This is a genomic window from Enterobacter sp. MGH 24, assembly GCF_000493015.1.
GTDB lineage: Bacteria > Pseudomonadota > Gammaproteobacteria > Enterobacterales > Enterobacteriaceae > Enterobacter.
This window is the reverse complement of record NZ_KI535657.1, coordinates 2,585,705-2,800,768: the sequence shown is the minus strand read 5'-3', so window position 1 is coordinate 2,800,768 and position 215,064 is coordinate 2,585,705. Positions and strand designations below refer to the sequence as shown.

Below are 215,064 nucleotides of genomic sequence, written 5' to 3'. Positions count from 1 at the left end.
TGGTGGGTCGTGCAGGATTCGAACCTGCGACCAATTGATTAAAAGTCAACTGCTCTACCAACTGAGCTAACGACCCGAGTGGTGGGTGATGACGGGCTCGAACCGCCGACCCCCTCCGTGTAAAGGAGATGCTCTACCAACTGAGCTAATCACCCACTCTGTACTGCCGGTATGCGTTAAGTGGTGGGTCGTGCAGGATGACTCGGCTTCGCCTCGCCCTACGGGCCGTTGCTAACGCAACGTTATCCTTCACGTTTTACTACTACTTCCACCTGACTTAGTGGTGGGTCGTGCAGGATTCGAACCTGCGACCAATTGATTAAAAGTCAACTGCTCTACCAACTGAGCTAACGACCCACTTTTACGCTGTTTTCACGTTGTTTGATATCCCGTGGCAACGGCGGCATATATTACTGATTTAAGAATTCAGCGCAACAAAAATTTCGATGAAGATCACTTAACTGCTTAGTAATCATGCTGCACGACCAGAAATAACGCGATTTCTGGTCATGCGATAATCATCCCATCGAATTCAGACGTTTTTGCGCCTGCTTGGCACCTTCGGTACCCGGGAATTTAGAGACCACCTGCTGATAAACCGCTTTGGCTTTCGCAGTGTCGCCTTTGTCCTGCATGATGACGCCCACTTTGTACATCGCATCAGGCGCTTTTGGCGATTTCGGGTAATTTTTTACCACGGAGGCAAAATAAAACGCCGCATCGTCCTTTTTACCCTTGTTGTAATTCAGCTGACCGAGCCAGTAATTCGCATTTGGCTGATAAGTTGAATCAGGGTATTTCTTAACAAAGCTCTGAAACGCAGCAAGCGCCTCATCCTGACGAGATTGATCCTGCACCAGCGCAATGGCAGCGTTGTAGTCCGTATTCGCGTCACCGCTCTGTACAGGCGCGCCTGTTGAAGCAGACGCATCCGCTGCTGGTGCAGATGTCGCCGCACCGCTCTGATCGCCTGCTGCTGGCTGTGCTTGTGCACCACCACCGCTGCTGAGGCTATCTATCTGCAGCAAGATTTGCTTCTGACGTTCCACAACCTGGTTAAGCTGATACTGGCTTTCCTGAATCTGACCGCGGAGAGAGTCAATATCATTCTGGTTGTCGGAAAGTTGTTGCTGGAGTTGGGTTAAAAGCTGGCTGTGAGCGTTAGAAATACGCTCGAGTTGAGTGACCCGGTCTTCTACCGAGCCTGAGCCGACACTACTGATTGGTGCCTGAGCAAAAGCGGCCCAGGGGGCCGCTATTCCAACCAGTAACGACAGACTCAACAGATGATGTCTGAAGTTACTGCTCATGCAATTCTCTTAGTAAACCAGTACGGCACGACGGTTTTTGGAGTAAGCCGCTTCGTCGTGACCCAGTACTGCAGGTTTTTCTTTACCGTAAGAAACGATGGAGATCTGGTCAGCAGAAACGCCTTTACCCTGCAGGTACATTTTAACAGCGTTAGCACGACGTTCACCCAGGGAGATGTTGTACTCTGGAGTACCACGTTCGTCCGCGTGACCTTCTACGGTGACTTTGTAAGATGGGTTGCTACGCAGGAAGTTAGCGTGAGCATCCAGCATCGCAGCGAAGTCAGAACGGATGTCGTATTTATCCAGATCGAAGTAAACGATGTTGTTCTGCTGCAGCTGCTGCATCTGAAGACGCGCTTGCTCTTCAGAAGACATGTTGCCATTGCCGTTCGCGTCCATACCGGTGCCGGCACCCATCATGCCTTCGCCGCTCTGGTCATTGCTTGCGTTCTTGTTAGAAGAACACGCTGCGATTGCCATTACAGGCAGAGCGATCATCAGCCCCTTCAGCACTTTGTTCAGTTGCATTTCTATGATTCCTTTAGTAATCAATTAATTATTATTTACAGATACGGCGACCAGGCAGGTGATTTTACCTGTCCATCAGTTGCCGGAATACGCGCTTTGAAACGCCCATCTGTAGAAACCAGATTCAGCACAGATCCCATCCCCTGAGAAGAGCTGTAGATTACCATCGTGCCGTTAGGTGCCAGACTTGGCGTTTCATCCAGGAACGTTGACGACAGAACTTGAACGCCACCCGCTACCAGATCTTGTTTGGCAATGTGCTGCTGCCCACCGTTGGAGCTCACCATTACCATAAATTTACCGTCACTGCTCACGTCTGCGTTCTGGTTCTGCGAACCTTCCCAGGTAATACGCTGCGGAGCACCGCCGTTGATGTTGACTTTGTAGATTTGTGGACGGCCAGCCTGGTCAGAGGTAAACGCCAGGTTTTGACTGTCCGGGAACCATGAAGGTTCAGTGTTGTTGCTGCGACCGTCGGTCACCTGACGGATCTGACCAGAGCCAATGTCCATCACGTACAGATTCAGGCTACCGGTTTTTGACAGCGCAAATGCCAGTTTAGACCCGTCCGGAGAGAACGAAGGCGCACCGTTGTGACGTGGGAAAGACGCCACCTGACGAACGGCACCGTTTGCCAGCGTCTGGATAACCAGTGCTGAACGACCGCTTTCGAAGGTGACATAGGCCAGTTTAGAACCGTCCGGAGACCAGGCTGGAGACATCAGCGGCTGTGAAGAACGTTTCACCAGGAACTGGTTATAGCCATCGTAGTCAGATACGCGCAGCTCATACGGGAACTGACCACCGTTGGTCTGCACCACGTACGCGATACGGGTACGGAACGCACCTTTAATGCCGGTCAGTTTTTCAAATACTGCATCGCTGGCCGCGTGTGCCGCGTAGCGCAGGTACTGCTTAGTGACCTTGTAAGAGTTCTGAGCCAGAACGGTACCTGGTGCACCGCCGGTATCCACCAGCTGCCAGGCCACGTTGTAAGAGCCGTCCGGGTTAGGCGTAACCTGACCCACAACCACGGCATCAATACCCAGTGCAGACCATGCTGCAGGCTGTACTTCCTGCGCGCTACCCGGCTGCTGAGGCAGACGAGAACGATCTAACGGGTTGAATTTACCGCTGTTACGCAGGTCAGCCGCCACGATGCCACCGGCATCTTCAGGTGCAGCGCCAGGACCGGCCCACTGGAACGGAACAACCCCGATTGGGCGTGCCGAGTCCACCCCCTGGGTGATCTCGATACGTACTTCTGCGTGCAGTACTGCTGCCCACAGCATTAAAAAACTAAATGCTACACGTAATGCCTGCTTCATCATATCTCCCTTATCCGGGTAACCTTACCCACGATAATTTAGCAGAATGTTAACAAACTCAAATAGACAAAACTACCAGAACCCTGTGACTAAACCTGGTCTATTTTTCCCCGTTTGCACGGGGAAAATGTAACTTAAGGTTTGAAGTCCAGCGGCGCATTTTTGAAGACTTCGTAAACTGCCTGAGACGGCGGTTTAGGCATCTTCGCCTGACGCGCTGCAGCCAGGGCCGCAGTACATAAAGCCGGGTCGCCACCTTCAGACTTAATATCGAGCAGCATGCCGTCCGGAGCCAGTTTTATACGCAACGTACACGTTTTACCGGTATAGGAAGACGCATCATAGAATCGGCTTTCAATAGCGGATTTAATCTGCGCGGCATAACCGTTGATTTCAGCCCCTGTCGCACCGTTACTCTTAGTGTTACCACTTCCCGTCGGCGCTGCGTTGTTTCCTTTCGCCCCACCGCCCGTTTTCGGTGCATTCTTACCGGAGCTCAAATCGCCCAGCAGATCGTCAACCCCTGCGGCGGCAGCGGCTTTTTCAGCGGCTGCGGCCTTTTTGGCAGCCGCTTTATCAGCAGCAGCTTTCTTATCGGCAGCGGCCTTCTCAGCTGCAGCTTTTTTATCGGCAGCGGCTTTTTCAGCGGCGGCAGCTTTTTCTGCAGCAGCTTTCTCAGCAGCAGCCGCTTTCTTCGCGGCCTCGGCAGCAGCTTTCTTCTCTGCTTCCTGAGCGGCTTTTTTCGCGGCTTCCGCTTCGGCTTTCTTCTGAGCATCAGCGGCGGCTTTCTTCGCGGCTTCCGCTTCAGCTTTCTTCTGGGCATCAGCAGCGGCTTTCTTCGCGGCTTCCGCTTCAGCTTTCTTCTGAGCATCAGCAGCGGCTTTCTTCGCCGCTTCTGCCGCTAATTTTGCCTGGGCATCAGCCTGTGCTTTCGCGTCCGCTGCGGCTTTTGCTGCCGCCTCTTCCGCCTGCTTTTGCTGTTCCTGTGCTTTTTTCGCGGCCTCTTCGGCTTGCTTCTGCTGTTCCGCCTGCTCTTTCGCAGCTTCCTGCGCCTGCAAACGTTCTTTCTCAAGCTGCTTCAGACGCTCCTGCTCTGCGGCCTGCTTTTCACGCAGTTCTTCCGCCTGCTGTTGCGACTGTTTTTCACGCTGCTCTTCAGCCCGTTTGGCACTCGCCTTCTGCTGTTGCTCGCGATTATAGTTCTGTACTACCGCACCGGGATCCACCATCACGGCGTCAATGGAAGACCCTCCACCGCCGCCGGCTGATGCATCAATATGCTCGTCGAACGAACTCCAGATCAGCGCTGCAAAGAGAATCACGTGCAGCACTGCGGAGACGATTATCGCTCGCTTAAGCTTGTCGTTCTGTTCGGTTGCCTTTGACACTATCGGTTCCCAAAAACTACGCGGATGATCAAATAGGTTGGGTCATTAAGCCAACTGACTTAACACCCGCACTATGTAGCAAGTTCAGCGCTTTAATAATTTCATCGTAGGGTACGTCTTTCGCGCCACCGATTAAGAAGACCGTTTTCGGATTTGACTCCAGACGACGCTGCGCTTCAGCAATCACCTGCTCAGGCGGCAGCTGATCCATACGATCTTTCTCAACCACGACGCTGTATTGCCCTACGCCGGAAACCTCAATGATAACCGGAGGATCGTCATTGGTGCTCACCGCCTGTGATTCTGTCGCATCCGGCAGATCCACTTCCACGCTCTGGGTAATGATTGGCGCTGTCGCCATGAAGATCAGCAGCAGTACCAGCAGGACGTCCAGCAGTGGAACGATATTGATTTCGGACTTGAGCTCGCGACGACCTCGTCCACGCGATCTGGCCATGGTTTACCCCTTGTTGCTCTCGGTGCTGGTAAACGCCTGACGGTGCAGAATCGCAGTGAACTCTTCCATAAAGTTGTCGTAGTTCAGTTCCAGTTTGTTCACGCGCTGGTTCAGACGGTTGTAAGCCATAACCGCCGGAATTGCCGCAAACAGACCGATAGCGGTCGCAATCAGTGCTTCAGCGATACCCGGTGCAACCATCTGCAACGTCGCCTGCTTCACCGCGCCCAGCGCGATAAAGGCGTGCATGATCCCCCACACGGTACCAAACAGACCGATATACGGACTGATAGAACCGACAGTGCCGAGGAATGGAATATGCGTTTCGAGATTTTCCAGCTCGCGGTTCATAGAGATGCGCATCGCACGTGAGGCACCTTCCACCACCGCTTCCGGCGCATGATTGTTTGCACGATGCAGACGGGCAAACTCTTTGAAACCGCTATAAAAAATTTGCTCGGAGCCTGTAAGGTTTTCACGGCGTCCCTGGCTTTCCTGATACAGACGAGAAAGCTCAATACCCGACCAGAACTTATCTTCAAACGCTTCAGCTTCACGGCCAGCGGCATTGAGGATACGCGTTCTCTGGATGATGATGGCCCAGGATGCGATTGAAAAACCAATCAAAATCAACATGATAAGTTTAACCAGAAGGCTTGCCTTCAGGAACAAATCAAGGATATTCATGTCAGTCACTGCTTAAACTCCGCGACAATAGACTTAGGAAGCGCACGAGGCTTCATTATGGTTGGATCAACACAAACAATCAGCACTTCAGCTGAGTTCAGTACGGTATTCTCTGCGTTGACTATCCGCTGCGTGAACACCAGTGAGGTCCCGCGCATTGATGTAATTTCAGTTTGGACTTCGAGCATATCGTCGAGTCTGGCAGGCGCAAAATACTCAAGCGTCATCTTGCGAACCACGAAGGCAACTCGCTCAGCCAACAGCACCTGTTGACTAAAGTGATGATGGCGCAGCATCTCTGTGCGTGCCCGTTCATAAAAAGCAACGTAGCTGGCGTGGTAAACCACACCACCGGCATCGGTATCTTCGTAATAGACACGAACCGGCCATCGAAACAGCGTTGTATTCACTTTACATCCCGGTAATGCAACAAAAGTTAATGCTTTTAAACTTCGCTACTATACGCGCGGGAATGATGGTTTGGAATGGGAGAAAGTAAACGGAGAGTAAATTTTTATGGGCTCGGGTAAGCCCATAACGTTAACGGACATTTCTTATTCAGAAGAAGAAGAAAATCAAACCGGCGAGAAGCACCAGATCGGCGATCAGCGGGCAAAAAATTCCCTGCCAGTGAACGGCTTTCGGACGAAAGCCCACGCCGTGGATCACACCTGCGCACACCGCCCACATAATGAGGAAGCCGTGCCAGATTTCAAGCTCGCTGGTTTTCGCTGCAAAGCGCGAAGGGTCCCAGAAGATACAACCTGCCAGCAGTAATGCCATCACTAAAGAAAGCGCCCGTAACGGGCGCTTATCCATTACCGCGTAAAGTTTCGCGATAATATTCATCAGTGTTTTTCTTCACCCGCTTTGGTCGCTTCGACGTGCTCAAGCGCCAGGGCAGTGATGACACCAAATGCACAGGCAAGAAGCGTCCCTAAAATCCATGCGAAATACCACATATTCAGCTCCTTACTTAGTACATAGAGTGGGTGTTGCTTTCAATATGTTCTTTCGTGATGCGACCGAACATTTTCCAGTAACACCAGATGGTGTAGGCCAGAACAATCGGAACGAACACGCAAGCAACATACGTCATCAGGTTCAGCGTCATATGGCTGGAGGTTGCATCCCACATGGTCAGGCTAGCATTCAGCATGGTGCTGGATGGCATGACGAATGGGAACATCGCAATACCCGATGTCAGGATGATGCACGCCAGGGTCAGTGATGAGAACACGAACGCCAGAGCGCCTTTCTCCAGACGAGACGTCAACACGGTCAACAGCGGCAACAGTACGCCCAGAGCCGGGATAGCCCACAGCGCAGGGGTATTGTTGAAGTTCACCAGCCATGCACCTGCCTGACGCGCCACTTCTTTGGTCAGCGGATTAGACGGCGCAGTATGGTTGATTGCAGACGTCACCACGTAGCCATCAATGCCGTACACCACCCACACACCGGCCAGTGCGAAGCAGACCAGCGTGACCAGTGCCGCAACCTGAGCAGTAGCACGGGAACGCAGGTGCAGTTCACCAACCGTACGCATCTGCAGATAGGTTGCGCCCTGAGTGATGATCATCGCCACGCTCACCACGCCTGCCAGCAGACCAAACGGATTCAGCAGCTGGAAGAAGTTACCGGTGTAGTAAAGACGCATATATTCGTCCAGGTGGAACGGTACGCCCTGCAGCAGGTTACCGAACGCCACGCCGATCACCAGCGGTGGAACGAAGCTACCGATGAAGATGCCCCAGTCCCACATGTTGCGCCAGCGGGTGTCTTCAATCTTGGAACGGTAGTCGAAGCCTACCGGACGGAAGAATAAAGAGGCCAGCACCAGAATCATCGCCACGTAGAAGCCGGAGAACGCAGCCGCGTAGACCATCGGCCAGGCAGCGAACAGCGCGCCGCCTGCGGTGATCAGCCACACCTGGTTACCGTCCCAGTGAGGGGCGATGGAGTTGATCATGATTCGACGCTCGGTGTCATTACGACCGAGGAAACGGGTGAGCATCCCCACCCCCATGTCGAAACCATCCGTGACGGCGAAACCGATCAGCAGAACGCCGATCAACAGCCACCAGATAAAACGCAATACTTCATAATCGATCATTTGATGACTCCTGTCTTAGCGTGCCGGCTGAGTAGTCGCGGTGGACTGCTCGTAGTGATAGCGACCGGTTTTCAGGCTGCTTGGGCCAAGGCGCGCGAACTTGAACATCAGGAACAGTTCAGCCACCAGGAACAGGGTGTACAGACCACAAATCAGCAGCATGGAGAAGATCAGATCGCCCGCTGTCAGGGAAGAGTTCGCTACCGCCGTTGGCAGTACCTCACCAATCGCCCATGGCTGACGGCCATACTCTGCAACAAACCAGCCGGATTCGATAGCGATCCACGGCAGTGGAATACCGTACAGCGCGGTGCGCAGCAGCCATTTTTTCTCGCCGATGCGGTTGCGAATCACGGACCAGAAGGACGCCGCAATGATCAGCAGCATGATGATGCCGCAGCCCACCATGATACGGAATGCGAAGTACAGTGGCGCAACGCGTGGAATCGAGTCTTTGGTGGCCATCTGGATCTGCGCTTCTGTCGCATCAGAAACGTTCGGGGTATAGCGTTTCAGGAGCAGACCGTAACCCAGATCTTTCTTCACGTTGTTGAACTGGTCGCGAACGGCCTGATCGGTAGAACCGGCACGCAGCTGTTCCAGCAGCGAGTAAGCTTTCATACCGTTACGGATACGCTCTTCGTGCTGAACCATCAGCTCTTTCAGACCGGTCACCTGCTTATCAACAGAACGGGTGGCGATGATACCCAGTGCGTAAGGGATCTGAATAGCGAAGCGGTTTTCCTGCGCGTCCTGATCCGGAATACCGAACAGCGTAAACGCAGCAGGCGCCGGTTGGGTTTCCCATTCGGCTTCGATGGCGGCCAGTTTGGTTTTCTGCACGTCACCCATTTCGTAACCGGATTCATCACCCAGAACGATAACAGAGAGGATTGCAGCCATACCAAAGCTTGCAGCGATAGCAAAGGAGCGCTTAGCAAACGCGAAGTCACGACCGCGCAGCATGTAGTAAGAACTGATACCCAGGACAAACATCGCGCCGCACACATAGCCAGAAGCAACGGTGTGAACGAATTTAACCTGCGCAACCGGGTTCAGGACCAGCTCGGCAAAGCTGACCATCTCCATACGCATGGTTTCGAAGTTGAAATCAGACGCGATAGGGTTCTGCATCCAGCCGTTCGCCACCAGGATCCACAGCGCGGACAGGTTCGAACCTAATGCCACCAGCCAGGTCACCGCCATATGCTGGACTTTACCCAGACGGTCCCAACCGAAGAAGAACAGACCTACAAAGGTGGATTCGAGGAAGAATGCCATCAGACCTTCAATGGCCAGCGGCGCACCGAAGATATCCCCTACATAGTGGGAATAGTAAGACCAGTTAGTCCCGAACTGGAACTCCATGGTCAAACCGGTTGCCACGCCCAGTGCGAAGTTGATACCAAACAACTTGCCCCAGAACTTGGTCATATCTTTATAAATCTGTTTGCCGGAGAGAACGTATACCGTTTCCATAATGGCCAGCAGGAACGCCATACCGAGCGTCAGTGGCACAAACAGGAAGTGGTACATCGCGGTCAAGGCAAACTGTAAGCGCGACAGTTCGACTATATCTAACATCATGACTCCTTGCTCATCGCATGAAGACTCCGAGAGTGAACCCCGTCAAAGAGAGATCCACACGCATGCCCCAATACAAATTATTCGCATCCTTGTCGTCGTTATTACCCTGAAGGAGGATAAAAACGGTGACGTGAGGTTACAAATACGTTAATAAAAAACTCAAATTGATCCCGCAAATATAATACGCTGCAAAACCCTTACAATAAACAGGTTTTTATTGAATCACATTTACGTTTTTCGACGGTGATCAATTTATAGCAAAATTACCACTTTTCGGCCATTTTGATCGGGGACAATTTAGCGCCTTTTGACGGGTTTTTCCAAGGATTAAACATTGACTTAAATCAAAAACAATCATTGATGTTAACTATGTTTAATCATGGTGAGAGTGGTAAAAACCATGTTAATGATATGTGCATAAAAAGATGAGATTGGTTATCGAAGACAGGGAAGAATATAAACAGAAGTGATTTTAATTAACGCTAAAGAGAGCAACATTTTCAGTGAGGGACAAACAATAAGCGTAGTCGGGCCAGGTTATTTTTCCATTGCATTTATGCAACCCTTCGAAATTACATTTAATTTACTTTTGATACCCCATAAGTTAACACCGCTGTGTGACTATTTAATGAAAAAAGGCCGCCCTCTCTGCAGCCTTTTCCGTATCACGGGCTCAGGCGATAAGAATGCTAAAGGTTCGCGACTGCCCCGGCCTGAATGCCCCGACAATGCCCTCTCCTTCACACCGATCCATTATCCGTTCGTTCATGTCCGTTTCGCGCCACCGTTTCACCGTCGGATTCATGGATAACGTCGTGTCAAATGCGCTGGACGCCGAAGGATTGAACAGGCGGAGAATGAGCTCATCACGATCTTCAGCCTTTTTGAGCGTACTGAGCACGCATCCCGTTGGCGAAAGCGCTAACAGACTGTAACTTTCCGGCGTGATAAACGACGCCTGATTCAGTTTCATCGCATCCCAGGGAATTTTGTTATAGCACTGCACCGGCGTTAACCACGATTTAGCCTGCTGCGCGACGCCCGCGTTTTCCGGCGTACCGCTGAAGCTGAAAAGGCTAAAGCGACAGGTTAACGGCCCGCGCATCTGAGAGTCAGGAACAGGCATTTTGATCCCAGAAGGTCTGCCAGGACGCAACAGCAAATCTTCTTTCCCGAGCAGCCCCACGCCGCGCAGCAAGGTTAAGGCGAATGCTTTTTTGTCATCGCCCACCACTTCAAACTCGCGCAGCCCCTCGGTGAAGAGCGCCAGCCCGTTGCGCTTTTCCTGCAGGACAGCATAGTTGAGTAAATTCCAGACGGGAACCGGCGCTTCTTTCCAGCCCTCCTCATGCCAGGTCGCCATCGCTGCGTCCTGCACCGAGCGAGTAAGCGAGCCAAACTGCGTATCCGCTAACACTTCCTCTGTCATAAACGGCGTAGGGATCAGCACGCGAACGCGGTGGTCGTCAGCCTGGTTATCCAGCCGCACGGATACATCAATGCGCCTGCTGTTATGGCTAAGCGTGACGTCAAACTCCACGTTGAGTGAGCCGTTTCGCTGGCGCGCCGCGCGTTCGGCCAGATTTGCCGGAACGGCGATTCGATGGCGGATCGCCGCCCTGCTCTGCCAGCCTTCGTGCGTGACCTCAACCTCATGTTCACCCTGCGCTGAAGTGAGCCTCCACTCTTCCCGGGAAGGTGAATAGTCGTACTCATCGCCATCGTCCGAACTCTCTTCGATTTCCAGTACGCGGTCATAAATAAGCCCGGTTTCTTTGTCGCGCAGGCGCAGCGTGCCGTCATCGTTTAAATCAATCTGCCAGAAGGCATTTTCAAGTAAGGATTCGGTGTTTTTCACCGCCGGGAGCATCTTCCCGGCCACGTTCGGTTCGATATACAACGTACGGTAGCCCATCGACGGCAGTATCTGGCTGAGCTGAATATCAAACTCCATAAAGGGCTCGTAATTGCCGTAATGGACAATCTGCCGGTCAATAAGGCCGGGGTCGAGTTCGCGCGCGCTGCGAATGAAATAGGGGATATCGTTGCCTTTTTCATCCCGCAGTCTGAACTGGCTGGCCCGCAGCCGAATCGTGGTGTTTATCACCTCTTCACGCGGCCAAGGCATCAGGTTGAACATCACCAGCTTATCAGCGTCGCTTTGCGGCATGTTGTCGACAATCTTGCGCATATAGAAACGCACCAGGTTGTCAGCCATGTCCTCTGCCAGTTCAAAGCGGGAGACAATCTCGCGGTGCACCTTATCGCTGCAGCAGCAGCCGATGCTGTCGTGAGCGTGGTTTTTGAGGATCTCTTTCCACATTTTTTCCAGCAAACCGTGGTGATATTCAAAACCCAGCGTCCAGGCAAGCGCCGCCAGCGGCTCGAGGATATTGACAATTTTGTTCTCGATACGCGCATGGGCGATTTTGATGTCCATGCGCGTGGAGCCGATGGTCCGGTGAACGCGCATGTATTTCCCGTCGATAAACTCCCCTTTCAGCGTCGCCAGTTCATCGCGGTGCGCGTCGATGTGCTCAAACACCTCTTCGAACCGACTCATCACAAATTGACGCTGAGGATAGATTTCACGAAGCTTATCCATTACCGCGAAAATGTTCTGCTGCAGCGGCATCTGGTCATGACCGTTGGGCAGTAAAATTTCTTTGGTCACCGAGGCTTTTTCCAGGACCTCGAAATAGCTGTCGAGCCGTTTTCGCAGCCCTGCTTCGTCCTCCGGTAAGTACTTACCAATCGCGTAGCCCAGCGGCAGCACCTGCGTCGTCACTTCACTACCGTCCTGACTCTGCCAGAGAAACTCGGTTTTGTCGGTCCCGTGTCGCTCAGAACAGCCGCGCCAGAACATCGTGCGGGTAATGCCAAACCCGTTATAGATATGTGGAAGCTGGCCGGACATACCAAACGAATCCGGCAGATAGCCGATCTTCATCGGCTCGCCGAACGCCATACAGTCGCGCATGCCGTACATCAGGTTGCGAACAATCGACTCGCCGCTGACGATCGTGGTATCGGTTTGGGTATACCAGGGGCCGATTATCAGCTTTCCGCGCTCTACAAGCGCTTTCACCCGCGAGCGGTTTTCAGGCACGACGGCAAAATAATCCTCCAGCACCGCCGTCTGTCCATCGAGGACATAATATTTATACTCGTCATCCTGCTCCAGACGGGTCAGGATCTCTTCCATATTATTGACCAGAAGAATACGCGACTCTTCGGTGGTGAAATACCACTCACGGTCCCAGTGCATATGCGGCGTGATATGAACGCGAGATACAGCTTTCATCTTCGTTTCCTGTTTGTGCGTTGTTACGGTATGGCGTCTTCAGTGACGTAGTTGCCCTTTTTCACTGCCTGGCGACGCCAGAGCAGCAGAATAAAGGTTGAGATAGCGGTACCCACCAGCGCCGCGCCAAACCAGCCCGCCGCCGCAACCACACCGCTCAACCCGGCATCGTGAAGTAAAAAGAGAGAGAAAATACCGGCCCCCGGCGTGGACAACCCGATCTCCATCGCGCCGACAATCGCGCCTGTTACCATGGAGCCGAGCACAAATGAACCAATGACGCGAAGCGGATCTTCAATCGCCATCGGAATCGCCCCTTCGGTGATGCCCGCAAGGCCGAGCAGCCACGTGGATTTACCGGTTTCAATTTCAAACGGTTTAAACAGTTTCGGTGCCAGCAACGTTGACGCCGTGACGGTGAAGGCCGACACCATTTTGACGGACGCAAAGATGGCATAGGGACCGTATACCCCATTAGCCATCGCTCCCAGACAGAACGCGTAAGAGGCTTTGTTGACCGGACCACCCAAATCGAATGAGCACATAAACCCGAGGATCGCCCCCAGAAGCAGCGCATTCGCGCCGGACAGCCCATTAAGCCAGGCGGTGAGCGTAGTATTAAGCCAGGCCACCGGCTCACCAATCACAAACAGCATCAGGCTGCCCGCACCCAGTACGCCAATAACCGGATAGAGATAAAAGGTTAAAAAGCCGTTGAAGCGGCTACTCAGGCGAATGTGATTTTTCACCCAGCGCATCAGGTAACCCGCGATCAGCCCGCCGATGATAGCACCCAGAAAACCTGAGCCGATCATATTGGCCGCAAGACCGGCCGCAAAGCCCGGCGTCAACGCGGGTTTATCCGCCAGCGAGTAAGCGGTATAGGCCGCCAGAACGGGGACCATTAAAATGCCGAGCATGCCGCCGCCAAGCTTGCGGTACATCCACAGCCATGAGTTTTCCTGGTCGAACAGGTGCTGCAGGCCCAGGATTTGCGCCAGAAGTACCGACACAGCAAGCACCGTCCCGCCGGCGACGATCAGCGGCACCGCAAAGGAGATACCGCTAAGGAGCGCCTGCTTGAGCTCGGTTTTAACGCTCTTTTTCATTCCCGCATCGCCATGCGCATGACGCGCATCGATAGAAGGCTGTAGCGCCAGCGCGCGCTCAATGAGCGCTTCAGCATGGCGCAGAGGTTCCGCGACAGGCACGGAAATGGCGGGGATTCCCTGAAAACGCTCGTTCTCTTTGATCGCCACTTCTGCGGCAAAGATGCACGCTTTGGCCTCCTGCAACTGCTGCGCGGTGATGCGTCCCTCAATACCGTTCGCCCCCTGCTTTTCGACCACCACGTTAACGCCCAGCTTACGTCCCGCTTTTTCCAGGTACTCAGCTGCCATATAGGTATGGGCAATCCCGGCCGGACAGGCGGTGACGCAGATGACGGTTGGTGCATTCACCAATGTGGCAACCTCGTCTTCCTGCGAAACACCGTTCAGCGCATCAAGCAGATCCTCCGCCGTCGCTGCAGCCATAACGCGCTCCCGGAGTGCATCATCTGCCAGGCGAGACGTCAGCGCCGTCAGCACCTGGATATGCGTGGACCCCGCTTCAGCAGGCGGTATAGCAAGCAGGACGATGAGCTCAACGTTTTCAGGGCCGTCCACCCCCTCCCACTCCAGCGGTTCGCACAGCGTAGCAATCGCAAAAGCCGCTTCGTTCACCGCGCTCGATTTACCGTGCGGGACAGCCAGCCCTTCACCCAGTGCGGTTGGCCCCTGCGATTCGCGACGGTAGACCTCCGCCAGAAACGCATCGCCATCGGTAATTTTGCCCAGCGCCACCAGCCGCATCGTAAGCTGGCGAATTGCCTCATCACGGCTGGAATAGTGAGCCTGCACACAGACAGCGCTGGGATGGGTCAGAGTCGTCAGGTTCATAAGATCCTCACACGTAAGTTGTTATTGTCTGGCGGCAATTGTGGCAGGAAATACAATACATTTATGTGATCACTTTCACTAACAATGCAAATTTGTATTCAAATTGTATTATTTACAAATTTTACGCTGAAGGCATAATTCCGTGAAAAGGTATTAGAAAGGCAGATTCTATGGGTAACAAACCGATGTACCGGCAGATAGCCGATGCGCTTCGCGAGAAAATCAATACGGGTGAGTTAAAACCCGGCGATGCGCTACCGACGGAATCCAGCCTTCAGGAGGCGTTCAACGTTAGCCGTGTAACGGTGAGACAGGCGCTGAAGCTGCTTACGGAAGAGCAGATCGTCGAGAGCATTCAGGGCAGCGGCACTTACGTAAAAGAAGAGCGCGTTAACTACGACATTTACCAGCTCACCGGCTTTTACGAAAAGCTGGCGGACCGAAACGTCGATACGCACAGCGACGTCAGCGTCTTCGAAGTGGTGAAAGCCGATGAGCGGCTCGCAGCAAGGCTGGCGATCAACCCGGACGATAAAGTCTGGCACGTCAAACGCGTCCGCTTTATCAAACAAAAACCGGTGAATCTGGAAGAAACGTGGATGCCGCTGGCGATGTTCCCCGACCTCACCTGGGAAGTAATGGAGAATTCGAAATACCACTACGTTGAGCAGATCAAAAAGCTGGTTATCGATCGCAGCGAGCAGGAGGTCATCCCCGTGATGCCCTCTGACGAGGTCGTGAATGCTCTGGGCATCGATGCAGCAAAACCTGTCCTGGAAAAAATCTCCCGCGGCTTCCTCAGTGATGGACGCGTATTTGAATTCAGCTGCAATATCTTCAAAAGCGATGACTACAAATTTACACTCGTGGCGAAACGCAGGCACTAAACGTTCATGAATGACAAGAACCCGGTGCAAAACCGGGCTCTCATGTTATTACGTTAGTTCAATGATTAAAGTGTAAACGTCATACCGATGCGATAGCGCGACTCAGAGACATTATCCTCACCGTCATAGTAACCCTGCTGATCTAAATAGTCGTATTCAACATAGGGACTAAACCATTCGTTCCACTTATACCGCAGTGTAAATGCATTCTCCGTTGCCCAGGTTTTATTATTTTTATAGGTGTAATCCTCATTAGCATGCTTATATGCTGTGCCCTGATATAAGAAACTCCATTCGCGATTAAATTTATAACCCACAAAGATGTCGAGACGATTAACACTGTCGCGATGTGACTCTCCCTCATCATTAACAGTCTCATAAGTATTATAATCGTATCGGTAACGCAAGCCGAGACTCCAGTCAGCACCGGGCAGATAGTTGACTCTCATATAGGGACGAAGCTGGGTGCCTTTACTACTCCAGTGGTAAATCCCCCCGGGTTGTAGATTCCACTTATCGGCAAACCGCCATGTATAATTTGTCTCTATCTCATTGTAGTCAGTTGTGCTGTCACCAAAAGAGTGAGCACTGTCGGACTTATCGGAACCGTTTGTACCCTTCCCGTTATTTTTATTGTTTTTATTATCCATCTCCGCGCTTGCCCACCAACCGTTAGCCCAGCTCTCACTGATCTTATACCGCGACTCATAGGAGTGGCTCCCGGTTTTATAGCCGCCCCGGACATCAAACGTTAGCGCATGGCTCACCAGCGGTGAGCCAGCAGCGATCAGAAGAAAAAAACGTAATAGATTCTTTTGCATAACAGACCTTCATCCTTTAAATAAGATCACTTGCCATAGAATAAAAAACACCCATCAAAAAAAATCCCGTGGAATCATATTCGTTTAAAAACAAATATCACGAACAAATATTCTCAAATAAGATCGCTGTCATAAATTTTTTCAAAACACCGTTTCTATAAAATAAAAACATAAACAAAATTTACTTAATCAAAGCATTTATAAGCTTGGTGAATTTATTTTTTGGATTTTTCAAAAAACAATAAACGATAACAAAACACAAACAAATTGTTCTTCCACAGATTCGAACACAAACCAACAAAGAAAAATGAAACATTGCTTTAAAAAACGAGATCGAGATCTCTAAAGCTATAGAGGCAAAGCCATACAATAAAATGAACCCATGTTTTATATCCAAAAAATAAATCATCAACGTACAGGATGGATGTCGTGAAGATCAAAAAACTACGCTGGTACATTATCTCACTCGTCATGCTAGGGACGATAATTAACTACTTAGCCAGAAGCACGCTCGGCGTCGCAGCACCGGAAATGATGAAAACGCTGAATCTCTCCAGCGAGCAATACTCATGGATTGTGTCGGTCTTTCCATTCACCTATGCCATCGGAGGGATCGCCTGCGGTTTTGTGATCGATAAATTCGGCTTGCGAGTCAGTTTTGCTGTACTGGCTGCATTGTGGTCTGTATGCAACATGCTGACGGCATTATTTAACACCTGGTTCCCTATCGCCGCATTGCGCGGCGGCCTGGGCCTGACCGAAGCCGCCTTCAACCCTGCGGGTATGAAAGTCACCGCCGAGTGGTTTCCGGCAAAAGAGCGCGGCCTAGCCTGCGGCGTTTACAGCCTCGGTACCTCCGTCGGTGCCATGCTGGCCCCGCCGCTGGTCGTCTGGGCGATTATTAACTACAACTGGGAAATGTCTTTTGTTGTCACCGGCGCCATCGGCGTTGTTTGGGCCATTCTGTGGGCGGTACTTTATCGCTCCCCTGAGTCGCACCCTGCGCTGCTGAAGGAAGAGCACGAAGAGGTCAAGGCCGATCAAATAGAAGTGGTTAAAGAGAAAGCCTCGCTAATGTCCATGATCAAGGATAAAAGCTTGTGGGCCATCTCCTTACCGCGTTTTATGGCCGATCCGGCATGGGGGACGCTGCACTACTGGATGCCGCTCTACCTGGTGACGGTGCGCCACATGAACATGAAAGAAATCGCCATGTTTGCCTGGCTCCCCTTCCTGACAGCTGACCTGGGTTGTCTGGCTGCGGGTTACATTTCGAAGTTTCTGAACAACCGCGGTGTGCATATTGTTAACGCCAAACGCATCACTTTTACGTTTGCCGCCCTGCTGATGCTGTCGATGGCTGGCGTTGGTTTCGTCAGTAATGTCTATGTGGCCATTGCGCTGTTTTGTATTGCCGGGTTCGCCCATCAGTGCCTGTCTGTTACGGTGATCAGCATGTCATCCGACCTGTTCCCAAGACAAAAAGTCGCCACCGCGACCGGGTTCGCCGCCTTCACCGGCAGCATGGGGAACTTCCTGTTCAGTATTTTCCTTGGCGCGATGGTCGCTATTGTGGGTTACGACATCTTCTTTATCGGTCTGGGCGTTTTCGATTTGATTGGCGCCCTGTTCCTGTGGATGCTGATCAAGCTCCCTTCTGCAAAAGCCACACCGGTAATCGCCTGAATGAAGGGTATAAATGTAAGGAATATACCGATGAATTATCGCAACATTGCGTTTATCAGCGCGCTGATCTCAACCTCCACGTTAGCGACAAGTGGGAGTACTCAGCCTCAGGACCCGAATGACGACTGCCTGACGTACGATTGCAGGCAGATGCTTGAGATAAAAGAAAGTATTCAGCGTGGAGATCAAACCTACGCACCCGCCTGGAAAAATCTGCTACAGAAAGCAGAGCAGGCGCTGGAACATAAACCCTGGAGTGTGACCGATAAAAAATTGTTACCGGCATCAGGGAATAAGCATGACTATTACAGCTTTGGCCCCTACTGGTGGCCAAACCCGGATACCAAAGACCATCTTCCCTGGATTCGTAAAGACGGTCAGATAAACCCGTCATCCAAGACAGACGATACGGACAGCAAACGCCTGGTGCAGTTCTCTGACGACGTCCGAGCGCTCTCGCTGGCCGCATTTTATAGCGCAGACGCCCGCTATGCGCAAAAAGCAGAAATCATGCTGGACACCTGGTTTCTGAACAAGCAAACCAGAATGAATCCTGACCTCAGTTACGCCCAGGCGATTCCGGGCATAGTGAATGGCCGGGGGATTGGCATTATTGATACGCGGGTATTGATAGATGTCGCTGACAGTATCGTCCTGTTGCACCATGCGGGATTCCTGTCTGATAAAGAGCTCCAGGGTTACAAAAGCTGGTATTCAGCCTATACCACATGGCTGTTAACCAGCGCTAACGGCCAGGAAGAGGGAAACTGGTATAACAATCACGGCGCCTGGTATGACACGCAGGTTACCGCCTTTTCGTTGTTCTCCGGCGACGTCAAACAGGCTCGTCGGCAAATCGATATTTTCAAAAATCGCCACCTTGTTGCTCAGGTGAACGTCAAAGGTGAACTACCGGCCGAGCTTGAACGAACTCGCTCCTTCCATTACACCAATTTTGCTCTGGCAGCCTACGCCAGAATGGGTCGCTACGGTGAAATAACCGGTGATGATGTCTGGAATTACGCACTGGATGGGCGAACTATGAAAAAAGCCTTTTCCTTCGTCAGCCAGCAAACCGGCAAACACGTCAGCGACTGGCCGTATCAGGAAATAAAATACAACCCTGAAGAGGCTACTGGTCCGTTACTCGCCGCAGCGAGAGTCTGGAAAGACAATGATTTCAGCAAAAATGCCGCGCTATTGACGCAGGCAAATGACACCGATATCAACATCCTGACCCCGGGCTCTGTATTGGTGAAGTAAACGCCACGACAACGCATACAGGTAGATAATGAAACAATTTACACAAGCCCAGATTGCCGCTGCAAAAGCTCGGGTAACGCCGGAAATACTTCGCCGCCTGGAGGAAAACAACCGTGACGTGCTCATTCACGACACGCTGGTTCCGCAAACGGGTTGCGCCACCTGGAACCACTACTTTTACTGCCCGGAACACAGCGTGCGGCTGCACTGGGACCGAAAATCGCCCAATAAGCACCGTTGCCCCGTTGATGGAGCCGTCTTTACCGGCGAACCCTACTACGGGGCCTGGTGGCGCTGGCTCAATGGGCTCAATGCCAAAGCGTGCTATGAGCTTGGCATCCTCTGGCTGCTAACGGATGATAAGAGATACCTCGATAAAATTATCGATATCCTGATGCAGTATGCAAAATACTACCCTGACTACGAAGAGCACGGTGGTATTCCTTATAATGGTCCCGGCAAAGCCAACGCGCAGACGCTTTGTGAAGCCAACTGTCATGCCGATTTTGCCCGTGGGTTCGATATCGTCAGCGCCGCGCTGACGGCAGAACAGTATGATTATATTTCCCGACGTCTGCTGCGCAGCGGGGCCGAGTTTCTAATGCAGCACCGTAGCAATCAAATCCACAACCACGAGGTGAAGATCAGTGCGACCATCGGCATTATCGGCGCTATTCTCGACGACGATCACTATCTGACGTTTGCCGTTAATAGCCCTTACGGCCTGCGTTATCAGTTGGAACATGCCCTGCTGCCCGGCGGCTTATGGTTCGAAGGTTCGCTGCATTACCACTATTACGCGCTTGAGGCGTTCATGGGCTTTGAGAAATTCGCCCAACATGGGCCGTTCAGCCTGCTGGATCAGCCCTGGTATACGAACATGCTGTCGCTGCCAGTAACGCTGCTGATGCCGAATATGACGCTGCCGAAGGTGAACGACTGCGTGAATGGCCAGGAAAAACTCGGCCACGCCGATATCTATGAATTTGCATTCAACTATTATGGCAATCCGCAATATGGCGAGCTGTTAGCCTGGTTATACACCGCTGGACCGCGCGACAACATTGACGCCCTTTTCTATGGGCAACCGCTGCCGACGCAGGCGTTAAGCGCCCCGGAGGGTAATGAGCATAATCCTGACGCCGGATTTACGATAATCCGCAATGCGCCAGGCCGCGCCGTATGTATAAAACATGGCCCTTATGGCGGCGAGCACGATCACTACGACCGACTCAACCTTATCGTCTTCAATAACTACAGTGCGCTGTTCCCCGATCTGGGCACGACCGGCTATGGCGCACCGCTGCACTATGGCTACTACAAAAATACGTTTTCGCACAACACGCTGTGCGTCAACGGGCTCAACCAGCCCCCTGCTCTACCCAGAGTTCTTGATTACCAGCAGCAGGAGGGAGAATCGCGGCTGATCGCTGAAGTGGACTGGTGCAGCGCCGCTGTGTTACCCGACAGCAAAACTCGCGTGGAGTGGGATGATGAGTCCTACCGGGATATCGTTTTTCGCCGTAGCATCGTCGTGACGGAAAACCTGCTGATTGATAAATGGGACGTCGATAATCCTCACTACCAGTGTGTTGATGCGGTTTACCACATCAACGCCGCAGCAACACCGACGGTGCAACAGAATGGCGTGCGGATCTGCTACCCCTACGTTAAGCAGGCAACCGAACAGCCGCTAAAGGGTAAAACGGAGGTTCACTACCAGGCCGACGCGCCGGTTTCTGTCACCTGCTTTTCGACCAACAATACGGCGTTAATCAAAGCTCAGGGACCGAATAACCCTTCGACATCGATGATCGACTACCTGCTATTACGCAGCCGAGATAAGCGTATTTCCTTCGTGTTTGTCACGGATTTCACGGGCACCGGGAAAGTCGATATCGTGAAGAGCGACGACACGATAACGGTCGTTGACACGACGTTAAACCACGAATACCACCTCTGACAACGCAGTCAGAAGTCACGGATTCAATATACAACTAAGGTGATACGATGTTTGTTTTTCACGATCTGACGCAGTTGGAAGAGGCAGGTAATGGCGTAACGCGCCGGATCCTCGCCCATGCCGGCAATATGATGGCGGTTGAAGTGCATTTTGCCCAGGGCGCTATCGGCCCTATGCACAGCCATCCTCACGAGCAGTTGACGTATGTACTCTCCGGTGAGTTTGAATTCACCATTGCCGACGAAACGCACATCGTCAGAGCGGGTGATACGCTGTACAAACAGCCCAATGTTATGCACGGCTGCGTGTGTCGCAAGGCGGGAACTCTGCTGGATACCTTCACCCCAGTACGTGAGGATTTCCTGCAATAAGCAATAAAAAAGGCCGCTTTACAGCGGCCAACCATGTCGAAACGGACATTTTTATACTTCAACGCCCCCCTTTCGGGGAGCAGAGAGGACTTACTTAATGATGGATTTCAGTGCTTCGCCGATATCCGCCAGGCTGCGAACGGTCTTCACGCCTGCGGCTTCCAGCGCTGCGAATTTCTCATCAGCCGTACCTTTACCACCGGCAATGATCGCGCCTGCGTGACCCATACGCTTACCTTTCGGCGCAGTCACACCCGCGATGTAACCGACAACTGGCTTGGTGACGTGTTCTTTGATGTAAGCAGCGGCTTCTTCTTCCGCGCTACCACCGATCTCACCGATCATCACGATCGCTTCGGTCTGTGGATCTTCCTGGAACAGCTTCAGGATGTCGATGAAGTTAGAACCCGGAATTGGGTCACCGCCGATGCCCACACAGGTGGACTGGCCGAAGCCGTAATCGGTAGTCTGCTTAACCGCTTCATAGGTCAGGGTACCGGAACGGGACACGATGCCCACTTTGCCCGGCTTATGAATGTGGCCCGGCATGATGCCGATTTTGCATTCGCCCGGGGTGATAACGCCTGGGCAGTTCGGGCCGATCATGCGCACGCCCGCTTCATCCAGCTTCACCTTCACGGTCAGCATATCCAGCGTCGGGATGCCTTCAGTAATCGTGATGATCAGTTTGATGCCTGCGTCGATCGCTTCCAGAATGGAGTCTTTGCAGAACGGTGCCGGAACGTAGATCACGGTCGCGGTTGCGCCCGTCGCTTCTACGGCTTCACGCACGGTGTTGAATACCGGCAGGCCCAGGTGCGTGGTGCCGCCTTTACCTGGCGTTACGCCGCCAACCATCTGCGTGCCGTAGGCAATCGCCTGTTCGGAGTGGAAAGTCCCCTGGCTACCGGTGAAGCCCTGGCAGATAACCTTGGTATCTTTATTAATTAAAACTGACATTATTTCCCCTCCACTGCGGCAACAACCTGCTGAGCTGCATCCGTCAGACTTTTCGCTGCAATAATATTCAGGCCGCTGTCAGCCAGTTTTTTCGCGCCGAGTTCAGCGTTGTTACCTTCCAGACGCACAACCACCGGAACGTTTACACCCACTTCTTCTACCGCACCAATGATACCGTCTGCGATCAGGTCGCAACGCACGATGCCGCCGAAGATGTTAACCAGAACGGCCTTCACGTTGTCGTCAGAGAGGATGATTTTGAACGCTTCGGTTACGCGCTCTTTGGTTGCGCCACCGCCTACGTCGAGGAAGTTCGCTGGCTCACCGCCGTGCAGCTTAACGATGTCCATGGTGCCCATTGCCAGGCCTGCACCGTTAACCATACAGCCGATGTTACCGTCCAGCGCCACGTAGTTCAGCTCCCACTGTGCAGCCTGCGCTTCACGCGGGTCTTCCTGAGACTGGTCGCGCATTTCGCGCAGATCCGGCTGGCGGAACAGCGCGTTACCGTCAGCGCCCAGCTTGCCGTCGAGGCAGATCAGGTCGCCCTGAGTGGTGATCACCAGCGGGTTGATCTCGATCAGCGCCAGGTCGCGCTCCAGGAAGATAGTTGCCAGACCCATGAAGATCTTGGTGAACTGCTGAACCAGCTTGCCTTCCAGACCCAGTTTGAACGCCAGCTCGCGACCCTGGTAAGGCATTGGGCCCGCCAGCGGATCGATAGCCACTTTGTGGATCAGGTGCGGGGTCTCTTCCGCCACTTTTTCGATTTCCACGCCGCCTTCGGTAGACGCCATGAACACCACGCGACGGGAGCTACGGTCAACAACCGCGCCCAGGTACAGTTCTTTCGCGATGTCGGTCGCCGCTTCCACCAGGATCTGGTTAACCGGCTGGCCGTTCGCATCAGTCTGGTAGGTCACCAGACGCTTGCCGAGCCAATGTTCAGCAAACGCACGAATCTCTTCTTTGCTCTTAACAACCTTCACACCGCCCGCTTTACCACGGCCACCAGCGTGAACCTGACACTTAACTACCCACGGGCCGGAACCGATTTTAGATGCGGCTTCTTCTGCTTCACGCGGGGTAGTACAGGCATAACCCACCGGAGCCGGTAAGCCATACCGGGCAAACAGCTGTTTGGCCTGATATTCATGTAAGTTCATGTGTTCTATCCATCCTTCAGGGTAATCGTTATCTTCAAACCTGTAGACCGGCGCAGCGTGTGCCGGCCTACGGGGCAGGTGATGCTAAAAGTGACTAGACGTCCAGCAGCAGACGCGTTGGATCTTCCAGCAGCTCTTTAATCGCTACCAGGAAGCCCACGGACTCGCGGCCGTCGATCAGGCGGTGGTCGTAAGAGAGCGCCAGGTACATCATTGGCAGGATCTCAACTTTACCGTCTACCGCCATCGGGCGATCTTTAATGGCATGCATACCCAGGATCGCGCTCTGCGGCGGGTTAATGATCGGGGTAGACATCAGCGAGCCGAATACGCCGCCGTTGGTAATGGTGAAGTTACCGCCGGTCAGGTCGTCTACGGTCAGCTTGCCGTCGCGGCCTTTAACAGCCAGCTCTTTGATGTTTTTCTCGATGTCAGCCATACCCAGGGTATCCACATCACGCAGAACCGGCGTTACCAGGCCGCGTGGAGTAGAAACCGCCATGCTGACGTCGAAATAGTTGTGGTAAACCACGTCATCGCCATCAATAGACGCGTTCACTTCCGGGTAGCGTTTCAGCGCTTCAACCACCGCCTTCACGTAGAAGGACATAAAGCCCAGACGGATACCGTGACGTTTTTCAAACGCGTCACCGTACTGCTTGCGCAGGTCCATGATTGGCTTCATGTTCACTTCGTTGAAGGTGGTCAGCATCGCGGTGGAGTTTTTCGCTTCCAGCAGACGCTCGGCCACGCGTTTGCGCAGGCGAGTCATTGGCACGCGTTTTTCGCTGCGGGCGCCCAGAGCAGGCTGCGCTGCGGGTGCTGCCGCAGGGGCTTTCGCTTCTGCCTGAGCAGGCGCTTTCGCCAGGTGCTTGTCGATGTCTTCGCGGGTCAGACGACCGCCCACACCGGTGCCCTTAATGGCTGCCGGGTCAAGGCTGTGCTCAGCCAGCAGGCGACGGATCGCCGGGCTGAGGGCGTCGTTAGACTGTTCTTCCAGAGAAGCCTGCTGGCGCTGAGCCGGCGTAGAGGCTTTCTCTTCAGATTTCGCGCTGGACTCTTTGCCCGCGCTGTTGCCTTCACGCAGGCGACCCAGGATCTGACGAGAGGTTACGGTAGTACCTTCATCTTCCAGCACCGCGTCCAGAACGCCATCCGCCGAAGCCGGTACTTCCAGTACCACTTTGTCAGTTTCGATTTCTACCAGCACTTCATCGCGCTTAACGGCATCGCCTGGTTTTTTGTGCCAGGTAGCGACGGTCGCATCTGCTACGGATTCAGGCAGGTCGGGAACAAGAATATCTACGCTACTCATTTTGTATCCTTTAATTAATCGACGTTCAGCGCGTCATTGACCAGATCTTGTTGCTGCTTCTGGTGAACGGACATATACCCTACCGCCGGAGAGGCGGAGGCCGGGCGACCTGCATAGCGCAGGGCTGACCCAAATGGAATCACTTCACGGAAATGATGCTGGCTGCAGTACCATGCGCCCTGGTTAAGCGGCTCTTCCTGGCACCAGACAAAATCATGTACGTGAGCATATTGTTTCAGCACTTCCTGCATCGCCTGATGCGGGAACGGATAAAGCTGTTCGATACGCACGATGGCGACATCTTTCTGATCGTTCTTGCGGCGCTGTTCCAGCAGGTCGTAATAAACCTTACCAGAACACATTACGACACGCTTCACGCCCTGCGGATCCAGCTCGTCAATTTCACCGATGGCCGGCAGGAAGGTTCCGTTCGCCAGTTCTTCCAGGCTCGACACCGCCAGCGGGTGACGCAGCAGGGATTTCGGCGACATCACCACCAGCGGACGGCGCATACCGCGCAGCGCCTGACGACGCAGCATGTGGTAGACCTGAGCCGGGGTGGACGGTACGCAGACCTGCATGTTCTGCTCGGCGCAGAGCTGCAGATAACGTTCCAGACGTGCGGAGGAGTGCTCCGGACCCTGCCCTTCATAACCGTGCGGCAGCAGCATCACCAGGCCACACATGCGGCCCCACTTCTGCTCGCCGGAGGAGATGAACTGGTCGATAACCACCTGCGCACCGTTGGCGAAGTCACCGAACTGCGCTTCCCAGATGGTCAGGGTGCGGGGTTCTGCGGTAGCGTAACCGTATTCGAAGGCCAGAACCGCTTCTTCAGACAGCACGGAGTCCCAGACCTTGAACTGGCCCTGCCCGTTGTGCACGTGCTGCAGCGGGGTGTAGGTTGAACCGTTGGACTGGTTGTGAACAACCGCGTGACGGTGGAAGAAAGTCCCACGGCCCGCATCTTCACCGGACAGACGAACAGGAATGCCTTCGTCAACCAGCGTTGCGTAAGCCAGCGTTTCCGCGCCGCCCCAGTCGAACAGCTTCTCGCCTGCCGCCATGGACTGACGGTCAGCGTAAATTTTCGCTACGCGAGACTGCATCTCGATAGCGTCCGGTACGGTGCTGATGCGTTTAGCCAGCTCCTGCAGGCGCTTCATCTCAACCTTGTTCGGGTAGCTCTCATCCCACTCGTGGTTGAGGTACGGCGACCAGGTAAAGGAGTGCATGTTCATCGGACGCAGTTCTTTCACCACGCATTCACCCGCATCCAGCGCGTCGCGGTAGAGGTTGACCATTTCGGTCGCATCTTCCAGCGTCGTCACTTTGTCGCTCTCCAGCTTATCAGCATAGATTTTGCGAGGGGTCGGGTGTTTTTTGATTTTCTGGTACATCAACGGCTGGGTTGCACTTGGCTCGTCCGCTTCGTTGTGGCCGTGACGGCGGTAGCAGAAGAGGTCAATGAACACATCGCGTTTGAAGGTATTACGGAAGTCCAGCGCCAGACGGGTAACGAAAGCAACGGCTTCCGGATCGTCCGCGTTAACGTGGAAGATCGGCGCCTGCACCATCTTACCGATATCGGTGCAGTACGGGGTCGAACGCGCGTCCAGCGGGTTAGAGGTGGTAAAGCCCACCTGGTTGTTGATCACGATGCGAACGGTACCGCCCACTTCGTAACCACGCGCTTTCGACATGTTCAGGGTTTCCTGAACCACGCCCTGCCCTGTTACCGCCGCATCACCGTGGATGGTGATAGGCAGCACTTTATTGCTGCTCGGCTCGTCCAGACGATCCAGACGTGCGCGCACGGAACCGATAACCACCGGGCTAACGATTTCCAGGTGTGACGGGTTAAACGCCAGCGCAAGGTGAACCAGACCGCCTTCAGTTTCGATATCCGACGAGAAGCCCATGTGGTACTTCACGTCGCCGGTGCCGAGGTGTTCTTTATGTTTGCCCGCGAACTCGTCGAACAGATCCTGCGGTTTTTTACCCAGCACGTTGACCAGCACGTTCAGACGACCACGGTGCGCCATGCCCAGTACCACTTCACGGGTGCCGCTCTTGCCTGCGTGACGAATCAGCTCTTTCAGCATCGGCACCAGCGCGTCGCCGCCTTCCAGCGAGAAGCGTTTTGCGCCCGGGAATTTCGCGCCCAGATAGCGCTCGAGCCCTTCCGCTGCGGTCAGTTCATTCAGGAAGCGTTTTTTCTCGTCAGCCGAGAAGGTCGCGTGGCCCGCTACGGATTCGATGCGCTGCTGGATCCAGCGTTTCTCTTCGGTAGAGGTAATGTGCATGTATTCCGCGCCGATGGAGCCGCAGTAGGTTTGCTTGAGCGCGTCAATCAAATCGCCCAGCTTCATCGTGTCTTTGCCGATGGCAAAGGAACCTACGTTAAAGCTTTCCTGGAAATCGGCCTCGGTCAGATCGTGATACGCCGGATCGAGATCGGCCACACGGTCTTGTTTCCACAGTCCCAGCGGATCGAGATTCGCATGCTGGTGACCGCGGAAGCGATAAGCGTTGATAAGCTGCAGGACTTTAACCTGCTTCGCATTGGTGTCAGGGTCGGAAATCGCAGAAGAGTAACGTGAGGCATCCTTCGCCAGACGACGGAAATAATCACGTGTTTTGGAATGGAATTGATCCGGTTTGACCCCTGTGCCAGGCAACTGCTGGAACATGGAACGCCAGTTTGCGTCCACTGAGTCAGGATCGGTTAAGAAGTCTTCATAGAGCTGTTCAATCCAGCTCTGGTTCGCACCAGAAAGGAAAGAAGAGTCCAGCCAGGCTTTCATTGCGCCGTTCTGCATCGTGATCCCTTAAGCATTTTTATGCTTACTTTCGCCGTAGAAACTACCACGCACACCACGTGTACGTGCCGGGGTTCACCTGCGAGCTCTTTTCATTTGGCCCGCGAAGGAACCTTTAGAAACTGTCTAGACTTCAGGGCAGTTTTTAAAGGTTTCTGCAATTTGCCCGGTGGCGCTACGCTTACCGGGCCTACTGTTACGTAGGCCGGATAAGCGCAGCGCCATCCGGCGTTTTTTACTTACGCACTGCGCTGCAGCAGCATCGACTTAATATGGCCGATGGCGCGCGTCGGGTTCAGCCCCTTCGGACACACACTGACGCAGTTCATGATGCTATGGCAGCGGAATACGCTGAAAGCGTCACTCAGTCCTTCCAGACGGCTGTCGGTTTCGGTGTCGCGGCTATCGATCAGGAAGCGATAGGCAGCCAGCAGACCGGCCGGGCCGATAAACTTGTCCGGGTTCCACCAGAACGACGGGCAGGACGTTGAACAGCATGCGCAGAGAATACACTCGTACAACCCATCGAGTTTTTCACGCTGCTCAGGAGACTGTAAGTGCTCGCGAGCGGGTGGATTTTGCCCATTATTCAATAAGTAAGGCTTAATCTTCTCATATTGTGCATAGAATTGCCCCATGTCTACCACCAAATCACGCACGACCGGCAGGCCTGGCAGAGGACGGATAACAATTTTCTGACCGGGACGCTGCAACGCTGAAATTGGCGTGATGCAGGCCAGGCCATTTTTGCCGTTCATGTTTACACCGTCAGAGCCACACACCCCTTCACGGCAGGAGCGGCGGAACGACAGCGTAGGATCTTTCTCTTTCAGCTGGATTAAGGCATCCAGCAGCATCATGTCACGACCTTCTTCCGCTTCGAGGGTGTAATCCTGCATACGCGGAGCGTCGTCTACATCCGGGTTATAACGATAAACTGAGAATTCGAGTTTCATTATCCTGTCTCCGCATTAGTAAGTACGAATCTTCGGCGGGAACGCCGGACGCAGTTTCGGTTCCATGTTAACGCTACGACGCGTCATGGTTTCCGACTCTGGCAGATACAGGGAATGGCACAGCCAGTTTTCGTCATCACGATCCGGGAAGTCGAAGCGGCTATGCGCGCCACGGCTTTCGGTACGGAAGTTTGCCGACATCGCCGTCGCGAACGCGGTTTCCATCAGGTTATCCAGCTCCAGACACTCAACGCGCTGGGTGTTGAACTCGCTGGAGGTGTCGTCCAGACGGGCATTTTTCAGACGCTCGCGGATCGCTTTCAGCTGCTCAAGACCTTTGGCCATCGCGTCGCCTTCGCGGAATACCGAGAAGTTGTGCTGCATGCATTCCTGCAGCGCTTTACGGATTTCCACCGGATCTTCGCCGTTACGGTTACCGTTCCAGCGGTTGAGGCGCTCAAGAGAGGCATCAATTTCGTCGTCGGTCGCGTCACGCAGCGCGCCCTGCTCGGCAATGGATTCCTGCAGGTGCAGACCCACCGCACGACCAAACACCACCAGGTCCAGCAGGGAGTTGCCGCCCAGACGGTTTGCACCGTGTACGGATACGCAGGCAATTTCGCCTACCGCGAACAGGCCCGGGATGACCACGTCTTCGCCCTGCTCGTTCACGGTCAGCGCCTGACCGGTCACTTTGGTCGGAATACCGCCCATCATGTAGTGGCAGGTTGGGATAACCGGAATTGGCTCTTTCACCGGGTCGACGTGCGCGAAGGTGCGGGACAGCTCCAGAATGCCCGGCAGACGAGATTCCAGAACCTCTTTCCCCAGATGGTCGAGCTTCAGCTTCGCGTGTGGACCCCATGGGCCGTCACAGCCGCGGCCTTCACGGATCTCGATCATGATGGAACGCGCCACCACGTCACGACCCGCCAGGTCTTTCGCATTCGGGGCATAACGCTCCATGAAACGCTCGCCGTGTTTGTTCAGCAGGTAACCACCTTCACCGCGGCAGCCTTCCGTTACCAGAACGCCTGCACCAGCGATACCGGTTGGGTGGAACTGCCACATTTCCATATCCTGCACCGGCACGCCCGCGCGGATAGCCATACCGACACCATCACCGGTGTTGATGTGGGCGTTGGTGGTGGACTGATAGATACGGCCTGCGCCGCCGGTCGCCAGCACGGTAGCGCGGGCTTTGAAGTAAACCACTTCACCGGTTTCGATGCACAGCGCGGTACAGCCGACAACTGCGCCATCGGCGTTTTTCACCAGATCCAGCGCGTACCACTCGGAGAAGATGGTGGTATGGTTTTTGAGGTTTTGCTGATACAGGGTGTGCAGCAGTGCGTGACCGGTACGGTCAGCCGCCGCCGCGGTACGCGCCGCCTGCTCGCCGCCGAAGTTTTTCGACTGGCCGCCAAACGGACGCTGATAGATAGTGCCATTTTCCAGACGGGAGAACGGCAGACCCATATGGTCCAGCTCCAGAATCGCTTCCGGGCCGGTTTTACACATATATTCGATGGCATCCTGGTCGCCGATGTAGTCGGAACCTTTTACCGTGTCGTACATGTGCCATTCCCAGTTGTCTTCATGGGAGTTACCCAGCGCAACGGTGATACCGCCCTGCGCAGACACGGTGTGGGAACGGGTCGGGAAAACTTTAGAGAGCAGCGCACAGGTCTGGCCGCTCTGGGAAATTTGCAGTGCGGCACGCATACCTGCGCCACCGGCACCAATTACAACAGCATCAAATTCTCTGACTGGCAGTTTCATTACACACCCCACACCACAACGAATCCATAAATAACGTAAACCACCAGTGCAACAACAATGGCCAGCTGCAGTGGGAGGCGAATCGCCAGCGGTTTAACGTAATCGGTCAACACCTGCCACATGCCAATCCACGCATGAATAAGGATGGAGAACAGAGCCAGCAGGGTGAACACTTTGGTGAAGGCGGATCCGAAGAACCCACTCCAGATTTCCCACGTCAGCGTGCCGCTGGTCGCGAAGAAACCGATCATATAGATGATGTAAAGGGTGAGAACGATAGCGGTAGCACGGACCAGGATGAAGTCATGTACGCCGTTGCGTCCTAATGCGGAGGCGTTGCTTACCATACGAGAACTCCTGCGAGAAGTGAAAGCACGACTGTAATCACAAATGAAATGTTAGCGGAGCGTTTCCCGGCTTCGAAAGTCTCTTCCAGGTAGCCAAAGTCCATCAGCATATGGCGAACACCCACGACGACGTGGTACGCCAGCGCGGTCAGAATGCCCCACATGATGAATTTCACGAAGAAGCTGTTCATGATGGCAGAGGCCTGGAGGAATCCTTCAGGGGAAGAGAGGCTGGTGCCCAGTAACCACAGCAAAATACCGACCGCCACAAACGTAATCACACCAGAAACACGGTGCAGAATGGACGCTATTGCTGTTACAGGGAACCGGATCGTTTTGAGATCCAGATTGACAGGTCTTTGTTTTTTCACATTTCTTATCATGAATAACGCCCACATGCTGTTCTTATTGTTTCCTTCCTCCGGACTGCGATGCGGGTCAAGCAGCGTTCCTTTTCTATAACTGCGCGTCATGCAAAACATTGCTTCCAGATGCTAAAACGACACGTTACAACGCTGGGTGGCTCGGGATTGCAGGGTGTTCCGGAGACCTGGCGGCAGTATAGGCCGTTCACAAAATCATTACAATTAACCTACATACAGTTTGTCGGGTTTTCTCTGGAACAGTGATCAGGGTCACGATAACAACATCTTTTTAATTTTTAATCATCTGATTTGACAAATGTTAAACAATATTGTTACAAACGTCATCAGAAAAGGCATATAATGCGCAAAAGTTATGAGGTCTCTCTTTCACCTGACAAATAGTTATGTAACAGTGTGATGGTATTGACCGAAGTTATCAGGACAGTTATTAGTGATATACAGGTTTGAATAATTCGGACTGCAAAAACGCTGATTTGCTGTTGTTTCACTGATATTTCATTCGTTTACCTGCAAGGCGCCATAGCTCTGTACCCTGGTTTGTCCTCGTGAGCTGAGCGGTAAGCCAAATAACAATCTGGTAACGGTGATTAACAGCTGAAAGCAAATCCGGTAAAGCGCAGTCTTAAGCATAAGGCGCTAAGGAGACCGTAAATGGCTGATACAAAGGCAACGCTCACCCTAAATGGTGACACTGCTATTGAACTGGATGTGCTAAAAGGCACGCTCGGTCAGGATGTTATTGATATCCGTACGCTGGGTTCTAAAGGTGTATTCACCTTTGACCCTGGATTTACCTCTACCGCATCTTGCGAATCCAAAATCACCTACATTGACGGTGACGAAGGTATCCTGCTCCATCGCGGCTTCCCCATCGATCAGTTAGCCACCGAATCCAACTATCTGGAAGTGTGCTACATCCTGCTGAACGGCGAAAAACCGACGCAGGCCCAGTACGATGAATTTAAAACCACCGTGACCCGTCACACCATGATCCATGAGCAGATTACCCGTCTGTTCCATGCGTTCCGTCGTGACTCTCATCCGATGGCGGTCATGTGCGGTATTACCGGTGCGCTGGCGGCGTTCTACCACGATTCTCTGGACGTGAATAACCCACGTCACCGTGATATCGCGGCGTTCCGCCTGCTGTCCAAAATGCCTACCATGGCGGCGATGTGCTACAAGTATTCCATCGGCCAGCCGTTTGTGTATCCGCGCAACGACCTCTCCTACGCGGGTAACTTCCTGCGCATGATGTTCTCCACGCCATGCGAAGAGTACGAAGTGAACCCGGTGCTGGAACGTGCAATGGACCGTATTCTGATCCTGCACGCTGACCACGAACAGAACGCTTCTACCTCTACCGTCCGTACCGCGGGCTCTTCAGGCGCGAACCCGTTCGCCTGTATCGCTGCGGGCATCGCCTCCCTGTGGGGGCCGGCGCACGGCGGCGCGAACGAAGCGGCACTGAAGATGCTGGAAGAGATCAGCACCGTTGAGCATATTCCTGAGTTCGTGCGTCGCGCGAAAGACAAGAATGACTCCTTCCGCCTGATGGGCTTCGGTCACCGTGTTTACAAAAACTACGACCCGCGCGCTACCGTCATGCGTGAGACCTGCCACGAAGTGCTGAAAGAGCTGGGTACCAAAGATGACCTGCTGGAAGTGGCGATGGAGCTTGAGCACATCGCGCTGAACGACCCGTACTTCATCGAGAAGAAACTCTACCCGAACGTCGATTTCTACTCTGGCATTATTCTGAAAGCGATGGGCATTCCGTCTTCCATGTTCACCGTCATCTTCGCCATGGCCCGTACCGTTGGCTGGATTGCGCACTGGAACGAAATGCACAGCGAAGGCATGAAAATCGCCCGTCCTCGTCAGCTGTATACCGGCTACGAGCAGCGTGATTTTAAGTCTGATATTAAGCGCTAATAAACACGCCCGGCGGCGCTTCGCTTGCCGGGCCTACAAGTGCGAAATGTAGGCTGGGTAAGGCATAGCCGCCACCCGGCTTTTTTTTACGTCTGGCACCGAGGACACCAGTAAAACGGTCGTGAAGAGAGCGTGGTTCTCTCAATAATCCCGCCACACCTTTCGCACTTCTTCCCCGCCCGATGAAACACCTTGAATCGGAACAGCGCCCCGTGATGCATGTTCTCATCCACCACGCCCCGCGTGTTGTACGACAGCCGCGGAATATCCAGCAGCGCGTGGGATAGCGCCTCCAGCTGTTCATCATTAAGCTGAGACGCTTTATGCTGCGGCGCCAGCCCGACTTCCCAGAGGATCTCTACCCGCAGGTAGTTACCCAGCCCGGCCAGAAAAGCCTGGTCGAGGAACAGGCCGGAAAACTGCCGGTTGCGGAATTTTGGTGATAACAGCCGGGCTTTTACGTCGCTCGCCGTCAGGCGCATGTCCAGCACGTCCGGCCCAACCCGCTGCAGAAACGGGTGCGTCAGCAGCTGCTCCGGCGTTAACATTTCGATATCCGACGCGCTGTAAAGCAGGATTGCCTTATCCGCCGTTTGCAGCCTGACGCGCAGCACGCGAGTGGTCTGCGGCTGCTCGTCCGCCTCCACCACGCGCCAGACGCCGTAAAGCTGGTTATGGCTATATAACGTCAGGTTATGGGAAAAGTGCGTGAGCAAGGCTTTGCCGCGCGTTTCAATATGGGTCACCGTCTGCCCCACCAGCTGTGATTCAAACGGTTTTAGATGAGGAAAAGCAAACCAGACATCCGTCAACGGTTTGCCCTTTATCGCCGCCTCCAGGCTATCCGCCGCGCGGCGGATCTCCGGACCTTCTGGCATTTTTGTGTCCTTATCGTCATTATTCTGCGCTGACCAGAATACCCTCTTCAGCGAACGCCGCCCGCAAGCGGCGCGCGAACTGGAGCGCATGCTCGCCGTCACCGTGTAAACACACCGTATCGGCCTGCACGTTCGCCAATGTTCCGTCCACGGCGGTCACCCGCCCGGCACGCACCATCTCCAGCGTCTGCGCCAGCGCTTCAGCGTCGTCGGTAATCAGCGCACCGGCCTGCGTCCGCGGCACCAGGCTGCCGTCCGGCAGGTATCCCCGATCGGCAAACACTTCGTGACGGGTGGTCAGGCCCATCCGTTCTCCGGCGCGAATCAGCTCGCTGCCCGCCAGACCCACAAGGATCAGCTGCGGATTACAGTCCCGCACCGCACGGGCAATCGCCTCCGCCAGCGCCGGATCTTTCGCCGCCTGATTGTAGAGCATGCCGTGCGGCTTCACGTGGCGCATCACGCCGTTCTGGGCGCGCACCATCGCCTCCAGCGCGCCGATCTGGTAGAGCACCTGAGCGTAGACCGTCTCAGGGGGCAGATCCATCGCCGTACGGCCAAAGTTTTCCCGATCGGGGAAGCTGGGATGTGCGCCAATCGCCACGCCGTTTTTGATGGCATTACGCACGCTCTCCAGCATGGTTTGCGCATCGCCCGCGTGAAAGCCACAGGCGATGTTGGCCGAGGTGACCAGCGTCATCAGCGCCGCATCAGCGCTGCTGCCCTCCCCCAGATCGGCATTCAAATCAATCTTTACCATCAAGCCTCCACGCCAGCTTCTCCAGATAACGCTGCTGATCCTGCCGGGCTTTCAGCGCCTCCTCCAGCGAACACTGCACAAAGTGAATCGGCTGCCCAAGCGGAATTTGCGCCAGATGGTAGCGATCGGCTTCAATAATGCAGGCAATACGCGGATAACCACCGGTAGTTTGCGCGTCGTTCATTAACACGATAGGTTGCCCGTTCCCCGGCACCTGAATGACCCCCGGCAATAAACCGTGGGAGAGCAGTTCCCGGTCCGTCGTGCGGATCAGCGGCTGCCCCTGCAGGCGGTAACCCATACGGTTACTCTGCGGGCTGAGCTTCCAGGGCGAGCGCCAGAAGGACTCTTTAGACGCCTCGTCAAACTCATGATATTCCGGCCCCGGTAAGGCGCGGATCTGGTTTCCCCACAGCAGCTGTTTTACGCCCTGCGTGGACGAGAAATGGCGCGCGGAGGGCTTGATTGCCAGCCGATCGCCGTCGCGCAACAAACGTCCTTCGTGACCGCCAACCCCGGCTTTCTGATCGGTACTGGATGAGCCCAGCACCTCCGGCACGTCGATACCGCCAGCCACCGCGAGATAGCTACGCACGCCGTGCAGCGGACGTTTGAGCGTCAGGCGCTGTCCGGCTTTCGCCCGCAGCCGCCAGCCGGTCCACACCGCTTTGCCATCCAGCGTGGCGTCACACCCTGCGCCGGTTAAGGCAAACCAGGTCTCCTGACCAAACTCAATCACACACTGACCCAGCGTAATTTCGAGCGCGGCCGTATTGCCGGGGTTGCCCACCAGCACGTTAGCAATCTCCAGCGCAGGCCTGTCCAGCGCGCCACAATAGCTCACGCCAGACTGGCGCATGCCAAAGCGGCCCGCATCCTGAACGGAGGTATAAAGCCCGGCGCGAATTAGCGTTAACATACCCCCTCCTTCTGTGGGATAAAGCGAAGGGTATCGCCGGGACGCAGGAGTATTGGCGTCTCCAGCCCGGGATCAAATAACGGTGTCGCGGTATGCCCAATAAGCTGCCAGCCGCCAGGCGATGTCAGTGGATAAACGCCGGTCTGCTCGCCGCCGATAGCCACCGTCCCCGCCGGTACGCTCAGGCGCGGTTCGGCACGGCGTGGCGTATGCAGCTGAGGGGATAATCCCCCCAGATACGGAAATCCGGGCTGAAACCCCAGGAACCAGACCACGTAGTCAACCGAGCTGTGCAGCTCAACAACCTGCTTTTCAGTTAATCCGCAGTGGTCTGCCACCACGCCGAGATCCGGCCCCCCCGTACCGCCATAAACGACCGGGATCTCAATGGCACGCGATTCTGGCTCCAGCGCCTCACTCTCTTCCCACCAGCGCTGCAAACGTTCGATAGCATCCAGCGCCAGCGTATGCGGGCTACGCAGCACCACGGTGATGTTATTCATCCCCGGAATGGCTTCAACCACTTCCGGTAGTTCGACCAGACGCTGTGTTAGCCGCCAGATTCGCTTTTGCGTGGCAAGGGTCACCGGCGGCTCGAGTTCCAGAACCACTGCCGTTTCTCCCAGAAGATAACAACGCGCTCGCTGCACTCAGGCACCTCTCATCAGGCCGGGTTAGGGATATCAATAAAGGTCACATCCAGATCGGTATTTTCCGTCAGCCACTCGCTAAGGGCGCGAATGCCGCCGCGCTCGGTGGCATGATGGCCTGCCGCGTAGAAATGCAGTCCCTGTTCACGCGCCGAGTGAATGGTCTGCTCGGAAACCTCGCCGGTGATAAACGCATCGACGCCGAAACGCGCGGCGCTGTCGATAAAGCCCTGACCGCCCCCGGTACACCAGGCAACACGCTTCACCGTATCCGGACCGGTATCACCGCTCCACAGCGGGCGACGCCCCAGGCGCGCTTCAATCCAGGATGCCAGCTCCAGCCCCGGAACAGGCATCGCCAGTTCGCCCCACGGCACCAGCGGCTCAACTTCGCCCATCACGGTAATGCCCAGTAGCTGCGCCAGCTGGACGTTGTTGCCGAGCTCAGGGTGCGCATCCAGCGGCAAATGGTAACCGTACAGGTTGATATCATTTGCCAGCAGCGTTTTCAGGCGGTTACGCTTCATCCCGCGAATAATCGGCGATTCGTTTTTCCAGAAGTAACCGTGATGGACAATCACCGCGTCGGCGTCCTGACGAACGGCCTCGTCCAGCAGCGCCTGGCTTGCCGTGACGCCGGTGATAATTTTTTGCACCGTCTCGCGTCCCTCGACCTGAAGCCCATTCGGGCCGTAATCGCTGAAGGAGGCGCTGTTCAATTTTTCGTTAATCAGGCTTTCCAGTTCGCTGTTTTTCATCATCACTCTCTTATGCTTTGCGGGCCGCTTCGTACGCTGCCAGCGTGGCGACACGCGCCTGTTTATGGTCGACAATCGGGCGAGGGTAATCCAGCTTTACACGCTGTTTATCCGCCCATGCCCACGGTTCGTGGATCGCTTTAGCAGGTATACCGTTAAGCTCAGGCACCCAGCGGCGGATAAACTCGCCGTCCGCATCAAATTTTTGTCCCTGAGTGGTCGGATTAAATATCCGGAAATAGGGCGCGGCATCGGTGCCGGTAGAGGCTGCCCACTGCCAGCCGCCGTTATTCGCCGCGAGATCGCCATCGATCAGTTGAGAGATAAAATAGCGCTCTCCGATACGCCAGTCGATAAGCAGATCCTTCACCAGAAAGCTGGCGGTAATCATCCGCAGGCGGTTGTGCATCCACCCGGTTTCATTCAGCTGGCGCATGGCGGCATCGACTATCGGGTAACCCGTCTGCCCTGTTTGCCAGGCTTTCAGCAGCCGATCGTTCGATTGCCACTTTACATTATCGGTCCAGCCAATGAAGGGACGATGCTTACATAAATCAGGGTGATACGTCATCAGATGGCGATAGAACTCGCGCCAGATCAGTTCATTCAGCCAGACGGACCCTGCGCCCCCCTCCAGCGCCTGCGGCTGCTCCGCCAGCAGGCGATGTAAACACTGGCGAGGAGAGATCGCGCCCAGCGCCAGACAGGCCGACAGGCGGCTGGTGCCCTCGATGGCGGGAAAATCACGACGCGCGTCGTAATTGCCTGCGTTCTGTTTGCAGAACTGGCGCAGTTGGGCGATAGCCGCTTTTTCATCGGCGGGGAACAGCGTTTCATCAAACGGCTGCTGAGGGTAATCAAACGTCAGTTCAGGCAGATCCTTTATGGCTTCGCCTCTCACGGCAGGCGCGGCAACGCACTCCGGCAGCGCCTCTTTCAGACGTTTGATAAAGGCATTTTTGAACGGCGTAAAAACTTTATACATCTCGTGGCTGCCGGTCATCACGCTGCCCGGTGCCAGCATTACGCTGTCATCAAACCCTTCGCAGACCACCCCTTCCAGCATCTTCTCCAGCTGACGGTCGCGCTGCTGCTCGTTGAATTCGTACTGATAGTTGTAAAAAAGATGCGTAACGTTGTGCTGCTTACAGATCGCCTGCACCGTCTGAAGCTGTGCGGCAAAATCACTCACCTCTTTATAGATAAGCGGTATACCTTTTCCGGCCAGCGAGTGCTGCAGATCGGTCAGATACGCACGGAGCAAGGCCGCCTGGCGGGGAGCCATATCGTGCTGCCGCCACTGATCGGGCGTGGCCATAAACAGAGCCAGTACGTTAGCGTCTTTGTCGCGACAGGCCGCCGCCAGTGCGATGTTGTCATGTACGCGCAGGTCCGCGCGAAACCAAACCAGATGGGTGGGCATAAAACTCCAGGCTATTGTCCATTATGTCCATAAGGGCATGCCGTAAAAGGAAAAAGCATGCATTGAACTACTTTGCCATGAAGTGTAGACGGGATGAAATAAAAAAGGCCGCCCGAGGCGGCCTTAACGCTACTTGTCCTGCGCTATCGTGGTTAAAGCGACAAACACATTCGGTTCATCGCTCTTTACAACGAGTACGCTGGCGACAATGAACGCGATGCAAAAATAGCGTTTCATTATGCGGTCCCTGCAGCTAACCGCTCCACCGTTCACCACCGGTGATAAGTCGGTGGACACAAGCCCTGACGAGAGCCTGACTTACGGTTGTGGTGACGCCTTTCCCGGGACCGGTGCCCATGTGCGAGATGGCGGAAAGGGACGCTGCATAGTAGTTGGCCCTCGCGTAAAAGGTAATCCACTGAAATGATTTTTAAGAATCTATTTAGGGATTTGCCGTTTGATTACTTAAGGACCCGAGATATTCTTGTAAGCCTCTGACGAGGGCCTGAAGACCACCCAACGGACCGCGAATCCCGAGGGACAAAAAAACCGCCACATTGCTGTTGGCGGTTTTTTTATTGCTATGTGTAGTCTTCGTATCAATAGAAATCGCAGGTCGCTTTCTCGGCCTGATCCATCCATACCGGCTTCTCGCTGGTTTTCGCCCAGACGCGGTGCAGATAGCTGTAAAAACGTGCACGATCTTTCCAGAACAGCATCACCGGCAGCGCCAGCACACCAGCCACTACGGCGAAAGCGCGGCGCAAGAACACGATATGAGCCGGATACTCTTTATAAAGATCCATATTTTTCTCCCCTATAGTTGGCCGGAAACGTCATCCGGAAAATTCAAAATCTGTGACCTGGCTAAAATAATATCGCTTTGTTTGTAATTTTACTACTCATCCGACCACTTATTTTTGCCCATTTAGTGAATATTTACATTCCCTCCGTAATTAAGTTACAAAAAAGTTAACAATTTACTTATCAATAGTTAAATTGTAGGCTTTGCCATTTTTATACTTTTTTTACACCCGCCCTCCCCATTTTTGCGAAATCTTTGCGCCAGAAATCCTACCGTTAGAACAACAACGAAAGTCACCCGGAGGTGGATTGTGAGTGCAGGTCTTATTGCCGGCATCGTGCTGGTGTTCCTGTTATTGGGTTATCTGGTCTATGCCCTGATTAATGCGGAGGCCTTCTGATGGCTGCTCAGGCGTTTCTGCTTATTGCCAGCTTCTTAGTGGTACTGTTCGTTCTGGCAAGACCACTGGGAACGGGACTAGCACGATTGATCAACAACGTCCCCCTGCCCGGCACGGGAAGCGTTGAGAAAGGGATCTGGCGCGTACTGGGAATAGACGATCGGGAGATGAACTGGCGTGACTATCTGATCGCCATTCTGCTGCTGAATATCGTTGGGCTCGTTGCGCTTTTTGCCATGCTGATGCTGCAGGGCATCCTGCCGCTGAATCCGCAACAGTTACCGGGTCTCTCCTGGCATCTTGCGCTGAACACGGCGGTCAGTTTTGTCACCAACACCAACTGGCAGTCCTATTCCGGTGAAACCACGCTCAGCTACTTCAGCCAGATGGTCGGATTAACCGTGCAGAACTTCCTCTCTGCCGCGAGCGGTATTGCGGTGATCTTCGCGCTGACGCGTGCGTTTGCGCGCCAGAAAGTGAGCACGCTGGGTAACGCGTGGGTGGATCTGACGCGCATTACGCTGTGGATCCTGCTGCCGATTGCGCTGCTGATCGCGCTGTTCTTTATTCAGCAGGGCACCCTGCAAAACCTGCTGCCTTACGCGCCTTATACCTCGCTGGAAGGGGTAAAACAGCTCCTGCCGATGGGGCCAGTCGCGTCGCAGGAAGCCATCAAAATGCTCGGAACGAACGGGGGTGGCTTCTTCAACGCCAACTCGTCGCATCCGTTTGAAAACCCTACCGCGTTGACCAATTTTGTGCAGATGCTGGCGATTTTCCTGATCCCCGCCGCGCTCTGCTTTGCCTTTGGTGACGTGGTCAACGATCGCCGTCAGGGCCGCACCCTGCTCTGGACGATGTCGCTTATCTTTGTGGTCTGTGTCGCACTGGTGATGTGGGCTGAATGGAACGGCAACAGCCATTTCATGCAGCTGGGGGCTGACAGCACAATCAACATGGAAGGTAAAGAGAGCCGCTTTGGCATTCTCGCCAGCAGCCTGTATGCGGTGGTCACCACGGCGGCCTCGTGCGGGGCGGTCAACGCCATGCACGATTCCTTTACGGCGCTGGGCGGCATGATCCCGATGTGGCTGATGCAGATTGGCGAAGTGGTGTTTGGCGGCGTGGGCTCGGGTCTTTACGGCATGCTGCTGTTCGTGCTGCTGGCGGTGTTTATTGCCGGTTTGATGATTGGTCGCACCCCGGAATACCTGGGTAAAAAAATCGATGTTCGCGAGATGAAGTTAACCGCGCTGGCGATTCTGGTCACCCCGGCGCTTGTGCTGCTCGGCACCGCGCTGGCGCTGATGACCGAGGCCGGACGCAGCGGCATCTTTAACCCCGGCATCCACGGCTTTAGTGAAGTGCTGTATGCCGTCTCCTCTGCCGCCAACAACAACGGCAGCGCCTTTGCAGGCTTAAGCGCCAACTCTCCTTTCTGGAACTGTCTGCTGGCGTTCTGCATGTTCGTGGGTCGCTTCGGGATCATTGTGCCGGTTATGGCGATTGCCGGATCGCTGGTGAATAAAAAAATTCAACCGACCACCACCGGGACATTACCGACCCACGGCGCGCTGTTTATCGGCCTGCTGACGGGCACCGTGTTACTGGTCGGCGCCCTGACCTTTATCCCCGCCCTCGCGTTAGGCCCGGTCGCGGAATACCTCTCTTTACGCTGATTTTGCGGAGAAATTGTCATGAGTCGTAAACAACTGGCCCTGTTCGAACCGTCATTAGTTCGCCAGGCGCTCATGGATGCGGTGAAAAAGCTGAGCCCGCGCGTGCAGTGGCACAACCCGGTGATGTTTATTGTCTGGGCGGGAAGCGTGCTGACCACCGCCCTGGCGATTGCCATGGGTACGGGCCACATGCCGGGGAATGCGATGTTTACCGGCGCCATCAGCCTGTGGCTGTGGTTTACCGTGCTGTTCGCCAACTTTGCGGAAGCGCTGGCGGAAGGCCGGAGTAAAGCCCAGGCCAACAGCCTGAAAGGGGTAAAAAAAACCGCCTTCGCGCGCAAGCTACGTGAGCCGAAATACGGCGCGCAGATGGACCACGTTCCGGCGGATGAACTGCGTAAAGGCGATGTGGTGCTGGTAGAGGCCGGTGACATTATCCCTTGCGACGGAGAAGTTATCGAAGGGGGCGCCTCGGTGGATGAAAGCGCCATTACCGGGGAGTCCGCGCCGGTGATCCGTGAGTCCGGCGGCGATTTCGCCTCCGTTACGGGCGGGACGCGCATTCTCTCCGACTGGCTGGTGATCCAGTGTAGCGTTAACCCGGGGGAAACCTTCCTCGATCGGATGATCGCCATGGTGGAAGGCGCGCAGCGTCGTAAAACGCCGAACGAGATTGCCCTGACCATCCTGCTGGTGGCCCTGACCATCGTCTTCCTGCTGGCAACCGCGACGCTGTGGCCGTTCTCCGCCTACGGCGGCACCGCGGTCACCATCACGGTGCTGGTGGCGCTGCTGGTCTGCCTGATCCCCACCACCATTGGTGGCCTGCTGTCAGCCATCGGCGTAGCCGGCATGAGCCGTATGCTCGGTGCCAACGTCATCGCCACCAGCGGACGCGCCGTAGAAGCCGCCGGTGACGTGGATGTCTTACTGCTGGATAAAACCGGGACTATTACCCTCGGTAACCGCCAGGCGTCAGATTTCTTACCCGCCCCGGGCGTGGATGAAAAAACGCTGGCAGATGCCGCGCAGCTCTCATCCCTTGCCGATGAAACCCCGGAAGGCCGCAGTATCGTGATCCTCGCCAAGCAGCGCTTTAACCTGCGCCAGCGCGACGTTCAGAGCCTGCACGCCACCTTCGTGCCCTTCACGGCGCAAACCCGCATGAGCGGCATTAACATTCAGGATCGCATGATCCGTAAAGGCTCTGTTGACGCCATCCGTCGCCACATTGAGGCCAATAACGGCCACTTCCCACCGGAAGTGGACAGCCTGGTCGAAAGCGTGGCCCGTCAGGGGGCGACGCCGCTGGTCGTGGCCGAGGGCGCGCGCGTGCTCGGGGTGATTGCCCTGAAGGATATCGTCAAAGGCGGTATCAAGGAGCGCTTTGCCCAGTTGCGGAAAATGGGGATCAAAACGGTGATGATCACCGGGGATAACCGTCTTACCGCCGCGGCGATTGCCGCCGAAGCGGGCGTGGATGATTTTCTTTCTGAAGCCACACCGGAAGCCAAGCTGGCGTTGATTCGTCAGTATCAGGCGGAAGGCCGTCTGGTGGCGATGACGGGTGACGGTACCAACGATGCCCCTGCCCTGGCGCAGGCCGACGTGGCGGTGGCGATGAACTCCGGCACGCAGGCGGCAAAAGAGGCGGGCAACATGGTTGACCTCGACTCTAACCCGACCAAGCTGATTGAGGTAGTGCATATCGGGAAACAGATGCTGATGACGCGTGGTTCACTGACCACGTTCAGCATCGCCAACGACGTGGCGAAGTATTTCGCCATCATTCCGGCCGCGTTTGCGGCAACCTATCCGCAATTAAACGCCCTGAACGTGATGCACCTGCACTCCCCGTCCTCGGCCATTCTGAGCGCGGTGATATTTAACGCCCTGATTATTGTCTTCCTGATCCCGCTGGCGCTGAAAGGCGTGAGCTACAAGCCGCTCACCGCCGCCGCCATGCTGCGCCGTAACCTGTGGATTTACGGCCTGGGCGGGCTGGTGGTGCCTTTCATCGGTATCAAGGTTATCGACCTGCTGTTGACGCTGTTCGGCCTGGTTTAAAAGGTGAATCAAATGACCATGTTACGTCCCGCTATACTTCTGTTTATTCTGCTGTCTCTCATTACCGGCGGGCTGTACCCGCTGGTGACCACCGCGCTGGGCCAGTGGTGGTTTAAGGATCGGGCTAACGGCTCGCTGATACTGCAAAACGGTGAAAACCGCGGTTCTCGCCTGATTGGTCAGAACTTTACGGATGCCCGTTACTTCCAGGGACGCCCTTCCGCCACTGCCGAAAGCCCGTATAATCCGATGGCATCCGGCGGCAGTAACCTGGCGGGCAGCAACCCGGAGCTGGACAAAGCCGTCGCTGAGCGCGTGGCAGCCCTGCGCGCCGCGAATCCGCAGGCCAGCCGTGAGGTGCCCGTAGAGCTGGTGACCACCTCGGCCAGCGGACTGGACTACAGCCTGACGCCGGCAGCAGCGGCATGGCAAATCCCCCGCGTCGCCGCGGCCCGTCAGCTGACCGTCGAACAGGTTAGCCAGCTGGTTGCAGAGCACACGCAAAAGCCGCTGGTCAGCTTCATCGGCATGCCCGTGGTGAATATTGTTGAGCTGAATCTGGCGCTGGACGCGCTAAGGAAAAACTAAATGACCGACGAGCCCATGCGCCCGGATCCGGACAGGCTGCTCGAACAAACGGCCGAAGCCCATCGCGGCAAACTGAAAATTTTCTTTGGCGCCTGCGCAGGCGTCGGGAAAACCTTCGCCATGCTGACGGAAGCCCAGCGGCTTCGGGCGCAGGGGCTCGATATATTGATAGGCGTGGTAGAAACCCACGGACGCAAAGAGACCGCATCGCTGCTGAAGGGGCTGGCTACCCAGCCGCCCCGCCGCATCAGCCATCGCGGTCGGTTAGTCACCGAATTCGATCTTGATGCCGCCCTCGCCCGCCGTCCCGCCCTTATCCTGATGGACGAACTGGCGCACAGCAATGCGCCAGGCTCACGCCACCCGAAGCGCTGGCAGGATGTTGAAGAGCTGCTCGAAGCCGGCATTGATGTTTTCACGACGGTGAACGTTCAGCATCTTGAAAGCCTGAACGACGTGGTCAGCGGCGTGACCGGCATTCAGGTGCGCGAGACGGTGCCCGACCCCTTCTTTGATTCTGCCGATGAAGTGGTATTGGTCGACCTGCCCCCCGATGATTTGCGCCAGCGCCTGCACGAAGGCAAAGTTTATATCGCCGGCCAGGCCGAGCGCGCCATCGAACATTTCTTCCGCAAAGGTAACCTGATTGCGCTGCGCGAGCTGGCCCTGCGCCGAACCGCCGATCGCGTCGACGATCAGATGCGCGCCTGGCGCGACCTGCAGGGTCAGGAACGCGTCTGGCATACGCGGGATGCCATCCTGCTGTGCGTCGGCCACGGCAGCGGCAATGAAAAGCTCGTCCGCACCGCCGCGCGCCTGGCGGCCAAGTTTGGCAGCGTCTGGCATGCGGTGTATGTCGAAACGCCGCAGCTGCACGCGCTGCCTGAAAACCAGCGTCGCGCTATTCTGAGTTCGCTGCGTCTGGCGCAGGAGCTGGGTGCCGAAACCGCGACGCTTTCCGATCCGCAGGAAGATAAAGCCATTCTGCGCTACGCGCGCGAGCACAACCTGGGGAAAATCGTCATTGGCCGTCGCCAGCATCGCCGCTGGTTTAGCCGCGAATCCTTTGCCGACAAGCTGGCTCGTCGTGCGCCGGATCTGGATCTGGTGATCGTGGCGCTGGATGACAAACCTACCCCCTTACCCAATCGCGCACCGGACAGCCGCACCTTCAGCGATAAATGGCGCATTCAGCTCCGCGGCTGCCTTGTCGCCGTCGTGCTCTGCGCTCTGATTACCGTCATTGCCAGCCAGTGGCTGATTGCGTTTGATGCCGCCAACCTGGTGATGATTTACCTGCTTGGCGTGGTGGTGGTGGCGCTCTTTTACGGGCGCTGGCCGTCGGTACTGGCGACGGTGGTCAACGTCATCAGCTTCGATCTGTTCTTTATTGCCCCCCGCGGGACGCTCGCGGTGTCGGACGTACAGTACATCCTTACCTTCGCCGTGATGCTCACCGTCGGGCTGGTGATCGGGAATCTGACGGCGGGCGTGCGCTATCAGGCGCGCATCGCCCGCTATCGCGAGCAGCGCACGCGCCATCTCTATGAGATGTCGAAATCGCTGGCGGTGGGCCGCACGCCGCTGGATATTGTGCAGACCAGCGAGCAGTTTATTCGCTCGACGTTTCATGCCAGCAACCTGATTTTGCTCCCGGACGAGCACGGTAAGCTGCGCCCGCTGACGTCGGCCTCAGGCATGACGCCCTGGGACGAAGCCATCGCGCGCTGGAGCTTTGATAAAGGGCTACCGGCGGGCGCAGGGACCGACACCCTGCCCGGCGTGCCCTATCAAATTCTGCCGCTGCGCAGCGCCGATAAAAATCAGGGGCTGGTGATTGTTGAGCCCTCCAACCTGCGCCAGCTGATGATCCCCGAACAGCAGCGGCTGCTGGAGACCTTTACGCTGCTGGTTGCCAGCGCGCTGGAGCGGCTGGCCCTCACCGCCAGCGAAGAACAGGCCCGGCTGGCGAGCGAGCGTGAAAGTATTCGTAACTCGCTGCTGGCGGCACTCTCTCACGATCTGCGAACCCCGCTCACCGTCCTGTTTGGTCAGTCAGAAATCCTGACGCTGGACCTGGCGGCGGAAGGCTCTAAACACGCCCTTCAGGCCAGCGAGATTCGCCAGCATGTGCTGAATACCACGCGTCTGGTGAATAACCTGCTCGATATGGCGCGTATCCAGTCAGGCGGTTTTAACCTCAAAAAAGAGTGGCTCACGCTTGAAGAAGTGGTGGGCAGCGCCCTGAAAATGCTCGAACCCGGCCTGGGCGGGCGGCATATTGCGCTGAACATGCCCGAGCCCCTGACCTTAATTCACGTTGATGGTCCGCTGTTTGAACGGGTGCTGATCAACCTGCTGGAAAATGCCGGCAAGTATGCGGGCGCCAGCGCGCAAATTGGCGTGGATGCGACGGTGGACGAGGGCACGCTTCGCCTTGACGTCTGGGATACCGGGCCGGGCATTCCTGCCGGGCAGGAGTTGGCTATTTTTGAAAAGTTCGCACGCGGCAATAAGGAGTCAGCCATTCCGGGCGTGGGGCTGGGGCTGGCGATTTGCCAGGCGATCGTTGACGTCCATGGCGGGACCATTTCCGCAGAGAATCGTCCGGAAGGCGGCGCGCGGTTTTGTGTTACACTTCCTCTGGAAACCCCGCCAGAACTTAATGAATTACCAGAGGATTTGTGATCAACGTTCTGATTGTTGAAGATGAGATCGCCATTAGCCGTTTTCTGCGCGCTGCGCTGGAAGGAGACGGTCTGCGCGTTCATGATGCGGGTACGCTTCAGCGGGGTTTAATTGAAGCCGCCACCCGCAAGCCGGACCTGGTGATCCTCGATCTTGGTCTGCCGGACGGCGACGGCATCGATTTTATCCGGGAAGTGCGTCAGTGGAGCCAGATGCCGATCCTCGTGCTCTCCGCGCGTACGGAAGAGACGGATAAAATCGCGGCGCTGGATGCCGGGGCGGATGACTATCTGATTAAACCTTTTGGTATCGGCGAGCTACAGGCTCGCCTTCGCGTAGCGCTGCGTCGCCACAGCGCCACCACGCCCGTCGACCCAACCTACACGTTTGGGGATATCCGGGTCGACCTGGCCGCGCGGCGCATTGTGCGCGGTGAAGAAGAAATTCACCTCACGCCAATAGAATTTCGCCTGCTCGCCGTGCTGCTCAACAACCACGGTAAGGTACTCACCCAACGCCAGCTGTTAAGTCAGGTGTGGGGACCCAACGCGGTGGAACATAGTCATTATTTACGCATATATATGGGACATCTTCGTCAGAAACTCGAAGTTGACCCCGCTCGCCCCCGCCATTTATTAACTGAAACCGGTATCGGTTATCGGTTTATGCTTTGAATAACTATTCATTTTATTTTAAATATAAACGAAGCCCCTCATAAAATATTTCACAAATAACCCATAAATTATTTTTACGGGCTATTTTTGCTAATTTAAAACATTGTTAACACAACCTGTTAACGCAACACCAACAAATCAGAATTTTGATCTGCGATATTCATCTAAAACGAATATTTATTTCTGATTTGATCGGTTAACGGTGATCTACCTCACGGTTAATCGCCTTTCTCTGGATAAAATGACCATGCTTTCAATTACTGAAAGGAAAATGAAACATGGAAAACAACAATCGCTTAATGCCCCATATAAGGCGGACAACACATATCATGATGTTTGCCCACCGAAACTGCTTTGACTTTCATCTCTTTAATGCCCGTTAGTCCTTCGACTTCTGGCGCACTCGCTTACAGGTTATCCTGAAACACCTTATCTTACAGGCTATTGCCTGTGATCTCGTGCGCTCATTCATTTTAATTCAGACTCATCCGCACCGGGCGGACTGAATTTCAATCATCAAAAAAGCAATTCACTGATTTTAATCAGCGGCCACCCTTTGCTTTTTTTCCGGAAAATTATCGATTTCTTTCTTGCAAGAAATCGAGGGACGCTTATTACCTAAAATAAAGAGAGAAAGATGAAAAGTTTAAAAATCGCAGCCAGCCGTGCATGTCCGGATTGCTTTACTACCCAGCGTGAACTGGTAGATGTCCGCGCCTCTGATTATATTGATGTTGCCGCCGTTGTTCTGGCGGTCACGGATATTGCCAGCGGTATCCTGGACGAAATAGAAGCCACCGGTTTTGGCATTCCTGTATTTGTCGCGACGCACAAAGAAGAGTTCATCCCGGCAGACTATTTATCGCGCATACATGGCGTATTTGAGTATTCAGACACCAGCAACGACTTTTATGGACGCCAGCTGGAAGCGGCTGCACTGAAGTACGAAACCCAGCTGCGCCCGCCGTTCTTCCGCGCACTTGTCGACTACGTGAAGCAGGGCAACAGCGCGTTTGACTGCCCGGGGCATCAGGGAGGACAGTTCTTCCGCCGCCATCCTGCCGGTAATCAGTTTGTCGATTTCTTTGGCGAGACGCTTTTTCGCTCCGACCTGTGTAACGCCGACGTGGCGATGGGGGATCTGCTGATCCACGAAGGCGCGCCGTGCATCGCCCAGCAGCATGCGGCAAAAGTCTTTAATGCCGACAAGACCTACTTCGTGCTGAATGGCACCTCGTCATCCAACAAAGTGGTGCTTAATGCCCTGCTCACCCCGGGCGACCTGGTGCTGTTCGACCGTAACAACCACAAATCCAACCATCACGGTGCCCTCCTCCAGGCGGGCGCAACGCCGGTCTATCTCGAAACCGCGCGCAACCCGTACGGCTTTATTGGCGGCATTGACGCCCACTGCTTTGAAGAAAATTATCTACGCGAGCTGGTGGCAGAGGTGGCGCCGGGCCGTGCGCGCGATGCGCGTCCGTTCCGTCTGGCGGTGATCCAGCTGGGTACCTACGATGGCACCATCTATAACGCCCGTCAGGTGGTGGATAAGATTGGGCACCTGTGTGATTACATCCTGTTTGACTCGGCCTGGGTGGGCTACGAGCAGTTTATTCCGATGATGGCCGACTGCTCTCCGCTGCTGCTGGAGCTGAACGAAAACGATCCGGGGATCCTGGTCACCCAGTCCGTACATAAGCAGCAGGCCGGCTTCTCGCAGACCTCGCAAATCCATAAGAAAGACAGCCACATCAAAGGGCAACAACGCTATGTCCCGCACAAGCGGCTGAATAATGCCTTCATGATGCACGCCTCCACCAGCCCGTTCTATCCGCTGTTCGCTGCGCTGGACATTAACGCCCGTATGCATGAGGGCCAGAGCGGCCGCAACATGTGGATGGACTGCGTGGTGAACGGTATCGAAGCGCGCAAGCTGATCCTGGAGAACTGCCGGTATCTGCGTCCCTTCGTGCCGGAGACGGTGGATGGCCGCCCGTGGGAAAGCTGGGACACGGCGGAAATTGCGACCGACCTGCGCTTCTTCCACTTCGTGCCGGGTGAAAACTGGCACGCTTTTGAAGGCTACGCTGAGCATCAGTATTTTATCGACCCCTGCAAGCTCCTGCTGACCACGCCGGGCATTAACGCCCGCACCGGGGAGTATGAGGACTTCGGCGTGCCCGCCACTATCCTTGCCAACTTCCTGCGTGAAAACGGCATCGTGCCGGAAAAATGCGATCTCAACTCGATCCTGTTCCTGCTCACGCCTGCGGAAGATATGGGCAAACTGCAGCAGCTGGTGGCGCAGCTGGTGCGCTTCGAAAAACTGCTCGAGAGCGATGTTCCGCTGAAAGAGGTCCTGCCTTCTCTCTACAAACAACATCCGGAACGTTACGCGGATTACACCCTGCGCCAGATCTGCCAGGAAATGCATGACCTGTACGCCCGCCACAACGTGAAACAGCTGCAGAAAGAGATGTTCCGCAAGTCCCACTTCCCGCGCGTGATGATGAACCCGCAGGACGCGAACTACGCCTATCTGCGCGGTGAAGTTGAGCTGGTCTCCCTGCGCGACGCGGAAGGCCGCATCGCCGCCGAAGGCGCGTTGCCTTACCCACCGGGGGTGCTGTGTGTTGTCCCTGGGGAAGTCTGGGGCGGTTCCGTGCTGCGCTACTTTGCCGCCCTGGAAGAAGGCATCAACCTTCTGCCGGGCTTCGCGCCAGAGCTGCAGGGTGTGTACGTCGAGGAGTGTGAGGGTCGCAAACAGGTTCGCTGCAATGTCATCAAACAACCCGCCGCTCAGCCCGCGCTGCTGAAAGGAGAGAAATTATGAGTAAGTCCAATAAGATGGGCGTGGTGCAGCTGACTATCCTCACCATGGTAAACATGATGGGCTCCGGGATCATCATGCTGCCCACCAAGCTGGCAGAGGTGGGTACCATCTCTATTATCTCCTGGCTGGTGACGGCAGTCGGCTCGATGGCGCTGGCGTGGGCGTTCGCCAAGTGCGGGATGTTCAGCCGTAAGTCAGGCGGCATGGGCGGCTATGCCGAATACGCTTTTGGCAAGTCGGGCAACTTTATGGCCAACTATACCTACGGGGTGTCGCTGCTGATCGCCAACGTGGCGATTGCCATCTCCGCGGTGGGCTACGGTACGGAGCTGTTTGGCGCGACGCTCAGCCCGGTACAGATTGGGCTGGCGACCATCGGCGTGCTGTGGATCTGCACCGTGGCTAACTTTGGCGGCGCGCGTATCACCGGACAGCTCTCCAGCATCACCGTCTGGGGCGTGATTATCCCGGTTGTCGGCCTGTGCATCATCGGCTGGTTCTGGTTCAGCCCGACACTCTACGCCAACTCCTGGAACCCGCACCATGTGCCGTTCTTTACCGCCGTCGGCTCTTCTATCGCCATGACGCTCTGGGCCTTCCTGGGTCTGGAATCCGCCTGCGCAAACGCGGAAGTGGTAGAGAATCCGGAAAAGAACGTTCCGATTGCCGTTCTGGGCGGAACGCTGGGCGCGGCGGTGATCTATATCGTCTCGACTAACGTGATTGCGGGTATCGTACCGAATATGGATCTGGCTAACTCCACGGCGCCGTTCGGGCTGGCCTTCGCGCAGATGTTCACCCCGGAAGTCGGGAAAGCGATCATGGGTCTGATGGTGATGTCCTGCTGCGGTTCGCTTCTCGGCTGGCAGTTCACCATCGCGCAGGTGTTTAAATCTTCGGCTGATGAAGGTTACTTCCCGAAAATCTTCTCCCGCGTAACTAAAGCGGATGCACCGGTGCAGGGCATGCTGGCGATTGTCATCTTCCAGAGCGGATTGTCGCTGATGACCATTAGCCCGTCGCTTAACAGCCAGTTCAACGTGCTGGTCAACCTGGCGGTAGTGACGAATATCATTCCGTATATTCTGTCGATGGCAGCGCTGGTGATTATTCAGAAGGTGGCGAAGGTGGATCCACGCAAAGCGCGTGCGGCCAATATTGTGGCGGTGATTGGGGCAATCTACAGCTTCTATGCGCTCTACTCATCCGGCCAGGAAGCGATGCTCTACGGGGCAATGGTGACCTTTATGGGCTGGACGCTGTACGGTCTGGTGTCACCACGGTTTGAATTGAAGAACAAGCATAGTTAAAAAAAAGCCCGGTGGCGCTAGCGCTTACCGGGCCTACGAGGTCAATGCAAAACGGCAACCCAAGGGTTGCCGTTTTTAATGTTTTCTCCCTCTCCCGGTGGGAGAGGGCCGGGGTGAGGGCATCAGCCCGCACCAGAACACGACTTATGCGTTTTTCAGCACTTCGCTAACAATCTCTACCGCTTCTTTCTCAATCTGCTGACGGTGCTCAGCGCCGAGGAAGCTTTCGCAATAGATTTTGTACGCATCTTCCGTGCCGGACGGACGCGCGGCGAACCAGCCGTTCTCGGTCATCACTTTCAGACCACCAATGGATGCACCATTGCCCGGTGCTGCCGTCAGACGCGCGGTGATCGGATCGCCCGCCAGGGTGCTTGCGCTGACCATCTCCGGAGAAAGTTTGGACAGGGCCGCTTTCTGGGCTGACGTCGCGCTCGCCTGAATACGGTTATAGCTTGGTGCACCAAAGCGTGCCGCCAGGTCATTGTAATGTTCCTGAGGGTTCTTACCGGTGACCGCGGTGATTTCCGCCGCCAGCAGGCACATGATGATGCCGTCTTTATCGGTTGACCATGGCGTGCCGTCGAAACGCAGGAAAGATGCCCCCGCGCTCTCTTCACCACCAAAACCGAAGCTGCCGTCGTGCAGACCGTCAACGAACCATTTGAAGCCCACCGGCACTTCCACCAGCTTGCGACCCAGCGCCTCGACCACGCGGTCAATCATCGCGGAGGACACCAGCGTTTTACCGACAGCCACCTCTTTGCCCCACTGCGGACGGTGCTGGAACAGGTAGTTAATCGCGACGGCCAGATAGTGGTTCGGGTTCATCAGCCCGGCAGGGGTGACGATACCGTGGCGGTCATAATCCGGGTCGTTAGCAAACGCCAGATCGAATTTATCACGCAGCGCCAGCAGGCCCGCCATCGCGCACTCGGAGGAGCAGTCCATACGGATCGCGCCGTCTTTGTCCAGGTGCATAAAGCGGAAGGTCTGATCGACGTGATCGTTCACGATGGTCAGATCCAGCTTGTAATGCTCGGCGATACGTTTCCAGTATTCGATACCGGAGCCGCCCAGCGGATCCACGCCCAGCTTCAGGCCGGCTTTCTGGATAGCCGCCATATCAACGATATCCGCCAGCCCTTCCACGAACGGCTGAACCAGATCCTGCTCTTTCACGTGACCGGACGCCATGGCAGCATCCAGAGAGATGCGCTTCACGCCTTTCAGACCGTCAGCCAGCAAGGCGTTCGCACGATCTTCCACCACTTTTGTGACGTTAGTGTCGGCCGGGCCACCATTAGGCGGGTTGTATTTGATACCACCGTCTTCCGGCGGGTTGTGGGATGGCGTGATAACGATACCGTCAGCCAGCGCGCCACCTTTTTTGTTGTGCACCAGGATGGCGTTAGAGACCGCAGGCGTTGGGGTGAAGCCGTTATTCTCCTGAACAATCACATCAACGCCGTTTGCCGCCAGCACTTTCACCACAGAGATGAACGCCGGTTCAGACAGGGCATGGGTATCTTTCCCCACGTAGCACGGACCGGTAACGCCGTTTTTAGCGCGCTCTTCCGCGATGGCCTGAGCAATAGCCAGAATGTGCGGTTCGTTAAAGCTGTGGCGCGCCGCGCTGCCGCGGTGACCGGATGTACCAAACTTCACTGCGTGTTCTGCGTTGCCCACGACCGGTTTCAGCACGTAATACTGCGCGGTCAGCTGAGCGACGTTAATCAAATCGCTTTGTTGTGCAGGTTGGCCTGCACGGCTGTGATTTGCCATTACCGGGTCCTTCTGATGCAAGGGTTAAATTGTACCGCAAACCTTTTCAATCAATTCCGCCGGGAACTGCATGGACTGCATGATGTGTTCAATCATGCTGCACTTGCGGCCCGTATTGGTATTGGTGATCACCCAGTATGGGGTGCCAGGAACATGTTTAGGTTTGGTTTGATTGCCATTTTGCAGCAGCGTCTGCTCGTCGCCCGCGAAATAGACGCGAGTACGGCCGTGAAGCGACTCGGTCGCTTCAGCAAACGCTTTGTTATCCAGTGAATAAAGTGTAGACAGCACCAGCATAAAGCGGTTAACCGCCTTTTTCTGCTCCGCGTATTCATCGGAGAGCAGCAGCTCGCGCATCGCGCGCACTTTATCTTTTGCCGGCGTCACGGCAGGTTTTGCTTGCGCAACAACGCTCGGCTGAGACACGACATCTTTGGTGACTGGGGTAGCAGGCTGTGCAGCGGCGGAAATTTTAAGCATGCGCCGTAAAATGTCGGACGCGCTCTCCCCGATATGCCGCGTCTGGCTGGCAATATACTGATAGAGTTCGTCATCAACTTCGATTGTTTTCATCTTAATCCAGTGCGATTTCTTATCTGAATACAAGTCATTGGGATTATAAGGTCAAATCCCAACAGCGGATAGCGTCAAACCTGGTTGGCAGCAAAAGTCAGATTAAACTGGAACCTTGCAGCCGGGCGGCAGAATGGTCAACATGATACCCTAACCTGACATACGTAAAAAAAGAACTTTGCCATGAAATTGAATACCCGAGCGCAAACTGCACAATCGCCGAACAATAATTCTCCCATCGTACTCGTTCACGGGCTTTTTGGCAGTCTGGATAACCTGGGCGTGCTGGCGCGCGATCTGGTTACCGACCACGATATTTTACAGGTCGATATGCGCAATCACGGTCTTTCCGGGCGTTCCGACGAGATGACCTACGCGGCGATGGCGCAGGATCTGCTGGATACGCTGGATGCACATAGCCTGCAGAAGGTAACGCTGATCGGACATTCCATGGGTGGCAAAGCGGTGATGGCCCTGACGGCACTGGCCCCGGACCGTATTAGCGGCCTGGTGGTGATTGACGTCGCGCCCGTGGATTATGACGTCCGTCGTCATGACGAGATTTTTGCCGCCATTAATGCGGTCACAGAAGCGGGTGTCGCGACACGTCAACAGGCGGCTGCCGTCATGCGTGAGCATCTTGATGAAGAAGGCGTCGTGCAGTTCCTGCTGAAGTCGTTTGTTGACGGGCAATGGCGTTTTAACGTGCCGGTGCTCTGGGACCAGTACAACAATATCGTGGGCTGGGAAACGGTACCTGCCTGGCCACACCCTACCCTCTTCATTCGTGGCGGTAACTCTCCTTACGTAACCGACGCGTACCGCGACACGCTGCTGGCCCAATTCCCGCAGGCTCGCGCCCACGTGATTGCCGGCGCCGGGCACTGGGTGCATGCGGAAAAACCGGATGCCGTACTGCGCGCCATTCGCCGCTATCTCGCTGATACTGCAAATTGATTAAAAAGAAAGCGACTGGAAGGCTGCGGGCTTCCAGTCGTTGGCGTGCCGTTTTTGGTGATGTATGATGGCGCGCTTATCGCCCGGGCATTAGCAGGGCGGCGTGTTTCCCCCGAAGTCTCAGAATCATGGCCAAAGAACAAACGGACCGTACGACACTAGATCTGTTCGCGAATGAGCGTCGCCCGGGACGACCCAAGACGAATCCGCTTTCGCGCGATGAACAGCTGCGTATCAATAAACGCAACCAGCTTAAACGCGATAAAAATCGTGGGCTTAAGCGTGTCGAACTGAAGCTTAACGCCGACGCCGTCGATGCACTGAACGAGCTGGCTGACGCGCGAAATATCAGCCGCAGCGAACTCATTGAAGAGATGTTGATCGCCCAGCTTGAGACGTTACGCAGCCAGGCATAAGTCTGAAAATTCCCTTTATCGCCCTTTTCATGTAGCACAGAGTGCAGTCCTGCGCGATAGCTGTTTCCGCAGGGTTGCCAGTTCTGCTATTATTGCCCTTATCCGTGGCCGAATTGCGCCACCATACTATTAAGTTTCAAGAGGTTATTTTACTCATGGCAATCATCGGCATTTTCTTTGGCAGTGATACCGGCAATACCGAAAATATCGCAAAAAACATTCAAAAACAGCTCGGTAAAGACGTTGCTGATGTGCATGACATCGCCAAGAGCAGCAAAGAAGATCTGGAAGGCTATGACATTCTGCTGCTGGGTATTCCTACCTGGTACTACGGTGAAGCCCAGTGCGACTGGGATGATTTCTTCCCGACCCTGGAAGAAGTGGACTTCAACGGTAAGCTGGTGGCCCTGTTTGGCTGCGGCGATCAGGAAGACTACGCTGAGTACTTCTGTGACGCGCTGGGTACTATCCGCGACATCATTGAGCCGAATGGCGCAGTGATCGTCGGCCACTGGCCAACTGCCGGTTACCACTTCGAAGCGTCTAAAGGCCTGGCCGATGACGATCACTTCGTGGGTCTGGCCATCGACGAAGACCGTCAGCCAGAACTGACTGTCGAGCGCGTTGAGAAGTGGGTTAAGCAGATCCGTGAGGAACTGCACCTGGACGATATTCTGAACGCCTGATTTTTATCGCGGCGCAGCGGCGGCTGCGCCCGTGCTCCAGGTCAAACCGATTAAATTAATCGCTACAATCTTTTAACTTTTTCGCCCAGACCTGTACAATGTCTCCCTGATAAAATGTGGTTTTCCATTGAGCAAGTTTGTTGGTGATACCCCATTTTTATAAGCATATTTTGCCTGAGACTTGCAGTTTTCATTTAGCCATGGCAGTTCTATAATGAGACACATTATCCCAGGTGCATTTTCTGTCACTTCCTACAGAAGTGAATCGTTTAGCAACAGGACAGATTCCGCATGACTGACAACAATACCGCATTAAAGAAGGCTGGCCTGAAAGTTACGCTTCCTCGGTTAAAAATCCTTGAAGTGCTTCAGGGTCCAGACAATCACCATGTCAGTGCGGAAGACCTTTATAAACGTCTTATCGACATGGGTGAAGAGATTGGGCTGGCTACCGTCTATCGCGTGCTGAACCAGTTTGATGACGCGGGCATTGTTACCCGTCATAATTTCGAAGGCGGTAAATCTGTTTTCGAACTGACCCAGCAGCAGCACCACGATCACCTGATCTGCCTCGATTGCGGCAAGGTCATTGAATTTAGCGATGATTCCATTGAATCACGCCAGCGTGAAATCGCGGCGCGTCATGGCATCCGCCTGACCAACCACAGCCTGTACCTTTATGGTCACTGCGCTGAAGGCGATTGCCGCGAAGACGATCACGCGCACGACGCGAAATAATCAGTATTCATACTCTGAGCCAGCCGCAAGGTTGGCTTTTTTTTTGCCAAAAAAATGCCCGGTGGCGCTGCGCTTACCGGGCCTACGGGCTATGACACCTTTGTAGGCCCGGTAAGCGCAGCGCCACCGGGCGTAAAGCAACTTATTTATTGTTGTTGCGTATCTCGTTCCAGATCTTATCGCAACGCTTCGCCACTTCCTGATCGTTACCGGTTTTACGCGCCTGAATACAGGCCTGGTAATCCATCACGCGGACATTTTCCTGCGTCGCAAACTGCTCATGCGCTTTCTCTTTCTTCAGCACATTCAATACGCTCTGACAGGCTTCAATCTTCTCTGGCGATCCTTCAGCGGTATTGATGCACGCGCTATACGCCTCCTTCAGGCGGGAATCTTCTTTGGGTGCCTGAGTCTGAGCACATGCCACCAGACCTGACGCCAGCAGCGCGATAGTTACGATTTTTTTCATCATGTACAGTCTCCGGTCCGGCGGGCGCTAACCCGCCGGACAATTCATCAGAAGATGGTGAACGGTGCGATAACCATGAATTTCACGTCACGTTCATCCTGGAAGATGTTTCCGTAACCGCCCGCGTAGCTCGGGATATCGGAGTGGTTGTCATACTGAGTGAAGTGCAGTTTGAACATTGTGCCTTTCGCACGGCCATCCTGCAGGGTATAGATAGCATCGAGGCTGTAGGAAGACTCTTTCAGGCGATAGTTTGGATCGTAGTAGGCGTCCGGTGTTGCCATATCGGCAGGTTTTGCATCCCAGGCGTAAGCGTAAGATGCGCCCACCGCCCAGCCAGGCAGGTTCCAGTTTTTCAGGTCATACATTGCGCCGAAGAAGACCGCTTTCTCGCCGTCGGCGTTGAAGTCGGAACGGTTATCCCACCAGATATCAAGACGACCGTTGGAGGAGGCATAGGTCGGGGTCATACGCTGCAGGAAGTAGCCCTGCTGCCCTTCCGCCTTCACCCATGTGCCCTCCAGACGTAAATCAACCTGACCGACCTTGTAGCCGAAAGTTAACGCCTGCAGCCACGCGGTGCCGTCATAAATGTCATTGACGCCGCCGTTACTGACTTTATCGCGCGTACCGTAGAACTGGTAGCTGGTGCTCAGCGGGCTACCCGCGACATCGAATTTATAGCTGGCCTTGGCAAAGTACTGATCGATATAGCCTTGTGCCTGACCGAATGCCGCTTCAAGCACCAGATCGTTTTTGAAGTCGTACTTCGCGCCCAGCGAGTGCAGATAATCGACTTTGGTTTTTTTATCATTCTGGTAGAACTTGTCCATCTCGATGTGCCACGGCGCTTTGTACTCGTTGGTCCACATATAGGAGAAGCTCAACGCACCCGCATCACCGTAGTCAAAGTTAGCCCCGGCTTCCGCACCCTGATAGGTACCCGGCATAAAGCTCCAGTGCGGCGCTAACAGGGTCTGGCCAGTTGGCTGAATATAACCACCGCGCGCCCATACCGGACCGTATTTAAATTTCGCGGCGGCTTTGTAAAGGCTGATACCGCTCTTATCCCCGGACCAGTCTTCTTTATACGCTTTGTTGCTGGAGGAGAAGGCAATTTCGTTCGGATGGCCGCTGTCGCCGTTTTCCGCCATTTCAATCGCGGTGAACGCAGCAATATCCAAACCGAACATATCTGCGGCATAGCCTGACTGGAAGTCCAGGTTGGCGTTCCAGGTGGAATGAGAAAGGTTGGTTTTATATTTGTCTTCAGTGACGTCTTTACGGTCACGTTCACGCTGCCAGTAATAGATACCGCCCGTGAGGGTAGAATCGTCGATGAAGCCCGCGGCTTTCGCCTCTGGTGTCACCACCAGGCCCGACATTGCTGTCACACCGGCAATAGCCAGCGCCAGCGCACTACGTTTGCCACTGAACGTACGCATAGATTATTCCTCTTTGACGAATTAAAACGCCTGAAACGGCGTAAATAAAAAAGACCAAATGGTCAGGGGTAGTTTTAAATACCCTCGAATTAACTACCGTCTTTAGGTTATTTTTCGCGACGCGAATTATCAATGCTTTTTAGCGGACAAAAGTCAGGATTATGACGAAGTGCACATAATTGGTAGTGATTTGTAACATTTACAGGAAGGCGAGGAATGACGGGGAATTATCAGGTATTTCAGTGGATAGACGTGAGTTCTCTTTCCTTTTTTATCACCTTTTTGATTTTCGTAATGACACAAACTTTTTTTTAAAAAATAAGTAGCACCTCATTGACCTGATATTTTCATGATGTCGCTTTAGGCCCTTGCTTAATACCCTGATCGTTAAATAAAAAAACGCCGCATAATGCGGCGTTTGTCTCTCATTGACCAGAGCAGCAATATTATTCGCCGATCTTTGTCCAGGTATCACGCAGACCTACGGTACGGTTAAATACCGGTTTTTCCGCCGTGCTGTAACGGCTGTCCAGGCAGAAGTAACCTTCACGTTCGAACTGGAACGCTTTGCCCGCTTCAGCGGCTTTCAGAGAAGGCTCCGCATAACCCTGCTTGATCACCAGAGATTCCGGGTTGATGGTCGCCAGGAAGTCTTCCGCAGCTCCTGGGTTAGGCACGCTGAACAGACGATCGTACAGACGAATTTCTACCGGCAGCGCGTGGGATGCGCTCACCCAGTGAATAACGCCTTTCACCTTGCGGCCGTCTGCCGGATCTTTGCTCAGGGTCTCGGCGTCGTAAGAACAGAAGATGGTAGTGATATTCCCTTCTGCATCTTTCTCTACGCGCTCGGCTTTGATGACGTAGGCATTACGCAGACGCACTTCTTTACCCAGCACCAGACGCTTGTACTGCTTGTTGGCTTCTTCGCGGAAGTCAGCGCGGTCAATCCAGATATCACCGCTGAACGGCACGTCACGGCTTCCCATTTCCGGTTTGTTCGGATGGTTAGGCATGGCAACCAGCTCGCTTTCACCCTGCGGATAGTTTTCGATAACCAGTTTCACCGGGTCGATCACCGCCATCGCGCGTGGGGCGTTTTCGTTGAGATCTTCGCGAATGCAGGACTCCAGGGAAGCCATCTCAATGGTGTTGTCCTGCTTGGTCACGCCGATGCGCTTGCAGAACTCACGAATAGAGGCGGCAGTGTAACCACGACGGCGCAAACCAGAAATGGTAGGCATACGCGGGTCATCCCAGCCTTCAACGTGCTTGTCGGTCACCAGCAGGTTCAGCTTACGCTTGGACATCACGGTGTATTCCAGATTCAGACGAGAGAACTCGTACTGGCGCGGATGCACAGGAATGGTGATGTTATCCAGTACCCAGTCGTACAGACGACGGTTGTCCTGGAATTCCAGCGTACACAGGGAGTGAGTAATACCTTCCAGCGCATCGCTGATGCAGTGGGTGAAGTCGTACATCGGGTAGATGCACCACTTGTTGCCGGTCTGGTGGTGTTCTGCGAACTTGATGCGGTACAGCACCGGATCGCGCATCACGATGAACGGAGACGCCATGTCGATTTTGGCACGCAGGCACGCTTTGCCTTCTTCGAAGCCGCCGGCACGCATTTTTTCAAACAGCGCCAGGTTCTCTTCCACGCTGCGATCGCGGAACGGGCTGTTTTTTCCCGGCGCGGTCAGCGTACCGCGATATTCACGGATTTCATCTGCAGACAGTTCATCAACATACGCCAGACCTTTATTGATCAGTTCAACCGCGTAGGCGTACAGCTGATCGAAATAGTCAGAGGAGTAGCAGATATCGCCAGACCAGTTGAAGCCCAGCCATTGCACATCATTCTTGATGGACTCAACGTATTCGATGTCTTCTTTTACTGGGTTGGTATCATCGAAACGCAGGTTGCACTGTCCCTGGTAGTCTTGCGCAATGCCAAAGTTCAGGCAAATGGACTTCGCATGCCCGATATGCAGGTAGCCGTTCGGCTCCGGCGGGAAGCGGGTATGAATTGTGGTGTGCTTACCACTGGCCAGATCTTCATCGATGATCTGACGAATAAAGTTACTCGGGCGGGCTTCTGCCTCACTCATCGTGGATTCCTCAAAGCGTAAACAACGTATAACGGCGTATGATCTTATAAGCCGGACGTAGTGACAACCCTTAGTTACGGAAAATACGTCTCTGATGAAAATAATGGGGGCATTTGCTGCAAAAAAAAGCGGCGGAGGATATCCCCCGCCGCTTAAGGCATGACTCTACTCAGGAGCGATTACTTGCCTTTAATCTCGTACAGCGGCGTTTGACCCGCGACAACCTGACCTTTCGCCTGAATGACCAGGCCACTGAAGTCATCAATGTTGCTGCAAACGACCGGACTTATCATGGAGCGCGCGTTGGCGTTCAGGAAGTCCAGATCCATTTCCAGAATCGGCTGCCCGGCCACCACTTCAGCCCCCTCTTCCACCAGGCGAGTAAAGCCCTGGCCGTTCAGCGCAACGGTATCGATACCCATATGGACAACGATCTCCGCACCATTTTCGGTTTCGAGGCAGAACGCGTGGTTGGTATTGAAGATTTTCACGATGGTACCGGCTGCCGGAGACACAACGGTTTTTTCCGTTGGTTTCACCGCCACACCGTCACCGACCGCTTTGCTGGCGAAGGCTTCATCGGGCACCTGCTCAAGGTCAACTACATCACCCGTTACCGGAGAGACCAAAGAGGCTACCGTCACGGCGTTAGGCACGGCCTGCGGCTTTGCTACCGGGGCAACCGTGCTCGCAGGCGCGCTGTCGACTGATGCCGCCGCTACCGGGCCACGCGCAACCACTTTCTTCATTTCGTCACCGATGGATTCCGCTTTGGCACCCACGATAACCTGGATAGTTTGTTTGTTCAGTTTAACGACACCCGATGCGCCAAGGCGTTTACACATCGCGTCGCTTACGCGTGCAGAGTCACCCACCGTCAGACGCAGACGGGTGATACAGGCATCAATGGCTTTCAGGTTGTCAGTCCCTCCGACGGCAGCGATATAGTTTGTCGCCAGCTGGGTCAACCCCTCCTCGGTATTGCTGTTGGCTTCGCTGGTTACTACTTCGTCGTTGGTATCTTCGCGGCCCGGCGTTTTGAGGTTAAACATACGAATAACCGCAGTGAACAGGACGAAGTAGATGACGAAGAAGACCAGACCCATTACCACCAGCATCCAGACGTTCTTGCTTGCCGCCGGCAGGTTGTACATCAGCACGTAGTCGATCGCGCCTGCAGAGAAGGAGAAGCCAGCATGGATACCCAGCAGGGTTGCCACAAACAGGCTGATACCGGTAAGTACCGCATGCATGAGGTACAGTACCGGAGCCAGGAACATGAACAAGAATTCCAGCGGCTCGGTTACACCAGTCAGGAATGCGGTAATCGCAACGGACAGCAGCATGCCGCCAACCATTGGGCGACGCGCTTTTGGCGCAGCCAGGTACATTGCCAGCGCAGCGCCCGGCAGACCAAACATCATGATTGGGAAGAAGCCAGACATGAACATGCCTGCGGTGCCGTCACCCGCGTAGAAGCGGTTAATATCGCCATGGAATACGGTACCCGCAGCATTGGTGAACTCACCAATCTGGAACCATGCGATAGTGTTCAGCACCTGATGCAGACCGGTTGGGATCAGCAGACGGTTGATAAAACCAAAGATACCCGAGCCAACTGCACCCGCAGAAACGATCCACTCGCCGCCCGCATGGATCGCATGCTGCACCGGTGGCCAGACGTAGCCAAAGATAGCGGCCAGAACCAGACAGAAGAAGCCCGTCGCGATCGGCACGAAACGTTTGCCGCCAAAGAAACTCAGGAAGTCTGGCAGCTTAATGTTTGCCCAGCGGTTGTACACAGCACCACCGACCAGACCGGTAATGATACCTGCCAGCACGCCCATGTTGATTTCGGGGTTAATCGTTACCATCGCTTTCGTCAGGATGAAATAACCGACTGCCCCTGCCAGCGCGGCAGCACCCGCGCTGTCTTTTGACCAGCTTGAAGCAACACCGATGGCGAAGATCAGCGCCAGGTTGTCAAAAATGGCACCGCCAGCCTGGGCAATAAACGGTACGTTAAGAAGATCGGGTTGCCCGAATCGCAGCAGCAGCGCTGCAACCGGTAGCACGGCGATAGGGAGCTGCAAAGCCCTACCGAGGCGCTGGAAAAAACCTAAAATATTCATCCTATTCCCCCTACGAGACCCTTTTTTCAGGCTCGCGCATAAATTATGTTTTTATTGTGTCACGAACGATAGATACCGTTGATAATTCACTGGCAGTCTGAGTGTGTGAAAAATTAATTCGTATCGCAAATTAAACACCTATTTTTTGTGATTTTTGTCACCAAATATCGTATTCAGCCCTCCCTTACACTGGCTAACAGCGAAAACTTATTTTATCATTCAAAAAATCAAGACGGATTGATCCGGCCTGAAAGTTTCCAGGTTACGCTTTAGTATCAGGTTCCGAAGCCATCCGCCCACTCTTCTACTTAAACTTTGAGGTGAACAATGAGACTGATTCCCCTGGCAACTGCTGAACAAGTCGGTAAATGGGCCGCTCGCCATATCGTAAACCGCATTAACGCGTTCAAGCCGACCGCCGATCGTCCTTTCGTTCTTGGCCTTCCGACCGGCGGCACGCCGCTGACCGCCTACAAGGCGCTGGTTGAGATGCATAAAGCAGGCCAGGTTAGCTTCAAACATGTTGTGACCTTCAATATGGATGAATACGTTGGCTTACCGAAAGACCACCCGGAGAGCTACCATAGCTTTATGCACCGCAATTTCTTTGATCACGTTGATATCCCCGCAGAAAATATTAACCTGCTGAATGGAAACGCGCCGGATATTGACGCAGAATGCCGTCAGTATGAAGAAAAAATCCGTTCCTACGGTAAAATCCACCTGTTCATGGGGGGTGTAGGGAATGATGGTCATATCGCGTTTAACGAACCGGCGTCATCTCTGGCTTCCCGTACCCGTATTAAAACGCTGACCCATGACACGCGCGTGGCAAACTCCCGTTTCTTTGACGGTGACGTTAACCAGGTTCCAAAATACGCCCTGACCGTAGGCGTAGGCACCCTGCTGGATGCCGAAGAAGTGATGATTCTGGTGCTGGGCGGCGTGAAAGCGCAGGCGCTCCAGGCTGCCGTTGAAGGCAACGTTAACCATATGTGGACCATCAGCTGCCTGCAGCTGCATCCTAAATCCGTCATCGTCTGCGACGAGCCGTCCACGATGGAGCTGAAGGTCAAAACGCTGAAATACTTCAACGAGTTAGAAGCTGAGAACATCAAAGGTCTGTAATTGAATAACCGCCTCTTTATCAAGAGGCGGCCGCTTTTTTTAACCGGGGGTCGTTATGTACGCTTTAACCCACGGTCGGATTTTTACCGGCCATGAAATTCTGGATGACCATGCGATTGTTATCGCTAATGGCCTGATTGAACGTGTTTGCCCGCTGGCAGAGCTGCCGCCGGAGATTGAACAGCGCTCACTCAATGGAGCAGTAATCTCCCCCGGTTTCATCGACGTACAGCTCAACGGCTGCGGCGGTGTGCAATTCAATGATACCGCCGATGCGGTGACGGTCGAAACGCTGGAGATCATGCAGAAAGCCAACGAGAAATCGGGCTGCACCAGCTATCTGCCAACGCTCATCACCAGCAGTGATGACCTCATGAAACAGGGTATCCGCGTGATGCGCGAATACCTGGCCAAACACCCTAATCAGGCGCTGGGTCTGCACCTTGAAGGACCATGGCTGAATATGGTCAAGAAAGGCACGCATAACCCGAATTATGTGCGTAAGCCTGATGCGGAGCTGGTTGATTACATGTGCGCGAACGCCGATGTGATCACCAAAGTGACGCTGGCGCCTGAAATAGCGGGAACGGATGTCATCAGCAAACTGGCTGGCGCCGGGATTATCGTTTCAGCAGGCCACTCAAACGCCACGCTTAAAGAAGCGAAAGCCGGTTTCCGCGCGGGCATTACCTTCGCAACGCACCTTTACAACGCCATGCCGTATATCACGGGGCGTGAGCCGGGCCTGGTCGGGGCGATTCTGGATGAGCCAGACGTTTACTGCGGCATTATTGCTGACGGCTTACACGTCGATTACACCAATATTCGCAACGCTAAGCGGCTGAAAGGTGACAAGCTTTGTCTGGTGACGGATGCCACCGCACCGGCAGGTGCAAATATTGAGCAGTTCATTTTTGCCGGTAAAACAATATACTACCGCAATGGACTGTGTGTGGATGAAAACGGTACGCTGAGCGGTTCCTCTTTGACCATGATTGAAGGGGTGCGTAACCTGGTTGAACATTGCGGGATTGCGCTTGATGAAGTCCTGCGTATGGCCACCCTTTATCCGGCTCGCGCAATGGGCGTGGATAAACAGCTCGGCGGAATTGCACCAGGTATGGTTGCAAACCTGACGGCATTCACACACGATTATAAAATTATTAAGACCATCGTTAATGGTAACGAGGTCGTCACTGAGTAAGTAAAAGTATGACACCTGGCGGACAAGCTCAAATCGGTAATGTCGATCTCGTTAAACAACTTAACAGTGCGGCGGTGTACCGCCTGATTGACCAGCACGGACCCATCTCGCGAATTCAGATAGCCGAACAAAGCCAGCTTGCTCCCGCCAGCGTGACAAAAATTACCCGCCAGCTCATTGAGCGCGGTCTGATCAAAGAAGTCGATCAGCAGGCCTCCACCGGGGGCCGCCGCGCGATCTCCATTATTACCGAAACCCGCAATTTTCAGGCAATTGGCGTCCGTCTGGGCCGCCATGACACCACGCTCACGCTGTACGATCTGAGCAGTAAAGCCATTGCGGAAGAACACTACCCTCTTCCGGAGCGCACCCAGGAGACGCTGGAGCATGCGCTGCTCAATACCATCGCGCAGTTTATTGAAAGCTGTCAGCGCAAGATCCGCGAACTCATTGCCATCTCCGTCATTCTGCCCGGTCTGGTCGACCCGGAAAGCGGCGTGATCCGCTATATGCCGCACATTCAGGTTGAAAACTGGGGGCTGGTCGACGCGCTGGAAAAGCGTTTTAAAGTGACCTGCTTTGTGGGCCACGACATTCGCTCGCTGGCGCTGGCAGAGCACTACTTTGGTGCGAGCCAGGACTGTGAAGACTCTATTCTGGTGCGCGTTCACCGCGGAACGGGCGCAGGAATTATCTCTAACGGCCGTATTTTTATTGGTCGCAACGGTAACGTCGGCGAGATTGGCCACATTCAGGTTGAGCCCCTCGGGGAGCGCTGCCACTGCGGCAACTTCGGTTGTCTTGAAACCATTGCCGCCAACACGGCCATCGAGCAGCGCGTTCGCCATCTCCTTGAACAGGGTTACCAAAGCCGCGTCACGCTTGACGATTGCAAGATAGGCACCATCTGCAAAGCCGCCAATAAGGGCGACGCGCTGGCCTGCGAAGTGATCGAGCAGGTAGGACGCCACCTGGGGAAAACCATTGCCATCGCCATTAACCTGTTTAACCCACAAAAAGTGGTGATTGCCGGTGAAATTGTGGAAGCGGAAAAGGTGCTGCTCCCCGCCATTGAGGGCTGTATTAATACCCAGGCGCTGAAAGCATTCCGCCAGAATCTCCCGGTGGTTCGTTCAAAGCTTGACCATCGCTCGGCGATTGGCGCGTTTGCGCTGGTCAAACGCGCCATGCTCAACGGAATTCTGCTGCAGCATTTGCTGGAAAGTTGATCGGACCTTATAGTAACGCCTTCTTTTTTTGATGTCGGAATGTCCATGACCATTAAGAATGTAATTTGTGATATCGACGGCGTGCTGATGCACGACAACGTTGCCGTGCCGGGTGCTGCGGAGTTTCTGCACCGCATCATCGACAAAGGAATGCCTCTGGTTCTGCTCACGAACTACCCTTCCCAAACCGGTCAGGATCTGGCTAACCGCTTTGCCACGGCGGGCGTCGACGTTCCGGACAGCGTGTTTTATACCTCGGCAATGGCCACGGCGGATTTTCTGAAGCGTCAGGAAGGGAAAAAAGCCTACGTGGTGGGTGAAGGTGCGCTGATACACGAGCTGTACAAAGCTGGCTTTACCATCACCGATGTGAACCCTGACTTTGTTATTGTTGGCGAAACGCGCTCCTTTAACTGGGAGATGATGCATAAAGCGGCATACTTTGTCGCCAGCGGCGCGCGCTTTATCGCCACCAACCCGGATACGCACGGCCGTGGTTTTTATCCTGCCTGCGGTGCACTCTGCGCCGGTATCGAGAAAATCTCAGGTCGTCAGCCGTTTGTGGTCGGGAAACCGAGCCCGTGGATCATTCGTGCCGCGCTCAACAAGATGCAGGCCCACTCTGAAGAAACCGTTATTGTTGGCGACAACCTGCGCACCGATATTCTGGCCGGATTCCAGGCGGGTCTGGAGACGATTCTGGTCCTCTCAGGCGTCTCTCAACTTGATGACATTGATTCGATGCCGTTCCGGCCAAGCTGGATTTACCCCTCCGTCGATGAAATCGACATCATCTGATACCGAACCACGCCACAGAGCGTGGTTTTTCATTTATGGCGTACACAAATAAAAGCCCATCTAACAAAAAGCACGTTTTATTGCATAATCATCAATAAAAGAATTCATGACGTACTCTTTTTTCACTATTCCGCAATCACCATTGCACTATTTCCGTTTTCACCCGTAAAACGCTTGCGCGCCCTGCCCCTTTGCGGCATTTTCATAAGCAAGCAACATTACAACGCAACAGGGTTAACGGAGAAGGTTATGTGTTCAATTTTTGGCGTACTGGATATTAAAACTGACGCAGGCGAACTGCGTAAAAAGGCACTCGAACTGTCCCGCCTGATGCGCCATCGCGGCCCGGACTGGTCAGGCGTTTACGCCAGTGACAAAGCGATTCTGGCTCACGAACGTCTGTCTATTGTTGACGTCAACGCCGGTGCACAGCCGCTGTATAACGAGAAAAAAACGCACGCGCTGGCTGTCAACGGTGAAATCTACAACCACCAGGCGCTGCGCGCCGAATATGGCGACCGCTACGCGTTCCAGACCGGTTCTGACTGTGAAGTGATCCTGGCGCTGTATCAGGAGAAAGGGCCTGAGTTCCTGGACGACCTCCAGGGCATGTTCGCCTTCGCCCTGTACGACAGCGAAAAAGATGCTTACCTGATTGGCCGTGACCATATCGGCATTATCCCGCTGTACATGGGCCACGATGAGCACGGCAACTTCTATGTTGCCTCTGAAATGAAAGCCCTGGTACCGGTCTGCCGCACCATCAAAGAATTCCCGGCGGGCAGCTATCTGTGGAGCAAAGACGGTGAGATCCGTCAGTATTATCAGCGTGACTGGTTCGATTTCGACGCGGTAAAAGACAACGTCACGGACAAAGCCGAGCTGCGTCAGGCCCTGGAAGATTCCGTGAAAAGCCACCTGATGTCCGACGTGCCTTACGGCGTGCTGCTCTCCGGCGGTCTGGACTCCTCCGTGATCTCCGCAATCACCAAGAAATTCGCGGCCCGTCGCGTGGAAGATCAGGAGCGCTCAGAAGCCTGGTGGCCACAGCTGCACTCTTTTGCCGTTGGCCTGGAAGGCGCTCCTGACCTGAAAGCCGCGCAGGAAGTGGCGAACCACCTCGGCACCGTGCACCATGAAATTCATTTCACCGTGCAGGAAGGTCTGGATGCGATCCGCGATGTGATCTATCACATTGAAACCTATGACGTGACCACCATCCGCGCCTCGACCCCGATGTACCTGATGTCGCGTAAGATCAAAGCGATGGGCATCAAGATGGTGCTCTCCGGTGAAGGTTCTGACGAAGTGTTTGGCGGTTACCTGTACTTCCACAAAGCGCCGAACGCCAAAGAGCTGCACGAAGAGACCGTACGCAAGCTGCAGGCGCTGCATATGTTTGACTGTGCGCGCGCCAACAAAGCGATGTCCGCCTGGGGTGTGGAAGCGCGCGTGCCGTTCCTGGATAAGAAATTCCTCGACGTGGCGATGCGCATCAACCCGCAGGACAAGATGTGCGGCAACGGCAAAATGGAAAAACATATCCTGCGCGAATGTTTTGAATCCTACCTGCCGGCGAGCGTGGCATGGCGTCAGAAAGAGCAGTTCTCTGATGGCGTAGGATATAGCTGGATTGACACCCTGAAAGAAGTGGCGGCGAAACAGGTTTCTGACCAACAGCTGGAAACCGCAAGCTTCCGCTTCCCTTACAACACGCCGGGCTCGAAAGAGGCGTATCTGTACCGTGAAATTTTTGAAGAGCTGTTCCCGGTGCCGAGCGCTGCGGAGTGTGTACCGGGTGGCCCGTCCGTCGCCTGCTCTTCAGCCAAAGCGATTGAATGGGATGAATCGTTCAAATCCATGAACGATCCATCAGGACGCGCGGTAGGCGTTCACCAGTCAGCCTACAAATAATCACTCAGCTCGCAATCAGGCCCCTCAGGGGCCTGATTTTTTTGCCTCACATTTCACCGCCTAAATCTGATTAATAACCAATAATTGCCGAATATTCGGCCACGCTGTTCGCAACCTAACCAAACAGTCACATTCCGGCTATTTTCGTTGAAAAAGGTGTTGACGCTGCAAGGGTCTATACGCATAATGCGCCCCGCAACGCCGATAAGGTAACGCGAAAAAAGATGGCTACGTAGCTCAGTTGGTTAGAGCACATCACTCATAATGATGGGGTCACAGGTTCGAATCCCGTCGTAGCCACCATCTTTTTTGCGGGAGTGGCGAAATTGGTAGACGCACCAGATTTAGGTTCTGGCGCCGCAAGGTGTGCGAGTTCAAGTCTCGCCTCCCGCACCATTCCCAGGTAAGCGTTGCACGGATGGGGTATCGCCAAGCGGTAAGGCACCGGTTTTTGATACCGGCATTCCCTGGTTCGAATCCAGGTACCCCAGCCATATTTCTTCGATTTTGCGGTTCTCCGCGGTATTGGGGTATCGCCAAGCGGTAAGGCACCGGTTTTTGATACCGGCATTCCCTGGTTCGAATCCAGGTACCCCAGCCATATTTCTTCGATTTTGCGGTTCTCCGCGGTATTGGGGTATCGCCAAGCGGTAAGGCACCGGTTTTTGATACCGGCATTCCCTGGTTCGAATCCAGGTACCCCAGCCATCGAAGATTGCAGTACTGGCTACGTAGCTCAGTTGGTTAGAGCACATCACTCATAATGATGGGGTCACAGGTTCGAATCCCGTCGTAGCCACCAAATTAAGATTGTCGATTATTCGGTAATCAACACAAATTGTTGGGGTATCGCCAAGCGGTAAGGCACCGGATTCTGATTCCGGCATTCCGAGGTTCGAATCCTCGTACCCCAGCCAATTTAAAAAAGTCGTTAAGCAGTTTGTTTAACGCAATTGGGGTGTCGCCAAGCGGTAAGGCTCTGGTTTCTGATACCAGCATTCCGGGGTTCGAATCCCTGCACCCCAGCCACTTAAGTAACAAAAAAGCCCGCTCTGCGGGCTTTTTTGTTTTTGTTGTTCAGAATTGTGCTGCCTGATTCCCCCTCCCCCTAACCCTCTCCCCAAAGGGGCGAGGGAATAGTCGGAGCAAAGATTAAAGTCCTAAGGCGTATTTCAGCGCCTGACGTTTCAGACCGCCGGCACGCTCCGCTGCCATCAATCCAATATTACGCAGAATGCGCACCGGGGCTAAGTCATTGCTAAACCCGGCGTAGAAAAGATCCATCCCCGACTGCATGATAAAATTGTCCGCCATGCGTCGCGTCTGGTAACGCTTGAGAATCTGATGGCTGGCCCAGTTTTCCGCGTGCCCGCGGGCGCTGCCCAGCACATCCAGTAACGCATCGACATCACGGTACCCCAGATTCACGCCTTGCCCGGCCAGCGGATGAATGGTGTGCGCTGCATCGCCCACCAGCGCCAGCCCTTCACGGACATACTGCAAAGCATGGCGCCGCGTGAGGGGAAACGCCCCGGCAGCCACCGGCGTAACGTTGCCCAGACGGCTCGGAAAATGCAGGCGAATTTCCCGCTGCAATTGTTCCATGTTCATCCCCTGCAGCTGGCGAATGCGTGCCGGTTTGTCGTACCACACCAGCGACGCCCAGTTATCAAACAGCGGTAAAAAGGCGTGCGGACCGTTCGGCGTAAAGTGCTGCCACGTGCTTTCTCCCGGCGCATTCTCGCACTCGACGGTAATCAGCATGCAGGATTGCTCATACTGCCAGGCATGAACGCCGATACCCGCCATCTGTCTGACCTGCGAGTTAGCGCCGTCCGCCCCAACGACCAGCTTCACGGCCAGTGCATCGCCGCTGTCGAGCGTCAGTAAATAGCCGCTCTCATGAGGATGCAGTGCCTTAAGCGACGCCGGAACACGCAGCGTCACCTTTGGGTGCGTCTCCAGCGCCTGCCAGAGCGCCAGCTGGAGCACGTTGTTTTCCACCATATAACCCAGGCGCGGCAGCTTCAGCTCAGCGGCATCAAACGCGACGTGGGCATTTTCCCACTCCCAGGTTTCAAGACGGCTGTAAGGATGGGCGCGCATCGCCAGCACCGCCTCCCAGACGCCCAGCCCGCGCAGCAGATCGACGGACGCCGCGCTGATCGCGGAAATGCGCACATCCGGTTTGCTGGTGGGATCGAAGGCCGGCGGAGCAGCCTGTTCAATTACCGTTACCTCAAATCCCTGCTGCGCCAGCCCCAGCGCCAGCGCGCCGCCGACCATACCGCCGCCGACAACGGCAACTTCGGTGTGTAGGAGTGTCATGGTCAATTTTCCTTATTGGAGAATCCCTTAAGTTTACCGGATTTTTGCTGTCCTGAGGCACATAACCTTCATACTGGTCACAACCCCACCAAAGCATTACAATACGCGGCTTGCAATCCTGAGCTGAGCAAGTCGATGACTAAAAAACTCCATATAAAAACCTGGGGCTGTCAGATGAACGAATACGATTCATCCAAGATGGCCGATCTGCTGGATTCAACCCACGGATACCAGCTGACAGAAAATGTGAAAGAAGCGGACGTGCTGCTGCTGAACACCTGTTCGATTCGTGAAAAAGCGCAGGAAAAAGTGTTTCACGTGTTAGGCCGCTGGAAGCTTCTCAAGCGAAAAAATCCGGACCTGATCATCGGCGTGGGTGGCTGCGTCGCGTCGCAGGAAGGCAAGCTGATCCGCCAGAGAGCCCCGTATGTGGATATTGTCTTTGGCCCTCAGACCCTGCATCGCCTGCCGGAGATGATCAATCAGGTTCGCGGCAACCGTAGCCCGGTTGTTGACGTCAGCTTCCCGGAGATCGAAAAGTTTGACCGTCTGCCGGAGCCGCGCGCCGATGGCCCAACCGCCTTCGTCTCCATCATGGAAGGCTGCAACAAATACTGCACTTACTGCGTGGTGCCCTACACCCGCGGTGAAGAAGTCAGCCGTCCGGCAGACGATATTCTGTTTGAAATCGCCCAGCTTGCCGCACAGGGCGTTCGTGAAGTGAACCTGCTGGGCCAGAACGTTAATGCCTGGCGCGGGGAAAACTACGACGGCACCACCGGCAGCTTTTCTGAACTGTTGCGTCTGGTGGCGGCGATTGACGGCATCGACCGCATTCGCTTTACCACCAGCCATCCGATGGAGTTTACCGACGACATCATTGACGTGTATCGCGATACGCCAGAGCTGGTGAGCTTCCTGCACCTGCCGATTCAGTGTGGCTCTGACCGCGTGCTAAACCTGATGGGCCGCCCGCATACGGTGCTGGAGTACAAATCCACCATTCGTAAGCTGCGTGAAGCGCGTCCGGATATCCAGATCAGCTCCGATTTTATCGTCGGCTTCCCTGGCGAAACTGCTGATGACTTCGAGCGCACCATGAAGCTCATCGGCGAAGTGAATTTTGACGTCAGCTACAGCTTCATCTTCTCTGCGCGCCCTGGAACACCAGCCGCAGACATGGTTGACGATGTGCCGGAAGAAGAGAAAAAGCAGCGTCTGTATATTCTGCAGGAGCGTATTAACCAGCAGGCTAACGCGTGGAGCCGCCGTATGCTCGGCACCGTTCAGCGCATTCTGGTGGAAGGCACCTCCCGCAAGAGCATTATGGAACTCTCCGGTCGTACCGAAAACAACCGCGTGGTGAACTTTGAAGGCACCCCGGATATGATCGGTAAATTCGTGGACGTCGAAATTGTCGAAGTGCTGACCAACTCGCTGCGCGCGAAGCTGGTACGCACCGAGGATGAAATGGGCCTGCGTATTGCCGAGTCACCGGAATCCGTAATCTCTCGTACCCGTAAAGAAAACGATTCTGGCGTGGGGATTTACCAGCCTTAATCCTCCTGGCCTGCCTTTCCGGCAGGCCTTGTATTTCCTCTCATCGTCCCCAATATCTTCCGCAACGCTTGCGCCTTTATTCTGTGGCGTGAATAATTTCGGTAATGACCGTTTTATTACGCCCTATCGCAATGGGTCAGTTAACCAATTAAAGAGGAACAGTTTGAATATAGATACGCGTGAAATTAGCCTTGAGCCAGCAGACAACGCTCGCCTGCTGAGCCTGTGCGGGCCGTTTGATGACAACATCAAACAACTGGAGCGACGTCTGGGTATCGAAATCAATCGTCGCGATAATCATTTCAAACTTACCGGACGCCCTATCTGCGTCAACGCCGCTGCGGATATTCTGCGTAGCCTGTATGTGGATACATCTCCCATGCGCGGCGAAATTCAGGATATCGAACCGGAACAAATTCACCTCGCCATTAAAGAGGCGCGCGTGCTTGAGCAGAGCGCGGAAAGCGTGCCGGACTACGGTAAGGCAATCAATATCAAGACCAAACGTGGCGTCATTAAGCCGCGTACGCCAAATCAGGCGCAGTACATCGCCAATATTCTCGACCACGACATCACCTTCGGGGTGGGGCCTGCAGGGACGGGTAAAACCTATCTCGCCGTTGCCGCTGCGGTAGATGCGCTGGAACGCCAGGAGATCCGTCGCATCCTGCTGACCCGTCCGGCCGTTGAAGCGGGCGAAAAGCTGGGCTTCCTGCCAGGCGATCTGAGCCAGAAAGTCGACCCGTATCTGCGCCCTTTATACGATGCGCTGTTCGAGATGCTCGGCTTTGAGAAGGTTGAGAAGCTCATTGAGCGTAACGTTATCGAAGTTGCCCCGCTCGCCTACATGCGCGGCCGTACGCTGAACGATGCGTTCATCATTCTTGATGAAAGCCAGAACACCACCATCGAACAGATGAAGATGTTCCTGACGCGTATCGGTTTTAACTCGAAAGCGGTCATCACCGGTGACGTCACCCAAATCGACCTGCCGCGCAGCACCAAATCCGGCCTGCGCCATGCCATTGAGGTGCTGGCCGAGGTCGACGAAATCAGCTTTAACTTCTTCCACAGTGAAGACGTGGTACGCCACCCGGTGGTCGCGCGTATCGTTAACGCCTATGAAGCCTGGGAAGAGGCGGATCAGAAGCGTAAGGCCGAACTGGCCGCAGAACGTAAGCGCGAAGCGCAGGAGCAAGAACAGAAATGAGTCAGGTGATCCTCGATTTACAGCTGGCCTGTGAAGACAATTCCGGCATGCCAGATGAGGCACAGTTTCAGAAATGGCTGGATGCCGTTATTCCGCAGTTTCAGGAAGAATCAGAAGTCACGATTCGCCTGGTGGATGAAGCAGAAAGCCATGAGCTTAACCTGACCTATCGTGGGAAAGATAAGCCGACAAACGTGCTCTCTTTCCCATTTGAAGCACCGCCGGGCATTGAGATGCCGCTGCTGGGCGATCTGATCATCTGCCGTCAGGTGGTTGAGCAGGAGGCCAAAGAGCAGCAAAAGCCGCTTGAGGCCCACTGGGCGCATATGGTGGTACACGGCAGTCTGCACCTGCTGGGCTACGATCACATTGAAGATGACGAAGCGGAAGAGATGGAGTCCCTCGAGACAGAGATAATGCTTGCTCTGGGCTATGAGGATCCGTACATTGCCGAGAAAGAATAGTCCGTCATCTGACGGACTCACATGCCGCCACGAAAGGACATCACGTGGCGGTAAACGTTGAACTAACAAGAGAACCCTTAACAAACGCCATGAGCGACGACAATTCACACAGTAGCGACACGACAACCAGTAAAAAGGGATTTTTCTCCCTCATTCTGAACCAGCTTTTCCACGGCGAACCCAAAAACCGTGATGAACTGCTGGAGCTGATTCGTGATTCCGGGCAGAACGACCTTATCGACGAAGATACGCGCGAAATGCTCGAAGGGGTTATGGACATCGCCGACCAGCGCGTTCGCGATATCATGATCCCCCGCTCGCAGATGATCACCCTGAAACGTAACCAGACGCTGGACGAGTGCCTCGATGTGATCATCGAATCCGCCCACTCGCGTTTCCCGGTCATCAGCGAAGATAAAGATCACATCGAAGGGATTTTGATGGCGAAAGATCTGCTGCCGTTTATGCGCAGCGATGCCGAAGCCTTCAGCATGGAAAAAGTGTTACGCCAGGCCGTGGTTGTGCCGGAAAGTAAACGTGTGGATCGGATGCTGAAAGAGTTCCGCTCTCAGCGTTACCACATGGCGATTGTTATTGATGAATTTGGTGGCGTTTCCGGACTGGTCACGATCGAGGATATTCTTGAGCTGATCGTGGGCGAAATCGAAGACGAGTACGACGAAGAAGAAGATATCGACTTCCGTCAGCTTAGCCGCCACACCTGGACCGTGCGCGCGCTGGCCTCCATTGAGGACTTCAACGACGCCTTCGGTACCCACTTCAGCGATGAAGAGGTCGATACCATTGGCGGGCTGGTAATGCAGGCCTTTGGCCACCTCCCGGCGCGCGGTGAGACCGTTGACATTGACGGTTACCAGTTCAAAGTGGCAATGGCCGACAGCCGACGTATTATACAGGTTCACGTCAGAACGCCGGACGACTCACCGGTGCCAAAACTGGAAGATTAATGTAAATGGCATTTGCCCCACTGCTTGAACGCCAGCGCGTCCGTTTGCTGCTGGCGCTGTTACTTGGAGCCAGCGGTACGCTGGCTTTCTCTCCTTACGATATCTGGCCCGCGGCCATTCTCTCCCTGATGGGGCTTCAGGGTCTGACCCTGAATCGTCGTCCGGTACAGGCTGCCGCTATCGGCTACTTCTGGGGGCTGGGGCTGTTTGGTTCCGGCATCAACTGGGTTTATGTCAGCATCGCCCAGTTTGGCGGTATGCCGGGCCCGGTTAACGTCTTCCTTGTAGTATTGCTCGCCGCGTATCTCTCGCTCTATACCGGCCTGTTTGCCGGTATTCTCTCTCGCCTGTGGCCAAAAACCACCTGGCTGCGCGTCGCTATTGCCGCGCCAGTGGTCTGGCAGATTACCGAATTCCTGCGCGGCTGGGTGCTGACGGGCTTCCCGTGGCTGCAGTTCGGCTACAGCCAGATTGACGGCCCGCTAAAGGGCCTGGCTCCGGTAATGGGTGTTGAAGCCATCAACTTCCTGTTGATGGTGGTGAGCGGCCTGCTGGTCCTGGCGCTGGTCCAGCGATGCTGGAAACCGCTGGCCGTGGCGCTGGTGCTGTTCGCCCTGCCCTTCCCGCTGCGTTATATCCAGTGGTTCACGCCCGAGCCCGAGCGCGCCATGCAGGTTTCCATGGTGCAGGGGAATATCCCGCAGTCCATGAAGTGGGATGAGAAAGAGCTGCTGAATACGCTGAAGATCTACGCCAACGCCACCGAAGAGGTGATGGGTAAATCCCAGCTGATTATCTGGCCGGAGTCTGCAATTCCCGATCTGGAAATTAACCAGCAGCCGTTCCTCAACATGATGAACGACCTGCTGCTGGCGCGCGGCAGCACGCTGATCACCGGGATTGTTGATGCGCGTCTGAATCAGCAGAACCGCTACGACACCTACAACACCATCATTACGCTCGGCAAAGACAGCGAGTACAGCTACCACTCCACTGACCGGTACAACAAGAACCACCTGGTACCGTTTGGTGAGTTTGTCCCGCTGGAGTCGATTCTGCGCCCGCTGGCCCCGTTCTTTGACCTGCCAATGTCCTCCTTCAGCCGCGGCCCGTACGTACAGCCTCAGCTGCACGCGCACGGCGTAGCCCTGACGGCGGCCATCTGCTACGAAATCATTCTCGGCGAGCAGGTGCGTGATAACTTCCGCCCGGATACTGACTATCTGCTGACCATCTCCAACGACGCCTGGTTTGGTAAGTCAATCGGCCCGTGGCAGCACTTCCAGATGGCACGCATGCGCTCTCTGGAGCTGGCGCGTCCGCTGCTGCGCAGCACCAACAACGGCATCACCGCCGTGATTGGCCCGCAGGGAGAAATCCAGGCGATGATCCCGCAGTTTACCCGTGAGGTGCTGACCACTAACGTCACGCCAACCACGGGGCTGACGCCATACGCGCGCACCGGCAACTGGCCGCTGTGGATTTTGACCGTGCTGTTCGGCTTTGGCGCAGTGCTGATGAGCCTGCGTCAGCGTCGTAAATAACCTTACCTTCTGTTGCCGGGTGGCGCTGACGCTTACCCGGCCTACTTTCCCATGCTGTAGGTCGGGTAAGGCGTAGCCGCCACCCGACAATTCCCTCCAGACACCCATATTGGCACGCCTATTGCTTTGTTTATTCAGGTAAACGCAGTTTGGCTTAACGTGCAACTTTGTCGCACCAGCGTAGATCATCGGCAGCACCGAAACGGTGCAACGGGAGATATTTGCCTCTGAATGGTGCGGCGCGCTTCGCAAAAATAAACAATAACGCAGCAAAATCTTTACATTAAGCCAGACTAAATGTTAACAAGCTTGCATAACACTGCACTCGCATTGCGCGAGATATAACAACATCACAATGGGTATCAAAGCGTCACTGGCGCTGATAAAAAAGGAGTTGGGTATGCAATTACGTAAACTGGCCACAGCAATGCTGGTGATGGGAATGTCTGCTGGCGTGGTTCACGCTGAAGATGCGCCGGCAGCAGGCAGCACTCTCGACAAGATTGCCAAAAACGGCGTCATCGTGGTCGGCCACCGTGAATCATCTGTCCCGTTCTCTTACTACGACAACACGCAAAAAGTCGTGGGCTATTCACAGGATTACTCCAACGCCATCGTTGAAGCTGTGAAGAAAAAGCTGAACAAACCTGACCTGCAGGTGAAGCTGATCCCAATCACTTCACAGAACCGTATTCCACTGCTGCAAAACGGCACCTTTGACTTCGAGTGTGGCTCCACCACCAACAACCTCGAGCGTCAGAAACAGGCTGCCTTCTCTGACACCATCTTTGTCGTGGGCACCCGTCTGCTGACGAAGAAAGGCGGTGAGATCAAAGACTTCGCTGACCTGAAAGGCAAAGCGGTTGTTGTCACCTCCGGTACCACGTCAGAAGTGCTGCTGCACAAGCTGAACGACGAGAAGAAAATGGATATGCGCATCATCAGCGCGAAAGACCATGGCGACTCCTTCCGTACCCTGGAAAGCGGTCGTGCCGTCGCGTTTATGATGGATGACGCCCTGCTGGCGGGCGAACGTGCAAAAGCGAAAAAACCAGACAACTGGGATATCGTCGGTACCGCGCAGTCGAAAGAAGCCTACGGCTGTATGCTGCGTAAAGACGATCCGCAGTTCAAAAAGCTGATCGATGACACCATCGCTCAGGTGCAGACCTCCGGCGAAGCCGAAAAATGGTTCGATAAGTGGTTCAAGAATCCGATTCCACCAAAAAACCTGAACATGAATTTTGAACTGTCTGAAGACATGAAAGCGCTGTTCAAATCTCCAAATGACAAGGCTCTTAACTAATTAGAACAACAGGGGCGGGATCTCCTGCCCTCTCGATTGTCGGGAAGCATGGACAGACTATACGTTGAGTGGTCGTTCCCCACTCTGCGCGAAAAATGAGCTTCTCACCAATCTTCGAGGGTAGCGCTGCTACCCTTTTTTTTCTGGAGTTTATTATGTCAATAGACTGGAACTGGGGCATATTCCTGCAACAAGCCCCGTTCGGCAACACCACCTATCTTGGCTGGCTGTGGAGCGGCTTTCAGGTCACCGTGGCATTATCGATAACGGCGTGGATCATCGCGTTTCTTGTCGGTTCTTTGTTCGGTATTCTGCGCACCGTCCCAAACCGTTTTCTTTCAACACTTGGCACCCTGTATGTGGAACTGTTCCGTAACGTTCCGCTGATCGTGCAATTCTTTACCTGGTATCTGGTCATCCCGGAACTGTTGCCGGAAAATATTGGCATGTGGTTCAAGTCGGAACTGGATCCAAACGTGCAGTTCTTTGTCTCCTCCATGATGTGTCTGGGGCTGTTTACCGCTGCGCGCGTTTGCGAGCAGGTGCGTGCCGCCATTCAGTCATTGCCGCGCGGACAAAAAAATGCGGGCCTGGCAATGGGCCTGACGCTGCCGCAAACCTACCGCTATGTGCTGCTGCCTAACGCCTACCGGGTTATCGTTCCACCGATGACCTCCGAGATGATGAACCTGGTGAAAAACTCGGCCATCGCCTCGACTATCGGCCTGGTCGACATGGCTGCACAGGCGGGCAAGCTGCTGGATTACTCCGCTCACGCATGGGAATCCTTCACCGCGATCACGCTCGCTTACGTTCTGATTAACGCTTTCATCATGCTGGTGATGAACCTGGTTGAACGCAAAATCCGCCTGCCGGGTAATCTGGGGGCAAATAATGTACGAATTTGACTGGAGTTCTATCGTTCCATCCATGCCTTACCTGCTTGATGGCCTGGTGATTACCTTAAAAATCACCGTTATCGCCATCATCATTGGTATCGTCTGGGGTACCCTGCTGGCCGTCATGCGCCTGTCGAGCTTTAAGCCGTTCGCCTGGTTTGCGACTGCCTACGTTAACGTGTTCCGCTCCATCCCGCTGGTGATGGTACTGCTGTGGTTTTACCTGATTGTGCCCGGCTTCCTGCAGAACGTGCTGGGGCTGTCGCCGAAAACCGATATCCGTCTGATTTCCGCCATGGTGGCGTTCTCAATGTTTGAGGCCGCTTACTACTCGGAGATTATCCGCGCGGGCATTCAGAGTATCTCCCGCGGGCAATCCAGCGCCGCGCTGGCGCTGGGGATGACCCACTGGCAGTCCATGCAGCTGATTATTCTGCCGCAGGCGTTTCGCGCCATGGTTCCGCTCCTGCTGACCCAGGGTATCGTGCTATTCCAGGATACCTCGCTGGTCTACGTTCTGAGCCTGGCAGACTTCTTCCGTACCGCGTCAACCATCGGTGAGCGTGATGGTACGCAGGTCGAGATGGTGCTCTTTGCGGGTGCGGTCTATTTTGTGATTAGTTTAAGCGCGTCGCTGTTGGTCAGCTGGCTGAAGAAAAGGACGGTATAATGATTTCCCTGAAAAATGTTTCGAAATGGTATGGGCACTTTCAGGTGCTGACCGACTGCTCCACTGAGGTTAAAAAAGGCGACGTGGTGGTGGTGTGCGGGCCGTCCGGCTCCGGTAAATCAACGCTGATCAAAACCGTTAACGGCCTGGAGCCGGTGCAGCAGGGTGAGATCGTCGTCAACGGTACCAAAGTGAACGACAAGAAAACCAACCTCGCCCAGCTTCGCTCTCACGTTGGCATGGTGTTCCAGCATTTTGAGCTGTTCCCTCACCTCTCCATTATTGAGAACCTGACGCTGGCGCAGGTGAAAGTGCTTAAGCGTGATAAAAAGGCGTCGCGCGAGAAAGGGCTGAAGCTCCTGGAACGCGTGGGTCTCTCGGCGCATGCCGATAAGTTCCCGGCTCAGCTTTCTGGCGGCCAGCAGCAGCGCGTGGCGATCGCCCGTGCGCTGTGCATGGATCCCGTTGCAATGCTGTTTGATGAGCCAACGTCGGCGCTCGATCCAGAGATGATCAACGAAGTACTGGACGTGATGGTCGAGCTGGCGCACGAAGGGATGACCATGATGGTGGTGACCCACGAAATGGGCTTCGCCCGTAAAGTGGCCAACCGCGTGATCTTTATGGACGAAGGGAAAATTGTGGAAGACTCTCCGAAAGAAGAGTTCTTCGCCAACCCGAAATCCGAGCGCGCTAAAGACTTCCTCGCCAAAATCCTGCATTAATCTCCACGGTGCGCAATCTGCGGATTGCGCACTGCTTCACGCTTTGCACCTCTTCTTCTCGTCGACTTCACTTCGCGGCGTTAACCTTGTCACAAAATAACGCTACGTATGGAGAACGCTATGGCACAACCGATCATTCTCGATTGCGATCCGGGTCATGATGACGCGATCGCGCTCGTCCTTGCACTTGCCTCCCCTGAACTCGACGTAAAAGCCGTCACCTCGTCCGCCGGAAACCAGACGCCTGAAAAAACCCTGCGCAACGTGCTGCGCATGCTCACGCTGCTCAAACGCACCGATGTTCCTGTCGCCGGTGGGGCCGTGAAGCCGCTGATGCGCGAACTGATTATTGCCGACAACGTGCATGGCGAAAGCGGGCTGGACGGTCCGGCACTGCCGGAGCCGGGTTTCACGCCGCAAAACTGTACCGCCGTGGAGCTGATGGCAAAAGTGCTGCGTGAAAGTGCAGAACCGGTAACGCTGGTGGCTACCGGACCACAAACTAACGTTGCGCTGCTGCTGAACAGCCATCCTGAGCTGCATAATAAAATTGCGCGTATTGTGATTATGGGCGGGGCCATGGGGCTGGGGAACTGGACGCCTGCGGCGGAGTTCAACATCTTCGTCGACCCGGAAGCCGCTGAGATTGTCTTCCAGTCCGGCTTACCGATTGTGATGGCGGGGCTGGACGTTACCCACCGCGCGCAGATTATGGTGGACGATATTGAGCGTTTCCGCTCGGTGGGCAACCCTGTTGCGACAACCGTGGCCGAGCTGCTCGACTTCTTTATGGAGTATCACAAAGCCGAGAAGTGGGGCTTCCACGGCGCCCCCCTGCACGACCCGTGCACCATTGCCTGGCTGCTGAAGCCGGAGATGTTCACCACGGTGGACAGATGGGTTGGCGTGGAGACGCAGGGGAAATACACCCAGGGAATGACGGTGGTGGATTATTACTCGCTGACGGGGAATGCGCCGAATACCACGGTGATGGTGGACATCGACCGGGAGGCGTTTGTGGATTTACTGGCGGAGAGACTGGCTTACTATAGTGCGGCCTGATGCCCTCACCCCAACCCTCTCCCACGGGGAGAGGGTGCGAACAGTTTTGCTTTTCTAGGGCTCAAACGGCCGACGCTGGAACTGATCGTGGCCGCATTTCGGGCACATCGGCAGGACATCCGGCGTATACACCGCAATATGGTGGTGGCAATTCTCGCACACCAGATTTCCCAGCCCGACAACCTCACCACTGTGATACACACCGTGATGGTTCAAATCCTGAAAGACCTCGCGCCACTCCAGCTGCGTTTTATCCGTGATATCGGCCAGCTCTTGCCACAGGCTCTCTTTAATCACCCGCATAAAAACGCTGTCCGTGACCTCCTCCTGACTTTCCTGGTAGCTGCGCGCGAACTCTTCCAGATCGCGACGCACGGCGCGCGTCACCTCTTCCACTTCGGTTCGCGTTAACTCACCCGTTTGCGTCACGCGGGCACGCGCTTGCTCCACCAGCGCGTCGATATCGCGCTCGCCGTTACGCAGCCGTTCCGTCAGTGTCGCCACCAGTTCGCGGTAAAATTGAGCAACCTTGTTCATCATTTTGCCTCCCGGGTAAGTAACTATTTCTAATAATAGACCTTATTTCATCGCCGCTTTGTCAGGTGAAGCACAGACCCGGTAAATTCCTGCAAAGCGCATTTGTGCGAAAGGCTGTTTTGACGCGGGCGTTTGGGCTATGCTATGCGGATCTGAATTACCACATCCATTGGCTACATTTGTAGCTGTATTGAAAACAGGACCACTGGCTGCCATGCAAGAGCAATACCGCCCGGAAGAGATAGAATCAAAAGTCCAGCAACACTGGGACGAGAAGCGCACCTTTGAAGTAACCGAAGACGAGAGCAAAGAGAAGTATTACTGCCTGTCGATGCTTCCCTATCCTTCTGGTCGACTACACATGGGCCACGTGCGTAACTACACCATCGGCGATGTGATTGCACGTTACCAGCGCATGCTGGGCAAAAACGTTCTGCAGCCAATCGGCTGGGATGCGTTCGGCTTGCCTGCAGAAGGCGCGGCGGTGAAAAACAATACGGCACCGGCGCCGTGGACGTACGACAACATCGCGTACATGAAAAACCAGCTCAAAATGCTGGGCTTCGGCTATGACTGGAGCCGCGAGCTGGCGACCTGTACCCCGGAATACTATCGCTGGGAGCAGAAGTTCTTCACCGAGCTGTACAAAAAAGGCCTGGTCTATAAGAAGACCTCTGCCGTTAACTGGTGTCCGAATGACCAGACCGTTCTCGCGAACGAGCAGGTTATTGATGGCTGCTGCTGGCGCTGCGACACGAAAGTTGAGCGTAAAGAGATCCCACAGTGGTTTATTAAAATCACCGCTTACGCTGATGAGTTGCTGAACGATCTGGATAACCTGGACCACTGGCCGGATACCGTTAAGACCATGCAGCGTAACTGGATCGGCCGTTCTGAAGGCGTAGAAATTACCTTCAACGTTGAGAACTACGACCAGACCCTGACTGTCTACACCACCCGTCCGGACACCTTCATGGGCGCGACCTACCTGGCCGTGGCCGCAGGTCACCCGCTGGCGCAGAAAGCGGCGGAAAATAATCCGGAGCTGGCCACCTTCATCGACGAGTGCCGCAACACCAAAGTGGCCGAAGCCGATATGGCAACGATGGAGAAAAAAGGGGTTGATACCGGCTTTAAAGCCATTCACCCACTGACTGGCGAAGCGATCCCGGTCTGGGCAGCGAACTTCGTTCTGATGGAGTACGGTACAGGCGCAGTCATGGCCGTTCCGGGTCACGACCAGCGCGACTACGAATTTGCCACCAAATATGGCCTGACCATCAAGCCGGTTATCCTGGCGGCTGACGGTTCAGAACCAGACCTGTCTGAACACGCGCTGACTGAAAAAGGTACCCTGTTCAACTCCGGCGAGTTCAGCGGTCTGAGCTTCGAAGAGGGCTTCAACGCCATCGCCGATAAGCTGGCCTCTCTGGGCGTGGGTGAGCGTAAAGTTAACTTCCGTCTGCGCGACTGGGGCGTGTCACGTCAGCGTTACTGGGGGGCACCGATCCCAATGGTGACGCTGGAAGATGGCACCGTGATGCCGACACCAGAAGATCAGCTCCCGGTGATCCTGCCGGAAGACGTGGTCATGGACGGTATCACCAGCCCGATCAAAGCCGATCCTGAGTGGGCAAAAACAACTGTAAACGGTCAGCCTGCACTGCGTGAAACAGACACCTTTGACACCTTTATGGAGTCATCCTGGTACTATGCGCGCTACACCTGCCCGCAGTATCAGGACGGTATGCTCGATTCCGATGCGGCAAACTACTGGCTGCCGGTAGATATCTACATTGGCGGTATCGAACACGCCATCATGCACCTGCTCTACTTCCGCTTCTTCCACAAACTGATGCGCGATGCGGGCATGGTGAACTCTGACGAACCAGCAAAACAGCTGCTGTGTCAGGGCATGGTACTGGCAGATGCGTTCTATTACGTCGGTGCCAACGGCGAGCGTAACTGGGTTTCTCCGGTTGACGCGATCGTTGAGCGCGATGAGAAGGGCCGTATCGTTAAGGCGAAAGATGCCGAAGGTCATGAACTGGTCTACACCGGCATGAGCAAGATGTCCAAGTCGAAAAACAACGGTATCGATCCGCAGGTGATGGTTGAGCGTTACGGTGCAGATACCGTGCGTCTGTTCATGATGTTTGCCTCTCCGGCGGACATGACCCTGGAATGGCAGGAGTCTGGCGTGGAAGGCGCGAACCGCTTCCTGAAACGCGTCTGGAAACTGGTTTACGAGCACACCGCACTGGGCGATGCTCCGGCACTGAACGCCGCCGCACTGACTGAAGATCAGCAGGCGCTGCGTCGTGATGTTCATAAAACGATTGCGAAAGTGACCGATGATATTGGTCGTCGTCAGACCTTCAATACCGCAATTGCGGCTATTATGGAACTGATGAACAAGCTGGCGAAGGCCCCGCAGGACGGCGAGCAGGATCGTGCCTTAATGCGTGAAGCGCTGCTGGCCGTTGTTCGCATGCTGAACCCGTTCACTCCGCACGTTAGCTTTACCCTGTGGCAGGAGCTGAAAGGCGAAGGCGATATCGACAACGCGCCGTGGCCGCAGGCTGACGAAGCCGCGATGGTGGAAAACACGACGCTGGTTGTGGTCCAGGTAAACGGCAAAGTCCGCGGTAAAATTACCGTGGCGGTCGATGCAACCGAAGAACAGGTTCGCGAACGTGCAGGCCAGGAACCTCTGGTCGCAAAATATCTTGAGGGCGTTACCGTACGTAAAGTGATCTACGTACCGGGTAAATTGCTCAATCTGGTCGTTGGCTAAGCGCGGGAGGAAACGTGCGACAACTGGCAACAATAGTCTTATCTCTGGCGGTGCTTGTCACCGCTGGCTGTGGCTGGCACCTGCGCAATACTACGGCGGTGCCTGCTGAGATGAAAACGATGATTTTCGACTCATCAGATCCGAATGGTCCACTCAGCCGGGCAATTCGTAATCAGCTGCGTCTGAACGGCGTTGAGTTGATTGAGAAAGATACGCTGCGCCAGGATGTACCGTCTCTGCGTCTTCTGGGGATGTCTCTCGGCAAAGATACAGCATCTATCTTCCAGGACGGTCGTACCGCAGAATATCAGATGGTTATGACGGTCAACGCAGCCGTTCTGATCCCGGGTAAAGACATCTATCCGATCAGCACGAAAGTGTACCGTTCGTTCTTTGATAACCCGCAGACGGCGCTGGCAAAAGATGCCGAGCAGCAGATTATCATCAACGAAATGTACGACAAGGCGGCGGAACAGCTGATCCGTAAACTGCCAGGTATTGCAGCGTCAACCAAACAAGGATCTGACATTGTTGAAAAACCGGATGCCGGCACGCTTCCTGCTGCCACCTCTCTGGGTAAATGATGATCAGGCTGTATCCTGAACAACTCCGCGCGCAGCTCAATGAAGGGCTGCGCGCGGCGTATCTGCTTCTTGGAAACGATCCGTTATTACTTCAGGAAAGCCTGGATGCCGTGAGACAGGCGGCAGCCGCTCAGGGCTTTGATGAACACCACACCGTCCAGTTGGATAACAACACCGACTGGAACGCCCTCTTCTCGCTTTGTCAGGCGATGAGCCTTTTTGCATCGCGCCAGACCATTCAGCTCCTGCTCCCGGATAATGGTCCTAACGCGGCCATGAATGAGCAACTCGCCACGCTGGTCAGCCTGTTACATAGCGATCTGCTCTTTATTGTGCGTGGCAACAAGCTTACCAAAGCCCAGGAAAACGCGGCGTGGTTTACCCAGCTCGCAACCCACGCGGTGCAGGTTACCTGTCAGACGCCTGAACAAGCGCATCTGCCTAAATGGGTGGCAGCGAGAGCGAAGCAGAACAACCTTCAGCTGGATGATGCGGCGAATCAGCTGCTCTGCTACTGCTATGAAGGTAACCTGCTGGCCCTGGCGCAGGCGCTCGACAGACTCTCCCTGCTCTGGCCGGACGGCAAACTCACCTTGCCGCGCGTCGAGCAGGCTGTTAACGACGCGGCGCACTTCACGCCGTTCCACTGGGTGGATGCACTGCTGTCGGCGAAGAGCAAACGCGCCCTGCATATTCTGCAACAGCTGCGTCTTGAAGGGAGCGAACCCGTCATTCTGCTGCGTACGCTGCAGCGCGAATTACTGCTGCTGATTACGCTCAAGCGTCAGTCTGCCCATACGCCGCTGCGTTCGCTGTTTGATAAACACCGCGTGTGGCAAAATCGCAGGGCTTTGACCACCGAGGCCGTCAACCGCCTGAGTCATGAGCAGCTCCGTCAGGCTGTGCAGCTTCTGATGCGCGCTGAGCTCACGTTAAAACAAGACTATGGCCAGTCGGTCTGGGCGGAGCTGGAAAGCCTTTCTCTGCTGCTCTGCCACAAGGCGCTGGCAGACGTTTTTATTGATGGATAGTATGCATTCTTTACAGGCCTTGTATGGCGGCACCTTCGACCCGGTACATTACGGGCATCTGAAGCCGGTTGAAATTCTGGCGAATCTGATCGGCCTTCAGCGCGTCACCATCATGCCCAATAATGTCCCGCCCCATCGTCCACAGCCCGAGGCGACCAGCGAGCAGCGGAAAGAGATGCTTGCCCTTGCTATCGCAGATAAACCGCTTTTCCGACTTGACGAGCGTGAGCTGCGTCGCGACACCCCCTCCTGGACATCTCAGACGCTTCAGGAGTGGCGCGCCGAACAAGGGCCAGACCAGCCGCTGGCCTTTATCATCGGCCAGGATTCCCTGCTCAACTTCCCCACGTGGCATCAGTATGAAACCATTCTTCAGAACAGCCATCTTCTTGTCTGCCGCCGTCCTGGCTATCCGCTGACCATGCGCGAAGAGCAGTACCAGCAGTGGCTGGAAGACCATCTCACCGATAACGTTGAAGATCTTCACAATCAGCCTGCCGGGAAGATCTATCTGGCGGAAACGCCGTGGTTCGATATCTCTGCGACCCTCATTCGTGAGCGTTTACAGCAGGGTTTAGCATGTGACGATCTGCTGCCGACCCCCGTGCTGGCCTATATCCATACGCACGGTTTGTATCAGAAAAGCGCAGATGAATAGCCGGAGGGTATAAAAAGCGGCTTATTGTTTATCCTGCCTTGACAGGTTAAGCCATACTGTTATTCTCCGCTGCCAGACTTTCCCGCCGATCGTTGCTTTACAGAAATTGTTTTACAAAAATGGCGATGCAATCTCAGGCGGAGGGTGGGATGATACCCGCCTTCAAAAGCCGGCCGGAGACATTTGTCCCGATACAGGCGTGAGTTCAGGTATACTGTCTGGCTTCGAATTCAAAGTTTTACAATCTCATTCACCCCAGGGGGAAAACTTGCAGGGTAAAGCACTCCAGGATTTTGTTATTGACAAAATTGATGACCTGAAAGGTCAGGACATCATCGCTATCGACGTTAAGGGTAAATCCAGTATTACCGACTGCATGATCATCTGCACCGGTACATCTACGCGTCATGTTGTTTCGATTGCCGATCACGTGGTTCAGGAATCGCGTGCCGCAGGGCTGTTGCCGCTAGGTGTTGAAGGTGAAGCGACGGCTGACTGGGTGGTTGTCGACCTCGGCGATGTGATTGTCCACGTCATGCAGGACGAGAGCCGTCGCCTGTATGAGCTGGAAAAACTCTGGGGTTAATGCGTGAAGTTGCAGCTGGTCGCCGTCGGCACCAAAATGCCGGACTGGGTACAAACCGGTTTTACTGAATATCTGCGTCGTTTTCCAAAAGACATGCCGTTCGAGCTGGTGGAAATTCCTGCCGGTAAGCGCGGCAAGAACGCTGATATCAAACGTATTCTCGATAAAGAGGGCGAACTGATGCTGGCTGCCGCAGGCAAAAACCGCATTGTCACCCTCGATATCCCAGGAAAACCCTGGGATACGCCGCAGCTGGCGCACGAACTGGAGCGCTGGAAGCAGGATGGCCGTGACGTCAGTCTGTTGATTGGCGGACCAGAAGGGTTATCCCCCGCCTGCAAAGCCGCGGCTGAACAAAGTTGGTCCCTCTCCGCGCTGACGCTTCCCCACCCGCTCGTTCGGGTACTGGTGGCAGAAAGCCTGTATCGCGCGTGGAGCATTACTACCAACCACCCCTATCACCGCGAGTAATGACTGACCAGGGTAGATTAAGCAGCGGATGAAACTACAGAATTCTTTTCGCGACTATACGGCTGAGTCCGCGCTGTTTGTGCGCCGGGCGCTGGTCGCCTTTACCGGGATTTTGCTGCTTACCGGCGTGCTGATCGCCAACCTTTATAATCTGCAAATTGTCCGCTTTACCGACTACCAGACGCGTTCAAACGAAAACCGTATTAAGCTGGTGCCTATCGCCCCCAGCCGCGGCATTATTTACGATCGTAACGGCACCCCGCTGGCGTTAAACCGCACCATCTATCAAATCGAGATGATGCCGGAAAAAGTCGATAATGTTCAGGATACGCTGGAAGCACTGAGAAGCGTTGTTGACCTTAACGACGACGATATTGCGGCCTTCAAAAAAGAGCGCGCCCGTTCTCATCGTTTCACCTCGATTCCGGTTAAAACCAATCTGACGGAAGTACAGGTAGCTCGCTTTGCGGTGAATCAGTACCGTTTCCCCGGCGTGGAAGTGAAGGGATATAAGCGTCGATACTATCCCTATGGCTCCGCGCTGACGCATGTGATTGGCTACGTCTCCAAGATTAACGACAAAGACGTCGACCGCCTTGATAAAGACGGCAAGCTGGCCAACTACGCGGCAACGCACGATATCGGTAAGCTGGGGATCGAACGTTACTACGAAGACGTTCTGCACGGGCAAACCGGCTACGAAGAGGTTGAGGTTAACAACCGCGGCCGCGTGATTCGCCAGCTGAAAGAAGTGCCGCCTCAGGCGGGGCATGACGTCTACCTGACGCTCGATCTAAAACTTCAGCAGTATATTGAAACCCTGCTGGCGGGCAGCCGTGCAGCCGTCGTGGTCACCGATCCTCGTACCGGTGGCATCCTGGCGATGGTGTCTATGCCAAGCTATGATCCGAATCTCTTTGTTGACGGCATTTCCAGTAAAGACTATTCCGGTCTGCTGAATGACCCGAACACGCCGCTGGTAAACCGTGCGACGCAAGGGGTTTACCCGCCGGCATCAACGGTTAAACCGTACGTGGCGGTCTCTGCGCTGAGTGCCGGCGTCATCAACCGTAATACCAGCCTGTTCGACCCGGGCTGGTGGCAGCTGCCGGGTTCAGATAAGCGCTATCGTGACTGGAAAAAATGGGGCCACGGTCATCTGAACGTCACCAAATCGCTGGAAGAATCTGCGGATACCTTCTTCTATCAGGTGGCGTATGACATGGGTATCGACCGCCTGTCGGAGTGGATGAGCAAATTCGGCTATGGGCATTACACCGGCGTTGACCTTTCAGAAGAACGTTCTGGCAACATGCCAACACGTGAATGGAAGCTGAAGCGCTTTAAAAAACCGTGGTATCAGGGTGACACCATTCCGGTGGGTATCGGCCAGGGTTACTGGACGGCGACGCCGATTCAGATGAACAAAGCCATGATGATCCTCATCAATGACGGCGTGGTAAAAGTGCCTCATCTGCTGCAGAGCACGGTTGAAGACGGCAAAAAAGTGCCGTGGAACCAGCCGCACGAGGCTCCGGTGGGTGACATTCACTCCGGCTTCTGGGAAATTGCGAAAGACGGTATGTACGGCGTAGCAAACCGTCCTAACGGGACCGCGCATAAATACTTCGCCGGTACGCCGTACAAAGTGGCCGCAAAGTCCGGTACTGCACAGGTGTTTGGTCTGAAAGCCAACGAAACCTATAACGCGCACCGCATTGCTGAACGTCTGCGTGACCATAAGCTGATGACGGCGTTTGCCCCTTATGATAACCCGCAGGTCGCGGTGGCGATGATTCTGGAGAACGGCGGTGCCGGACCAGCAGTAGGGACCATCATGCGCCAGATCCTTGACCACATTATGCTGGGTGATAACAACACCGAACTGCCGGCTGAAAACCCGGCCGCCGCTGCGGCGGAGGACCAATAATCATGACGGATAATCCGAATAAAAAATCGCTGTGGGACAAAATCCACATCGACCCAGCCATGCTGCTGATCCTGCTGGCTCTGCTGGTTTACAGCGCCCTGGTTATCTGGAGCGCCAGCGGCCAGGACATCGGCATGATGGAGCGCAAAATCGGCCAGATCGCCATGGGTCTGATCATCATGGTGGTGATGGCGCAAATTCCGCCGCGCGTCTACGAAGGCTGGGCGCCCTACCTCTACATCTTCTGTATTATTTTGCTGGTTGCGGTAGATGCGTTTGGCGCCATTTCAAAAGGGGCGCAGCGCTGGCTGGATCTGGGCGTTGTTCGCTTCCAGCCTTCGGAAATCGCCAAAATCGCCGTTCCATTGATGGTGGCTCGCTTTATCAACCGCGACGTCTGTCCGCCGTCTCTGAAAAACACCGCCATCGCGCTGGTGCTAATTTTCCTGCCGACGCTGCTGGTTGCGGCACAGCCTGACCTTGGCACCTCAATTCTTATTGCCCTCTCCGGCCTGTTTGTCCTTTTCCTGTCGGGACTGAGCTGGCGCCTGATTGGTATCGCGGTGGTGCTGATTGCGGCGTTCATTCCTATCCTCTGGTTCTTCCTGATGCATGATTACCAGCGCCAGCGCGTCATGATGCTGCTCGATCCGGAAACCGATCCGCTGGGCGCGGGGTATCATATTATTCAGTCCAAGATTGCGATTGGCTCCGGCGGCCTGCGCGGTAAAGGCTGGCTGCACGGCACGCAGTCGCAGCTGGAATTTTTACCGGAACGCCACACCGACTTTATCTTCGCCGTATTGGCGGAAGAGCTGGGGCTGGTTGGCATCTTAATATTGCTGGCGCTATATGTACTGCTGATCATGCGAGGATTGTGGATTGCAGCGCGTGCACAAACCACCTTTGGTCGCGTCATGGCTGGCGGGTTGATGCTGATTTTATTCGTTTATGTCTTCGTAAATATTGGTATGGTGAGTGGTATTCTACCGGTGGTAGGTGTACCGCTGCCGCTGGTGAGTTACGGAGGCTCGGCACTGATCGTGTTGATGGCCGGGTTTGGTATCGTGATGTCGATCCATACCCACAGAAAAATGTTGTCAAAAAGCGTATAAAAATAAGGGGATCGGAATGCGTAAGCAGTGGCTGGGGATCTGCATCGCGGCAAGTTTACTTGCGGCCTGCACAAGTGATGATGGTCAGCAACAGGCAACCGTCGCGCCGCCGCAGCCTGCGGTGTGTAATGGCCCGATCGTTGAAATCAGCGGTGCCGATCCCGTTTATGAACCGCTGAATGCCAGTGCCAATCAGGATTACGAGCGCGACGGCAAAAGCTATAAAATTGTTCAGGATCCTTCCCGTTTCAGTCAGGCGGGCTTTGCCGCCATTTATGATGCCGAGCCGGGCAGTAACCTGACAGCTTCCGGGGAAGCATTCGACCCCATGCAGCTGACCGCAGCACACCCAACGCTGCCGATCCCGAGCTACGCCCGTATCACCAACCTGGCGAATGGCCGCATGATCGTCGTGCGTATCAATGACCGCGGCCCCTACGGGAATGACCGGGTGATTTCCCTGTCGCGCGCGTCTGCCGATCGCCTGAACACCTCGAACAACACCAAAGTCCGTATTGACCCGATTATCGTCGCGCAGGATGGTTCGCTCTCCGGGCCGGGTACCGCGTGTACGACGGTGGCAAAACAGACCTATGCCCTTCCTGACCGCCCAAATCTTGACGGCGGAATGGGAAGCGTCTCGTCCCCGGCAGAGCCTGCCCAGCCGGGGGGAGAAATACGCCCAATCAGCAATGACACGCTTCAAAGCGATGATTCAACGGGCGCACCGGTAAAGAGTAGCGGCTTTCTTGGCGCACCGACGACCTTAGCCTCGGGCGTGCTGGAAGGCAGTGAGCCGACTCCGGCCCCTGCACCCGTAGCTGCGCCAGCAACCCAGCCGGCTCCCGTAACGGCGCCAGCGGCCACGCAAAGTGCGGCGGTGGCGGCTCCAGCAGCGGCCAGCGGCAGCTATCTGGTTCAGGTAGGCGCTGTGAGCGATCAGACCCGAGCCAAACAGTATCAACAGCGTCTGAGCCAGCAGTTTGGCGTACCAGGACGCGTTGAGCAGAACGGCGCGGTCTGGCGAATTCAGATGGGCCCGTTTGCCAGCAAATCGCAGGCAGCCTCCCTGCAGCAGCGTCTGCAGAATGAAGCTCAGCTTCAGTCATTTATCGCTGTTGCGAAATAATTAACCGGCGGTATCCGAATTGTCAGTTTGTGTAAAATACATTCACAAACTCATGCTTAAAGTCGGATGCCTGCCTGAATAGCATTTGCTATAGTAAGGCACTTTTTTTAATTCCATCACGGATGTCGTAGTTCTGACCATGAAGACCACTTTTTCTGCTCGTTTTGTGCAGCGCATGGCGCTGACCGCGGCCCTTTGCGCTGCTGCGCTCTCTGCAGCTCACGCCGATGACCTGAATATCAAGACCATGATCCCTGGCGTTCCGCAAATCGACGCGGAATCCTATATCCTGATCGATTACAACTCTGGCAAAGTGCTGGCAGAACAGAATGCCGATGCTCGACGTGACCCGGCCAGCCTGACTAAAATGATGACCAGCTACGTTATCGGCCAGGCGATGAAGGCAGGTAAATTCAAAGAATCGGATCTGGTCACCATCGGTAACGATGCGTGGGCAACCGGGAACCCTGTCTTCAAAGGTTCCTCTCTGATGTTCCTGAAGCCGGGTATGCAGGTTCCTGTTTCCCAGTTGATTCGGGGTATCAACCTGCAGTCGGGTAACGATGCCTGCGTGGCGATGGCCGATTTCGCCGCCGGTAGCCAGGATGCCTTCGTGGGTCTGATGAACAGCTACGTTACCGCGCTGGGTCTGAAAAACAGCCATTTCCAGACCGTACACGGCCTGGACGCAGACGGTCAGTACAGCTCCGCACGTGATATGGCCCTGATTGGTCAGGCGCTCATCCGCGATGTACCTAATGAATACTCAATCTATAAAGAGAAAGAGTTCACCTTTAACGGTATTCGTCAGACCAACCGTAACGGCCTGCTGTGGGATAACAGCCTGAACGTTGACGGCATTAAAACTGGCCACACCGACAAAGCGGGCTACAACCTGGTGGCTTCTGCTACTGAAGGTCAGATGCGTCTGATCTCTGCCGTGATGGGCGGCCGCACCTTTAAAGGTCGTGAAACAGAAAGCAAGAAACTGCTGACCTGGGGCTTCCGTTTCTTCGAAACCGTGAATCCACTGAAAGCAGGCAAAGAGTTTGCGTCTGAACCCGTCTGGTTCGGCGACAACGACCGTGCATCTCTCGGCGTTGATAAAGACCTGTACCTGACCATTCCGCGCGGTCGCATGAAAGATTTGAAAGCCAGCTACGTGCTGAACAGCACCGAGCTGCATGCCCCACTGCAGAAAAACCAGGTTGTGGGCACCATCAACTTCCAGCTGGATGGAAAAACGATCGATCAGCGTCCGCTGGTTGTCCTGCAAGAAATTCCTGAAGGCAATTTCTTCGGCAAAATCATTGATTACATTAAATTGATGTTCCACCACTGGTTTGGTTAAAAATTGAACACTTGAAAGTGTGATTTTGATCCCCATATACTAAGTATCCTGATAACTCCCACCTGACGTGGGAGTTATTATTTTTTGACGTTACGCCGGAGCTGACATGAAAACCAAACTTAACGAACTGCTTGAATTCCCTACCTCATTTACCTACAAAGTAATGGGTCTGGCGAAACCTGAGCTGGTTGATCAGGTGGTTGAAGTGGTACAGCGCCATGCGCCGGGTGACTACTCTCCGTCAGTAAAACCAAGCAGCAAGGGCAACTACCACTCGGTTTCTATTACCATTACTGCGACACACATTGAGCAGGTGGAAACGCTGTACGAAGAGCTCGGCAATATCGAAATTGTTCGTATGGTGCTGTAGTCCCTTTGCGGTTACCCGGTTTGCCGGGTAACCCCTCTCCCCCGCTGTGATATACTCCCCCACACCTTTTGTCCCTCGTCTTCGGAGACGCAGTTTTGTATCAGGATAAAATTCTGGTCCGTCACCTCGGGCTGCAACCTTATGAGCCTGTCTCCCAGGCCATGCATGACTTCACCGATTCACGCGATGACAGTACCCCAGATGAAATCTGGCTGGTCGAACACCTGCCGGTATTTACGCAGGGTCAGGCAGGTAAAGCAGAACACCTATTAATGACGGGAGATATCCCGGTTATCCAGAGCGATCGCGGCGGTCAGGTCACTTACCACGGGCCCGGGCAGCAGGTGATGTACGTCCTGCTAAATCTGAAACGCCGAAAGCTGGGCGTGCGTGAACTGGTGACCTTGCTGGAACAAACCGTCGTCAACACGCTTGCGGAATATGGTATTGACGCACATCCGCGCGCCGATGCGCCGGGCGTCTACGTTGGGGAAATGAAGATCTGCTCTCTGGGGCTGCGTATTCGTAAAGGCTGCTCATTCCATGGTCTGGCCTTGAATATTAATATGGACCTCGCACCTTTCCAGCGCATAAACCCCTGCGGTTACGCCGGCATGGAAATGACGCAAATGCGCCAGTGGGTAGAAACCGCTACGCCTGAAAATATTCGTCCCGTGCTTTTGAAGAATGTGTTAGCACTACTTAACAATCCCCCGCACGAATATATCCCTGCTTAATATATCGTACAACAGGGCTCGGTAATTTGACGGGCCGCTGTTTATTTACCGTTTTTGCACTTTACAATAATCCACAGATTCTATATTTTCGAAGCGCCCGAATATTACCGCTACATATTATTTAGCCTCCAGCAAGCACGGCAAACACGGCATAAGTAACGTGAGCAATTATCACACAACTGTTTGCTTTTGATAAACAAGTGAAACAAAACCAACACTTTACGAATCTCTACAAGCATAATAAATAAATTCAACTATCATTCATATTGTGAATGAATACGGAGTGAAAGCGTGGAGTATAATAATTTACCAGCCAAACGACTGAATGAACCTGGTGGCGAAGACAAGCCGCAAATTTTTCGGACTTTACGTAATATCGACCTCAATTTACTGACTATTTTTGAGGCAGTATATGTCCACAAGGGTATCGTTAACGCTGCGAAAATTCTTAATCTCACGCCATCAGCAATAAGCCAGTCGATCCAAAAGCTACGCGCTATATTTCCTGACCCGCTATTTATCCGTAAGGGCCAGGGGGTAACGCCTACGGCTTACGCCACGCATCTCCACGAGTACATCAGCCAGGGGCTGGAGTCGATTCTGGGCGCACTGGACTTAACCGGGAGCTATGATAAGCAGAGAACCATCACCATCGGCTGCTCCCCTTCTGTGGGTGTGCTGGTGATGCCGGCGATCTTCCAGGCCGTGAAAGAGCATGCTCCGCAGCTCCTGCTTCGCAATGTGCCGCTCAATGAACCTGACATTCAGCTTGCCCAGTTCCAGACGGACCTGATTATTGAAAGCGGCAGCTTCAGTGCCAGAGCGCTGGGGCAAAATGTGCTCTATGCGGATAACCTGGTGCTGGTTTGCCGACAGCAGCATCCGGTTCTCAGCGAACCGCTGACCATAGAAAATCTGCGCAACTACGACCACTCGTCTTTCATGACCGAAGGGCTATCTAACCATGCGCTTCGTCAGCGTATTGATGAAATTTTCCCGGAACGTCAGATCAGCTTCAGCAGTTACAATATGTTCACCACTGCATCCCTGATCGGCAGCAGCGACATGCTGTGCGTTATGCCATCACGCCTGTTCAGCCTGCTACGAAAATGCTGGCCGCTGGAGAGCATTCCGTTCAGTCAGCTTAATGCAGAATCCATCGAGATTTCACTGCATTACAACAAGCTGAGTTTACGCGATCCGGTCCTGGAAAACGTCATCCGCATCATCCGTCAGGCCTTCTGACAGGTTTAGCCAGCACAAGCCCCTGCACCAGGCAGGGCAAAAGGCACAAAACAACAACTATTTTACAAATTGGCGATCTGGCAGGCTGCTTTAACGACCGTTTCAATGATATACTGCCTGTCGTTCGTTCAAAAATAGTTGATAAATACAACATTCCCTTGAATTGAAACGCTTTCCTTCGATATTCGCAACTGGAACACGCACGCTATGAGTAAACCCATTGTGATGGAACGCGGTGTTAAATACCGCGATGCCGATAAAATGGCCCTTATCCCGGTTAAAAACGTGGCTACAGAGCGCGAGGCGCTGTTAAGAAAACCGGAATGGATGAAAATCAAACTTCCGGCAGACTCTTCGCGTATCCAGGGGATCAAAGCGGCGATGCGCAAGAATGGCCTTCACTCTGTGTGTGAAGAAGCCTCTTGTCCGAACCTTGCTGAATGTTTCAATCACGGTACCGCGACGTTTATGATTCTGGGTGCTATCTGCACCCGCCGCTGCCCGTTCTGCGATGTTGCTCATGGCCGTCCAGTCGCGCCTGATGCTAACGAACCCCAGAAACTGGCGCAGACCATCGCCGACATGGCGCTGCGTTATGTTGTGATTACCTCCGTTGACCGTGACGATCTGCGTGACGGTGGTGCTCAGCACTTCGCTGACTGCATTACGGCCATTCGCGAGAAAAGCCCTAATATTAAAATCGAGACGCTGGTGCCTGACTTCCGTGGCCGTATGGACCGCGCGCTGGATATCCTGACCGCAACGCCGCCAGATGTGTTTAACCACAACCTGGAGAACGTGCCGCGTATCTACCGTCAGGTGCGTCCAGGCGCAGATTACAACTGGTCTCTAAAACTGCTGGAGCGTTTCAAAGAAGCGCATCCGCATATTCCGACCAAGTCTGGTCTGATGGTGGGTCTGGGTGAAACCAATGAGGAAATCATTGAGGTGATGCGCGATCTTCGCCGCCACGGTGTGACCATGTTGACCCTGGGACAGTATCTGCAGCCAAGCCGTCACCACCTGCCGGTACAGCGCTACGTGAGCCCGGATGAGTTCGATGAAATGAAAGCCGAAGCAATGGCGATGGGCTTCACCCACGCTGCCTGCGGCCCATTCGTTCGCTCCTCATACCATGCCGATATGCAGGCAAAAGGCGAAGAAGTTAAATAATGCTGTAATATTCTTTTACAGTAATACAAAAAAACCGGCCTCATGAGCCGGTTTTTTTTCGCAAGCCCTCAGGCGTTGCTGTCACTCTTTGTGAGAAAGCTTGTCAGCCGGGACGTCATCCTCGGCGCTTTTCTTCGCCGCTGCATCATCGTCGTTCATCGCTTTCTTAAAGCCTTTGATGGCAGCCCCCAGGTCACCACCCAGCGTGCGTAACTTCTTGGTACCAAACAGCAGGACGACCAGTGCGGCAACCACCAGCAGTTTGGTAATACTAATCTCACCCATAGATACCTTCTTTACTTAAAACAGGCTGCATTCAGCGCCAAAACCTGACTGTATTAACGGTCATTTAGCGCGTGCACACAATAGCAATCTGTAACAAGGTGAATCAAGCATTGTTGAAAAAAACATCACAATAATTGCGGTGGCGCAAACCGACGATTGCGAAGAACAGGTAATTGCTGACGTGCAAGCGCAATTCTGTCTATGTTTATCTCCACCACCAGCAAATCCGGGGCTTCCGCAGCGGCGGCGATCGTTACCCCCAGCGGATCGACCACCCTGCTTTGCCCGATGTTTTTCGTGCCACATTCCCCAGCGGCAACGACATAACAGGTGGTATCCAGCGCGCGCGCCGCAAGCAGCGTTGCCCAATGGTGCTCTTTTAACGGCCCTCTGACCCACGCGGCAGGCAGTACCAGTACGTCCGCCCCCTGCAGCGCCAGAGAGAGCGCCAGCTCGGGAAAACGCAGGTCATAGCACGTCATCAACCCGATCCTGAATCCGTCAATCTCCAGCAGCGGGGGGATATTGTCTCCGGGGTCAACGCGTCGCGACTCCTGGATGCTGAACGCGTCATAGAGGTGAAGCTTGGCGTAACGTGCGACAATGGCCCCGCCACGAATCGCCACGAGCGTATTCACTGCGCGACCCGGCGTTGAGGGAACATGGATCGTTAAGATCGTCGTCATCGTATTGCCCGCGCTCTGGGCGAGCAGCTGCTGTAAAAATTCGCCGTCCAGCGGCTGCGCGGACTTCACGGATAAATCCGGGTCATTATCATCCCTGGCCAGCAGCGCCTCGGGGAGAACCAACAGCGACGCGCCTTTCTGCCGGGCCTGCTTCATCAGGCTGACGCATGTTCTCACATTCTCATGCCAGTCAGGCGTGACGGCAAACTGCCCTACCGCAACATACATATTTGTCCCCTCATCATAAACGGCGTTAAACTCGCTTCTCTTACACATCAAATAGCAGGTATTTAGCGTGTTACAACTACTTTTAGCCGTTTTTATTGGTGGGGGAACGGGTAGCGTTGCGCGATGGTTTCTCAGTATGCGGTTTAACCCCCTGCATCAGGCGATTCCCATGGGGACGCTTGCTGCTAACCTGATTGGTGCCTTTATCATCGGCATGGGGCTGGCCTGGTTTAACCGAATGACGCACATCGACCCAATGTGGAAAGTGCTGATTACCACCGGATTCTGCGGCGGGTTAACCACCTTCTCAACCTTTTCTGCGGAAACCGTTTTTCTCTTTCAGGAAGGCCGTATCGGCTGGGCGCTGATGAATATGGCGATCAATATGCTCGGCTCCTTTGCGATGACGGGGATCGCATTTTGGCTGTTTTCTTCCGCAAGCGCGCATTAACAGCCGAACCGTTAATGTTGGCTTAATTTTTCTCTGTCACTCTGAGTGCAGTACTGAACGAGGGTGACAGAATGAAACAGAGTCTGATGAGTGCAGGCATGGTGTTGTTGAGCGTGCTGATCGTTGCCAGCTTCCTGAAAATATATCTGCTTGGCTGATGCAAAACGAAAAAAACCCGCTCAGTGAGCGGGTTTTGAAATTCTTGCTGACGCGTCTGAATTACAGAGCGATTACGTTAGCAGCAGAAGGGCCTTTGGCACCGTTAGTGATTTCGAACTCTACACGCTGACCTTCAGCCAGAGTTTTGAAACCATTAGACTGGATTGCAGAGAAGTGTACGAACACGTCTTTGCTGCCATCTTCAGGAGTAATGAAACCGAATCCTTTGGACTCATTAAACCACTTAACGTTACCTTTAATCTTAGACATCAAAATTACCTTTACATTAAAAAACGACACAAATGCTGTGTCGGTTACCAGTACATCAATTGTGGGACCTTTTGTCCAGCGGATCTTTGATAAAAAGTGACTAAAGTCGCGTTAATTTTCGCTGGCAGATTTTTATCGTTTATGAATCAACGCCTGCGCGTTTTTTCACCACCCTGTAACGTTTTGTCAGTTAAAACTGAAAACGCATCCAGGCGAAGTAAACGTTTCCGTTGTTATAAGTCCCCGGGATGTAGGTCATCTGGAACGTTGCGGGGCCATAGCCAATAGAGGCCAGCGGCAGCAGCACCGGGATCGGGATGTACTTCCAGTTGTCACGCGCGGTAACACCAGCGGTATAGCCCAATCCAACGTGGAAGTTGTCGTCCGCTAGCGGACGCCAGGTTTTTTCCCAACCATAACCCCCAATCGGCTCCCATTTGTTAAACGAGTCTTTGAAGGCCATCAGATAGATGCCATGCCAGTTTCCCTTTTCATCCCAGCGCGACTGACCAAAGCCCGCGCCCCACGGACGCTCGTTGTATTTATCGGTTTTCTCTTTGTCATAAGCAAAACGCGCATGCCACGTTATTGCCGGAACATAGAGATCATAATGTTCAGGTGCCGTCCATGTCTGGGAAACATTATCCGTAAAGGTTGAGAACCAGCCTTTATCCGCCGCGTTCCCTTCTGCCTGTGCAACAGAAGAAAACGTTAACTGCCCAAAAATAAACAACAAAATAGAGAAAAATGTATTACGTACGATCACAATGCAATTACCATTCTTAGTATTCGAGGCAAAGTTTATCATAAAATAGTTGAATCAAGGCTTAACGGCATCGGCGTTATTCCTAATTATTCGGCCTTTTTCCGGGAATATTCTTAAAGAAAGCGAGAGAAACGCGCAAATAAGCCTACCTGGCGTGTGGCTTTTCCCATTAAGCCTTGTTAATCAGTGACATGCAAAACCATACAAAACATTAACAATTTGTTATCATTATTGGGACATGTTGCACTATTTCTGACGGTCAAGGGCCTCATGACATAAATGTATGGGCCATGGCAAAAACACGGTTGTTCTGTTCTCTAGTCATCTGTTTATTGATTTTAATCAGCAAGAACAGGCCAATTATTCGGCACATTTTCATCCTTATTTTTTTTATTGATTTTTTGTGCTCCATTGCAGCAGAGATACAGGGGAAATCATGCTTACGTTATTCGAGCTCCTTATTGGCGTCGTCGTCATTGTCGGCGTAGCGCGCTACATCATTAAAGGCTACTCGGCCACGGGCGTATTATTTGTTGGCGGTTTAACGCTGCTGATTATCAGCGCAATAATGGGGCACCAGGTGCTACCCGCCAGCGCGGCCAGCACCGGTTACACCGCTACAGATATCGTTGAATACATTAAAATATTGCTCATGAGCCGCGGCGGCGATCTGGGTATGATGATCATGATGCTGTGTGGTTTTGCGGCCTACATGACCCACATCGGCGCCAACGACATGGTCGTTAAGCTTGCCTCCAAACCCCTGCAATATATCAACTCGCCGTATCTGCTGATGGTCGCCGCCTATTTCCTCGCCTGCCTGATGTCGCTGGCCGTTTCGTCGGCTACCGGACTTGGCGTACTGCTCATGGCGACGCTGTTCCCGGTCATGGTGAACGTCGGTATCAGCCGCGGTGCGGCCGCGGCAATTTGCGCGTCTCCGGCAGCCATTATTCTCTCCCCAACCTCCGGCGACGTTGTACTGGCGGCAAAGGCGGCGGAGATGTCACTCATCGACTTCGCCTTTAAAACCACGCTACCGATCTCGATTGTTGCCATCGTGGGCATGGGCATCGCGCATTTCTTCTGGCAGCGCTATCTCGATAAGAAAGAAAACATCAGCCATGAAATGATGGACGTGAGTGAAATCACCACCACCGCTCCCGCGTTCTATGCCATTCTGCCGTTCACCCCGATCATCGGAGTACTGATTTTTGACGGCAAATGGGGTCCACAGCTGCACATCATCACCATTCTGGTCATCTGCATGCTGCTGGCCGCCGTGCTGGAATTTGTACGCGGTTTTAACACGCAAAAAGTCTTCTCGGGTCTGGAAGTGGCGTATCGCGGTATGGCGGATGCCTTCGCGGGCGTGGTGATGCTGCTGGTTGCGGCAGGCGTTTTTGCCCAGGGTCTGAGTACAATCGGCTTTATCCAGAGCCTGATATCTATCGCCACCTCGTTCGGCTCGGCCAGTATTATCCTGATGCTGGTTCTGGTGGTGCTCACCATGCTGGCGGCCATGACCACCGGTTCCGGTAATGCGCCTTTCTACGCTTTCGTTGAGATGATCCCGAAACTGGCCCACTCATCCGGTATTAACCCGGCCTATCTCTCCATTCCCATGCTGCAGGCGTCAAACCTGGGCCGTACCATTTCTCCAGTGTCGGGCGTGGTCGTTGCCGTTGCCGGGATGGCGAAAATCTCGCCATTCGAAGTCGTCAAACGCACCTCAGTGCCCGTTATGGTTGGCCTGATTATCGTGATTATCGCCACGGAAGTGCTGGTACCCGGCGCGGCCTAAGCTAAATTAGGGATATCCAAAAAGCGCCTGCGGGCGCTTTTTGTGCTTTAATAACTTCCAGAAATTAATCGTGCTCATTCGATCAGGAAATCATATGTTCAGGAAGGATATCGTCATCCCGTCTGGCGCAATGGCGCTTGCACTCTGTCTCTTCTCCGCACAGGCGGAACCGCTGAAAGCAACACAGTATGGCGATTTCGATCGCTATGTGCTGGCGCTGTCCTGGCAAACCGGGTTTTGCCAGAGCATGGTCGAGCGCAACCGGAATGAACCTGACGAATGTCGCCTGCAAAAAGAGCGCGAGAATAAAGCCGATTTCCTGACCGTTCACGGGCTATGGCCCGGCCTGCCGAAATCTATTGCCGCACGCGGCGGGGATGAACGTCGATGGATGCGTTTTGGCTGCGCCACGCGCCCCATTCCGAACATGCCGGAAGTGAAGGCCAGCCGTAAATGCAGTGCCGCCGAAACCGGACTGTCGCTTTCCGCTGCCGCAAAGCTCAACGACGTAATGCCGGGCGCAGGTGGGAATTCCTGCCTGGAACGCTACGAATATGCCAAACATGGCGTCTGCTTTGGTTTCGATCCGGATGCCTATTTCGGCACGATGGTGCGGATGAATCAGGAAGTTAAAAGCAGCGCGGTCGGTAAATTCCTCGCCGATAACTATGGGAAATCCGTCAATCGCAGCGACTTTGACAGTGCCGTAGCCAAAAGCTGGGGCAAGGAGAACATCAAAGCGATAAAGCTGACCTGCAACGGCAATCCGGCGTATCTGACCGAGATGCAGATTTCCCTGAAGGCAGACACTATTAACAACCCGCTTTCGGCGGCGTCATTTGCACCGCAGCCACATCCTGGTAACTGCGGAAAACAGTTCGTAATTGATAAAGCTGGTTACTGATCCGCGCCCGGGCGCACCATATCAAACCGGTTATCGTCACTGATGCCGTAGTAAGCCGTCGGCCCACCCGCACGCAGGATGGGCTGCGCTTTTGCCGTCTGGTATATCCCCTCTTCCAGCAGCGTTTCGGCAATATGGATACCGACCACCTCCCCCAGCACCAGCCAGGTATCGACCGGCGTACCGTCGGCACCGGTAAGCTGAATGCACTGCGACAGGCGGCACTCAAAGTTCACCGGGCTTTCTGCGACGCGGGGCGCGTTCACCAGCTGGCTGGCCGCCGGCGTTAGCCCGGCAAAGCTAAATTCATCCCGATCGTGGGGAAGCATCGCTGAGGTTTGGTTCATCGCCTGCGCGAGATCGCGCGTCGCCAGGTTCCAGACAAATTCCTTTGTTTCGGTAATATTACGCACGCTGTCCTTCCAGCCGTTGCTGGAAAAGCCGATGATCGGCGGACGATAGTTAAAGCAGTTAAAGAAGCTATACGGCGCGAGATTCAGCTGACCGGCCTTATCGCATGAGGAGATCCAGCCGATCGGACGTGGACCAATAATGGCGTTCAGCGGATCGTGCGGCAGGCCGTGACCCTGAGACGGTTGGTAGAAGTACATAGTTCTCTCTCGTTGGTGGGCAACGCCCTGATTCAGGATCTCAGCGTAACGTATTCCGCCCGGAATGAAGACTGAATAAATTTCAGCGAAAATTCATATGGACCATGAATGTGACCTTCATCACTTCAAACTTGGGCGCTCAGCCAGTATCATCGGGAGAGTTAAACCCTCGCTGCCAGACGGCGAGGGTTTTCTTTTGGATCGGTTTCTGCGTTACACGCAGCATTAACGACATGGAGTAAAAATGTCCAGACCTACAATTATCATCAATGAGCTCGACGCAGAACGTATCGACCGGCTGCTGGAAAAAGCAGAGTTCGCCTCACTTCCCGTGGCCGACGCCCTGAATGAGGAACTCGACCGTGCGCAGATGTGCACGCCGGAATCGATGCCGCATGACGTGGTGACCATGAACAGCCAGGTAAAATTCCGCAACCTGACCACCGGTGAAGAGCTGACCCGCACGCTGGTTTACCCGGCTCAGATGACCGACAGCAGCGCGCAGCTTTCTGTGCTTGCGCCTGTGGGTGCCGCACTGCTGGGTCTACGCACGGGTGATACCATCCACTGGGAATTACCGGGCGGCGCCTCTGCCCATCTGGAAGTGCTGGCCCTGCTCTACCAGCCAGAAGCCGCGGGCGATTACCTGCGTTAATCTCTTCTGAATAAGCGCCTACCCGCTTTGCACAGAGGATGCAGCGGCATCCTCTTTCCGCAAATTCACCCCAATTTCTTATATCGCGCAAAAAGCCCTTAATCCACGCTTAATCTGTTTTGGTGCCGTGGGGACGGTCATGAGTGAGATACTGGCTATCACACTTATTTTTCTGATTATTGCGGCGATTATCGTCACGGCCGTGCTTTATCTTGAACGCCACTGGTGAGTGCGGAAATTGCGCTCTTTTGAGATTTTCCCTAGCGAGATAAGAAAACTGACGGGGCGCTTACAGAAACCATATCTATTTTATGGTTGAATGAGTTCAGCGTTTATAAACAAGGAGAAACGGGTATGTATCAGAGAATTATTATGCCGGTTGATGTTTTTGAGATGGAGCTGAGCGACAAGGCCGTTCGCCATGCGGAATTCCTGGCGCAGCAGGACGGTGTCATCCATCTGTTGCACGTACTGCCGGGCTCTGCCAGCCTGAGCCTTCACCGCTTTGCCGCCGACGTGCGTCGCTTCGAGGAGCATTTGCAGCATGAAGCGGAAACTCGCCTGCAGACCATGGTCAGCCACTTCAGCATCGACCCTTCACGGATCAAAACGCACGTCAGATTCGGCAGCGTACGCGATGCGGTAAACGAACTGGCGAACGAGCTGAAAGCCGACGTGGTGGTCATCGGTTCGCGCAACCCTTCCATTACCACGCATCTGCTGGGCTCTAACGCCTCCAGCGTGATCCGCCACACTCACATACCGGTTATGGTCGTAAGATAAAAAAAGAGGCCACCTTTCGGTGGCCTCTCGCTATTGCAGGTGTAGCCTTACTTTCTTCTATTATGCGGTTTTGGTGCGAATCAGATAGTCAAACGAACTCAGCGACGCCTTCGCCCCTTCGCCCGTGGCGATGATGATCTGTTTGTACGGCACGGTGGTGCAGTCGCCCGCCGCAAACACGCCCTTCACGCTGGTTTCACATTTCGCATCAATGATGATTTCGCCCATGCGGTTGCGCTCAATTGCGCCTTCCAGCCAGGTGGTGTTTGGCAGCAGGCCAATCTGCACGAAGATCCCCGAAAGCTGAACGCTGTGCACGTCGCCGCTCACGCGGTCGCGGTATTCCAGACCGGTCACTTTGCTGCCGTCGCCCTTCACTTCCGTGGTCTGCGCGTTCAGCACGATATCGACGTTTTTCAGGCTGCGAACTTTATCCTGCAGAACTTGATCCGCCTTCATCTCTGGTGCGAACTCCAGCAGGGTTACGTGTTCAACAATCCCCGCCAGGTCGATTGCCGCTTCCACGCCGGAGTTACCGCCGCCGATCACCGCCACGCGTTTACCTTTAAACAGCGGGCCGTCGCAGTGCGGACAGTAGGTCACGCCTTTGGTACGGTACTGATCTTCGCCAGGGACGTTCATGTTGCGCCATTTCGCGCCGGTGGCAATGATAATGCTGCGCGCTTTCAGCACCGCGCCGGATGCGGTTTCAATCTGGTGTAAACCACCCTCGACCGATGCCGGAACCAGCCTGCTGGCGCTCTGGCTGTCGATCACATCTACGTCGTAGTCGCTGACGTGTGCCTTCAGCGCCCCCGCCAGCTTCTGGCCTTCGGTTTTCGGCACGGAAATGTAGTTTTCGATGTCAACGGTATCCAGCACCTGGCCACCAAAGCGTTCGCCCATCAGGCCGGTACGAATACCTTTACGCGCGGAGTACACCGCTGCCGCCGCACCCGCCGGGCCGGAACCGACGATCAGCACGTCGTAGGCATCGCGTTGGTTCAGCTCTTCCGCCGCACGTTTTTCTGCGCCGGTATCCACTTTGGCAACGATTTCGGTTAGCGTCATGCGGCCCTGGCCGAACTCTTTGCCGTTCATGTAGACCGCCGGAACGCCCATCACGTTGCGATCGGTGATTTCATTCTGGAAGGTACCGCCGTCAATCGCCGTGTGCTTAATGCGCGGGTTCAGGACTGACATCAGGTTCAGCGCCTGTACCACGTCCGGGCAGTTGTGGCAGGAGAGCGAGTAATAGGTTTCAAACTCAAAATCACCGTCGATATCGCGGATCTGCTCCAGCAGCGCCTGCGCTTCTTTTGACGGATGACCACCGGTCCACAGCAGCGCCAGCACCAGTGAGGTAAATTCGTGACCCAGCGGAGAACCGGCAAAGCGCGGTCCCTGGTCGGAGCCTGGGTTGGCGATCAGGAAGGAGGGCTTACGCACTGGCAGCGCGTTATCTTCTTTAAACGTCACTTTTGGCGACAGCTCGGCGATCTCTGCCAGCAGTTCCTTGATCTCTGCCGATTTGGCGCTGTCGTCCAGCGTGGCAATCAGCTCAACGGGTTTGGTCAGTTTCTCAAGGTAGGCCTTGAGCTGGGTTTTCATGTTTGTGTCGAGCATTGTTCTTCCCTCTCTTAAGACGTCATCATGCAAGCTGCCTTATACGGGCGGCCTGAATGCAACTTGCATCATGGTGCTGGATTGAAATGGGCGCGGGGGGCGCCCATTGATTGCCGGGTGGCACTTCGTTTACCCGGCCTACGATACTGTAGGCCTGTGCAAGCGCAGCGCCGCCAGGCTTTACAGACTTAGATCTTGCCGACCAGGTCCAGAGATGGAGCCAGCGTCGCTTCGCCTTCTTTCCATTTCGCCGGGCACACTTCGCCTGGGTGAGAAGCCACGTACTGAGCAGCTTTCACTTTACGCAGCAGGTCAGACGCATCACGGCCGATACCTTCAGCGGTAACTTCGATAGCCTGGATAATGCCCTGCGGGTCAACAACGAAGGTGGCGCGGTCAGCCAGGCCTTCATCTTCACGCATGTTGTCGAAGTTACGGGTCAGGGCGCCAGTCGGGTCACCGATCATCGCGTATTTGATTTTTGCGATGGTTTCAGAGCTGCTGTGCCATGCTTTGTGGGTGAAGTGGGTATCGGTAGACACTGAGTAAACGTCTACGCCCAGCTTCTGCAGTTCGTCGTAATGGTCTGCTACGTCACCCAGTTCAGTCGGGCAAACGAAGGTAAAGTCAGCCGGATAGAAGAAGAAGACGCTCCAGCGGCCTTCGGTATCTTTCTCGGTAACTTCGATGAACTCACCGTTTTTGAACGCCTGGTTTTTGAAAGGTTTAATTTTGGTATTAATCAAAGACATCTGTACTTCCTCCGTGTTTTCGTTGAGATGTAAGGTAACCAACTTTATTCATCGGGGCTAATGCATATGCTTTATCAAATCAATCAGCCAAACCTTACAACCTCGACAAGACAACAAGGTGAACCTTTTACAGGAAAGCCTGAAAGTAAAAAGGCCGCCTCAACGGGCGGCCCTGATACCTGAATTCCCCGCAGGTACATTCAGTGCCAGCCGAAACTGGCGTTGCGTTGCGCTCTACAACCTGGAGTATCAAGGCGGTAACAGCGCTTTGATTACACCATCCGTCCCGGCGTTGAGCAATCCATAAGAGTGGCAATCCTGCCTATGACTGTGATAGGCAAAATCGAAAATGCTTTCAGAAGGTTATAAATTTAATTTTATTATGAATTTCCCTCTATATATAAATGTCGCTTGTCATTCAAATAAGCCAATCACACTTTAAAGATAAAATTATCTTAATCAACCTTGAAGTTCTATTTCATTAATCTGACGCCGTGATATATTCAGATGACTTAAAAATAAAATTAAGTTAGTGAACCACAAAGATTGTAAATGGTTAACTTCAATCTATAGTTATCAGTAATGTGATAACTTCAGCAAACCCGGCATCCGCAGGACTAAAAATGGCAAATCTCTATGAGCTTAAAAAATTCGATCTCAATCTGTTAGTCATTTTCGAATGTATTTACCAGCATCTCAGTATCAGTAAGGCCGCTGAGACGCTTTATATCACGCCTTCTGCCGTGAGCCAGTCGCTGCAGCGCCTGCGCAACCAGCTCAATGACCCCCTCTTTATCCGTTCCGGCAAGGGGATTACACCGACCACGGTAGGCATCAACCTGCACCACCATCTTGAACAGAATCTCAACCAGATTGAGCAAACCATCAACCTGATGCATCACTCTGGGGTCAAGAAAAACTTCGTCATTTACTGCTCTCAAATGGTGTCGCCCGGTTATATGCTCGAACCGATGAAGCTGTTAATGTCTGAGGAAGATTACGAGGTAGAACAACGTGATATGCTTATCTCTCCGGAATCAGCGGAGGATCTGCTTGCATACCGTAAAGCGGACCTGATCTTTACGATGGCTCCGGTAAAAAACCACTCTGTAGTCTGTACCCTCTTTACGACGGTGCCGATAACGATGATCTGCCGGGAAGACCATCCGAGGCTCGGCGAGCAGGCCAGTATCGAGGCGTTATACCGCGAGAAGTACACCTTTTATCGAAGTGCTCACCCGGGCGTTAAAGAGTTTCAGAATCGCGCCAATGAGGTTTTCCCGGAAAGAAACATTGCTTTTCGCACGGACTCCATCAGTTCGCTTATCTCCATGGTTAGCTCATCCGATCTCTTAGGCTTCATTCCCGTATCCATCTATGAAACATATAAAGAGGCGTTGAAACTAAAAAGCGTTGAGACCCCGTTTGCACTGCCCGAAATACATATTTATATGCTCTACAGTCGTTCATCGCTGAACAGCAGCGTTTTTTCAACATTCATTGAAAAAATGCATAAACTCTGTATTGCCACATCCTCTGATTAAGAATCATTTCCCGGATGAAAAATAAAAATCATACATTGAAAAAAATGATTTCGTGAAAGTAAGGAAAATTACTTTCATAATAACCTTGAATTTCATTTAGGCATTTACCACGCAGGATGCGATGAACCATGTCGATCTATAAAATCCCACTACGGGAAAATGTTCTTGAAGCCGCTGTTGAACGCATAGACTGGACGCTTAACAATTTTACAAGAGTGTGCGTCTCCTTTTCTGGCGGAAAAGATTCTACCGTGATGCTACATCTTGTCGCCCGGCAGGCACGGCGGCTAAAACGAAAAATAGATATCTTATTTTTGGACTGGGAAGCGCAGTTCTCATTAACCATTAAGCATATTGAAACAGTGCGAGCCCTTTATCAGGACGTCATTAATCAGTTCTGGTGGGTCGCGCTACCGATAACCACCCAGAACTCCCTGTCTCAGTTTCAACCTGAATGGCAATGCTGGGCGCCCGACACTCACTGGGTGCGTCAACCGCCAGAAGATGCCATTACCGATCCACACTATTTCGATTTTTATCAGCAGGGTATGACGTTCGAAGCCTTTGTCCGCGATTTTGCGGAATGGTACGCGCAAAAACGCCCTGCAGCAGTCATGGTTGGGATCCGCGCCGATGAATCCTATAACCGCTTTCTGGCCATCGCTTCAGCGCGTAAACAGCGGTTTTCTGATGACAAACCCTGGACGACGGTCGCACCGGGCGGGCACGCCTGGTATATCTACCCGCTTTATGACTGGAAAACGGCCGATATCTGGACCTGGTTTGCAAAAACCGGCTGCTGCTACAACCCGCTTTACGACCTGATGTACCAGGCCGGCGTGCCCCCGCGCTACATGCGTATCTGCGAACCTTTTGGTCCCGAGCAGCGTCAGGGACTCTGGCTCTACCATGTGGTCGAACCCGATCGCTGGGCCGCCATGTGCGAACGCGTCAGCGGCGTGCGCAGCGGGGGAATTTACGCCGGGCACGACAACCATTTTTATGGTCATCGCAAAATACTGAAGCCCGATCGCCTTTGCTGGCGGGAATACGCCATGCTGCTGCTCGAGAGCATGCCGCAAAATACGGCAGAGCATTACCGCAATAAAATCGCGGTGTATCTTCACTGGTATCAAAAGCGGGGCATGGACGCTATTCCCGACACCCAGGACGGGGATATCGGGGCCAAAGACATACCCTCATGGCGACGTATTTGTAAGGTTTTACTTAATAACGATTACTGGTGTCGGGCACTTTCCTTCAGCCCAAATAAACCCAAACATTATCAACGCTACAGCGACAGAATGAAGGCGAAACGCAAGGAGTGGGGCATTTTATGCGACAGCGAATAATCAACGAAATAGATATCTACCTGCAGTCACTTCCCGAAGAGGATCGAATAAACGCCATTAACGCCCTGCGAGTCGCGATACACAAAAACAGCCCGTTTAGCGAGCAACCGATAGACTGCGTGCTCTGGGTGAAACAGGACGATATCACCGCCAACGACTACAACCCCAATAACGTTGCGCCACCGGAAAAACGGCTACTAGGTAAATCCCTTGAACTTGATGGATTCACGCAACCTATCGTTGTGACGCAAAATGCATCTCAGCACTACGAAATTGTCGATGGTTTTCATCGCCATGAGATTGGCACCAGCCGGGCGTCGTTAAAGCGCCAGCTCAAAGGATACTTGCCCGTCACCTGCCTGCGCGAAGATCGGCAGGATAAACATAACCGCATGGCGGCGACCATTCGCCATAACCGCGCACGCGGGCGGCACCAGATCAACGCCATGTCAGAGATTGTTCGTGAACTGGTTCAGCTTGGCTGGAACGACGAGAGGATTGGCAAGGAGCTGGGGATGGATAACGACGAAGTGTTGCGCCTCAAGCAAATCAACGGCCTGCTGGAACTCTTCGCAGACCGTCGTTACTCAGAAGCCTGGACGGTGAAATAATCAGAGCCTGTTCAGGCGCTCAGCCGCTGCCAGCAGCGTCGATTCTTGCTTCGCAAAACAAAGACGGATCAGCTTATGCGGGAAGGGATCGGCGCAGAACACCGATAGCGGAATGGCGGCCACGCCCACCTCTTTTGTCAGCCACTGGCAAAAGCTCACGTCGTCGAGATCGGAAATGGCGCTGTAGTCCGCGAGCAGGAAGTAAGTCCCTTCCGAGGGCAAAATTTCCAGACGGCTTTTGCTCAGCGCGTCCACAAACAGATCCCGGCGTTCACGATAGAAGTGCGGCAGCTCGCGGTAGTGCTCCGGCTCGGCGCGCAACATATCCGCCAGCGCAAGCTGAGCCGGTGTGTTAACGGCAAAGGTCAGGTACTGGTGCACCTTGCGCAGCTCAGCGCTGATGGCCGCCGGTGCGACGCAGTAGCCCACTTTCCAGCCGGTCATGTGGTAAGTCTTACCGAATGACGAGACGGCGATAGCGCGCTCGCGAAGCTGCGGATGGGCCAGCACGCTGGCGTGCCCTTCCTCTGCAAAGCAGATGTGCTCGTAGACTTCATCGCTCAGTACGTAAATCTCACGTTCAGCAATGGCCTGCCATAGCGCGGCGAAATCGGCTTTCTGCCACACCGTCGCCGACGGGTTGTGCGGCGTATTGAGGACCACCAGACGGGTTTTGTCGCTCAGCAGCGCGGCAAACGCCTGCCAGTCAGGGCGGAAATGCGGTGGCTGTAACGCCACGCGTTTCACCACGCCGCCGGAGAGTTCAATCGCAGGCGCATAGCTGTCGTAGCTCGGGTCAAAGCAGATGACTTCATCGCCCGCCCGCACCAGCGCGGTGATGGCCGCATACAGGGCTTCGGTCGCCCCTGCCGTCACCGTAATGTCGGTGTTCGCATCGGGCTTATGGCCATACAGCTCAGCCGTTTTATCCGCAATGGCTTCACGCAGCGCCTGCACGCCGGTCATCGGCGCGTACTGGTTCGCCCCCTGCGCCACGTGGTAGGCCAGACGTTCCTGCAGATAGGTCGGGCCGTCGAAATCCGGGAACCCCTGCGAAAGGTTAATGGCGTTGTGCTGCTGGGCCAGGGCGCTCATCTGCGTAAAGATGGTGGTCCCGAGATTGGGAAGTTTACTCTGCGGAATCAATGCGTTATTGCTCATTGTGTCGTGCCTGCTTGTAATACTTATGTTGCTGCCACTATAACACGATGTTAGTCTTTGGCAATCAAGACGCTTAGACGTCTATACCCTAAATAATTCGAGTTGCAGGAAGGCGGCAAGGGAACGAATCCCCGGGAGCGTACATAAGTACGTGACTGGGGTGAGTGAGTGCAGCCAACGCACCTGTAACTTGAAGTATGACGGGTATAAACCATATGAATATTCCTGGCCGCGAGGGTAAAAGGAAATGACAGACAACCTGCAACTCACACATCTGGTCGACGCCTGCCGCTGGATTGGCGCCAAAGGCTGGGCACCCGCCACCGGCGGCAATATGTCGGTGCGTCAGGACGAACGCCTCTGCTGGCTCAGCGAATCCGGCAAAGACAAGGGCTGCCTGACGACGGAGGATTTTCTGCAGGTGGAGATCGCCACCAACCGCGCGCCGTCGGGTCGTAAGCCATCAGCCGAAACGGGGCTACACACCCTTATTTATCGCCTGTTCCCGGAGGCCAACGCCGTCCTGCATGTACATACCGTCAACGCTACGGTGCTGTCGCGTCTGGTGAAAGAAGCCGAGCTCAACATCAGCGGCTTTGAAATGCAAAAATCCCTCACCGGTCAGACCACACATCTGGATACGGTGGCTATTCCGGTCTTTGATAACGACCAGGATATTGACGCCCTCGCCTCCCGAATCGCCCATTACGCACAGGAACGCCCGCTTAATTATGGTTTTCTTCTACGCGGTCATGGCTTAACCTGCTGGGGACGCGATGTGGCCGAGGCCCGCCGTCATCTGGAAGGATTAGAATTCTTATTTGAATGCGAAATGCGTTTACGACAACTGGAGAGAGTATGATTCGCGCGATTGTGACGGATATTGAAGGCACCACCAGCGATATCCGTTTTGTCCATGATGTTTTGTTCCCCTACGCGCGTGAGCGGCTGGCGGCCTTCGTGACCGCGCAGCAGTACGCCGAGCCGGTCAAATCCATTCTGGACAACCTGCGTGATGAAATCGGTCACCCGCACGCCAGCGTCAGCGAGCTTATCGACGCCCTGTTTGCCTTTATGGATGAGGACCGCAAATCCACGGCGCTCAAAGCCCTGCAGGGGATCATCTGGCATGACGGCTACGTGAACGGCGACTTTACCGGCCACCTCTACCCGGACGTCCTGCCTGCGCTGGAAAAGTGGAAAGCGCAAGGGATTGATCTCTATGTTTATTCCTCTGGCTCCGTCGCCGCGCAGAAACTGTTATTTGGCTACAGCGACGAAGGTGATATTACTCATCTGTTCAGCGGCTATTTTGATACCCACATCGGCGCCAAGCGCGAGGTGCAGTCTTATCAGAACATTGCGGCGCAAACGGGCATCGCCCCGTCGCAGATCCTGTTCCTGTCGGATATTCATCAGGAGCTGGACGCGGCTGAACAGGCAGGTTTTCGCACCCTGCAGCTGATTCGCGGCGATGATGACGGCGCAAGCCATCATCATCAGGTCCACCAGTTTGACGAGATTAATCCGGAGCAGATCCCTTCATGAGCGCATTGACCATTTATTCCGATAAAGACGCCAGTCAGCACCAGTGGCACAGCACCGACGCCGCCGAGATCGCCCAGCAGCTCAACGCTAAAGGCGTGCGCTTCGAACGTTGGGCGGCTGACCGCGATTTAGGCCACGATCCCGCGCCCGAAGCCGTGATCGCGGCGTATCAGCATGCGATCGACAAGCTGGTGGCGGAGAAAGGCTATCAGAGCTGGGACGTAATCAGCCTGCGCGCCGATAACCCACAGAAAGAGGCGCTGCGCGCAAAGTTCCTGAACGAACACACCCACGGTGAAGACGAAGTGCGCTTCTTCGTGGAAGGCGCAGGGCTCTTCTGCCTGCACATTGGCGATGAGGTGTATCAGGTGCTGTGCGAGAAAAACGACCTGATTTCCGTACCCGCGGGCACGCCGCACTGGTTCGATATGGGTTCAGAGCCGAACTTTACGGCGATTCGTATCTTCGACAATCCGGAAGGCTGGGTGGCCCAGTTTACGGGTGATGCGATCGCGGATGCGTATCCGCGAATGGCATAATCTTTTCTCACTCTCCCCCTGGGATGAGTGATCCCCACAAATTAATGCGAGCACTGAGCTATCCCCTCGCCCCTCTGGGGAGAGGGTTAGGGTGAGGGGAACATACGGCTGAGGTGGTCATTCCTATTTCAGGCATTAATTAAATACTGGCGATAATCCTCTGTACATCTGCGTCAACCAGCCTCGCCAGATGCACAAACTCCACCACATCTAACCTGCGTTCACCGCTTTCCACTTTAGCGATAAACGACTGCGGTTTACCCAGAGCCTCAGCAAGCTGCGCCTGAGTAATCCCCTTCTCCTTACGAGCTTTCTTCAACGCACTGATAACACGCTGGTATTCGTCCGAGTAAACTGAGGCCATTGTTCCGATTCCATACAAATATCCTGAAATCGAATATCCTCCCATTGTCTTTTTATCCCAAAACAGGATAATTAAGTGTGTAACAAATACATGTAAGGAGGACACAATGCGTCATCAGAACTGGCATCCTGCCGATATCATCGCCGCACTAAAGAAACACGGAACAAGCCTGGCTGCGTTGTCCCGAAAGGCTGGCCTTTCCTCATCCACACTGGCAAACGCGCTTACCCGACCATGGCCCAAAGGCGAATTGCTTATCGCACAGGCGCTAGACATTCCGCCCGATGTGATATGGCCGGAAAGATACTTTGATGAAAAGGGAGAGCCAATATTTCGTCAGATGAGAAATACTAAAAAAGAAATCTATCTTCGACTTGATCAATGAATTCTCCCCCTCACCCCAACCCTCTCCCTCAAGGGAGAGGGGGTCGAAGAGACTTCACGTACCCCACCAGCTGATCCAGCACAATCCCCCACCCTTCGTGGAAGCCCATCTGCTCGTGCTGTTCGCGGATTTCCTTCGTCGGATGACGCGCAATCGCCGTGTAGCGGGTTTTGCCCTCACCTACGTCTTCCAGCAGCAGGATCGCCGTCATAAACGGTTTCTCCGCAGGCTTCCAGTCCTCCCCGTAACCGTCGGTAAAGACCAGCTTTTTACCGGGATCGATTTCAAGAAATACGCCCCGGTTGTCCATCCGCTGCCCGTCCACCTCGAACACGGTGTTGAACCGCCCACCCACGCGCAGGTCGAGGTCGCATTCGGTCACCTTATGGGGAGCAGGAATGAAGAAGTTTTTGATGTGCTCCGGCGTGGTCCAGCAGAGCCACAGCAGGTCGCGCGGTGCGTCCACCACGCGCTCCAGTTTTAAGTCTGTTTCAGGATCGAGCGTCACGATGTTGTCCTCTCAGGGGAACCCCTTAAAGGATAGCCGGACTCAGGCGAATTTCCCGTTTGCTACCGCTTCCGGCGTAACCACGCCCGTGTCCAGCACCCAGCCGCTAATCAGCGAGGCAGGCGTAACGTCAAACGCCGGATTATAGACCTGCGCGTTTTCCGGCGCCCACTGCACCGCGCCAAAGCTTCCGGCGACGCCCGATACCTCGCTGGCGGCGCGCTGTTCAATGGGGATCGCATCCCCGTTCGGGCAGTCCGGATCGAGGGTCGTTTGCGGCGCGGCAACGTAGAACGGAATGCCGTGGAACTTCGCCAGCACCGCCAGGGAATAGGTGCCGATCTTGTTCGCCACATCGCCGTTGGCGGCAATACGGTCTGCGCCCACCCATACGGCGTCCACCTGCCCTTTCGCCATCAGGCTGGCGGCCATGGAGTCGGTAATCAGCCGATACGGCACGCCCAGCTCGCCAAGCTCCCACGCGGTCAATCTGCCGCCCTGCAGCAGCGGACGGGTTTCATCCACCCAGACGTTGCTAACGTTACCGTCCTGATGCGCGCGGGCAATCACGCCCAATGCGGTGCCGACGCCCGCCGTTGCCAGCCCGCCGGTGTTGCAGTGGGTCAGCAGACGGCTGCCGGGCTTCACCAGCGCGCTGCCGGCTTTCGCAATCGCGTCGCAGAGCCGTTTGTCTTCGTCAATCAGCCGCAGCGCTTCAGCCACGAGCGCCGGAACGAAATCTTCCTGCCACAGCGCAATCTTCATGCGGTCGAGATTGTTCATCAGGTTCACCGCCGTCGGGCGGGAGGCGCGCAGGGTTTCCAGCGCCGCCGCCAGCGCGTCGCGGCTTTTGCCGTTTTCCGCCAGCAGCGCCAGCAGCAGGCTTGCAGAGAGACCAATCAGCGGCGCGCCGCGCACCCGCAGGGCATGAATGTGCCCAACCAGCGCCTCTACGGTCGAGGCGTCCAGCCAGCGTTTCTCCTGCGGAAGCGCCTGCTGGTCGAGAATAAAGAGCTGATTATTCGCCACCCGCAGGCTGGTCGTCTGTAATGTCTGCATGTCGTTAATTCCCTGTTGCGTTGATGTAGCACATTGTGTCAGGATGAAATCCAGATGTATAGACGTCTACATGTCTTTATTAGCAAACCCGTGAGGAACAGGCCATGTCGCAATACCGTACCTTTACCGCTCAGGACGCCGTGGAATATGCCAGGCAGTTTGGCGGCCTTGATGACCCATCATCGCTGGTGGAGGCGCAGGAGGTAGGCGACGGCAACCTCAATCTGGTCTTTAAAATTTTCGACAGCGCGGGCGTAAGCCGCATCATCGTCAAGCAGGCGCTGCCCTACGTGCGCTGCGTCGGGGAATCCTGGCCGCTGACGCTGGACCGCGCCCGTCTTGAGGCGCAAACGCTGGTCGAACACTACCAGCACAGCCCGCAGCACACCGTGAAAATCCACCATTTCGACCCGGAGCTGGCGGTAATGGTGATGGAAGATCTCTCCAGCCATCGCATCTGGCGCGGCGAGCTGATCAACAACATTTACTACCCGCAGGCGGCGCAGCAGTTGGGCGAATACCTCGCGCACGCGCTGTTTCACACTAGCGATTTCTACCTGCACCCGCACGCGAAAAAAGCGCAGGTGGCGAAATTCATCAACCCGGAGATGTGCGAGATCACCGAAGATCTGTTCTTCAACGATCCGTACCAGATCCACGAACGCAACAGCTACCCGGCCGAGCTGGAAAACGACGTAGCGGCCCTGCGCGACGACGCCCAGCTGAAGATTGCCGTGGCCTCCCTGAAGCATCGCTTCTTCTCGCACGCCGAAGCGCTCCTGCACGGCGATATTCACAGCGGGTCGATCTTCGTGGCGGACGGCAGCCTGAAGGCCATCGACGCCGAGTTCGGCTATTTCGGGCCGATTGGCTTTGATATCGGCACCGCCATCGGCAACCTGCTGCTCAATTTCTGCGGCCTGCCGGGGCATCTGGGCATTCGCGATGCCGCTGCCGCACGCGAGCAGCGCCTGACCGATATTCAGGAGCTGTGGAACACCTTCGCGGAGCGCTTCCAGGCGCTGGCAAACGAGAAAACGCGCGATACGGCGCTGAGCGCGCCGGGCTACGCCTCCGCGTTTCTGAAAAAGGTCTGGCATGACGCCATCGGCTTCTGCGGCACCGAGCTCATTCGTCGCAGCGTCGGGCTTTCTCACGTGGCGGATATCGACACCATTCAGGACGAGGCGATGCGCCACGAATGCCTGCGCCACGCGATAACGCTCGGCAAGGCGCTGATCGTCATTGCCGAGCGCATCGACAGCGCGGAAGAGCTGGTGGCACGAGTGCGGCAGTACAGCTGAGTGCATTTGGTTTTCTCCCTCTCCCACGGGGAGAGGGCCGAGGGGAGGGCATCAAACCGCACTTACCCCAAATACTCAATCACCGATAACCCGCCGTTATAATCCGTGCTGTAAATAATCCCCTGCGCATCCACAAACACGTCGCACGACTGGATCACCTGCGGGCGATTCGGCCGCGTGTCCATCATCTTCTCCGGCGCGCCGGGCACCAGCGCCCCCGTTTCCACCGGTCGATACGGATTGGAAATATCGTACGCCCGCACGCCCGCGTTCTGGTACGTGGCAAAAATCAGCGTTGAGCTGACGAAGCTTCCCGGCCGGTTCTCATGCAGGTTGTGCGGGCCGAAATGCGCCCCTTTCGCCACGTAGTCGGTTTCACCAGGCTGCGGGAAGGTCGAGATGCTGACCGGGTTCGACGGCTCGCGGATATCAAACAGCCAGATCAGCTTTTCGCCGTCTTCCTGATTGTCCAGCACCGCCTCGTCCAGCACCACCAGCAAATCGCGGTCCGGCAGCGGCAGCGCGGTGTGCGTCCCGCCGCCAAACGGCGGGCTCCAGTTGCGGTGGCTAATGAGCTTCGGCCGGGTGCGGTCTTTCACGTCCAGCAGCGTCAGGCCGCCGTCGCGCCAGCTGCCGTAGGCGGTATCACCCGCGATAATCGCGTGGTGCAGCGCGTAGCGTTTTCCTTCCGGCCAGTTCGGCTTCTCCCCTTCGGCCTGGTTCATCCCCGGCAGCCACCAGCGCCCCGCCACTTCAGGCTTACGCGGGTCCGCCAGATCGATGGTCAGGAAGATGTAGTCGGTAAAGCCGTCGATCAGCGCCGACACATAGGCCCAGCGTCCGCCGACGTACCAGATGCGGTGAATGCCGATGCCGCTCAGCGACAGAAAGCCGATTTCACGCGGCCTGTCCGGCGTGGAGATATCAAACACCCGCAGCCCGGCGCTCCAGCCTTTGTCCTGCACGTCGCTGACGGTCTCCCCCACCTGGCGGGTGTAGTAGACCTTCTCGTCAGCAAAGCGGGCATCGGCAAACAGATCCCGGGCGTTGATCACCAGCAGCAGGTCGTCATGCGCCTGCAGGTGCACGTTCCAGGTGCCGGGCGGCGCGGGCACGTAGCCCGCCGCTTTCGGGTTCTTTGGGTCGCGCACGTCGACAATCGAAAAGCCCTGCGACACCATATGGCCGATATAGGCGAAACCGCGGTGCACCATCAGCTGCACGCCGTCCGGGCGACCGCCCTGGTCGCTATGGCCAATCAGCCGCATATTGCGGCTGTATTCGGGAGGGGGTAATTGAGACACCTTATGCTCCTTACGCCCGGTGGCGCTACGCTTACCGGGCCTACGGGTGCGAAATGTAGGCCGGGTAAGGCGCAGCCGCCACCCGGCTTGGTTTTATTTATTTTTCGCTTCCAGCGTCGCAAACCACGGCGCGATAAAATCTTCCGTCTGGCCCCAGCCCGGAATGATTTTTCCCAGAGACGCCACGTTCACCGCGCCCGGCTGGGCGGTAAGCAGCGCCTGCGGAATGGCCGCCGCTTTGAAATCGTAGGTCGCAGGCGTCGCTTCCCCGGCAATCTTGTTCGCCACCAGACGCACGTTGGTCGCGCCAATCAGCTTCGGATCCACCGCCACGCTCACCTTCCACGGGCTGCCCGGCTCGCGCATCAGCTGCAGATCCTGGTTGGATATGTCGATGCTGTAGAGCTTTATCTCGGTGCGGCCGTTCTCCTTCAGCGCCTTGTACGCGCCCTGGCTGAAGGCGTCCCAGGTGCCCCAGATGGCGTCGATTTTGCCTTTCGGGTATTTCGCCAGGATCGCGCCCACCTTGTTGGCGGTATCACCCTGCACGTCAGACGAGACCGCGCCGATAGACTCCAGCTCTTTGATGTCCGGATACTGCTTTTGCAGCTCTTTATAGGCCGCCTGACGACGCTCCATTGGCGGGAAGCCCGCCACCCACAGCTTGACGATATTGGCCTTGCCGTTGAAATCTTTCGCCAGCTGGCCGAAGGAGAGATTTGTCAGAGAGGCATCGTCCTGCTGGGTGACGGTCACGCCCGGGATCTCGCCGTTAACGGCGGTATCAAAGATGGCGACTTTAATCCCGGCATCCACCGCCTTCTTCACCAGCGCGGTGGAGTACGGATCGCGCCCCTGAGAGAGAATAATCCCGTCATATTTCTGGCTGATCGCCTGGTTAACGAAGTCCTGGAATTTGGCGTCATCCCCGTTGCTTAAAAAGGTGCTGACCTTAAAGCCGAGCTTTTTCCCTTCCTGAATCGCCCCGGCAATAAACTGCGTGGTGTTGTCGTCTGAGCCGAGGTTACGGATCACCGCGATGCGGATCGGCCCGTCATGATTGGCAATGGCGGCCGGAAGCGGCGCGGGCGTAGCCGCGAAGCCTGGCAGAGCCGTGAGCAACCCAAGTGCCACTAAAGAGAGTGCAATCTTTTTCATTTTTTATCCCGTTGTGTTGTCAGCGTTTTTGTATGTAGGTAATCGCCAGCGCCACCGCGAGCACCAGCCCTTTTATAATGTCCATGGCGTAATACGGGACGGAGAGCATCACCAGCCCGTTCGACAGCACGCCAAGAATGACCGCCCCGACCAGCGTACCCAGCGCGTTAGGCTTGCCGGATCCGGCCAGCGAGAAGCCAATCCACGCCGCCGCCACCGCATCCATCAGGTAGCCGCCGCCCGCATTCACCTGCGACGAACCGATGCGCGACGCCAGCAAAATCCCGCCCAGTCCCGCCAGCAAAGAGGCAATCACGTAGGCCGCCACCTTGTAGCGCGTGGTGCGAATGCCGGAGAGACGCGCGGCTTCGGGGTTGCCGCCGATGGCGTACATCCGGCGTCCGTGAGTGGTCAAAGACAACCCCAGCTGCGCCAGCACGGTCACCACCAGCATGACGATCACAATGGTCGGCACCTGCCCCAGCAGGCTGAACGCCGCCGGAATGGTCCCTTCCGCCATGTCGCCGCTCGGCAGCACCATGTTCTCGGTAATCGACCCGCCGTAGCTGTAGGTCATTGCCACGCCCTGGATCACAAACAGGCTGGCAAGCGTCGCGAGCATGTCCGGAATACGCAGGATGACGATCAGAAAAGCGTTAAACAGCCCCACCAGCGTGCAGAGCGCGAGGGTGATCAGAATCGACTCGGTGGTGCCGAATCCGTGCCAGACGAAAAGAGAAATCACCAGCGCGTTCGCCAGCGAGGCGGTGGATCCAACGGAGAGATCGAACCCGCCGATGGTCAATGAAATCGACACGCCAATGGCAATCACCGTCACGATGGCAATCGAGCGCAGAATATTGATGATGTTGTTCGGATCGAGGAAGCTGTCCGACGCCAGGCCAAAGACGGCCACCAGCGCGACGACGGTTAACAGCATGCCCCACCTGTAGAGAAAATCGAAAATCTGCTGACGGCCAGATGCCGCCGCGTTCACTGAAAGGGCCTTGCTCACGACGCCGTTCCTCCGGTTGAATAATAAAGTAGTGTCTCTTCGCGGGCCTCGGCCCCGGCGATTTCCGCCACGATGCGCCCGTCCCACAGCACGCAGATGCGGTCGCATAGCCCGACCAGTTCGGCAAACTCGCCCGAGGCGTAAATCACCCCTTTGCCCTCGCGCGCCAGGCCGTCAATCAGCTGGAACAGGTCGGTTTTGGCCTTCACGTCCACGCCTTTGGTCGGCTCGTCGAATATCAGCACGCTGGCGTCATTGCGCAGCCATTTGCCGATGGCGACCTTCTGCTGGTTGCCGCCGGATAAGCGGCGCAGCACCTGCCCCGGCCCACGCGCACGCACGCCGACGCGGGCAATCACCTCTTCCGCCCAGCGCCACGCCTGACGATGGCCAAACAGGCTCCAGCGCGAGAAGCTGTTATCGGCGCACACGGCAAGGTTCATGCTCACCGGCTCGTCGATAAAAATGCCCTCTTTGCGGCGCTCCTCCGGCACCAGCGCCAGACCGCGCAGCACGGAGTCGGCCGGGTCGCGCGGCTGCCAGGCTTGATGATTCAGCTCACCGCGCGCCACGCGGCTTTTGGTGGCGCCAAACAGCGCCTTGCAGAGTTCGGTTTTCCCCGCCCCCGCCAGCCCCGCAATCCCGAGGATTTCGCCTTTGCGCAGGTGCAGGGAGATATCTTTCAGCAGCGCGTCGTCGTGAAGCCCCTCAACGCGCAGCAGCGTTTCGTCGCCGTGCGGCGGCCGCGCGGGAGGATAGATGTCGCTCAGCACGTGGCCGAGCATCTTCTCGACGATCGCTTCGCCGCTCAGATCGGCCATCGGGCCGGACTCGATCAGCTTGCCGTCGCGCAGCACCGTTAAGGTGTCGCAGATGGCCTTCAGCTCGTGAATGCGGTGGGAGATAAACACCACGCCGATGCCCTGCTGCTTTAAACGTCTCACTACCGCAAACAGGCGCTCGCTCTCATGCGCATCCAGCGGCGCGGTGGGCTCATCAAGAATCAAAAAACGGCAGTGGTGGGACAGCGCCCGCGCCAGCAAAATCTGCTGCTTTTCGGCCAGCGAACAGCCGTCGATGGAGCGGCGAACGTCCAGCGTCACGTCCAGCTGCGCCAGCGCCTGTCTCGCCTGCTGGCGGATCGCGCGCCAGTTGAAGCGATGCCCCGGCTGCGCCAGCTGGTCGAGCATGATGTTTTCGGCAATGCTTAACCCCGGGATCAGCGCCACGTCCACCTCCTGCTGCACGAGGTGGATCCCCAGCCGTTTGGCGTCAAGCGGTTCGCGGATCGTCACCGGCTGGTTGTTAATGCTGATCTCACCCTCATAGTGGTTGTGCGTGCCGCACAGCACCGCCATCAGCGTCGATTTCCCCGCGCCGTTGGCACCGGTCAGCGCGTGTACGGATCCGCCGGTTAAGGTAAAGTCCACGCGCGACAGCGCCTGAAAGCCGGAAAAGGCCAGGCTGATACCGCGCATCTCAAGGCGACTGGAAACCATCCGCGTAAATCCTTCATTACTCTTCTGATTTATCGAATTTTTCACAGCTCCGGTTGACTGACAACGACGGAAAAGGCATAAGATAAAGCGAAATATTATTAGCCATCCGGATGTCCAGACATAACATCGGGTTAGCGCTTGCTAAAAAAGGACAACACCATGAGCAACACCGATATCCGCGTCGTGCCTGGCCCGGCGAACTACTTCTCTCATCCCGGAAGCCTTGCGCAGCTGGATAACTTCTTTACCCCGGAACAGCTTTCCCGCGCGGTGTGGATCTACGGCGAGCGCGCTATCGAAGGCGCGCGCCCTTTCCTGCCGGAGAGCTTTAACGCGCCGGGGGCGAAACGCCTGCTGTTTAAAGGCCACTGCAGCGAGCGCGACGTCAGCCATCTGGTGAATGAATCCGGCGGCGGCGCCAGCGTGGTGATTGGCGTCGGCGGCGGCGCGGTGTTAGATACCGTCAAGGCCGTGGCGCGCCGCTTAGGGGTGCCGTTCGTGGGCATCCCCACTATTGCCGCTACCTGCGCGGCGTGGACCCCGCTCTCCGTCTGGTACAACGATGCCGGTCAGGCGCTGCATTTTGAGATCTTCGACGATGCCAACTTCCTGGTGCTGGTGGAGCCGCAGATCGTCCTTAACGCCCCGGCGGAATATCTGCTGGCGGGCATCGGCGATACGCTGGCGAAGTGGTACGAAGCGGTAGTGCTCGCCCCGCAGCCTGAAAACCTGCCGCTGACCGTGCGGCTGGGCATCAACGGCGCGCTGGCGATCCGCGACGTGCTGCTGGAACACAGTGAGGAAGCGCTTGCCGACCAGCAGCGCGGTGAACAGACGCAGGCGTTCCGGGACGTGGTGGACGCGATTATCGCCGGTGGCGGGATGGTCGGCGGGCTGGGCGAACGCTATACGCGCGTGGCGGCGGCGCATGCGGTGCACAACGGCTTAACCGTGCTGCCGCAGACGGAAAAATACCTGCACGGCACCAAGGTAGCCTACGGGATTCTGGTGCAGAGCGCGCTGCTCGGCCAGGACGACGTGCTGGCGCAGCTGGTGGCGGCGTACCGGCGTTTTAACCTGCCGACCACGCTTCGCGAGCTGGACGTCGACATCAATAACCGCGACGAACTGGATCACGTGATTGCCCACACCCTGCGCCCGGTGGAGTCGATTCACTATCTGTCGGTTGCATTAACGCCTGACGTTCTGCGCGCTGCGTTTGAGAAAGTGGAATCCTTCAGCCGTTAATCTCGCCGACAGGCTATACCTAATGATGATTCTTACCACTCTCGTAACGAGGTCATCATGCAGATCGATTTAACAGGTAAAAAGGCGCTGGTTACCGGTGCCAGCCGCGGGTTGGGTCGGGCAATTGCACTCTCGCTGGCGCGCGCCGGTGCGGATGTGATTATTACGTATGAAAAATCTGCCGATAAAGCCCAGGCGGTCGCCGATGAGATTAAGGCGCTGGGCCGACACAGCGAAGCCGTACAGGCGGACAGCGCCAGCGCGCAGGCGATTCAGGATGCCGTCACCCATGCGGCGCGCTCCCTTGGCGGGCTGGACATTCTGGTCAACAACGCCGGGATCGCGCGCGGCGGCCCGCTGGAGTCCATGACGCTGGCGGACATTGATGCCCTTATCAACGTCAACATCCGCGGCGTGGTGATCGCCATTCAGGAAGCGCTGGTGCACATGTCCGACGGCGGGCGCATTATCAACATCGGCAGCTGTCTGGCAAACCGCGTGGCTCAGCCGGGTATTGCCGTCTACTCGATGACCAAATCTGCTCTTAACTCCCTCACCCGCGGGCTGGCGCGCGATCTGGGGCCGCGCGGTATTACCGTTAACCTGGTCCACCCCGGCCCCACCAACAGCGATATGAACCCGGAAGACGGGGCACAGGCTGACGCTCAGCGTCAGCTTATTGCGTTGGGTCACTACGGCCAGCCGGAAGACGTCGCAGCGGCGGTCACGTTTCTTGCCAGCCCGGCTGCCGGGCAGATCTCCGGTACCGGCCTGGACGTGGACGGAGGTTTGAACGCCTGATCGCATTTTTCCTGCAAGCCTCTGTCGCCCGACAGAGGCCTTCCCGAGCGCTCTCGACGGTTCGCATTTTGCCGCTTTCTCCCGTTTTTTCGCCGCTCTACAGTACCCCCATTAGAAATTCGGAATTTATCTAATAGTCTTATTATTTCCTTATATTTTGTGTGGGCGTACAGTGGAGGTACGGATGAAGATTGTCTGGTCCAATGGTGCAAAGAAGGCGTTTTCAAAGATTCACGAGCGGTATCAGCGTCGCATTGAGGTGAAGCTCTCCGAGCTGGATGACCGCTCGGCTCCCAGGCCCGATATCAAAAAAATATCGGCGACAGAAGATCATTTCCGGCTACGCGTTGGCGATTACCGCATCAATTATACGCTTCGGGACGATCCCGATGACCATTGTTATGTTTTGGCCGTCAAGCGCAGAACTTCAACGACTTACCTGCATGAGGAGAGTGCCAACTATGGCTGTACAGCTAATCAAGGACGATAACGGGAAAACGCAGTACGTCGTTATTCCCTATCACGAATATTTTCGTATGCTCTTACAGATGGCAGAAATTGACGACGAAACCGACGACGATCTGGAGGATATTGAGGTCGAACACGATAGTCTGGATGACGTGGAATTGCCGGGAGAAGTGTGCAGCATCATGACCTGGCAGAACGTCAGCCTGCAGGCCGCGTGGCGCATCCTGCGCGGCATGTCCCAGCAGGAGGTGGCGGAGAAACTCGGCATCAGCCAGTCCGCCGTGTCACAGCTGGAAGCGCTGGACTCTCGCCCACAAAAGCGCACCCGTGAAAAACTGGCAGCCATTTACGGCTGCAAGCAGGAGCAAATCAGCCTCTATTTACCGAAAGAGGGTTAACAGCACTTCGCCCCGCCCTTGCCGCCGTAGCGGGCGTCCTGGCGGTCGCGGAAAAATTCTTCGTAGGTCATGGGCGTCTGGTCCGGATGGTTGACGCGCATATGCTCGACGTAGTTGTCGTAGTCGGGCACGCCAATCATCATTTTGGCGGCCTGGCCCAGGTACTTACCTGCTTTGGAGAGGGTGTCGAACATAATTTTGGTCTCACAGGAAATATAGGCCGGGTAAGCGCTAGCGCCACCCGGCTCACAGGTTAATGTGCCCCTTTGGCCTGGGTGACAATCTCTTCCAGGTTTTCAGGCATCGGCTCGTAAGGCGTCTCTTTTGCCGTTGGCTTGTCGACTTTCAACGCCGCCAGCGCGGTTTTGAGAGAATACAATGCCAGCACCACGACCACCACCATAAAGAAGATAGTCAGCCCGGCGTCCAGACGATTGTTAAACACCAGCTGAGACAGCTGCGACTCGGTGTACTGCGCCGGGATCTTACCGCTGTCGATCATCGCCTGGAACTTGTTGGCAATCGCCAGGAAGCCCACCTTGTTGTCCGGACTGAAGGCTTTCTGCCAGCCCGCCGTCAGGGTACAAATCAGCAGCCATGCGGTAGGCACTAATGCCACCCAGGCGTAACGCTGGCGCTTCATCTTGAACAGCACCACCGCGCAGAGCATCAGCGCCATGCCTGCCAGCATCTGGTTGGCGATACCAAACAGCGGCCACAGGGTGTTAATCCCGCCCAGCGGGTCGACCACGCCCTGGTGCAGGAAGTAGCCCCACGCCAGCACGCACAGCGCCGTCGCCAGCAGGTTAGCCGGGAGCGAATCGGTACGCTTCAGGTTCGGGGAGATCACCCCCAGCAGGTCCTGCAGCATAAAGCGCGCCGCACGGGTTCCCGCATCCACCGCCGTCAGGATAAACAGCGCCTCGAACAGGATGGCGAAGTGATACCAGAACGACACGTCCATCAGCCCGCCCAGCGCGCCGTGAAGAATATACGCCATGCCGACCGCCAGCGTCGGCGCTCCGCCCGCACGGGAGATAATCGACTGCTCGCCCACTTCATTAGCAATGTGCGTTAGCGTTTCAGGGGTAATGGCAAAGCCCCAGCCGCTGACAACCTGCGCGGCAGACGCCACCACGTCGACGGTTCCGGCAGGTGCCAGCACCGCCATCGGGCTGTTCATCGCGAAGTACACGCCCGGGTCGATAATACAGGCCGAGACCAGCGCCATGATGGCGACGAAGGACTCCATCAGCATGCCGCCGTAGCCAATCAGGCAGGCCTGATTTTCATTGGCCAGCATCTTCGGCGTGGTGCCGGAGGCAATCAGCGCGTGGAAGCCGGACACCGCGCCGCAGGCGATGGTGATAAACAGGAACGGGAACAGGTTACCGGTCCAGACCGGGCCGGTGCCGTCAATAAATTTGGTCAGCGCAGGCATGGTCAGGGTCGGACGCATAATCAAAATGCCGATCGCCAGCCCGACGATGGTGCCGATTTTCAGGAAGGTGGAAAGGTAATCACGCGGAGCCAGCAGGAGCCACACCGGCAGCACCGCCGCCACAAAGCCGTAGCCCACCAGCATCCAGGTCAGCTGCACGCCGGTAAAGTCGAAGAACGGTGCCCAGGTTGGGCTTTCCGCCACCCAGCCGCCGGAGATAATGGCGAACACCAGGAACACCAGACCAATCACCGACACTTCACCAATGCGCCCCGGGCGCAGATAGCGAATGTAGATCCCCATAAACAGCGCCAGCGGAATGGTGAAGGCAACGGTATAGGTTCCCCACGGGCTGTGGGTCAGCGCTTTCACCACGATCATCGCCAGCACCGCGAGGATGATCACCATGATCATAAAGGTCGCCACCAGCGCAATCACCCCGGCGGTTGCCCCCATCTCCTCTTTCACCAGCTCGCCCAGCGAACGACCGTCGCGGCGGGTGGAGACGAACAGCACCATAAAGTCCTGCACCGCCCCCGCCAGCACCACGCCCGCGAGGATCCAGATCATCCCCGGCAGGTAGCCCATCTGCGCCGCCAGCACCGGCCCCACCAGCGGGCCCGCGCCGGCAATCGCCGCGAAGTGGTGGCCAAACAGCACCTTTTTGTCGGTCGGCACGTAGTCCAGCCCGTCGTTATGGCGCACGGCAGGCGTCATGCGCGTCGCGTCAACGCCTAAGACGTTCTTCGCGATATAGCGGCCATAAAAACGGTACGCGATCAGATAAATGCAGACGGAGGCGACGACGATCCAGAGCGCATTGATCTGTTCCCCCCGGTTGAGGGCGATATAGCCCAGGGCAAAGGCTCCCACAACGGAGAGCCCTGCCCATGTAAGGTATTTCCCTGAGTTGTTCATAGTGGTTATCCGTTGTTGTGAAACAGTGAGATGTTACATTTTGTTTCTAGAACAACCGGAAAAATTTAACAACTTTGAAACGCAATAATGCGTGGTCAAACCAGACATTTACACCACATTGTTAAGCCGATCACTTTCGCGACGTCCTTGGTCACACTTTTGCCTTTTTCATCCGTGCGCCGCCTTACGGAATGATTTGTATCATTTTTTTTGCTCATAACCTCGACAGAATGATCCTGCGCAATCGCGTACATACAAGGAAAAGGATATGAACAGTTCTGTACCTCAGGATCATAAGGTCGGGCCGGGCGCGTACTTCGCCCTGGCGTTTGCAGCCGTTTTCTTCTCCGGCCTGTTAGGCGGAAAAGAGTGGTACGGCGTCTTTGATTTCACCACCCTCAACGGTGCGTTTGGCAAAGTGGTCAGTAAAGCCAGTCTGGATGACGGTACGTTAACCACAGCCAGCAGCGCCTTTCGCGGCACCGGCGGCAGCGGCGCGATGGACGGGTTTCTCTTCGCGCTCGGTTTAATTCCCGCGGTGATGTTCGCGCTGGGGATGATCAACGTGCTGGAACACTATGGCGCGCTGCGTGCCGCGCGCAAACTCTTAACCCCGCTGCTGCGCCCGCTGCTGGGCATTCCCGGCACCACCGGGCTGGCGCTGATTGGCAGCCTGCAAAGCACCGACGTGGGCGCGTCGCTGACCCGTAATCTGTCAGACGAAGGGCAAATCAGCGAAAAAGAGAAAGACGTTTTCGCCATGTTCCAGTTCTCCGCCGGGGCGATGATCACCAACTTTTTCTCTTCCGGGGCGATCCTCTTCACGCTGGTCGCCGTTGACGGCACGGCGGCGGTTCCCACGTCCATCGGAGCCTGTATCGCCGTCATGTTCATCATGAAAATCGTGGGCGCAAATCTGCTGCGCTTGATCCTGTCCTTCACCCGTAAAGGAGACGCCGCATGAGTGCCCCACAGTCTAACCCCGTGATTACCGATGTCTTCGTCGAAGGCGCGCGCAAAGGCTGGAGCATTGCCACCAGCAGCACCCTGCCCAACGTGGTGATGGCATTTATCATCATCAAAGCGCTGGAAATTACCGGTGCCCTGAAAGGGCTAGGCATGATCTTCGCCCCACTGATGGGCCTGTTCGGCCTGCCGGGTGAGGCTGCCGCCGTGCTGATTGGCGGCTGGATGTCGATGGGCGGCGGGATCGGCGTCGCCATCGGCCTGTTTGATAAAGGCATTATCTCCGGCGAGCACCTGGCGATCCTGGCGCCCGCCATCTACCTGATGGGCTCGCAGGTGCAGTATCTGGGCCGCATTCTGGGCGTGATCGGCACCCGCGCCAAACGTATCCCGCTAATGATCGCCATCTCGGTCGTCAACGCGTTTTTAGCCATGCTGCTGATGCGCATTATTCTCTGAACAGGACGTGAACATGAATCTTGACCACTATATTGAAGAGCTGAAATCCCTGGTGAACGTGGACTGCGGCACCCAGACTATTGCGGGCGTTGCCGCCGTGGCAGGCATCATGCAGCAGCTCTGGCAGCGCGAAGGCTGGCATACCGAGCAGGTTAATCTGGGCGATAAGGTGGGCCCCGGCGTATTCGTCAGCAACAAACCGCAGGCGGAACGCTTTGACGTGCTGCTGGTCGGGCACCTGGATACCGTGTTTGCCCCCGGCACCGTCGCCGAGCGCCCGATGAGCGAGGACGATACTCGCCTGTACGGTCCCGGCGTCTCGGATATGAAGAGCGGACTTCTGAATATTTTGTGGGCGATGCGCGGGCTCGACGCCGCGGACAACGATCGTCTCGCGATTGCCGTGGCGATGAACCCGGACGAAGAGACCGGCTCGGTGCATTCGCACGCATGGATCGGCGAGCTGGCAAAGCGTTCCCGCTGCGTGCTGGTCTGCGAAGCCGCCCGCGCCGACGGCTCGCTGGTGAAAGCGCGTAAAGGCATGGCGGGCTATCACCTCACCTTCAGCGGCGTGGCGGCGCACGCGGGTAACGACCCCGAGAAAGGCCGCTCGGCAATTACCGCCCTGGCGAACAGCATCATCGCGATTAATGCGCTGACCGACTGGGATCGCGGCACCACGCTCAACGTCGGGGTGATTCGCGGCGGCAGCGCGGCGAACGTGGTCGCGGACAGCGCCGTAGCCGAACTCGACGTGCGCTTCTGGGAAAACGACGAGTACGATCGGGTGAATCAGGCGCTGGAGGCGTTATGTGAAAAAGGCTTTTTAGACGGCGTGACCACGACGCTTGCGCGGGTGAATCACAAACCGGCGATGGCAGCAAGCGTTGCGACTCAGACCCTGATGCAGCAGGTTGAAGCGGCAGGAAAAGCAGAGGGTATCGACATCACCTGGCAGGCGGTCGGCGGCGGTAGCGACGCCAACCACACCGCCGCGCTCGGCATCCCGACGCTCGACGGCCTGGGGCCGATTGGCGCCGGGTTCCACAGCCCCGCGGAGTGGCTGGATAAAGCGTCGATTGAACCGAGAATTCGTCTGTTGAAGCGGGTGGTATTGATGCTGTAAACATTGCCCGGTGGCGCTTCGCTTACCGGGCCTACGTGTGAGGTGTAGGCCGGGTAAGGCGAAGCCGCCACCCGGCAATTCTGCATCGTTCAACCCAACACCATCGTACTCAACCGGCAGGTACAGCACCGCCGCCCCTGCTCGTCGAAGACCACAATCTCCCAGCTCTGGCTGGAGCGCCCCAGATGCAGCGGCTGGCACACCCCGCGCACCCTGCCGTGCGACACCGCCCGGTGGTGCGTGGCGTTAAGCTCCGTTCCCACCACGCTCTGCCCGTCGCGGGTCATCAGAAAACCGGCCATTGAGCCGAGCGTTTCCGCCAGCGCCGCGGATGCCCCGCCGTGCAGCAGGCCAAACGGCTGATGGGTGCGCGCATCCACCGGCATCTCCGCTTCCAGCGTGTCGTTGCCGATACGGGTATAGACGATGCCGAGATGCCCCACCATCGTGTTCTGGCTGGTGGCGTTCAGCTCCTCGAGCGGTACATGACGTTTCCAGATCATTTACGCCCCCAGCGTGGAGCCGCCGTCCACCACGATATCCTGCAGGGTGATATGGCTGGCGGCATCGGATGCCAGGAACAGCACCGTGCTGGCAATCTCCTGCGGGCGGGCGATTTTGCCCAGCGGAATGCCGAGCTTAAACTGCTCGCCAAAGCCGCGAATGCGCTGCTGCTCCGCGTCGTCGCTGGTCCACAGGGTGCGCTGCATATCGGTGTCCGTTGAGCCTGGCGACACCAGGTTACAGCGCACGCCGCTGCCCGCCAGCTCCAGCCCGACGGTCAGGGCCAGGCTTTTCAGCGCCGCTTTCGAGGCACCGTAGGCGCTCATGCCGATGCGCGGCGTGTGCGCCGCGTCGGACGCCACGGTGACTATCGCCCCGCCCTGCTGACGGCGAAACTGGCCCATCGTCTGCTGGAACAGGTTGAACGCGCCGCCGACGTTGACCGCGAAGGTCTGCTGCCAGTCCTCCTGCGAGAGCTGGTCCGTCGCCCCCATGCGCAGAATGCCCGCCGCGTTGACCAGCACGTCCAGCCGCTCAAGGGTATTAAGCAAACGGCCACACGCATCGCTGACCTGAGCAAAATCCGCCACGTCGAGGGTTTCGGTGGCGAACGGATAATCACCCAGCGGAAACGCCAGGTCGAACCCGGTCACCTGCGCGCCCGCGTCAACAAACGCCAGCGCCGTCGCGTAGCCAATCCCCTTCCCCGCGCCCGTCACCCAGACGGTTTTGCCGGTGAAATCAAATCCCATCACTTCACCTCGCGGGAGAGCAGCGCCCACCAGGCGTCGATTGTGGGATTTTTGGCCAGCATCACGAAATCAATGTCGCCGTGCACTTTGCGCCAGCGGGCGGCCAGCGCCATCATGCGCACCGAGTCCAGGCCGTAGTCGATCAGGTTTTCGTCATCCATCGGCTCGTCGGACTCGTCCAGCAGCGGCAGGATCAGCTCACGCAGCGCGGCTTTGGTCGCCGGAACGGACGGCAGCAGCTCGTCGGTCATCACCACGCGGCCCGAGCGCCCGGCCACGTAGTTCAGCGACATCAGGTGCTCATCGCGGGTGAAATCCGCCAGCGCGTCGGCGATAAAGAACGGCTTGATGTCGCGCATAAAGGCATCGGTGGCGGTGGTCATGCAGCCGATATGGGCGTAGACGCCGGTAATCAGCAGCTGGTTACGGCCCGTCTCCTTCAGCATCTGCTCCAGCGGCGAGCGGTGGAACGCGCTGTAGCGCCACTTCACCAGCACGGTGTCGGCTTCGTCCGGCGTCAGTTCAAGGACAATGCGCTGCTGCTCCGGCGAGCGGGTCAGGCCCGGCCCCCACATGTCGTTCAGCAGGGCGCGGTCTTCATCGCTCTGCTCTTTCGGCTGCGCGGTGTAGTAGACCGGAATATTGTGCGCTTTGCAGTAAGCGCGCAGTCTGGCGATATTCGCCACCACCTGCTGCATCATCGCGCTGTTTTCGCCCCAGAAGTTCAGGAAATACTCCTGCATATCGTGGATCAACAGCGCGGCACGTTCAGGCTCAAACGCCCAGTTCACTTTATTCGTCGGCAGCTCTGCGGCGGTCGGCAGCGCGTAAGCGGTTAATTTTGGAATGGCCATACTCTGTTCCTCAGCCCCGGGCGCGTTCAGCAAGCCACAGGCGCAACTGTTTCTTATCGACTTTGCCGACGGGCGTCAGCGGGAGCGCATCCACGCTCTCCACGCGGTCCGGCAGCTTGAATTCGGCAACGCCCTGCTCGCGCAGGAAGCGGCGCACCTCGACCGCGCGCAGGGGCTGTTTCACCACCAGGTACGCGCAGCTTTTTTCGCCCAGCAGGCTGTCCTCCATGCTCACCAGCGCGGCGTGGATCACCGCCTCGTGGCGCAGCAGCAGGTTTTCAATCTCTTCGGCGGCGATCTTCTCCCCGCCGCGGTTGATCTGATCCTTCTCGCGCCCCTGCACGGTGATGTAGCCCTGCTCGTCAATGGCAATCAGATCGCCGGAGCAGTAAAAGCCGTCGGCGTCAAAAGCGCTGGCGTTGTGTTCCGGGCTGTTGAAATAGCCGCGGAAGGTATACGGCCCGCGCGTCATCAGACGCCCAACCTCACCGCGCGGCAGCGGGTTGCCGTGCTCGTTCGCCACCCACACCTCGTCGTCCGGGCACATCGGGCGGCCCTGGGTGTTGATGATGCGCTCCGGCGCGTCGTCGAGGGCGGTGTAGTTCACCAGCCCTTCCGCCATGCCGAACACCTGCTGAAGCTGGCAGCCGATTTCCGCCGGAATGCGCGCCGCGAGCGTGGCGGAGAGGCGCGCGCCGCCCACCTGCAGCAGCTTGAGGGATGCGAGCTGCGCGTTCCCCGCGCCGTCGGCAATTGCCTGTAGCCACAGGCTGACCGCCGGAGGGACCAGCGAGGTGACGTTAACCTGATGCCGTTCAATCAGCGGGAAGCAGAGCGTCGCGCTCGGATCGTTCGCCAGCACCACGCAGCCGCCCGCGGTGAAGACGCCTAACGATCCCGGCGAGCTCATGGCGTAGTTATGCGCCGCGGGCAGCGCGTTCAGGTAACGCGTTTCGGCGGTGATGCCGCAGATCTCGTTGCTGCGGCGAATGCTGTAGTCGTAATCGTTATGCGTGCGCGGGATCAGCTTCGGCGTGCCGGTGCTGCCGCCGGAGAGCTGGAAGAAGGCCACTTCGTCGGCGGGCGTCGGGTTCGGAATGAAGTTATCCGCCGGGCGCGCAATCGCCGCTTCCAGCGCATGTTCGCCCTTATCGCCGCGTAGCAGCACGGCGCGCACGGAACGGTGTTCATCCACAAATGCATTGAGGAAGTCATCGCCCGCGAACAGGGCGTGGTCGCGATCGGCAATCAGCACGGCGGGTTTGATCTGCGCGGCGTAGGCGTTCAGCTCGCTGCGCTGATGGCTAAAGAGCGCGTTCACCGGCGCGACGCCGATTTGCAGCAGCGCGAAGAAGGTGATGTAGAACTCGGCCACGTTGCCGAGCTGCACCAGCGCCGTCTCGCCGCGGTGCAGCCCCTGCGCCTGAAGGGCGGACGCCAGGTTGTTCACCGCCTGATTAAACGTGCGGTAGGTAATGCGGCGATCGCCGTCAATTATCGCGACCGCATCGCTGTCCGCGCGATCCGTCAGGATGTGGGTCAACGGCAGATCCTGCCAGTAGCCTTTTTCACGGTAGCGCCGCGCAAATTCCTCAGGCCAGCGGGTAAAGGGAATGGTCATGAGTCTTCCTTAGTGCAAACCAAATACGTTGAGCATGGTGGAGAGCTTCACGCCCGTTTCGCGCCACTCGCCCACCGGCGAGGAGGCAGGCACAATGCCCGCACCGGCAAACAGGCGAACGGTGTTTTTATGCAGACGCGCGCAGCGGATGGTCACCACCCACTCGCCGTTGCCTTCGCTGTCGCACCAGCCGACGATTCCGCCGAACAGCTCGCGGTCGAACGGCTCCAGCTCGGCAATCAGCTCTTTTGCCGCCTCATGCGGGAAGCCGCTCAGCGCCGGGGTCGGGTGCAGCAGGCAGGCCAGCGTCAGGGCGTTTTCATTTTCACGCGCGTCACCTTCAACCGGCGTCGCCAGATGCCACAGCGTCGGCGTGGTAATCAGCTGAGGAGAATCCGGCATGCTCAGACGGTGGCTGCGCGGTGCCAGAATGGCCTTCATCGCCTGGGTCACCAGGTCGTGCTCGTGGCGGTCCTTTTCGGAGGCCAGCAGCTTATTGCCCGCTTCGCGATCCAATACGTCGTCCGGCTGGCGGCGCGCCGAGCCTGCCAGCGGCAGCGAGCTAAAGTGCGCGCCCTCTTTACGCAGCAGCAGTTCCGGACTCGCACCGAGCAGCACGCCGCCGTCTTCCAGCGGCACGTGGAAGTTAAAGCTCGCCGGGTTCTGAGCGATAAGACGCTCCATCAACGCACCGCTATCAATGTGTTTATCGGTCGCAATGTCGATCAGACGCGACAGCACGACCTTGTTCACCTGCGGCGTGGCGGTCAGCGACGCGGCGCGGGCGACCATCTCTTCGAACACGGGCTGCGGCGGGATCTCGGTGCGTTGTTCCACCTTCAGCGCCTGCGAGCCGGAAAAATAGCGTGCGGACTGCTGACGTGCCGGGCGGGAAAAGGTCTGCCAGCGCTGCGGAATAAATAGAGAAGATGGCTTGCGGGTATCGAACGGAATAGCCCCGAGCATCACCGGATGAGCGATGCCGTTGGCTTTCGCATTCCGGAAGGCCTGGGCTAATTTTTGCTGGAAGTGCCCCGCCGGATCGTCGCCGCCAACGGCGGGTTCAGAGAAGCGGGCAAAACAGCCGGACGTGCTAAAGCTGCGGTAGGGCGACATAAAGAAAAAGCTGTCTGATTGCAGCGCGGTCGCGGTGTGCTGAACTTCCTCAGCCAGGGACGTGTCCATATCATCCTCCTCAAAATGATAAAAGAAGCAATAATGATTATCATTTATATTTTCGTCGGCTAACCTAATCCCACATCGCTTCGCTGTCAACCGTCGGGCAAACAACTTGTGCGACAAAAGCTTGCATCCCTTCGCGGTAGCTATGAAAATGAGAAGCATTATCTTCAACAAAAACAGGATGTCGCGCTGTGAAATTCCCTGCCCTATTCCGTAATACCCTGCTTATATCTGGACTTTTTGTTTTAGGACTTGCCTCAGCCGCTGCCGCCGACTGGCCGCGTCAGGTGACCGACAGCCGCGGCGTTCACACGCTTGAGAGCAAACCGACGCGCATTGTCTCCACCAGCTTGACCTTAACCGGCTCCCTGCTGGCGATTGATGCACCGGTCGTTGCCAGCGGCGCCACCACGCCGAACAACCGCGTGGCGGATGGGCAGGGTTTCCTGCGCCAGTGGGGTGATATCGCGAAACAGCGCAAGGTCGCGCGGCTATACATCGGCGAACCGAGCGCCGAAGCGGTTGCCGCCCAGATGCCGGATCTGATTTTGGTAAGCGCTACCGGCGGGGATTCCGCGCTGGCGCTGTACGATCAGCTCTCTGCCATCGCCCCGACGCTTATCATCAACTACGACGACAAGAGCTGGCAGGAACTGCTGACGCAGCTGGGCACCATCACCGGGCAGGAAAAACAGGCCGCCGGGCGCATTGCCGCGTTTGATAAACAGCTCGCGCAGGTAAAAGAGCAGATGAAGCTGCCGCCGCAGCCGGTAAACGCCATCGTCTACACCGCCGCCGCGCACAGCGCCAACCTGTGGACCGCGGAATCGGCGCAGGGCAAGCTGCTGCACCAGCTGGGCTTTACGCTGGCGGAACTGCCCGCCGGACTGCACACCTCAAAAAGCCAGGGCAAACGCCACGACATTATTCAATTAGGTGGTGAAAACCTGGCGACGGGGCTGAACGGCGAAGGGCTGTTTGTGTTTGCCGGCGACCAGAAAGACGTGGATGCGATTTACGCCAACCCGCTGCTGGCGCATCTGCCGTCGGTGAAAAACAAACGGGTCTGGGCATTGGGAACCGAGACGTTCCGCCTGGATTATTACAGCGCGATGTTGGTGTTGCAGCGTTTGAATTCAATTTTTAAATAAGAGGCACGTTTCCCGTAGGCACGGTAAGCGCAGCGCCACCGGGCGTTTAGTCGGGTGGCGGCTACGCCTTACCCGACCTACAGGTTCTGCCTGAACCGACGCAACTCCACCAAAACCGCCAATAAAATCACGCCAACAACGGCTAACACAAACCCGCTGCAGCTCGCCGAAGCCACCGGGGTCATCATCGCCCCCAGCCCGCCGAGGATCGCCGCGCCAATCGCATCGCCCGTCACGTTCTGCGCCGTCCACAGGCCGTTAATGCGCCCGAGCATCCCTTCCGGCGTCTGAGTCTGGATCAGGGTGTACTGTAAAAGAGAGCTGACCGCGCTCAGCCAGCCGAAAATCACCAGACACAGCACGCCCAGCGCCCACACCGGCATCAGACTGAAGAAGCCGATGGCGACAAACGAGGCTAGCGTGGCAAGCAGCATAATCAGCCCCGGACGCGCGCCCTGCGCCAGGTTCCCGCTGGTCAGCGCCCCGCAGGCCGCGCCGAGCGGAATGGCGGCGTAGAGAATGCCAATCTCCGAGGCGCTCATCTGCCACTCTCCCGCCAGCGCCGGGTACAGCACGCGCACCGCGCTCGCCATCGTCAGCAGGCCGCCGAGCAGCGCAATGCCGCCAATCAGCGGGTTGCTGAACAGGAAACGAATAGCGGCCATTAGCGATTTCAGCGGATGCTCGCGCGGCTGCGGCGGAGGCGGCAGCAGCGGCAAGCGCAGCAGCGTCAGCGTAGTGATAAAGGTCCCCGCCGCCGCCAGCCCGTAGTTCCACGCCACGTTGCCGGTCGCCAGCAGCAGGCCGCCCACCATCGGCGAAATCACCGAGCCGAGGCGCACGGTGAGCATGGTGATCGCCCCCGCCTGCATCAGGTTCTCGCGCCCGACCAGCGCGGGCGTGGCCGCCAGCAGCGCCGTCACGCCCAGCGAGGCGAAGAAACCGTCCCACAGCCCCAGCGCGTAAATGGCGATCAGCGACGGTTCCGGCAGCATCGCGTTCAGACACAGCCCGATAAAGCCCACGCCGCAGGTGCCGCGCGCCAGCAGGATCAGCTTTTTACGCTCGTAGCGGTCTGCCAGCACGCCGCCAACCATCAGCCCGATGAACATCGCCCCGCCGGTTAAGGTGACGGATAACCCCACCAGCCAGCTGGAGTGCGTCAGGGTCTGGATCTGTACCGGCACGGCCACGCCGAGCAGCCCGAGGGACAAAATGGAGATAAAGCGAGCGATAAAAACGGCGCGATACGCCGGGTGCGTTTTCAGCAGGCTGAGGTTGAGCAGCCAGGATTTTTGATTCATGACAAAGCCTTGAGTGTAATTCTACCCATTCCATGGGCGCACATGCTAACATAGCCAAATAAGATAGATAACGATAATCACTATCATTATCAAATCATGGATGTTGCTATGTCGTTTTCCTCTTCTGCGGTGCGCGCCGTTGCCGTGCCCGTTTTACTGCTGCTCCTGAGCCTTGCGGTTGCACTCAGCCTGCTGGTCGGCGCAAAGCCGCTGCCCGCGTCCGTTATCGTTGATGCGCTCACCGGCACCTGCCGGAGCGCTGACTGCATCATCGTGCTCGACGCCCGACTGCCCCGCACGCTTGCCGGACTGCTGGCGGGTGGCGCGCTCGGCCTTGCCGGTGCCCTGATGCAAACCCTTACCCGTAACCCGCTGGCGGACCCCGGCATTCTCGGCGTTAACTCCGGCGCCAGCTTTGCCATCGTGCTCGGCGCGGCGCTGTTCGGGTTGACCTCGCCCTCCGAACAGCTGGCGATGGCCTTCTGCGGCGCGCTGGCCGCCTCGCTGGTCGTCGCCTTTACCGGCAGCCAGGGCGGCGGCCAGCTGAGTCCGGTCCGCCTGACGCTTGCGGGCGTGGCGCTCGCGGCGGTGCTGGAAGGCTTATCCAACGGCATCGCCCTGCTCAACCCGGACGTTTACGACCAGCTGCGCTTCTGGCAGGCCGGTTCGCTGGATATCCGCACCCTTGAAACCCTAAAAGTGGTGGCAATCCCGGTCATTATCGCTGCCGCCGTGGCGCTGTTTTTAAGCCGGGCGCTCAACAGCCTGAGCCTCGGCAGCGACACCGCGACCGCCCTCGGCAACCGGGTGGCGCGCACGCAGCTGATTGGTCTGCTCGCCATCACGGTTCTGTGCGGTAGCGCGACCGCGGTGGTCGGCCCGATTGCCTTTATTGGCCTGATGATGCCGCACATGGCGCGCTGGCTGGTGGGGGCGGATCACCGCTGGTCGCTGCCGGTCACGCTGCTGGCCACCCCTGCCCTGCTGCTGTTTGCCGACGTGCTGGGCCGCCTGCTGGTGCCCGGCGAGCTGCGCGTCTCGGTGGTCAGCGCCTTTATCGGCGCGCCGGTGCTGATCTTCCTGGTTCGTCGTAAACGCGGAGGTGGCGCATGATGGCCCCGTCCCGTCGTTTAGTCACCAGCGTCTCCCTGCTGCTTATCGCCATTCTGCTGCTGGCGGTCTGGAGCCTGCGCAGCGGCGCGGTGACGCTCGATTTTTCTCAGGTGCTTAACGCCCTGCTCGGCAGCACGCCGCGCAACGTCACCATGGTGGTGACGGAGTGGCGACTGCCGCGCGTGGCGATGGCAATTCTGGTCGGCGCGGCGCTCGGCGTGAGCGGTGCGATATTTCAGTCGCTGATGCGTAACCCGCTCGGCAGCCCGGACGTGATGGGCCTCAACACCGGAGCCTGGAGCGGCGTGCTGGTGGCGATGGTGCTGTTTGGTCAACACCTGACGGCGATTACCTTTACGGCGATGGCGGGCGGCATTCTGACGTCATTACTGATCTGGGCGCTGGCCTGGCGCAACGGCATCGACACCTTCCGCCTGATCATCATCGGGATCGGCATCCGCGCCATGCTGATGGCGTTTAACACCTGGCTTCTGCTACAGGCTTCGCTGGAAACCGCGCTCTCCGCCGGGCTGTGGTACGCCGGTTCCCTCAACGGCCTGACGTGGGGCAAAACCTGGCCCGCCGCGCCGCTGATTTTGCTGATGTTTATCGGCGCGCTGCTGCTGGTGCGGCGTATGCGCCTGCTGGAGATGGGCGACGACAGCGCCTGCGCGCTGGGCGTGGGCGTTGAGCGCTCGCGCCTGATGCTGATGCTGGTCGCGGTACTGCTGACCGCAGCGTCTACCGCCATCGCCGGGCCGATCTCGTTTATCGCCCTCGTGGCACCGCACATCGCCCGCCGTCTTAGCGGGACGGCGCGCTGGGGCTTAACCCAGGCGGCGCTGTGCGGCGCATTGTTGCTGCTCGCCGCCGATCTCTGCGCCCAGCGGCTGTTTATGCCTTATCAGCTGCCGGTGGGCGTGGTGACCGTCAGCCTCGGCGGGATTTACCTCATCGTCTTGCTCGTTCAGGAGTCACGCAAGAAATGACAGACACAACCACCCGCTTGCGCGGCGAAAACCTCACCCTCGGCTACGGCAAAAAAATCATTGCCCGTGACTTATCCGTCGCCATTCCGGACGGCCATTTTACGGCAATCATCGGGCCGAACGGCTGCGGCAAATCGACCCTGCTGCGCACGCTGAGCCGCCTGATGACGCCGGCTGAAGGCAGCGTGTTCCTCGACGGGGAGCAGATCCAGCGCTTTGCCAGCAAAGAGGTTGCGCGCCGAATTGGGCTGCTGGCGCAGAACGCCACCACGCCGGGAGACATCACGGTACAGGAGCTGGTCTCGCGCGGGCGCTATCCGCACCAGCCGCTGTTCACCCGCTGGCGCAAGGACGACGACGAAGCCGTGAAGCGCGCGATGCGGGCGACGGGGATTACCGATCTGGCCCAGCAGAGCGTGGACACCCTTTCCGGCGGGCAGCGTCAGCGGGCGTGGATCGCGATGGTGCTGGCGCAGGAGACCTCCATCATGCTGCTGGACGAGCCGACGACCTGGCTCGACATCAGCCATCAGATTGACCTGCTGGAGCTGCTGAGCGAGCTGAACCGCACGCAGGGCTATACCCTGGCAGCGGTGCTGCACGATTTGAACCAGGCGTGCCGCTACGCCACGCATCTGATTGCGCTGCGCGACGGCGAGATTGTGGCGCAGGGCGCGCCGAAAGAGATTGTGACGCCGGATCTGATCGAGCGGATCTACGGCATGCGCTGCATGATTATTGACGATCCGGTGGCGGGTACGCCGCTGGTTGTGCCGTTAGGTCGGCGGTAATTGCCGGGTGGCGGCTGCGCCTTACCCGGCCTACACTCGGCTCCCGTAGGCCGGGTAAGGCGCAGCCGCCACCCGGCGCTTTTGACGTTATCCCAATATCTCCCTCAACACCGGCCCTATCTTCTCAAACGCCTGCGGTGAGATGATATCCACGTGGGCGCAGTCCTGACTGTACACCTCCAGTTCCGCCACCCACGGCGCCCAGGCAACCTGCGGATCCATCGTTCGCGTGCGCTCGGCGACGAACAGCGTCGCTTTGCCGTCAAACCGCGCGCTGTGCGCCGTGGTGAGCAGCCGCACCGCGTCGGCGTAGTTGCCCTCGATGGCGTTAAACAGTTCGCTGGAGCCCTGCCCCTGCTGAGCGGCGATAAACGCCTGACGCTCGCGCTCGATCTCCGCCAGCACTTCCGGGTCGAGGCCGTTGGCCTCTTTCTCCACCCAGTTCTGGGTTTCCGGCGGCCAGGTATCCAGCAGGCCGAGGAAGGCCACCTCTTCACCCAGCTCGCGCAGACGGGCAGCAATGCCCTGCGCCAGCGTGCCGCCGAGGGAATAGCCAAACAGGTAATACGGCCCCTGCGGCTGCCGCTGACGCAGCGTATTCAGGTGATGCTCAATCACTCCCTCCAGATCCGCACGCTGCTGCATCGGCCCGTCCGGGCGCGGCGACTGAATGCCGGTAATCGACCAGCGCGGGCTGAGGTAGCGCGCCAGCACGCTAAACTGCCAGGCAAAGCCGGACGCCGGATGGAAGCAGAACAGCGTCGGGCCGTTGCTTTCGCGCAGCGGGAGAACAGTTTCATAGCCCAGACGCTGCGCCTGCTCGTCGCTCATCTGCGAGTCCAGCAGCGCGCTGAGCTTGCTCACCGTGGAGACGACCATAATCTGCCCCGGCGTAACCTTGCGGTCGAACGCGCGGCTAAGCTGTGCCGCCAGGCGCATCGCCAGCAGCGAGTGGCCGCCGAGGGCAAAGAAGTCGGCTTCAATGTCGTTCACCTCGCAGCCCAGCAGCGCGGAAAACGCCTGCGCGACGGCGACTTCGGTTTCCGTCTCCGGCGTACGGCCGGAGGATTTACTCGTCAACTCCGGCAGCGGCAGCGCCTTGCGGTCCAGCTTGCCGCTCGCGCTGAGCGGCAGCGCGCTGATTTGCAGCAGCACCACCGGCACCATATGCGGCGGCAGCTGGGCTTTGAGTGCTTCCAGCAGCGCGTCGCGGTCCAGCGGCAAGCCGGATTCAGAAACCACGTATCCCACCAGCTGGCGGGCATCGCCGCCGGTGGCCGCCGCCTGGTTGAACACGCAGGCGTGGGCCACGGCCTGAGCCACGTCCGGCAGCGACAGCATCGCCCGGTCGATCTCGCCGAGCTCAATGCGCTGGCCGCGAATTTTTAGCTGGTCATCGCTGCGGCCCAGATATTCCACCGCGCCGTTGTCCAGCCAGCGGGCCACGTCGCCGGTGCGGTACATCCGCTCGCCGGGGGCAAACGGGTCGGCAATAAAGCGGCTGGCCGTGAGATCCGGACGTCCCAGATACCCCTGCGCCAGCTGAATGCCGGTGAGGTACAGGTCGCCCGCCACGCCGAACGGCACCGGGCGCATCATCGCGTCAAGGATGCGTAGCCCCGTGTTCCACACCGGGAAGCCAATTGGCACGCTGTTGCCCTCCACCGCCGCCAGCTCGGGGCCAAACGCCGGATACCAGCTCACATCCACCGCCGCTTCCGTTGGACCATAGAGGTTGTGCAGCGGCGCATGGGTGAGCTGTTCCCACTCGCGGCACAGTTCAGTTGGCAGCGCTTCGCCGCTGCAGAACACCTGCTTAAGGGTTTTGCAGCACGCCGCGTTTTCCGGCGTCAGCGAGGCGACAAACGCCGCCAGCATCGACGGCACGAAATGGGTGGTGGTCACGCCGTACTGCGCGAAGAAGATCTGCATCGCCTGCGGATCGCGGTGCGCGTCCGGCTCGGCCATCACCAGCTTCGCCCCGGCGATAAACGGCCACCAGAACTCCCACACCGACACGTCAAAGCTGCACGGCGTTTTCTGCGCCACCACGTCAGCCGCGTCGAGAGGGTAATGATCCTGCATCCACTTCAGTCGGTTAACGATGGCGGTATGGCCGACCATCACCCCTTTTGGACGCCCCGTCGAACCGGAGGTAAAGATGATGTACGCGGTCTGCTCCGGCTTCGCCAGGCGCAGCGGTTCAGCATCGGTGGCCGGTAATAGTGTGTTGTAACTAAACGCGGTAATGGGCAGATCGCTAAAGCGCGGAAGCTGCTCGTCGGTAGTAATGAGCAGGGACGGCTTCGCGTCCTCAAGCATCATCCGCAGGCGGTCGTCCGGGTAGCCGGTGTCGAGCGGCAGCCACGCGGCACCGGCCTCGACGATGCCGTGCAGCGCCAGCGTCAGGAACACCGAGCGCGGGAGTGCCACCGCCACGCTGTCGCCCGGCTTCACGCCGCGCGCACGCAGCAGGTTTGCCAGCGCAACCACCTGCTCGCGCATCTGACGATAGCTGAGTTCACTATGCGCGTCCGCCAGCGCGGGGGCGTCCGGCGTTTTGCTCGCCTGCTCCGCCACCAGATCCGCCAGCGTGGTGGACGGCAGCGCCAGCCCGGTATCGTTGATGCGCGCCAGCTGCTGATATTCCTGCTCTGAAACGGTTTCTACTTCGCCGCAGCGCAGGTTCGGGTTGGCCGCAAACTGCAGCAGCATCGCGTTCAGGCGCGCCACGTGACGAGTAAGCGTCGCCTCATCGTAACGCTGTTTATTGGCAAGGATCTCAATGCTCAGCCCGCCCTGCTCGTCCGGGAACAGCGCCAGCTCGAGATCGTTCACCGGGCCGGTTGCCAGCGTGTGGGTGATGGCCTCCACGCCGTCGATATCCAGCTGATAATCGAAAACCTTCACGTTCAGCACCGGTCCAAACAGCGCTTCGTCGCCCGCGGCACGCCCGCTGTCGCGCACGATCTGCTCGGCGTCGTAGCGCTGATGGCGGCGCATTTTTTTCAGCTGGTTAGCCAGTCGCAGCGCCAGCGCGGGCAGGCTCTCCTGCGCGTCGATATTGACCGCCAGCGGCAGCACGTTCAGCACCGGCCCGGTCGCGGTGAGCGCCGCGGAACCCATGCGGCGCATAAAAATAAACCCGGCGGCGTAGTCGAGCCGCCCCGTCAGGCGGCCCAGCCACAGCGCCACCAGCGCAAGGGCCAGATCGGTACGCTGCGCCTGCCCTGCCGCCTGTGCAAGCTGGCCAAAGGCGCGGACGTCCATTGCAATTTTCAGGCGCAGAATGTCGGTGGTGGCGGCGCGTCCCGGCAGCGGCGCGGAAGAGAGCGAGACCGGAGAAGGAAGCTGCCTGCGCTGCTCTGCCCAGAACGCACCGTCGCGTGCGTACGCCTCGCTCTCGCGATAGCGCTGATACTCCTCCACCACCTCGGCGAACGGGGTGAACGGGGAGGCTGGCGTGGATTCACCTTTCTGCCACGCAGCGTAAATGGCGGCGATCTGACGGGTAATGGCCGGGAAGCTGAAGCCATCCACCACCAGATGATGATATCGCTGATACCAGTAACAGTGGCTTTCTCCCACCTGAATCAGCTGGTGAAACGCCAGCGGCTGACCGCTGTCGACGCGCAGGTTTTGATTGAGATCGGACTCCATCAGCGCCACGGCGGCGTCGTGAGAGTCAACGCGCACGATGGACGGCTCCGGCAGAATGAAGCTCTCATCCACCCACTGCCGCACCTCGCCGTTCTCCTCGATAAAACGCATCCGCAGGGTATCGGCCTGCATCATGCCTTCCGCGATGGCTTTCGCCAGCAATGGCGCGTCGATAGCGCCTTTCAGTTCGGTGTAGTGCGCTACGCTCCAGGCGTTTGGCAGGGAGGAGAGCTGTTCCGCCATCCAGATACCCGGCTGGGCGGCGACGAGCGGAAGACGATTCATGCGTGCTCCCCCGCAAAATGGGACGGTTCAAGCGTGCGCCAGTGCCCGGCCAGCCACTGCTGGCACGCCTCCTGGGACTGCGCCTCGCACACCACGCGCCACCCCGCCGGCAGTTCGCACTGCTGCGGCCACAGGCTGTACTGCCCCTGGTCGTTTTGCAAAATGGCGAACTGTCCCTGCGGATTATCGAAAGGATTGCTGAATTCCATACAGACTCCGTTAGTGAATAAGCGGCTGCCAGAGGGTCATCAGCCCCTGCGTCAGCCCACCGCGCCAGCAAAGCGCATCGTGCCCACCGTCAACCTGACGCCAGATAACCGGCTGCTGCGTGTGTTGTAGTTCGGCGAAAATCGCCTGATTCGCGCGGAAGATAAGCGGCTCGTTGCGCCCGGCCTCAAGGACAATCCGCAGCCCGCGAGCGGTTTTTTCACCCGCTTTAAGTTGTTCTATGAGCAACCCGTCCTGCTGCGCGCCGCGGTGCGGCCACCAGTACGAGCCGGACTGGCTGAGGATGCAGCCAAAACGCTGCGGCCAGTTGAGGCCAGCATAAAGTGAAGAGAGCCCGCCGAAGCTCTGACCCGCTACCACGGTACGGTCGGCGCGGTCGCTAAATGGCGCGAAAGTTTTTACTTGGGGGAGAAGTTCGTCCTGCACCGCCAGCCAGAAATCAGGGTTACAGGGCAATTCCCGGCTGCGATGTTCCGTGTCGATCGCATCAATTAATACGTAGACCGCAGGGGGCAGCTTGCGCCCGGCGGTGAGCGACGCCAGCGCAGGCCAGACCGGCATGCTTTCGGCCCAGAACTGCCCGTCGAGCAGCACCGCCAGCGGGCGCTCGGAGCCGTCATCTCCGGTGGAAAAAATCCACACGCGGCGACGGTTCTTCAGACGCGCGCTGTTCCACTCAATGCAGACCGGCGGCTGATGCGGCGTATCGGGACGATCCCAGCCGGGCTGAACGGGCGCGTCCGGCATCTCCAGCGCCGAGACGGCGTGGCCGCGACCGCCGCGCCAGCTCTGCGGGTTCAGCGGGTCGGAAACCGCGTGCGGCAACAGCTTGCGCCAGCCTTCGCGCAGCGCCATGCGGTCCGGCTGCGCGCCTTCAAACACTGCGCTGGCAAAATCATTTTCGTTATCGGAGGGGATAAAACAGTAGCTCCCGCGCCATTCGGGGCTGAACTCGCCCTGCCACTGCCAGACGTCGGTATCCGGGATGCGCTCAAGAGATTGCGGGCGGGCATTTTGATGATGATCGGTCACGCCGGTGATGTAGAGCCAGACGCGTTTAACCGTTGACGTTTTCTGCGTTCCTGCCGGGTCACGCCACCAGAAGGTGACGCGATAGCTCGCCTTCAGACGTTCCCATTCTGGCCCGTTTTTCGACTGCCACCAGGCTTCACTTCCCGTTGTTAACGCCGTCACCCTTATAACCTCATGTTTAACAGACTTTTTTGTTTCAGGACAAATTTTATTGATAATATTATTGATAACTATTTGTATTTGCAATAGCGTAATGCCCGCGCTGTGGGAAGCGCGCTCATTAAATAACCATAAAAGCGGGACGTACAATGAATAAGAAGATTCACTCTCTGGCCTTGCTGGTCAATTTAGGGATTTATGGTGTCGCGCTGCCCGCCATGGCAGACGACAAGACCGCCTCTGCGCAGCACGAAGATACGATGGTGATCACCGCCGCCGAGCAGAACCTGCAGGCGCCGGGCGTGTCGACCATCACCGCCGATGAAATCCGCAAAAACCCGCCCGCGCGGGACGTGGCGGAAATCATCCGCACCATGCCGGGCGTGAACCTGACCGGCAACTCCACCAGCGGCCAGCGCGGGAACAACCGTCAGATTGATATCCGCGGCATGGGGCCGGAAAACACGCTTATCCTGATCGACGGCAAGCCGGTGACCAGCCGCAACTCCATCCGTCTGGGCTGGCGCGGCGAGCGCGACACCCGCGGCGATACCGGCTGGGTGCCGCCGGAGATGATCGAACGCATCGAAGTGATCCGCGGCCCGGCCGCCGCGCGCTACGGCAACGGTGCGGCAGGCGGCGTGGTGAACATCATCACCAAAAAATTCGACGACCAGTGGCACGGCTCCTGGAACACCTACCTGAACGCGCCAGAACATAAGGACGAAGGTTCCACCAAACGCACCAACTTCAGCCTGAGCGGCCCGCTGGGCGGCGACTTCAGCTTCCGTATGTTCGGCAACCTGGACAAAACCCAGGCCGACGCGTGGGACATTAACCAGGGCCACCAGTCCGATCGTACCGGTGCCTACGCCAACACCCTGCCCGCAGGCCGTGAGGGCGTGGAAAACAAGGACATCAACGGCGTGGTGCGCTGGGACTTCGCACCTATGCAGTCCCTTGAGTTTGAGGCGGGCTACAGTCGCCAGAACAACCTCTACGCGGGCGACACGCAGAACACCAATAACGACAACGCGCTGGTGAAGAAGAACTACGGCAAAGAGACTAACCGTATTTATCGCCAGAACTTCGCGGTCACCTGGAACGGCGGCTGGGACAACGGCATCACCACCAGCAGCTGGGCGCAGTACGAACACACCCGCAACTCCCGCCTGGGAGAAGGGCTGGCGGGCGGGCTGGAAGGATTGTTCAACAGCAATAAATTCACCGACACCGACCTGGCCGACGTGATGCTGCATAGCGAAATCAACCTGCCGATTGATTTCCTCGTCAACCAGAACCTGACCCTGGGAACCGAGTGGAACCAGCAGCGCATGAAGGACTCCACCTCCTTTACGCAAACCCAGCAGGGCGGCACGATCCCGGGCATGAGTAACGATCGAAGCCCGTACACCTCAGCGGAGATCTTCTCCCTGTTCGCTGAAAACAACATGGAGCTGACCGACAGCACGATGCTGACCCCGGCGCTGCGCTTCGACCACCACACCATCGTCGGCAATAACTGGAGCCCGTCCCTGAACCTGTCGCAAGGTCTGGGGGATGACTTCACGCTGAAGATGGGCATCGCGCGCGCCTACAAAGCGCCGAGCCTGTACCAGACCAACCCGAACTACCTGCTGTACAGCAAAGGCCAGGGCTGCTACGCCAGCTCCGACGGCGTGGGCTGCTACATGATGGGCAACGACGACCTGAAAGCGGAAACCAGCATCAACAAAGAGATTGGCCTGGAGTGGAAGCACGACGGCTGGCTGGCGGGCGTGACCTGGTTCCGCAACGACTATCGCAACAAGATTGAAGCGGGCTACGCGCCGATTGGTCACACCTCTTCCGGTAAAGTGCAGACGGATATCTACCAGTGGGAAAACGTGCCGAAAGCGGTCGTCGAAGGGCTGGAAGGCTCTCTGAACGTGCCGGTCAGCGATACGATCAACTGGACCAACAACATCACCTACATGCTGCAGAGCAAGAACAAGGAGACCGGCGACCGTCTGTCGATCATTCCGGAGTACACGCTGAACTCAACCCTGAGCTGGCAGGTGCATCAGGACGTGTCGCTCCAGTCGACCTTTACCTGGTACGGCAAGCAGCAGCCGAAAAAGTACAACTACAAAGGTCAGCCTGTGACCGGGTCTGAGAAAGACGAAGTCAGCCCGTACAGCATCGTTGGCCTGAGCGCGACCTGGGACATGACCAAAAACGTCAGCCTGACCGGCGGCGTGGATAACGTCTTCGACAAACGCCAGTGGCGCGCGGGTAATGCCCAGACCACGGGCAACGCCACCACCGGTGCGTATATGTACGGTGCGGGTGCGTATACGTATAATGAACCGGGTCGCACCTGGTACATGAGCGTGAATACGCGTTTCTAGGTAAAAGCAAAACGGCAACCCCGTTGCCGTTTTTAGTGTTTGCTCCCTCTCCCTGTGGGAGAGGGCCGGGGTGAGGGCATCAGGCTGCACAATTCTGAAGGAAAAACATGCACACCACCCACAGCACGTTCATTCTCGCCGGCCACACCGTCCATCGCGTCACCTTCGATCCCACCACCTTCACCGACGCCGATCTCCTCTGGCTCCCCCACCACGCTGAGCTTTCAAACGCCGGACGCAAACGCAAAGCCGAGCATCTGGCTGGCCGCATCGCCGCCGCGCATGCCTTACCTGACCACACCGTTCCCGGCATCGGCCCCAGCGGCGAACCGCTCTGGCCGGAAGGGGTTTCAGGCAGCATTACCCACAGCGGCGCCCAGGCGATGGCGGTTGTCGTCCGTCATCAAGATGCGCTCGTAGGTATTGATTGCGAAGCCATTCTTCCAGACCGGGAAGCCCGCGACATCCAGGACGGCATCGTTGATGCGCAGGAGGCGATGTGCCTGACGCGATCGGGCTACCCTTTTGCGCTGGCGCTGACGCTGGCTTTTAGCGCCAAGGAGAGTCTGTTTAAGGCGCTCTTTCCGCAGGTGAAGACTTACATGGGTTTTGACTGCGCTCGTATTATGACGCTCGATGAAAGAACACTTACGCTGGCCCTGACCCGCCCACACGCTGAGTTTAAAGAAAATACGCTATTTACAGTTCACTGGTTACCTGATGGTAATCAAGTCATCACTTTGCTGTAACGCGCGTCAGGCATCGAAAATCTTTATTCAGCCACTCTTTCACTTCTTTTATTTCTCGCAATGCAAAAAACACTTTTTAGGAATATATCAATCTTCTTTTCCATTTCTGCAGGAGTAAGATAAAAATCCAATAACCACAATCTTTAAATGGACTTATGATGCCGGTAAATGAACGCATTATTCCCACCTCAGGAACCCCGATTAACCCAGGCGGTATCCGACAACTCACCATCGGTGAGATAGCCCTCGCGAAGACGCTTTATGGTTACAGTATCCATTATCATCTGGTGTGGGTGCACAGGGAAAGTTATCTTCCTTTTAATCTCCAGCCTGTCGATATAGCGATGAGTCCCAATGGTGAAATGTGGTTTAGAGAAGAAACTTATTCACCTGATTTCTCTTTAGAGGACGACTTAGTTAAGAAGCATAGATTTATGCATGAGATGATGCACGTCTGGCAAACACAAAAGGGGATGTTTGTCAGGACCAGAGGATTATTTTCCGGTATTGCTGACTATACTTATAGCTTAGATAAAGTAGATTTATTGCATTATGGGTTAGAGCAGCAAGCATCGATTGTAAGCGATTACTGGTTATTGAAATATTTTGGTCTGGAGAAAAATCAGAGCTTATTACAATACCGGGATCTGCATCTTAAAGAAACGCTCTATTACCTCCTGAATAAATATAAAACAGTTTTAAAAGGATTTCCCGGATGAAAAAACTGCTGGTTATTATTGCTATATGTATTTCAATTACCGGCTGTCCCGGTGGTAAACGAGCCCCCAAAACACGACTAACTTTTATTAACGGCAATCATATTTGTTTCAGCATAAATAAAAATGACATTTTGAAATATTATACAATTTATTCAAGCAAAGCCCATCAGATAAGCATAGTGACGGGATCCGGATACGGTGATTTAAACGCTTCCTATCCTGATACTTGTATGAATATTAAATGGGAGAATGAACATACTTACGTAATTCACTACGGCTTAAATGGCAAAGAATATGTGCATCAGTTCGATATCGATAAAAATGGCAAGCTAATAAATTTAGGAGAACGATAATGTCACTACCCGCTTACCTACTTCTCTACGATGAGCACGGGATGCTCGTACAGGGCGATTGTATGATGCCAGGACGAGAAGGTGCAATTGAGATCATGAACAGCAGCTATAGTGTAAAACAAGCCGTCGACAGCCATACCGGAAATATGACCGGAACAAGACAGCATGGTCCGGTTACACTGCATAAGCAATTAGATAAAGTGAGTCCTTATCTTGCCGTTGTCGCTTGCGAAGGAAGACGCCTGCAAAAAGCGATTATCAAATATTATGAAATTATTGAAGCGGGAGCAGAAAGAGAGATCTACACTATTACGCTTGATAGCGTGGTAATCTCATCTTTAGATTTTACACATGTATACTATCCAGGTAGTTCTGCACCTAACATGCATGAAGTTGTAGGCCTGCGATTCCGTGGTATTCAATGGAACTATGTGAAAGGAAACATCAAATATGACGATGCATGGATGAAACCTGCGAAGAAAGAAAAAACCAGCACATAACTATCCTGATTGATCTAATAAAATATTAATGTATGTGGTTGCTTAAAGCGCGATCCTGGCATTCTCAGGATCGCCTCGTGATGTTTACCGCTCCCCTTTTTCACTTTCGTTCACGGGTAAATCCCCCGTATCAATTAACGCTCCCGGAAACGTCTCCAGCCACTTCATCAGCTTTAGCTTATTTGTATATGTTGCGCTGACACCTTCCAGACAGCCCCACAGCTCACGGGAATTTTGCGGAGTAATCACAATACAATCCGGCATCACGCGGATCTTCACGGCTATTCCTGCTTTAAACCCTGCGCGGGTTAACCACGCGCCGGTTAACGGTAGATAGTTGCGCTCCATTCGGGTATAAAGTTCCACACAGGCGGAACCCGCCTCTCCTCTTTCATGAAGATACGCAGAGTGAACCGGTTCGTCATGCAACGCCCGGATGCGTTTTTTGCGTAGCTTCTCGCGATTTTCCTGCTGAATCTCTAAATCTGCATTTTCTGTTTGGGCAATAGCCCGCTCTGGCATAGAATTCTTCGCAGCCATAATCAACTCCGTATTAGTTGTTTGTGGTTAGCGGTATGGAGGTGGTCGCACACCTTTGTACCGCGCTCCTCTTTGTTGCCTTTTTACATATTTTTCCAGATCTCAGTGCTGGGTTAACTGCGACGATTATACTTCTATGGATAAATACACAGGGAAATAAAATAAGGTAAATTTGATAAATGCGAGGTAGCTCGAGGAATAATAATCGTAAGGTAAAATTCTTTTCAAATATTCTGCAAACAGATTAATCAACACAATATCATTCATGAATGAAATAATTAAATGCATTAAGAGGGCAAAAAATCACCCTCTTACGTTAGGTTAACGATACTTATGAGAGAAATTAGACTTAACAACACTACTGATGTAGCTATTGAGTCCATGACCAGTATGAGCTAATTGCTGCATCTTAGCCACTACAGCAAGCCCGGGCTTGCTGGTATCGTAAACATATTTCCATCCATCTCTGAAGTGAACAGTGATTGAATCGTTAGTTGTTTCATAAAAAACGACTCCAGAATCGCCACCCTTGTTTGCATAAACTGGCAATTTATTATCCTCATTTAATCGCTGTGAAATTTACTGCCAGTCAGTTATATGCCTTATGTTAATGATATTTATTGAAGTTGATCGCACTTTCTGTTTCTTAATGCATTAAAAAAAACGAAAAGTCAATTATAGTGAAACATATTTCCCAATAACAGTTTAAAAGTTCCAGTTAAACGTAAACCTTGCTGGAAAAAACAAATTCAGTCCATAAGAATGAGTTGCACCATCAATATGAATTATTGATATAAAATTCACCCACACAAATTCTTCTCGAATTTTCAAAAGTAATGGGGCCAAAGTTTACTCACTTGGCCCCCACTACCTAACCTTTACGATGCTCAGCTAGACATCAAACATCCGGGAACATCACGCTATTTCCCGGCGCTTCCCTGTGCAGATGGATAAAGTTCAGGTGCCGCTCATACTGGTCCAGAATGTCCGTAATCACCTGCTCCTTGCTGTAATCCATCAAATCATTCCCCTGGCTCCCTTCCAGCAGGAAGGTCTCAAGCCGGTAGTAGGTCGACTTCCCGCTGCGCGCCCGGTAGGTAAACCCGGGTACCGAATACTGCTGCGGCCAGATCTGATAAACAAAGTTCTGCTCGTCGCCCATATGAACCAGCAGGTCCAAGTGCCCCAGGGTCTCGCCCTCCTCCGGCGGCAGGTTTTTCAGCTCCACGTAGGCGCCACGCAGCTTAAGTTCCTGCGCCACCTCTTCCATCGCCGGGAAGCAGACCGTCTCCATCATCTGTTTGGTGTAGCGCGTGCCCGGGTAGTTCATCAGGCGCGACAGGCGTTTCTTCCAGCTCAGCCTGTCCTGCGCCCCCATTGGACGCGGCGCGGTGTCGCGGCTGGCGCTGACGCGGCGGTAGTCTTCCACCTTGAGGGATTTATACAGCCCGGCCATCACGAAGAAGATGACGAAGCTGAACGGCAGACCCATGATCACGGTGGTGTTCTGCAGCGCCGAGATGCCGTTGGTCATCAGCATGCCGAGCGTCAGCAGGCCGATGGCGACGGACCAGAAGATGCGCAGCCAGTTCGGCGCGTCGCTGTTGATGTCCTTCAGCTTCGAGGTGAAGTTGCCCAGCACCAGCGCGCCGGAATCCGCCGAGGTGACGTAAAACAGCAGGCCGGTGATGGTCGCCACGGAGGCGCTAAAGGTAAACGCCGGATACTGCGCCAGCAGGCTATAGAAGCCGCGCTCCGGGTGCGCCATCGCTTCCTGCGCGAAGGTCGCGTTGCCGTGGATGATCTCGTGCAGCGCGCTGTTGCCGAAGATAGACAGCCACAGCAGGGTAAAGGTGAACGGGATGATCAGCGTGCCCATCACAAACTGGCGGATGGTGCGGCCACGTGAAATACGCGCCAGGAACAGGCCAACAAACGGCGACCACGCCACCCACCACGCCCAGAAGAACAGGGTCCAGTTGTTCATCCACTCCACCGGGCGGTCAAAGGCGAAGCTGTTCAGCGTCATGCCCATGAAGCGGTTCACGTAGTCGCCCACGTTCAGTACCAGAGCATTAAGCAGGAACGACGTGTCGCCCATAAACAGCACGAACAGAATCAGGCCCAGCGCCAGCGCCACGTTCAGCTCAGAGAGCACGCGGATGCCCTTATCCACGCCGGAGGTCACCGAAATGGTGGCGATAATCACCGAGAGCGCAATCAACGCCGCTTTCGCCGCCATCGAATCCGGGATATCAAACAGCACGCTCAGCCCATAGTTGAGCTGCACCACGCCAATCCCGAGCGTCGTCGCAATACCGAAGATGGTGCCGATCACCGCCGCGATATCGACGCTGTGGCCAATCGGGCCGTTAATTCTTTTCCCGAAAATCGGGTACAGCGCGGAGCGGATGGTGAGGGGCAAATTATAACGATAGCTAAAGTATCCGAGCGCCATCCCCATCAGGGCATACATCGACCATCCTGTCAGGCCGTAGTGGAACAGCGTCCAGACCATCGCCTGTCGCGCGGCCTCCATCGTCTGCCCTGCCCCTTCCGGCGGCTGCATATACTGCGTGACCGGTTCCGCCACGGAGAAGAACATCAGGTCGATGCCGATGCCCGCGGCAAACAGCATAGCCGCCCAGCTCAGCAGGCTGAACTCGGGCTTGGACTGCTCTGGTCCGAGCTTCACCGAGCCAAAGCGCGAGCAGGCAATGCAGACCACGAAGACGATATAGAGCGTCGCCGCCAGCAGGTAGTACCAGCCGAAGGTCTTCGACACCCAGTTCAGGGTGCGGCCAATCCACTCGGCAGAAAAATCGCTAAAGAAAATGGTCGTCAGGGAAAACAACAAAATCAGCCCGGCGGACGTATAAAAAACGACCGGGTTGATTTTGTCTTTTTCTCTGTCTTGTGAAAGGTCTGTCATCCAGTATCCCCACTGTTTTTGTAACTATTGAAATCCAAAATCGCAACAATTAAGACACATTTTATATTGAACGTCCAATCAAAAACCGCTTTAATAGATTACCAACGCTGATGAATGGAGTGGCAAAAATGCCCAAAGTGGGGATGCAGCCGATCCGGCGCAGGCAACTTATCGACGCCACGCTGGAAGCAATAAATGAAGTGGGAATGCATGATGCAACCATCGCGCAGATCGCCCGTCGGGCGGGCGTGTCCACGGGGATCATCAGCCACTATTTCAAAGATAAAAACGGCCTGCTGGAAGCGACCATGCGCGACATCACCGGCCAGCTGCGCGACGCGGTATTAAGCCGCTTACGCGCCCTGCCGAACGGCAGCGCGGAGCAGCGTTTGCAGGCGATTGTCGGCGGCAATTTTGATGAAACCCAGGTCAGCGGCGCGGCGATGAAGGCCTGGCTGGCCTTCTGGGCGAGCAGCATGCATCAGCCGATGCTCTACCGTTTGCAGCAGGTCAGCAGCCGCCGGTTGCTCTCAAACCTGGTGTACGAGTTCCGCCGCGAGCTGCCGCGTGAACAGGCTGAAGAGGCGGGCTACGGGCTCGCCGCGCTGATTGACGGGCTGTGGCTGCGCGCCGCACTCAGCGGCAAACCGCTGGACAAAACCCTCGCACAATCGCTCACCAGCCACTTTATCAGCCAGCATTTACCGACCGAATAACCGAGGAGGAAGCATGTCCCGAATGGCAGAACAGCAGCTTTATATCAATGGTGGTTATACATCCGCCACCAGCGGTCGCACCTTCGAGACCATCAACCCGGCCAACGGTGAAGTCCTGGCGAGCGTGCAGGCCGCCGGGCGCGAAGACGTGGACCGCGCCGTAGAGAGCGCAAAGCGCGGGCAAAAAATCTGGGCGGCGATGACCGCCATGGAGCGCTCGCGCATCCTGCGTCGCGCCGTCGATATCCTGCGTGAGCGCAACGACGCGCTGGCGAAGCTGGAGACCCTCGACACCGGTAAGGCGTTTTCTGAAACCTCGACCGTCGACATCGTCACCGGCGCGGACGTGCTGGAGTACTACGCGGGGCTGATCCCGGCGCTGGAAGGCAGCCAGATCCCGCTGCGCGACACCTCATTCGTCTACACCCGCCGCGAGCCGCTGGGCGTGGTGGCGGGCATCGGGGCGTGGAACTACCCGATCCAGATCGCCCTGTGGAAATCGGCCCCGGCGCTGGCGGCAGGCAACGCGATGATCTTCAAGCCGAGCGAGGTCACCCCGCTCACCGCGCTCAAGCTCGCCGAGATCTACACCGAAGCGGGCCTGCCGGACGGCGTGTTTAACGTCCTGCCGGGCGTGGGCGCGGAGACCGGCCAGTTCCTGACCGAGCATCCGGGCATCGCCAAAGTCTCCTTTACCGGCGGCGTCGCCAGCGGCAAAAAGGTGATGGCCAACTCCGCGGCCTCGTCCCTGAAAGAGGTGACGATGGAGCTGGGCGGCAAATCCCCGCTGATTATTTTCGACGATGCGGATCTGGATCTCGCAGCGGACATCGCGATGATGGCGAACTTCTTCAGCTCTGGCCAGGTGTGCACCAACGGCACACGCGTGTTCGTGCCTGCGACGTTCAAGGCCGCGTTTGAGCAAAAAATCGTCGAGCGCGTGGGCCGCATCCGCGCGGGCGATCTGTTCGATGAACGCACCAACTTCGGCCCGATGGTCAGCTTCCCGCACCGCGACAGCGTGATGCGCTACATCGCCAAAGGCAAAGAGGAAGGCGCGCGCGTGCTGTGCGGCGGCGACGTGCTGAAGGGCGAAGGCTTTGACAACGGCGCGTGGGTGGCCCCGACCGTGTTCACCGACTGCACCGACGAGATGACCATCGTGCGCGAAGAGATCTTCGGCCCGGTGATGTCCATCCTGACCTATGAGTCCATTGAGGAAGCGATTCGCCGCGCCAACGACACCGACTACGGGCTGGCGGCAGGCATCGTCACGGCCGACCTGAACCGCGCCCACGGCACCATTCATCAGCTCGAAGCGGGCATCTGCTGGATCAACACCTGGGGTGAATCCGCCGCAGAGATGCCGGTCGGCGGCTACAAACACTCCGGCATTGGCCGCGAGAACGGCGTGATGACGCTCCAGAGCTACACCCAGGTGAAGTCCATCCAGGTTGAGATGGGTAAATTCCAGTCCATATTTTAACCGGGAGGTTTATTTGCAATTTGATTACATCATTATCGGGGCCGGCTCTGCCGGTAACGTACTGGCAACGCGACTGACTGAAGATCCGAATACCACCGTCCTGCTGCTTGAGGCGGGCGGGCCGGATTACCGCTTTGACTTCCGCACCCAGATGCCCGCCGCGCTGGCGTTTCCGCTGCAGGGCAAGCGTTACAACTGGGCGTATGAAACCGAGCCAGAGCCGTATATGAACAACCGCCGCATGGAGTGCGGACGCGGCAAAGGGCTGGGCGGCTCGTCGCTGATCAACGGCATGTGCTACATCCGCGGTAACGCGATGGATCTGGACAACTGGGCCAAAGAAACGGGCCTTGAACACTGGAGCTACCTCAACTGCCTGCCCTACTACCGCAAGGCGGAAACGCGCGACGTGGGCCCGAACGACTACCACGGCGGCGACGGCCCGGTGAGCGTCACCACCTCGAAACCGGGCGTGAACCCGCTGTTTGAAGCGATGGTCGAAGCCGGCGTGCAGGCGGGCTATCCGCGCACCGAGGATCTCAACGGCTATCAGCAGGAAGGCTTCGGCCCGATGGACCGCACGGTCACGCCGCAGGGCCGACGCGCCAGCACCGCGCGCGGCTATCTGGACCAGGCCAAAAAGCGACCGAACCTGACCATCCGCACCCACGCCATGACCGATCATATTGTCTTTGACGGCAAACGCGCCGTGGGCGTCGAGTGGCTGGAAGGCGAAAGCACTATCCCATCCAAAGCGACGGCGAACAAAGAGGTGCTGCTGTGCGCAGGCGCGATCGCCTCTCCGCAGATCCTCCAGCGCTCCGGCGTGGGCAGCGCAGAGCTGCTCGCCGAGTTCGATATCCCGCTGGTGCACGACCTGCCCGGCGTGGGCGAAAACCTGCAGGATCACCTGGAGATGTACCTCCAGTACGAATGCAAAGAGCCGGTCTCCCTCTATCCTGCCCTGCAGTGGTGGAACCAGCCGAAGATTGGCGCCGAGTGGCTGTTTGGCGGCACCGGCGTGGGTGCGAGCAACCACTTCGAAGCGGGCGGGTTTATCCGCAGCCGCGAAGAATTCGAGTGGCCGAACATCCAGTACCACTTCCTGCCGGTAGCGATTAACTACAACGGTTCGAACGCGGTAAAAGAGCACGGCTTCCAGTGCCACGTCGGATCAATGCGCTCGCCGAGCCGCGGCCACGTGCGCATTAAGTCGCGCGATCCGCACCAGCATCCGGCGATCCTGTTCAACTATATGTCCCACGAGCAGGACTGGCAGGAGTTCCGCGACGCGATCCGCATCACTCGCGAGATCATGCACCAGCCCGCGCTGGACAAGTATCGCGGTCGTGAAATCAGCCCGGGCGTCGAATGCCAGACCGACGAACAGCTGGACGAGTTCGTGCGCAACCACGCCGAAACCGCCTTCCATCCGTGTGGCACCTGTAAGATGGGCTATGACGAGATGGCGGTGGTCGACGGTGAAGGCCGCGTTCACGGACTGGAAGGCCTGCGCGTGGTGGATGCGTCGATCATGCCGCAGATCATCACCGGCAACCTGAACGCGACCACCATTATGATTGGCGAAAAAATTGCTGACGCCATTCGCGGGCGCGAACCGCTGGCGAAGAGCACGGCGGCGTATTATGTGGCGAACGTGGCGCCGGTTCGACGCTGAGGGTATTTCCCCTTACCCTAACCCTCTCCCCGAAGGGGAGAGGGGATTAACCTCCCCCGCCAAAAATTTATTTTCATTTGCCTGCATCCAGTTTCCCCCCTGCCCTCGTATGTGAGTATGTGAGCAACGCCTTTGCTCCCTAATCCGAGGATAAATGATGAAAAAGCTACTCAGTGTTGCATTCGTATCCAGCGCTTTGCTCTTCTGTGCAGGCGCATCAGCGGCCATGACGTCAGGCTCCGTGATGGTGGGCGGAGCGGAAATGTTCCCGAGCAAAAATATTGTTGAAAACGCCGTGAACTCAAAGGATCACACCACGCTGGTGGCGGCGGTGAAAGCGGCCGGGCTGGTGGATACGCTGCAGAGCAAAGGGCCCTTCACCGTCTTTGCGCCAACCGATGCGGCATTTGCGAAATTGCCTGCGGGTACGGTCGACAATCTGGTGAAGCCGGAAAATAAAGCGCTGCTCACCAGCATCCTGACCTATCACGTGGTGGCGGGTAATTACGATATGAAAGCCCTGGAGCAGAAAATTAAACAGGGCGGCGGCCATGCGGAGCTGAAAACCGTGAACGGTCAACCTCTGTGGATCATGAGCAACGGCCCGCACAATATTCAGCTCAAGGATGGTAAAGGTAACGTGGCGAATATCAGCACCTATGACGTCCATCAGAAAAATGGCGTGATCGATGTCATAGATACCGTCCTGATGCCTAAGTAGTTGTCTATACTTCGGAAGTGTGACGTTGCCTTCCGGGAAAAACATGGATAACGCGCTGGCTGAACAGCAGTTGAAATTAATGCAGGCGGTCGCAAACGGCGATCGCCGCGCATTTGAACAACTTTACCGACTCACATCGCCTCACCTGTTTGCCGTCGCGCTGCGCATGCTGCGCCATCGCGCCTGGGCAGAAGAGATCCTTCACGACTGTTTTGTCACCGTCTGGAGTAAAGCCGAAACCTATGACGCCGCCCTGAGCTCTCCGATGACCTGGCTTACGCATATTGTTCGCAACCGCTGTATTGACTGGCTGCGCAGCGGGCAAACCCGCGCTGCCGCCCGTGAAGAGTCGTATTCGGAAGATATTCTGCTGAGCGAAAACAATGAGCAGAACAACTGGCACGACGACGCGCAGGCAGCACGGCTCAGGCATTGTCTGGAACATCTGAGCCACGAACAGCGTCAGAGCATTACGCTCGCCTACTATCAGGGCATGTCCCACAGCGACATTGCCGACTGGCTCCAGCAGCCCGTGGGCTCGGTGAAAAGCTGGATCCGCCGCGCGATGGATCATCTTCGGGAGTGCGTGGGCCTATGAATGACAGCGAAAAACGCGATGACATGCTGGCTGCAGAATATGCCCTCGGCACCCTGCGCGGCGGGGCGCGGATTCAGTTCCAGAAAAGGCTTGCCGCTGAGCCAGATCTGGCCGCCCGCGTGGCGTACTGGCAGGAAATGTTGAGCACGCTCGATAGCCACCTTGCGCCCGTTCATCCACCCGAGACGGTGTGGAAGAGGATCGCGCTCGATCTGCCGCCGAACAAGCCTTTGCGCCAAAGCCGGCCTTATCTCGGCTGGATGGTCGCGGCCAGCCTCGCCGCCGTTACCGTCGTGACCTGGTATTCCACCCGCACGCCGGAACTCGCACCGCTGATGGTACTCAACGATGCCCAACAGCACGGGCAATGGATCGTCAGTGCGGACAGCAGCCGCCAGTATCTGAGCATTACCCCTCTTAGACCGAACGCTATTGCTGCGCAAAATAGCCTGCAGCTTTGGCTGATCCCTGCCGGGAAGGCCCCGATATCCCTGGGCCTGGTGCATAGCGACGTCCCGACACGTGTTGCCATCAGGAACAACCCCCTTACCCCTGACGCGATGATAGCCATAAGCCTTGAACCCGAGGGGGGATCACCCACAGGCCTCCCCACCGGCCCCGTACTTTACAGTGGAAAAATATAATCCTCGTGCCTTATTCTCAGGGCCGCGGGGGGCAGCCAATTTCATTCTGTTCATATGATTGTTACATATAAGAATTAAATATTAGGCTTGCAATTAATTTAATTATTAAAAAACGTCATTGACATTATCTTCCATACTCCATTAAGTTTTAAGCGAGCATTATTTCATTCCAGATACAGAATATATCAAAAACGAGCGTTTAAGAATTTTTCATTATTCTTAAACCTTGCCCTTCTTTTTATTTATTTTGAATCATACAACAGTGAGATAAGATCATGAATAATAGTGCAAACAAGGTTGTTGTTATCACCGGTGCCAGCAGCGGTATCGGTCAGGCCATTGCCCTTCATTTAGCCAATAAACCGTTTTCGCTGGTCCTGGTGGCGCGCCGCCTGGACAGAATTAACGCCCTGGTGGATCAAATCATTCAGCAGGGCGGGCAGGCGATTGCCGTTAAGGCCGATGTGACCCGTCAGGAAGAGGTACAGAAGGCGATAAACGCCGCCATCGCCGCATACCAGCGCGTCGATGTACTGATCAACAACGCCGGCTATATGGCTATCGCCCCCATCAGCGAGCTGAAAACCGACGAGTGGGATCGGATGATTGATACCAATCTCAAAGGCGTGCTGTACGGTATCGCGGCGGCACTCCCGGTGTTCCAGCGTCAGGGGGGCGGACACTTTATTAACGTTGCCTCCGTGGCGGGTATCAAGGTACTTGCCCCTGGCGGCGTAGTGTACAGCGCCACGAAATTCGCCGTCCGCGCTCTGAGTGAAGGGTTACGCCAGGAAGCGGGGAAAACCATTCGGACTACCCTTATTTCCCCCGGTGCCGTTGAAAGCGAGCTGCAGTTCGGTAGCTCTGATGCCCCGAGCAAACAGTTCCTGCATGAATTTTATAAGCAGGCTATTCCGGCAGAGTCGATTGCCCGTTCCGTTTTATTTGCCATTGAACAGCCAGCTGATGTTGATATTAATGAAATTGTTGTTCGTCCTACGCAGGAAGAATTTTAGCATGCCTTAAATAATACTGAATGAGGTGTCATTATGATTAAATCATTAACGTCCTTATCAGATTTAAATATGCGATCGGGCGCCGACATTCTCCTTGAAGTGCTGGAGAGTGAAGGCGTGGAATATATTTTTGGCAACCCCGGCACCACTGAACTTCCGCTCATTGATGCCCTGCTTCGTCATGAAAATATTCACTATATTCTGGCACTCCAGGAAAGCAGCGTGGTCGCCATTGCCGACGGCTATGCGAAAGCCTCCGGCAAAACGGGTTTTATCAATTTGCATACCGCCAGCGGTCTGGGGCACGGCATGGGGAATCTCATTAATTCGCGGATCATGAAAACCCCGCTGGTGGTCACCGTTGGACAGCAGGACACGCGGCACTACGTCCGCGACCCGCTTTTGTATGATGACATTGTGTCCATTGGTTCCCCGGTCATGAAATGGGCGCAGGAGGTCACCAGCGCCGACCAGCTCCCGGTGCTGGTGCGCCGCGCGTTTCACGCTGCCAGCTATCCTCCGGCCGGCCCGGTTCTGCTCTCTCTCCCGATGAACGTTATGGAAGAACTGAGCGACGCCGGGATACAGACGGCATCCAGAGTGGACTACCACACCGTGGCGGGCTCGCTGGACGAACTGGCGGAAGCGCTCAGCGAGGTGACTCCCGGCAAGGTCATGATTGTGGCGGGCGATGAAGTTCACTCCAGCGGCTCGACGCAGGAGATTGTCCAGCTGGCGGAGGCGCTCAGCGCCCACGTCTACGGCTCCTCATGGCCGCTGAATTTGCCCTTCCCCACGCAGCATGCGCTCTGGCGGGGCAATATGCCCACCACCGCCAGTGAAATCGCCAGCGTCGTTAATGCCTACGATGCGGTGTTTATCATCGGCGGCAGAAGCCTGATCACCATTTTGTATAGCGAGGGCGAGGCCATTCCGGAAACCTGCGCGGTGTATCAGCTCTCGGCGGATATGCACGAACTTGGCCGCACGTATGCCACCCGCCTCTCGGTGATGGGGGATATCAAACTCTCCCTGAAGGATCTGTTACCGAAGCTTGCGCAACGCCGGGTGGCAAGCAAATTGACGCATCAGCGGCTGCTCAAAGCGGCACGCGCTGAACGTGAAAAAGAGTGGCAACGGCAGGAAGAGCGTCTGGCAGCCGAGCGGCTGCGCCCGGCGATTTCGCCGATGGTCGCGGCCTACGAGGTGATAAAGTCCGTTCCGCCCGGCATTACGATTGTCGACGAGGCGATTGCAACGGCCAGACACGTTCGCCGCTTCATCTCTGACCAGCAGCACCCGCGCTACTACTTTATGCGCGGCGGCGGCCTGGGCTGGGGGATGCCGGCCTCAGTAGGGCACTCGCTGGGACGCGGGCGGGAGCCGGTGGTATGCCTGATAGGTGACGGCGCCTCCCTGTACTCGCCGCAGGCGCTCTGGACGGCAGCACACGAAAATCTGCCGGTCACCTTTATCGTGATGAATAACAGGGAGTACAACATCCTGAAAAACTTTATGAAGAGCCAGGCTAACTACAGCTCAACGCAGCTCGGGCGTTTTATCGGGATGGACCTGGTGAACCCGCATATCGATTTTCAGTCGCTGGCCATCGCCATGGGCGTCCACTGCTGCCGGGTGACCGAGGCTGCCGATATCGCCGAAGCGGTAACGCGCGGCCTGCGGTCAGGAAAAACCAACTTGATTGAAATCGCGATTTCCGCGGATTAGCCGCGCGTCGATGCTGTACCCTACATAAAAAACTTATAACCGAAACGCCTCTAACCGCTTAATCTGCCGCCCTTCCCCGTCAAAATTCTCCGTCGCCAGCCAGGCGCGCAGCTCCGCGTCCCTTTGCGGCCATTCGCCGTCAATAATAGAAAGCATATCGCTGTCGCGGTTGCGCCCTTTGCGCACCAGCTTCTGGCGCAGGCGTCCTTCCCAGACAAACCCCAGCCGCTCCGCCGCCCTGCGCGACGCCACGTTCATGGAATCGCACTTCCACTCGACGCGCCGGTAGCCGTGCTCAAACGCATTTTTCAGCAGCAGCCACACCGTTTCGGTGCCGATGCGGGTTCCTTTCATCCTGCGCGACCAGGTGACATGACCGATTTCGACCGACCCCAGCAGCCGCTCGTTAGCCATATAGCTCACCAGCCCCACCGCTTTTTCGGTGCGCAAATCGATCACGGCAAACGGCACCAGCTCATCGTCCAGCACCTTCGCCATGATCCATTGCGCGGTGGCTTCCACGCTCGTCGGCTGCGTGCTGGCAAGCCACGTCCAGTCGCTGTCGTCGCCCAGCGCGTAGGCCTCATAGAGATCGGCCGCGTGGCGATCGGCATCCAGCACCTCCAGACGGCAGAACTGGCCGAACAGCGGCGTGCGGGTTAAAACGCGCGCGCCCGTCCAGCCAGGCACGGTATCGTTAACGGTTTGACCATGTTGATTGATTTCTGGCACGGCGATGACTCCCTGAAAGGTAAGGAGTTTGTTATAGCAGGTTAAAAAGCGGGCGAAAAGCAGCGTATTTTAATAGCCCGAGCGCATGCGATATTCCCGGAAGGCATAAGCAAAGCTGAATTTCGACTTTGCGGAATTTAAGAGTCGCCCTAACGTAGCGGAGCATAAAACAATCACAATATATTCTTCTCAGGGATCGCTATGACGAAAAAACTGTTGCCGTTACTGGTGCTGGCTGCGCTCTCAGTCGCCGCCCACGCCGCTACTCCGCCCAACACGCTGGTTGTTGCCCAGGGGCTTGATGATATCGTAAGCCTCGACCCGGCCGAAGCCAACGAGCTTTCCAGCATCCAGACCGTGCCGAGCCTGTATCAGCGCCTGGTGCAGCCGGACCGCGATAACCCGGAAAAAATCACCCCGATTCTGGCAGAAAGCTGGGACGCCGATGCGGCAGCAAAAACGCTGACGATTAAACTTAAGCCCGATGCCAAATTCGCCTCCGGCAATCCGCTGCGCCCGGAAGACGTGATCTTCTCATACACCCGCGCCGTAACGCTGAACAAATCCCCGGCCTTTATTCTGAACGTGCTGGGCTGGGACGCGAGCAACATCACCAGCCAGCTGAAAAAGGTGGATGACCATACCCTCCAGCTTCACTGGACGGCGGACGTTAGCCCGTCGGTGGCGCTAAATATTCTCTCCACGCCGATTGCCTCCATCGTCGATGAAAAGCAGGTCGCGGCAAACGTGAAGGATAACGACTTCGGCAACGCGTGGCTGAAAATGCACTCGGCGGGCAGCGGCGCGTTCAAAATGCGCGTCTATCAGCCGCATCAGGCCATCGTGCTGGAAGCCAACGACTCCGCCCCCGGCGGCGCGCCGAAGCTTAAAAGCATCATCATTAAAAACGTCCCCGACCCGGCTTCACGCCGCCTGCTGATCCAGCAGGGTGATGCCGACGTGGCGCGCGATCTGGGGGCAGATCAGATAAGCGCCCTGGACGGCAAGCCGGGCGTGAAGGTGCTGAGCATTCCGTCCGCCGAGCAAAATTACCTGGTGTTTAACACCGGCAACAGCGCCAACCCGCTGCTGAACAACCCGTCGTTCTGGGAAGCCTCGCGCTGGCTGGTGGACTATGACGGCATCACCAAAAATCTGCTGAAAGGCCAGTACTTTGTTCACCAGAGCTTCCTGCCGGTCGGGCTGCCGGGCGCGCTGGAGGAAAATCCGTTTACGTTTGACCCGGCAAAAGCGAAAGCCATTCTCGCCAAAGCGGGCATCAAAGACGCGCACTTCACGCTGGACGTGGAGAACAAGCCGCCGTTTATCACCATCGCCCAGTCGATGCAGGCGAGCTTTGCGCAGGGGGGCGTGAAGGTCGATCTGCTGCCTGCCGCCGGGAGCCAGGTTTATGCCCGCGTGCGCGCGAAGCAGCACCAGGCGGCGATTCGTCTGTGGATCCCGGACTACTTCGATGCGCACTCTAACGCCAGCGCCTTTGCGTGGAACGACGGTAAATCCAGCACCGTAGCGGGGCTTAACGGCTGGAAAATCCCGGAGCTGAACAAAGCCACGCTGGCGGCGGTAGCCGAGCCGGATCCGGCCAAGCGTCTGGATCTGTACAAGAAGATGCAGGAGCAGCTGCAGCAGAATTCGCCGTACGTGTTCGTCGATCAGGGCAAAACTCAGATCGTGGTGCGCGATAACGTGAAGGGGTATCAGCAGGGGCTGAACGCGGATATGGTCTGGTACGATCGCGTCACGAAGTAGCCCTTGTTGCCGGGTGGCGCTGCGCTTACCCGGCCTACGTTCTCGGTTTTTGTAGGCCGGGTAAGGCGAAGCCGCCACCCGGCATGAAGAGATTTCCCATGCCACATCTTTCCACCCGCGTGCTCCAGGGGCTGCTGACCCTGCTGCTCACGCTCTTCGGGCTGCTGCTCGTCACGTTTGCGCTCTCGGCGTTTTCACCGGTCGATCGCGTGCTGCAGATCGTGGGCGATCACGCCAGCCAGTCAACCTACGATCAGGTTCGCCACCAGCTTGGGCTGGATCGCCCCCTGCCCGTGCAGTTCTGGCACTACCTGCAAAACCTTGCCCACGGTGATTTAGGCACCGCCAGCGCTACCGGGCAGCCGGTGCTGCAGGATCTGCTGCACGCCTTTCCCGCCACGCTGGAGCTGGCTACGCTGGCGTTAATCATCGGCGCCGTGCTCGGCGTGATTGCCGGGGTGCTGTGCGCCCGCTACGCCGGTTCGCCGCTCGATCTCGCCATCAGAACGCTCACCCTGCTCGGCAACTCGGTGCCGATCTTCTGGCTCGGCCTGCTGATGCTGGCCCTGTTCTACGCGAAGCTGCAGTGGAGCGCAGGCCCCGGCAGGCTGGACGATATCTGGCAGTTCACCGTCGAGCCGCGCACCGGCTTTGCGCTCATAGATACCTGGCTTTCCGGCGATCGCGAGGCGTTCCGCAACGCCCTCAGCCACCTGGTGCTGCCGGTGCTGCTGCTGGCGTACTACTCGCTGGCGAGCATCACCCGCCTGACGCGATCCGCCTGCCTGAGCGAGATGAACAAAGAGTACATCCTGCTCGCCCGCGCCAAGGGCGCCGGGGAGATGACTATCCTGCTGCGCCACGTTCTGCCGAACATTCGTGGAACCCTGCTGACGGTGATCGCGCTGGCCTATACCAGCATGCTGGAAGGCGCGGTGCTGACCGAAACCGTCTTCTCGTGGCCGGGCATCGGGCGCTATCTCACCACCGCCCTGTTCGCCGGAGACACCACCGCCGTCATGGGCGGCACGCTGCTGATTGGTATCTGTTTTGTGCTGATCAATAACCTTACCGACCTGCTCGTGCGGGCGACCGATCCCAGGGTGCGCTGATGCCGTTTTATCTTTTCTTACGCCGCCTGCGCCGTTCCCCCGCCGCATTTTGCGGACTGATAGCCATCGCGCTGCTGGTAATTATTGCCCTGTTCGCGCCGTGGCTCGCGCCGCTTGACCCGAACTGGCAGGACGCCGCCGCGCGCCTGCAGGCACCGAACAGCCAACACTGGCTGGGCACCGACAGCTACGGGCGCGACCTGCTTTCGCGTCTGATTTACGGCACCCGTCCGGCGCTCGGGCTGGTGGCGTTAGTCACCGTTATCACCCTGCCCGCCGGGCTGCTGGTGGGGATTTTGTCGGGCTACTACGGCGGCTGGCTGGAGCGCATCCTGATGCGCTTTACCGACGTGGTGATGTCGATGCCGCGCCTGATCCTTGCCTTCGCGTTTGTGGCGATGCTTGGCCCGGGGCTGGTCAACGGCGCGCTGGCGCTGGCCTTAACTACCTGGCCCGCCTACGCGCGGCAGGCGCGGAGTGAAATTCAGCGTCTGCGCCACAGCGACTACCTCGCCGCCGCCGAGATGATGGGCATTCGCGGCCCGCGCCTGCTGGTCGGCCATATTCTGCCCCTGTGTCTGCCGTCCGCGATTGTGCGGCTGGCGCTGGATCTGGCGGGGATTATTCTGGCGGCTGCCGGTCTCGGCTTTCTCGGTCTTGGCGCACGTCCGCCAATGGCCGAATGGGGCGCGATGATTGCCGACGGCATGCAGGTGATTTTCGACCAGTGGTGGATTGCCGCCATTCCGGGCGGGGCCATTCTGTTTGCCAGCCTGGCCTTTAACCTGCTGGGCGATGGCCTGCGCGACGTACTGGAGCCACAGCATGACTGAACACCGCGTTATCGTCGATGCGCTGAATATCGACTACCCCGCCGCGCGCGTGGTCAACAGCCTGAGCTTCACGCTGGGCGACGAGCGGCTGGCGCTGGTGGGGGAATCCGGCTCGGGCAAGTCGATGTCCGCCCGCGCCCTGATGGGGCTGGTGCGTAGGCCCGGCATCGTGAGCGCCAACCGGCTTACCGTGCTCGGCAACGACCTGCTGACCCTGAGCACCCGCCGCTGGCAGGCGCTGCGCGGTAACGGGATTGCGATGGTCCTGCAGGACCCGCGCTACGCGCTGAATCCGGCGAGAAACGTCGCCGCCCAGCTTGATGAGGCGCTGACCCTGCATCAGCGCCTGCCCCGCGCCGAACGCCTGGCGCGCATTCACGACGTCACCCGCGCCGTCGGGCTCAACGAACATGTCCTCCAGCGCTACCCCGGCGAACTCTCCGGGGGCATGGGCCAGCGGGTGATGATTGCGATGGCGCTGATCAACAACCCGCAGGTGCTGATTGCCGACGAACCCACCTCCGCGCTGGACGCCCGCCTGCGCAACCAGATCCTCGAGCTGCTGGTGCAGCAGTGTGAAGAGCGCCAGATGGCGATGCTGCTCATCAGCCACGATCTGCCGCTGGTGGCGGAACACTGCGACCGCGTGCTGGTGATGTATCAGGGCGAAAAGGTCGATGAGATGGCGGCGAACCGGCTGTCGCAGGCGACGCACCCGTATACGCGCACCCTGTGGACCTGCCGTCCGAACGCCAGCACCTTCGGCCAGATGCTGCCGACGCTGGACCGTTCGCAGCCGCGGAAGGAGACCGATAATGACGCTCGTTGACGTTAAGGATCTCCAGGTGAGCTTCGGGGAGAAAACGGCGGTGTCCGCCGCCAGCTTTGCCATCGAGAAAGGCGAAACCTTCAGCCTGATCGGTGAATCCGGCTGCGGAAAATCGACTATTCTGCGCGTGCTGGCGGGGCTGCAGCGCGAGTGGAACGGCCGCATTTCGATCCTGGGAGACGCGTTACGGCCAGGACGGCGTTTTGACGGCGAGCTTCGCCGCAACGTGCAGATGGTATTTCAGGATCCGTGGGCGTCGCTGCACCCAAACCACACCATTGCGCGCACGCTGTCGGAGCCGTTAAGCATCCACGGCGAGACGCAGATCGCGGAGAAAATGGCGGATGCGCTGCAGCAGGTGGGGCTTTCCGCCGACGCGGGTAAACGTTATCCGCATCAGCTTTCCGGCGGCCAGCGCCAGCGCGTGGCGATTGCCCGGGCGCTGCTGCTGCGCCCGCAGCTACTGCTGCTGGACGAGCCGACTTCGGCACTGGATATGTCGGTGCAGGCGGAAATTCTCAATCTTTTGAACCGCCTGAAGGCCGAGCACGGCATGACCTATCTGCTGGTGAGCCACGATGCGGACGTGATTGCGCATATGTCCGACCGGGCAGCGTTTATGGCGCACGGGGAGATCCAGAAGGTGTTTGACCGCGAGGCAATGTTAAGGGGCGAGCACAGGATGGGGTAAGTGCGCGCGGCGGTGCCCGGTGGCGCTGCGCTTACCGGGCCTACGTTTCGTGCCGCGTTGATGGTTTTTCGTAGGCCGGGTAAGGCGTAGCCGCCACCCGGCAAAACGTTACTTCAGCAGCTTCACCGTGGCATCAATGTCGATTTCATCTTCGGTGAAGATCATCGTCGTATTCTGGAAGGTGGTGATCGCCAGCTTCTTCACCGTGCGCATTTCGCCCGGCTTTTTCTCGGATTTCGGCTTAATGCTGTTCATCAGCAGCCCCACCGACAGCACCGCGTTCTCTTTGTCGATTTTGGTATCAACCGGTTCTTCTTCGTTGAACACCACGAAGGATTTGATGGAGGAGAGCTTCACGCGCTCGCCCGCAATAAAGAGATGTTTGCTTTCCGGGATCACCTTCACCGCATAGGCGGAAAGGCCTTTGTTGTTGGTGGTTGGTTCAAAGGTCACCGCGGCATCTTTCTTAATCAGATCGGGATTCGCGACCTTAATCACATGAAAATAGCGGTTGTCGCCGTTTTCATCTTTGATAAATCCAAAGCCTTTATCTTTAAACCACGTTGTGATTGTGCCGTTCATCGCTGTTACCGCCTGTCAGATCGTAATGACTAAAGTTTTGCAGCGCGCAGTGTAATGCACAATGGCGGAGGAGACAAAAAAAAGCCCCTGCACGGGTGCAGGGGAAAACTCATGTCAGAGCTTATTAGAATTTAATTAAACACCATTCCACCATCAATTAAGAGCGACTGGCCGGTCATATAGTCAGAGTCCGGCCCGGCGAGGTAAGAAACGCAGGCGGCCACGTCTTCCGGCTCGGACAAACGGCCAAGCGTGATGCGTTTGGCAAAGGTTTCGGTCCCGTAGCCGAGCGGTTTACCCGCCGCCTCGGACACCTGACGGTCGATCTCCGCCCACATCGGCGTTTTCACAATGCCCGGGCAGTAGGCGTTAACGGTGATCCCCAGCGGCGCGAGATCCCGCGCGGCGGTCTGGGTTAAGCCGCGCACCGCGAACTTGCTGGAGCTGTATACGGCCAGCTCCGGGTTACCGGTGTGGCCCGCCTGGGAGCAGGCGTTGATGATCTTGCCGCCGTGTCCCTCTTTGCGAAACGCGTCGATCGCGGCCTGAATGCCCCAGATCACCCCTTTCACGTTGATGTTGTAAACCTTGTCGACAATCTCCGGGGTGATGGATTCGATAGGGGTAGACGGCGCAACCCCGGCGTTGTTAACGATCACGTCGAAGCCGCCCAGTGCGGTGCGGGCCTTCTCCACCGCGGCAAATACCTGCTCACGGTCAGAGACATCCACCTTCACGGCGACGGCGTTACCGCCGTTACGGATGATTTCATCGGCGACGGCTCTTGCCGTCTCAACGTTATAGTCGGCGATGGCGACGGCAAAGCCATCTTTCACCAGGCGAAGCGCGATCGCTTTGCCAATCCCCTGGCCGGAGCCGGTTACGAGAGCCACTTTTTGCATTTCTCTGTCCTTATATTGATTCACAAAATCTGGCTGAGATGGAGCTGGCCCATCAGCAGCGGGTTATCGCTGTAGTCGACGGGAATGGCCACCACGGCGGGGCCATCCACATCCATCGCCGCGCGCAGCGTCGGCTCAAGCGCCTCGGCGCTCTCCACGGCAAAGCCTTTCGCGCCGAAGGCGTCGGCATAGGCTTTGAAATCGACCGGGCCGAACTCCACGCCGGAAAGGCGCTGGTATTTTTTCTCTTCCTGAATCGCCACCATGTTGTAGGCGTTATCCACCCAGATGATGTGCAGCACGTTGGCGTTGAGGCGCACCGCGGTTTCCAGCTCCATGCTCGACTGCAGGAAGCCGCCGTCCCCTGAGACCGAGACCACTTTGCGCCCCGGGTTGACCAGCCACGCGCCAATCGCCCACGGCAGCGCCACGCCCATGGTCTGCTGACCGTTGGAGATCATCACCTGACGCGCCCGGAAGCTGTAGAGATAGCGGGCGATCCAGATGTGGAAGCTGCCCATGTCGACGGTGAGCGTCACGTCGTTATTCACAATGTCCTGCATGGCGCGCACGATGCGCAGCGGATGCAGGGCAAACTGGTTGAGCGAGGCACCGCGGCGATCGAGCAGATCCCGCTGATGCTGGCGATCGACCAGAATTTCGGAGGCCCGCTGGCTCAGCTCGAGCTTACGATCGATCCGGTTAGCGAGCAGGTTCAGCGTTTCGGCGATGTCCCCCACCAGCTCCAGATCCGGCACGTAGTTACGCTCTTCATAGGCAGGCAGCACGTCAATGTGCACCAGCGTGGCGTCGCCGCTGTTCCACATGGACGGCTCGTACTCCACCGGGCTGTAGCCGATGCAGATAATCAGGTCCGCCAGATGCAGCAGCCGGTCGCCCGCCTGGTTATTGAACAGGCCAACGCGGCCGGCGAAGCGGGTGAAGTGTTCCTGGTTTACCGCCCCGGCGGCCTGATAGGTGCTGGTCACCGGAATGCGGCTTTTCTCCAGCAGCTTGCGCAGCGCGGCGCTGTTCGCGGGCTGGCTGGCCATCAGGCCGAGCAAGATGACCGGGTTTTTGGCTTTTTCGATAAGCTTCGCCACGTCGTTAATGGCGGATTCAGGTGCCGGGCCCATCAGCGCCGGGCCGCTGGCGGGTAAAATCGCCCCCGTCGCGGGCTGGTCAACAATATCCTGCGGCAGGCTGACGAACGCGCCCCCCGGCCTGCCGTGCTCGGCGGCGCGAAACGCGTTCGATACCACCTCGGCAATCGCGTCCGGCGAACTGACCTCCACGGCGTATTTAGTGACAGGGCTGAACATGGCGACGGTGTCCATACTCTGGTGCACCAGCTTGGCTTTATCCGCCCGCTTCACCGCCCCGCCCAGCGCCACCACCGGATCGCCCTCGCTGTTGGCGGTGGCGATGCCGGTGATCAGGTTGGAACAGCCCGGACCGGAAGTGACCAGCGCCACCCCGGCCTTGCCGGTCAGACGCCCGACCGCCGCCGCCATAAACGCCGCGTTGGCCTCGTGGCGTACCGGAACGATCTCGATGGAGGAGTCCAGCAGGGAGTCAAAGACCTTGTCGATTTTCGCACCCGGGATCCCGAACACCTGCTTCACGCCCTGCGCTTCCAGCTGGCCGACAACCATATCGGCGCCGTGCGCCCACTGACGTGACTGTTTCTCACTGTTCACGGTAGTTCTCCTGTTAGTTTTCGACGGCGCGGATAGCCGCATCAAGATTGCTGGGGTGAAGGTTGGCCTGTAAGAACGCGCTGTCGGCGGGCAGGTCAATCATTAGCTTGTGAATTTCACCGAAGGTGAGCACGCCGCTCTCCAGCTGGTAGTCGAGCAGATGGCCCCCGCCCTGACGGTCGTCGGTGATGAAATGCTCGTGATAGCCCGCCACGTTGATGCCCTGCATGTGCTGCGGCGTGCGGAACCCGACCAGCACCCCTTCGCGCTGGTTAAAGCGGAACACCGGCTGGTCGTCCAGCACGTCGGTCATCGCGCGGTACGGCGGCTTCTGGCGCGGTACCGTGCGGGTGTGGGCGTGACGGAAGTTGCCGTCGATGCGCAGCGCGCAGAACAGGTTGTCGGAGGGGATCTGCTGGTCGATGACGTCGTGGATCTGCTGGCGGCTGACCGGCATATCGAAGGTTTTGCGATACTGCGGCTGGAACCAGGTCATTACCGCGAACGGCGTTTTCTGCTCTGGTTTCGCGGCCCGGGCGCTGCCGTCAGCGCGCAGCTGGTAGACCTGACTGCTGAAGGCAATCATTTCGCCGTCCAGCTCGTTGAAGGTGCCCAAACCAAAATCACCGTGTGCCAGAAGATCGGCGATGGTGGTTTCCCCCTCGTACACGCCGCTCAGCAGGGCGCTCATTAGCGATGTCTGATAGATCACGCCGTCAGGATGCTGGGCGGAGAACCCGCGCAGGGTCTCGCACAGGCTGGCCTCACAGTCGCAGGCAGATGAATGCATCATCGTGCTGGTCCTCTTCAACTTTATTTAGAAAGGTTAAATAAATGTTGACCCGATTCAGCAGAGAGTTCCAATATAGAAACCATGCTGGTTTGAGACGTTTTAGATATGGAACTTCGTTATCTGCGGTATTTTGTCGCGGTTGCACGCGAGCGACACTTCACCCGGGCGGCCGAAGCGCTGGGTATTTCACAGCCTCCTCTGAGTCAGCAGATCAAACGGCTCGAAGAGGAAGTGGGCACGCCGCTGTTCAGGCGCCTGACGCGAGGCGTGGAGCTGACCGAGGCGGGAGAAGCCTTCTATGAGGATGCCTGTAAGATCCTGGCGCTGAGCGACGCCGCGCTGGAAAAGGCCCGCGGCATCGCGCGCGGGCTGAACGGCAATCTGTCGATTGGCATCACCAGCTCCGACGCTTTTCATCCCAAAATTTTCGCGCTGATTCGCCAGTTTCAGGTGCAGAACATGGCGGTGCAGGTTCACCAGGTGGAAGCCAATATGTCCTCGCTGACGGCGATGCTGGCGGAGGGTGAACTGGATATTGCCTTCGTGCGCCTGCCGTGCGAGAGCAGCAAGGCATTCGAGTTAAAAATCCTCGACCGGGAGCCGATGGTGGTGGCGCTGCATCGCGATCATCCGCTGGCGGCGTGCGATTCGCTGGCGTTAGAGCAGCTTCGGGATACGCCGGTGGTGCTGTTCCCGCAGGAGGTCGCGCCGGGGCTGTACGAACGGGTTCACGGCTGCTGCGAGCGGGCGGGGATTGACGTGCAGCACGCGCTGCAGTCGTCGCAGCTTTCGTCGTCCCTGAGCATGGTTTCCGCGGGCGGCGGCTTCGCGCTGGTACCGAAATCGATGGCGGCCATTTCTCCGCCGAATGTGACCTATCATGCGCTGAGCTCACCGGAGCTCTATACCGATATCGCGCTGTGCTGGCGACGCTTTGAACGCTCGCGGACGGTGAAGCGGTTTTTGACGATGATGAGCGAGGGGTCATAGCGGCCTATAGGTTTTCTGTAGGCCGGGTAAGGCGCAGCCGCCACCCGGCGATATAGCCCCCGTCGTCAAATCCAGACGTCGTTCTCTGCGGTGCGCTCCCCGCCTTCGTGTCCGGTATTCAGGACCCCACACGGTTCTATCATCATCATTTTTACCGTCGTTTCAGCAGACGTTTTATGTTCAACGCCTTTTGGCACAACGTACATTTCCCCTGGATTGACGAGCACATGTCCGTCACGAAAATCAATACGTAACACGCCCTCGACCACGATGAATGCCTCATCGGTTTCAGGGTGCGCGTGCCATATAAAATCACCCGATATTTTGACGATTTTAAACTGATAGTCATTCATCTGAGCGATGACTTTCGGCTGCCAGTGCGCGTCGAAGAGAGAAAATTTATTGTCTAAATTAACAGGACTATACATTGCAACACTTCCTATGGTTGAGAAGCGTCCAGGATAGAATAAGGCCGGCGTGCCGGTCTTGAACGATCGTGCAAATCAGGCAGGATGACCTTTAATGAATTTTTGCCAGCGCCCCGGCGACATACCCAACGTTTTGATGAACTGACGAGTCATGTGACTTTGATCTGAAAACCCCGCTGCAGCGGCAGCCTCAGCAAGCGACAGGCCCGCCTGAATCAGACGTCGACAGTATTCAAGTCGACGCATGGTCACATAGCGATAAGGACTCGTTCCATAAAGCGCACGAAAATCCCGGCTCAGGCTCCAGCGATCTCTGCCACTGACGGCGGATAAAGTATCCAGCGTAATATTGTGAATGAATTCAGTGTGTATATATTCGCGCGCGCGTTCTGCGGATTGATAATCCGCCCGATTCCGGCGAAAACGTTGTCCTCCCACGACGGCCAGCGTGCGGGCGAGATCGTAGAGCGCATCGTCTTCTTCCAGCGTATCGAAAGATTCTTCCGGCGCTTTTAACAGCGGTTCGGTCGCTGCAAAAAGCCGGGGATCGGATGAAATTCCGCCGGGAATAAACGGCAAAGGCTTTCCGCCCAGGATTTTTTGAATTAACGCCGGATCGATATACAGCATCCGATACTGGAATCCGTCATTCGTTCCCGCCTCTCCGTCATGTATTTCGTCAGGGTGCAGGACCATTGTCCCGCCCGGCAGGCTATGTTGTTTACTTCCCCGATAGTGAAAACTCTGCACCCCGGATAAGGTCCGGCCTATGGCATAAGTGTCGTGACGATGCGGCTCATAGCCATGCCCGCTGAAATACGCCTCTATGCGCTCTATTTTCCCGGGTTGTTGCGCCAGTCTGACCCAGTCTTTGTTGGCCTTTGCATTCGACATATATGACACCTGATGCCCTGTGAGGGTGAAACAACACCATAAACGCATCGGGTGCAGTTTGGAAAGTTGTTGCAGGCAACGCGGGGTCGGATCCAGGACTTTGCTGTTTTATTGATATACGCTCCGGAACTACGTTTTCCTGGTAATTGTTTGCCGCATGCCATCTGTTACTCTGACAGAGTGCAAAGGATGACAAGGACGTGAAATGCTGAACCCCGGATTCGTTACCCGCAAAGTGCTTGCTCAGTGGCAGGATGTTCCCGCTTTTCTTCCCCAGTTCCAGTTTCATGAAAAACATCGAGCGGTCATTCACACTACCCATCCAGAAAATATTCTGCCGTTGATTGCCAACTTTGACGTCCAGCAAGACCCCGTCATTCGGCGGCTGATGTCTTTGCGGCAATTACCGCAGAAATTTCTGCACAATCAGCAGGCTAACTCGACGGGCAACTTTGGGCTGCACAGTTTTACGCTGTTGCACAGCTCAGCATCCGAGCTCTGCTTTGGCTTAAGAGGGCAATTCTGGCGGACAGATTTCGGTCTGGAAAACGCGCCCGATGCGATTGCTTTTCAGGCACCCGCCGGGCCGGGCAGCGCAAAACTGTTGCTGCGCTACCGGGTAGCGGAACTGGCGCCAGGTCAACATGAACTCTGTACTGAGACCTTCGTCTATTGTCCGGACAAACGTACTCAACTCAAAATGGCGGCCTACTGGCTGGCAATACGGGCTGGGAGCGGCTGGATCCGTAAAAGGACGCTGGAGGCTGTCAGGTCGCATGTTGAAAATCAGAAGTGAGGGATTTCTGTGAAATGCCCTGAGCACTGGAGGTTTTGAGGCTGAATGTGAAGGGAATATGGGCAGGCTGCCATATAAAACTCAGGTGCCATTACCCTTTAAAAATAAAAAACCCGCAAAGGTGCGGGTTTATTTTTTATCAGTACAGCTTAACTGCTCGGACTATTGTCTTCATCGCTATCGTACGCCGCACTGATATTTAGCGCAGGTTACAGTGGAGAAACATTTCCAGCTGCAGGACCTTTTGCGCCATTCTCAATAGTAAAGGAAACTTTCTGACCTTCATCAAGCGTTTTGAAATTGTCGCTCTGAATAGCAGAGAAGTGTACGAATACATCTTTGCTGCCGTCGTCAGGGGTGATAAAGCCAAAACCTTTATCTGCGTTGAACCATTTTACTAAACCAGTCATTTTATTAGACATTGATAAATCCTTAATTTATGAGCCACTTAAGCGCGGCGATGATGGCCTGTATTTCGAGAGTTACTTATTTGGCACTTAGGAGGAGGCTCACGAAGAAGGATTATCTATGGATAACACCTGAACTGAGGACTGCTTTACTAAAACTGCTTTCATAAGGTCTGTATTCCAAACCGATGACGCTATTAAGACACAGCGAAATTTATTGCGCAATGATTATTATTATTTATTTTAACCATTTAAACGCCCGGATGGCTGCTCGCGATGCCAGACATCGGTTCGGCGGGGGGCATCTTCCCTGGCGACGCAGACGTGAGTAGAAGGGTTGCTCAAAATGAAAAGGTCTGCATAAGGAGTAAGCCCGGTGCAAACTGTGCCCGGCGGCGCTGCGCTTGCGCGGGCCTACGGTTCGGTTTTGTAGGCCGGATAAGGCGTAACCGCCACCCGGCAATGCCCTTCTGGAAGCCGCCTCGCAAAGCTGCAAGCAACCTTATGTAATTCAGGGGACTCCCTTTTCTTCCCTTCTTCGCGGTTTTAAAGTGCCTGCGTTGCGGCACATCCGTAACCGGGCATAGGAACCCGTTAGCATTACATTACGTTTTTTGGACAAAGAGGATGCTAAATGGCGACTACTCCTAAATTTTCTTACGTGCTCTCTGAAGAAAGCGCTGTTCATCACCTCATCAACACTTCAATTTCCGATTCTGCGGATCTCTTCGAACTGGCCGATGCCTGCACCGCTTATGTGAGCGTGCTGGTGGAAACTGACGACGCGCTGACGTTTACCACGCTCTGTGAGCGATTGCTGGCTGCGCTGAAGCGGCTGCGTGAGTGCTGCGATGATGATCTTCCGCCGTATCTGGTTGAACAGTTGATTGCAGGGGAAAAGGTTACCTCCTGCGTGCCAGACTGCTGGCAGGAGACGACTTTGCAGGTGGACTATACCGTCGCGTTAACGCTGGCGGTGATGGGCGGGACGTTGCCTGTGAGCGTGGCGAAAGAACTCACTGGGCTGCTGTATGATATGGTTTGGCTACTGGCGGAGTTTGTGAAGGAGCCGTATATAACGGCGCACTGAGGCGGGTGATGGGAGGACGGAATACTGCTGGGTGAGAAGCGGGATTTCGGCCTTATGCAAAGTACAATGCTGTCTGTTGAATGTCGGTTAAGAGCGAGAAGCGGACATAGCTGTCAATGTATTCGCCAGTTACTCCCACGTAAAAGTGTGCTTAAATCAAAAGGATCCATCTAATAAAGCATATTGATGGCATGATTCGTTAGGAGATAAAGTTGATAATTCAAACAAATCGATTGTACCTTCGGCCTGTAATCTCATCAGATGTAAACGATCTATTCAAAATTTACGGTGATCCCGCTACGAACACGTTTAATCCTGCGGGACCATATCCGGACATTGGTCATTCACAAATGGTTATGAATCGCTGGCTCGACCATTGGCAAGCTCATGGGTTTGGAAACTGGGCAATTTCACTTCTTACTAATCCTGATCAAATTATCGGTTTTGGCGGGCTGGGGATTCGTAATTATGACGATATTGTTATCAATAATCTTGGATATCGCTTATCTACAGAGGCTTGGGGTAAAGGCCTGGCCACAGAATTTTCCCTATACGCGATAAAATTTGGATTTGATAGTATTAAATTAACCGAGATTTCAGCTGTTGTTCGAGAGAATCATATGGCGTCACAGAAAGTGCTCCAGAAGTCGGGGTTAAAATATGTCAAAGAGATTCATGATGTTAAAGATGCACCTCCAAGCCTTCTTTATTCGATATCAGTGAATGAGTGGTTAAGACACTCAGAAGTGAACGCATCCGTTTAACATTCACTTTCTGATGCATTAGAGGATTTAACATACAGATATGGACTTGTCCGCTTCTGGCACAAAACAGACATTCATACTCACCTCTATCCCCCCACCGCCACGCTCGCCGACAGCCCCGCGACCAGCTCAACCCCCTCCGGTAACCTGTCGATATGAATGCGCACCGATACGCGCTGCGCCAGCCGGACCCAGCTGAAGGTAGGCTCGACGTCGGGCAGCCCCAGCCCGCCCGTCTCGTCGTTGCTGTCCCCAATCCCATGCCCAATGCTCTCCACGTGACCCGTGATGACAGGCTCATACCCCATCAGCACCACCTGCGCGGCATCCCCGACGCGAATATGGCGCAGCCTGGTCTCCTCAAAGTACCCCACCACCCAGAAGCTGTGGGCATCGACGATGGCAACCTTTGTCTCCCCCGCCGTCGCGTAGTCTCCGGGGCGAAGCCGCAGGTGCGTGACGTACCCCGAAACCGGCGCGCGCACGGTGGCGTGCGCCAGATTCAGCTCTGCCAGATCCAGCGCGGCCAGCGCGCCGTGATAATTGGCCACCGCGACGTTCGCCGCGCTGCCGGTTTGCTGCAAATCCTCGCTCGAGATCGCGTTTTTAATCAGCGTGCGGCGATGGGCCGCATCCTGGCGCATCAGCATCTCATGGCGTTTCGACTCGACGTCCGCCTGCGCGCTGACCACCGCCAGCTTAAGCCAGCGCGGATCGATAGCGTAAAGCACATCGCCCCGGTTCACCCACTGATTGTCCCGCACGGCCACGCTGATGATCGGCCCGGAGACGTCCGGCGCAATCTGCACCACGTCCGCCCGCACGCGGCCGTCGCGGGTCCACGGCGTTTGCGCGTAGCGTTTCCACATCATAAAGGCCAGAAGCGTGGCCGCCGCGACGACGCTCAACGTCAGCGCATAGCGAGCCAGTAAAGAGAGCAGTGATTTCATGACAATAACCCCAACGCGGTCAGACCCTGCATCAGCAGGAAAAAGGTGACAATCCAGGTTGAAACATCCATCAGCGGGCGAAACGGCAAGCGCCGGTAAAGCCTGCTGAGAGAGAAAAGCGCGACGAGGCTTAGCGTGCAGACCAGCGCCGCGAGGGCGACCATCAGCAGCCCCGGAATCAAAACCCCGCCGATATTGAGATCGTTAACCATGGTCTGGCTCCCGTAATGCACAGTGCAGATCCACCAGCCTGAAGACCAACTGGCGCGTATGTTCATCTGCCGCAGGCAGATGGTGCGCGATAAGTGTGGCGATCCGCTCGCGTAAAGCGTGGCGGTCTGCGGCGTTTATCTGATGAAAAAACGCGTCAACCTCCCTGCCGGGCGGTGTGTCACCGCGGCGTAAATGCATGACCGAAAGCCCCAGACGCAGCGCGTGCAGCAGCCGGTCAAGCGCCTGCTCTGGCGCATGTTCACTCCGCTGCAAACGCGGCAGCAGCAGGGCGGTGCGGTCCATCATCAGGTTGATCCAGTGCGTTTCATCAATCCGCAGCGTGCCCTTCACGCTGCGGCGAATGTCGCGCTGGCACAGGTTCAGCAGGCGGGTGATAGCGCCATCCGCCTGCACGGTTTGCAGCAGGCTCATGCTGATGACGGCAAAACCGGTCGCGGCAAAGAGCGCAATGGCAGTGTTAGCCGCAACGGCGAAGTCTCCGCTGTAGTGCGCCCCCAGCTCGCACAGAATGGGCAGCGTCAGGGTGATGCCCATCGCCATAAACGTGGTGGGCGGACGCGCCTGAAGCGACCCGGCCAGCAGATACGCCGGGGCAAGCACCGCCACCAGCACCGGGAAATCGCTTACCTGCGGCAGCAGCGCAAAGCTGTAGAGCAGGCTTATCAGCACGCCCCAGAACGAGCCAACGATGTACTTCACAATGTGCGGCGCCGGGGTGTCGAAGCTGCCAAACAGCGTGCAGCAGACCCCCAGGATAGACACCGCCGTACCGCCATCCGGCCACGCTGAAAAGATCCAGACCAGACAGCCGCTCAGGATGATGGCGAAAGCCCCCAGCGCCGTGCGGGCGGCGGTAAGAGGATCGCGGTGAAAAACGTAGCCTTTTGCCGCGCGGGTTTGCATCTCCCCAAAGACGGGTTTGGCGTGAAGGATAGCCCCGGAAAGACGTTCGCACTGCCGCAGAAGCGCGATAGCCTCCGAGAGGTAGCGGATAAAACTGACCTGCAGCGCGTCGTCAAGCGTCTGCGCCTGCGCGGCATACCGATCGATGAGAAGCGCACAGCGGAGCCGCAGCGCCTCTGCCGTGCTGCTGGCACCCGCGCCTTCAGCGGCCAGCCATGCCTGAACCTCCTCCAGCAATGCCTGCACGTCGGCGGGCAGGGCTCCGATAGCTGGCAGGCGATCGTGCAGTTCACAGTTGACGATAACCAGCCGCGCCAGCCGATCGTGAATCCCTTTTCTGGCCTGCCGCACCGGGGCTGAGAGGGCAAAATCGTACGGAATATGGTGGCTGATGCCCTGCAGGAACTGCAGCGCCAGGGCCATATGCAGAGAGCCGGAAGCCGCATCGGGTTTACCGGCTAAGGTATCCACCACCCGCCCGCGCGCGGCCTGTAGCGTCTGGGATAATTTCGCGTTGAACAGCCCTGATACGCGCGCGGGCAGCACGTAACGGTGAATCAGCGCCGCGCAGAAAATCCCAATCACGATCTCCTGCACGCGGACGATGGCGACGTTAAAGATGCCGCCGGGATCGGACACCGCCGGAAAGCCAATCAGGCTCGCGGTGTAGCCTGCCAGCACGAAGGCATAGGCCCGGGGCGTGCGTTCCAGCAGGGAGAGCCACAGGCAGAACGCGATCCAGCCCGTCAGCACAACGCTGCACAGGATCGGCGTATTCGCGAAGGTGGGGATAATCAGAACGGTCGCGCAGGCCCCGACAACCGTACCGGCCAGCCGGTAGAGGCTTCGGCTCAGCGATGCCCCCACCGACGTCTGCGATACGATATAAACCGTAATAATGGCCCACGAAGGACGCTCGAGGCCGATAGACAGGGCGAGGTAATACGCGAGCATCGCTGCGGCGAAACTCTTCGCGGCGTAGATCAGCGCGCCCGCATCGTTTCGCAGTGCGGGATGAGAGAAAATGTTTTTCATGCCGGGATTATTACCGGCTTACAGACCTGCTTAAATACTCTATTCTGTCAAAAAATACCTAAAAGTTGCCAGAATCGTGAAACCTCAACTCGCTCATACGCTGTATGACCCTGACTCTAGCGCCTCCCCTGCCGTGGCGCGTCATCTGGACTTCGTGGACTACGCCGCGGAAGTGCCGGTACATACCCACCGCAAGGGGCAGCTGATTATTGCCCGATACGGCGCGGTCAGCTGTTACGCGGAGAATGACATCTGGATCGTGCCGCCGGACTGCGCCGTCTGGATCCCCGGCGGGATCCCGCACAGCGCCAAAGCGACCTGGAACGCGCATCTCAACTATCTGTTTATTGAGCCCGGCGCGGCGGCGCTGCCGGAGAAGTGTTGCACGCTGGCGATCTCGCCATTGATTAAGGAGCTGGTCGATCGTCTGACGCACGAAGGAGTGGATTATCCCCCCGACGGCCACGTCGCCAGGCTGACCCGGGTCACGCTGGACGAGCTCGCCAGCATGCCGCAGCAGAAGCTGAGCCTGCCGGTCTCAGCCGACCCGAAAATTCGCGCCATGGCCGACGCGCTGGTCAGCCGCCCGGAGGACAGAAGCACCCTGAAGGCGTGGGCGAAACGGCTCGCCCTCAGCGAGCGCTCGTTTGCCCGCCTGATGCAGCGCGAGACCGGGCTGAGCTTCGGGCGATGGCGCCAGCAGCTGCATTTGATTATTGCCCTGCGGGAGCTGGCAAGCGGCGTGCCCGTCCAGAACGTGGCGACAACGCTCGGGTACGAATCGGTGAATGCGTTTATCACCATGTTCAGAAAAGCGATGGGCAGCACGCCCGCACACTACTTTGCCGAGCGGAAAAACAGCGGCCGTTAGCCCGGCCCCTCGCTCCCCGCCGCCAGCAGCGGCACCACCACGTCGCTGATGGGCACCGCAATACCGTGTTTGCGGCCGTAGCGCTGGATCACGCCGTTGCGGATATCCCACTCCATCGGACGATCGGCCTGACGGTCGGCAAGGATCGAGGTGCCCAGGTCCTCAGGCGCACGCTGGAAGTTTGTCAGGATCTCCTGGGCCACGTCATCGCCCAGCTTAGCCCCTTCGGCGCGGGCGACGGTAAGCCCCTCTCGCAGGTAGGCCAGCGAAAGCTCGCTGATGTCCCCGCGTCTGAACATCCCGGCGCGGCGGTTAGAAAGCACCATCAGCCCGGCGACCGCGTTTTGCAGCAGCTTGCGCCAGGCGACAGTGGCGAAATCTGCCGAGAGCTCAACCGCGCAGCGCGTATCGTGAAGCGCCTCCACCACCCGCTGCGCCTGCGGCACGTCCGGCAGCGTCAGGCGCGGTTTGGCCCGCAGCCACACGGACGCATCCGGCTCGCGCTGCGCCGGGAACCAGACTACTGACGGCAGCACCGCTGCGCCGTTAACCCACGGCTCAAGCTGGGCTTTCTGCTCCACGCCGTTTTGCAGGGCGCAGACCACCGTTTTTTCATCGCACAGGGCGCGCAGCCATCCGGCGCTGTCGGCATTTTGCGTCGTTTTTACCGCCACAAAAACGAGATCGACGGGGCGCGTGATGACGGCCGGATCGGTTAATACCGGACCGGGCACCACGGTTTCACCCTCGTCGTAGCGCAAACGCAGTTCAGGATGCGCGGTGCGTCCGCACAGCAGCGGCGTACGGCCCGCGTCGTGCAGCACTGCGGCAATGGTGGTCCCAATCGCACCGGGACCTATCAGCGCAATCACAGGATGGTCAGACATGGTTAACTCCCCTTTTCGCTAAGCCTGCTAACAGTTATACCACCCTCAAAAGTGAGCGCCACGCCGTTGTCTATACTCAACACACAACAGACAACGGAGTGCGCCATGCCTTTACCCGATTTTAAGTCCTCTGAACCTTTCACCCTCGGCATCGAGCTCGAACTGCAGGTGGTTAACCCGCCGGGGTACGATCTCAGCCAGGACTCCTCCGCGCTCATCGCCGCCGTCAAAGACGACATCAAAGGCGGCGAAGTCAAACACGACATCACCGAAAGCATGCTCGAAATCGCCACCGGCGTGTGCCAGAACATCGACCAGGCGGCCGCGCAGTTCTCGGTGATGCAGCAGAGCATCCTGCGCGCCGCGGCGGAGCAGCATATCCAGATTTGCGGCGGCGGGACGCATCCGTTTCAGAAGTGGCAGCGGCAGGAGGTGTGCGACGACGAGCGCTATAACGTCACGCTGGAGCGCTTTGGCTACCTGATTTTGCAGGCGACGGTATTCGGCCAGCACGTGCACGTCGGCTGTCGGACCGGGGATGACGCCATCTACCTGCTGCACGGCCTGTCGCGCTTTGTCCCGCACTTTATCGCCCTGGCGGCGGCCTCGCCGTACATGCAGGGCACGGACACGAAGTTCTCCTCGTCGCGGCTTAACATTTTTTCCGGGTTCCCGGATAACGGCCAGATGCCGTGGGTCAACAGCTGGCAGGAGTTCGAGGGGCTGTTCCGCCGCCTGAGTTCGACCAGCATGATCGACAGCATTAAAGATCTGCACTGGGACATCCGCCCCAGCCCGCACTTCGGCACCGTCGAGGTGCGGGTGATGGATACGCCGCTGACGCTCGGCCACGCGATTAACATCGCCGGGCTGATTCAGGCGACGTCGCACTGGCTGCTGACCGCCCGGCCCTATAAGCATCAGGAAAAAGATTTTCTGCTGTACCGCTTTAACCGTTTTCAGGCGTGTCGCTACGGGCTGGAGGGGATCCTGACGGACGTGCACACCGGCGAGCACAAAACCGTGGCGGAAGACATTTCGTGGCTGCTGGAGCAGGTTGCGCCGTCGGCTGAGAAGCTCGGCGCGACGAGCGCCATCAATGAAATCGCCCTGCTGTTAAAGCAGGGCAAGAGCGAGGCGCAGCGCATGCGGGAATTTATCGCCGACGGCGGCTCGCTAATCTCTCTGGTTCAGAAACACTGCGAGCTGTGGGCGACGAGTCCGTAAGGCCGTGGCCCCACTCGCGCAGGCGCTGGAACAGCACGAACAGCGCCGGGATAAACAGGATCCCCACCACGGTCGCCACCAGCATACCGCTGAACACCGTGGTGCCGATGATGCGGCGGCTCTGGGCACCCGCCCCGGTCGCCAGCATCATCGGCAATACGCCGATAATGAACGACACGGCGGTCATCATCACCGCGCGGAAGCGGCGCGAGGCCCCTTCCCTTGCGGCATCGACAATCGCCATCCCGTCCATGCGCCGCGCGCGGGCAAACTCCACGATAAGAATTGCGTTCTTGGCGGCGAGGGCTATCAATAGCACCAGACCTATCTGCACGTACACGTCGTTGGCATAGCCCGCCAGCCACAGCCAGACCAGCGCCCCGCCGATGGCGAACAGCACCGAGAGCATCACGCTCGCCGGGAGCGTCCAGCTCTCGTACTGGGCAACGAGGAACAGCCACGCCATCACCACCGCCGCCAGCACGATCCATATCGCCTGATTGCCGGTCTGCTGCTCCTGATACGACATGCCGCTCCAGGCGTAGTCGTACCCGGCAGGCAAATTCTCCGCCAGAAGCTCGCCCATTGCCGCCATCGCCGTGCTGCTGCTCACCCCAGCCGACGCCGAGCCGCTCACCGACACGGACGGGAACTGATTGTACTGCTGCAGGAACGGCGCACCGACGCTCGGCGTAATGGTGACCAGGTTGCTCAGGCGCACCCGCTCGCCGCTGTTGCTGCGCACGAACAGCTCGCTGATTTGCTCGGCGCGCTCGCGCCACTGCATCTCGTTCTGCATGACGACGTGGTAGACGCGGTTGTTGACGCTGAAATCCCCGGCGCGCGTGCCGCCAAAGGCGGTTTGCAGGCTGCTGAAGATGCGCGATACCGGCACGTCAAGGCGCGCGGCGCGCTCGCGGTCAACGGTCAGCGTCAGTTGCGGCACGTTGCTGCTCCAGGTGGTGAACACGCGGCTCAGCTGCGGATGCTGGTTAGCTTTCGCCAGCACCGCGCGCGTCACGCGCTCCAGCTCCGCCGGGCTCTGCCCCGCCTGCGCCTGGATGCGCAGGTCGAAGCCGGAGGCGTTGCCCAGCCCCGGCAGCGTCGGCGGCGCGAAGGTCATGATGGTGGCTTCCGGCAGGGCCAGCAGCTGGCGCTGCAGGGTGCCCATCACCTCATCCAGCGGCGGACGCTCGCTCCAGTCTTTGAGCATGATGGAGATAAACCCGCCGTTGGAGGCGCTGGTGCCGTTGAGGATGTTAAACCCGGAGACCTGAATCACGTCCTCCACCGCCGGGTTTTTGGCGATTAATTCGCGCGCCGTGGTCATCACCGCTTCGGTACGCTCCAGCGAGGCCGCTTCCGGCAGCTGGACGCTGGCGAAGAAGTAGCCCTGATCTTCCTGCGGCAGGAAGCCTTTGGGCATCGACATAAAGCTGAACGCCACCACGGCCGCCGCACCCGCGGTAGCCAGCAGCGCCAGCCACGGGCGCAGGTTTAATACGTTCACGATGCGGGTATAGAAGCCGCGCGTGGCGTCCAGCCCGCGGTTAAAGGCGCGATAGACTGCCGCAGGTTTCTCCGGTCGCGGGCGCAGCAGCAGCGCGCACAGGGCGGGCGTCAGGGTCAGCGCCACGAGGCTTGAGAGCGTGACGGCGGTGGAGAGCGTCACCGCGAACTGGCGGTACAGCTCGCCGACAATCCCCGGCAGGAGCGCCACCGGCACAAACACCGCCAGCAGTACCAGCGTCGTCGCAATGACCGGCCCGGCAATCTGGCGCAGCGCCAGCGCGGTCGCCGCCGTGCGGCTCTGCCCTTCCGCCATCAGCGTTTCGACGCTCTCCACCACCACGATGGCGTCATCCACCACCATGGTCAGCGCCAGAATAATGGCGAACAGGCTCAGCGTATTGGCGGAGTAGCCGAGCGTGTAGAGTACCGCGAAGGTGCCCACCAGCGACACCGGAATGGCGAGCGCGACAATCAGCGTCGCGCGCCAGCTTTGCAGGAACAGGGAAACGACCACCACTACCGCCAGCAGGGTAAGCGCCAGCGAGACGCCGATCTCTTTAATGGTCGCGGCCACAAAGGAGGTGGTGTCGAACTTCACCTCATAGACCAGGTCGTCCGGGAAGCGCGTCGAGAGTCGTTCCAGCTCCGCGCGCACCGCGTCGGCCACGCGCAGGGCGTTGGCGGACGGCGTCGGGTAGATGCCGAGGTAGGCGGAATCATGCCCGTTCAGCTGCGCGCCGGAGCTGTAGCTGCGCGAGCCGAGCTCGATGGTGGCGACGTCCTTCAGGCGCACCAGCTGGCCCATCTCGCCCGCGCGGATAATGATGTCGGCAAAGTCGTCGGCCTGGTTCAGGCGGCCCAGCCCGTTGATGGTCAGCGTCTGCTGCTGGCCGTTAAACACCGGCGGCGTGCCGACCTGGCCTGCCGCCCCCTGCACGTTCTGCTCGCGCAGCGCCTGCGCCACGTCGTCGGTGGTGACGTTCAGGGCGTTCATGCGGTCCGGACGCAGCCAGATGCGCATGCTGTAGTCGCGCGCGCCGAACATCTGCACCTGCCCGACGCCCGGCAGGCGAGACAGCGCCTCGCGCACCTGGGTGCTGGCGTAGTTGCTGACGAACAGCGGCGTGTGGGTGTTGTTCGGTGAGTAAAGACTTACCCCCATCATCAGGTTGGTGGCGCGCTTGCGCACCTGCACGCCGTTTTGCTGCGCCTCGGTCGGGAGCTGCGCTACGGCCTGCGCCACGCGGTTCTGCACGTCGATGGCGGCGAGGTCCGGATCGGTGCCCGCCGCAAAGGTAATGTTCAGGCTATAGGTGCCTTCGTCCGAGCTGGTGGACTCCATATAGAGCATGTGATCCACGCCGTTAAGCTGGGTCTCCAGCGGCGTGGCGATGGCCTCCGCCACGTCAGCCGAGCTGGCGCCCGGCCAGTTGGCAGACACATTCACCACCGGCGGGGTGATCTGCGGGTACTGCTCCACCGGGATAATCCTCAGCGCAATGGCCCCCAGCAGGGCGATGACCAGCGCAATCACCATCGCGAAGCGCGGGCGTTTGATGAAAAACGTCAGCATGATGGCTCCTTAATTCAGTATCTGGACGGCGGCGCCTGGCTGCACGCGCTGTGCGCCGTCAGTAATCGCTCGCTCACCGGGCTTCACGCCGGAGGCAATCTGGAACTGCTGGCCAATCTGCCCGGCAATTTTCAGCGGACGCATTTCGGCTTTGCCGTCGGCGTTAACCACCCACGCAAAGAACCCGTCGCCGTTCTGCTGTACCGCGGCGGCGGGCAGAGTCAGCACCGGCTGCTCGCTTGCCGGACGCAGGTAGACGTTCACGTTGCCGCCGGGCAGGAGCTGATGGCGCGGGTTGGCGAACTCGGCGCGCAGCATCACGCTGGCGGTGCGCGGGTCGATGCGGTTATCCACGGAGGTCAGCTCACCGCTGACGCGCTGGCCGTTGCTGTCAATCAGCACCTGCCAGGCCTGCTTCATGGCGCTGATATCCGCATGCTGTCCGGCTTTGGTGGCAAACTCCCCCTCCTCCAGCGCAAAGGCGATACGGATGGGATCGAGCTGCACCACCTCCACCAGCACGCCGCTGGCAGGGTTGACCAGGCTGCCGACGTGGAACTGGCTGTGCCCCACGCGCCCGTCAATCGGCGAAATAATGCGCGTGTAGTTGAGGGTGACGCTGCGGGTGTCGAGACGGGCTTTGGCCTGCTCCAGCGCGGCGCTGGCGACGTCCCGCTGCATGCGGGCGTTATCCACGTCGTGACGGCTGATGGCGTTGCTGCTGCCCAGGCTTTCAAAGCGGGAAAGCTGCTGCTGCGCCTGACGCAGCGTGGCTTCGGCGCTTCTCACCTCGGCCTGCGCGAGGCGCAGGGCGGCGCGCGGCTCGGCGTCGTCCAGCTCGAACAGCACGTCGCCCTTTTTCACGTACTGCCCGTCGCGGAAGTGGATTCTGGTGATAACGCCTTCCGTGCGGGCGCGCAGCTCAACGGTGTGAATCGCTTCGATACGGCCCGGGATCTGGCGCTCGGCGGCGTGGGCGGTCTGCTCCACGGCGGCGACGCGAACGGGAATGGCGGCGGCGAATACGGGTTGCAGGGTGCAGGCGAGGAGCGCGAACAGGAGTGGGAGTTTCATGGGAGTACCTCAGATGTGTTCCCCTCACCCCGGCCCTCTCCCCAAAGGGGCGAGGGAGAAAACCGAGCCGCCCCTTCACCTCAGAGCAGAGCGAGAAAACCGGGCGGTCCCCTCTCCCCTTAGGGGAGAGGGATAGGGTGAGGGGTAAGGTTTTGGTTATGCAGCCTTGCGGAACCTGCGGGTCAGTCGCTTCTCAATTTCGACGACGAAGAACATCACGCCTGCCACCGCCAGGGTCACGAACCAGTAACGCAGCGGCAGGGCTTCGGTGCCGAACAGCATCTGCATAAACGGCAGGTAGATGATCGCCGCCTGGAGCAGGAACAGCACGCCCGTCACCAGCCAGATACCTTTGTTTGCCAGCAGGCCACGGTTCAGGGAGAACCCTTCGGTGTTGCGGCAGTTAATCATGTACACCCACTGGGCGCAGACCAGCATCTGCAGCAGCACGGTGCGGATGAACTCTGCGCTGTGGCCGCGCGGGGCCAGCCAGGCTTCCAGCGCAAAAGCGGCGATGGCAATCATGGTGCCGACGAAGGCCACGCGCCAGACGGCGTAGGCGTCCATCACGTGCTGCCCGGTCTGACGCGGCGGACGGCGCATGATGTTGCGCTCGGCGGCCTCAAAGGCCAGGCCGAAGGAGAGCGTGGCGGAGGTGGCCATGTTCATCCACAGAATCAGCACCGGCGTCAGCGGAATGATGTTCCCCGCCAGCAGCGCAATCACAATCAGCAGCCCCTGCGCGAGGTTGGTCGGCATGATGAACAGAATCGTCTTCTTCAGGTTGTCGTAAACGCGACGCCCCTCTTTCACCGCGCTGGCGATGGTGGCGAAGTTATCGTCCGTCAGGACCATGTCCGCCGCCTCTTTGGTCACTTCCGTGCCCTTGATGCCCATCGCGATGCCCACGTCAGCCTGACGCAGCGCCGGGGCGTCGTTCACGCCGTCACCGGTCATGCCGACGATTTCGCCTTTGTCCTGCAGCGCTTTCACCAGGCGCAGCTTATGCTCCGGGCTGGTACGGGCGAAGATGTCATACTTCACCGCGGCTTCCGCCAGCGCGGCGTCGTCCATCTTCTCCAGCTCGTAGCCGGTCACCGCCTGCTCGCTGTTGGTGATCCCCAGCATCTGGCCGATGCTCATCGCCGTCTGCGGGTGATCCCCGGTGATCATCTTCACCCGGATCCCCGCCTGCTGGCAGGCGTTAATCGCAGCAATCGCTTCCGGACGAGGCGGATCCATCATCCCGGCGATGCCGAGGAAGATCAGACCGTGGCTCAGGTCGTCGTGCGTCAATTCCTGCTCGCCGTTCGCCGGTTTAAACGCCGCGGCAACCATGCGCAGCCCCTGACGCGCATAGCGCTCCATTTCGGTTTCCCAGTACGCGCGGTTGAAGGCTTCCGCACCGTTACGGGTCTGCTGCTCGGCGCACAGGGCGAAAATCACGTCCGGCGCACCGGTGATCAGGATCTGCTCCTCACCGCCAATCTGGTAGTGGGTGCTCATGTACTTGTACTGCGAGTCGAACGGGATCTTGTTAACCAGCGTGGTCATGACCGGCTCAAGGCTGGCCTTCGCCGCCAGAACCTTCAGCGCGCCCTCGGTCGGCCCACCGGTAATGCCCCACAGGCCGCGCTCGTCCTGAATCATCTGGCTGTCGTTACACAGGTCGATGGTGCGCAGGTACTGCTCCAGCACGGTGCCCGGCTGGATGTGGACCGGCTCGTCGCTGCCTTCCAGGTAGATGTTACCCACCGGCTCGTAGCTGTTGCCGTCCACGCGATAGCAGGCGTCGGCGGTGATGATGGCTTTGACCGTCATCTCGTTCATGGTCAGGGTGCCGGTTTTATCCGAGCAAACCACGGTCATCGCGCCCAGGGTTTCGACCGTCGGCAGCTTGCGGATAATCGCCCGCTTGCGCGCCATCGCCTGCACGCCCAGCGAGAGGATGATGGAGATAATCGCCGGCAGACCTTCCGGCACGGAGGCCACCGCCAGGCTAATCAGGGAGAGCAGAAGCTCGCCCATCGGGATCTCGCGGAACACCAGGCTGAAGACAAACAGCGCGGCCATCATCGCCAGGATAATGGCGAAGATGGCTTTACCCAGCTTGTCCATCTGCACCAGCAGCGGCGTGCGGTGCTTTTCGATACCCGCCATCATCTGGTTGATGTGGCCGAGCTCCGTATCCTTACCGGTCGCGGTGACCAGGCCGACGCCGCCGCCCGCGCTGACGGTCGTTCCGGAGAAGACCATATTGGTGCGGTCGCCCAGCGGCAGTTCACCGCTCAGCGGATTAATGTGTTTATCCACCACGGTGGATTCACCGGTCAGAATCGCCTCTTCCACGCGTAAATTATGCGCTTCGATTAAACGCATATCCGCCGGAATACGATCCCCTGCGCGTAATACAATAATATCGCCCGGGACTATTTCCGTTGTAGGTATGGTTTCGTGGCTACCGTTACGAATAACGCGCGCCTCGCTGGAGAGCATATTGCGAATACTCTTCAGGGATTTCTCCGCGTTGCTTTCCTGAATATGGCCAATTAAAGCATTGATTACCGCGACGCCCAGAATAACCAGCGTATCCACCCAGTGGCCCATTACTGCCGTTAATACGGCGGCGGCCAGCAGGACATAAATCAGCACATCATTAAAATGGGCCAAAAAACGCAGCCAGGCGGGTTTCCCTTTTTTCTCCGGCAGCGCATTAGGACCTGATTTTTGCAGACGCGCCTGCGCCTCTGCACGATCCAGACCGCTGGCCTGGCTCTGCGTGTGAGTGAGCACCTGCTCGACGGTCTGCTGGTATGCCAGCCCGCCGGAAGGCGGCATGTTTGGGGACAATTTTTTTTCGGTCATCGTATTTTTCCTTCAATATCCGGTGAACAGAAGCCTGAATTCCTTTCTGGCTAAATAAATTCATTTTTAAGTCTTGCGGGTAAAATTGATCTACCGCAATATAATGACTACTCGGTTATTCAAAACTGATTAAAACTATTTCGATGAGCTGATTTTTACAAAATATTTCTAAACCAACATTAAACGAGGGGGAACCATGTTTGGTATTTATCGCGGACGACGCCTGGCGTTATACATTGTCGCAGCCATTGTTATTGCCACGTTAATTGGATACAGCACCTATACATTTGTAAAATTATTTTCCTGATACGGACATTTATTTACATAACGCGATATTAATATAAACGCCGGGTCGGATATTGTTATTTATTCGCAGTAATAATGACGTTGTTTTATTCAAAAAGGCCAGCGGGGCTGATATTGCTTTACGTTACAGAATGCCGGACAATGACATTTTTAACTGACGATTAACATTACGATGAAACACCCGTTAGAATCGCTGCTTACGGCGGGGGGCATTCTATTGCTGGCCCTGATCTCCTGCCTGCTGTTACCCGCGCCGTCGCTGGGTCTGGTGCTGGCGCAGAAGCTGATGACGACCTTCCATATGGTCGATCTTAACCAGCTCTACACCATTCTATTCTGCCTGTGGTTTTTAGCCCTCGGCGCCATCGAATTCTTCATCCTGCGTTTCGTCTGGCGCCGCTGGTTTTCACTGGCGTCGTAAGCCGGTGAAGTCACGCATGCCGTGGATCAGCGCTTCACACCAGGCCGCGTAGTCGTGGCCGCTGGATGAGGGATGGAAGCTGACGCGATATCCTTTCTCCCTCAACGCCTGTTCGAAATCCTGCGTGGTGCGGTAAATGCCCCCGCCCGGCCCCGAAGTTTCGAACTTTCCGGCCTGCAGCCAGAAGCGCACCGGATACGGCGGCGACCGCTGATATTGCCGCGTCAGCCAGCCGGGAGCCTCCCCTTTCGGCGCCCACCAGTACGAACCTGAAAGACTCAGCACGTTACCAAACAGGCGCGGATAGCGCAGCGCGACCCATGACGACGCGATTCCCCCGTAGCTCGACCCCGCCAGCACCGTTTTCTGCCGCTGCATCGCGATGCCCTGCCCGCGCAGCCAGGGCAGCAGCTCGTGCGCCATAAAGTCGGCGAAGTCCGGGTTCGGCGGCAGCTCGTGGCCGCGTCGGGCGTGATCGAGGCTGTCGATAAACACCACGTTAATCGGCGGAAGATGATGGCGGGCAATAAGACCGTCCAGCACGTTAGCGAAATGGTATTCGTCCTGATAAATCTGCCCGTCGAAGAGGATGAGCGTCCAGCGTGCAGGCTGTGCGCCGCGCGGTTTATAGACCATCACCTCGCGGGAATTACCGAGGATTTTGCTGGTGATGCTCTGGCGGCTTAACGATCCGTGGACCAGCGGTTGGGCCGTGGCCTGCACGGAGCAATAGCGTGCCGGGCTGAGATCGAGCAGCGAATAGCGTTTCCAACGGTCAGTCTTCTGTTCGCCAAAGGTATTCGGGTTGAGCGGATCGGCCTGGGCGCTCACCAGGATCGCGCGACGTTGATCGCGTGAGGAACCCTCGACGATCGGCACATCGGGCGCGAGCTTGTACTGCATCACCGTGTCGGCGGGCACCACATAGCTGCGGAACCAGACGTCGCTGTTGCCCAGGCGGAACAGCGGGTCGTGATCCCCCGCCGGTGAGCCGAGAATAAAGACGTTATCCCTGGCACCGCGCCACAGGAAGGTGACGCGCTTATGTTCTGCGTCCACCGGCTCCACCATCGGCGTTCCCTGCCGAATCTGCGTCTGCCAGAACGCGTCGGTACGCCCTCCGTCAGCAATCTCTTTTGCCAGCGCCTGAAGCGTCGGGCTTTCAGGTGCAAGCATCTGCACGCGCGGTAATGCGGAAGTTTCTTTCATCCGCCACTGAAAACGCCACGGCTTACCCGCTTCACCGCGCAGCATCAGAGTGGTGCCCTGCTTTACCGGCAGAGCAAACAGCAGCGTGTGTTCGCCATCGGCTGGCCCGCTTTCGATCAGCGTGCGGATATTCCGGTTTTGCCCGTCCAGCAGGCGGGCATCCGTTACGCCGTTCAGCGTGGCCGAAACATAGTTTTCAGCAAGCTCTGGAAGCATAAAACAGACTTCACCGCTGGCATCAAACTTCCCCTGGACGTCTCCCTGCCGGGAAGAGTGTTCACAGGTTGCCGCCACCGCAGGCAGCACGCCTATCCCGAGTAATAATCCGCTCCATACCCTCTTCATTACCGCTTGTTCCCCGCCGAAATTTGTTACCAACGCTAATGCAAATGGTAATAATTTGCAATATCATCTAACGCGTTTTAACGGTGTTTTTATGGCGATAGCAACCAAGGATGAGTAGAAAAAATGTTTAAAAATAATAAGATAATGCAGCTATGGCTGCTGAGCCTGGTGACGACCAGCATGACGGCGCAGGCTGATAATAGAGAAGAAACCATAACGGTGACGCAGGGCGTGAGTGAAGATCCCACCGCTCCGGTAAAAGGGATTGTGGCAACCCAGACGCTCTCTGCGACCAAGACCCGCGCGGAGATCGTGAAAACGCCGCAGTCGGTATCGGTGATCACCCGCGATCAGATGAACATGCAGGACGTGACGTCCGTCTCGCAGGCGCTGCGCTACTCGGCGGGCGTGTTTACCGAGTACCGCGGCTCGTCGAACCGTAACGACGAGGTGTTCGTGCGCGGCTTTAGCTATGTGCCAAAATTCCTCGACGGCCTGAGCTTCGGCGCGACGGCCTCGTCCCAGACGGGTACGATTGACCCGTGGCTGCTGGAGCGCGTGGAGCTGGTGCGCGGCCCGGCGTCGGTGCTGTTTGGTCAGGTCAACCCTGGCGGGTTAATCAGCATGACCAGCAAGCGCCCAACGGCGGAGGCCATTCACAACGTGCAGTTCCGCACCGGCAATAACGATCTGGCAGAAGGCGCGTTTGATTTCGGCGGCAGGCTGAGCGACGACGGCCGCGTGCTGTATCGCGTCAACGGTATCGCCCGTACCCAGCACAATCAGGTGGACGATTATAAAGAGACGCGGATGGCGATCGCGCCTGCCATCACCTGGTACCCGAACGACCAGACCCGCTTTACGCTGCTGTCCAGCTACCAGAAGGATCCGGATGCGGGCTACCGCAACTTCCTGCCCGCCTACGGCACGGTCAAAAGCGTCGACGGGCAATACATCCCGCGCGACTTTAACGTCAGCGATCCGAATTACAATCAGTCCTGGCGCGAGCAGACGACGATCGGCTACGAGCTGGAGCATCAGTTCGCCGACGACCTCACCTTCCGCCAGAACGCGCGTTACGCCAGCATCAAACAAAAATACCGTTACCTCGTTTACGCCAGCAGCACCGCCAACAGCACGGTATTGACGCGACGCGCGCAGCATGAAGAGCGCACCACCAACGAATTTGGCCTGGATAACCAGCTTGAGTATCTGCTGGAGACCGGCAGCGTCGGCCACACCCTGCTCGGCGGGTTCGACTACAAGACCAGCAAAGATAAGCAGCTGCTGGCACGCGGGAGCGGTTCGCAGTATGACCTCGACTGGACGAACCCGGTATACGGCGTGAACGTGGATGAAAGCACCTTCAAAACGGCCACCGACGAGCAGCAAAATCTCGACCAGATGGGGCTGTATTTGCAGGATCAAATGAGCTGGAACAGCTGGGAATGGCTGGTCTCCGGCCGCTACGACTGGAGCGAAGTGCGAACCAACGACTTCACCGACGGCAGCCTTACCCAGCAGAACGACAGCAAGTTTACCTGGCGAACCGGCCTGCTGTACGCGTTCGATTCTGGCCTGTCGCCGTACGTCAGCTACAGCACCTCGTTTGAACCGAACCTGCAAACCAACCGCGCGCCGGGCGTTGCCCCCTTCAAGCCCACCACCGGGGAGCAGACCGAGATTGGCCTGAAGTATCAGCCGGTCGACAGCACGCTGATGACCCTCGCGCTGTACGATTTAACCCAGGACAATGTGGCGACCTACAACAGCGCCGAAGGCTGGTTTGAGAACGCGGGCAAGGTGCGTTCAAAAGGCGTTGAGGCGGAAATCCACTCCACGCTGATGGACAACATCAACCTGATTGGCTCGTACACCTACACCGATGCAAAAACCAAAAGCACCACGGTGGCGGGCACCGAGGGCAAAACCCCGGCGCGTATTCCGGCGCATATGGCATCGGCATTTGCCAGCTATACGGTTCCAGGCGGCGCGCTGAAGAGCCTGACCGCTGGCGTGGGGATGCGCTACATCGGCACCAGCTACGGCGATGCGAAGAACACCTTCAAGGTGCCGTCGGTGGATCTGTATGACGCGATGCTGAGCTACGATCTGGGCGAGATGAACCGCAGCCTGAAAGGGGCGAGCGTGCAGTTCAACGTCAATAACGTGGCCGACACGAAGTATGTGGCGTCGTGCGCAAGCGATACGGCGTGCTTCTACGGGATTGGCCGTACGGTGACGGCAACGGTGAATTACCGCTGGTAAGCTATTCGTAGGCCCGGTAAGCGCAGCGCCACCGGGCAACTTACGGGCACTGTACCCACAAAAAAGCCGGGTGGCGGCTACGCCTTACCCGGCCTACGCGCGACATGTTAATGTGTCTGGCTATGGTTCTCTTTACGATACGCACCCGGCGGCTGGTTGAACGTACGGGTGAAGATGCGGGTAAACGTCTGCTGCGAGTCAAACCCGTAGCGCAGGCAGATATCGTACACGCGCGCGTCCGATTCACGCAGGTCGCGCGCCGCCAGCAGCAGCTTGCGTTCACGGATATAACGCCCCAGGCTCTCCCCTTTGTACTGCATAAATAACCGCTGCAGGTGCCACTTCGAATAACCCGCGTGGCGGGCAATCTCTTCTATACGTAATGGCTGGTGCAGATTGTCGTCGATCCATTCGACGATAGTGTCGATGACTTGAGCGGAAATGGTCATACAGCTGTCCCCCTCTGCTTCTCGCTTAAACATTATTCCCACCACGCGCGAAAGGTTTGCGTGGCGTCACTCACCCGGACGGGCTCGCCCAGTTCCGGCGTCAGCAGCCGATAGTTTTTATCCTTGCTGGCTTTAGCCAGCTGGATCAGCGGATCGTTCCACGTATGTTTCGCCAGCACGAAGCGCCCGTTGTGCCCGGGCACCACGGCTTTCGCGTTCAGATCCACCGAGGCCTGCGCCGTTTCCTCCGGCAGCATGTGGATGTACTTCCAGTCCTGGTCGTACTGGCCGTTTTCCATGATGGCTAAATCCACCTCACCAAACTGCTCGCCGATGGCCTTAAAGTGCGGGCCGTAACCGGAATCCCCGCTGTAATAAACCTTCTGCTCTGGCGTGACGAACATAAAGCTGCCCCACAGGGTCCGATCGCGCTTGATGCCGCGCCCGGAGAAGTGGCGCGCCGGCAGAACATGCACCGTCAGTTCATCGCTGACGCGCACCGACTGGTTCCAGTCGCGCTCGTCAATAATCTCAGGCTTCATTCCCCAGTAGCGAAGGTGGGATCCGACGCCCAGCGGTGTCACCACGCGCTTCACCTTCGGCAGCAGCGCCCTGATGGTGGCGTAATCCAGATGATCGTAGTGATCGTGCGAGATAATCAGCAGGTCGATTTCCGGCATGCTCTCCGCACTCCACGGGTACTCCCCGGCAAAGGCTTTATTGAGGAACGAGAACGGTGCGGCGTAGTTGCCGAGCACCGGATCGATCAGGATGCGTTTACCCGCGAGCTGCATATACCACGAGGAGTGACCGAGCCACACCAGGGTGTCCTGCTCCAGCGGCAGGCTCGCAAGATCGGTTTTCACCAGCGGCAGCGGCTGAGCCGGGCGCGCATTTTCGGTTTTTTTGGTCAGAAAATCCCACGTGGCGACCAGCATATTTTTGTCGCCGTTATAACCCGGCGTCGGCAGCGTATTGTGGAATTTTCCCTCGCGATACTGGGGGGAGGCCTCCACTTCAGTGAGCTGCTCACCCTGCGGTGGCTGGCCGAATCCGGCATTCAGAACAAACGGTAAACTCGCAGCTGAAGCTATGATCATGATTAACACCACGCAGATGAAGAGAGGTTTTTTCATATCCTGACCCGAAAACGCGCCCCATCCGATAGTTTGCGCGGGGTAAACTTGATTATGAGTGAGTAAGCACTCATTATAGATATGATGATAAAGTCGTCAAGACGTTTTCGATCTTTGACATTCCGCGTTGCAGCGTGTCAAAGCACGTGTTTCAATCAGGTTTTTACAATTGACAGGGGGAAAAATTTAGTGGCACGTCCGAAGAGTGAAGATAAAAAACAGGCCTTACTGGAAGCCGCAACGGTGGCATTTGCACAGTCGGGTATCGCCGCCTCAACGGCGTTAATCGCCCGTAACGCGGGCGTCGCCGAGGGTACCCTGTTTCGCTACTTTCCGACTAAAGACGATCTGCTGAATGCCCTCTATCTGCACCTGAAGCAGGATCTCTGCCAGGCCATGCTGGCAAATCTCGATCGCACCATCACGCTTCCCAAAGAACATACCCGCAATATCTGGAACAGCTACGTGGACTGGGGTATTCGTAACCCCGTGTCTCATGCGGCGATCCGCCAGATTGGCGTCAGTGAAAAGCTAAGCACCGAAACGGAACAGGCGGTGAAAGAGATGTTCCCGGAACTCCATGAGCTGTGCCGTCGTTCGGTGCGCCCGGTGTTTATGTCGGATGAATTTAAAACGTTTGGCGATGCGCTTTTCTTATCGCTGGCGGAAACCACCATGGAGTTTGCCACCCGCGATCCGTCACGCGCCGTGGATTTTAAAGCGCTGGGTTTTGAGGCCATGTGGCGCGGGCTGGCTCAGGAGGATAGCGATGGACAGTAAATCCCTGCAGGAGCACGCAATGCGCGTGGCGCTGGAGATGCCTTTCACCGAACACTGCTGGCCGTTCGGCCCGGAGTATGACGTGTTTAAAGTGGGCGGGAAAATTTTTATGCTGATGGCCACCGCGCACGGACGCCCCCACGTAAGCCTGAAATCCGACCCGGAAAAATCCCTGTTAAACCAGCAGATTTACCGTGGCGTTGAGCCGGGCTATCACCTCAATAAGAAGCACTGGATTTCGCTCTACGGCACCGAGGACATCACGCCTGAACTGGTCACCGACCTGATCGCGGATTCGTGGAATCTGGTCGTCGATAAGCTGCCGAAAAAAGACCAAAAGTGGCTACGTCCGGCCTGATTGTTCGTCTGTGCCGAACAGTATAACCGCTCGAATCGCACTTATCTTTTTCCGCGTCCCGCTGTAATCTGCATTCCTTTCGCGCCCGCGAGCGGGCGAATTTCATCACCAGGAGTTGTTATGGATATCATTTCTGTCGCCCTGAAACGCCACTCCACCAAGGCGTTCGACCCAACCAAAAAACTGACCGCGGAACAAGCGGAAAACATCAAAACCCTGCTGCAGTACAGCCCGTCCAGCACCAACTCCCAGCCGTGGCACTTTATTATCGCCAGCACCGAGGAAGGAAAAGCGCGCGTGGCAAAATCTGCTGCGGGCACCTACGTGTTCAACGAACGCAAAATGCTGGATGCCTCTCACGTGGTGGTGTTCTGCGCGAAAACCGCGATGGACGATGCCTGGCTGGAGCGCGTTGTGGATCAGGAAGAAGCCGATGGCCGTTTCAATACGCCGGAAGCCAAAGCCGCAAACCACAAAGGCCGCACCTACTTCGCCGACATGCACCGTGTGGATCTGAAAGATGACGACCAGTGGATGGCGAAGCAGGTTTACCTGAACGTCGGCAACTTCCTGCTGGGCGTTGGCGCGATGGGTCTGGACGCGGTACCGATTGAAGGTTTCGACGCCGCGATCCTCGACGAAGAGTTTGGCCTGAAAGAGAAAGGCTTCACCAGCCTGGTGGTGGTCCCGGTTGGGCACCACAGCGTGGAAGATTTTAACGCCACGCTGCCGAAGTCACGCCTGCCGCTGAGCACGATTGTGACTGAGTGCTAATCCCTTCTGGCACGCTGGCCGGCGTGCCTGTTTTCAATAAAGCGTAATCTGCGGGTGTTTAACCCCACACACCAGTGCATAACGCGTTAAGGTATCAAGACTCGCCCGGGTTATATTCGCTTCCATTCTTGATACGGTGGGTGCGCTGACGCCCATTCGCTCCGCCACCTGCGCGCGTGTCAGACCGGCCTGGTTTCGCCATTGCGCCAACATTTCTCGCAGGCGCTCTTTTCGTTCTTCAGCATCAAAAGAGGCCTGTACCTCTGAATCGCTTAACAGCTCAGATCGGAGTTCATCCCAGTCAATAATCTTCTTGCTCATCCAACATCTCCTGTTGTCGCTTCAGTGCCAGACGAAGTTCAGCAGCGGGCGTTTTTTGCGTTTTCTTGATAAACACTCGCAGCAGAAAAATTGTCTTGTCCCGCTGATAAACGTAAATCCCCCGAGTATGGATCAGCCCGACGGTTCTGATTTCGAACAAACCATGCGGTAAGGGTTTGCTGTCAGGTTCCCGCAGTGCTGTCGGGTTAGCGCGTAATTTATCAAGCTGGCGAATCAGCTTTGCCTGGACCCCAGCAGGCAGTGAGAGAATCTCTTCCCTGACCGCCTCATGAACGATAAGTCTGAACACGGTTATTCATCCCTGATGATATTAGCATATAAGGCAATTTGCATTAAAGGCTAATTTAGCTTTTCGTGTCCCACCTTACCCGTTTTTAAAAAGCTGAACCGGATCCGCTTTGATTCCCTGAAAACACCTCGCAAAAAACTTATTTCCCCTGCGCCGCCAGCCAGTCCATCGCCCTTTCCCCTGCCTCATCCACCGGCAGATAAACCAGCAGCCGCGACCCGTTTCGCGGCGCGGAGTACCAGTACATCTGCTGCAGCGTAAAATCCCCCAGCTCGGGATGGGTAAACAGCTTGAGCTGATTTTCCACACCGCGCACGTCGTTGCGCTGGTGCCACAGGGTTTTGAACTCTTCGGACACTGCAAAGAAGCGCGCCAGCTTGGCTTCCCACAGCGGGTCGCCCCGGTGCTCCGCCATTGCCGCGCGGAAATAGGAGACAAATATCGGCAGCACGTCGTCGCGTCTGCCGAGCCGCGCGCGCCACGCCGGATGGGTGAGGAACAGGTAAATACAGTTGCGGTCTTCCGGCGGGATTTCATTGAAATCGACCCCCATCAGGTGGCCAAAGCTGTCGTTCCACGCCACGATGTCGAAGTTCGGTTTCTGAATGCTGGCCGGTTTCGGCATCAGCGTATCCAGCAGGCGGCGCGTGCCTTCGCTGATACCCTCGCAGCAGACCGCCTGCGGGGCTTCACCCGGCGGCAACCCGGCTAACACAAACAGGTGCCGGGCTTCGGTCGGGGTGCACTGTAGCGCTTTCGCAACAGCGGCCATCACCGCGCTGGATGGGTTGACGTCCCTGCCCTGCTCCAGCCAGGTGTACCAGGTCACACCCACGTCGGCGAGCATCGCCACCTCTTCCCGGCGCAGGCCCGGCGTGCGGCGGCGACCGCTGCGCGGCAGGCCGAGACGCTGCGGATCGAGGCTTTCACGTCGTGCGCGTAAAAATGCCCCCAGCTGTTTTCGGGTGTCATCCTGAAGTGAGACGACGGGTTCAGACATCAAGGCCATAAATCCCCCTGCATGGTAGTGCCAGTACCAGTATAAGCAAGAACTGGTACCCGTTTATCAGATGGTTGATGCTACGACCATCTGATGAATGACGCAATGGAGTTACCATGAATACGTCAGTTGTTTCACCGGGCCGCGCTGGCCTGATACTGCTGCTAACCGGCCAGATGCTGCCGATGATTGATACCTCAATCACCAACGTGGCGCTGGACGCCATCACCCATTCGCTGCACGCCACCGCCACCGAGCTGGAGCTGATTGTCGCCCTCTACGGCGTGGCCTTCGCCGTCTGCCTGGCGCTCGGCAGCAAGCTGGGGGATAACGTTGGCCGTCGGCGTCTGTTTATGTGGGGCGTCGCGAGCTTTGGCCTGGCCTCGCTGCTGTGCGGCATCGCGGGCAATATCGAACAGCTGCTGGCCGCGCGCATTGTTCAGGGCGCGGGCGCGGCGCTCATCATGCCGCAAATTCTCGCCACGCTGCACGTGACCTTAAAGGGTACGGCGCACGCCAAAGCCATTAGCCTGTTTGGCGGCATCGGTGGGATTGCGTTTATCGTCGGCCAGATGGGCGGCGGCTGGCTGGTATCGGCGGATATTGCCGGGCTGGGCTGGCGGAACGCTTTCTTCATCAACGTGCCGATTTGCCTGGTGGTGCTGGCGCTGAGCCGCCGCTACGTGCCGGAAACCCGCCGCGATACACCGTCGCGCATTGACTGGACCGGCACCGTGCTGCTGGCGATGATTCTCTGCTGCCTGCTGTTCCCGATGGCGCTTGGCCCACAGTGGCACTGGTCGTGGCCGCTGAAGACAGCGCTAATTGCCATTATTCCACTGGCCTGGCTGATGGCGCTGAATGCGCGCAAAAAGGAGCGTGAGAATGCCCACCCGCTGATCCCGCCGCGCCTGCTGCAGCTTCGCAGCGTCCGCTTTGGCATTCTGATTGCGATGCTCTTTTTCAGCGTCTGGTCCGGGTTTATGTTCTGTATGGCGCTGACCATGCAAACCGGTCTGGGGATGGCACCGTGGCAGTCCGGGAACAGTTTTATCGCCCTCGGGGTGACTTATTTTATCTCTGCATGGTTCGCGCCGCGGCTGATCGCCCGCTACAGCACCAGCACCATTCTGCTGACAGGTCTGGCGATCCAGATTGTCGGCCTGCTGGCGCTGATCGCCACGTTCCGCGTCTGGGGAATGGAGAATACCGCCCTGACGCTGGCGCCCGCGACCGGGCTGGTCGGCTACGGGCAGGCGCTGATCGTGAACAGCTTCTACCGCATCGGGATGCGCGATATTCAGCCTGACGACGCGGGAGCCGCGAGCGCCATTCTCAGCACGCTGCAGCAGGCGGCGCTGGGGCTTGGCCCGGCTATTTTTGGCGCGATTTTGCTCCACGCGCTGCAGAATCATCACGGGGATTATACCCAGGCGGTGAACGTCTTCCTGACGGTGGAAACGGTGATGATGGTGGTGCTGGCGCTGGCGACGCTGCGCATGCGCCATCGCCTCTGCTTACCCGTGGTGAAGGTCTGTCAGGCCGCCAAATAAGCCCGTGAATTTGCATAATAGATCCGCAGCCGCCATTATGGGGCTGCATCAATACAGGAGACGTTATGCAGGAATTAATTGCTCAGGTTGAAGAGTTAGGCATTGAAATTAATCACACCACTTCTTTAGTGATTATCTTTGGTATTATTTTTCTTACCGCCATCATCGTTCATTTTATTCTTCACAAAGTGGTGCTTCGCGCGTTCGAAAAACGCGCGCAGGCCAGCAGCCATTTGTGGTTGCAGATCATTACCCAGAATAAATTATTTCACCGTCTTGCCTTCACCCTTCAGGGGATAATCGTCAACGTCCAGGCGGTACTGTGGCTGCAAAAGGGCAGCGAAGCAGCGGAAATTCTCACTACCTGCGCAAAGCTGTGGGTGATGGTGTATGCCCTGCTCTCCTTCTTCTCGCTGCTGGACGTGATTTTTAATCTGTCGCAGAAAATGGCCACCGCATCACAGCTGCCGCTGAAAGGGATCTTCCAGGGCATCAAGCTGGTGAGCGCCATCCTGGTGGGGATATTGATTATCTCCCTGCTGATCGGTCAGTCCCCGGCGATTTTGATAAGCGGTCTGGGCGCCATGGCCGCCGTTCTGATGCTGGTGTTTAAAGACCCGATACTCGGACTGGTGGCGGGTATTCAGCTTTCCGCCAACGACATGCTCAAGCTCGGCGACTGGCTGGAGATGCCGAAATACGGCGCTAACGGTACGGTGACGGACATTGGCCTGACCACCGTGAAGGTACGCAACTTCGATAATACGATTACAACCATTCCGACGTGGGCGCTGGTCTCCGACGCCTTTATTAACTGGAGCGGCATGTCTGCCTCCGGCGGGCGACGTATTAAGCGCAGCCTGAATATTGATACCACCAGCATTCATTTTCTCGACGAGCAGGAGCAGCAGAAACTCATTCAGGCGAAGCTGCTGAAGCCCTATCTGTCCGCGCGACATGAGGAAATTAACCTGTGGAATCAGCAGAACGGCGAAGGGGAGTCGGTATTAAACCTGCGTAAGATGACCAATATTGGTACCTTCCGCGCCTACCTGAACGAATATCTGCGCAACCACCCGCGCATTCGCAAAGATATGACGCTGATGGTGCGCCAGCTTGCGCCTGACGCGAACGGTTTGCCGATTGAAATATATGCCTTCACCAACACGGTGGTCTGGGCAGAATATGAGGAGATTCAGGCCGACATCTTCGACCATATTTTTGCGGTGGTGGATGAATTTGGGCTGCGTATTCACCAGTCGCCGACGGGGAATGATATTCGCGCCCTGGCGGGCGTTATCGTCAAATAATCTGTTTCGGACACCGGGCGTGAAGGCAGGTGCGGCCTGGTGCCCTCACCCCGGCCCTCTCCCACAGGGCTGAGGAATCCCCAGTAATTTTTTAAACTGGAAGCGACCTACGTTGCATCAGGAAAATGAATAACTTACAGCGATACCCTGGTCCGGCTGTAAATCGCTGAGGTGTTTCCTGCAGGCCGGGGCGAGGCGCATGGATGCGCCGAGAGGGCGGGCTTTACAGGGATGTTACCTCCGCCCGGACCCGATAAGCCGGAAGGAATAAGCCGAAGGCACCGCGAAGCGGCGATTTACCGCCGGGAGCCCGGGTTGCCAGGGTGGTGGCGATTGCACTGAACCCCTAAACCTGGACACCAGATCATAGAATCTGGAGGTTCAGATGAGGTATCCCTTTCACATCCGTCTTGCGGCTGTTCAGCATTACATGACTGGCCAGTCGAGTATCAAAGAAACAGCCCGCCTGTTTTCTGTTGGTCGAACACCTCTCACCCGATGGATACGGACTTACAGGCGCCAGGGTAAGGCTGGGCTGGAGGATCGTCCTGCACGAACCTATACTTCTGCTTTCAGGCTCCGCGTAATCCGTTATGTGGCTGAACACGGATGCAGCTATGCGGAAGCTTCAGCGCGCTTTGCCATTCCAAATGAGTCGCTCATTCTTGACTGGACAAGACGTTACCGGAAAGGCGGCGCACAGGCGCTTAATACAGCCAAATCCGGGCCCGCTATGTCACAGAAAAAGTTTATACCTGACTCCAGACCGCTCAGTGAGATGACTCCCTCAGAACTTCTGAGAGAGCTGGAATACCTGCGGGCGGAAAACGCATATCTAAAAAAGCTCAAAGCCCTGAGGGAAGAAAAGGCTCTCAGGGAACAGCAGAAAAAACGCGAGTAATACAGGGTCTGCTCGCAGACCACCGGCTTGTTTACCTGCTCTGTGCCGCAGGGCTGGCACGCAGCACGTATTATTACCAGATATCCAGACCCGCAAATGAGCCGGTTCGGTATGCGGCGGCTGTCAGTGCTATGTTCACGATCAGCCAGAGAAATGCCCAACGTTATGGCTATCGAAGAATGACGGCGGCACTGCGTAATGAAGCCTTCACTCTGAACCATAAAACGGTTCGTATATTGATGAAAAAGCATGATCTGACATGCCGGTTGCGCCGAAGAAAATACCGCTCCTGTATGGCCGGCGGCGGCCCGGCTTCCGATAATATTCTTGCCCGTAACTTCAGAGCCGAATGCAGTGGGATAAAGTGGTGCACAGACGTGACAGAGTTCCGTGCCGGTGGTCAAAAACTGTTCCTGTCAGCCCTTCAGGATCTGTTCAATAATGAAATTGTGGCCTGGCAAACATCAACCAGTCAGTCACAACCTCTGGTCTGCAGGATGCTAAAAAAAGCGCTTAAAGCATGCAGAAACAAAGAAGGCGCGATGTTGCACAGTGATCAAGGCTGGGCTTACAGAACGCCTGTATGGCGCAGAATGCTGGCTGACGCAGGCATCACACAAAGTATGTCGCGTAAGGGTAACTGTCTGGATAATGCAGTAATGGAAAACTTCTTCAGTCATCTGAAGGTAGAGATGTATTACAGGAAAAAGTACAGTTCAGTGGAAGAGCTTGAAAGCGATATTGGCAGGTATATTCGCTATTACAACACCGAACGAATCAGTTTAAAAATGGGCGGGATGAGTCCGGTTGAATACCGAACTCTGACAGAACAATAAAGAAAGCAAGGTGTCCAGGTTTAGGGGTTCAGTGCAGATTGAGCCACCCTGGCACGTTCACCGGTCATGTCGTTACAAAGCAGCAAGGAACATAAAGTGAACGGAATGACCACTATAGCCGTATATTCCCCTCACCCTAACCCTCTCCCCGGAGGGGCGAGGGGATTGTTCTCTGCTCGCATTTTTTTGTGGGGATCCCTCAGCCCACAGGGAGAGGGAGAAAACCGCGCTACTTTTTGCGTGAGAGCTTAAAGGCAATAAACAGGAAGATAACCCACACCGGCAGCAGCATCGCCGACAGGCGCATCTCATCCATGGTGCACATCAGCACCAGAATCAGCCCCAGGAAAGCGATACAGATGTAGTTCCCCGCCGGGTAAAGCAGCGCTTTGAACTGCGTTTCGCGTCCCTTGCGGCGCATCGCGGCGCGGAATCGCAGGTGCGCCAGGCAGATCATGATCCAGTTCAGCAGCAGCGTGGCGACAACCAGCGCCATCAGCAGGCCAAAGGCCTCTTTCGGCAGCAGATAGTTGATCAGCACCACCAGCGAGGTGATTGCGCCGGAAAGGAACAAGGAGTTCACCGGCACGCCGCGACGGCTGACGCGGGTGAGGAACTTCGGCGCGTTGCCCTGTACGGAGAGGCCAAACAGCATACGGCTGTTGGAGTAAACGCCGCTGTTATAGACCGACAGTGACGCCACCAGAATGACGAAGTTCAGCGCCGAGGCCACCAGGTTACTGTTCATATCGTGGAAAATCATCACGAACGGGCTGCTGTCGGACTTCACTTCCACCCACGGATAGAGCGCCAGCAGCACCACCAGCGAGCCGATGTAGAACAGCAGAATACGGTACACCACCTGGTTGACCGCTTTGGGAATGCTTTTATGCGGGTCGCGCGCTTCCGCAGCGGTAATACCAATCAGCTCTAATCCACCGAAGGAGAACATGATCACTGCCAGGGAAAGAATCAGCCCTTTCCAGCCGGTGGCCAGGAAGCCACCGTGCTGCCACAGGTTGTCGATCGTTGCGCGCTCGCCGCCGTGGCCGGAGAACAGCAGCCACAGGCCAAAGCCGATCATCCCGATAATCGCCAGCACCTTGATCAGCGCAAACCAGAACTCGGTTTCGCCATACAGGCGCACGTTGACGAGGTTAACGGCGTTAATAATGATGAAAAAGGCCGCCGCCCAGATCCACGTCGGGACATCCGGCAGCCAGTACTGCATGTAAATGCCTGCGGCGGTCAGCTCCGCCATCCCCACCAGCACGAACATGACCCAGTAGTTCCAGCCGGACAGGAAGCCTGCAAACGGGCCCCAGTATTTATAAGCAAAGTGCGCGAAGGAGCCTGAAACCGGCTCTTCAACAACCATCTCGCCAAGCTGGCGCATGATCAGGAAAGCGATAATCCCGGCGATACCGTAACCCAGCAGAACCGCCGGGCCAGCCATCTGAATAGCGGGGCCGATACCGAGAAACAGCCCGGTACCGATCGCGCCGCCAAGGGCAATGAGCTGAATATGTCGATTTTGCAAACCACGTTGCAGCGTCGGATTCTGATCCGACGAGGCTTCAGCGCTACCATGGCCTGAAGCGGATGACGCGTCTTTCACGTCCTACCCCTGTCTCTTTTTTAGAAGGGGCACGTTTTAACACTTCATGCTGGAGGTAGCAAGGGATTGGGGCATCCCTGCCCCGGATAACGAGGTGGAACGCTTAAAACGCGTAGCCAACCGAGACCTTAAAGGTACGCGGTTCGCCCTGCGTAATATAGGTACCGGAATCGTCCACGCTGGCCCAGTAGTTTTCATTGGTCACGTTGTCGATGCCCGCACGAACCGTCATCTGGTATTCATTGTGGTTCACCGCGAAGCGATAACGCATTCCCAGCACTGGCTCGCCGAAGACGTTCAGCTCCACGCCACGGTTACGCTGGTCAGCGGATCGCTGTACTTTCCACCAGAGCCGTTGAAGTTGGTGCTGTCCGGCATCTCGACGCCGGTGTTGTGGTAGATGTTGGTCGTCGGGTTATCCTTCGTCGCCGACATTTTCCACGCGATTTTTTCGTTTTTGGTCATCGCCGAATAGCCGACGTTGACCTTGTGCGAGACGAGGCCAGTATTGAAGCTACCGCGAACGCCCGCCATGCCGCTGACGGAATCGCTGATGCGGTTGGCAGGATGCGAGATGAAAGCGGCGTCTACTCATCCTTTGGCACAGTAGAACGCGGGGGAATTTCCGAAGGTGAAGAGATAGCCAGAGGCATTTACAGGAACGATGTCCACACTAATGCCATGATCGCGATAATGGAAAAAATCAGGAATATGTCGTCGAAAGAGTACGTCTTTTTTCGGCAGTTCGTTAGTGTCGCTGGAGACCATAATCACTCGCCCCTCCTCACGCCAGTAATTGAAGGCTATCTTATTGCTGACGATGACCGTCTGCTGGCCCGACTGACTATACTCTCCGGTGGAATCGTAGGTGCCTTTGCCATTATTAAATGTAAACGTCATAAGGGAATCCACCCGGGAATCATCTTCAACAATGATTAAATGGCTCTCGCAGGTAAAGTGATTCTGCTGATAATGCATGTACCAGGCGTAAAATAATGGCGCGGCAATCATCAGCATAATAACCAATCCGCACGCCTTACGACTAGTCATTTTCATGATATTGCTTCCTGTACATGATTGAATCACACTGAGCGCCAGCAATATCGGGCAATTTATCGCAGACAATCACCGACGTGCCGTCTTGAAAACGATTGATCGTCATATAGGCTACCCCACCAGCATTGCATTGAATGGGATAACGTTTTGTCAACGCGGTATAAATACCCTGGCTTTTTATTTTATCGTGCCACGAAGAGTAAACGTCGCAACCTGCGATATTACCTATCGGTTGATATGCTTTAAATCCGGAATCCTGTACATGTAGCTGTTGAAACAGCACCGTACACGAGAGGATAAATAAAACCGCAGAGGCCGCCCCATACGCTATTTTTTTCGAGAAAAAAGGGAACCGGCTATCTGTTACGCAGGGTGGCGGGATATAAGATTCAGGGGGCAAACTCGCCGGTGCCGCGACGTCCAGCGAGATAAAGCGTTCTACCGTCCCCGTTTGAATGTGTGCAATCGACTTAAACCCCGTCTTGGGAACAGTTTGCACAACATTCTCTGCCAGACCCGCCATCTTGAGCGCTTTACGAATGGAAGCGATCGTCTGGTATAGCGCATTAGTCGAGACTATCGCGCCCTGTTTTTCCCAAACCGCCGAAAAAAGATAACGCTGTGTAAGCACTTCGCCGTTGTGTTCAAGCAGCAGCAGCAGGCATTCACTAACCGGACCGTGCAGGATAACAGCACGCTCGGGGTAGCCCGAAAGCGGACAGAGTCGACGCTGCTCGGGCTCAAAAAGCACTAAGCCATTTATCAAAAAGACAGACTTCATGACGCATCAACTATGAGGGTAAAGGGAAGTAGTACATTCATCATTATTATGTTTACGCGTCCGTTTCCGCTTTCTGATTCAGAAATTAAGGCTTTCACATCAACCCACTACACCTCTCGAAGACGGCACTTTGTATCGTAACGCCATGCTTAAGGTTTTTCTTAGTCAGTATAAATCATTTAACTTCATTCCTCTTTATCGCTGACGCACCGTAACGTAGGGGTTGTCGAAACGATGCGCCAGGAAACCCTCTTCTGGCAAAGAAGATAGAGAGAAATGCTGAGAGTTTCCTAAAATAAGCATTTTATCTTGAGTTATCGGTTGGATAGTCATTTACAGAATGAGTGCACTACAAATGCACTCCATGTAGTTTTTTAAACTAAAAATACGACTTACATCGACAAAAACTCCATGCCAGGGTAAGGCCTATCCGGTTTCTTATAGCGCGTCGGGGTGTGTATTGGAATGCATTCATAGCAGCCATATAATCCACCACATAAAGAGTAAGGATTATCTCAGGCTTATATTTAGGAGTGCATGTTAGTTTCTCAATTGTGGGTAAATGATATGGGCTATCGACTATATGGATTTATGATCGGCGAAGAAATCCATTTTGATATATCTAATCGCAGACTATACCGACTCACAGGCAGTCACACAGATAAAAGCATTGCATTCGCATCAATCTATTTTAATGAAACGATGCTTAGACTTTTTCTTTTTTTATTGAAGAATGGCAGAACCAGACCAGTCTCAAAAGAAGAGTTATTTGAAGAAGTTTGGGAGGCGCATAACCTGAGTCCTTCCACACAGCGATTATGGCAAGTTTTGCATAATCTAACGAACAAACTGAATGTCTTAGGCTTACCCGAAGATTTTATTCGCAACATTAAAGGGCGTGGTTACATTATTAACTATCCAGATGTAATCCCCGTTTATTACAGAATGAGCGAACTCCCAGCTCATTCCGTTAAAAAAGAGGAGACGACAGATAGCCTGAGTGAGTGATGTCAACTCAGGTTTTTTGCCCTGAGCACCTGTGCGAGGGGCTTTTTTTTATTATCTCTCTTCAGCATCAATTCTTTCGTTAATGATTTATTAGCATTGTTGTTTGGTTTATACCAACACTGGAATTATATATGAGCATAATCAACCATTTTGCCAATTTAAAAGTCCGTAACAAGTTATTTTTTGGTTTTTCCCTCGTATTGCTCGTGACGATTGTTATTCTGATTTCAGGTTTTCTGGGTCTTAGCAACATTCAGGATAAAGTCGATAAAAACGGCCATACCGCCGATATGTTTAACGCACTTTCGCAGGTCCGCTTAGGGCGGACGAATTTCCAGTACACCCTTGATCAGAAGTACCTGGAGCAGACCAACGCAGGCACGCAACGCATGCAGAGCATTGTCGCCAGTATGGAAAAGCTGCCCTGGTCCCCGGAGGGGAAAAAAGCGCTGGATGATACGGCAAATGCGGTGAATAGCTATGTCGCTACCCTGTTGCCTTTCACAAAATCCCTTTCAGAAAAAAGAATCAGTGAACAAAAACTCAACACCCAGGGTTTATGCGATAACTCCGTGCTGGCTTCAGCGTTAAGCCGTAATGGTACGCTGGATTCTCAGCATACCCTTATAGCTGCACAGATTGCTTTTACCATGAGCGACATTGACACTCAGGTAACGCTTTATAAACAGCATCCTGGCGATAAGTTAATGAAGGGGATCCGCGAGCGTCTCGATTCAGCGAAATCAGATACCGAACAACTGTTACCGGTTGCTACCCGGGAACAAAAGGTTTGGTTGCAGTCTGGTCTTGAGGACATGGAAAACGTCGCGGCTGAGCTGCAGAATTACCAAAACGTCTGGAATAAACAGTCGACGCTCTCCGATACCCTAACCGGTAAAGCCATAACGTTAACGCATGCCATACAGACGCTATTTAGCCTCCAGCAGAAAAAAGTGGCCGATACGGTGGATAGCGTTCAATTACAAATGGGCGTTGTTGCCGCAATCGGTCTTGCGCTTGGCATCTTTTTGGCAATGGGCATCACCCTGTCCATCACCCGTCCGCTTAATGAAACATTGCGCGTCGCGGAGCAAATCGCCAGCGGCGATCTCACCAGCACCCTGACCAGCGCGCGTCGTGATGAGCCAGGACTGTTAATGCAGGCCGTCGCAACCATGAATGCAAACCTGCAAAACATCATTAATGATGTGCGCAATGGGGTAGATAGCGTCGCGCGTTCGTCTTCAGAAATTGCCGCGGGCAATATGGACTTGTCGTCGCGGACCGAGCAGCAGTCAGCCGCCGTCGTCGAAACCGCCGCCAGCATGGAAGAGTTAACCTCTACCGTCGCCCTCAACGCTGAAAATGCTAACCACGCGCGGCGCCTGGCAGATGAAGCCTCGCAAAACGCGACGGAAGGCAGTCAGCTCTCAATGAAGGTGATCGATACCATGAAAAACGTGCGCAGCAGTTCGCACCGTATTTCAGAGATCACCTCCGTCATTAACAGTATCGCCTTCCAGACCAACATTCTGGCGCTGAATGCCGCCGTTGAAGCCGCCCGGGCAGGCGATCAGGGTAAAGGCTTCGCCGTTGTCGCCGCTGAAGTGCGAACACTTGCCCAGCGCAGCGCGCAGTCCGCTAAAGAGATTGAAAACCTGATTAAAGAATCGGTCGTGCATGTGGATACCGGCTTTAGTCTGGTTGAAAGCGCGGGTGATGCAATGACGAAAATTGAGACATCCGTAGCGCAGGTGCGTGACATCATGAACGAAATTGCCGCTGCCACCGATGAGCAGAGCCGCGGAATTTCACAAATTGCTCAGGCCATGGCTGAAATGGACACCACGACTCAGCAAAATGCCGCCCTGGTGGAAGAGTCTTCTGCTGCGGCCAGTTCTCTGGAGGCCCAGGCGGTTCAACTTGAAAAAGTGGTATCGATTTTTCGCGTCTCGAAAGCTCACGCCCTGCGTCCTGAGCTCCAGTCAAAAGAGAGCATACAGACCGCCAGCGTAGCACCTTTTAAACGACCTTCCCCCCGTAACCAGGACGAATGGGTCAAATTCTGATAACTTCCGCGCGGCTGCCGGGACACGCCGCCGCGCGTTTAAGGCTCTCGATGATAACCACGACAAAATCAATTCCGGGAATGCTCGGCAGCTTCACCACCCTGCTGGCTCGCCTGTTTAGCTTCACCCCGGAAAGCACCTTGAGCGCGGCGATTGAAAAGCGCGAGATTGTGCCGGTCTACCAGCCCTTTTTTGACAGCCAGACGGGCAACATTGCGGGTATCGAAGTGCTTGCTCGCTGGAATCATCCGCTGTATGGCCCAGTGTCTCCGGATACCTTTATCCCACTGGCGGAGAAGCACCGGCTGATTGCCCCACTCACGCATCATCTGATTCAGCAGGTAATTGCCGATCTCCAGCCTTGCATCCATCTCTTTCCCGATCGGCTCTATATCAACCTTAATCTGAGCCCCCATAACTGTCTCGATCCGCGCTTTGAAACAGATACTCTTGAGCTTTTGCAAAAACTTGCAGTGGGTCAGATTCAGCTGGTCATCGAAATCACGGAACAAAATCCGCTGCATTTTACGCCACAACTGAGTGAATGGTTTGCAACGCTTCGTCAATCCAATATCGCGCTGGCGCTGGATGACTTCGGGACAGGCTATTCAAACCTCGCTTACATTCACTCGCTGGAACCCGAATTCATCAAGATAGACAAACTGTTTGTTAGCCAGATTTGTGAAAATGGCGATACCCGGCTCGTGGACAGCCTTATCGAGCTGGCAAAAAAAATGCATCTCAGCATTATTGCAGAAGGCGTTGAAACAGAGGCTCAGGCTGACTACCTGCGCTTAAAGAACAGCGATTTTTTACAAGGTTATTTTTTCTGCAAGCCGATGAAAATTCATGAAATCATCGAAAGAATTCACGCATGATGAAGCACAGCCACCCCGCTTTGGGGGTGGCTGCAATGACGTTATTTTTTCTTGTAGATATTGGCCGTACCGTGAATTTTATTATTGGTGTTCCCTGACGTGAGCACCAGGACATCCGCGCCTTTCTTATCGGCTTTCTCAATCAGTTCTTTTTTTGCATCATCAACCGATACTTCATTCGAGGTGTTTACCGTACCGATTTTTTTATACTGAGACGCAACTTTCTTGAACTCGCTTTTAGTCAGCAGCTGTGCAGCAAAAGCATTGGTTGTAAACAGTAACGCCGTTCCCAACAAAATAGCAGTCGTCTTTTTCATAACCTTTTTCCTTGAGATTAATCAGCAACTACGAAAAACCTCACGCATTGTGGTGAGGTTTTATGAGCATGGTAGAGAATCTCAGGAAATGCCATACGCTCAGGAAAATTCTTTTATTACAATCCGTTGCATGAAATTACTAACGAATATTAAGAATATTCGAATACCCGCGCGGTGCCAGTAATATCAATGCGTACCGCCGTGCCCGGGTTCCATCCTGGCTGGCTTACGGTCTTCAGAATCATGGGGTGTTTCTCCCCGGCTAACGCAAGGGTGAGCGTCGACAGCTGGCCGGTGAAGTCCACATCAAGAATCGAGATCGGGCTTTCATGCGCTGCACATGCCGTCACGCGTAATTGTTCAGGGCGCATCATGACCCTGCCCTGACCTGTCGCCTGCGCGTTGTCCGTTGGCACTTCACCCAGCGCGCACACGGCATACCCGGCAGCGAGCCGAGCAGGCAGGATCACGGCATCGCCAAGAAACAGCGCCGTCTCTTCATCAACCGGACGGGTGTAGACGTCATAAGGCGTACCGACCTGCGTGAAGCGTCCGGCGCGCATGACGGCAACCTGCGTAGCAAAGGACAACGCCTCGTTCTGATCGTGGGTGACCAGAATCGAGGCCACGCCCGCTTCGGCCAGCAGATCGGCCGTTGCCTTACGCGTCATGGCGCGCAGGCCGGTATCCAGCGCCGAGAACGGTTCATCCAGCAGCATCAGGGAAGGACGCTGGGCCAGCGCGCGGGCAAGCGCCACGCGCTGCTGCTGACCGCCGGAAATCTCGTGGGGCCAGTGGGTTGCGAGCTGCCTGTCCAGAGAAACCATCTCCATCAGCGTCTCAACGCGCTGGCGCTTCTCGTGGCGGGTGCCGTCCAGCCCCCAGGCAATGTTGTCTGCCACATTGAGGTGCGGGAACAGCGCGCCCTCCTGAGGGACAAAACCGACCCCGCGCTGGTGGGCAGGGACAAAACGGTTTTCATCAAACAGCGTTCTCCCCTGCATGACAATGCGCCCGGTGTCAGGCGTTTCGAACCCGGCAAGAATACGCAGCAGCGTGGTTTTCCCCGACCCGGACGGCCCGACAATCGCCGTCCTGCTCCCCGGCGCCACGCTCAGGTTTAAGCTGTCGAGCACCTGCACGTCAGAAAACGATTTAGAAATGGCGGTTAATTCAAGCATGTCATAGCCCTGCAATTTTTTTCGACTGCATATAGAGAATGGCGGTCAGCGGGAGTGAAATCAGGATCATCAGCATCGCGTAAGGCGCGGCGGCCACATAGTC

General features: G+C 56.4%; 200 protein-coding genes, 11 tRNA genes and 1 pseudogene (1 of these 212 running past the window's edge). 116 read left to right on the top strand and 96 right to left on the bottom strand.

Features of this window, described 5'->3' with window-relative positions:
- The 16 genes from L370_RS08725 to mngA all read right to left on the bottom strand — a co-directional run bounded on the left by L370_RS08725 (window position 1) and on the right by mngA (window position 14,648).
- Window positions 1-76 (bottom strand) — tRNA-Lys (locus tag L370_RS08725).
- 3 nt (window positions 77-79) lie between these two features.
- Window positions 80-155, bottom strand: a tRNA-Val gene (locus tag L370_RS08730).
- Window positions 156-281: 126 nt separating this feature from the next.
- A tRNA-Lys gene (locus L370_RS08735) sits at window positions 282-357 on the bottom strand.
- A gap of 161 nt (window positions 358-518) precedes the next feature.
- Window positions 519-1,310 carry a cell division protein CpoB gene (gene cpoB / locus L370_RS08740; RefSeq protein ID WP_023334942.1) on the bottom strand — a complete coding sequence of 264 codons (792 nt, stop codon included), beginning with the start codon at window positions 1,308-1,310 and terminating at the stop codon, window positions 519-521.
- Between the two features lie 9 nt (window positions 1,311-1,319).
- Window positions 1,320-1,841 carry a peptidoglycan-associated lipoprotein Pal gene (gene pal / locus L370_RS08745; protein WP_003858578.1) on the bottom strand — a complete coding sequence of 174 codons (522 nt, stop codon included), beginning with the start codon at window positions 1,839-1,841 and terminating at the stop codon, window positions 1,320-1,322.
- Window positions 1,842-1,876: 35 nt separating this feature from the next.
- Window positions 1,877-3,169 carry a Tol-Pal system beta propeller repeat protein TolB gene (gene tolB / locus L370_RS08750; RefSeq protein ID WP_013097529.1) on the bottom strand — a complete coding sequence of 431 codons (1,293 nt, stop codon included), beginning with the start codon at window positions 3,167-3,169 and terminating at the stop codon, window positions 1,877-1,879.
- A 134-nt stretch (window positions 3,170-3,303) separates the two neighbouring features.
- Window positions 3,304-4,557 carry a cell envelope integrity protein TolA gene (gene tolA, locus L370_RS08755; RefSeq protein ID WP_023334941.1) on the bottom strand — a complete coding sequence of 418 codons (1,254 nt, stop codon included), beginning with the start codon at window positions 4,555-4,557 and terminating at the stop codon, window positions 3,304-3,306.
- Window positions 4,558-4,585: 28 nt separating this feature from the next.
- On the bottom strand, window positions 4,586-5,014 hold the full coding sequence (gene tolR, locus L370_RS08760; RefSeq protein ID WP_003858589.1) for a colicin uptake protein TolR: 429 nt from the start codon (window positions 5,012-5,014) through the stop codon (window positions 4,586-4,588).
- Window positions 5,015-5,017: 3 nt separating this feature from the next.
- Window positions 5,018-5,710 (bottom strand): Tol-Pal system protein TolQ, encoded by a 693-nt coding sequence (tolQ, locus tag L370_RS08765; RefSeq protein ID WP_008501101.1) that lies wholly within the window; start codon window positions 5,708-5,710, stop codon window positions 5,018-5,020.
- Entirely contained in the window at window positions 5,707-6,111 is a 405-nt protein-coding gene (gene ybgC / locus L370_RS08770; RefSeq protein WP_003858593.1) for a tol-pal system-associated acyl-CoA thioesterase, read from the bottom strand. Before ybgC ends, tolQ begins: the two co-directional genes overlap by 4 nt.
- Before the next feature lie 148 nt (window positions 6,112-6,259).
- Window positions 6,260-6,550: a cyd operon protein YbgE gene (gene ybgE, locus L370_RS08775; RefSeq protein WP_008501100.1), complete on the bottom strand. Its 291-nt coding sequence runs from the start codon at window positions 6,548-6,550 to the stop codon at window positions 6,260-6,262.
- Entirely contained in the window at window positions 6,550-6,663 is a 114-nt protein-coding gene (gene cydX / locus L370_RS08780) for a cytochrome bd-I oxidase subunit CydX (RefSeq protein WP_003858598.1), read from the bottom strand. The genes ybgE and cydX overlap by 1 nt, the downstream gene beginning before the upstream one ends.
- Before the next feature lie 14 nt (window positions 6,664-6,677).
- Window positions 6,678-7,817, bottom strand: a complete 1,140-nt coding sequence (cydB, locus tag L370_RS08785; RefSeq protein WP_023334940.1) for a cytochrome d ubiquinol oxidase subunit II — start codon at window positions 7,815-7,817, stop codon at window positions 6,678-6,680.
- Between the two features lie 15 nt (window positions 7,818-7,832).
- Entirely contained in the window at window positions 7,833-9,401 is a 1,569-nt protein-coding gene (gene cydA, locus L370_RS08790; protein WP_023310795.1) for a cytochrome ubiquinol oxidase subunit I, read from the bottom strand.
- 676 nt (window positions 9,402-10,077) lie between these two features.
- Window positions 10,078-12,708 (bottom strand): mannosylglycerate hydrolase, encoded by a 2,631-nt coding sequence (mngB, locus tag L370_RS08795; protein WP_023334939.1) that lies wholly within the window; start codon window positions 12,706-12,708, stop codon window positions 10,078-10,080.
- Between the two features lie 23 nt (window positions 12,709-12,731).
- Window positions 12,732-14,648 carry a PTS 2-O-a-mannosyl-D-glycerate transporter subunit IIABC gene (gene mngA, locus L370_RS08800; protein ID WP_023334938.1) on the bottom strand — a complete coding sequence of 639 codons (1,917 nt, stop codon included), beginning with the start codon at window positions 14,646-14,648 and terminating at the stop codon, window positions 12,732-12,734.
- A 170-nt stretch (window positions 14,649-14,818) separates the two neighbouring features.
- Here mngA and L370_RS08805 point away from each other — a divergent pair, with 170 nt between their 5' ends.
- Complete coding sequence (locus tag L370_RS08805; protein ID WP_023334937.1) at window positions 14,819-15,535, top strand: GntR family transcriptional regulator; 717 nt, start codon at window positions 14,819-14,821, stop codon at window positions 15,533-15,535.
- 65 nt (window positions 15,536-15,600) lie between these two features.
- Here L370_RS08805 and L370_RS08810 read toward each other — a convergent pair whose 3' ends face one another.
- A complete protein-coding gene (locus L370_RS08810) occupies window positions 15,601-16,356 on the bottom strand; it encodes an oligogalacturonate-specific porin KdgM family protein (RefSeq protein WP_023334936.1) in 756 nt (251 codons plus the stop codon).
- A 429-nt stretch (window positions 16,357-16,785) separates the two neighbouring features.
- On the opposite strand from L370_RS08810, the gene L370_RS08815 reads away from it, so the two are divergent.
- From L370_RS08815 to L370_RS08830, 4 genes are read left to right on the top strand one after another with little or no spacing between them, the layout of a single operon-like run.
- Entirely contained in the window at window positions 16,786-18,042 is a 1,257-nt protein-coding gene (locus L370_RS08815) for an MFS transporter (RefSeq protein WP_023334935.1), read from the top strand.
- 30 nt (window positions 18,043-18,072) lie between these two features.
- Window positions 18,073-19,305, top strand: coding sequence for an alginate lyase family protein (locus L370_RS08820; protein WP_023334934.1), 1,233 nt, complete (start codon window positions 18,073-18,075; stop codon window positions 19,303-19,305).
- Between the two features lie 28 nt (window positions 19,306-19,333).
- Window positions 19,334-21,268: a heparinase II/III domain-containing protein gene (locus tag L370_RS08825; RefSeq protein WP_023334933.1), complete on the top strand. Its 1,935-nt coding sequence runs from the start codon at window positions 19,334-19,336 to the stop codon at window positions 21,266-21,268.
- Window positions 21,269-21,315: 47 nt separating this feature from the next.
- The gene (locus L370_RS08830) at window positions 21,316-21,639 is read left to right on the top strand and encodes a cupin domain-containing protein (RefSeq protein ID WP_023334932.1); all 324 of its coding nucleotides are present in this window, start codon (window positions 21,316-21,318) and stop codon (window positions 21,637-21,639) included.
- Window positions 21,640-21,729: 90 nt separating this feature from the next.
- Here the strand turns inward: L370_RS08830 and sucD are convergent, their stop codons facing one another.
- The 8 genes from sucD to sdhC all read right to left on the bottom strand — a co-directional run bounded on the left by sucD (window position 21,730) and on the right by sdhC (window position 31,385).
- Entirely contained in the window at window positions 21,730-22,599 is an 870-nt protein-coding gene (gene sucD / locus L370_RS08835) for a succinate--CoA ligase subunit alpha (protein ID WP_008501094.1), read from the bottom strand.
- Window positions 22,599-23,765 carry an ADP-forming succinate--CoA ligase subunit beta gene (gene sucC, locus L370_RS08840; RefSeq protein WP_006809579.1) on the bottom strand — a complete coding sequence of 389 codons (1,167 nt, stop codon included), beginning with the start codon at window positions 23,763-23,765 and terminating at the stop codon, window positions 22,599-22,601. Before sucC ends, sucD begins: the two co-directional genes overlap by 1 nt.
- Window positions 23,766-23,859: 94 nt before the next feature.
- On the bottom strand, window positions 23,860-25,080 hold the full coding sequence (odhB, locus tag L370_RS08845) for a 2-oxoglutarate dehydrogenase complex dihydrolipoyllysine-residue succinyltransferase (protein ID WP_008501093.1): 1,221 nt from the start codon (window positions 25,078-25,080) through the stop codon (window positions 23,860-23,862).
- A 14-nt stretch (window positions 25,081-25,094) separates the two neighbouring features.
- On the bottom strand, window positions 25,095-27,902 hold the full coding sequence (sucA, locus tag L370_RS08850) for a 2-oxoglutarate dehydrogenase E1 component (protein ID WP_023334931.1): 2,808 nt from the start codon (window positions 27,900-27,902) through the stop codon (window positions 25,095-25,097).
- A 239-nt stretch (window positions 27,903-28,141) separates the two neighbouring features.
- On the bottom strand, window positions 28,142-28,858 hold the full coding sequence (gene sdhB / locus L370_RS08855; protein ID WP_008501090.1) for a succinate dehydrogenase iron-sulfur subunit SdhB: 717 nt from the start codon (window positions 28,856-28,858) through the stop codon (window positions 28,142-28,144).
- Between the two features lie 15 nt (window positions 28,859-28,873).
- On the bottom strand, window positions 28,874-30,640 hold the full coding sequence (sdhA, locus tag L370_RS08860) for a succinate dehydrogenase flavoprotein subunit (protein WP_003858619.1): 1,767 nt from the start codon (window positions 30,638-30,640) through the stop codon (window positions 28,874-28,876).
- The gene (gene sdhD / locus L370_RS08865; protein ID WP_008501088.1) at window positions 30,640-30,987 is read right to left on the bottom strand and encodes a succinate dehydrogenase membrane anchor subunit; all 348 of its coding nucleotides are present in this window, start codon (window positions 30,985-30,987) and stop codon (window positions 30,640-30,642) included. The genes sdhA and sdhD overlap by 1 nt, the downstream gene beginning before the upstream one ends.
- Window positions 30,981-31,385 (bottom strand): succinate dehydrogenase cytochrome b556 subunit, encoded by a 405-nt coding sequence (gene sdhC / locus L370_RS08870; protein ID WP_020684965.1) that lies wholly within the window; start codon window positions 31,383-31,385, stop codon window positions 30,981-30,983. Before sdhC ends, sdhD begins: the two co-directional genes overlap by 7 nt.
- 639 nt (window positions 31,386-32,024) lie before the next feature.
- On the opposite strand from sdhC, the gene L370_RS08875 reads away from it, so the two are divergent.
- Window positions 32,025-33,308: a citrate synthase gene (locus L370_RS08875; RefSeq protein ID WP_023334930.1), complete on the top strand. Its 1,284-nt coding sequence runs from the start codon at window positions 32,025-32,027 to the stop codon at window positions 33,306-33,308.
- A gap of 86 nt (window positions 33,309-33,394) precedes the next feature.
- Here the strand turns inward: L370_RS08875 and nei are convergent, their stop codons facing one another.
- From nei to L370_RS08910, 7 genes are all read right to left on the bottom strand, one after another.
- Window positions 33,395-34,186: an endonuclease VIII gene (gene nei, locus L370_RS08880; RefSeq protein WP_023334929.1), complete on the bottom strand. Its 792-nt coding sequence runs from the start codon at window positions 34,184-34,186 to the stop codon at window positions 33,395-33,397.
- Window positions 34,187-34,205: 19 nt separating this feature from the next.
- Window positions 34,206-34,946, bottom strand: a complete 741-nt coding sequence (gene pxpA, locus L370_RS08885) for a 5-oxoprolinase subunit PxpA (RefSeq protein WP_023334928.1) — start codon at window positions 34,944-34,946, stop codon at window positions 34,206-34,208.
- Entirely contained in the window at window positions 34,933-35,865 is a 933-nt protein-coding gene (gene pxpC, locus L370_RS08890) for a 5-oxoprolinase subunit PxpC (RefSeq protein WP_023334927.1), read from the bottom strand. Before pxpC ends, pxpA begins: the two co-directional genes overlap by 14 nt.
- Window positions 35,859-36,515: a 5-oxoprolinase subunit PxpB gene (gene pxpB, locus L370_RS08895; RefSeq protein WP_032666581.1), complete on the bottom strand. Its 657-nt coding sequence runs from the start codon at window positions 36,513-36,515 to the stop codon at window positions 35,859-35,861. Before pxpB ends, pxpC begins: the two co-directional genes overlap by 7 nt.
- A gap of 14 nt (window positions 36,516-36,529) precedes the next feature.
- A complete protein-coding gene (locus L370_RS08900) occupies window positions 36,530-37,273 on the bottom strand; it encodes a type 2 GTP cyclohydrolase I (protein ID WP_023334925.1) in 744 nt (247 codons plus the stop codon).
- A 10-nt stretch (window positions 37,274-37,283) separates the two neighbouring features.
- A complete protein-coding gene (gene phrB / locus L370_RS08905) occupies window positions 37,284-38,696 on the bottom strand; it encodes a deoxyribodipyrimidine photo-lyase (RefSeq protein WP_023334924.1) in 1,413 nt (470 codons plus the stop codon).
- A gap of 599 nt (window positions 38,697-39,295) precedes the next feature.
- A complete protein-coding gene (locus L370_RS08910) occupies window positions 39,296-39,502 on the bottom strand; it encodes a YbfA family protein (protein WP_023310781.1) in 207 nt (68 codons plus the stop codon).
- 309 nt (window positions 39,503-39,811) lie between these two features.
- On the opposite strand from L370_RS08910, the gene kdpF reads away from it, so the two are divergent.
- The 9 genes from kdpF to potE all read left to right on the top strand — a co-directional run bounded on the left by kdpF (window position 39,812) and on the right by potE (window position 51,743).
- Complete coding sequence (kdpF, locus tag L370_RS22815) at window positions 39,812-39,901, top strand: K(+)-transporting ATPase subunit F (protein ID WP_014069365.1); 90 nt, start codon at window positions 39,812-39,814, stop codon at window positions 39,899-39,901.
- On the top strand, window positions 39,901-41,580 hold the full coding sequence (gene kdpA, locus L370_RS08915) for a potassium-transporting ATPase subunit KdpA (protein WP_023334923.1): 1,680 nt from the start codon (window positions 39,901-39,903) through the stop codon (window positions 41,578-41,580). The genes kdpF and kdpA overlap by 1 nt, the downstream gene beginning before the upstream one ends.
- Before the next feature lie 18 nt (window positions 41,581-41,598).
- Window positions 41,599-43,647, top strand: coding sequence for a potassium-transporting ATPase subunit KdpB (gene kdpB, locus L370_RS08920; RefSeq protein WP_023334922.1), 2,049 nt, complete (start codon window positions 41,599-41,601; stop codon window positions 43,645-43,647).
- 12 nt (window positions 43,648-43,659) lie between these two features.
- On the top strand, window positions 43,660-44,235 hold the full coding sequence (kdpC, locus tag L370_RS08925) for a potassium-transporting ATPase subunit KdpC (protein WP_023334921.1): 576 nt from the start codon (window positions 43,660-43,662) through the stop codon (window positions 44,233-44,235).
- Window positions 44,236-46,923: a two-component system sensor histidine kinase KdpD gene (gene kdpD / locus L370_RS08930; RefSeq protein ID WP_023334920.1), complete on the top strand. Its 2,688-nt coding sequence runs from the start codon at window positions 44,236-44,238 to the stop codon at window positions 46,921-46,923.
- A complete protein-coding gene (kdpE, locus tag L370_RS08935; RefSeq protein WP_023334919.1) occupies window positions 46,920-47,597 on the top strand; it encodes a two-component system response regulator KdpE in 678 nt (225 codons plus the stop codon). The genes kdpD and kdpE overlap by 4 nt, the downstream gene beginning before the upstream one ends.
- 278 nt (window positions 47,598-47,875) lie before the next feature.
- Window positions 47,876-47,980: a leader peptide SpeFL gene (speFL, locus tag L370_RS23225; protein WP_003858645.1), complete on the top strand. Its 105-nt coding sequence runs from the start codon at window positions 47,876-47,878 to the stop codon at window positions 47,978-47,980.
- Between the two features lie 254 nt (window positions 47,981-48,234).
- Window positions 48,235-50,433, top strand: a complete 2,199-nt coding sequence (gene speF, locus L370_RS08940) for an ornithine decarboxylase SpeF (protein ID WP_023334918.1) — start codon at window positions 48,235-48,237, stop codon at window positions 50,431-50,433.
- Complete coding sequence (gene potE / locus L370_RS08945; RefSeq protein WP_023334917.1) at window positions 50,430-51,743, top strand: putrescine-ornithine antiporter; 1,314 nt, start codon at window positions 50,430-50,432, stop codon at window positions 51,741-51,743. Before speF ends, potE begins: the two co-directional genes overlap by 4 nt.
- 144 nt (window positions 51,744-51,887) lie before the next feature.
- On the opposite strand, the gene pgm is transcribed toward potE, so the two are convergent.
- The gene (pgm, locus tag L370_RS08950) at window positions 51,888-53,528 is read right to left on the bottom strand and encodes a phosphoglucomutase (alpha-D-glucose-1,6-bisphosphate-dependent) (protein ID WP_023334916.1); all 1,641 of its coding nucleotides are present in this window, start codon (window positions 53,526-53,528) and stop codon (window positions 51,888-51,890) included.
- Between the two features lie 24 nt (window positions 53,529-53,552).
- Window positions 53,553-54,101 carry a replication initiation negative regulator SeqA gene (seqA, locus tag L370_RS08955; RefSeq protein WP_023334915.1) on the bottom strand — a complete coding sequence of 183 codons (549 nt, stop codon included), beginning with the start codon at window positions 54,099-54,101 and terminating at the stop codon, window positions 53,553-53,555.
- A 183-nt stretch (window positions 54,102-54,284) separates the two neighbouring features.
- Here seqA and ybfF point away from each other — a divergent pair, with 183 nt between their 5' ends.
- The 4 genes from ybfF (at window position 54,285) to fur (ending at window position 56,898) form a co-directional block, all read left to right on the top strand.
- On the top strand, window positions 54,285-55,058 hold the full coding sequence (ybfF, locus tag L370_RS08960) for an esterase (protein WP_023334914.1): 774 nt from the start codon (window positions 54,285-54,287) through the stop codon (window positions 55,056-55,058).
- A gap of 128 nt (window positions 55,059-55,186) precedes the next feature.
- The gene (gene ybfE / locus L370_RS08965) at window positions 55,187-55,474 is read left to right on the top strand and encodes a LexA regulated protein (RefSeq protein WP_023334913.1); all 288 of its coding nucleotides are present in this window, start codon (window positions 55,187-55,189) and stop codon (window positions 55,472-55,474) included.
- 155 nt (window positions 55,475-55,629) lie between these two features.
- On the top strand, window positions 55,630-56,160 hold the full coding sequence (gene fldA, locus L370_RS08970; protein ID WP_023334912.1) for a flavodoxin FldA: 531 nt from the start codon (window positions 55,630-55,632) through the stop codon (window positions 56,158-56,160).
- Between the two features lie 291 nt (window positions 56,161-56,451).
- On the top strand, window positions 56,452-56,898 hold the full coding sequence (gene fur, locus L370_RS08975; RefSeq protein WP_023310771.1) for a ferric iron uptake transcriptional regulator: 447 nt from the start codon (window positions 56,452-56,454) through the stop codon (window positions 56,896-56,898).
- A gap of 142 nt (window positions 56,899-57,040) precedes the next feature.
- On the opposite strand, the gene chiQ is transcribed toward fur, so the two are convergent.
- The 4 genes from chiQ to nagE form a co-directional block, all read right to left on the bottom strand.
- On the bottom strand, window positions 57,041-57,367 hold the full coding sequence (chiQ, locus tag L370_RS08980; RefSeq protein ID WP_032666706.1) for a ChiQ/YbfN family lipoprotein: 327 nt from the start codon (window positions 57,365-57,367) through the stop codon (window positions 57,041-57,043).
- 47 nt (window positions 57,368-57,414) lie between these two features.
- Window positions 57,415-58,812 carry a chitoporin ChiP gene (gene chiP / locus L370_RS08985; protein ID WP_023334910.1) on the bottom strand — a complete coding sequence of 466 codons (1,398 nt, stop codon included), beginning with the start codon at window positions 58,810-58,812 and terminating at the stop codon, window positions 57,415-57,417.
- 446 nt (window positions 58,813-59,258) lie between these two features.
- On the bottom strand, window positions 59,259-60,926 hold the full coding sequence (gene glnS / locus L370_RS08990; RefSeq protein ID WP_023334908.1) for a glutamine--tRNA ligase: 1,668 nt from the start codon (window positions 60,924-60,926) through the stop codon (window positions 59,259-59,261).
- A gap of 179 nt (window positions 60,927-61,105) precedes the next feature.
- Window positions 61,106-63,058 carry a PTS N-acetyl glucosamine transporter subunit IIABC gene (gene nagE / locus L370_RS08995; RefSeq protein WP_023334907.1) on the bottom strand — a complete coding sequence of 651 codons (1,953 nt, stop codon included), beginning with the start codon at window positions 63,056-63,058 and terminating at the stop codon, window positions 61,106-61,108.
- Between the two features lie 327 nt (window positions 63,059-63,385).
- Here nagE and nagB point away from each other — a divergent pair, with 327 nt between their 5' ends.
- The 13 genes from nagB (at window position 63,386) to L370_RS09060 (ending at window position 70,360) form a co-directional block, all read left to right on the top strand.
- A complete protein-coding gene (nagB, locus tag L370_RS09000; protein ID WP_008501061.1) occupies window positions 63,386-64,186 on the top strand; it encodes a glucosamine-6-phosphate deaminase in 801 nt (266 codons plus the stop codon).
- A gap of 55 nt (window positions 64,187-64,241) precedes the next feature.
- The gene (nagA, locus tag L370_RS09005; protein WP_023334906.1) at window positions 64,242-65,390 is read left to right on the top strand and encodes an N-acetylglucosamine-6-phosphate deacetylase; all 1,149 of its coding nucleotides are present in this window, start codon (window positions 64,242-64,244) and stop codon (window positions 65,388-65,390) included.
- A gap of 8 nt (window positions 65,391-65,398) precedes the next feature.
- Complete coding sequence (locus L370_RS09010; protein ID WP_021242995.1) at window positions 65,399-66,619, top strand: DNA-binding transcriptional regulator NagC; 1,221 nt, start codon at window positions 65,399-65,401, stop codon at window positions 66,617-66,619.
- A 45-nt stretch (window positions 66,620-66,664) separates the two neighbouring features.
- Window positions 66,665-67,417 carry a ribonucleotide monophosphatase NagD gene (gene nagD, locus L370_RS09015; protein WP_023310763.1) on the top strand — a complete coding sequence of 251 codons (753 nt, stop codon included), beginning with the start codon at window positions 66,665-66,667 and terminating at the stop codon, window positions 67,415-67,417.
- A gap of 249 nt (window positions 67,418-67,666) precedes the next feature.
- Window positions 67,667-69,331, top strand: a complete 1,665-nt coding sequence (gene asnB / locus L370_RS09020) for an asparagine synthase B (protein ID WP_014069343.1) — start codon at window positions 67,667-67,669, stop codon at window positions 69,329-69,331.
- A 226-nt stretch (window positions 69,332-69,557) separates the two neighbouring features.
- Window positions 69,558-69,634: transfer RNA gene (locus tag L370_RS09025), tRNA-Met, on the top strand.
- 8 nt (window positions 69,635-69,642) lie between these two features.
- A tRNA-Leu gene (locus L370_RS09030) sits at window positions 69,643-69,727 on the top strand.
- A 23-nt stretch (window positions 69,728-69,750) separates the two neighbouring features.
- A tRNA-Gln gene (locus tag L370_RS09035) sits at window positions 69,751-69,825 on the top strand.
- Window positions 69,826-69,857: 32 nt separating this feature from the next.
- Window positions 69,858-69,932: transfer RNA gene (locus tag L370_RS09040), tRNA-Gln, on the top strand.
- A 32-nt stretch (window positions 69,933-69,964) separates the two neighbouring features.
- A tRNA-Gln gene (locus tag L370_RS09045) sits at window positions 69,965-70,039 on the top strand.
- A 17-nt stretch (window positions 70,040-70,056) separates the two neighbouring features.
- Window positions 70,057-70,133, top strand: a tRNA-Met gene (locus L370_RS09050).
- A gap of 40 nt (window positions 70,134-70,173) precedes the next feature.
- Window positions 70,174-70,248, top strand: a tRNA-Gln gene (locus L370_RS09055).
- A 37-nt stretch (window positions 70,249-70,285) separates the two neighbouring features.
- Window positions 70,286-70,360, top strand: a tRNA-Gln gene (locus tag L370_RS09060).
- Between the two features lie 123 nt (window positions 70,361-70,483).
- Here the strand turns inward: L370_RS09060 and ubiF are convergent.
- The gene (ubiF, locus tag L370_RS09065; protein ID WP_023334905.1) at window positions 70,484-71,659 is read right to left on the bottom strand and encodes a 3-demethoxyubiquinol 3-hydroxylase; all 1,176 of its coding nucleotides are present in this window, start codon (window positions 71,657-71,659) and stop codon (window positions 70,484-70,486) included.
- Window positions 71,660-71,794: 135 nt separating this feature from the next.
- Between ubiF and miaB the strand changes: the two genes are divergently transcribed.
- The 10 genes from miaB (at window position 71,795) to rihA (ending at window position 82,067) form a co-directional block, all read left to right on the top strand.
- Window positions 71,795-73,219, top strand: coding sequence for a tRNA (N6-isopentenyl adenosine(37)-C2)-methylthiotransferase MiaB (gene miaB / locus L370_RS09070; protein ID WP_023334904.1), 1,425 nt, complete (start codon window positions 71,795-71,797; stop codon window positions 73,217-73,219).
- Window positions 73,220-73,382: 163 nt separating this feature from the next.
- Window positions 73,383-74,429 carry a PhoH family protein gene (locus tag L370_RS09075; RefSeq protein ID WP_008501053.1) on the top strand — a complete coding sequence of 349 codons (1,047 nt, stop codon included), beginning with the start codon at window positions 73,383-73,385 and terminating at the stop codon, window positions 74,427-74,429.
- Window positions 74,426-74,893 carry an rRNA maturation RNase YbeY gene (gene ybeY / locus L370_RS09080; RefSeq protein WP_008501052.1) on the top strand — a complete coding sequence of 156 codons (468 nt, stop codon included), beginning with the start codon at window positions 74,426-74,428 and terminating at the stop codon, window positions 74,891-74,893. The genes L370_RS09075 and ybeY overlap by 4 nt, the downstream gene beginning before the upstream one ends.
- A gap of 89 nt (window positions 74,894-74,982) precedes the next feature.
- Entirely contained in the window at window positions 74,983-75,861 is an 879-nt protein-coding gene (corC, locus tag L370_RS09085; RefSeq protein ID WP_021242574.1) for a CNNM family magnesium/cobalt transport protein CorC, read from the top strand.
- A gap of 5 nt (window positions 75,862-75,866) precedes the next feature.
- Window positions 75,867-77,405, top strand: coding sequence for an apolipoprotein N-acyltransferase (gene lnt / locus L370_RS09090; protein ID WP_023334903.1), 1,539 nt, complete (start codon window positions 75,867-75,869; stop codon window positions 77,403-77,405).
- Between the two features lie 400 nt (window positions 77,406-77,805).
- Complete coding sequence (locus tag L370_RS09095; protein ID WP_023334902.1) at window positions 77,806-78,711, top strand: amino acid ABC transporter substrate-binding protein; 906 nt, start codon at window positions 77,806-77,808, stop codon at window positions 78,709-78,711.
- A gap of 155 nt (window positions 78,712-78,866) precedes the next feature.
- The gene (locus L370_RS09100; protein ID WP_023334901.1) at window positions 78,867-79,619 is read left to right on the top strand and encodes an amino acid ABC transporter permease; all 753 of its coding nucleotides are present in this window, start codon (window positions 78,867-78,869) and stop codon (window positions 79,617-79,619) included.
- Window positions 79,606-80,280 (top strand): glutamate/aspartate ABC transporter permease GltK, encoded by a 675-nt coding sequence (gene gltK, locus L370_RS09105; protein ID WP_023334900.1) that lies wholly within the window; start codon window positions 79,606-79,608, stop codon window positions 80,278-80,280. Before L370_RS09100 ends, gltK begins: the two co-directional genes overlap by 14 nt.
- Window positions 80,280-81,005, top strand: coding sequence for an amino acid ABC transporter ATP-binding protein (locus L370_RS09110; protein WP_014883001.1), 726 nt, complete (start codon window positions 80,280-80,282; stop codon window positions 81,003-81,005). The genes gltK and L370_RS09110 overlap by 1 nt, the downstream gene beginning before the upstream one ends.
- A 120-nt stretch (window positions 81,006-81,125) precedes the next feature.
- On the top strand, window positions 81,126-82,067 hold the full coding sequence (gene rihA / locus L370_RS09115) for a pyrimidine-specific ribonucleoside hydrolase RihA (RefSeq protein ID WP_023334899.1): 942 nt from the start codon (window positions 81,126-81,128) through the stop codon (window positions 82,065-82,067).
- A 54-nt stretch (window positions 82,068-82,121) separates the two neighbouring features.
- Here the strand turns inward: rihA and L370_RS09120 are convergent, their stop codons facing one another.
- Window positions 82,122-82,604: a zinc ribbon-containing protein gene (locus L370_RS09120; RefSeq protein WP_029740138.1), complete on the bottom strand. Its 483-nt coding sequence runs from the start codon at window positions 82,602-82,604 to the stop codon at window positions 82,122-82,124.
- A 214-nt stretch (window positions 82,605-82,818) separates the two neighbouring features.
- On the opposite strand from L370_RS09120, the gene leuS reads away from it, so the two are divergent.
- From leuS to lipA, 14 genes are all read left to right on the top strand, one after another.
- On the top strand, window positions 82,819-85,401 hold the full coding sequence (gene leuS / locus L370_RS09125) for a leucine--tRNA ligase (protein ID WP_023334897.1): 2,583 nt from the start codon (window positions 82,819-82,821) through the stop codon (window positions 85,399-85,401).
- 14 nt (window positions 85,402-85,415) lie between these two features.
- On the top strand, window positions 85,416-85,985 hold the full coding sequence (gene lptE / locus L370_RS09130) for an LPS assembly lipoprotein LptE (RefSeq protein ID WP_023334896.1): 570 nt from the start codon (window positions 85,416-85,418) through the stop codon (window positions 85,983-85,985).
- A complete protein-coding gene (holA, locus tag L370_RS09135; protein WP_032666579.1) occupies window positions 85,985-87,016 on the top strand; it encodes a DNA polymerase III subunit delta in 1,032 nt (343 codons plus the stop codon). The genes lptE and holA overlap by 1 nt, the downstream gene beginning before the upstream one ends.
- The gene (gene nadD / locus L370_RS09140; RefSeq protein WP_032666578.1) at window positions 87,009-87,674 is read left to right on the top strand and encodes a nicotinate-nucleotide adenylyltransferase; all 666 of its coding nucleotides are present in this window, start codon (window positions 87,009-87,011) and stop codon (window positions 87,672-87,674) included. The genes holA and nadD overlap by 8 nt, the downstream gene beginning before the upstream one ends.
- A 268-nt stretch (window positions 87,675-87,942) precedes the next feature.
- Window positions 87,943-88,260, top strand: coding sequence for a ribosome silencing factor (rsfS, locus tag L370_RS09145; RefSeq protein WP_023334893.1), 318 nt, complete (start codon window positions 87,943-87,945; stop codon window positions 88,258-88,260).
- A gap of 3 nt (window positions 88,261-88,263) precedes the next feature.
- Window positions 88,264-88,731: a 23S rRNA (pseudouridine(1915)-N(3))-methyltransferase RlmH gene (gene rlmH / locus L370_RS09150; RefSeq protein WP_003858701.1), complete on the top strand. Its 468-nt coding sequence runs from the start codon at window positions 88,264-88,266 to the stop codon at window positions 88,729-88,731.
- A gap of 28 nt (window positions 88,732-88,759) precedes the next feature.
- Window positions 88,760-90,661, top strand: a complete 1,902-nt coding sequence (gene mrdA / locus L370_RS09155) for a peptidoglycan DD-transpeptidase MrdA (RefSeq protein ID WP_023334892.1) — start codon at window positions 88,760-88,762, stop codon at window positions 90,659-90,661.
- A gap of 2 nt (window positions 90,662-90,663) precedes the next feature.
- On the top strand, window positions 90,664-91,776 hold the full coding sequence (gene mrdB / locus L370_RS09160; protein WP_023310746.1) for a peptidoglycan glycosyltransferase MrdB: 1,113 nt from the start codon (window positions 90,664-90,666) through the stop codon (window positions 91,774-91,776).
- Window positions 91,777-91,792: 16 nt separating this feature from the next.
- Window positions 91,793-92,905, top strand: a complete 1,113-nt coding sequence (rlpA, locus tag L370_RS09165; protein WP_023334891.1) for an endolytic peptidoglycan transglycosylase RlpA — start codon at window positions 91,793-91,795, stop codon at window positions 92,903-92,905.
- 139 nt (window positions 92,906-93,044) lie between these two features.
- On the top strand, window positions 93,045-94,256 hold the full coding sequence (dacA, locus tag L370_RS09170; RefSeq protein ID WP_023334890.1) for a D-alanyl-D-alanine carboxypeptidase DacA: 1,212 nt from the start codon (window positions 93,045-93,047) through the stop codon (window positions 94,254-94,256).
- Between the two features lie 106 nt (window positions 94,257-94,362).
- Entirely contained in the window at window positions 94,363-94,626 is a 264-nt protein-coding gene (gene ybeD, locus L370_RS09175; RefSeq protein WP_006177135.1) for a DUF493 family protein YbeD, read from the top strand.
- A gap of 95 nt (window positions 94,627-94,721) precedes the next feature.
- On the top strand, window positions 94,722-95,363 hold the full coding sequence (lipB, locus tag L370_RS09180) for a lipoyl(octanoyl) transferase LipB (RefSeq protein ID WP_023334889.1): 642 nt from the start codon (window positions 94,722-94,724) through the stop codon (window positions 95,361-95,363).
- A gap of 291 nt (window positions 95,364-95,654) precedes the next feature.
- Window positions 95,655-96,608, top strand: a complete 954-nt coding sequence (locus tag L370_RS09185) for a YbeF family transcriptional regulator (protein WP_023334888.1) — start codon at window positions 95,655-95,657, stop codon at window positions 96,606-96,608.
- Window positions 96,609-96,815: 207 nt separating this feature from the next.
- Window positions 96,816-97,781: a lipoyl synthase gene (gene lipA / locus L370_RS09190; RefSeq protein ID WP_023334887.1), complete on the top strand. Its 966-nt coding sequence runs from the start codon at window positions 96,816-96,818 to the stop codon at window positions 97,779-97,781.
- Between the two features lie 81 nt (window positions 97,782-97,862).
- Here the strand turns inward: lipA and tatE are convergent, their stop codons facing one another.
- Together tatE and L370_RS09200 are read right to left on the bottom strand one after the other, a co-directional pair.
- Window positions 97,863-98,066 carry a twin-arginine translocase subunit TatE gene (tatE, locus tag L370_RS09195; protein WP_023310742.1) on the bottom strand — a complete coding sequence of 68 codons (204 nt, stop codon included), beginning with the start codon at window positions 98,064-98,066 and terminating at the stop codon, window positions 97,863-97,865.
- A gap of 125 nt (window positions 98,067-98,191) precedes the next feature.
- Window positions 98,192-98,980, bottom strand: coding sequence for a deaminated glutathione amidase (locus tag L370_RS09200; RefSeq protein WP_023334886.1), 789 nt, complete (start codon window positions 98,978-98,980; stop codon window positions 98,192-98,194).
- A gap of 67 nt (window positions 98,981-99,047) precedes the next feature.
- Here L370_RS09200 and crcB point away from each other — a divergent pair, with 67 nt between their 5' ends.
- On the top strand, window positions 99,048-99,431 hold the full coding sequence (crcB, locus tag L370_RS09205) for a fluoride efflux transporter CrcB (protein ID WP_008501029.1): 384 nt from the start codon (window positions 99,048-99,050) through the stop codon (window positions 99,429-99,431).
- Window positions 99,432-99,650: 219 nt separating this feature from the next.
- Here the strand turns inward: crcB and cspE are convergent, their stop codons facing one another.
- Window positions 99,651-99,860 carry a transcription antiterminator/RNA stability regulator CspE gene (gene cspE, locus L370_RS09210; RefSeq protein WP_002439184.1) on the bottom strand — a complete coding sequence of 70 codons (210 nt, stop codon included), beginning with the start codon at window positions 99,858-99,860 and terminating at the stop codon, window positions 99,651-99,653.
- Between the two features lie 190 nt (window positions 99,861-100,050).
- A complete protein-coding gene (gene pagP, locus L370_RS09215) occupies window positions 100,051-100,668 on the bottom strand; it encodes a lipid IV(A) palmitoyltransferase PagP (RefSeq protein WP_023334885.1) in 618 nt (205 codons plus the stop codon).
- A gap of 394 nt (window positions 100,669-101,062) precedes the next feature.
- On the opposite strand from pagP, the gene dcuC reads away from it, so the two are divergent.
- Together dcuC and rna are read left to right on the top strand one after the other, a co-directional pair.
- The gene (gene dcuC, locus L370_RS09220) at window positions 101,063-102,430 is read left to right on the top strand and encodes an anaerobic C4-dicarboxylate transporter DcuC (protein WP_023334883.1); all 1,368 of its coding nucleotides are present in this window, start codon (window positions 101,063-101,065) and stop codon (window positions 102,428-102,430) included.
- A gap of 130 nt (window positions 102,431-102,560) precedes the next feature.
- A complete protein-coding gene (gene rna / locus L370_RS09225; protein WP_369796163.1) occupies window positions 102,561-103,334 on the top strand; it encodes a ribonuclease I in 774 nt (257 codons plus the stop codon).
- Here the strand turns inward: rna and L370_RS09230 are convergent.
- Window positions 103,328-103,945 (bottom strand): flavin reductase family protein, encoded by a 618-nt coding sequence (locus L370_RS09230; RefSeq protein ID WP_023334881.1) that lies wholly within the window; start codon window positions 103,943-103,945, stop codon window positions 103,328-103,330. The genes rna and L370_RS09230 overlap by 7 nt on opposite strands.
- Window positions 103,946-104,189: 244 nt before the next feature.
- On the opposite strand from L370_RS09230, the gene rnk reads away from it, so the two are divergent.
- The 3 genes from rnk to uspG all read left to right on the top strand — a co-directional run bounded on the left by rnk (window position 104,190) and on the right by uspG (window position 105,383).
- Entirely contained in the window at window positions 104,190-104,600 is a 411-nt protein-coding gene (gene rnk / locus L370_RS09235; protein ID WP_023334880.1) for a nucleoside diphosphate kinase regulator, read from the top strand.
- A 139-nt stretch (window positions 104,601-104,739) separates the two neighbouring features.
- A complete protein-coding gene (gene yldA / locus L370_RS23765; protein WP_023334879.1) occupies window positions 104,740-104,829 on the top strand; it encodes a small membrane protein YldA in 90 nt (29 codons plus the stop codon).
- 125 nt (window positions 104,830-104,954) lie between these two features.
- Window positions 104,955-105,383 carry a universal stress protein UspG gene (gene uspG, locus L370_RS09240; protein WP_023310731.1) on the top strand — a complete coding sequence of 143 codons (429 nt, stop codon included), beginning with the start codon at window positions 104,955-104,957 and terminating at the stop codon, window positions 105,381-105,383.
- A 60-nt stretch (window positions 105,384-105,443) separates the two neighbouring features.
- Here uspG and ahpF read toward each other — a convergent pair whose 3' ends face one another.
- Both ahpF and ahpC read right to left on the bottom strand, forming a co-directional pair.
- A complete protein-coding gene (gene ahpF / locus L370_RS09245) occupies window positions 105,444-107,009 on the bottom strand; it encodes an alkyl hydroperoxide reductase subunit F (RefSeq protein WP_023334878.1) in 1,566 nt (521 codons plus the stop codon).
- 188 nt (window positions 107,010-107,197) lie between these two features.
- A complete protein-coding gene (gene ahpC, locus L370_RS09250) occupies window positions 107,198-107,761 on the bottom strand; it encodes an alkyl hydroperoxide reductase subunit C (RefSeq protein ID WP_008501015.1) in 564 nt (187 codons plus the stop codon).
- A gap of 623 nt (window positions 107,762-108,384) precedes the next feature.
- On the opposite strand from ahpC, the gene L370_RS09255 reads away from it, so the two are divergent.
- The 3 genes from L370_RS09255 (at window position 108,385) to L370_RS09265 (ending at window position 111,268) form a co-directional block, all read left to right on the top strand.
- The gene (locus tag L370_RS09255; protein ID WP_023334877.1) at window positions 108,385-109,305 is read left to right on the top strand and encodes a DNA-binding transcriptional repressor CitR; all 921 of its coding nucleotides are present in this window, start codon (window positions 108,385-108,387) and stop codon (window positions 109,303-109,305) included.
- A 128-nt stretch (window positions 109,306-109,433) separates the two neighbouring features.
- On the top strand, window positions 109,434-110,657 hold the full coding sequence (locus tag L370_RS09260; protein ID WP_023334876.1) for a phosphoadenosine phosphosulfate reductase: 1,224 nt from the start codon (window positions 109,434-109,436) through the stop codon (window positions 110,655-110,657).
- Complete coding sequence (locus L370_RS09265; RefSeq protein ID WP_023334875.1) at window positions 110,642-111,268, top strand: IbrB-like domain-containing protein; 627 nt, start codon at window positions 110,642-110,644, stop codon at window positions 111,266-111,268. The genes L370_RS09260 and L370_RS09265 overlap by 16 nt, the downstream gene beginning before the upstream one ends.
- Here L370_RS09265 and L370_RS09270 read toward each other — a convergent pair whose 3' ends face one another.
- On the bottom strand, window positions 111,269-112,429 hold the full coding sequence (locus tag L370_RS09270; protein ID WP_023334874.1) for a pyridoxal phosphate-dependent aminotransferase: 1,161 nt from the start codon (window positions 112,427-112,429) through the stop codon (window positions 111,269-111,271).
- A gap of 247 nt (window positions 112,430-112,676) precedes the next feature.
- On the opposite strand from L370_RS09270, the gene L370_RS09275 reads away from it, so the two are divergent.
- Genes L370_RS09275 through L370_RS09285 form a run of 3 tightly spaced genes read left to right on the top strand, consistent with a single transcriptional unit; the run spans window position 112,677 to window position 114,516 of the window.
- Window positions 112,677-113,291, top strand: a complete 615-nt coding sequence (locus tag L370_RS09275) for a methylthioribulose 1-phosphate dehydratase (RefSeq protein ID WP_023334873.1) — start codon at window positions 112,677-112,679, stop codon at window positions 113,289-113,291.
- A complete protein-coding gene (gene mtnC, locus L370_RS09280) occupies window positions 113,288-113,977 on the top strand; it encodes an acireductone synthase (RefSeq protein WP_023334872.1) in 690 nt (229 codons plus the stop codon). Before L370_RS09275 ends, mtnC begins: the two co-directional genes overlap by 4 nt.
- Complete coding sequence (locus L370_RS09285; RefSeq protein ID WP_023334871.1) at window positions 113,974-114,516, top strand: 1,2-dihydroxy-3-keto-5-methylthiopentene dioxygenase; 543 nt, start codon at window positions 113,974-113,976, stop codon at window positions 114,514-114,516. The genes mtnC and L370_RS09285 overlap by 4 nt, the downstream gene beginning before the upstream one ends.
- 139 nt (window positions 114,517-114,655) lie before the next feature.
- On the opposite strand, the gene L370_RS09290 is transcribed toward L370_RS09285, so the two are convergent.
- Window positions 114,656-114,880, bottom strand: a complete 225-nt coding sequence (locus tag L370_RS09290; RefSeq protein WP_023334870.1) for a helix-turn-helix domain-containing protein — start codon at window positions 114,878-114,880, stop codon at window positions 114,656-114,658.
- 106 nt (window positions 114,881-114,986) lie between these two features.
- Here L370_RS09290 and L370_RS09295 point away from each other — a divergent pair, with 106 nt between their 5' ends.
- Window positions 114,987-115,265: a helix-turn-helix domain-containing protein gene (locus L370_RS09295; RefSeq protein ID WP_023334869.1), complete on the top strand. Its 279-nt coding sequence runs from the start codon at window positions 114,987-114,989 to the stop codon at window positions 115,263-115,265.
- A 28-nt stretch (window positions 115,266-115,293) separates the two neighbouring features.
- On the opposite strand, the gene L370_RS09300 is transcribed toward L370_RS09295, so the two are convergent.
- Window positions 115,294-115,773 (bottom strand): SRPBCC family protein, encoded by a 480-nt coding sequence (locus L370_RS09300; protein WP_023334868.1) that lies wholly within the window; start codon window positions 115,771-115,773, stop codon window positions 115,294-115,296.
- 42 nt (window positions 115,774-115,815) lie between these two features.
- Window positions 115,816-116,832: an S-methyl-5-thioribose-1-phosphate isomerase gene (mtnA, locus tag L370_RS09305; RefSeq protein ID WP_023334867.1), complete on the bottom strand. Its 1,017-nt coding sequence runs from the start codon at window positions 116,830-116,832 to the stop codon at window positions 115,816-115,818.
- A 104-nt stretch (window positions 116,833-116,936) separates the two neighbouring features.
- Here mtnA and mtnK point away from each other — a divergent pair, with 104 nt between their 5' ends.
- Window positions 116,937-118,136, top strand: coding sequence for an S-methyl-5-thioribose kinase (mtnK, locus tag L370_RS09310; protein WP_023334866.1), 1,200 nt, complete (start codon window positions 116,937-116,939; stop codon window positions 118,134-118,136).
- A gap of 62 nt (window positions 118,137-118,198) precedes the next feature.
- Here the strand turns inward: mtnK and L370_RS09315 are convergent, their stop codons facing one another.
- From L370_RS09315 to L370_RS09330, 4 genes are all read right to left on the bottom strand, one after another.
- Entirely contained in the window at window positions 118,199-119,440 is a 1,242-nt protein-coding gene (locus L370_RS09315) for an LVIVD repeat-containing protein (protein ID WP_023334865.1), read from the bottom strand.
- Between the two features lie 93 nt (window positions 119,441-119,533).
- On the bottom strand, window positions 119,534-120,598 hold the full coding sequence (locus L370_RS09320; RefSeq protein WP_023334864.1) for a sugar ABC transporter substrate-binding protein: 1,065 nt from the start codon (window positions 120,596-120,598) through the stop codon (window positions 119,534-119,536).
- A 19-nt stretch (window positions 120,599-120,617) separates the two neighbouring features.
- Window positions 120,618-121,613: an ABC transporter permease gene (locus L370_RS09325; RefSeq protein WP_023334863.1), complete on the bottom strand. Its 996-nt coding sequence runs from the start codon at window positions 121,611-121,613 to the stop codon at window positions 120,618-120,620.
- Window positions 121,610-123,112, bottom strand: coding sequence for a sugar ABC transporter ATP-binding protein (locus L370_RS09330; RefSeq protein ID WP_023334862.1), 1,503 nt, complete (start codon window positions 123,110-123,112; stop codon window positions 121,610-121,612). Before L370_RS09330 ends, L370_RS09325 begins: the two co-directional genes overlap by 4 nt.
- A 159-nt stretch (window positions 123,113-123,271) precedes the next feature.
- Between L370_RS09330 and L370_RS09335 the strand changes: the two genes are divergently transcribed.
- From L370_RS09335 to L370_RS09350, 4 genes are all read left to right on the top strand, one after another.
- The gene (locus L370_RS09335) at window positions 123,272-124,360 is read left to right on the top strand and encodes an oxidoreductase (protein ID WP_023334861.1); all 1,089 of its coding nucleotides are present in this window, start codon (window positions 123,272-123,274) and stop codon (window positions 124,358-124,360) included.
- A 57-nt stretch (window positions 124,361-124,417) separates the two neighbouring features.
- Window positions 124,418-125,161, top strand: a complete 744-nt coding sequence (locus tag L370_RS09340; protein ID WP_023334860.1) for an SDR family NAD(P)-dependent oxidoreductase — start codon at window positions 124,418-124,420, stop codon at window positions 125,159-125,161.
- A gap of 184 nt (window positions 125,162-125,345) precedes the next feature.
- A complete protein-coding gene (locus tag L370_RS09345; RefSeq protein WP_023334859.1) occupies window positions 125,346-125,651 on the top strand; it encodes a type II toxin-antitoxin system RelE family toxin in 306 nt (101 codons plus the stop codon).
- Window positions 125,623-126,027: a helix-turn-helix domain-containing protein gene (locus L370_RS09350; protein ID WP_010428455.1), complete on the top strand. Its 405-nt coding sequence runs from the start codon at window positions 125,623-125,625 to the stop codon at window positions 126,025-126,027. Before L370_RS09345 ends, L370_RS09350 begins: the two co-directional genes overlap by 29 nt.
- On the opposite strand, the gene L370_RS09355 is transcribed toward L370_RS09350, so the two are convergent.
- Entirely contained in the window at window positions 126,024-126,221 is a 198-nt protein-coding gene (locus L370_RS09355) for a YbdD/YjiX family protein (RefSeq protein WP_006809671.1), read from the bottom strand. The genes L370_RS09350 and L370_RS09355 overlap by 4 nt on opposite strands.
- Before the next feature lie 59 nt (window positions 126,222-126,280).
- Complete coding sequence (gene cstA, locus L370_RS09360) at window positions 126,281-128,386, bottom strand: pyruvate/proton symporter CstA (protein ID WP_010428450.1); 2,106 nt, start codon at window positions 128,384-128,386, stop codon at window positions 126,281-126,283.
- A 268-nt stretch (window positions 128,387-128,654) separates the two neighbouring features.
- Between cstA and L370_RS09365 the strand changes: the two genes are divergently transcribed.
- Genes L370_RS09365 through L370_RS09375 form a run of 3 tightly spaced genes read left to right on the top strand, consistent with a single transcriptional unit; the run spans window position 128,655 to window position 130,937 of the window.
- The gene (locus L370_RS09365; protein WP_010428444.1) at window positions 128,655-129,350 is read left to right on the top strand and encodes a nucleoside recognition domain-containing protein; all 696 of its coding nucleotides are present in this window, start codon (window positions 128,655-128,657) and stop codon (window positions 129,348-129,350) included.
- A complete protein-coding gene (locus L370_RS09370; RefSeq protein ID WP_023334858.1) occupies window positions 129,347-129,811 on the top strand; it encodes a YjiG family protein in 465 nt (154 codons plus the stop codon). The genes L370_RS09365 and L370_RS09370 overlap by 4 nt, the downstream gene beginning before the upstream one ends.
- A gap of 13 nt (window positions 129,812-129,824) precedes the next feature.
- Window positions 129,825-130,937 (top strand): M20 family metallopeptidase, encoded by a 1,113-nt coding sequence (locus L370_RS09375; protein WP_023334857.1) that lies wholly within the window; start codon window positions 129,825-129,827, stop codon window positions 130,935-130,937.
- Window positions 130,938-131,026: 89 nt separating this feature from the next.
- Here the strand turns inward: L370_RS09375 and entH are convergent, their stop codons facing one another.
- Genes entH through entC form a run of 5 tightly spaced genes read right to left on the bottom strand, consistent with a single transcriptional unit; the run spans window position 131,027 to window position 135,853 of the window.
- Window positions 131,027-131,440 (bottom strand): proofreading thioesterase EntH, encoded by a 414-nt coding sequence (entH, locus tag L370_RS09380; RefSeq protein ID WP_023334856.1) that lies wholly within the window; start codon window positions 131,438-131,440, stop codon window positions 131,027-131,029.
- Entirely contained in the window at window positions 131,441-132,193 is a 753-nt protein-coding gene (gene entA, locus L370_RS09385; RefSeq protein WP_023334855.1) for a 2,3-dihydro-2,3-dihydroxybenzoate dehydrogenase EntA, read from the bottom strand. It lies immediately after the preceding gene.
- Window positions 132,193-133,047: an isochorismatase gene (locus L370_RS09390; RefSeq protein WP_023334854.1), complete on the bottom strand. Its 855-nt coding sequence runs from the start codon at window positions 133,045-133,047 to the stop codon at window positions 132,193-132,195. The genes entA and L370_RS09390 overlap by 1 nt, the downstream gene beginning before the upstream one ends.
- Window positions 133,048-133,057: 10 nt before the next feature.
- Window positions 133,058-134,668 carry a (2,3-dihydroxybenzoyl)adenylate synthase EntE gene (gene entE / locus L370_RS09395; protein ID WP_023334853.1) on the bottom strand — a complete coding sequence of 537 codons (1,611 nt, stop codon included), beginning with the start codon at window positions 134,666-134,668 and terminating at the stop codon, window positions 133,058-133,060.
- 9 nt (window positions 134,669-134,677) lie between these two features.
- Window positions 134,678-135,853 (bottom strand): isochorismate synthase EntC, encoded by a 1,176-nt coding sequence (gene entC, locus L370_RS09400; RefSeq protein WP_023334852.1) that lies wholly within the window; start codon window positions 135,851-135,853, stop codon window positions 134,678-134,680.
- Between the two features lie 188 nt (window positions 135,854-136,041).
- Here entC and fepB point away from each other — a divergent pair, with 188 nt between their 5' ends.
- Window positions 136,042-137,001 carry a Fe2+-enterobactin ABC transporter substrate-binding protein gene (fepB, locus tag L370_RS09405; protein WP_023334851.1) on the top strand — a complete coding sequence of 320 codons (960 nt, stop codon included), beginning with the start codon at window positions 136,042-136,044 and terminating at the stop codon, window positions 136,999-137,001.
- Between the two features lie 77 nt (window positions 137,002-137,078).
- Here fepB and entS read toward each other — a convergent pair whose 3' ends face one another.
- Window positions 137,079-138,305, bottom strand: a complete 1,227-nt coding sequence (entS, locus tag L370_RS09410; protein WP_023334850.1) for an enterobactin transporter EntS — start codon at window positions 138,303-138,305, stop codon at window positions 137,079-137,081.
- 108 nt (window positions 138,306-138,413) lie between these two features.
- Here entS and fepD point away from each other — a divergent pair, with 108 nt between their 5' ends.
- The 3 genes from fepD to fepC are packed head-to-tail and all read left to right on the top strand — an operon-like array spanning window position 138,414 to window position 141,198.
- Window positions 138,414-139,418, top strand: coding sequence for a Fe(3+)-siderophore ABC transporter permease (gene fepD / locus L370_RS09415; RefSeq protein WP_023334849.1), 1,005 nt, complete (start codon window positions 138,414-138,416; stop codon window positions 139,416-139,418).
- Entirely contained in the window at window positions 139,418-140,407 is a 990-nt protein-coding gene (fepG, locus tag L370_RS09420; RefSeq protein WP_155858076.1) for an iron-enterobactin ABC transporter permease, read from the top strand. The genes fepD and fepG overlap by 1 nt, the downstream gene beginning before the upstream one ends.
- Window positions 140,404-141,198 (top strand): iron-enterobactin ABC transporter ATP-binding protein, encoded by a 795-nt coding sequence (gene fepC / locus L370_RS09425; protein WP_023334847.1) that lies wholly within the window; start codon window positions 140,404-140,406, stop codon window positions 141,196-141,198. Before fepG ends, fepC begins: the two co-directional genes overlap by 4 nt.
- 87 nt (window positions 141,199-141,285) lie before the next feature.
- Here the strand turns inward: fepC and entF are convergent, their stop codons facing one another.
- The 3 genes from entF to fes are packed head-to-tail and all read right to left on the bottom strand — an operon-like array spanning window position 141,286 to window position 146,565.
- Window positions 141,286-145,143: an enterobactin non-ribosomal peptide synthetase EntF gene (gene entF, locus L370_RS09430; protein ID WP_023334846.1), complete on the bottom strand. Its 3,858-nt coding sequence runs from the start codon at window positions 145,141-145,143 to the stop codon at window positions 141,286-141,288.
- A complete protein-coding gene (locus L370_RS09435; protein ID WP_023334845.1) occupies window positions 145,140-145,352 on the bottom strand; it encodes an MbtH family protein in 213 nt (70 codons plus the stop codon). The genes entF and L370_RS09435 overlap by 4 nt, the downstream gene beginning before the upstream one ends.
- A 10-nt stretch (window positions 145,353-145,362) precedes the next feature.
- A complete protein-coding gene (fes, locus tag L370_RS09440) occupies window positions 145,363-146,565 on the bottom strand; it encodes an enterochelin esterase (RefSeq protein WP_023334844.1) in 1,203 nt (400 codons plus the stop codon).
- 146 nt (window positions 146,566-146,711) lie between these two features.
- Here fes and L370_RS09445 point away from each other — a divergent pair, with 146 nt between their 5' ends.
- From L370_RS09445 to L370_RS09465, 5 genes are all read left to right on the top strand, one after another.
- Window positions 146,712-148,952 carry a TonB-dependent siderophore receptor gene (locus L370_RS09445; RefSeq protein WP_023334843.1) on the top strand — a complete coding sequence of 747 codons (2,241 nt, stop codon included), beginning with the start codon at window positions 146,712-146,714 and terminating at the stop codon, window positions 148,950-148,952.
- A 107-nt stretch (window positions 148,953-149,059) separates the two neighbouring features.
- Complete coding sequence (entD, locus tag L370_RS09450; RefSeq protein WP_023334842.1) at window positions 149,060-149,701, top strand: enterobactin synthase subunit EntD; 642 nt, start codon at window positions 149,060-149,062, stop codon at window positions 149,699-149,701.
- Window positions 149,702-149,859: 158 nt separating this feature from the next.
- Window positions 149,860-150,420, top strand: a complete 561-nt coding sequence (locus L370_RS09455; RefSeq protein ID WP_023334841.1) for a hypothetical protein — start codon at window positions 149,860-149,862, stop codon at window positions 150,418-150,420.
- On the top strand, window positions 150,417-150,773 hold the full coding sequence (locus L370_RS09460; RefSeq protein WP_023334840.1) for a putative T6SS immunity periplasmic lipoprotein: 357 nt from the start codon (window positions 150,417-150,419) through the stop codon (window positions 150,771-150,773). Before L370_RS09455 ends, L370_RS09460 begins: the two co-directional genes overlap by 4 nt.
- Window positions 150,773-151,273, top strand: a complete 501-nt coding sequence (locus tag L370_RS09465) for an Hcp family type VI secretion system effector (protein WP_023334839.1) — start codon at window positions 150,773-150,775, stop codon at window positions 151,271-151,273. Before L370_RS09460 ends, L370_RS09465 begins: the two co-directional genes overlap by 1 nt.
- 84 nt (window positions 151,274-151,357) lie before the next feature.
- Here the strand turns inward: L370_RS09465 and L370_RS23220 are convergent, their stop codons facing one another.
- The gene (locus tag L370_RS23220) at window positions 151,358-151,813 is read right to left on the bottom strand and encodes a SymE family type I addiction module toxin (protein WP_023334838.1); all 456 of its coding nucleotides are present in this window, start codon (window positions 151,811-151,813) and stop codon (window positions 151,358-151,360) included.
- Window positions 151,814-152,711: 898 nt separating this feature from the next.
- The gene (gene betT / locus L370_RS09470) at window positions 152,712-154,745 is read right to left on the bottom strand and encodes a choline BCCT transporter BetT (protein WP_023334837.1); all 2,034 of its coding nucleotides are present in this window, start codon (window positions 154,743-154,745) and stop codon (window positions 152,712-152,714) included.
- Between the two features lie 128 nt (window positions 154,746-154,873).
- On the opposite strand from betT, the gene betI reads away from it, so the two are divergent.
- The 8 genes from betI to L370_RS09510 all read left to right on the top strand — a co-directional run bounded on the left by betI (window position 154,874) and on the right by L370_RS09510 (window position 163,332).
- The gene (gene betI / locus L370_RS09475) at window positions 154,874-155,461 is read left to right on the top strand and encodes a transcriptional regulator BetI (RefSeq protein ID WP_023334836.1); all 588 of its coding nucleotides are present in this window, start codon (window positions 154,874-154,876) and stop codon (window positions 155,459-155,461) included.
- A gap of 13 nt (window positions 155,462-155,474) precedes the next feature.
- Window positions 155,475-156,947 (top strand): betaine-aldehyde dehydrogenase, encoded by a 1,473-nt coding sequence (betB, locus tag L370_RS09480; protein WP_023334835.1) that lies wholly within the window; start codon window positions 155,475-155,477, stop codon window positions 156,945-156,947.
- 13 nt (window positions 156,948-156,960) lie between these two features.
- Window positions 156,961-158,625, top strand: coding sequence for a choline dehydrogenase (gene betA / locus L370_RS09485; protein WP_023334834.1), 1,665 nt, complete (start codon window positions 156,961-156,963; stop codon window positions 158,623-158,625).
- 157 nt (window positions 158,626-158,782) lie between these two features.
- Window positions 158,783-159,346 carry a fasciclin domain-containing protein gene (locus tag L370_RS09490; RefSeq protein WP_023334833.1) on the top strand — a complete coding sequence of 188 codons (564 nt, stop codon included), beginning with the start codon at window positions 158,783-158,785 and terminating at the stop codon, window positions 159,344-159,346.
- Window positions 159,347-159,389: 43 nt separating this feature from the next.
- Window positions 159,390-159,944 carry an RNA polymerase sigma factor gene (locus tag L370_RS09495; protein WP_023334832.1) on the top strand — a complete coding sequence of 185 codons (555 nt, stop codon included), beginning with the start codon at window positions 159,390-159,392 and terminating at the stop codon, window positions 159,942-159,944.
- Window positions 159,941-160,588 carry an anti-sigma factor gene (locus L370_RS09500; protein WP_023334831.1) on the top strand — a complete coding sequence of 216 codons (648 nt, stop codon included), beginning with the start codon at window positions 159,941-159,943 and terminating at the stop codon, window positions 160,586-160,588. The genes L370_RS09495 and L370_RS09500 overlap by 4 nt, the downstream gene beginning before the upstream one ends.
- A 275-nt stretch (window positions 160,589-160,863) precedes the next feature.
- Window positions 160,864-161,604, top strand: coding sequence for an SDR family oxidoreductase (locus L370_RS09505; protein WP_023334830.1), 741 nt, complete (start codon window positions 160,864-160,866; stop codon window positions 161,602-161,604).
- Window positions 161,605-161,637: 33 nt separating this feature from the next.
- Window positions 161,638-163,332: a thiamine pyrophosphate-binding protein gene (locus L370_RS09510; RefSeq protein ID WP_023334829.1), complete on the top strand. Its 1,695-nt coding sequence runs from the start codon at window positions 161,638-161,640 to the stop codon at window positions 163,330-163,332.
- A gap of 33 nt (window positions 163,333-163,365) precedes the next feature.
- Here L370_RS09510 and L370_RS09515 read toward each other — a convergent pair whose 3' ends face one another.
- Window positions 163,366-164,064, bottom strand: a complete 699-nt coding sequence (locus L370_RS09515) for a GNAT family N-acetyltransferase (RefSeq protein ID WP_023334828.1) — start codon at window positions 164,062-164,064, stop codon at window positions 163,366-163,368.
- Between the two features lie 201 nt (window positions 164,065-164,265).
- Here L370_RS09515 and L370_RS09520 point away from each other — a divergent pair, with 201 nt between their 5' ends.
- From L370_RS09520 to L370_RS09540, 5 genes are all read left to right on the top strand, one after another.
- Complete coding sequence (locus tag L370_RS09520) at window positions 164,266-165,834, top strand: ABC transporter substrate-binding protein (RefSeq protein WP_023334827.1); 1,569 nt, start codon at window positions 164,266-164,268, stop codon at window positions 165,832-165,834.
- A 98-nt stretch (window positions 165,835-165,932) separates the two neighbouring features.
- Complete coding sequence (locus L370_RS09525) at window positions 165,933-166,946, top strand: ABC transporter permease (protein ID WP_023334826.1); 1,014 nt, start codon at window positions 165,933-165,935, stop codon at window positions 166,944-166,946.
- Window positions 166,946-167,779, top strand: coding sequence for an ABC transporter permease (locus L370_RS09530; protein WP_023334825.1), 834 nt, complete (start codon window positions 166,946-166,948; stop codon window positions 167,777-167,779). Before L370_RS09525 ends, L370_RS09530 begins: the two co-directional genes overlap by 1 nt.
- Window positions 167,772-168,608: an ABC transporter ATP-binding protein gene (locus tag L370_RS09535; protein WP_023334824.1), complete on the top strand. Its 837-nt coding sequence runs from the start codon at window positions 167,772-167,774 to the stop codon at window positions 168,606-168,608. Before L370_RS09530 ends, L370_RS09535 begins: the two co-directional genes overlap by 8 nt.
- Window positions 168,595-169,299, top strand: coding sequence for an ABC transporter ATP-binding protein (locus tag L370_RS09540; protein ID WP_023334823.1), 705 nt, complete (start codon window positions 168,595-168,597; stop codon window positions 169,297-169,299). The genes L370_RS09535 and L370_RS09540 overlap by 14 nt, the downstream gene beginning before the upstream one ends.
- A gap of 108 nt (window positions 169,300-169,407) precedes the next feature.
- On the opposite strand, the gene L370_RS09545 is transcribed toward L370_RS09540, so the two are convergent.
- The 4 genes from L370_RS09545 to budA form a co-directional block, all read right to left on the bottom strand.
- A complete protein-coding gene (locus L370_RS09545) occupies window positions 169,408-169,881 on the bottom strand; it encodes a cold-shock protein (protein WP_023334822.1) in 474 nt (157 codons plus the stop codon).
- A 131-nt stretch (window positions 169,882-170,012) separates the two neighbouring features.
- Window positions 170,013-170,783 carry a (S)-acetoin forming diacetyl reductase gene (locus L370_RS09550; RefSeq protein ID WP_023334821.1) on the bottom strand — a complete coding sequence of 257 codons (771 nt, stop codon included), beginning with the start codon at window positions 170,781-170,783 and terminating at the stop codon, window positions 170,013-170,015.
- A gap of 20 nt (window positions 170,784-170,803) precedes the next feature.
- The gene (gene alsS / locus L370_RS09555; RefSeq protein ID WP_369796129.1) at window positions 170,804-172,525 is read right to left on the bottom strand and encodes an acetolactate synthase AlsS; all 1,722 of its coding nucleotides are present in this window, start codon (window positions 172,523-172,525) and stop codon (window positions 170,804-170,806) included.
- On the bottom strand, window positions 172,497-173,276 hold the full coding sequence (gene budA, locus L370_RS09560) for an acetolactate decarboxylase (protein WP_023334819.1): 780 nt from the start codon (window positions 173,274-173,276) through the stop codon (window positions 172,497-172,499). The genes alsS and budA overlap by 29 nt, the downstream gene beginning before the upstream one ends.
- 105 nt (window positions 173,277-173,381) lie before the next feature.
- Between budA and L370_RS09565 the strand changes: the two genes are divergently transcribed.
- Window positions 173,382-174,266, top strand: a complete 885-nt coding sequence (locus L370_RS09565; protein ID WP_023334818.1) for a LysR family transcriptional regulator — start codon at window positions 173,382-173,384, stop codon at window positions 174,264-174,266.
- A gap of 65 nt (window positions 174,267-174,331) precedes the next feature.
- Here the strand turns inward: L370_RS09565 and L370_RS09570 are convergent, their stop codons facing one another.
- Entirely contained in the window at window positions 174,332-174,694 is a 363-nt protein-coding gene (locus L370_RS09570; protein ID WP_023334817.1) for a cupin domain-containing protein, read from the bottom strand.
- A 75-nt stretch (window positions 174,695-174,769) separates the two neighbouring features.
- Entirely contained in the window at window positions 174,770-175,588 is an 819-nt protein-coding gene (locus L370_RS09575) for an AraC family transcriptional regulator (protein ID WP_023334816.1), read from the bottom strand.
- Window positions 175,589-175,793: 205 nt separating this feature from the next.
- Between L370_RS09575 and L370_RS09580 the strand changes: the two genes are divergently transcribed.
- Window positions 175,794-176,384: a hypothetical protein gene (locus L370_RS09580; protein WP_023334815.1), complete on the top strand. Its 591-nt coding sequence runs from the start codon at window positions 175,794-175,796 to the stop codon at window positions 176,382-176,384.
- A gap of 209 nt (window positions 176,385-176,593) precedes the next feature.
- On the opposite strand, the gene cspA is transcribed toward L370_RS09580, so the two are convergent.
- Window positions 176,594-176,806, bottom strand: a complete 213-nt coding sequence (gene cspA, locus L370_RS09585) for a transcription antiterminator/RNA stability regulator CspE (RefSeq protein ID WP_022647355.1) — start codon at window positions 176,804-176,806, stop codon at window positions 176,594-176,596.
- Between the two features lie 619 nt (window positions 176,807-177,425).
- Between cspA and L370_RS09590 the strand changes: the two genes are divergently transcribed.
- Window positions 177,426-177,881, top strand: coding sequence for a hypothetical protein (locus tag L370_RS09590; RefSeq protein WP_023334814.1), 456 nt, complete (start codon window positions 177,426-177,428; stop codon window positions 177,879-177,881).
- Between the two features lie 212 nt (window positions 177,882-178,093).
- Complete coding sequence (locus tag L370_RS0121985; protein ID WP_023334813.1) at window positions 178,094-178,645, top strand: GNAT family N-acetyltransferase; 552 nt, start codon at window positions 178,094-178,096, stop codon at window positions 178,643-178,645.
- Window positions 178,646-178,731: 86 nt separating this feature from the next.
- Here the strand turns inward: L370_RS0121985 and L370_RS09595 are convergent, their stop codons facing one another.
- Genes L370_RS09595 through L370_RS09605 form a run of 3 tightly spaced genes read right to left on the bottom strand, consistent with a single transcriptional unit; the run spans window position 178,732 to window position 181,767 of the window.
- On the bottom strand, window positions 178,732-179,595 hold the full coding sequence (locus L370_RS09595) for an efflux RND transporter periplasmic adaptor subunit (RefSeq protein ID WP_023334812.1): 864 nt from the start codon (window positions 179,593-179,595) through the stop codon (window positions 178,732-178,734).
- Window positions 179,592-179,807 (bottom strand): DUF1656 domain-containing protein, encoded by a 216-nt coding sequence (locus tag L370_RS09600; protein WP_023334811.1) that lies wholly within the window; start codon window positions 179,805-179,807, stop codon window positions 179,592-179,594. Before L370_RS09600 ends, L370_RS09595 begins: the two co-directional genes overlap by 4 nt.
- Window positions 179,800-181,767 carry an FUSC family protein gene (locus L370_RS09605; protein ID WP_023334810.1) on the bottom strand — a complete coding sequence of 656 codons (1,968 nt, stop codon included), beginning with the start codon at window positions 181,765-181,767 and terminating at the stop codon, window positions 179,800-179,802. Before L370_RS09605 ends, L370_RS09600 begins: the two co-directional genes overlap by 8 nt.
- Before the next feature lie 76 nt (window positions 181,768-181,843).
- Between L370_RS09605 and L370_RS09610 the strand changes: the two genes are divergently transcribed.
- Window positions 181,844-182,638 carry an AraC family transcriptional regulator gene (locus L370_RS09610; RefSeq protein ID WP_023334809.1) on the top strand — a complete coding sequence of 265 codons (795 nt, stop codon included), beginning with the start codon at window positions 181,844-181,846 and terminating at the stop codon, window positions 182,636-182,638.
- On the opposite strand, the gene L370_RS09615 is transcribed toward L370_RS09610, so the two are convergent.
- The gene (locus tag L370_RS09615; protein WP_023334808.1) at window positions 182,635-183,525 is read right to left on the bottom strand and encodes an oxidoreductase; all 891 of its coding nucleotides are present in this window, start codon (window positions 183,523-183,525) and stop codon (window positions 182,635-182,637) included. The genes L370_RS09610 and L370_RS09615 overlap by 4 nt on opposite strands.
- Window positions 183,526-183,630: 105 nt before the next feature.
- Between L370_RS09615 and L370_RS09620 the strand changes: the two genes are divergently transcribed.
- Complete coding sequence (locus L370_RS09620) at window positions 183,631-184,752, top strand: YbdK family carboxylate-amine ligase (RefSeq protein ID WP_023334807.1); 1,122 nt, start codon at window positions 183,631-183,633, stop codon at window positions 184,750-184,752.
- On the opposite strand, the gene L370_RS09625 is transcribed toward L370_RS09620, so the two are convergent.
- The 3 genes from L370_RS09625 to L370_RS09635 all read right to left on the bottom strand — a co-directional run bounded on the left by L370_RS09625 (window position 184,682) and on the right by L370_RS09635 (window position 191,776).
- Window positions 184,682-187,837 (bottom strand): efflux RND transporter permease subunit, encoded by a 3,156-nt coding sequence (locus tag L370_RS09625; protein WP_023334806.1) that lies wholly within the window; start codon window positions 187,835-187,837, stop codon window positions 184,682-184,684. The two genes, L370_RS09620 and L370_RS09625, sit on opposite strands and share 71 nt — an antisense overlap.
- 9 nt (window positions 187,838-187,846) lie before the next feature.
- On the bottom strand, window positions 187,847-188,911 hold the full coding sequence (locus L370_RS09630; protein WP_023334805.1) for an efflux RND transporter periplasmic adaptor subunit: 1,065 nt from the start codon (window positions 188,909-188,911) through the stop codon (window positions 187,847-187,849).
- A gap of 156 nt (window positions 188,912-189,067) precedes the next feature.
- Window positions 189,068-191,776, bottom strand: a complete 2,709-nt coding sequence (locus L370_RS09635) for a cation-transporting P-type ATPase (RefSeq protein ID WP_023334804.1) — start codon at window positions 191,774-191,776, stop codon at window positions 189,068-189,070.
- Between the two features lie 478 nt (window positions 191,777-192,254).
- Between L370_RS09635 and L370_RS09640 the strand changes: the two genes are divergently transcribed.
- Window positions 192,255-192,503 carry a DUF1158 domain-containing protein gene (locus L370_RS09640; protein WP_010428319.1) on the top strand — a complete coding sequence of 83 codons (249 nt, stop codon included), beginning with the start codon at window positions 192,255-192,257 and terminating at the stop codon, window positions 192,501-192,503.
- Here L370_RS09640 and L370_RS09645 read toward each other — a convergent pair.
- On the bottom strand, window positions 192,489-194,057 hold the full coding sequence (locus tag L370_RS09645) for an alpha/beta hydrolase-fold protein (protein ID WP_023334802.1): 1,569 nt from the start codon (window positions 194,055-194,057) through the stop codon (window positions 192,489-192,491). The two genes, L370_RS09640 and L370_RS09645, sit on opposite strands and share 15 nt — an antisense overlap.
- Window positions 194,058-194,180: 123 nt before the next feature.
- Between L370_RS09645 and L370_RS09650 the strand changes: the two genes are divergently transcribed.
- The gene (locus L370_RS09650; RefSeq protein ID WP_023334801.1) at window positions 194,181-196,325 is read left to right on the top strand and encodes a TonB-dependent siderophore receptor; all 2,145 of its coding nucleotides are present in this window, start codon (window positions 194,181-194,183) and stop codon (window positions 196,323-196,325) included.
- 107 nt (window positions 196,326-196,432) lie between these two features.
- Here L370_RS09650 and L370_RS09655 read toward each other — a convergent pair whose 3' ends face one another.
- Both L370_RS09655 and L370_RS09660 read right to left on the bottom strand, forming a co-directional pair.
- The gene (locus L370_RS09655; RefSeq protein WP_010428317.1) at window positions 196,433-196,774 is read right to left on the bottom strand and encodes a RamA family antibiotic efflux transcriptional regulator; all 342 of its coding nucleotides are present in this window, start codon (window positions 196,772-196,774) and stop codon (window positions 196,433-196,435) included.
- A 32-nt stretch (window positions 196,775-196,806) separates the two neighbouring features.
- Window positions 196,807-197,910, bottom strand: a complete 1,104-nt coding sequence (locus tag L370_RS09660) for an MBL fold metallo-hydrolase (protein WP_032666575.1) — start codon at window positions 197,908-197,910, stop codon at window positions 196,807-196,809.
- Window positions 197,911-198,099: 189 nt separating this feature from the next.
- On the opposite strand from L370_RS09660, the gene L370_RS09665 reads away from it, so the two are divergent.
- From L370_RS09665 to nfsB, 3 genes are all read left to right on the top strand, one after another.
- Window positions 198,100-198,690 carry a TetR/AcrR family transcriptional regulator gene (locus L370_RS09665; RefSeq protein WP_023334799.1) on the top strand — a complete coding sequence of 197 codons (591 nt, stop codon included), beginning with the start codon at window positions 198,100-198,102 and terminating at the stop codon, window positions 198,688-198,690.
- Window positions 198,680-199,048 carry an MmcQ/YjbR family DNA-binding protein gene (locus L370_RS09670; protein WP_023334798.1) on the top strand — a complete coding sequence of 123 codons (369 nt, stop codon included), beginning with the start codon at window positions 198,680-198,682 and terminating at the stop codon, window positions 199,046-199,048. Before L370_RS09665 ends, L370_RS09670 begins: the two co-directional genes overlap by 11 nt.
- 120 nt (window positions 199,049-199,168) lie before the next feature.
- Window positions 199,169-199,822 (top strand): oxygen-insensitive NAD(P)H nitroreductase, encoded by a 654-nt coding sequence (gene nfsB, locus L370_RS09675; RefSeq protein WP_023334797.1) that lies wholly within the window; start codon window positions 199,169-199,171, stop codon window positions 199,820-199,822.
- Window positions 199,823-199,855: 33 nt separating this feature from the next.
- On the opposite strand, the gene L370_RS09680 is transcribed toward nfsB, so the two are convergent.
- The 3 genes from L370_RS09680 to L370_RS09690 all read right to left on the bottom strand — a co-directional run bounded on the left by L370_RS09680 (window position 199,856) and on the right by L370_RS09690 (window position 201,462).
- Complete coding sequence (locus L370_RS09680; RefSeq protein ID WP_023334796.1) at window positions 199,856-200,143, bottom strand: helix-turn-helix domain-containing protein; 288 nt, start codon at window positions 200,141-200,143, stop codon at window positions 199,856-199,858.
- Window positions 200,124-200,453, bottom strand: a complete 330-nt coding sequence (locus L370_RS09685; protein WP_023334795.1) for a type II toxin-antitoxin system RelE/ParE family toxin — start codon at window positions 200,451-200,453, stop codon at window positions 200,124-200,126. Before L370_RS09685 ends, L370_RS09680 begins: the two co-directional genes overlap by 20 nt.
- Before the next feature lie 139 nt (window positions 200,454-200,592).
- Window positions 200,593-201,462 (bottom strand): helix-turn-helix transcriptional regulator, encoded by an 870-nt coding sequence (locus L370_RS09690; RefSeq protein ID WP_023334794.1) that lies wholly within the window; start codon window positions 201,460-201,462, stop codon window positions 200,593-200,595.
- Between the two features lie 107 nt (window positions 201,463-201,569).
- Here L370_RS09690 and L370_RS09695 point away from each other — a divergent pair, with 107 nt between their 5' ends.
- From L370_RS09695 to L370_RS23430, 3 genes are all read left to right on the top strand, one after another.
- A complete protein-coding gene (locus L370_RS09695) occupies window positions 201,570-203,006 on the top strand; it encodes an MFS transporter (RefSeq protein WP_023334793.1) in 1,437 nt (478 codons plus the stop codon).
- Window positions 203,007-203,071: 65 nt separating this feature from the next.
- Entirely contained in the window at window positions 203,072-204,316 is a 1,245-nt protein-coding gene (locus tag L370_RS09700; RefSeq protein WP_023334792.1) for a mechanosensitive ion channel family protein, read from the top strand.
- 385 nt (window positions 204,317-204,701) lie between these two features.
- Window positions 204,702-206,053 (top strand): IS3 family transposase gene (locus L370_RS23430; protein WP_155858014.1). Its coding sequence is split into 2 segments (ribosomal slippage): window positions 204,702-205,152 and window positions 205,152-206,053, totalling 1,353 coding nucleotides; the frame shifts between segments, so codons are not numbered across the junction.
- Between the two features lie 229 nt (window positions 206,054-206,282).
- Here L370_RS23430 and pheP read toward each other — a convergent pair.
- The 4 genes and pseudogenes from pheP to L370_RS22320 form a co-directional block, all read right to left on the bottom strand.
- Window positions 206,283-207,671 (bottom strand): phenylalanine transporter, encoded by a 1,389-nt coding sequence (pheP, locus tag L370_RS09710; RefSeq protein ID WP_023334791.1) that lies wholly within the window; start codon window positions 207,669-207,671, stop codon window positions 206,283-206,285.
- 103 nt (window positions 207,672-207,774) lie between these two features.
- Window positions 207,775-208,232 (bottom strand): annotated as a pseudogene (locus tag L370_RS23215) (hypothetical protein); the annotation flags it as partial.
- A gap of 30 nt (window positions 208,233-208,262) precedes the next feature.
- The gene (locus L370_RS09725; protein ID WP_023334788.1) at window positions 208,263-208,727 is read right to left on the bottom strand and encodes a hypothetical protein; all 465 of its coding nucleotides are present in this window, start codon (window positions 208,725-208,727) and stop codon (window positions 208,263-208,265) included.
- On the bottom strand, window positions 208,714-209,508 hold the full coding sequence (locus tag L370_RS22320) for a winged helix-turn-helix domain-containing protein (protein ID WP_023334787.1): 795 nt from the start codon (window positions 209,506-209,508) through the stop codon (window positions 208,714-208,716). The genes L370_RS09725 and L370_RS22320 overlap by 14 nt, the downstream gene beginning before the upstream one ends.
- 537 nt (window positions 209,509-210,045) lie before the next feature.
- Here L370_RS22320 and L370_RS09730 point away from each other — a divergent pair.
- The 3 genes from L370_RS09730 to L370_RS09740 all read left to right on the top strand — a co-directional run bounded on the left by L370_RS09730 (window position 210,046) and on the right by L370_RS09740 (window position 213,463).
- Window positions 210,046-210,516: a winged helix-turn-helix domain-containing protein gene (locus tag L370_RS09730; RefSeq protein WP_023334786.1), complete on the top strand. Its 471-nt coding sequence runs from the start codon at window positions 210,046-210,048 to the stop codon at window positions 210,514-210,516.
- A 206-nt stretch (window positions 210,517-210,722) separates the two neighbouring features.
- Window positions 210,723-212,585: a methyl-accepting chemotaxis protein gene (locus tag L370_RS09735; RefSeq protein ID WP_255344014.1), complete on the top strand. Its 1,863-nt coding sequence runs from the start codon at window positions 210,723-210,725 to the stop codon at window positions 212,583-212,585.
- Entirely contained in the window at window positions 212,570-213,463 is an 894-nt protein-coding gene (locus L370_RS09740) for an EAL domain-containing protein (RefSeq protein ID WP_255344013.1), read from the top strand. The genes L370_RS09735 and L370_RS09740 overlap by 16 nt, the downstream gene beginning before the upstream one ends.
- Before the next feature lie 41 nt (window positions 213,464-213,504).
- Here L370_RS09740 and yahO read toward each other — a convergent pair whose 3' ends face one another.
- From yahO to L370_RS09755, 3 genes are all read right to left on the bottom strand, one after another.
- Window positions 213,505-213,780 carry a DUF1471 family periplasmic protein YahO gene (gene yahO / locus L370_RS09745; protein WP_023310654.1) on the bottom strand — a complete coding sequence of 92 codons (276 nt, stop codon included), beginning with the start codon at window positions 213,778-213,780 and terminating at the stop codon, window positions 213,505-213,507.
- A gap of 149 nt (window positions 213,781-213,929) precedes the next feature.
- Window positions 213,930-214,961 carry an ABC transporter ATP-binding protein gene (locus L370_RS09750; RefSeq protein WP_023334783.1) on the bottom strand — a complete coding sequence of 344 codons (1,032 nt, stop codon included), beginning with the start codon at window positions 214,959-214,961 and terminating at the stop codon, window positions 213,930-213,932.
- A gap of 1 nt (window position 214,962) precedes the next feature.
- Window positions 214,963-215,064, bottom strand: partial view of an ABC transporter permease gene (locus L370_RS09755; protein WP_023334782.1) — the 3' end only. 1,473 nt of this gene lie beyond the right edge of the window; only the last 102 of its 1,575 coding nucleotides appear in the window; its start codon lies beyond the right edge, outside the window; the stop codon is at window positions 214,963-214,965.

What these genes read in the sequence shown, in the direction of transcription:
- pxpA (WP_023334928.1), bottom strand. Translation starts at nt 34,946, where the DNA reads ATGGTAAAGATTGATTTGAATGCCGATCTGGGGGAGGGCAGCAGCGCT.
- ybeD (WP_006177135.1), top strand. Translation starts at nt 94,363, where the DNA reads ATGAAAACCAAACTTAACGAACTGCTTGAATTCCCTACCTCATTTACC.
- L370_RS09630 (WP_023334805.1), bottom strand. Translation starts at nt 188,911, where the DNA reads ATGAAACTCCCACTCCTGTTCGCGCTCCTCGCCTGCACCCTGCAACCC.
- nei (WP_023334929.1), bottom strand. Translation starts at nt 34,186, where the DNA reads ATGCCAGAAGGTCCGGAGATCCGCCGCGCGGCGGATAGCCTGGAGGCG.
- mtnC (WP_023334872.1), top strand. Translation starts at nt 113,288, where the DNA reads ATGATTCGCGCGATTGTGACGGATATTGAAGGCACCACCAGCGATATC.
- L370_RS09320 (WP_023334864.1), bottom strand. Translation starts at nt 120,598, where the DNA reads ATGAAAAAGATTGCACTCTCTTTAGTGGCACTTGGGTTGCTCACGGCT.
- ybfE (WP_023334913.1), top strand. Translation starts at nt 55,187, where the DNA reads ATGGCCAAAGAACAAACGGACCGTACGACACTAGATCTGTTCGCGAAT.
- nagB (WP_008501061.1), top strand. Translation starts at nt 63,386, where the DNA reads ATGAGACTGATTCCCCTGGCAACTGCTGAACAAGTCGGTAAATGGGCC.
- betT (WP_023334837.1), bottom strand. Translation starts at nt 154,745, where the DNA reads ATGACAGACCTTTCACAAGACAGAGAAAAAGACAAAATCAACCCGGTC.
- L370_RS23220 (WP_023334838.1), bottom strand. Translation starts at nt 151,813, where the DNA reads ATGGCTGCGAAGAATTCTATGCCAGAGCGGGCTATTGCCCAAACAGAA.
- L370_RS09620 (WP_023334807.1), top strand. Translation starts at nt 183,631, where the DNA reads ATGCCTTTACCCGATTTTAAGTCCTCTGAACCTTTCACCCTCGGCATC.
- ahpC (WP_008501015.1), bottom strand. Translation starts at nt 107,761, where the DNA reads ATGTCTTTGATTAATACCAAAATTAAACCTTTCAAAAACCAGGCGTTC.
- nagD (WP_023310763.1), top strand. Translation starts at nt 66,665, where the DNA reads ATGACCATTAAGAATGTAATTTGTGATATCGACGGCGTGCTGATGCAC.
- lipA (WP_023334887.1), top strand. Translation starts at nt 96,816, where the DNA reads ATGAGTAAACCCATTGTGATGGAACGCGGTGTTAAATACCGCGATGCC.
- speFL (WP_003858645.1), top strand. Translation starts at nt 47,876, where the DNA reads ATGGAAAACAACAATCGCTTAATGCCCCATATAAGGCGGACAACACAT.
- holA (WP_032666579.1), top strand. Translation starts at nt 85,985, where the DNA reads ATGATCAGGCTGTATCCTGAACAACTCCGCGCGCAGCTCAATGAAGGG.
- cydB (WP_023334940.1), bottom strand. Translation starts at nt 7,817, where the DNA reads ATGATCGATTATGAAGTATTGCGTTTTATCTGGTGGCTGTTGATCGGC.
- L370_RS09680 (WP_023334796.1), bottom strand. Translation starts at nt 200,143, where the DNA reads ATGAGCAAGAAGATTATTGACTGGGATGAACTCCGATCTGAGCTGTTA.
- rna (WP_369796163.1), top strand. Translation starts at nt 102,561, where the DNA reads ATGGCGCTTGCACTCTGTCTCTTCTCCGCACAGGCGGAACCGCTGAAA.
- mtnA (WP_023334867.1), bottom strand. Translation starts at nt 116,832, where the DNA reads ATGCAGACATTACAGACGACCAGCCTGCGGGTGGCGAATAATCAGCTC.
- L370_RS08805 (WP_023334937.1), top strand. Translation starts at nt 14,819, where the DNA reads ATGGGTAACAAACCGATGTACCGGCAGATAGCCGATGCGCTTCGCGAG.
- nfsB (WP_023334797.1), top strand. Translation starts at nt 199,169, where the DNA reads ATGGATATCATTTCTGTCGCCCTGAAACGCCACTCCACCAAGGCGTTC.
- L370_RS09490 (WP_023334833.1), top strand. Translation starts at nt 158,783, where the DNA reads ATGAAAAAGCTACTCAGTGTTGCATTCGTATCCAGCGCTTTGCTCTTC.
- L370_RS09365 (WP_010428444.1), top strand. Translation starts at nt 128,655, where the DNA reads ATGAACAGTTCTGTACCTCAGGATCATAAGGTCGGGCCGGGCGCGTAC.
- L370_RS09510 (WP_023334829.1), top strand. Translation starts at nt 161,638, where the DNA reads ATGATTAAATCATTAACGTCCTTATCAGATTTAAATATGCGATCGGGC.
- mrdA (WP_023334892.1), top strand. Translation starts at nt 88,760, where the DNA reads ATGAAACTACAGAATTCTTTTCGCGACTATACGGCTGAGTCCGCGCTG.
- L370_RS09370 (WP_023334858.1), top strand. Translation starts at nt 129,347, where the DNA reads ATGAGTGCCCCACAGTCTAACCCCGTGATTACCGATGTCTTCGTCGAA.
- L370_RS09495 (WP_023334832.1), top strand. Translation starts at nt 159,390, where the DNA reads ATGGATAACGCGCTGGCTGAACAGCAGTTGAAATTAATGCAGGCGGTC.
- L370_RS09640 (WP_010428319.1), top strand. Translation starts at nt 192,255, where the DNA reads ATGAAACACCCGTTAGAATCGCTGCTTACGGCGGGGGGCATTCTATTG.
- L370_RS09565 (WP_023334818.1), top strand. Translation starts at nt 173,382, where the DNA reads ATGGAACTTCGTTATCTGCGGTATTTTGTCGCGGTTGCACGCGAGCGA.
- sucA (WP_023334931.1), bottom strand. Translation starts at nt 27,902, where the DNA reads ATGCAGAACGGCGCAATGAAAGCCTGGCTGGACTCTTCTTTCCTTTCT.
- dcuC (WP_023334883.1), top strand. Translation starts at nt 101,063, where the DNA reads ATGCTTACGTTATTCGAGCTCCTTATTGGCGTCGTCGTCATTGTCGGC.
- miaB (WP_023334904.1), top strand. Translation starts at nt 71,795, where the DNA reads ATGACTAAAAAACTCCATATAAAAACCTGGGGCTGTCAGATGAACGAA.
- L370_RS09740 (WP_255344013.1), top strand. Translation starts at nt 212,570, where the DNA reads ATGGGTCAAATTCTGATAACTTCCGCGCGGCTGCCGGGACACGCCGCC.
- L370_RS09520 (WP_023334827.1), top strand. Translation starts at nt 164,266, where the DNA reads ATGACGAAAAAACTGTTGCCGTTACTGGTGCTGGCTGCGCTCTCAGTC.
- seqA (WP_023334915.1), bottom strand. Translation starts at nt 54,101, where the DNA reads ATGAAAACAATCGAAGTTGATGACGAACTCTATCAGTATATTGCCAGC.
- L370_RS09335 (WP_023334861.1), top strand. Translation starts at nt 123,272, where the DNA reads ATGAGCAACACCGATATCCGCGTCGTGCCTGGCCCGGCGAACTACTTC.
- sucD (WP_008501094.1), bottom strand. Translation starts at nt 22,599, where the DNA reads ATGTCAGTTTTAATTAATAAAGATACCAAGGTTATCTGCCAGGGCTTC.
- L370_RS09625 (WP_023334806.1), bottom strand. Translation starts at nt 187,837, where the DNA reads ATGCTGACGTTTTTCATCAAACGCCCGCGCTTCGCGATGGTGATTGCG.
- sdhA (WP_003858619.1), bottom strand. Translation starts at nt 30,640, where the DNA reads ATGAAACTGCCAGTCAGAGAATTTGATGCTGTTGTAATTGGTGCCGGT.
- chiQ (WP_032666706.1), bottom strand. Translation starts at nt 57,367, where the DNA reads ATGAAAAAAATCGTAACTATCGCGCTGCTGGCGTCAGGTCTGGTGGCA.
- sucC (WP_006809579.1), bottom strand. Translation starts at nt 23,765, where the DNA reads ATGAACTTACATGAATATCAGGCCAAACAGCTGTTTGCCCGGTATGGC.
- mtnK (WP_023334866.1), top strand. Translation starts at nt 116,937, where the DNA reads ATGTCGCAATACCGTACCTTTACCGCTCAGGACGCCGTGGAATATGCC.
- cydA (WP_023310795.1), bottom strand. Translation starts at nt 9,401, where the DNA reads ATGTTAGATATAGTCGAACTGTCGCGCTTACAGTTTGCCTTGACCGCG.
- nagA (WP_023334906.1), top strand. Translation starts at nt 64,242, where the DNA reads ATGTACGCTTTAACCCACGGTCGGATTTTTACCGGCCATGAAATTCTG.
- fepG (WP_155858076.1), top strand. Translation starts at nt 139,418, where the DNA reads ATGGCCCCGTCCCGTCGTTTAGTCACCAGCGTCTCCCTGCTGCTTATC.
- L370_RS08825 (WP_023334933.1), top strand. Translation starts at nt 19,334, where the DNA reads ATGAAACAATTTACACAAGCCCAGATTGCCGCTGCAAAAGCTCGGGTA.
- L370_RS08900 (WP_023334925.1), bottom strand. Translation starts at nt 37,273, where the DNA reads ATGAAAAACAGCGAACTGGAAAGCCTGATTAACGAAAAATTGAACAGC.
- rnk (WP_023334880.1), top strand. Translation starts at nt 104,190, where the DNA reads ATGTCCAGACCTACAATTATCATCAATGAGCTCGACGCAGAACGTATC.
- odhB (WP_008501093.1), bottom strand. Translation starts at nt 25,080, where the DNA reads ATGAGTAGCGTAGATATTCTTGTTCCCGACCTGCCTGAATCCGTAGCA.
- L370_RS09750 (WP_023334783.1), bottom strand. Translation starts at nt 214,961, where the DNA reads ATGCTTGAATTAACCGCCATTTCTAAATCGTTTTCTGACGTGCAGGTG.
- rihA (WP_023334899.1), top strand. Translation starts at nt 81,126, where the DNA reads ATGGCACAACCGATCATTCTCGATTGCGATCCGGGTCATGATGACGCG.
- entE (WP_023334853.1), bottom strand. Translation starts at nt 134,668, where the DNA reads ATGACCATTCCCTTTACCCGCTGGCCTGAGGAATTTGCGCGGCGCTAC.
- L370_RS09295 (WP_023334869.1), top strand. Translation starts at nt 114,987, where the DNA reads ATGCGTCATCAGAACTGGCATCCTGCCGATATCATCGCCGCACTAAAG.
- tolR (WP_003858589.1), bottom strand. Translation starts at nt 5,014, where the DNA reads ATGGCCAGATCGCGTGGACGAGGTCGTCGCGAGCTCAAGTCCGAAATC.
- L370_RS09575 (WP_023334816.1), bottom strand. Translation starts at nt 175,588, where the DNA reads ATGTCGAATGCAAAGGCCAACAAAGACTGGGTCAGACTGGCGCAACAA.
- L370_RS09120 (WP_029740138.1), bottom strand. Translation starts at nt 82,604, where the DNA reads ATGAACAAGGTTGCTCAATTTTACCGCGAACTGGTGGCGACACTGACG.
- pxpC (WP_023334927.1), bottom strand. Translation starts at nt 35,865, where the DNA reads ATGTTAACGCTAATTCGCGCCGGGCTTTATACCTCCGTTCAGGATGCG.
- entA (WP_023334855.1), bottom strand. Translation starts at nt 132,193, where the DNA reads ATGGGATTTGATTTCACCGGCAAAACCGTCTGGGTGACGGGCGCGGGG.
- nadD (WP_032666578.1), top strand. Translation starts at nt 87,009, where the DNA reads ATGGATAGTATGCATTCTTTACAGGCCTTGTATGGCGGCACCTTCGAC.
- L370_RS09530 (WP_023334825.1), top strand. Translation starts at nt 166,946, where the DNA reads ATGCCGTTTTATCTTTTCTTACGCCGCCTGCGCCGTTCCCCCGCCGCA.
- L370_RS09730 (WP_023334786.1), top strand. Translation starts at nt 210,046, where the DNA reads ATGTTAGTTTCTCAATTGTGGGTAAATGATATGGGCTATCGACTATAT.
- L370_RS09455 (WP_023334841.1), top strand. Translation starts at nt 149,860, where the DNA reads ATGCCGGTAAATGAACGCATTATTCCCACCTCAGGAACCCCGATTAAC.
- L370_RS09355 (WP_006809671.1), bottom strand. Translation starts at nt 126,221, where the DNA reads ATGTTCGACACCCTCTCCAAAGCAGGTAAGTACCTGGGCCAGGCCGCC.
- betB (WP_023334835.1), top strand. Translation starts at nt 155,475, where the DNA reads ATGTCCCGAATGGCAGAACAGCAGCTTTATATCAATGGTGGTTATACA.
- L370_RS09445 (WP_023334843.1), top strand. Translation starts at nt 146,712, where the DNA reads ATGAATAAGAAGATTCACTCTCTGGCCTTGCTGGTCAATTTAGGGATT.
- sdhB (WP_008501090.1), bottom strand. Translation starts at nt 28,858, where the DNA reads ATGAAACTCGAATTCTCAGTTTATCGTTATAACCCGGATGTAGACGAC.
- nagE (WP_023334907.1), bottom strand. Translation starts at nt 63,058, where the DNA reads ATGAATATTTTAGGTTTTTTCCAGCGCCTCGGTAGGGCTTTGCAGCTC.
- cydX (WP_003858598.1), bottom strand. Translation starts at nt 6,663, where the DNA reads ATGTGGTATTTCGCATGGATTTTAGGGACGCTTCTTGCCTGTGCATTT.
- L370_RS09230 (WP_023334881.1), bottom strand. Translation starts at nt 103,945, where the DNA reads ATGTACTTCTACCAACCGTCTCAGGGTCACGGCCTGCCGCACGATCCG.
- ybgE (WP_008501100.1), bottom strand. Translation starts at nt 6,550, where the DNA reads ATGAATATTATCGCGAAACTTTACGCGGTAATGGATAAGCGCCCGTTA.
- L370_RS09550 (WP_023334821.1), bottom strand. Translation starts at nt 170,783, where the DNA reads ATGCAAAAAGTGGCTCTCGTAACCGGCTCCGGCCAGGGGATTGGCAAA.
- L370_RS09350 (WP_010428455.1), top strand. Translation starts at nt 125,623, where the DNA reads ATGGCTGTACAGCTAATCAAGGACGATAACGGGAAAACGCAGTACGTC.
- sdhD (WP_008501088.1), bottom strand. Translation starts at nt 30,987, where the DNA reads ATGGTAAGCAACGCCTCCGCATTAGGACGCAACGGCGTACATGACTTC.
- L370_RS09275 (WP_023334873.1), top strand. Translation starts at nt 112,677, where the DNA reads ATGACAGACAACCTGCAACTCACACATCTGGTCGACGCCTGCCGCTGG.
- L370_RS09290 (WP_023334870.1), bottom strand. Translation starts at nt 114,880, where the DNA reads ATGGCCTCAGTTTACTCGGACGAATACCAGCGTGTTATCAGTGCGTTG.
- chiP (WP_023334910.1), bottom strand. Translation starts at nt 58,812, where the DNA reads ATGCGTACGTTCAGTGGCAAACGTAGTGCGCTGGCGCTGGCTATTGCC.
- L370_RS09010 (WP_021242995.1), top strand. Translation starts at nt 65,399, where the DNA reads ATGACACCTGGCGGACAAGCTCAAATCGGTAATGTCGATCTCGTTAAA.
- L370_RS09340 (WP_023334860.1), top strand. Translation starts at nt 124,418, where the DNA reads ATGCAGATCGATTTAACAGGTAAAAAGGCGCTGGTTACCGGTGCCAGC.
- L370_RS09330 (WP_023334862.1), bottom strand. Translation starts at nt 123,112, where the DNA reads ATGGTTTCCAGTCGCCTTGAGATGCGCGGTATCAGCCTGGCCTTTTCC.
- cpoB (WP_023334942.1), bottom strand. Translation starts at nt 1,310, where the DNA reads ATGAGCAGTAACTTCAGACATCATCTGTTGAGTCTGTCGTTACTGGTT.
- ubiF (WP_023334905.1), bottom strand. Translation starts at nt 71,659, where the DNA reads ATGACACTCCTACACACCGAAGTTGCCGTTGTCGGCGGCGGTATGGTC.
- L370_RS08910 (WP_023310781.1), bottom strand. Translation starts at nt 39,502, where the DNA reads ATGGATCTTTATAAAGAGTATCCGGCTCATATCGTGTTCTTGCGCCGC.
- ybeY (WP_008501052.1), top strand. Translation starts at nt 74,426, where the DNA reads ATGAGTCAGGTGATCCTCGATTTACAGCTGGCCTGTGAAGACAATTCC.
- glnS (WP_023334908.1), bottom strand. Translation starts at nt 60,926, where the DNA reads ATGAGTGAGGCAGAAGCCCGCCCGAGTAACTTTATTCGTCAGATCATC.
- fepC (WP_023334847.1), top strand. Translation starts at nt 140,404, where the DNA reads ATGACAGACACAACCACCCGCTTGCGCGGCGAAAACCTCACCCTCGGC.
- L370_RS09590 (WP_023334814.1), top strand. Translation starts at nt 177,426, where the DNA reads ATGGCGACTACTCCTAAATTTTCTTACGTGCTCTCTGAAGAAAGCGCT.
- L370_RS08875 (WP_023334930.1), top strand. Translation starts at nt 32,025, where the DNA reads ATGGCTGATACAAAGGCAACGCTCACCCTAAATGGTGACACTGCTATT.
- tolB (WP_013097529.1), bottom strand. Translation starts at nt 3,169, where the DNA reads ATGAAGCAGGCATTACGTGTAGCATTTAGTTTTTTAATGCTGTGGGCA.
- kdpD (WP_023334920.1), top strand. Translation starts at nt 44,236, where the DNA reads ATGACCGACGAGCCCATGCGCCCGGATCCGGACAGGCTGCTCGAACAA.
- fldA (WP_023334912.1), top strand. Translation starts at nt 55,630, where the DNA reads ATGGCAATCATCGGCATTTTCTTTGGCAGTGATACCGGCAATACCGAA.
- cstA (WP_010428450.1), bottom strand. Translation starts at nt 128,386, where the DNA reads ATGAACAACTCAGGGAAATACCTTACATGGGCAGGGCTCTCCGTTGTG.
- mngB (WP_023334939.1), bottom strand. Translation starts at nt 12,708, where the DNA reads ATGAAAGCTGTATCTCGCGTTCATATCACGCCGCATATGCACTGGGAC.
- ahpF (WP_023334878.1), bottom strand. Translation starts at nt 107,009, where the DNA reads ATGCTCGACACAAACATGAAAACCCAGCTCAAGGCCTACCTTGAGAAA.
- L370_RS09270 (WP_023334874.1), bottom strand. Translation starts at nt 112,429, where the DNA reads ATGAGCAATAACGCATTGATTCCGCAGAGTAAACTTCCCAATCTCGGG.
- L370_RS09645 (WP_023334802.1), bottom strand. Translation starts at nt 194,057, where the DNA reads ATGAAGAGGGTATGGAGCGGATTATTACTCGGGATAGGCGTGCTGCCT.
- L370_RS09580 (WP_023334815.1), top strand. Translation starts at nt 175,794, where the DNA reads ATGCTGAACCCCGGATTCGTTACCCGCAAAGTGCTTGCTCAGTGGCAG.
- pagP (WP_023334885.1), bottom strand. Translation starts at nt 100,668, where the DNA reads ATGATAAACTTTGCCTCGAATACTAAGAATGGTAATTGCATTGTGATC.
- L370_RS09570 (WP_023334817.1), bottom strand. Translation starts at nt 174,694, where the DNA reads ATGTATAGTCCTGTTAATTTAGACAATAAATTTTCTCTCTTCGACGCG.
- L370_RS09255 (WP_023334877.1), top strand. Translation starts at nt 108,385, where the DNA reads ATGGCAAATCTCTATGAGCTTAAAAAATTCGATCTCAATCTGTTAGTC.
- pal (WP_003858578.1), bottom strand. Translation starts at nt 1,841, where the DNA reads ATGCAACTGAACAAAGTGCTGAAGGGGCTGATGATCGCTCTGCCTGTA.
- entD (WP_023334842.1), top strand. Translation starts at nt 149,060, where the DNA reads ATGCACACCACCCACAGCACGTTCATTCTCGCCGGCCACACCGTCCAT.
- kdpB (WP_023334922.1), top strand. Translation starts at nt 41,599, where the DNA reads ATGAGTCGTAAACAACTGGCCCTGTTCGAACCGTCATTAGTTCGCCAG.
- L370_RS09390 (WP_023334854.1), bottom strand. Translation starts at nt 133,047, where the DNA reads ATGGCCATTCCAAAATTAACCGCTTACGCGCTGCCGACCGCCGCAGAG.
- L370_RS08830 (WP_023334932.1), top strand. Translation starts at nt 21,316, where the DNA reads ATGTTTGTTTTTCACGATCTGACGCAGTTGGAAGAGGCAGGTAATGGC.
- L370_RS09725 (WP_023334788.1), bottom strand. Translation starts at nt 208,727, where the DNA reads ATGAAAATGACTAGTCGTAAGGCGTGCGGATTGGTTATTATGCTGATG.
- pgm (WP_023334916.1), bottom strand. Translation starts at nt 53,528, where the DNA reads ATGGCAAATCACAGCCGTGCAGGCCAACCTGCACAACAAAGCGATTTG.
- L370_RS09600 (WP_023334811.1), bottom strand. Translation starts at nt 179,807, where the DNA reads ATGGTTAACGATCTCAATATCGGCGGGGTTTTGATTCCGGGGCTGCTG.
- L370_RS09100 (WP_023334901.1), top strand. Translation starts at nt 78,867, where the DNA reads ATGTCAATAGACTGGAACTGGGGCATATTCCTGCAACAAGCCCCGTTC.
- fur (WP_023310771.1), top strand. Translation starts at nt 56,452, where the DNA reads ATGACTGACAACAATACCGCATTAAAGAAGGCTGGCCTGAAAGTTACG.
- gltK (WP_023334900.1), top strand. Translation starts at nt 79,606, where the DNA reads ATGTACGAATTTGACTGGAGTTCTATCGTTCCATCCATGCCTTACCTG.
- L370_RS09265 (WP_023334875.1), top strand. Translation starts at nt 110,642, where the DNA reads ATGCGACAGCGAATAATCAACGAAATAGATATCTACCTGCAGTCACTT.
- L370_RS09595 (WP_023334812.1), bottom strand. Translation starts at nt 179,595, where the DNA reads ATGAAATCACTGCTCTCTTTACTGGCTCGCTATGCGCTGACGTTGAGC.
- L370_RS09285 (WP_023334871.1), top strand. Translation starts at nt 113,974, where the DNA reads ATGAGCGCATTGACCATTTATTCCGATAAAGACGCCAGTCAGCACCAG.
- yahO (WP_023310654.1), bottom strand. Translation starts at nt 213,780, where the DNA reads ATGAAAAAGACGACTGCTATTTTGTTGGGAACGGCGTTACTGTTTACA.
- fepD (WP_023334849.1), top strand. Translation starts at nt 138,414, where the DNA reads ATGTCGTTTTCCTCTTCTGCGGTGCGCGCCGTTGCCGTGCCCGTTTTA.
- L370_RS09635 (WP_023334804.1), bottom strand. Translation starts at nt 191,776, where the DNA reads ATGACCGAAAAAAAATTGTCCCCAAACATGCCGCCTTCCGGCGGGCTG.
- L370_RS08820 (WP_023334934.1), top strand. Translation starts at nt 18,073, where the DNA reads ATGAATTATCGCAACATTGCGTTTATCAGCGCGCTGATCTCAACCTCC.
- L370_RS09545 (WP_023334822.1), bottom strand. Translation starts at nt 169,881, where the DNA reads ATGAACGGCACAATCACAACGTGGTTTAAAGATAAAGGCTTTGGATTT.
- L370_RS09345 (WP_023334859.1), top strand. Translation starts at nt 125,346, where the DNA reads ATGAAGATTGTCTGGTCCAATGGTGCAAAGAAGGCGTTTTCAAAGATT.
- yldA (WP_023334879.1), top strand. Translation starts at nt 104,740, where the DNA reads ATGAGTGAGATACTGGCTATCACACTTATTTTTCTGATTATTGCGGCG.
- entH (WP_023334856.1), bottom strand. Translation starts at nt 131,440, where the DNA reads ATGATCTGGAAACGTCATGTACCGCTCGAGGAGCTGAACGCCACCAGC.
- L370_RS09375 (WP_023334857.1), top strand. Translation starts at nt 129,825, where the DNA reads ATGAATCTTGACCACTATATTGAAGAGCTGAAATCCCTGGTGAACGTG.
- tatE (WP_023310742.1), bottom strand. Translation starts at nt 98,066, where the DNA reads ATGGGTGAGATTAGTATTACCAAACTGCTGGTGGTTGCCGCACTGGTC.
- corC (WP_021242574.1), top strand. Translation starts at nt 74,983, where the DNA reads ATGAGCGACGACAATTCACACAGTAGCGACACGACAACCAGTAAAAAG.
- L370_RS09110 (WP_014883001.1), top strand. Translation starts at nt 80,280, where the DNA reads ATGATTTCCCTGAAAAATGTTTCGAAATGGTATGGGCACTTTCAGGTG.
- L370_RS09200 (WP_023334886.1), bottom strand. Translation starts at nt 98,980, where the DNA reads ATGTATGTTGCGGTAGGGCAGTTTGCCGTCACGCCTGACTGGCATGAG.
- entS (WP_023334850.1), bottom strand. Translation starts at nt 138,305, where the DNA reads ATGAATCAAAAATCCTGGCTGCTCAACCTCAGCCTGCTGAAAACGCAC.
- L370_RS09695 (WP_023334793.1), top strand. Translation starts at nt 201,570, where the DNA reads ATGAATACGTCAGTTGTTTCACCGGGCCGCGCTGGCCTGATACTGCTG.
- L370_RS09465 (WP_023334839.1), top strand. Translation starts at nt 150,773, where the DNA reads ATGTCACTACCCGCTTACCTACTTCTCTACGATGAGCACGGGATGCTC.
- alsS (WP_369796129.1), bottom strand. Translation starts at nt 172,525, where the DNA reads ATGCGGCTATCCGCGCCGTCGAAAACTAACAGGAGAACTACCGTGAAC.
- kdpA (WP_023334923.1), top strand. Translation starts at nt 39,901, where the DNA reads ATGGCTGCTCAGGCGTTTCTGCTTATTGCCAGCTTCTTAGTGGTACTG.
- L370_RS09435 (WP_023334845.1), bottom strand. Translation starts at nt 145,352, where the DNA reads ATGGAATTCAGCAATCCTTTCGATAATCCGCAGGGACAGTTCGCCATT.
- L370_RS08810 (WP_023334936.1), bottom strand. Translation starts at nt 16,356, where the DNA reads ATGCAAAAGAATCTATTACGTTTTTTTCTTCTGATCGCTGCTGGCTCA.
- entC (WP_023334852.1), bottom strand. Translation starts at nt 135,853, where the DNA reads ATGGACACGTCCCTGGCTGAGGAAGTTCAGCACACCGCGACCGCGCTG.
- L370_RS09655 (WP_010428317.1), bottom strand. Translation starts at nt 196,774, where the DNA reads ATGACCATTTCCGCTCAAGTCATCGACACTATCGTCGAATGGATCGAC.
- L370_RS09615 (WP_023334808.1), bottom strand. Translation starts at nt 183,525, where the DNA reads ATGTCTGACCATCCTGTGATTGCGCTGATAGGTCCCGGTGCGATTGGG.
- potE (WP_023334917.1), top strand. Translation starts at nt 50,430, where the DNA reads ATGAGTAAGTCCAATAAGATGGGCGTGGTGCAGCTGACTATCCTCACC.
- speF (WP_023334918.1), top strand. Translation starts at nt 48,235, where the DNA reads ATGAAAAGTTTAAAAATCGCAGCCAGCCGTGCATGTCCGGATTGCTTT.
- entF (WP_023334846.1), bottom strand. Translation starts at nt 145,143, where the DNA reads ATGAATCGTCTTCCGCTCGTCGCCGCCCAGCCGGGTATCTGGATGGCG.
- L370_RS09700 (WP_023334792.1), top strand. Translation starts at nt 203,072, where the DNA reads ATGCAGGAATTAATTGCTCAGGTTGAAGAGTTAGGCATTGAAATTAAT.
- asnB (WP_014069343.1), top strand. Translation starts at nt 67,667, where the DNA reads ATGTGTTCAATTTTTGGCGTACTGGATATTAAAACTGACGCAGGCGAA.
- L370_RS09525 (WP_023334826.1), top strand. Translation starts at nt 165,933, where the DNA reads ATGCCACATCTTTCCACCCGCGTGCTCCAGGGGCTGCTGACCCTGCTG.
- L370_RS22320 (WP_023334787.1), bottom strand. Translation starts at nt 209,508, where the DNA reads ATGAAGTCTGTCTTTTTGATAAATGGCTTAGTGCTTTTTGAGCCCGAG.
- L370_RS09660 (WP_032666575.1), bottom strand. Translation starts at nt 197,910, where the DNA reads ATGAAAAAACCTCTCTTCATCTGCGTGGTGTTAATCATGATCATAGCT.
- mrdB (WP_023310746.1), top strand. Translation starts at nt 90,664, where the DNA reads ATGACGGATAATCCGAATAAAAAATCGCTGTGGGACAAAATCCACATC.
- L370_RS09605 (WP_023334810.1), bottom strand. Translation starts at nt 181,767, where the DNA reads ATGAAAAACATTTTCTCTCATCCCGCACTGCGAAACGATGCGGGCGCG.
- kdpC (WP_023334921.1), top strand. Translation starts at nt 43,660, where the DNA reads ATGACCATGTTACGTCCCGCTATACTTCTGTTTATTCTGCTGTCTCTC.
- L370_RS09500 (WP_023334831.1), top strand. Translation starts at nt 159,941, where the DNA reads ATGAATGACAGCGAAAAACGCGATGACATGCTGGCTGCAGAATATGCC.
- L370_RS09505 (WP_023334830.1), top strand. Translation starts at nt 160,864, where the DNA reads ATGAATAATAGTGCAAACAAGGTTGTTGTTATCACCGGTGCCAGCAGC.
- uspG (WP_023310731.1), top strand. Translation starts at nt 104,955, where the DNA reads ATGTATCAGAGAATTATTATGCCGGTTGATGTTTTTGAGATGGAGCTG.
- rlpA (WP_023334891.1), top strand. Translation starts at nt 91,793, where the DNA reads ATGCGTAAGCAGTGGCTGGGGATCTGCATCGCGGCAAGTTTACTTGCG.
- cspE (WP_002439184.1), bottom strand. Translation starts at nt 99,860, where the DNA reads ATGTCTAAGATTAAAGGTAACGTTAAGTGGTTTAATGAGTCCAAAGGA.
- L370_RS09460 (WP_023334840.1), top strand. Translation starts at nt 150,417, where the DNA reads ATGAAAAAACTGCTGGTTATTATTGCTATATGTATTTCAATTACCGGC.
- L370_RS09535 (WP_023334824.1), top strand. Translation starts at nt 167,772, where the DNA reads ATGACTGAACACCGCGTTATCGTCGATGCGCTGAATATCGACTACCCC.
- budA (WP_023334819.1), bottom strand. Translation starts at nt 173,276, where the DNA reads ATGATGCATTCATCTGCCTGCGACTGTGAGGCCAGCCTGTGCGAGACC.
- mngA (WP_023334938.1), bottom strand. Translation starts at nt 14,648, where the DNA reads ATGAACCTGACGACTCTGACCCATCCCAGCGCTGTCTGTGTGCAGGCT.
- betI (WP_023334836.1), top strand. Translation starts at nt 154,874, where the DNA reads ATGCCCAAAGTGGGGATGCAGCCGATCCGGCGCAGGCAACTTATCGAC.
- L370_RS09670 (WP_023334798.1), top strand. Translation starts at nt 198,680, where the DNA reads ATGGACAGTAAATCCCTGCAGGAGCACGCAATGCGCGTGGCGCTGGAG.
- phrB (WP_023334924.1), bottom strand. Translation starts at nt 38,696, where the DNA reads ATGCCCACCCATCTGGTTTGGTTTCGCGCGGACCTGCGCGTACATGAC.
- cspA (WP_022647355.1), bottom strand. Translation starts at nt 176,806, where the DNA reads ATGTCTAATAAAATGACTGGTTTAGTAAAATGGTTCAACGCAGATAAA.
- lnt (WP_023334903.1), top strand. Translation starts at nt 75,867, where the DNA reads ATGGCATTTGCCCCACTGCTTGAACGCCAGCGCGTCCGTTTGCTGCTG.
- sdhC (WP_020684965.1), bottom strand. Translation starts at nt 31,385, where the DNA reads ATGTGGGCGTTATTCATGATAAGAAATGTGAAAAAACAAAGACCTGTC.
- ybfF (WP_023334914.1), top strand. Translation starts at nt 54,285, where the DNA reads ATGAAATTGAATACCCGAGCGCAAACTGCACAATCGCCGAACAATAAT.
- L370_RS09690 (WP_023334794.1), bottom strand. Translation starts at nt 201,462, where the DNA reads ATGGCCTTGATGTCTGAACCCGTCGTCTCACTTCAGGATGACACCCGA.
- L370_RS09095 (WP_023334902.1), top strand. Translation starts at nt 77,806, where the DNA reads ATGCAATTACGTAAACTGGCCACAGCAATGCTGGTGATGGGAATGTCT.
- L370_RS09540 (WP_023334823.1), top strand. Translation starts at nt 168,595, where the DNA reads ATGACGCTCGTTGACGTTAAGGATCTCCAGGTGAGCTTCGGGGAGAAA.
- L370_RS09650 (WP_023334801.1), top strand. Translation starts at nt 194,181, where the DNA reads ATGTTTAAAAATAATAAGATAATGCAGCTATGGCTGCTGAGCCTGGTG.
- dacA (WP_023334890.1), top strand. Translation starts at nt 93,045, where the DNA reads ATGAAGACCACTTTTTCTGCTCGTTTTGTGCAGCGCATGGCGCTGACC.
- L370_RS09260 (WP_023334876.1), top strand. Translation starts at nt 109,434, where the DNA reads ATGTCGATCTATAAAATCCCACTACGGGAAAATGTTCTTGAAGCCGCT.
- leuS (WP_023334897.1), top strand. Translation starts at nt 82,819, where the DNA reads ATGCAAGAGCAATACCGCCCGGAAGAGATAGAATCAAAAGTCCAGCAA.